Source organism: Pseudomonas massiliensis (assembly GCF_000826105.1).
Lineage (GTDB): Bacteria > Pseudomonadota > Gammaproteobacteria > Pseudomonadales > Pseudomonadaceae > Aquipseudomonas > Aquipseudomonas massiliensis.
Genome location: NZ_CCYK01000005.1, coordinates 226876 through 454875, shown reverse-complemented (window position 1 = coordinate 454875; position 228000 = coordinate 226876). Strand labels below are relative to the sequence as shown.

The 228000-nt window shown below is 62.0% G+C and carries 208 protein-coding genes, 1 tRNA gene, 1 other RNA gene and 4 pseudogenes (2 of these 214 cut by a window edge); 110 read left to right on the top strand and 104 right to left on the bottom strand.

The genetic code is table 11. The features are described 5' to 3' along the window. Positions 1 to 187 carry the 3' end of a DUF3617 domain-containing protein gene (locus BN1188_RS05540; protein WP_052469163.1) on the top strand. It extends 341 nt beyond the left edge of the window, so only the last 187 of its 528 coding nucleotides appear in the window; its start codon lies beyond the left edge, outside the window; the stop codon is at positions 185 to 187. 14 nt (positions 188 to 201) lie between these two features. On the opposite strand, the gene BN1188_RS21910 is transcribed toward BN1188_RS05540, so the two are convergent. After that, positions 202 to 576: a hypothetical protein gene (locus BN1188_RS21910; protein ID WP_040260388.1), complete on the bottom strand. Its 375-nt coding sequence runs from the start codon at positions 574 to 576 to the stop codon at positions 202 to 204. Here BN1188_RS21910 and BN1188_RS05530 point away from each other — a divergent pair. After that, positions 575 to 1492, top strand: a complete 918-nt coding sequence (locus BN1188_RS05530) for a CobW family GTP-binding protein (protein ID WP_040260387.1) — start codon at positions 575 to 577, stop codon at positions 1490 to 1492. The two genes, BN1188_RS21910 and BN1188_RS05530, sit on opposite strands and share 2 nt — an antisense overlap. A 3-nt stretch (positions 1493 to 1495) precedes the next feature. Here the strand turns inward: BN1188_RS05530 and BN1188_RS05525 are convergent, their stop codons facing one another. Next, positions 1496 to 1885 carry a DUF3301 domain-containing protein gene (locus tag BN1188_RS05525; RefSeq protein WP_040260385.1) on the bottom strand — a complete coding sequence of 130 codons (390 nt, stop codon included), beginning with the start codon at positions 1883 to 1885 and terminating at the stop codon, positions 1496 to 1498. 116 nt (positions 1886 to 2001) lie between these two features. Between BN1188_RS05525 and pdxY the strand changes: the two genes are divergently transcribed. Continuing rightward, complete coding sequence (gene pdxY, locus BN1188_RS05520; RefSeq protein ID WP_040260383.1) at positions 2002 to 2874, top strand: pyridoxal kinase PdxY; 873 nt, start codon at positions 2002 to 2004, stop codon at positions 2872 to 2874. Positions 2875 to 2896: 22 nt separating this feature from the next. On the opposite strand, the gene BN1188_RS05515 is transcribed toward pdxY, so the two are convergent. Continuing rightward, a complete protein-coding gene (locus BN1188_RS05515; protein ID WP_040260382.1) occupies positions 2897 to 3382 on the bottom strand; it encodes an acyl-CoA thioesterase in 486 nt (161 codons plus the stop codon). A gap of 208 nt (positions 3383 to 3590) precedes the next feature. Here BN1188_RS05515 and BN1188_RS05510 point away from each other — a divergent pair, with 208 nt between their 5' ends. Beyond that, complete coding sequence (locus BN1188_RS05510; protein WP_040260380.1) at positions 3591 to 5345, top strand: cation:proton antiporter; 1755 nt, start codon at positions 3591 to 3593, stop codon at positions 5343 to 5345. A gap of 18 nt (positions 5346 to 5363) precedes the next feature. Here the strand turns inward: BN1188_RS05510 and BN1188_RS05505 are convergent, their stop codons facing one another. From BN1188_RS05505 to uvrD, 3 genes are all read right to left on the bottom strand, one after another. Then, positions 5364 to 5771 carry an SMI1/KNR4 family protein gene (locus BN1188_RS05505; RefSeq protein WP_040260378.1) on the bottom strand — a complete coding sequence of 136 codons (408 nt, stop codon included), beginning with the start codon at positions 5769 to 5771 and terminating at the stop codon, positions 5364 to 5366. A 128-nt stretch (positions 5772 to 5899) separates the two neighbouring features. Further along, complete coding sequence (locus BN1188_RS05500; RefSeq protein ID WP_040260377.1) at positions 5900 to 6754, bottom strand: Tim44 domain-containing protein; 855 nt, start codon at positions 6752 to 6754, stop codon at positions 5900 to 5902. A 173-nt stretch (positions 6755 to 6927) separates the two neighbouring features. After that, on the bottom strand, positions 6928 to 9114 hold the full coding sequence (gene uvrD, locus BN1188_RS05495; RefSeq protein ID WP_040260376.1) for a DNA helicase II: 2187 nt from the start codon (positions 9112 to 9114) through the stop codon (positions 6928 to 6930). A 152-nt stretch (positions 9115 to 9266) separates the two neighbouring features. Between uvrD and BN1188_RS05490 the strand changes: the two genes are divergently transcribed. The 3 genes from BN1188_RS05490 (at position 9267) to BN1188_RS05480 (ending at position 13426) form a co-directional block, all read left to right on the top strand. Further along, on the top strand, positions 9267 to 12152 hold the full coding sequence (locus BN1188_RS05490) for an EAL domain-containing protein (RefSeq protein WP_052469162.1): 2886 nt from the start codon (positions 9267 to 9269) through the stop codon (positions 12150 to 12152). A 75-nt stretch (positions 12153 to 12227) separates the two neighbouring features. Continuing rightward, positions 12228 to 13094, top strand: a complete 867-nt coding sequence (gene hexR / locus BN1188_RS05485; protein ID WP_040260375.1) for a transcriptional regulator HexR — start codon at positions 12228 to 12230, stop codon at positions 13092 to 13094. Between the two features lie 134 nt (positions 13095 to 13228). Beyond that, on the top strand, positions 13229 to 13426 hold the full coding sequence (locus BN1188_RS05480; protein WP_084596164.1) for a PA3496 family putative envelope integrity protein: 198 nt from the start codon (positions 13229 to 13231) through the stop codon (positions 13424 to 13426). Here the strand turns inward: BN1188_RS05480 and BN1188_RS05475 are convergent. Then, the gene (locus BN1188_RS05475; protein WP_040260374.1) at positions 13389 to 14330 is read right to left on the bottom strand and encodes a LysR family transcriptional regulator; all 942 of its coding nucleotides are present in this window, start codon (positions 14328 to 14330) and stop codon (positions 13389 to 13391) included. The genes BN1188_RS05480 and BN1188_RS05475 overlap by 38 nt on opposite strands. Positions 14331 to 14488: 158 nt before the next feature. Between BN1188_RS05475 and BN1188_RS05470 the strand changes: the two genes are divergently transcribed. Then, complete coding sequence (locus tag BN1188_RS05470) at positions 14489 to 15904, top strand: acetyl-CoA carboxylase biotin carboxylase subunit (protein ID WP_040260373.1); 1416 nt, start codon at positions 14489 to 14491, stop codon at positions 15902 to 15904. A gap of 95 nt (positions 15905 to 15999) precedes the next feature. Next, positions 16000 to 17808 carry a sodium-extruding oxaloacetate decarboxylase subunit alpha gene (gene oadA, locus BN1188_RS05465; protein WP_040260372.1) on the top strand — a complete coding sequence of 603 codons (1809 nt, stop codon included), beginning with the start codon at positions 16000 to 16002 and terminating at the stop codon, positions 17806 to 17808. Between the two features lie 62 nt (positions 17809 to 17870). Here oadA and BN1188_RS05460 read toward each other — a convergent pair whose 3' ends face one another. From BN1188_RS05460 to BN1188_RS05450, 3 genes are read right to left on the bottom strand one after another with little or no spacing between them, the layout of a single operon-like run. Next, positions 17871 to 18548, bottom strand: coding sequence for a GNAT family N-acetyltransferase (locus tag BN1188_RS05460; protein ID WP_040260370.1), 678 nt, complete (start codon positions 18546 to 18548; stop codon positions 17871 to 17873). A gap of 8 nt (positions 18549 to 18556) precedes the next feature. Further along, positions 18557 to 19003, bottom strand: a complete 447-nt coding sequence (locus BN1188_RS05455; protein WP_040260368.1) for a GNAT family N-acetyltransferase — start codon at positions 19001 to 19003, stop codon at positions 18557 to 18559. Between the two features lie 20 nt (positions 19004 to 19023). Then, a complete protein-coding gene (locus BN1188_RS05450; protein ID WP_040260367.1) occupies positions 19024 to 19653 on the bottom strand; it encodes an FMN-binding negative transcriptional regulator in 630 nt (209 codons plus the stop codon). Between the two features lie 90 nt (positions 19654 to 19743). On the opposite strand from BN1188_RS05450, the gene pdxR reads away from it, so the two are divergent. Next, complete coding sequence (pdxR, locus tag BN1188_RS05445; protein WP_040260366.1) at positions 19744 to 21279, top strand: MocR-like pyridoxine biosynthesis transcription factor PdxR; 1536 nt, start codon at positions 19744 to 19746, stop codon at positions 21277 to 21279. Between the two features lie 7 nt (positions 21280 to 21286). On the opposite strand, the gene BN1188_RS05440 is transcribed toward pdxR, so the two are convergent. From BN1188_RS05440 to BN1188_RS05415, 6 genes are all read right to left on the bottom strand, one after another. After that, a complete protein-coding gene (locus BN1188_RS05440) occupies positions 21287 to 22390 on the bottom strand; it encodes a polyamine ABC transporter substrate-binding protein (RefSeq protein ID WP_222860578.1) in 1104 nt (367 codons plus the stop codon). Beyond that, on the bottom strand, positions 22387 to 23430 hold the full coding sequence (locus BN1188_RS05435) for a histone deacetylase family protein (protein WP_040260364.1): 1044 nt from the start codon (positions 23428 to 23430) through the stop codon (positions 22387 to 22389). Before BN1188_RS05435 ends, BN1188_RS05440 begins: the two co-directional genes overlap by 4 nt. Before the next feature lie 144 nt (positions 23431 to 23574). After that, complete coding sequence (locus BN1188_RS05430; RefSeq protein WP_040260362.1) at positions 23575 to 24567, bottom strand: AraC family transcriptional regulator; 993 nt, start codon at positions 24565 to 24567, stop codon at positions 23575 to 23577. 56 nt (positions 24568 to 24623) lie between these two features. After that, positions 24624 to 25631, bottom strand: coding sequence for an asparaginase (locus BN1188_RS05425; protein ID WP_040260361.1), 1008 nt, complete (start codon positions 25629 to 25631; stop codon positions 24624 to 24626). 3 nt (positions 25632 to 25634) lie between these two features. Beyond that, a complete protein-coding gene (locus BN1188_RS05420; protein WP_040260360.1) occupies positions 25635 to 27062 on the bottom strand; it encodes an alanine/glycine:cation symporter family protein in 1428 nt (475 codons plus the stop codon). A 227-nt stretch (positions 27063 to 27289) separates the two neighbouring features. Further along, the gene (locus BN1188_RS05415; RefSeq protein WP_040260358.1) at positions 27290 to 28714 is read right to left on the bottom strand and encodes an aspartate ammonia-lyase; all 1425 of its coding nucleotides are present in this window, start codon (positions 28712 to 28714) and stop codon (positions 27290 to 27292) included. Positions 28715 to 28888: 174 nt separating this feature from the next. Between BN1188_RS05415 and BN1188_RS05410 the strand changes: the two genes are divergently transcribed. Next, on the top strand, positions 28889 to 29794 hold the full coding sequence (locus tag BN1188_RS05410) for a LysR substrate-binding domain-containing protein (RefSeq protein ID WP_040260564.1): 906 nt from the start codon (positions 28889 to 28891) through the stop codon (positions 29792 to 29794). Here BN1188_RS05410 and BN1188_RS05405 read toward each other — a convergent pair whose 3' ends face one another. Next, entirely contained in the window at positions 29795 to 30442 is a 648-nt protein-coding gene (locus tag BN1188_RS05405; protein ID WP_040260357.1) for a zinc metalloprotease, read from the bottom strand. A gap of 296 nt (positions 30443 to 30738) precedes the next feature. On the opposite strand from BN1188_RS05405, the gene purE reads away from it, so the two are divergent. The 4 genes from purE to BN1188_RS05385 all read left to right on the top strand — a co-directional run bounded on the left by purE (position 30739) and on the right by BN1188_RS05385 (position 33308). Next, entirely contained in the window at positions 30739 to 31230 is a 492-nt protein-coding gene (purE, locus tag BN1188_RS05400; RefSeq protein WP_040260356.1) for a 5-(carboxyamino)imidazole ribonucleotide mutase, read from the top strand. Between the two features lie 3 nt (positions 31231 to 31233). Beyond that, on the top strand, positions 31234 to 32316 hold the full coding sequence (locus BN1188_RS05395; RefSeq protein ID WP_040260355.1) for a 5-(carboxyamino)imidazole ribonucleotide synthase: 1083 nt from the start codon (positions 31234 to 31236) through the stop codon (positions 32314 to 32316). A gap of 111 nt (positions 32317 to 32427) precedes the next feature. After that, positions 32428 to 32676: a GlsB/YeaQ/YmgE family stress response membrane protein gene (locus tag BN1188_RS05390; RefSeq protein WP_040260354.1), complete on the top strand. Its 249-nt coding sequence runs from the start codon at positions 32428 to 32430 to the stop codon at positions 32674 to 32676. A gap of 95 nt (positions 32677 to 32771) precedes the next feature. Next, positions 32772 to 33308 carry a DUF3299 domain-containing protein gene (locus BN1188_RS05385; RefSeq protein ID WP_040260353.1) on the top strand — a complete coding sequence of 179 codons (537 nt, stop codon included), beginning with the start codon at positions 32772 to 32774 and terminating at the stop codon, positions 33306 to 33308. 108 nt (positions 33309 to 33416) lie between these two features. Here BN1188_RS05385 and BN1188_RS05380 read toward each other — a convergent pair whose 3' ends face one another. Both BN1188_RS05380 and BN1188_RS05375 read right to left on the bottom strand, forming a co-directional pair. Next, positions 33417 to 34319, bottom strand: coding sequence for a D-hexose-6-phosphate mutarotase (locus BN1188_RS05380; RefSeq protein ID WP_040260352.1), 903 nt, complete (start codon positions 34317 to 34319; stop codon positions 33417 to 33419). 116 nt (positions 34320 to 34435) lie between these two features. Further along, positions 34436 to 34837, bottom strand: a complete 402-nt coding sequence (locus BN1188_RS05375; RefSeq protein ID WP_040260351.1) for an acyl-CoA thioesterase — start codon at positions 34835 to 34837, stop codon at positions 34436 to 34438. A gap of 208 nt (positions 34838 to 35045) precedes the next feature. Between BN1188_RS05375 and BN1188_RS05370 the strand changes: the two genes are divergently transcribed. The 8 genes from BN1188_RS05370 (at position 35046) to BN1188_RS05335 (ending at position 45215) form a co-directional block, all read left to right on the top strand. Continuing rightward, positions 35046 to 36347: an MFS transporter gene (locus BN1188_RS05370; protein WP_040260350.1), complete on the top strand. Its 1302-nt coding sequence runs from the start codon at positions 35046 to 35048 to the stop codon at positions 36345 to 36347. Positions 36348 to 36450: 103 nt separating this feature from the next. Next, on the top strand, positions 36451 to 37443 hold the full coding sequence (locus tag BN1188_RS05365) for a PstS family phosphate ABC transporter substrate-binding protein (RefSeq protein WP_040260349.1): 993 nt from the start codon (positions 36451 to 36453) through the stop codon (positions 37441 to 37443). An 87-nt stretch (positions 37444 to 37530) separates the two neighbouring features. Next, positions 37531 to 39801 (top strand): ABC transporter permease subunit, encoded by a 2271-nt coding sequence (locus BN1188_RS05360; RefSeq protein ID WP_040260347.1) that lies wholly within the window; start codon positions 37531 to 37533, stop codon positions 39799 to 39801. Positions 39802 to 39832: 31 nt separating this feature from the next. Beyond that, a complete protein-coding gene (gene pstA, locus BN1188_RS05355; protein ID WP_040260346.1) occupies positions 39833 to 41485 on the top strand; it encodes a phosphate ABC transporter permease PstA in 1653 nt (550 codons plus the stop codon). 54 nt (positions 41486 to 41539) lie between these two features. Further along, a complete protein-coding gene (gene pstB, locus BN1188_RS05350) occupies positions 41540 to 42373 on the top strand; it encodes a phosphate ABC transporter ATP-binding protein PstB (protein ID WP_040260345.1) in 834 nt (277 codons plus the stop codon). A 55-nt stretch (positions 42374 to 42428) separates the two neighbouring features. Continuing rightward, a complete protein-coding gene (phoU, locus tag BN1188_RS05345) occupies positions 42429 to 43187 on the top strand; it encodes a phosphate signaling complex protein PhoU (protein WP_040260344.1) in 759 nt (252 codons plus the stop codon). 151 nt (positions 43188 to 43338) lie between these two features. After that, complete coding sequence (locus BN1188_RS05340) at positions 43339 to 44262, top strand: response regulator (RefSeq protein ID WP_040260343.1); 924 nt, start codon at positions 43339 to 43341, stop codon at positions 44260 to 44262. A 56-nt stretch (positions 44263 to 44318) separates the two neighbouring features. Beyond that, the gene (locus tag BN1188_RS05335; protein ID WP_040260341.1) at positions 44319 to 45215 is read left to right on the top strand and encodes a peptidoglycan DD-metalloendopeptidase family protein; all 897 of its coding nucleotides are present in this window, start codon (positions 44319 to 44321) and stop codon (positions 45213 to 45215) included. Here the strand turns inward: BN1188_RS05335 and BN1188_RS05330 are convergent. From BN1188_RS05330 to BN1188_RS05310, 5 genes are all read right to left on the bottom strand, one after another. Next, positions 45212 to 46552, bottom strand: coding sequence for a hemolysin family protein (locus BN1188_RS05330; protein WP_040260340.1), 1341 nt, complete (start codon positions 46550 to 46552; stop codon positions 45212 to 45214). The genes BN1188_RS05335 and BN1188_RS05330 overlap by 4 nt on opposite strands. Positions 46553 to 46675: 123 nt before the next feature. Further along, positions 46676 to 47998 carry a phosphate regulon sensor histidine kinase PhoR gene (gene phoR, locus BN1188_RS05325; RefSeq protein WP_040260339.1) on the bottom strand — a complete coding sequence of 441 codons (1323 nt, stop codon included), beginning with the start codon at positions 47996 to 47998 and terminating at the stop codon, positions 46676 to 46678. Positions 47999 to 48028: 30 nt separating this feature from the next. Further along, positions 48029 to 48718 (bottom strand): phosphate regulon transcriptional regulator PhoB, encoded by a 690-nt coding sequence (gene phoB, locus BN1188_RS05320; RefSeq protein WP_040260338.1) that lies wholly within the window; start codon positions 48716 to 48718, stop codon positions 48029 to 48031. A 144-nt stretch (positions 48719 to 48862) separates the two neighbouring features. Beyond that, positions 48863 to 49753, bottom strand: coding sequence for a 4-hydroxybenzoate octaprenyltransferase (ubiA, locus tag BN1188_RS05315; protein ID WP_040260337.1), 891 nt, complete (start codon positions 49751 to 49753; stop codon positions 48863 to 48865). Continuing rightward, positions 49753 to 50319, bottom strand: coding sequence for a chorismate--pyruvate lyase family protein (locus tag BN1188_RS05310; RefSeq protein WP_084596153.1), 567 nt, complete (start codon positions 50317 to 50319; stop codon positions 49753 to 49755). The genes ubiA and BN1188_RS05310 overlap by 1 nt, the downstream gene beginning before the upstream one ends. A gap of 79 nt (positions 50320 to 50398) precedes the next feature. Here BN1188_RS05310 and BN1188_RS05305 point away from each other — a divergent pair, with 79 nt between their 5' ends. Continuing rightward, entirely contained in the window at positions 50399 to 50566 is a 168-nt protein-coding gene (locus BN1188_RS05305; RefSeq protein ID WP_040260336.1) for a rubredoxin, read from the top strand. Between the two features lie 200 nt (positions 50567 to 50766). Further along, positions 50767 to 51036, top strand: coding sequence for an HU family DNA-binding protein (locus tag BN1188_RS05300; RefSeq protein WP_040260335.1), 270 nt, complete (start codon positions 50767 to 50769; stop codon positions 51034 to 51036). 70 nt (positions 51037 to 51106) lie between these two features. Here the strand turns inward: BN1188_RS05300 and BN1188_RS05295 are convergent, their stop codons facing one another. The 6 genes from BN1188_RS05295 to exbB all read right to left on the bottom strand — a co-directional run bounded on the left by BN1188_RS05295 (position 51107) and on the right by exbB (position 57790). Beyond that, positions 51107 to 52510, bottom strand: coding sequence for an aminoacyl-tRNA deacylase and HDOD domain-containing protein (locus BN1188_RS05295; protein ID WP_040260334.1), 1404 nt, complete (start codon positions 52508 to 52510; stop codon positions 51107 to 51109). A 77-nt stretch (positions 52511 to 52587) separates the two neighbouring features. Beyond that, positions 52588 to 54663: an ATP-dependent DNA helicase RecG gene (gene recG / locus BN1188_RS05290; protein ID WP_040260562.1), complete on the bottom strand. Its 2076-nt coding sequence runs from the start codon at positions 54661 to 54663 to the stop codon at positions 52588 to 52590. Further along, positions 54660 to 55595: a hydrogen peroxide-inducible genes activator gene (locus tag BN1188_RS05285; protein ID WP_040260332.1), complete on the bottom strand. Its 936-nt coding sequence runs from the start codon at positions 55593 to 55595 to the stop codon at positions 54660 to 54662. Before BN1188_RS05285 ends, recG begins: the two co-directional genes overlap by 4 nt. Before the next feature lie 90 nt (positions 55596 to 55685). After that, the gene (locus BN1188_RS05280; protein WP_040260330.1) at positions 55686 to 56417 is read right to left on the bottom strand and encodes an energy transducer TonB; all 732 of its coding nucleotides are present in this window, start codon (positions 56415 to 56417) and stop codon (positions 55686 to 55688) included. Beyond that, positions 56414 to 56839, bottom strand: a complete 426-nt coding sequence (gene exbD, locus BN1188_RS05275; RefSeq protein WP_040260329.1) for a TonB system transport protein ExbD — start codon at positions 56837 to 56839, stop codon at positions 56414 to 56416. The genes BN1188_RS05280 and exbD overlap by 4 nt, the downstream gene beginning before the upstream one ends. 3 nt (positions 56840 to 56842) lie before the next feature. Beyond that, positions 56843 to 57790 (bottom strand): tonB-system energizer ExbB, encoded by a 948-nt coding sequence (gene exbB / locus BN1188_RS05270; RefSeq protein WP_040260561.1) that lies wholly within the window; start codon positions 57788 to 57790, stop codon positions 56843 to 56845. Between the two features lie 157 nt (positions 57791 to 57947). Here exbB and BN1188_RS05265 point away from each other — a divergent pair, with 157 nt between their 5' ends. Next, positions 57948 to 58808 (top strand): SDR family oxidoreductase, encoded by an 861-nt coding sequence (locus tag BN1188_RS05265; protein WP_040260328.1) that lies wholly within the window; start codon positions 57948 to 57950, stop codon positions 58806 to 58808. Positions 58809 to 58845: 37 nt separating this feature from the next. Here BN1188_RS05265 and BN1188_RS05260 read toward each other — a convergent pair whose 3' ends face one another. The 6 genes from BN1188_RS05260 to BN1188_RS05235 all read right to left on the bottom strand — a co-directional run bounded on the left by BN1188_RS05260 (position 58846) and on the right by BN1188_RS05235 (position 64126). Beyond that, positions 58846 to 59577 carry a hypothetical protein gene (locus BN1188_RS05260; protein WP_052469161.1) on the bottom strand — a complete coding sequence of 244 codons (732 nt, stop codon included), beginning with the start codon at positions 59575 to 59577 and terminating at the stop codon, positions 58846 to 58848. Positions 59578 to 59628: 51 nt separating this feature from the next. Further along, positions 59629 to 60009 carry a RidA family protein gene (locus BN1188_RS05255; protein ID WP_040260327.1) on the bottom strand — a complete coding sequence of 127 codons (381 nt, stop codon included), beginning with the start codon at positions 60007 to 60009 and terminating at the stop codon, positions 59629 to 59631. Between the two features lie 45 nt (positions 60010 to 60054). Further along, positions 60055 to 62163 (bottom strand): bifunctional GTP diphosphokinase/guanosine-3',5'-bis pyrophosphate 3'-pyrophosphohydrolase, encoded by a 2109-nt coding sequence (spoT, locus tag BN1188_RS05250; protein ID WP_040260326.1) that lies wholly within the window; start codon positions 62161 to 62163, stop codon positions 60055 to 60057. A gap of 57 nt (positions 62164 to 62220) precedes the next feature. Then, entirely contained in the window at positions 62221 to 62484 is a 264-nt protein-coding gene (gene rpoZ / locus BN1188_RS05245) for a DNA-directed RNA polymerase subunit omega (RefSeq protein ID WP_040260325.1), read from the bottom strand. 147 nt (positions 62485 to 62631) lie between these two features. Next, positions 62632 to 63252 carry a guanylate kinase gene (gmk, locus tag BN1188_RS05240; RefSeq protein ID WP_040260324.1) on the bottom strand — a complete coding sequence of 207 codons (621 nt, stop codon included), beginning with the start codon at positions 63250 to 63252 and terminating at the stop codon, positions 62632 to 62634. A gap of 10 nt (positions 63253 to 63262) precedes the next feature. Further along, on the bottom strand, positions 63263 to 64126 hold the full coding sequence (locus tag BN1188_RS05235) for a YicC/YloC family endoribonuclease (RefSeq protein WP_040260323.1): 864 nt from the start codon (positions 64124 to 64126) through the stop codon (positions 63263 to 63265). 201 nt (positions 64127 to 64327) lie between these two features. On the opposite strand from BN1188_RS05235, the gene rph reads away from it, so the two are divergent. Then, a complete protein-coding gene (gene rph / locus BN1188_RS05230) occupies positions 64328 to 65050 on the top strand; it encodes a ribonuclease PH (protein WP_040260322.1) in 723 nt (240 codons plus the stop codon). Positions 65051 to 65075: 25 nt separating this feature from the next. Further along, positions 65076 to 65441 carry a DUF4870 domain-containing protein gene (locus tag BN1188_RS05225; RefSeq protein ID WP_040260321.1) on the top strand — a complete coding sequence of 122 codons (366 nt, stop codon included), beginning with the start codon at positions 65076 to 65078 and terminating at the stop codon, positions 65439 to 65441. A gap of 36 nt (positions 65442 to 65477) precedes the next feature. Here the strand turns inward: BN1188_RS05225 and BN1188_RS05220 are convergent, their stop codons facing one another. Then, positions 65478 to 66257 carry an exodeoxyribonuclease III gene (locus tag BN1188_RS05220; protein ID WP_040260320.1) on the bottom strand — a complete coding sequence of 260 codons (780 nt, stop codon included), beginning with the start codon at positions 66255 to 66257 and terminating at the stop codon, positions 65478 to 65480. Positions 66258 to 66338: 81 nt separating this feature from the next. Between BN1188_RS05220 and pyrE the strand changes: the two genes are divergently transcribed. Both pyrE and BN1188_RS05210 read left to right on the top strand, forming a co-directional pair. Beyond that, positions 66339 to 66980 (top strand): orotate phosphoribosyltransferase, encoded by a 642-nt coding sequence (pyrE, locus tag BN1188_RS05215; RefSeq protein ID WP_040260319.1) that lies wholly within the window; start codon positions 66339 to 66341, stop codon positions 66978 to 66980. A 2-nt stretch (positions 66981 to 66982) separates the two neighbouring features. Continuing rightward, positions 66983 to 67576 (top strand): hypothetical protein, encoded by a 594-nt coding sequence (locus BN1188_RS05210; RefSeq protein ID WP_040260318.1) that lies wholly within the window; start codon positions 66983 to 66985, stop codon positions 67574 to 67576. Positions 67577 to 67587: 11 nt separating this feature from the next. Here the strand turns inward: BN1188_RS05210 and argB are convergent, their stop codons facing one another. From argB to coaBC, 4 genes are all read right to left on the bottom strand, one after another. After that, on the bottom strand, positions 67588 to 68490 hold the full coding sequence (gene argB, locus BN1188_RS05205) for an acetylglutamate kinase (protein WP_040260317.1): 903 nt from the start codon (positions 68488 to 68490) through the stop codon (positions 67588 to 67590). A gap of 148 nt (positions 68491 to 68638) precedes the next feature. After that, positions 68639 to 70036 (bottom strand): phosphomannomutase/phosphoglucomutase, encoded by a 1398-nt coding sequence (locus BN1188_RS21905; protein WP_232430904.1) that lies wholly within the window; start codon positions 70034 to 70036, stop codon positions 68639 to 68641. A gap of 1234 nt (positions 70037 to 71270) precedes the next feature. Then, the gene (gene dut, locus BN1188_RS05195; RefSeq protein WP_040260316.1) at positions 71271 to 71726 is read right to left on the bottom strand and encodes a dUTP diphosphatase; all 456 of its coding nucleotides are present in this window, start codon (positions 71724 to 71726) and stop codon (positions 71271 to 71273) included. Between the two features lie 3 nt (positions 71727 to 71729). After that, positions 71730 to 72941 carry a bifunctional phosphopantothenoylcysteine decarboxylase/phosphopantothenate--cysteine ligase CoaBC gene (gene coaBC / locus BN1188_RS05190; RefSeq protein ID WP_040260315.1) on the bottom strand — a complete coding sequence of 404 codons (1212 nt, stop codon included), beginning with the start codon at positions 72939 to 72941 and terminating at the stop codon, positions 71730 to 71732. A gap of 150 nt (positions 72942 to 73091) precedes the next feature. Here coaBC and radC point away from each other — a divergent pair, with 150 nt between their 5' ends. After that, the gene (radC, locus tag BN1188_RS05185; RefSeq protein WP_040260314.1) at positions 73092 to 73766 is read left to right on the top strand and encodes a RadC family protein; all 675 of its coding nucleotides are present in this window, start codon (positions 73092 to 73094) and stop codon (positions 73764 to 73766) included. An 8-nt stretch (positions 73767 to 73774) separates the two neighbouring features. On the opposite strand, the gene BN1188_RS05180 is transcribed toward radC, so the two are convergent. Next, a complete protein-coding gene (locus BN1188_RS05180) occupies positions 73775 to 75361 on the bottom strand; it encodes an ABC transporter substrate-binding protein (protein WP_040260313.1) in 1587 nt (528 codons plus the stop codon). Between the two features lie 388 nt (positions 75362 to 75749). Between BN1188_RS05180 and rpmB the strand changes: the two genes are divergently transcribed. Then, entirely contained in the window at positions 75750 to 75986 is a 237-nt protein-coding gene (gene rpmB / locus BN1188_RS05175; protein WP_040260312.1) for a 50S ribosomal protein L28, read from the top strand. An 11-nt stretch (positions 75987 to 75997) separates the two neighbouring features. Continuing rightward, a complete protein-coding gene (gene rpmG, locus BN1188_RS05170) occupies positions 75998 to 76153 on the top strand; it encodes a 50S ribosomal protein L33 (RefSeq protein ID WP_003457707.1) in 156 nt (51 codons plus the stop codon). Between the two features lie 96 nt (positions 76154 to 76249). On the opposite strand, the gene BN1188_RS05165 is transcribed toward rpmG, so the two are convergent. Next, positions 76250 to 76453 carry an I78 family peptidase inhibitor gene (locus BN1188_RS05165; protein ID WP_040260311.1) on the bottom strand — a complete coding sequence of 68 codons (204 nt, stop codon included), beginning with the start codon at positions 76451 to 76453 and terminating at the stop codon, positions 76250 to 76252. A gap of 76 nt (positions 76454 to 76529) precedes the next feature. After that, positions 76530 to 76892 carry a cupin domain-containing protein gene (locus tag BN1188_RS05160; protein WP_040260310.1) on the bottom strand — a complete coding sequence of 121 codons (363 nt, stop codon included), beginning with the start codon at positions 76890 to 76892 and terminating at the stop codon, positions 76530 to 76532. Positions 76893 to 77073: 181 nt separating this feature from the next. On the opposite strand from BN1188_RS05160, the gene BN1188_RS05155 reads away from it, so the two are divergent. Next, positions 77074 to 78567: an aldehyde dehydrogenase gene (locus BN1188_RS05155; protein ID WP_040260309.1), complete on the top strand. Its 1494-nt coding sequence runs from the start codon at positions 77074 to 77076 to the stop codon at positions 78565 to 78567. Positions 78568 to 78628: 61 nt separating this feature from the next. Beyond that, entirely contained in the window at positions 78629 to 79777 is a 1149-nt protein-coding gene (locus BN1188_RS05150; protein WP_052469160.1) for an MFS transporter, read from the top strand. Here the strand turns inward: BN1188_RS05150 and BN1188_RS05145 are convergent. Both BN1188_RS05145 and BN1188_RS05140 read right to left on the bottom strand, forming a co-directional pair. Further along, positions 79774 to 81339, bottom strand: coding sequence for a phospholipase D family protein (locus BN1188_RS05145; RefSeq protein ID WP_084596152.1), 1566 nt, complete (start codon positions 81337 to 81339; stop codon positions 79774 to 79776). The genes BN1188_RS05150 and BN1188_RS05145 overlap by 4 nt on opposite strands. Before the next feature lie 55 nt (positions 81340 to 81394). Then, positions 81395 to 82825 (bottom strand): aminotransferase-like domain-containing protein, encoded by a 1431-nt coding sequence (locus BN1188_RS05140; protein ID WP_088776192.1) that lies wholly within the window; start codon positions 82823 to 82825, stop codon positions 81395 to 81397. A gap of 173 nt (positions 82826 to 82998) precedes the next feature. Here BN1188_RS05140 and BN1188_RS21900 point away from each other — a divergent pair, with 173 nt between their 5' ends. Beyond that, a complete protein-coding gene (locus BN1188_RS21900) occupies positions 82999 to 83226 on the top strand; it encodes a DUF1127 domain-containing protein (protein ID WP_040260307.1) in 228 nt (75 codons plus the stop codon). 2 nt (positions 83227 to 83228) lie between these two features. Here BN1188_RS21900 and BN1188_RS05130 read toward each other — a convergent pair whose 3' ends face one another. Then, positions 83229 to 84536 (bottom strand): NAD(P)/FAD-dependent oxidoreductase, encoded by a 1308-nt coding sequence (locus tag BN1188_RS05130; RefSeq protein WP_040260306.1) that lies wholly within the window; start codon positions 84534 to 84536, stop codon positions 83229 to 83231. Positions 84537 to 84585: 49 nt separating this feature from the next. After that, entirely contained in the window at positions 84586 to 85074 is a 489-nt protein-coding gene (locus tag BN1188_RS05125) for an Lrp/AsnC ligand binding domain-containing protein (protein ID WP_040260304.1), read from the bottom strand. 154 nt (positions 85075 to 85228) lie between these two features. Here BN1188_RS05125 and dadA point away from each other — a divergent pair, with 154 nt between their 5' ends. The 5 genes from dadA (at position 85229) to BN1188_RS05100 (ending at position 90704) form a co-directional block, all read left to right on the top strand. Further along, positions 85229 to 86530, top strand: a complete 1302-nt coding sequence (gene dadA / locus BN1188_RS05120) for a D-amino acid dehydrogenase (RefSeq protein ID WP_040260303.1) — start codon at positions 85229 to 85231, stop codon at positions 86528 to 86530. Next, positions 86502 to 86855, top strand: coding sequence for a RidA family protein (locus tag BN1188_RS05115; RefSeq protein ID WP_040260302.1), 354 nt, complete (start codon positions 86502 to 86504; stop codon positions 86853 to 86855). The genes dadA and BN1188_RS05115 overlap by 29 nt, the downstream gene beginning before the upstream one ends. 76 nt (positions 86856 to 86931) lie before the next feature. Next, the gene (gene alr, locus BN1188_RS05110) at positions 86932 to 88002 is read left to right on the top strand and encodes an alanine racemase (RefSeq protein WP_040260301.1); all 1071 of its coding nucleotides are present in this window, start codon (positions 86932 to 86934) and stop codon (positions 88000 to 88002) included. A 113-nt stretch (positions 88003 to 88115) separates the two neighbouring features. Continuing rightward, a complete protein-coding gene (locus BN1188_RS05105; RefSeq protein ID WP_040260300.1) occupies positions 88116 to 88664 on the top strand; it encodes a cupin domain-containing protein in 549 nt (182 codons plus the stop codon). Between the two features lie 102 nt (positions 88665 to 88766). Then, the gene (locus tag BN1188_RS05100) at positions 88767 to 90704 is read left to right on the top strand and encodes an acetyl-CoA hydrolase/transferase C-terminal domain-containing protein (RefSeq protein ID WP_052469159.1); all 1938 of its coding nucleotides are present in this window, start codon (positions 88767 to 88769) and stop codon (positions 90702 to 90704) included. Here the strand turns inward: BN1188_RS05100 and BN1188_RS05095 are convergent. Both BN1188_RS05095 and rep read right to left on the bottom strand, forming a co-directional pair. Further along, entirely contained in the window at positions 90685 to 91260 is a 576-nt protein-coding gene (locus BN1188_RS05095) for a xanthine phosphoribosyltransferase (protein ID WP_040260299.1), read from the bottom strand. The genes BN1188_RS05100 and BN1188_RS05095 overlap by 20 nt on opposite strands. 15 nt (positions 91261 to 91275) lie before the next feature. After that, entirely contained in the window at positions 91276 to 93285 is a 2010-nt protein-coding gene (rep, locus tag BN1188_RS05090; RefSeq protein ID WP_040260298.1) for a DNA helicase Rep, read from the bottom strand. A 243-nt stretch (positions 93286 to 93528) separates the two neighbouring features. Between rep and BN1188_RS05085 the strand changes: the two genes are divergently transcribed. After that, positions 93529 to 95205: a putative bifunctional diguanylate cyclase/phosphodiesterase gene (locus tag BN1188_RS05085; protein WP_040260297.1), complete on the top strand. Its 1677-nt coding sequence runs from the start codon at positions 93529 to 93531 to the stop codon at positions 95203 to 95205. On the opposite strand, the gene BN1188_RS05080 is transcribed toward BN1188_RS05085, so the two are convergent. Beyond that, positions 95206 to 96588 carry a NorM family multidrug efflux MATE transporter gene (locus tag BN1188_RS05080; protein WP_040260296.1) on the bottom strand — a complete coding sequence of 461 codons (1383 nt, stop codon included), beginning with the start codon at positions 96586 to 96588 and terminating at the stop codon, positions 95206 to 95208. A 128-nt stretch (positions 96589 to 96716) separates the two neighbouring features. On the opposite strand from BN1188_RS05080, the gene BN1188_RS05075 reads away from it, so the two are divergent. The 3 genes and pseudogenes from BN1188_RS05075 to BN1188_RS22230 all read left to right on the top strand — a co-directional run bounded on the left by BN1188_RS05075 (position 96717) and on the right by BN1188_RS22230 (position 99778). Then, the gene (locus BN1188_RS05075; RefSeq protein WP_040260555.1) at positions 96717 to 97637 is read left to right on the top strand and encodes a LysR substrate-binding domain-containing protein; all 921 of its coding nucleotides are present in this window, start codon (positions 96717 to 96719) and stop codon (positions 97635 to 97637) included. Positions 97638 to 97792: 155 nt separating this feature from the next. Continuing rightward, a pseudogene (locus tag BN1188_RS22235) lies at positions 97793 to 98914 on the top strand (Cache 3/Cache 2 fusion domain-containing protein); the annotation flags it as partial. After that, positions 98909 to 99778, top strand: a complete 870-nt coding sequence (locus BN1188_RS22230; RefSeq protein ID WP_408633579.1) for a methyl-accepting chemotaxis protein — start codon at positions 98909 to 98911, stop codon at positions 99776 to 99778. The pseudogene BN1188_RS22235 and the gene BN1188_RS22230, both read left to right, overlap by 6 nt. A 212-nt stretch (positions 99779 to 99990) precedes the next feature. On the opposite strand, the gene hglS is transcribed toward BN1188_RS22230, so the two are convergent. Next, complete coding sequence (gene hglS / locus BN1188_RS05065; RefSeq protein ID WP_040260294.1) at positions 99991 to 101382, bottom strand: 2-oxoadipate dioxygenase/decarboxylase HglS; 1392 nt, start codon at positions 101380 to 101382, stop codon at positions 99991 to 99993. Between the two features lie 244 nt (positions 101383 to 101626). On the opposite strand from hglS, the gene amaB reads away from it, so the two are divergent. The 5 genes from amaB to BN1188_RS05040 all read left to right on the top strand — a co-directional run bounded on the left by amaB (position 101627) and on the right by BN1188_RS05040 (position 107875). Then, complete coding sequence (gene amaB, locus BN1188_RS05060; RefSeq protein WP_040260293.1) at positions 101627 to 103117, top strand: L-piperidine-6-carboxylate dehydrogenase; 1491 nt, start codon at positions 101627 to 101629, stop codon at positions 103115 to 103117. A 32-nt stretch (positions 103118 to 103149) separates the two neighbouring features. Next, positions 103150 to 104442: an L-pipecolate oxidase gene (gene amaA, locus BN1188_RS05055; RefSeq protein ID WP_040260292.1), complete on the top strand. Its 1293-nt coding sequence runs from the start codon at positions 103150 to 103152 to the stop codon at positions 104440 to 104442. Between the two features lie 49 nt (positions 104443 to 104491). Continuing rightward, positions 104492 to 105379 (top strand): class A beta-lactamase, encoded by an 888-nt coding sequence (gene bla / locus BN1188_RS05050; RefSeq protein WP_040260554.1) that lies wholly within the window; start codon positions 104492 to 104494, stop codon positions 105377 to 105379. Positions 105380 to 105510: 131 nt separating this feature from the next. Next, positions 105511 to 106497 (top strand): nucleoid-associated protein, encoded by a 987-nt coding sequence (locus BN1188_RS05045; RefSeq protein WP_040260291.1) that lies wholly within the window; start codon positions 105511 to 105513, stop codon positions 106495 to 106497. A gap of 1 nt (position 106498) precedes the next feature. Continuing rightward, the gene (locus BN1188_RS05040; RefSeq protein ID WP_052469158.1) at positions 106499 to 107875 is read left to right on the top strand and encodes a hypothetical protein; all 1377 of its coding nucleotides are present in this window, start codon (positions 106499 to 106501) and stop codon (positions 107873 to 107875) included. A gap of 34 nt (positions 107876 to 107909) precedes the next feature. Here the strand turns inward: BN1188_RS05040 and BN1188_RS05035 are convergent, their stop codons facing one another. Next, the gene (locus BN1188_RS05035) at positions 107910 to 109403 is read right to left on the bottom strand and encodes a YifB family Mg chelatase-like AAA ATPase (RefSeq protein ID WP_040260290.1); all 1494 of its coding nucleotides are present in this window, start codon (positions 109401 to 109403) and stop codon (positions 107910 to 107912) included. A gap of 322 nt (positions 109404 to 109725) precedes the next feature. On the opposite strand from BN1188_RS05035, the gene BN1188_RS05030 reads away from it, so the two are divergent. The 3 genes from BN1188_RS05030 to yghX all read left to right on the top strand — a co-directional run bounded on the left by BN1188_RS05030 (position 109726) and on the right by yghX (position 112273). Beyond that, positions 109726 to 110853, top strand: a complete 1128-nt coding sequence (locus BN1188_RS05030; RefSeq protein WP_040260289.1) for a GGDEF domain-containing protein — start codon at positions 109726 to 109728, stop codon at positions 110851 to 110853. 54 nt (positions 110854 to 110907) lie between these two features. Further along, positions 110908 to 111309: an NUDIX hydrolase gene (locus BN1188_RS05025; RefSeq protein ID WP_040260288.1), complete on the top strand. Its 402-nt coding sequence runs from the start codon at positions 110908 to 110910 to the stop codon at positions 111307 to 111309. Between the two features lie 79 nt (positions 111310 to 111388). Beyond that, positions 111389 to 112273 carry a YghX family hydrolase gene (gene yghX, locus BN1188_RS05020; protein ID WP_040260287.1) on the top strand — a complete coding sequence of 295 codons (885 nt, stop codon included), beginning with the start codon at positions 111389 to 111391 and terminating at the stop codon, positions 112271 to 112273. 3 nt (positions 112274 to 112276) lie between these two features. On the opposite strand, the gene BN1188_RS05015 is transcribed toward yghX, so the two are convergent. Both BN1188_RS05015 and BN1188_RS05010 read right to left on the bottom strand, forming a co-directional pair. Beyond that, a complete protein-coding gene (locus BN1188_RS05015) occupies positions 112277 to 113194 on the bottom strand; it encodes a LysR substrate-binding domain-containing protein (protein WP_040260286.1) in 918 nt (305 codons plus the stop codon). A 38-nt stretch (positions 113195 to 113232) separates the two neighbouring features. Further along, on the bottom strand, positions 113233 to 113517 hold the full coding sequence (locus BN1188_RS05010) for an accessory factor UbiK family protein (protein ID WP_040260285.1): 285 nt from the start codon (positions 113515 to 113517) through the stop codon (positions 113233 to 113235). A 414-nt stretch (positions 113518 to 113931) separates the two neighbouring features. Between BN1188_RS05010 and glnK the strand changes: the two genes are divergently transcribed. The 4 genes from glnK (at position 113932) to sutA (ending at position 116720) form a co-directional block, all read left to right on the top strand. Further along, positions 113932 to 114270 (top strand): P-II family nitrogen regulator, encoded by a 339-nt coding sequence (gene glnK, locus BN1188_RS05000; RefSeq protein ID WP_002555808.1) that lies wholly within the window; start codon positions 113932 to 113934, stop codon positions 114268 to 114270. Between the two features lie 36 nt (positions 114271 to 114306). Then, positions 114307 to 115641 (top strand): ammonium transporter, encoded by a 1335-nt coding sequence (locus tag BN1188_RS04995; protein ID WP_040260283.1) that lies wholly within the window; start codon positions 114307 to 114309, stop codon positions 115639 to 115641. A 240-nt stretch (positions 115642 to 115881) separates the two neighbouring features. Beyond that, on the top strand, positions 115882 to 116304 hold the full coding sequence (locus BN1188_RS04990; RefSeq protein ID WP_040260282.1) for a secondary thiamine-phosphate synthase enzyme YjbQ: 423 nt from the start codon (positions 115882 to 115884) through the stop codon (positions 116302 to 116304). An 89-nt stretch (positions 116305 to 116393) separates the two neighbouring features. Beyond that, positions 116394 to 116720, top strand: a complete 327-nt coding sequence (gene sutA / locus BN1188_RS04985) for a transcriptional regulator SutA (RefSeq protein ID WP_040260281.1) — start codon at positions 116394 to 116396, stop codon at positions 116718 to 116720. 53 nt (positions 116721 to 116773) lie between these two features. Here sutA and BN1188_RS04980 read toward each other — a convergent pair whose 3' ends face one another. The 6 genes and pseudogenes from BN1188_RS04980 to lptM all read right to left on the bottom strand — a co-directional run. Continuing rightward, positions 116774 to 117475, bottom strand: a complete 702-nt coding sequence (locus BN1188_RS04980) for an HAD family hydrolase (protein ID WP_040260280.1) — start codon at positions 117473 to 117475, stop codon at positions 116774 to 116776. Beyond that, entirely contained in the window at positions 117472 to 118374 is a 903-nt protein-coding gene (xerC, locus tag BN1188_RS04975; RefSeq protein WP_040260279.1) for a tyrosine recombinase XerC, read from the bottom strand. The genes BN1188_RS04980 and xerC overlap by 4 nt, the downstream gene beginning before the upstream one ends. A 2-nt stretch (positions 118375 to 118376) precedes the next feature. Continuing rightward, positions 118377 to 119096, bottom strand: coding sequence for a DUF484 family protein (locus BN1188_RS04970; RefSeq protein WP_040260278.1), 720 nt, complete (start codon positions 119094 to 119096; stop codon positions 118377 to 118379). 17 nt (positions 119097 to 119113) lie between these two features. After that, positions 119114 to 119944, bottom strand: coding sequence for a diaminopimelate epimerase (dapF, locus tag BN1188_RS04965; RefSeq protein WP_040260277.1), 831 nt, complete (start codon positions 119942 to 119944; stop codon positions 119114 to 119116). Positions 119945 to 119949: 5 nt separating this feature from the next. Then, positions 119950 to 121197, bottom strand: coding sequence for a diaminopimelate decarboxylase (gene lysA / locus BN1188_RS04960; protein ID WP_040260276.1), 1248 nt, complete (start codon positions 121195 to 121197; stop codon positions 119950 to 119952). An 11-nt stretch (positions 121198 to 121208) separates the two neighbouring features. Beyond that, positions 121209 to 121343 (bottom strand): annotated as a pseudogene (lptM, locus tag BN1188_RS04955) (LPS translocon maturation chaperone LptM); the annotation flags it as partial. A gap of 177 nt (positions 121344 to 121520) precedes the next feature. Between lptM and cyaY the strand changes: the two are divergent. Together cyaY and BN1188_RS04945 are read left to right on the top strand one after the other, a co-directional pair. Further along, on the top strand, positions 121521 to 121853 hold the full coding sequence (cyaY, locus tag BN1188_RS04950) for an iron donor protein CyaY (RefSeq protein ID WP_040260273.1): 333 nt from the start codon (positions 121521 to 121523) through the stop codon (positions 121851 to 121853). Continuing rightward, complete coding sequence (locus tag BN1188_RS04945; protein ID WP_040260271.1) at positions 121853 to 122065, top strand: DUF1289 domain-containing protein; 213 nt, start codon at positions 121853 to 121855, stop codon at positions 122063 to 122065. The genes cyaY and BN1188_RS04945 overlap by 1 nt, the downstream gene beginning before the upstream one ends. Here BN1188_RS04945 and BN1188_RS04940 read toward each other — a convergent pair. The 4 genes from BN1188_RS04940 to argH form a co-directional block, all read right to left on the bottom strand. Continuing rightward, positions 122062 to 124896: a class I adenylate cyclase gene (locus BN1188_RS04940; RefSeq protein ID WP_040260270.1), complete on the bottom strand. Its 2835-nt coding sequence runs from the start codon at positions 124894 to 124896 to the stop codon at positions 122062 to 122064. The genes BN1188_RS04945 and BN1188_RS04940 overlap by 4 nt on opposite strands. A 71-nt stretch (positions 124897 to 124967) precedes the next feature. Continuing rightward, on the bottom strand, positions 124968 to 125213 hold the full coding sequence (locus tag BN1188_RS04935) for a TIGR02647 family protein (RefSeq protein WP_040260269.1): 246 nt from the start codon (positions 125211 to 125213) through the stop codon (positions 124968 to 124970). Between the two features lie 73 nt (positions 125214 to 125286). Continuing rightward, on the bottom strand, positions 125287 to 125565 hold the full coding sequence (locus BN1188_RS04930) for a hypothetical protein (RefSeq protein WP_040260268.1): 279 nt from the start codon (positions 125563 to 125565) through the stop codon (positions 125287 to 125289). Further along, positions 125558 to 126970 (bottom strand): argininosuccinate lyase, encoded by a 1413-nt coding sequence (argH, locus tag BN1188_RS04925; RefSeq protein WP_040260552.1) that lies wholly within the window; start codon positions 126968 to 126970, stop codon positions 125558 to 125560. Before argH ends, BN1188_RS04930 begins: the two co-directional genes overlap by 8 nt. A gap of 436 nt (positions 126971 to 127406) precedes the next feature. Here argH and BN1188_RS04920 point away from each other — a divergent pair, with 436 nt between their 5' ends. The 7 genes from BN1188_RS04920 (at position 127407) to BN1188_RS04895 (ending at position 133691) form a co-directional block, all read left to right on the top strand. Further along, complete coding sequence (locus BN1188_RS04920) at positions 127407 to 128153, top strand: LytR/AlgR family response regulator transcription factor (protein ID WP_040260267.1); 747 nt, start codon at positions 127407 to 127409, stop codon at positions 128151 to 128153. Between the two features lie 104 nt (positions 128154 to 128257). After that, a complete protein-coding gene (gene hemC, locus BN1188_RS04915) occupies positions 128258 to 129199 on the top strand; it encodes a hydroxymethylbilane synthase (RefSeq protein WP_040260551.1) in 942 nt (313 codons plus the stop codon). Next, positions 129196 to 129945 carry a uroporphyrinogen-III synthase gene (locus BN1188_RS21895; protein WP_232430902.1) on the top strand — a complete coding sequence of 250 codons (750 nt, stop codon included), beginning with the start codon at positions 129196 to 129198 and terminating at the stop codon, positions 129943 to 129945. The genes hemC and BN1188_RS21895 overlap by 4 nt, the downstream gene beginning before the upstream one ends. 141 nt (positions 129946 to 130086) lie before the next feature. Next, on the top strand, positions 130087 to 131181 hold the full coding sequence (locus BN1188_RS21890; protein WP_040260550.1) for a uroporphyrinogen-III C-methyltransferase: 1095 nt from the start codon (positions 130087 to 130089) through the stop codon (positions 131179 to 131181). Continuing rightward, entirely contained in the window at positions 131178 to 132413 is a 1236-nt protein-coding gene (locus BN1188_RS04905; protein ID WP_040260264.1) for a heme biosynthesis HemY N-terminal domain-containing protein, read from the top strand. The genes BN1188_RS21890 and BN1188_RS04905 overlap by 4 nt, the downstream gene beginning before the upstream one ends. 135 nt (positions 132414 to 132548) lie before the next feature. After that, a complete protein-coding gene (locus BN1188_RS04900) occupies positions 132549 to 133037 on the top strand; it encodes a disulfide bond formation protein B (RefSeq protein WP_052469157.1) in 489 nt (162 codons plus the stop codon). A gap of 180 nt (positions 133038 to 133217) precedes the next feature. Beyond that, positions 133218 to 133691, top strand: a complete 474-nt coding sequence (locus BN1188_RS04895) for an Rsd/AlgQ family anti-sigma factor (protein WP_040260262.1) — start codon at positions 133218 to 133220, stop codon at positions 133689 to 133691. Positions 133692 to 133712: 21 nt separating this feature from the next. Here the strand turns inward: BN1188_RS04895 and BN1188_RS04890 are convergent, their stop codons facing one another. After that, entirely contained in the window at positions 133713 to 134372 is a 660-nt protein-coding gene (locus BN1188_RS04890; RefSeq protein ID WP_040260261.1) for an FKBP-type peptidyl-prolyl cis-trans isomerase, read from the bottom strand. Positions 134373 to 134533: 161 nt separating this feature from the next. Here BN1188_RS04890 and BN1188_RS04885 point away from each other — a divergent pair, with 161 nt between their 5' ends. Beyond that, entirely contained in the window at positions 134534 to 135292 is a 759-nt protein-coding gene (locus BN1188_RS04885) for an AlgP family protein (RefSeq protein ID WP_040260548.1), read from the top strand. 25 nt (positions 135293 to 135317) lie between these two features. Here the strand turns inward: BN1188_RS04885 and BN1188_RS04880 are convergent, their stop codons facing one another. Further along, a complete protein-coding gene (locus BN1188_RS04880) occupies positions 135318 to 135758 on the bottom strand; it encodes a TIGR02444 family protein (RefSeq protein WP_040260546.1) in 441 nt (146 codons plus the stop codon). A 49-nt stretch (positions 135759 to 135807) separates the two neighbouring features. Between BN1188_RS04880 and BN1188_RS04875 the strand changes: the two genes are divergently transcribed. Beyond that, complete coding sequence (locus BN1188_RS04875; RefSeq protein ID WP_040260260.1) at positions 135808 to 137718, top strand: ATP-binding cassette domain-containing protein; 1911 nt, start codon at positions 135808 to 135810, stop codon at positions 137716 to 137718. Positions 137719 to 137781: 63 nt separating this feature from the next. After that, the gene (rhtB, locus tag BN1188_RS04870) at positions 137782 to 138414 is read left to right on the top strand and encodes a homoserine/homoserine lactone efflux protein (RefSeq protein WP_040260258.1); all 633 of its coding nucleotides are present in this window, start codon (positions 137782 to 137784) and stop codon (positions 138412 to 138414) included. Between the two features lie 48 nt (positions 138415 to 138462). Here rhtB and BN1188_RS04865 read toward each other — a convergent pair whose 3' ends face one another. Next, positions 138463 to 139065 carry a DedA family protein gene (locus tag BN1188_RS04865; protein ID WP_040260257.1) on the bottom strand — a complete coding sequence of 201 codons (603 nt, stop codon included), beginning with the start codon at positions 139063 to 139065 and terminating at the stop codon, positions 138463 to 138465. A gap of 323 nt (positions 139066 to 139388) precedes the next feature. Between BN1188_RS04865 and ppk1 the strand changes: the two genes are divergently transcribed. Continuing rightward, positions 139389 to 141599 (top strand): polyphosphate kinase 1, encoded by a 2211-nt coding sequence (gene ppk1 / locus BN1188_RS04860; RefSeq protein ID WP_040260256.1) that lies wholly within the window; start codon positions 139389 to 139391, stop codon positions 141597 to 141599. Here ppk1 and ppx read toward each other — a convergent pair. After that, positions 141586 to 143088 (bottom strand): exopolyphosphatase, encoded by a 1503-nt coding sequence (ppx, locus tag BN1188_RS04855; RefSeq protein WP_040260254.1) that lies wholly within the window; start codon positions 143086 to 143088, stop codon positions 141586 to 141588. The two genes, ppk1 and ppx, sit on opposite strands and share 14 nt — an antisense overlap. Before the next feature lie 234 nt (positions 143089 to 143322). On the opposite strand from ppx, the gene trxA reads away from it, so the two are divergent. The 5 genes from trxA (at position 143323) to BN1188_RS04830 (ending at position 148457) form a co-directional block, all read left to right on the top strand. Beyond that, positions 143323 to 143649 (top strand): thioredoxin TrxA, encoded by a 327-nt coding sequence (gene trxA, locus BN1188_RS04850; RefSeq protein WP_040260252.1) that lies wholly within the window; start codon positions 143323 to 143325, stop codon positions 143647 to 143649. 237 nt (positions 143650 to 143886) lie between these two features. After that, positions 143887 to 145146: a transcription termination factor Rho gene (gene rho, locus BN1188_RS04845; protein WP_040260251.1), complete on the top strand. Its 1260-nt coding sequence runs from the start codon at positions 143887 to 143889 to the stop codon at positions 145144 to 145146. 112 nt (positions 145147 to 145258) lie between these two features. Continuing rightward, the gene (gene ubiD, locus BN1188_RS04840; RefSeq protein ID WP_040260250.1) at positions 145259 to 146725 is read left to right on the top strand and encodes a 4-hydroxy-3-polyprenylbenzoate decarboxylase; all 1467 of its coding nucleotides are present in this window, start codon (positions 145259 to 145261) and stop codon (positions 146723 to 146725) included. Continuing rightward, on the top strand, positions 146726 to 147691 hold the full coding sequence (locus BN1188_RS04835; protein ID WP_040260249.1) for a CDP-6-deoxy-delta-3,4-glucoseen reductase: 966 nt from the start codon (positions 146726 to 146728) through the stop codon (positions 147689 to 147691). Between the two features lie 76 nt (positions 147692 to 147767). Further along, positions 147768 to 148457 (top strand): gamma-glutamylcyclotransferase, encoded by a 690-nt coding sequence (locus BN1188_RS04830; RefSeq protein WP_084596151.1) that lies wholly within the window; start codon positions 147768 to 147770, stop codon positions 148455 to 148457. On the opposite strand, the gene BN1188_RS04825 is transcribed toward BN1188_RS04830, so the two are convergent. Next, positions 148448 to 149437: an NADPH:quinone oxidoreductase family protein gene (locus BN1188_RS04825; RefSeq protein ID WP_040260248.1), complete on the bottom strand. Its 990-nt coding sequence runs from the start codon at positions 149435 to 149437 to the stop codon at positions 148448 to 148450. The two genes, BN1188_RS04830 and BN1188_RS04825, sit on opposite strands and share 10 nt — an antisense overlap. A 131-nt stretch (positions 149438 to 149568) precedes the next feature. Here BN1188_RS04825 and BN1188_RS04820 point away from each other — a divergent pair, with 131 nt between their 5' ends. Next, positions 149569 to 149979, top strand: coding sequence for a flagellar basal body-associated protein FliL (locus BN1188_RS04820; protein WP_040260247.1), 411 nt, complete (start codon positions 149569 to 149571; stop codon positions 149977 to 149979). 74 nt (positions 149980 to 150053) lie between these two features. On the opposite strand, the gene BN1188_RS04815 is transcribed toward BN1188_RS04820, so the two are convergent. After that, on the bottom strand, positions 150054 to 150503 hold the full coding sequence (locus BN1188_RS04815; RefSeq protein ID WP_040260246.1) for an EVE domain-containing protein: 450 nt from the start codon (positions 150501 to 150503) through the stop codon (positions 150054 to 150056). Positions 150504 to 150695: 192 nt separating this feature from the next. On the opposite strand from BN1188_RS04815, the gene BN1188_RS21480 reads away from it, so the two are divergent. Then, on the top strand, positions 150696 to 150836 hold the full coding sequence (locus tag BN1188_RS21480; protein ID WP_088776188.1) for a hypothetical protein: 141 nt from the start codon (positions 150696 to 150698) through the stop codon (positions 150834 to 150836). 13 nt (positions 150837 to 150849) lie between these two features. Here the strand turns inward: BN1188_RS21480 and BN1188_RS04810 are convergent, their stop codons facing one another. From BN1188_RS04810 to BN1188_RS04795, 4 genes are all read right to left on the bottom strand, one after another. After that, entirely contained in the window at positions 150850 to 151458 is a 609-nt protein-coding gene (locus BN1188_RS04810) for a 5-formyltetrahydrofolate cyclo-ligase (protein ID WP_040260245.1), read from the bottom strand. Between the two features lie 61 nt (positions 151459 to 151519). Further along, positions 151520 to 151698: non-coding RNA, 6S RNA (gene ssrS / locus BN1188_RS04805), on the bottom strand. A 32-nt stretch (positions 151699 to 151730) separates the two neighbouring features. Beyond that, entirely contained in the window at positions 151731 to 152048 is a 318-nt protein-coding gene (locus tag BN1188_RS04800; protein ID WP_040260244.1) for a cell division protein ZapA, read from the bottom strand. Further along, the gene (locus BN1188_RS04795) at positions 152045 to 152254 is read right to left on the bottom strand and encodes a TIGR02449 family protein (RefSeq protein ID WP_040260243.1); all 210 of its coding nucleotides are present in this window, start codon (positions 152252 to 152254) and stop codon (positions 152045 to 152047) included. Before BN1188_RS04795 ends, BN1188_RS04800 begins: the two co-directional genes overlap by 4 nt. Before the next feature lie 154 nt (positions 152255 to 152408). Between BN1188_RS04795 and BN1188_RS04790 the strand changes: the two genes are divergently transcribed. The 8 genes from BN1188_RS04790 to gcvH all read left to right on the top strand — a co-directional run bounded on the left by BN1188_RS04790 (position 152409) and on the right by gcvH (position 161138). Next, entirely contained in the window at positions 152409 to 152963 is a 555-nt protein-coding gene (locus BN1188_RS04790) for a YecA/YgfB family protein (RefSeq protein ID WP_040260241.1), read from the top strand. A 17-nt stretch (positions 152964 to 152980) separates the two neighbouring features. Next, positions 152981 to 154315 (top strand): Xaa-Pro aminopeptidase, encoded by a 1335-nt coding sequence (pepP, locus tag BN1188_RS04785; protein WP_040260240.1) that lies wholly within the window; start codon positions 152981 to 152983, stop codon positions 154313 to 154315. Next, positions 154312 to 155535, top strand: a complete 1224-nt coding sequence (gene ubiH, locus BN1188_RS04780; protein WP_040260239.1) for a 2-octaprenyl-6-methoxyphenyl hydroxylase — start codon at positions 154312 to 154314, stop codon at positions 155533 to 155535. Before pepP ends, ubiH begins: the two co-directional genes overlap by 4 nt. Then, positions 155532 to 156806, top strand: coding sequence for a 2-octaprenyl-3-methyl-6-methoxy-1,4-benzoquinol hydroxylase (locus tag BN1188_RS04775; protein WP_052469155.1), 1275 nt, complete (start codon positions 155532 to 155534; stop codon positions 156804 to 156806). The genes ubiH and BN1188_RS04775 overlap by 4 nt, the downstream gene beginning before the upstream one ends. Before the next feature lie 87 nt (positions 156807 to 156893). Then, positions 156894 to 157895: an extracellular solute-binding protein gene (locus BN1188_RS04770; protein ID WP_040260238.1), complete on the top strand. Its 1002-nt coding sequence runs from the start codon at positions 156894 to 156896 to the stop codon at positions 157893 to 157895. Next, a complete protein-coding gene (locus BN1188_RS04765) occupies positions 157886 to 159526 on the top strand; it encodes an ABC transporter permease (RefSeq protein WP_232430899.1) in 1641 nt (546 codons plus the stop codon). The genes BN1188_RS04770 and BN1188_RS04765 overlap by 10 nt, the downstream gene beginning before the upstream one ends. 65 nt (positions 159527 to 159591) lie before the next feature. Continuing rightward, positions 159592 to 160671, top strand: a complete 1080-nt coding sequence (gene gcvT, locus BN1188_RS04760; protein WP_040260237.1) for a glycine cleavage system aminomethyltransferase GcvT — start codon at positions 159592 to 159594, stop codon at positions 160669 to 160671. Between the two features lie 86 nt (positions 160672 to 160757). Then, entirely contained in the window at positions 160758 to 161138 is a 381-nt protein-coding gene (gcvH, locus tag BN1188_RS04755; RefSeq protein WP_040260236.1) for a glycine cleavage system protein GcvH, read from the top strand. Positions 161139 to 161183: 45 nt separating this feature from the next. Here gcvH and BN1188_RS04750 read toward each other — a convergent pair whose 3' ends face one another. The 3 genes from BN1188_RS04750 to BN1188_RS04740 form a co-directional block, all read right to left on the bottom strand. Next, entirely contained in the window at positions 161184 to 161501 is a 318-nt protein-coding gene (locus tag BN1188_RS04750) for a DUF2388 domain-containing protein (protein WP_040260235.1), read from the bottom strand. 76 nt (positions 161502 to 161577) lie between these two features. Beyond that, positions 161578 to 163341 (bottom strand): GspE/PulE family protein, encoded by a 1764-nt coding sequence (locus BN1188_RS04745; protein ID WP_040260233.1) that lies wholly within the window; start codon positions 163339 to 163341, stop codon positions 161578 to 161580. 107 nt (positions 163342 to 163448) lie between these two features. Continuing rightward, a complete protein-coding gene (locus BN1188_RS04740) occupies positions 163449 to 164813 on the bottom strand; it encodes a CYTH domain-containing protein (RefSeq protein ID WP_040260232.1) in 1365 nt (454 codons plus the stop codon). A 129-nt stretch (positions 164814 to 164942) separates the two neighbouring features. Between BN1188_RS04740 and argE the strand changes: the two genes are divergently transcribed. Next, positions 164943 to 166097 (top strand): acetylornithine deacetylase, encoded by a 1155-nt coding sequence (gene argE, locus BN1188_RS04735; protein WP_040260231.1) that lies wholly within the window; start codon positions 164943 to 164945, stop codon positions 166095 to 166097. 122 nt (positions 166098 to 166219) lie between these two features. Further along, positions 166220 to 167518 carry an amino-acid N-acetyltransferase gene (gene argA, locus BN1188_RS04730; protein WP_040260230.1) on the top strand — a complete coding sequence of 433 codons (1299 nt, stop codon included), beginning with the start codon at positions 166220 to 166222 and terminating at the stop codon, positions 167516 to 167518. Positions 167519 to 167608: 90 nt separating this feature from the next. On the opposite strand, the gene gshA is transcribed toward argA, so the two are convergent. Together gshA and BN1188_RS04720 are read right to left on the bottom strand one after the other, a co-directional pair. Continuing rightward, a complete protein-coding gene (gshA, locus tag BN1188_RS04725; RefSeq protein ID WP_222860579.1) occupies positions 167609 to 169162 on the bottom strand; it encodes a glutamate--cysteine ligase in 1554 nt (517 codons plus the stop codon). A 278-nt stretch (positions 169163 to 169440) separates the two neighbouring features. Further along, positions 169441 to 171762, bottom strand: coding sequence for a Tex family protein (locus BN1188_RS04720; protein ID WP_040260228.1), 2322 nt, complete (start codon positions 171760 to 171762; stop codon positions 169441 to 169443). 218 nt (positions 171763 to 171980) lie between these two features. Here BN1188_RS04720 and ompR point away from each other — a divergent pair, with 218 nt between their 5' ends. Further along, positions 171981 to 172721 carry an osmolarity response regulator transcription factor OmpR gene (ompR, locus tag BN1188_RS04715; protein ID WP_040260226.1) on the top strand — a complete coding sequence of 247 codons (741 nt, stop codon included), beginning with the start codon at positions 171981 to 171983 and terminating at the stop codon, positions 172719 to 172721. A gap of 99 nt (positions 172722 to 172820) precedes the next feature. Continuing rightward, on the top strand, positions 172821 to 174131 hold the full coding sequence (locus tag BN1188_RS04710) for an ATP-binding protein (RefSeq protein WP_040260224.1): 1311 nt from the start codon (positions 172821 to 172823) through the stop codon (positions 174129 to 174131). Between the two features lie 17 nt (positions 174132 to 174148). Here BN1188_RS04710 and rimK read toward each other — a convergent pair whose 3' ends face one another. Continuing rightward, positions 174149 to 175054 carry a 30S ribosomal protein S6--L-glutamate ligase gene (rimK, locus tag BN1188_RS04705; RefSeq protein WP_040260222.1) on the bottom strand — a complete coding sequence of 302 codons (906 nt, stop codon included), beginning with the start codon at positions 175052 to 175054 and terminating at the stop codon, positions 174149 to 174151. Further along, positions 175051 to 175533 (bottom strand): retropepsin-like aspartic endopeptidase RimB, encoded by a 483-nt coding sequence (gene rimB / locus BN1188_RS04700; protein ID WP_040260220.1) that lies wholly within the window; start codon positions 175531 to 175533, stop codon positions 175051 to 175053. The genes rimK and rimB overlap by 4 nt, the downstream gene beginning before the upstream one ends. A gap of 200 nt (positions 175534 to 175733) precedes the next feature. Here rimB and BN1188_RS04695 point away from each other — a divergent pair, with 200 nt between their 5' ends. Continuing rightward, positions 175734 to 176135, top strand: a complete 402-nt coding sequence (locus BN1188_RS04695) for an RNA-binding S4 domain-containing protein (protein WP_040260219.1) — start codon at positions 175734 to 175736, stop codon at positions 176133 to 176135. Here the strand turns inward: BN1188_RS04695 and BN1188_RS04690 are convergent. After that, positions 176132 to 176938, bottom strand: a complete 807-nt coding sequence (locus tag BN1188_RS04690) for a phosphatase PAP2 family protein (RefSeq protein ID WP_040260218.1) — start codon at positions 176936 to 176938, stop codon at positions 176132 to 176134. The two genes, BN1188_RS04695 and BN1188_RS04690, sit on opposite strands and share 4 nt — an antisense overlap. A 108-nt stretch (positions 176939 to 177046) precedes the next feature. Between BN1188_RS04690 and hslO the strand changes: the two genes are divergently transcribed. Both hslO and BN1188_RS04680 read left to right on the top strand, forming a co-directional pair. Continuing rightward, a complete protein-coding gene (gene hslO / locus BN1188_RS04685; protein ID WP_040260216.1) occupies positions 177047 to 177952 on the top strand; it encodes an Hsp33 family molecular chaperone HslO in 906 nt (301 codons plus the stop codon). 176 nt (positions 177953 to 178128) lie between these two features. Next, complete coding sequence (locus BN1188_RS04680; RefSeq protein ID WP_040260215.1) at positions 178129 to 179673, top strand: phosphoenolpyruvate carboxykinase; 1545 nt, start codon at positions 178129 to 178131, stop codon at positions 179671 to 179673. Between the two features lie 81 nt (positions 179674 to 179754). On the opposite strand, the gene BN1188_RS04675 is transcribed toward BN1188_RS04680, so the two are convergent. From BN1188_RS04675 to yrfG, 6 genes are all read right to left on the bottom strand, one after another. Then, entirely contained in the window at positions 179755 to 180483 is a 729-nt protein-coding gene (locus BN1188_RS04675) for a hypothetical protein (RefSeq protein WP_040260214.1), read from the bottom strand. Between the two features lie 164 nt (positions 180484 to 180647). Further along, positions 180648 to 181100: a glycine zipper domain-containing protein gene (locus tag BN1188_RS04670; RefSeq protein WP_040260213.1), complete on the bottom strand. Its 453-nt coding sequence runs from the start codon at positions 181098 to 181100 to the stop codon at positions 180648 to 180650. A gap of 178 nt (positions 181101 to 181278) precedes the next feature. Further along, positions 181279 to 183612 (bottom strand): FdhF/YdeP family oxidoreductase, encoded by a 2334-nt coding sequence (locus BN1188_RS04665; protein WP_408633578.1) that lies wholly within the window; start codon positions 183610 to 183612, stop codon positions 181279 to 181281. A 2-nt stretch (positions 183613 to 183614) separates the two neighbouring features. Next, entirely contained in the window at positions 183615 to 184448 is an 834-nt protein-coding gene (gene fdhD, locus BN1188_RS04660) for a formate dehydrogenase accessory sulfurtransferase FdhD (protein ID WP_040260211.1), read from the bottom strand. A gap of 91 nt (positions 184449 to 184539) precedes the next feature. Continuing rightward, positions 184540 to 185436, bottom strand: coding sequence for a LysR family transcriptional regulator (locus BN1188_RS04655; RefSeq protein WP_040260210.1), 897 nt, complete (start codon positions 185434 to 185436; stop codon positions 184540 to 184542). After that, positions 185437 to 186126 carry a GMP/IMP nucleotidase gene (gene yrfG / locus BN1188_RS04650; protein WP_040260208.1) on the bottom strand — a complete coding sequence of 230 codons (690 nt, stop codon included), beginning with the start codon at positions 186124 to 186126 and terminating at the stop codon, positions 185437 to 185439. Positions 186127 to 186212: 86 nt separating this feature from the next. On the opposite strand from yrfG, the gene nudE reads away from it, so the two are divergent. Continuing rightward, positions 186213 to 186779, top strand: a complete 567-nt coding sequence (nudE, locus tag BN1188_RS04645) for an ADP compounds hydrolase NudE (protein WP_040260206.1) — start codon at positions 186213 to 186215, stop codon at positions 186777 to 186779. Next, on the top strand, positions 186776 to 187603 hold the full coding sequence (gene cysQ / locus BN1188_RS04640; RefSeq protein WP_040260204.1) for a 3'(2'),5'-bisphosphate nucleotidase CysQ: 828 nt from the start codon (positions 186776 to 186778) through the stop codon (positions 187601 to 187603). Before nudE ends, cysQ begins: the two co-directional genes overlap by 4 nt. 227 nt (positions 187604 to 187830) lie before the next feature. Here cysQ and BN1188_RS04635 read toward each other — a convergent pair whose 3' ends face one another. The 6 genes from BN1188_RS04635 to rfbB are packed head-to-tail and all read right to left on the bottom strand — an operon-like array spanning position 187831 to position 194432. Beyond that, positions 187831 to 189222, bottom strand: coding sequence for a sigma-54-dependent transcriptional regulator (locus tag BN1188_RS04635; protein WP_040260202.1), 1392 nt, complete (start codon positions 189220 to 189222; stop codon positions 187831 to 187833). Beyond that, entirely contained in the window at positions 189219 to 191024 is a 1806-nt protein-coding gene (locus tag BN1188_RS04630; protein WP_040260542.1) for an ATP-binding protein, read from the bottom strand. The genes BN1188_RS04635 and BN1188_RS04630 overlap by 4 nt, the downstream gene beginning before the upstream one ends. 36 nt (positions 191025 to 191060) lie before the next feature. Then, entirely contained in the window at positions 191061 to 191939 is an 879-nt protein-coding gene (rfbD, locus tag BN1188_RS04625) for a dTDP-4-dehydrorhamnose reductase (protein ID WP_232430898.1), read from the bottom strand. Next, positions 191936 to 192484, bottom strand: coding sequence for a dTDP-4-dehydrorhamnose 3,5-epimerase (rfbC, locus tag BN1188_RS04620; protein ID WP_040260200.1), 549 nt, complete (start codon positions 192482 to 192484; stop codon positions 191936 to 191938). Before rfbC ends, rfbD begins: the two co-directional genes overlap by 4 nt. Continuing rightward, entirely contained in the window at positions 192481 to 193353 is an 873-nt protein-coding gene (gene rfbA, locus BN1188_RS04615) for a glucose-1-phosphate thymidylyltransferase RfbA (protein WP_040260196.1), read from the bottom strand. The genes rfbC and rfbA overlap by 4 nt, the downstream gene beginning before the upstream one ends. After that, entirely contained in the window at positions 193350 to 194432 is a 1083-nt protein-coding gene (gene rfbB, locus BN1188_RS04610) for a dTDP-glucose 4,6-dehydratase (RefSeq protein WP_040260194.1), read from the bottom strand. Before rfbB ends, rfbA begins: the two co-directional genes overlap by 4 nt. 197 nt (positions 194433 to 194629) lie before the next feature. Here rfbB and BN1188_RS04605 point away from each other — a divergent pair, with 197 nt between their 5' ends. The 7 genes from BN1188_RS04605 (at position 194630) to BN1188_RS04575 (ending at position 203563) form a co-directional block, all read left to right on the top strand. Further along, positions 194630 to 197533 carry an aminotransferase gene (locus BN1188_RS04605; RefSeq protein WP_040260539.1) on the top strand — a complete coding sequence of 968 codons (2904 nt, stop codon included), beginning with the start codon at positions 194630 to 194632 and terminating at the stop codon, positions 197531 to 197533. Positions 197534 to 197767: 234 nt separating this feature from the next. Continuing rightward, complete coding sequence (gene aguB, locus BN1188_RS04600; protein ID WP_040260192.1) at positions 197768 to 198646, top strand: N-carbamoylputrescine amidase; 879 nt, start codon at positions 197768 to 197770, stop codon at positions 198644 to 198646. Between the two features lie 5 nt (positions 198647 to 198651). Continuing rightward, the gene (gene aguA / locus BN1188_RS04595; RefSeq protein ID WP_040260190.1) at positions 198652 to 199758 is read left to right on the top strand and encodes an agmatine deiminase; all 1107 of its coding nucleotides are present in this window, start codon (positions 198652 to 198654) and stop codon (positions 199756 to 199758) included. A 583-nt stretch (positions 199759 to 200341) separates the two neighbouring features. Further along, positions 200342 to 201619 (top strand): OprD family porin, encoded by a 1278-nt coding sequence (locus BN1188_RS04590; protein WP_040260189.1) that lies wholly within the window; start codon positions 200342 to 200344, stop codon positions 201617 to 201619. Between the two features lie 140 nt (positions 201620 to 201759). Then, positions 201760 to 202641 (top strand): glycosyltransferase family 2 protein, encoded by an 882-nt coding sequence (locus BN1188_RS04585; protein WP_040260187.1) that lies wholly within the window; start codon positions 201760 to 201762, stop codon positions 202639 to 202641. Positions 202642 to 202653: 12 nt separating this feature from the next. After that, positions 202654 to 203313 (top strand): CatB-related O-acetyltransferase, encoded by a 660-nt coding sequence (locus BN1188_RS04580; RefSeq protein WP_040260185.1) that lies wholly within the window; start codon positions 202654 to 202656, stop codon positions 203311 to 203313. A gap of 13 nt (positions 203314 to 203326) precedes the next feature. Further along, positions 203327 to 203563, top strand: a complete 237-nt coding sequence (locus BN1188_RS04575) for a hypothetical protein (protein WP_040260183.1) — start codon at positions 203327 to 203329, stop codon at positions 203561 to 203563. Here the strand turns inward: BN1188_RS04575 and BN1188_RS04570 are convergent. The 3 genes from BN1188_RS04570 to BN1188_RS04560 form a co-directional block, all read right to left on the bottom strand. Then, positions 203560 to 206895, bottom strand: a complete 3336-nt coding sequence (locus tag BN1188_RS04570; protein ID WP_084596163.1) for a DEAD/DEAH box helicase — start codon at positions 206893 to 206895, stop codon at positions 203560 to 203562. The genes BN1188_RS04575 and BN1188_RS04570 overlap by 4 nt on opposite strands. A gap of 72 nt (positions 206896 to 206967) precedes the next feature. Further along, positions 206968 to 207585 (bottom strand): LysE family translocator, encoded by a 618-nt coding sequence (locus BN1188_RS04565; RefSeq protein ID WP_040260181.1) that lies wholly within the window; start codon positions 207583 to 207585, stop codon positions 206968 to 206970. A gap of 275 nt (positions 207586 to 207860) precedes the next feature. Next, positions 207861 to 208160 carry a DUF1484 family protein gene (locus tag BN1188_RS04560; protein WP_040260179.1) on the bottom strand — a complete coding sequence of 100 codons (300 nt, stop codon included), beginning with the start codon at positions 208158 to 208160 and terminating at the stop codon, positions 207861 to 207863. A gap of 703 nt (positions 208161 to 208863) precedes the next feature. Here BN1188_RS04560 and BN1188_RS04555 point away from each other — a divergent pair. Next, positions 208864 to 209847: an IS5 family transposase gene (locus BN1188_RS04555; protein WP_040260177.1), complete on the top strand. Its 984-nt coding sequence runs from the start codon at positions 208864 to 208866 to the stop codon at positions 209845 to 209847. 528 nt (positions 209848 to 210375) lie between these two features. On the opposite strand, the gene BN1188_RS04550 is transcribed toward BN1188_RS04555, so the two are convergent. The 4 genes and pseudogenes from BN1188_RS04550 to BN1188_RS04530 all read right to left on the bottom strand — a co-directional run bounded on the left by BN1188_RS04550 (position 210376) and on the right by BN1188_RS04530 (position 216590). Beyond that, complete coding sequence (locus BN1188_RS04550; protein ID WP_084596150.1) at positions 210376 to 214185, bottom strand: SIR2 family NAD-dependent protein deacylase; 3810 nt, start codon at positions 214183 to 214185, stop codon at positions 210376 to 210378. Positions 214186 to 214696: 511 nt separating this feature from the next. After that, positions 214697 to 215676, bottom strand: a pseudogene (locus BN1188_RS04540) (integrase domain-containing protein). A 439-nt stretch (positions 215677 to 216115) separates the two neighbouring features. Then, positions 216116 to 216379: pseudogene (locus BN1188_RS21880) on the bottom strand (tyrosine-type recombinase/integrase); the annotation flags it as partial. Positions 216380 to 216514: 135 nt separating this feature from the next. Then, positions 216515 to 216590, bottom strand: a tRNA-Thr gene (locus BN1188_RS04530). A 226-nt stretch (positions 216591 to 216816) separates the two neighbouring features. Here BN1188_RS04530 and BN1188_RS21565 point away from each other — a divergent pair. The 7 genes from BN1188_RS21565 (at position 216817) to BN1188_RS04500 (ending at position 224561) form a co-directional block, all read left to right on the top strand. Next, a complete protein-coding gene (locus BN1188_RS21565) occupies positions 216817 to 217599 on the top strand; it encodes a hypothetical protein (protein WP_052469153.1) in 783 nt (260 codons plus the stop codon). After that, positions 217596 to 218063, top strand: coding sequence for a CS1 type fimbrial major subunit (locus BN1188_RS04525; protein WP_040260176.1), 468 nt, complete (start codon positions 217596 to 217598; stop codon positions 218061 to 218063). The genes BN1188_RS21565 and BN1188_RS04525 overlap by 4 nt, the downstream gene beginning before the upstream one ends. A 60-nt stretch (positions 218064 to 218123) precedes the next feature. After that, on the top strand, positions 218124 to 220649 hold the full coding sequence (locus BN1188_RS04520) for a TcfC E-set like domain-containing protein (RefSeq protein ID WP_232430897.1): 2526 nt from the start codon (positions 218124 to 218126) through the stop codon (positions 220647 to 220649). After that, a complete protein-coding gene (locus BN1188_RS04515) occupies positions 220642 to 221868 on the top strand; it encodes a hypothetical protein (RefSeq protein ID WP_040260172.1) in 1227 nt (408 codons plus the stop codon). Before BN1188_RS04520 ends, BN1188_RS04515 begins: the two co-directional genes overlap by 8 nt. Before the next feature lie 79 nt (positions 221869 to 221947). Next, positions 221948 to 223132: a hypothetical protein gene (locus BN1188_RS04510; RefSeq protein ID WP_040260171.1), complete on the top strand. Its 1185-nt coding sequence runs from the start codon at positions 221948 to 221950 to the stop codon at positions 223130 to 223132. Then, positions 223129 to 223890: a hypothetical protein gene (locus tag BN1188_RS04505; protein ID WP_040260169.1), complete on the top strand. Its 762-nt coding sequence runs from the start codon at positions 223129 to 223131 to the stop codon at positions 223888 to 223890. The genes BN1188_RS04510 and BN1188_RS04505 overlap by 4 nt, the downstream gene beginning before the upstream one ends. Positions 223891 to 223934: 44 nt before the next feature. Beyond that, positions 223935 to 224561: a response regulator transcription factor gene (locus BN1188_RS04500; protein ID WP_040260168.1), complete on the top strand. Its 627-nt coding sequence runs from the start codon at positions 223935 to 223937 to the stop codon at positions 224559 to 224561. Between the two features lie 94 nt (positions 224562 to 224655). Here the strand turns inward: BN1188_RS04500 and BN1188_RS04495 are convergent, their stop codons facing one another. Both BN1188_RS04495 and BN1188_RS04490 read right to left on the bottom strand, forming a co-directional pair. Beyond that, on the bottom strand, positions 224656 to 225852 hold the full coding sequence (locus BN1188_RS04495; RefSeq protein ID WP_040260167.1) for a methyltransferase: 1197 nt from the start codon (positions 225850 to 225852) through the stop codon (positions 224656 to 224658). A 2-nt stretch (positions 225853 to 225854) separates the two neighbouring features. After that, on the bottom strand, positions 225855 to 226604 hold the full coding sequence (locus tag BN1188_RS04490) for a transporter substrate-binding domain-containing protein (protein ID WP_052469152.1): 750 nt from the start codon (positions 226602 to 226604) through the stop codon (positions 225855 to 225857). 456 nt (positions 226605 to 227060) lie between these two features. On the opposite strand from BN1188_RS04490, the gene gabP reads away from it, so the two are divergent. Beyond that, a protein-coding gene (gabP, locus tag BN1188_RS04485) for a GABA permease (protein WP_040260166.1) crosses the window boundary here: on the top strand, positions 227061 to 228000 show its 5' portion. The gene runs 455 nt beyond the window's last position; only the first 940 of its 1395 coding nucleotides appear in the window; it begins with the start codon at positions 227061 to 227063; its stop codon lies off the right edge, out of view.

Here is a 228000-nt window from a genome sequence, read left to right as displayed (position 1 = left end):
TTGGAAGTTTTCTTTTACCTGCCCTAAAGCCCAAGGCGCGGGACAGGCTACCTTTCTGAGTGATCGGGAATTCACTACCCAAGTCGCCGGCACCTTCAACACCTCCGGTGTTACACAGAAAGGTAGCATGAATACTCGTGCCCTGTGGTTAGGCGCTGAATGTGGCAGTGTCAAGCCGCGTCAATAGTTCCACGTGGAACATCAGGGCTTTTCCCAGCGTCCTTGGCTCCGGTTTTCACAGAAGGGTTTCAAGTAGCGGGTATCGCTGGCGATGCCGTAGTAGTGTATGTCTTGCTCGTAAGGCAGGTTATCGACTCGCGCGCCTTGGCATACCCCAAATGCCCCCGAGGGGCATTGAGCCATGTAGGCGACTTCCGTCTTCTGATCCTTAAGGGCAGGGCGGCAGAAGCCATCATGGAACAACTCTGCGGGAATGGTTCGGTTCTGTTGGCAAACCTTCACATCCAGCCGATCTCCCTGGCTGTGGATGAGGCAAGCCTCTGCACGGGCTTGCAGATGCTGACCCGAACATAGGACGATGATAGCTATCCTCAGGGCGCGGCATATATCCGGCATGTTTGAAAATATCCTTACGTATGTACTGGCTGGCCCGCTAGGCGCAGGCAAAACCACCTTGGCCAGGCATCTGCTTAAACAGCATTCACCTGGCCAGCGCTGGGCAGTGCTGGTCAATGAATTCGGCGATATCGGGCTGGATGCCGCGCTCCTGGGCGCAGACGATGGTAGCTCAGTGGTCGAAATCGCGGGAGGCTGTGTTTGTTGCGTGAATGGCGCGCCTTTCACTGCCGCGCTTGCTCGATTGATCCGCGCTCGGAAGCCGACCCATCTACTGATCGAGCTTTCCGGCTTGGGCCACCCCATGCCTTTGTTAGATCAGCTGCGCTTGCCACCCTGGGAACGGGTATTGAACATACAACCACCCATTGTCGTGGTGGATGCTTTGCAACTGGCGAGGCGCGCCGATTCATCTCTTTCCAGGGTGAGGCCATTGTTGATGGGCCGACATGTACTTGTCATCAACAAAGCGGACCAAGTACCAGTACATGCTCGTGGCGAAATAGAGCTAAGCCTGGGGCATACAGGTTATTGGGTCAGCCAAGGCGCGTTACCCGAGGAGGCATTGGTTTCTACCAGAGCTCATGGGCCGGGCCAGCCGGGCCAGCCAGGCAAACGCCTGGTTGCTGTTCCTTCGATTGACGCACCTGGGCATTGGAGCCGAGGCTGGCGATTGCAACCGGCGCAGCGGGTGATACGGCAGAACATAGAAGCGATGCTGCAACGGCTACCCTGGATCCGCGCGAAGATGATCTTGCATACCGAGCAAGGGTGGTACTCGGCCAATCTACTGCCTGGACAACCTTATGCATGGCAACCCACTGAGTGGCGCCGAGACAGCCGGCTTGAATTGATCTTCGACCAACCTCAGGACCAAGCCGACCTCGATGCACAGTGGGCCCGTTGCCTAGGGTAAGGATCACGGCCGGGTGCGTTTGTGAGTCTGACGCCATTCGGCGAGTTCAATGATTTCCGCGCTGGGTTGCTTCTTGATCTCGAATGGATAGGGGGCCAATTCAATCTGTGCCGAATGCGGCCCGAATTGGGTGATGGTCCCTGGGTGGCGCTGCTCGCCAGTGACGGTAAATTCGAAACCATAGATGCGAGCAAAACGCTTGCGCCCCTTGGCGTCCCGTACGAATGCGAATCGCTTGAAAGCGACGTTGTCGTCGAGCAAGTCCAGGTCCAGTTGATTGCAATGGCTACGCACCTTCGCCAAGGCTTTTTCCCGCAGCCCATGGTTATGCCAGAACCAAGCCCCAGCACAAGCCACGACCAGCAATACGGCAAGATTTTCGAGGGTCAACATCGACGAAGGCTCCATCAGGACTCATGCAGCTTAACTGCCTGCCCGGTCTGTCGTACAGCGCGCTTTTCACGCAATATTAGACATCTGAATCAGCCTTTGATGCGCCGGAATCCTCAATGAAACGCACCCCTCATCTGCTCGCCATCCAATCTCATGTGGTCTTCGGCCATGCGGGTAACAGCGCGGCGGTTTTTGCCATGCAACGGCTTGGCGTCAACGTCTGGCCTCTCAATACCGTTCAGTTCTCCAACCATACCCAGTATGGCCACTGGAAAGGCGACGTGCTGCCGGCAAGGCAGATTCCTCAACTGGTCGAGGGTATCGGGGCTATCGGCGAGCTGGGTAATTGCGATGCGGTACTGAGCGGCTATCTGGGCAGCGCAGACCAGGGCGAGGCGATCATGCAGGCAGTGGCGGCAGTGAAGTCGGCCAATCCTCGCGCACTGTACCTATGCGACCCGGTAATGGGGCATGCCGAAAAAGGCTGCGTGGTAGCGCCCGAAGTCACCGACTTCCTACTGACCGAGGCGTTGCCCAGGGCAGACCTGCTGTGCCCGAACCAGCTGGAGCTCAATACCTTTACCGGCCGCACGGCCGATACCCTCGAAGAGTGCGTGCAGATGGCCCGGAGCCTACTCGACCGTGGGCCGGGTATGGTCATGGTCAAGCACCTGGCTTACCGTGCCAAGCAGGCGAGCGACTTCGAGATGCTGCTCGCGACCCCTACGCACACCTGGCACCTGCGCCGTCCGTTGCTTGCCTTTCCCCGCCAGCCCGTTGGTGTAGGGGACCTGACATCCGGGCTGTTTCTCTCCCGTCTGCTTCTGGGCGACAGCCCAGTGGCTGCCTTCGAGTTCACGGCCGCCGCGGTACATGAGGTCATGCTGGAAACCCAGGCTTGTGCCAGCTACGAGCTACAGCTGGTACGTGCCCAGGATCGTATTGCCCATCCACGAGTAACCTTTCAGGCGACCCCCTTGACGCATTGACCTCACGCGGCGGCGGTCAGCTTCAGATACCGTCCGCCTTGAGCTCCTGGTATCGCTGCTCCAGCTCCTGGCGAATCTGCCGCCGTTGTTTGCCCTGCGCGAAGCGGCGCTTTTCCTCGCTGGTCTGGGGCGTGCGCGGTGGTACTGGCACCGCGCGGCGGTTGTCATCCATGGCTACCATGGTGAAGAAGCAGCTGTTGGTGTGCCGAACGCTACGTTGCTGGATGTTTTCGGTTACCACCTTGATGCCTACCTCCATGGATGTATTGCCGGTGTAGTTCACCGATGCCAGGAAGGTAACCAGCTCGCCCACATGAATAGGTTCGCGGAAGATCACCTGATCCACTGACAGAGTGACCACATAGCGGCCTGCGTAGCGGCTGGCGCAGGCATAAGCCACTTCGTCCAGATACTTCAGCAGCGTGCCGCCGTGAACATTGCCGGAAAAGTTGGCCATATCCGGGGTCATCAGGACGGTCATCGTCAACTGGGCGTTTCCAGGTTCCATAAGAAGGCTCACGGTGTGAAATTCAGGAAGGCGATCTCGCGCCGCCGCTTGGGTGAATACTGCTGACGCAACTGCCGTGGGCTACGTCACCGGTACCGCTATTTCAGCGATTTCCTACTACTACTTCATTTCGGCATATTGCCGAAGACCGGAACCCTTTCCCACGGATGTTAGGGTAAGGCCTATTTAACATCTGAAGGAGGCCGCAGTGCACGCCATTGCCTTTATACAAGACCTGGCAGTCATCATGCTGGTCGCCGGCATCGTAACGGTTATCTTCCATCGCTTGAAGCAGCCGGTCGTGTTGGGCTATATCGCCGCCGGGTTCATTATCGGCCCGCACACGCCGCCGTTCGGCTTCATCCATGACGAGGAAACCATCAAGACCCTGGCAGAACTGGGGGTGGTGTTCCTGATGTTCTCCCTGGGGCTGGAATTCAGCCTGCGCAAACTCTTCAAGGTTGGCGCCACGGCCTTCGTAGCTGCCCTACTGGAAATTACCCTGATGGTCTGGGTGGGTTATGAAATCGGCCATGCCTTTGGCTGGGGCACCATGGATGCACTGTTCCTGGGGGCAATCCTGGCCATTTCTTCCACCACCATCATCGTGAAGGCTCTGAATGATCTCAACATGAAACATCAGCGCTTTGCCCAGTTGATCTTCGGAGTGTTGATCGTTGAAGACATTCTGGGCATCGGCATCATTGCCTTGCTCTCCGGTATTGCCGTCAGTGGCACCGTCAGTTCTGGAGAAGTGGCGGCCACGGTCGGCAAACTAGGCCTGTTCATGGTCGTGGCCCTAGTGGTAGGCATCCTGCTGGTGCCTCGCTTGCTTGGCTACGTCGCCAAGGCCAATAGCGATGAAATGCTGCTCGTCGTTGTGCTGGGCCTGTGTTTCGGCTTTTGCCTGCTGGTGGTCAAGCTGGGCTACAGCATGGTATTGGGGGCGTTTCTCATCGGCGCGATCATGGCCGAATCCGCTCAGTTGCGAAAGATCGAGCGACTGGTCGAGCCGCTGAGAGATACCTTCAGCGCCATTTTCTTCGTGGCTATCGGGCTGATGATCGAGCCCAAGGTACTGGTAGAATACGCCGGCCCTATCCTGGCGATCACCGCGGCCGTGGTGATCGGCAAAGTCGTCTCCTGCAGCCTCGGCGCCTTCCTGGCCGGCAATGATGGACGAACATCTCTGCGCGTTGGCATGGGCTTGTCCCAGATCGGCGAATTCTCCTTCATCATAGCCGCCTTGGGCATGACCCTGCAGGTGACCAGCGACTTCCTTTATCCAGTGGCCGTGGCGGTATCGGCCATTACCACCTTGCTTACCCCCTATCTGATTCGCTGGGCCGACCCCTTCGCCTTGCACTTGGCGCGCTGGGTGCCCATGCCGCTGGCACGGGTATTCGGTACCTATGGTGAGTGGCTGCGGGGTATCCGTCTTGAAGGTGAGCGGGCAGCCCTGGCGGCCATGGTGCGCCGCATTCTGATGCATGTGGGAGTCAACCTGGCGCTTGTCGTTGCTATCTTCCTGAGTTTGGCCCACTTCGCCGGCCCTATCGGGCAATGGTTGTCACCTTGGATAACGGGGGATGAGGGTCAGAAAGGGGTGCTCTGCGCCGCGGCCCTCATCCTGTCCATGCCGTTCCTGGTGGCCGCCTATCGAAAGCTGGGGGCATTATCCCTGTTGCTTGCCGAGGCAGGCGTAAGGCCTCAGTTGGCGGGGCGGCATACCGATCGGGTGAGAGGGATCATGGCCCAGGTCATACCGGTCATATTCCTGGGTCTGGTCCTTTTACTGCTTGCCGCGCTCTCGGCCAGTATTTTGCCTACCCGGGAAATGTTGATAGTGGTTGCGCTGGCAGTGTCGATCTTCGCTATCTTGTTCTGGCGCTGGCTGATTCGCATCCATGCCCGCATGCAGGCAGCCCTGATGGAGACTCTGGACAGCCCTAGCGGGCATTGAAGCGTCCACGAGGGGCGTTCAGCTTTCCAGCCACACGTCCCTTGCCCAATGCCATACGGATTCCCAGCTGTCTTCGGTAACCAGCTCTTCATCACCGCTCCAGAGGACGACAGTGCCGTCCTCTTCGACGCAGTAATAATCTTCGCCATCCTGGCACAGCGGAATGAGGTCGCGTGGAACGCCAGCGTCCCAGGCATTCGCGGCGACTTCCGGGAGATAGGTATGAGACTGCGGGTCTGTAACGGTTACAGGCTCCAGGCTGCCATATACCACGTCGCTCACGGTAAGGAGGAATTCCTTGAATACAAAAGGAATGTTGATGAACAGCTGTTCCTCGATTTCGACCAGAAGGTCCTCGTCGGGTAGCTCTAGCGGGACAGGGACGGGTTCGTTGGCTTCCCGGAGTTGTTCGATGACTTCTTCCACGATGACAGACCTATGGCTTCGACACGTTGAGCGGAGTTGCTCAAGAGATTCTAATTCATAGCCTGAAAAGCAAAACCCCGGATGAGAATATCCGGGGTTTTGGTGCCGAGTGGCGTACCACGCTTGTTTCAACCGTTCTGACGGATACCGGCAATCAGCCAAGGCTGGTTCTCGCCCTGCTGGCGTTCCATGTTCCAGCTCTCGCTGAAGGCTTCGCCTTTATCGAAGCGGGAATCCTTGGAAACACCGGTAAAGGTCAGGGTCGCGATGGTGCGATCAGAGCGATCATCGACGCCATCCAGTTGCACGGACAGGTTATCGATATAGGTGGACTGGTAGCCGTCGCCCAAGGATGCCCGTTCCTGACGCAGGAATTGCAACATCTGCGGAGTGACATACTCGGAGATCTTGTCCATCTCGTTGGCATCCCAATGCTGCTGCAGGGTCATGAAGTGCTCACGTGCCGCGGCCAGGAAGCTCTGTTCATTGAACCACGCCGGTGCCTGGATGACAGGGCGCGCCTGAGTGGCCGCACCCGCGCCAAAGGGCGACTGGGCTTGAGGTGCCTGGTAGGCCTCACGCTGGTAGGCCGGATGCCCCGCCATCGCCATCTGCGGCTGCTGCTTGCGGCGACGAGAAGAGATGAAGCGGAAGATCACGAAGGCAACCAGGGCCAGCAGCAGGAAGTCCAGGAACTGGAAGCCCTCGAAGCCATCGCCCATGAACATGGAGGCCAGCAGGCCGCCTGCGGCTATACCGGCGAGCGGGCCAAGCCAGCGGGAAGCACCGCTAGGCGCGCCGGGTGCGCGACCGGGCTGTGCCGGGGTGGTGGCGGCTGGTTGAGAGGGGGCGGCCTGGCGGGTCTGGTGTGTCGGCGCCGCGCCTAACGATTTACCACCGCCAAAGCGTTTGGCGGCATTGGCATCCAGGCTCAGCGTGAGGCTGAGACAAAGCGCCATGGCGATGCTTAGAAAACGTTGCATGAAGGCATTCCCATGTCTAATGGACGTAGCACTGGCCATGTTGCACGCCAGTAGGGGGCATAGCTAGCGAGAGAGTGTTTCCGGCTTTTACGGAAATTTCCTACAGCAGCTAACCTGCCCATGTAGGGACTGAGGCTTTTAGCTGTAGGAAGTTTCCTTGATAAGCCGTAGTGTCAGTCCAGCGGAACCAGCTTGGCGTAGCCAAGCATCAGCCACTTACTGCCTTCTTCGAAGTTGACCTGTACCCGAGCCTGGGCACCTGCGCCTTCGAAGTTGAGGATCACCCCTTCGCCGAACACCGCGTGCTGAACGCGCTGGCCAAGGTTGAACACCGTGTCGGGAATACCGGCCTGACCGAAGATATTGCCGATATTAGGCTTGGCAGGCGCACCGAATGGCCGGCTCACGCTGTTGGAAAGACGTACTTCCTTGAGCAGGTTCGCAGGGATTTCCCGCACGAAGCGAGAGACCTTGTTATAGGTTTCGCTCCCGTACAGGCGTCGCGTCTCGGCATAAGTCATCACCAGCTGCTGCATGGCTCGGGTAATGCCGACGTAAGCCAGGCGCCTTTCTTCCTCGAGCCGGCCAGGTTCTTCCAGGCTCATCTTGTGGGGGAACAACCCTTCTTCGAGCCCCACCAGGAACACATAGGGGAATTCCAGACCCTTTGCGCTATGCAGCGTCATCAGCTGGATGCTGTCTTCGTGCTCCTCGGCCTGGGTGTCGCCGGCCTCCAGCGAGGCGTGTCCCAGGAAAGCGGCCAGAGGGCTGAGGTCTTCTTCTCCGTCGCCGTTTTCGAAGTTGCGCGCGGCGCTGACCAGTTCCTCGAGGTTTTCTACCCGGGCCTGGCCTTTTTCGCCTTTTTCTTCCTGGTGGTAAACGATCAGCCCCGAATGCTCGATGACCGTCTGGGTCATCACATGCAAGGGCATGGTTTCGGTGCGGGCCGCCAGGTCCTCGATGAGGTCCATGAATGCCTGGAGCGCGTTGGCCGCTCGTCCCGTCACGCCTTTGTTCGCCACCAATTGGCGAATCGCTTCCCACATGGAAACCTGGGCCTGGCGGGAATGCGCGCGGATGGCTTCCACGGTTTTTTCGCCAATGCCTCGTGGCGGGACATTGATGACCCGCTCAAGCGCGGCATCGTTGGCCCGCCCATCCAGGAGTCGCAGGTAGGCCATGGCGTTCTTGATTTCGGCACGCTCGAAGAAGCGCTGCCCGCCATAGATCCGATAGGGAATGCGTTCGCGCAGCAAGGCTTCTTCCAAGACCCGCGATTGGGCGTTGGAACGGTAAAGAATGGCGATCTCGCTGCGCGCCAGGCCAGTCTTGAGCGCGCTCTCGATGGTTTCCACCACGTAACGGGCTTCGTCGTGCTCGTTATAGGCCGCATACAGGCTGATCGGCTCGCCATCGCCGCCTTCGGTCCAGAGTTCCTTTCCCAGTCGGCCGCTGTTATTGGCGATCAATGCGTTGGCGGCATTGAGGATGCCGGCGGTAGAGCGGTAGTTCTGCTCCAGGCGGATAAGCTCGGCGTCCGGGAAGTCAGTGGTGTACTGGCGAATGTTTTCGATGCGCGCGCCGCGCCAGCCATAGATGGACTGGTCATCGTCGCCCACCACCATCAGACTCTGTCCGCCCTTGGCCAGCAGCCGCAGCCAGGCGTACTGAACGGCGTTGGTATCCTGGAATTCGTCGACCAGCACATGACGGAAACGCCGCTGGTAGTGTTCCAGCAGGCTGGGGTGGTCACGCCAGAGGTCCAGCGCGCGCAACAGAAGCTCGGAGAAGTCGATCACCCCCGCACGCTCGCAGGCGGCCTCGTAGGCTTCGTAGATACTACGCATCGTTGCCAGGAAGAGGTCGCCATTGGGCTGGATATGCTGCGGACGAAGGCCTTCGTCTTTCTGCCCATTGATGAACCACTGCGCCTGGCGGGCCGGCCAGCGTTGCTCATCCAGGCCAAGCTCGCGGATCACTCGCTTGACCAGCCGCTGCTGGTCGTCCCCATCGAGAATCTGGAAGCTCTGCTTGAGCCTGGCTTCCTGCCAGTGAGCGCGCAGGAGGCGATGTGCCAGGCCGTGGAAGGTCCCGACCCACATGCCGGCGGGGCTGGCCCCAATGAGCTGTTCGATGCGGTGACGCATCTCCGCCGCGGCCTTGTTGGTGAAGGTCACCGCCAACAGGGAATGCGCAGAGGCATGTTCCACCTGCATCAACCATGCGATGCGGTGAACCAGTACGCGGGTTTTGCCAGAGCCGGCGCCCGCCAGGACCAACTGACGCCCAACCGCGGCGGCGACCGCCTGGCGTTGAGCATCGTTGAGGGAATTGAGCAGTAAGGAGAGGTCATCGTGCATGGCCGCATTCTAGGACGGCGGTATAGGCCACGGCAAACGCGGCTTACGACCGGGCGGCGGCCAGATGGGTTCCAGTTACCGAGCACTGCCGCCATGGCCTGAAAGTTGTGTATGCTGCCAAGGCATCCGACGGGTCTGACAAGAATAAGCCTATGGCCTTCGTATACCGTTCCGTTGAGCGGTCTGCGCCCTTACAAGGCGTCCTGGACACCGATTTTTCCGCCAGTCTGGCGGTGGAGCGCACGCGCCTGTTATATCAGGGCTCGCTGGTGCCTACCTTGTTGATGCTGCTCACCGGTCTCATCTGCTCCTGGCTGCTATGGACACCCGGCCATCATGTTCTGGTCAGTGTCTGGCTGGGCTGGCTGATGACGCTGGTAGCCTTGCGGGTCATCCAGGTGGCAGCCTTCGACTCTTCAATGCCGGAACGCCAGGCCGCGCCGTTGTGGCGACGAATGTTCCTGCTGGGCTCGGCGGCCAGTGGCCTGACCCTGGCCGGCGCTGCCATCGTGCTGGAGCCTTTCGAGAGTTTCTTGCAGCAGGCCTGGATCTTTGGCCTGCTTGGGGCGGCCGCCTTATCGGCCAGCATCGCCTATGCCGTCAGTTTCACTGCTTTCCTCAGCTTTGTACTGCCCTGCCTGGTGCCGCCCATCCTCTGGCTGTTTATCCATGAAGGCCCTCACCAACGTGGTTGGGCCTGGCTGGGGCTCATGCTGCTCGGGTCGCTGTGCATCGTTGCCTGGCAGGTCAATCGCCTTATCGAGCGTAGCCTGCTTCGGCGTTTCCAGAACCAGGCGTTGATCGCGAGCCTGCGCGAGGAGCAACGGCTGATCTCACGCCTGAACAGTGAAATGAGCGAAGAGATGGAGCGGCGAAGCGCTGCCGAGCAGGCCCTGCGCGCGGTTCAGGCAACCCTCGAAGAACGTGTCGCGCAGCGCAGCCGACAATTGGACCAGGCCAACCAGGCTCTGAGCAAAAGCCAGGCTCGCCTGGCGTTGGCATTGGAAGCCAGCGAGCTGGGCATGTGGGACTGGGACCTGCGAACGGACGAAGTGCATCACACCGAGCTCGAGCGGCTGTTCGGCATCGCCCAGCAGGACAGGCCTGTTCTGCTCAAGCACCTGAGGCCACGCTTGCATCCGGACGACGTGCCTGCACTGAAGCGTAGGTTGATCGACCACCTGAAAGGGCGCACTGAGGATTACTGCGTCGAGTACCGGATCCGCCACAGTGATGGCCGTTGGCTATGGGTAGAGGATCGAGGCCGGGCGGTGGAGCGCACGGCTAGTGGTCGCGTGCTGCGCATGCTCGGTACCCGGCGTGACATCACCGCGGTGAAGGAGCAGCAGGAACAGCAGCGATTGGCTGCCACTGTGTTCGAAGCCATGAGCGAAGGCATCGTGGTGCTCGATCCCGAATTCACCATACTGGCCGTCAATCAGGCCTTCACGCGCATCACTGGGTATCCAGGTTCTGCCTGCATTGGCCAGGCACTGCTGGAATTGCCATGCAGCCGCGACCTGCGGCGCCAATTTCCTCAAGTACACCAGGCCCTCCTGGAGCGAGGCGGCTGGCAAGGAGAATTGGTCGAAGCTCGACACAATGGCGAGCTTTACCCGCAATGGTTGCAGGTCAGCCCTATTCTCGATGGCCACGGGGTGCTCAGCCGGGTCGTGGTGTTCTGTTCGGACCTGTCTTCCCGGCGCGCTTCGGAAGAGCGCCTTCACTACCTGACCTACCATGATGAGTTGACCGGCCTGGGCAACCGCAGCCTGTTCCGCCAGCGCCTGCATGATGCCAGCCAGCGGGCCCGCCACAACGGACGCAGCCTGGCCCTGCTCTATATCGACCTGGATCGTTTCAAACTGCTCAATGACAGTCTCGGCCACGATATGGCCGACCAGGCCTTGCGCCAGATCGCCAAGCGCATCTGCGCCGCGTTGCCTGAGGCCGATACGGTCGCCCGACTGGGTGGCGATGAATTCGCGGTACTGTTCGATGCCTATACGAGCCTCTCCGGGCTGATCCGAATGACCACGCGTCTGCTGACCAAAATCCGCGCACCGCTTCACCTCAATGAGCACGATCTCACGCTGACGGCTTCGATCGGTATCAGCATGCTGCCCGATACGGCCCGGGAGGGGGCCTTGTTGCTGGGACAGGCAGACATTGCCAGGCAGCAGGCCAAGCGATTGGGCGGCGACGGGTTCCAGTTCTTCACCGAGAATATGCAGGGGCATGCCCATGATCGCCTGCAACTCGAGCACCAATTGCGTCGCGCGCTGGAGCTTGGCCAGCTGGAAGTCTTCTATCAACCCAAGCTGGACCTGCGCAGCCAGGTAGTGGGCGGGGTGGAGGCGCTGATCCGCTGGCGCCATCCACAACGCGGCCTGATCGGCCCAGACACTTTCATAGAATTGGCCGAGGAAACCGGGTTGATCACTGCGATCGGCGAATTCGTATTACGCACCGCCTGCCGACAGGCTAGGGAATGGCAACGGCAGGGTTTCGGTGAGCTGCGCATGTCAGTCAATCTCTCCGGGCATCAACTGCGTTATGGCAACCTGGTCACGCTCATACGACAGGTGCTCGCCGAAAGCGGGCTGTCGCCTGAGGCACTGGAACTGGAACTGACAGAGAGCCAATGGCTGGACAACCTCAGCGGCATCCAGGCGACCTTCACCCAACTGCGCGCATTGGGGATAAAGCTGGCGATCGATGATTTCGGGACGGGTTATTCGGCATTGAGCTACCTCAAGCATCTCCCCGTGGACTACGTAAAGCTCGACCAGGCCTTTATCAAGGAGCTTGGGGAAAGCAGCGCTGATGCGGCCATCACCCAGGCGGTGATTACCATGGCCCATGGCCTGGGCCTGCAAGTCACCGCTGAAGGCGTCGAGAACCAGGTTCAGTTGAAAGTGCTACAAGGCCAGGGCTGCGATGAAGTGCAAGGTTACCTGGTAGGCCGCCCGGTCGCCGCCGATGACTTCCAGCACTGGCTTGCCGTACGTGGCAATGAAGGTGTACCCCTTGTTTGACTGTGCCTGTGCCGAGCCATGTAGTATAACTACAAAAAACCGCGGGTACGCCCGATCGACAACGAGTCCACTCTCTTGAACCTTCTGCAACACATTGCCCAGTCCCGCCATCTGCTTCGCAAGTCGGAGTTGAAGGTTGCCGATCATGTACTGCTGGATCCTGCGGCCGTGATGCATAGCTCCATGGCGGACCTGGCGCACAACGTAGGTATCAGCGAGCCAACCATCGTGCGCTTTTGCCGGGCGATTGGTTGCACGGGCTTCCAGGACCTGAAGCTCAAGCTCGCGCAAAGCCTGGCCGCTGGTGCCAGCTTCGGGCAGTTCGCCATTCATGAAGACGACTCGGTCGCCGATTTCAGCCTGAAGATCTTCGACACTACACTGCATACCTTGATGGAGGTGCGCGAGCGCCTGGATGCCGATGCCTTGCAGCGAGCAGTGACGGCCATGGCCCAGGCTCGTCGGGTAGAGTTCTATGGCTTCGGTGCCTCCGGGGCAGTAGCCGCGGATGCCCAGCACAAGTTTTTCCGGCTGTTGCTTACCGCTGCCGCCTATTCGGACCCGCACATGCAGGCCATGAGCGCGGTAACCCTGCAGCCCGGGGATGTAGCGGTCTGCATCTCGCAGTCGGGACGTTCGAAGGATTTGCTGATCACGGCCAACCTGGTACGAGAAACAGGTGCTTCGCTGATCACCCTATGCCCGAGCCAAACGCCCTTGGCTGAACTTTCCACGGTCAACCTGGCCATCGATGTGCATGAGGATACGGAGATCTACACGCCGCTGACCTCGCGTATCGCTCACCTGGTGGTCATCGATGTGCTTGCCATGGGCGTGGCGATGGCTCGCGGCCCGACGCTGGTCAACCATCTCAAGAGCGTCAAGCGCAGCCTGCGCAGCCTTCGCCTGTCGCCCAAGTCGGTCAGGGCGGCGGATGAGTGAAAGAAGGGCCATGGAATAGGCCCAAAGGGAAATATCCTGAACTGACGCGTAACTGCTTATTAAACGTCCTGTTTTAAAACTGCAATATCACCAAGGCATCGTAGGGCCTCTCCCAGCCCCAGGATATGATGACCATGGCACGTTCCTATGAAGGGTCCAACGGCAAAACCCGCCGCCAGGAAGAAGACGCCCGGCGCATGGCCTTCCGCCGAGCTATCGAGAGCCGTACCGAAGAACGCAGGCTAATGGCCGAGATTCATGATTTTCCGGAGTTGCGGTTCTGGGCCCCTGGTTTTACGGATGCTCGGCAAAGCGTTCAGCCAGGCTATTGAGCTGGGTACGCTCTTCTCGAATGAATGAGAGGAAGGCCGCCGCGACCGGCGACGGCCGCCTCGACTTGGCGCGCACCAGGCACCAGCTGCGGCGCAAAGGTAGCTCGGCCACTGGTAGCGCGCGCAATGCGCCGCTGCGCAGCGCCCCGATCACCGAGTGACGGCTCATCAAGGCCAGCCCAAGGCCTGCGACCACCGCCTCGCGCTGGGCTTCGGCCGAACCGATTTCCAGTGTTTGAGCGAAGTGCGCGCGCTTGTCTTTCAGAAAGGCCTCGCATGCCATCCGAGTACCCGAGCCCGCTTCTCTGATCAGTAATGGCCAGGGTTCCAGTGCCTGCAAGCGCAATTCACCCGCCGCGCACAGGGGGTGTTCGGGTGGCGCTACCGCGATGATGTCATTGGTGAGGAATGGCAGGAACTCCAGGTCCATGTCCTGAGGCACCTGAGACATGATCAATAGGTCATCGCGATTGTCGATCAACCGCCGCACGGCCTGGGCTCGGTTGACTACACTCAGTGCCAGGCTGACTTCCGGGTGCTTGCGCTTGAACGCGGCGAACAGGTGCGGAACGAAGTACTTGGCGCTGGATTCCACCGCCAGCTTGAGCTGACCCTGCAGCGAGCCCTGAAGGTCGGAAAGCTGCATGTCGAAGCTTTCCAGCCGGCCGAAGATATCCTGACTGGCACCGCGCAGTGCCTGTGCCGCTTCGGTGAGATAGAGCTTCTTGCCTACGTATTCGAACAATGGCTGACCGATCACCTCTTCGAGCTGACGCACTTGCGAACTCACCGCCGGTTGCGTAAGCGCCATTTCCTCGGCCGCCCGACTGAAAGAACGCAAGTCGCAGACTTCGTTGAATACTCGAAGCTGCCTGAGGGTAAGACGCATCAACGACTTTCGCATAATCGATTCCGCCCCTTGGAAAGCCTGAACTATAAGGGATCGCTTATGCTGAGCCCAATAAACTCTGATTATTGTTTATCGCTTGACCCCGTTACCTTTGCACGGTGCCTGATCAGGCTGTAGAGCGCCACGAAGCCTAATGGACGAGGGAAGAACCAGTGATAAAAAAGATCCTCATTGCCAATCGGGGCGAGATCGCCGTCCGCATCGTTCGGGCCTGCGCTGAAATGGGTATCCGCTCCGTAGCCATCTATTCGGATGCTGACCGTCATGCCTTGCATGTAAAGCGAGCGGACGAAGCGCACAACATTGGCGCCGAGCCCTTGGCCGGCTATCTCAACCCGCGCAAGCTGGTGAACCTGGCCGTCGAAACCGGCTGCGATGCCTTGCATCCCGGCTATGGCTTTCTCTCGGAGAATGCCGAGCTGGCTGAAATCTGCGCGCAGCGTGGGGTGAAATTCATCGGGCCATCGGCAGACGTCATTCGCCGCATGGGCGACAAGACCGAGGCGCGGCGCACAATGATGGCAGCCGGAGTACCGGTTACCCCCGGCACTGACGGGAACGTGGCCGACCTGGCCGAGGCTTTGAGCGAAGGGGATCGTATCGGCTACCCGGTCATGCTCAAGGCCACCTCTGGTGGTGGAGGCCGCGGCATTCGTCGTTGCAACAGCCGTGAAGAGCTGGAGCAAGCATTTCCCCGAGTCATCTCCGAAGCCACCAAAGCGTTCGGCTCGGCGGAAGTCTTCCTGGAAAAGTGTATCGTCAATCCCAAGCATATCGAAGCCCAGGTGCTGGGAGACAGCAGCGGCAATGTCGTTCATCTGTTCGAGCGCGATTGTTCCATTCAGCGCCGTAACCAGAAGCTTATCGAAATTGCGCCAAGCCCTCAGCTCACGCCAGAGCAACGGGCCTATATCGGTGACCTGGCGGTGCGCGCGGCCAAGGCGGTGAGTTACGAGAACGCCGGTACCGTGGAGTTTCTGCTCGCCGAAGGTGAAGTGTATTTCATGGAAATGAATACCCGGGTCCAGGTGGAACACACCATTACTGAGGAAATCACCGGGCTGGACATCGTGCGCGAGCAGATCCGCATCGCCTCGGGGTTGCCCCTGTCCGTCAAACAGGAGGACATCCAACACCGCGGCTTCGCCCTGCAGTTTCGAATCAACGCCGAAGATCCGAAGAACAACTTCCTGCCCAGCTTCGGCAAGATCACGCGCTATTACGCGCCGGGCGGCCCAGGGGTGCGTACTGACACCGCCATCTATACCGGCTACACCATTCCTCCGTTCTACGACTCCATGTGCCTGAAGCTGGTGGTCTGGGCGCTTACCTGGGAAGAGGCCCTGGATCGCGGCCTGCGCGCCCTGGATGACATGCGGGTGCAGGGGGTGAAGACCACGGCGGCCTATTACCAGGAAATCCTGCGTAACCCGGAATTCCGCAGTGGCCAATTCAACACCAGCTTCGTGGAAAGCCATCCGGAACTCACCCAGTACTCCATCAAGCGCAAGCCTGAAGAACTGGTCCTGGCCATTGCCGCCGCCATCGCCGCGCACGCCGGCCTATGAACAGCGGCTTCAAGCTGCTAGCGGCAAGCCCTAAGTCCCAGGCGGATGTCCTGGGCTCGTAGCCGCGAGCTTGGAGCTAGAAAGGAGCTTTTGACATGACCAAGAAAATCTTCGTTACCGACACCGTACTGCGCGACGCCCATCAGTCCCTACTGGCTACCCGCATGCGTACCGAGGACATGTTGCCGATCTGCGACAAGCTGGACAAAGTCGGCTACTGGTCCCTGGAAGTGTGGGGCGGCGCTGCCTTCGATGCCTGTGTGCGTTTCCTCAAGGAAGACCCGTGGGAGCGCCTGCGCCAACTACGCGCCGCCTTGCCCAATACCCGCTTGCAGATGTTGCTGCGAGGGCAGAACCTGCTGGGTTACCGCCACTACAGTGACGACGTGGTGCAAGCTTTCGTCGAGCGGGCGGCGAGCAACGGGATCGATGTGTTCCGCATCTTCGACGCGATGAACGACATCCGCAACCTACAAGTGGCTATCGAAGCGGTAAAGCGCACCGGCAAGCATGCCCAGGGCACTATCGCCTATACCACCAGTCCGGTGCACACGGTGGCTGCATTCGTGGAACAGGCCAGGCAGATGCAGGGCATGGGCTGTGATTCCATCGCCATCAAGGACATGGCCGGCCTGCTGACACCCTTCGCTACAGGCGAACTGGTGCGGGCGCTAAAAGCCGAACTCAGCGTGCCGGTGTTCATTCATTCCCACGACACGTCCGGATTGGCCGCGATGTGCCAGCTCAAGGCTGTAGAGAACGGCGCGGACCATATCGACACCGCCATTTCCAGCCTGGCGTGGGGAACGAGCCATCCTGGTACCGAATCCATGGTGGCGGCCTTCAAGGGCACCGAGTACGACACCGGCCTGGACCTGGAACTGCTGCAGGAAATTGGCTTGTATTTCTATGCGGTGCGCAAGAAATACCATCAGTTCGAAAGCGAATTCACCGCCGTGGACACCCGTGTGCAGGTGAACCAGGTACCGGGAGGCATGATTTCCAACCTGGCCAACCAGCTCAAGGAGCAGGGTGCGCTCAATCGCATGAACGAAGTGCTGGCGGAGATACCCCGCGTGCGCCAGGACCTCGGCTACCCGCCCTTGGTAACCCCCACGTCGCAGATCGTCGGCACCCAGGCGTTCTTCAACGTACTGGCTGGCGAGCGCTACAAGACCATCACCAATGAGGTGAAGCTTTACTTGCAAGGCAGGTACGGCAAGGCACCCGGTACGGTCAGTGAAACCTTGCGTCGTCAGGCCATCGGTAGCGAGGACATCATCGATGTACGCCCGGCCGACCTGCTCAAGCCGGAGATGGCCAAGCTGCGTGCTGACATTGGCGAGGTCGCTCGCAGCGAAGAAGACGTGCTCACCTTTGCAATGTTCCCTGATATCGGTCGCAAGTTCCTGGAGGAGCGCAACGCAGGGACCCTCAAGCCTGAGGTTCTGCTGCCGGTACCAGAGGCCGGCGCTGTGGCCTCCGCCAAGGGCGAAGGCGTACCTACCGAGTTCGTGATCGATGTACACGGTGAAACCTACCGAGTGGATATCACAGGGGTAGGGGTGAAAGCCGAAGGCAAGCGGCATTTCTACCTGAGCATCGACGGCATGCCTGAGGAAGTGGTGTTCGAGCCACTGAACGAGTTCGTTGGAACAGGTGTTGGCAAACGCAAACAGGCCAGCGCGCCGGGAGACGTCAGTACCACCATGCCGGGCAATATCGTGGAGGTGCTGGTCAAGGAAGGCGAGCAGGTGAAGCCTGGGCAGGCCGTGTTGATTACCGAGGCCATGAAGATGGAAACGGAAATCCAGGCTCCCTTGGCCGGGACCATCAAGGCCATCCATGTAGCCAAGGGGGACCGTGTGACGCCTGGCGAAGTGCTGATCGAGATCGAGGGCTGATCGCCCTCTCTGGTTAACCTCTGGGGGCTTCGGCCCCCTTTTTTCTGCTTCGAAGCACCAGCTCAGCCATGACCGCGCAATTGCTCCAGCGTCTTGACCTGTTTGCCGTCCCGGAAATTGCCCGGGGCCAGCCAGCCCTCGAAGGCATCCTTGATTGCTGGCCATTCCGAATCCAGCATGGCGAACCAGGCGGTATCGCGGTTGTGGTTCTTGACCACCATGTGCTGGCGGAAGACGCCTTCGGGTCTGAAACCGAAACGGGCCGCGGCGCGGCGCGAACGTTCGTTGCGGTTATCGCATTTCCATTCCACGCGGCGATAGCCGGCGGCGAAGACCTGCCGGGCCAAGAGATAGACGGCCTCGGTGCCCTTCGGTGTACGTTGCATGGGCGCGCCAAAGGCTACATGGCCGATCTCGACACGGCCATGGGCTGGCATGATGGACATCAGGCTGAGCAACCCCTCTGCCTTGCCGGTGTGCTTGTCCACCACGCAAAACCCTAGGGGATCATTGCTGATGGCATAACCGTCGAGCCAGATATCGAAGGCCTCGCGCTCGTTGAACGGCCCATAGGGCAGGAAATCCCAGAACACAGGGTCTGCGGCGGGACCCTGCAGCACTTCCCAGAGGTCTTCGCTATGGCGCGCTGGCACCAGCTTTTCGAGGCGGATGTATTCCCCTTCGATGGTCTGGGCCACAGGGGCCTTGACCGGTTTCCAGATCATTGCGGGGGTAACCATGACGGCTCCTAGAGGGGTTTTCGGTATTGGATGAAGCCCGGCCGCTCGGCCAATTGCTCATACAAGGCAATGGCGGTGGCATTGGTTTCATGGGTCAGCCAGTGAACCTTGGAACAACCGGCGCCCCTGGCTTGGGCATAGACATGCTCGATCAGCTGACGGCCAACGCCACCGCCTCGGTACTTGTCATCCACGATTAGATCCTGAAGGTAGCAAGAGTTCTCTATGGTCCAGCAGGATCTGTGAAAGATCCAATGCACCAGCCCCACTGCGGTGTCGCCGCGCCAGGCCAGCGCCGCATTCATCGGCTCACCAGGGTCGAGCAGGCGCTGCCAGGTTATGGTGCTGACCGCTTCAGCAATCGTAACCCCATAGAACCGTTGATAGGCCTGCCACAAGAGGGACCATCGATGATGGTCTGCTACGGTCACTGACTTGATTTCCAGGGTTTGCACGGTCGGATCTCCTGGCAATTTCAACGGGACCCAGCCATGGCTTCGGCCAAGGCCCGGGCGGTAGAGATCGGGCTGCCGTCCAAGGCGCGCTGTACGCCTTGCCGATCTTCAAGGCTGCGGTTCTGGCTGAGCTTTAGCTTGCCTTCCAGCTGCTCTATTGCGATGGAAAAGCCAACAATGGCCTTGAGCATGCGTTCTATATAGTCGGCTGGAGCATCCTCAACGGCCCAGGGGTGCGGCTGGTCAGCCTCATGCTGGTGAGTGAGTTGGCTGACCAAATCATGCAGAGACTCTGGATCATCGATCATCCGAGGCGTACCGCGGGCCTGTACGCAGAGGTAGTTCCAGGTTGGTACCACCGCCGGGTTCCGTGCCTTGCTTGGATAGTAATTCGGGCTGACATAAGCATTCGGGCCATTGAATACCACCAAGGCAGGCGTGCCGCTGGCCAGGTCGCGCCGCTGCGGGTTCGCCCTCGCCAAGTGGCCTTGCAGCTCAAGCCCGCCTGTGCGTTCTACCACGAGCAGCGGCACAGGCGTGGCTTTCAGGCCGTCCGCGGAATGAGTGATGAGTACGCCCAGGCTGTGCTCATGGATAAAGGCTATCAGGCGCTCGGTATCGGTTTCTCTAAAAGCAGTGGGCGTATACATAGGCGTGTCCTGGAAGTGACTGTGGCTATGCTAGGCCTACTGATTGGCTCACTGTAAGATCCAATTTCGCCGAACTGCTGGGGTCCATTCATGAAGCCTGCCGTACCTTTCGATAGCTGTGGCTTCGTGCTGGAGCCCGGCAAGGGTTTGGTCCGCCAACTGTACCAGGGGCTACGCCAGCGTATGCTCGATGGTCGCTTGCCGGAGGGCGCGCGGTTGCCCGCGAGTCGAGACATGGCAGGCGCCTTGGGCATATCGCGAAATACGGTGATTCGTGCTTATGACCAGCTCATTGCCGAAGGCTTCGCTTATAGCCGTGTTGGAGACGGTACCTATGTCAGTCTGTCTGCCGTGCCAATCCAGTCACGTGCCAGCAAGTCATCCACAATTTTACCCACAGGTTTTCAGGGTAGGTTATCAACAGGTTTACCCACAGATTTCCCTGTAAAGGTATCCAGTAGCGAGTCGGTGACAAAGGTTTGGAAACAGCAAGCCTTGCCTGCAATGAGCGCCCCTGAGGCGGGCCCACCTCGAGCCTTCCAGGTCGGTATTCCCGCCCTGGATCGCTTTCCGTTCGATACTTGGGGCAAGCTCTACAGCGCTTTCTGGCGCAACCCTGATCCTGCTGCCCTGGTTTACCAAGACGCGGCCGGGCAGCCTTTGCTGCGAGAAATGGTCGCAGCCTACTTGCGCACATCGCGGGGCCTGAGCTGCGATGCTGATCAGATAGTGATCACCTGTGGTGCCCAGCAAGGCATTAGCCTTTGTGCACAGTTGCTGCTTGAGCCTGGCGACCTGGCCGCAGTGGAAAATCCAGGTTATCGCGCGGCAGGCTATGCCTTGGCCAGCGCCGGCGCACGTCTGGCCGGCGTCCCGGTCGACGGAGAAGGTCTGTGTTGTGAAACGCTCGAAAAAATTCCAGCATGTCGGCTTGTCTACGTCACACCCGCTCATCAATACCCGACGGGCGTGACCCTCAGCCTCACGCGTCGCCTGGCGTTGCTCGATTGGGCGGATCGAACCGGAGGCTGGATACTCGAGGACGATTATGATGGAGAGTATCGCTACAGCGGAGCACCCTTGGCACCGCTGGCCGCCCTCAATCCCGCAGGGCGAGTGATCTACATTGGCACCTTCGGTAAGGTTGCCTTTCCAGCGCTGCGGCTGGGGTATCTAGTGCTACCGCCTTCCCTGGCGGCTGCTTTTGCCCGAAGACGCGCCATCGATATACGTCATTCTGAAGTCGCCAGTCAGTGGGTAATGGCCCAGTTCATGTTGCGTGGCCATTTCCAGCGTCATATCAGGCGCATGCGCAAGGCAGCTCTGCGGCGCCGGGATGCCTTGCTGGCGGGCTGGCCCGCGGCTTTGAGCGGTTGTTCCGCCATGCCGACCGTAAGCGCCGGCTTGCATGTGAAGGTCGATGTCGTGAACAACGAGCGGGAAGAAACGCTGGTACGCCAGGCGAGAGCTGTGGGTGTGGATATCCAGCCGCTGTCCAGCTATTGGTTGCCTGATAGTACGCAGCCTGTGGATAAGCGGGCCGGCCTGGTACTCGGGTTCGCGGGGGTCGATGAAGCAGCGATCGCCGATGCTCTTGCCAGGCTGCGGACAGCCTGGCAAGGGTGATGGGTGGCTAGCTGCCGGATTTGATCCGGGTCCAGGTACGCGTGCGCAAGCGTTCGCCGGCCTGGTCCATGGGTTTCAAAGTGTAGAGCGTTTCCATGGCCGCTTCGGTGGGGTAGAGATTGGGGTTCTGCCGAATCGCCGGATCGACTTTTTCAGTGGCGTCCTTGTTGGGGTTTGGGTAGCCAACGAAATCGCTGATCGGTGCGATCACTTCCGGGCGTAGCAGGTAGTTGATGAAGGCATGGGCATCTTCGGGGTTGGCGGCATCTTTCGGGATCGCCAGCATGTCGAACCAGATAGGGGAGCCTTCCTTGGGCAGGCGCATGTCCACGGTAACGCCGTTCTTCGCTTCCTTGGCCCGGTTGGCCGCCTGGGAGAAGCTCCCGGAATAGCCTACAGCGACGCATATGTCGCCGTTGGCAATGTCGGCCATGTACTTGGAGGAATGGAAGTAGGTGATGTAGGGCTTGATCTTCACCATCAAGGCTTCGGCCTTCTGGTAGTCCTCTTTCTTGCTGCTGTTGGGGTTCAGCCCAAGATGCTGCAATGCCAGGGGCATGATCTCCGAAGGGGAATCGAGGAAGGCGACACCGCAGCTGTGAAGCTTCTTGATATTGGCTTCATTGAAAACCAGGTCCCAGCTGTCCACTGGGGCATTGTCGCCCAGCGCGGCCTTGACCTTGGCCGGGTTGAAGCCGATCAGGATGGTGCCGTACATGTAGGGCACCGCGTATTTGTTACCGGGGTCGTTGGCCTCCAGCAGCTTCATCAGCTTGGGGTCCAGATGCTGCCAGTTGCTCAGCTTGCTGCGATCCAGCGGTTGAAAAACCCCCGCTTCGATCTGTTTGGCCAGAAACACGTTGGAAGGGACCACCAGGTCGTAACCGGATTTTCCTGCCAACAACTTGGCTTCCAGGGCCTCGTTGGTATCGAAGATGTCGTAGATGAGCTTGACGTTACTGTCTTTCTGAAAGTCCGTCAGGGTCTGGGGCGTGATGTAGTCGAACCAGTTGTACACTTTCAACGTGCGCGGCTCGTCGGCATGGGCCAGGCTTGCCAACCCCAGCGCGCAGGCGGCAGGCAGCAACCACTGTGTGAATTTTCCCATCATGCGGTCTCCTGGGTAGCGCGCTTGAATCCTTCAAGCACGTTCACGGCGTTGATGCCGATTTCTTCCACAGCGTACCCCCCCTCCATCACGAACAGGGTAGGCTTGCCGAGCCTGGCGATGCGTTCGCCCATCAACAGGTAGTCAGGGCTGTCCAGCTTGAACTGGGAAATCGGGTCTTCCTTGAAGGTATCCACGCCTAGCGAGACTACGATCACGTCCGGGGCATACCGGTCGATTTCATCACAGGCCTGTTCCAGCGCCGCCGCCCAGGTTGGCCAATCGCTGCCAGCCGGCAAGGGGTAGTTGAAGTTCAGGCCTTGGCCCGCGCCTTCACCGGTTTCATCGGCGTAACCCAGGAAGAATGGAAATTCAGCGGTCGGATCACCATGGATGGAAGCGAAAAGCACGTCGTTGCGATCGTAGAAGATGGACTGCGTGCCGTTGCCGTGGTGGTAGTCCACGTCGAGAATGGCAACCTTCTGCCGTCCTTGATCCAGGAACGCCTGGGCCGCGATGGCCGCATTATTGAGGTAGCAGTAGCCGCCCATCAGGTCACCCGCGGCGTGGTGCCCGGGTGGTCGGCACAGTGAAAAGGCGCTGTAGGCCCCGCTCTGGATATCAGCTACTCCGCTGAGCGCTATCTGCGCTGCGGTGTAGGCCGCTTGCCAGGTGCCGGCAGTGATGGGCGCGCCGCCGTCGAAGCTGTAATAACCCAATTCTCCATGCAGGCTAGTGGGCTTGACCTGGCGCAAGGTGCGAGCTGGCCAGGTGTAGGGCAACAGGTCGCCGTCCGTATTGGTGGCGGCCCAGCGCTCCCAGGCGCCGCGGAAAAAGGTCAGGTAGTCGTCAGTATGCACCCGTTGCAGCGGGGCAAGTCCGAAATCTTGCGGAGGCAAGACTTCGCCCAACTGCCGTGCCTGAACGCGAGCCAACACATGATCGGCCCGCGAAGGCATTTCGAAGCAAGGCATCAGCTGTCCATCGATCAGTTCGCAGCGCCCGTGGTGCAGGCGGTGGTCGTCGGAGTAATAGGTGCGCATGTTGTTGTTCTCTCCAGCCCATTGACATGACTTCATTCTTGGACCAGGCGAGGCGGCAGGAAACGGCAGGAACGGCCAAAAGGGGATGAATGTGGCCACGAGCTGTGTCCGTATTTCGCCCCCATTTTGGGCGCGACGCACTGTTCAGGCGCGAAACTCCCTCGGCGGTACGCCGCTCCAGCGGATGAAGGCATGGCGAAAGCTGGCTGTTTCGCTGAAGCCCAACAATTCGGCGATGCGATAGACCGGCAACTGTGCTTCCGCCAGTAGATGTTTGGCGTGATCGAAGCGCAGCTCGTCCAACAACTGCTGATAGCTGCTACCGACCGCCTGCAGGCGGCGGCGCAACGTCCGTCCCGAGCACTTCATCTGCCGCGCCAGGCCATCCAGGCCAGGGGGGGCGTGAAGTTGATCGGCCAAGGCTTGGCGTACACGGCCAAGCCAGGCCTGGTTACCCGTGTATTCGGCATTCTGCCGTCGACAGCGCTCGGCCATGGCGGCATGCGTAACCACATCGGCCAACGGAAGGGGAGCGGCCAACCAGCGCCGCTCGAAGGCGAAGCCGTTGTCCGCGCAACCAAAGCGCACCGGGCATTGGAAGACGGTTTCATAGCTGGCTGCATAGGCAGGGGTAGGGTGGCTGAAGCGGGCGGCGGTCAAGGGCAACCGTTGCCCAAGCACATCATTGCAGATGACCCGCAGTGAACTCATGCATAACTCGGCGTTGAAGACGGCCAAGGCCGGGCGATCGGTATAATGCGAAGCGCAGAACCATACTTGATCGCCGTCGTCCTCCAGGCGCAGTTGAAAGAGCGTGCCGAGTAACGCTGGGTAGCGCAGTGCCAGACGTAGGGCGTCACCGAAAGTGGCACTGAGCAGCAAGGCGTAACCGAGCATGCCGTACGAGGACACATGCATCCTCGCGCCCAGTTCCAGGCCTATATCGTCGCGCAACGCATAGGCATTGGCACAAACCTGCATCTCCTGGGCGGTGGTGATATGCACGTCCGGCCGTGCCAGATCGCTTTCACCGATGCCGCTGCCCGCCAGCAACGCTGCACTGCCGACGTCGTCTTCGCGGAACGCATCGAGGATCAATGAAACGGCATTGAGTGTGGTGAGGTGGCTGTGCAGCATGGCGATCGGCTCCGAAGTTGCGCAAGGTTTGCAAGCTTCGCGCCGCCACGCCAGCGTCAGCTACCGATACCCGTCAGCTCGCCGCACAGGTCCAGGGTCAACAGACGAGCCACTTCCCGGGCATCCAGGCCGATACCCAGCAATCCGTGCAACTTGCCGAATGCGGCCTCGCGGGTCATGCCGCCCCCGGCCACCACACCGGCTTCACCCAGGCGGCTACCGGCTTCATAGACATCGAACACCACACCGCCTTGCTGGCACTGGGTCACGGCGACCATGACGACCCCTTGGTCCCGGGCCTGCCGCAGGGCCGAGAGGAAAGCAGGGTCATCTGCAGGGCCCGTACCGCTGCCGTAGCATTCTAGCACCAGGCCTTGCAGGCCCGTGGCCAGCAAGGCCTGCAACCAGGCAGGATCGAACCCGGGTACCAGCGGCAGGGCAGCCACCTGGGCGATGGCCTTGGGTTGCCGGTAATGCAGGGCGGCCGGCAACACTGCGCTATTCGCTGTCTGGCAATCCCGTTGCAGCGGCGCGAATGCATCCCGGCCACTGCTGCGCACCTTGGCGCAGCGCGTCGGCAACATGGTCTGGCCGTGGAAATGCAGCCATACCCCAGGCGTCAAGCCTTGGGCCAGGGCGGCAAGGGCGCCCTCGATGTTTTCCCACGCATCGCTGTCCGGCACACCGGCCGGCAGCATCGAGCCAGTGAACACTACCGGGGCGGGCAGGCCGATCAGCTGGAAACTGAGCGCCGCCGCGCTATAGGCCAGGGTATCGGTGCCATGCAGTACCAGCACCGCGTCGCAGTCGTCCTCGTCCACCGCGCGGCGTACGGCCTCGCGCAATTGCGCCCAGTAGCCGGGCGACATGTTGGCGCTGTCGATCAGCGGCTGCATTTCCTGGAACGACCAGGCCGCCGTCTGCGCACCTGACTCGGCCAGGCGTGTCCGCATGCGTCGCTCGAAGCCGCCCGCGGGGGCCAGGCCATTGGGTGTGGCCTGCATACCGATGGTCCCTCCGGTATAGAGCACTCGAATGAGGCGCGCGGGCGAGGCGAGGGACATGAGTCAGCTCCGGTCGACGGTCTTGGTTAGGGTAGCGGCCTGCTGCAGCGGTGGCCAGGCCCGCGAATCCAGGTCCAGGTCGGCGTACTGGGCCGGGTCGAATACTGGCGTCTTGGTGCCGGCGGCGCGCTGGGCATCATAGTCGCGCAACAGGCGCAGGCCGACCTTGAACAATAGGAAGAGCGCGCTCAGATTGACCAGGGCCAGCAGGGTCATGGTCAGGTCCGCGAAGGCGAACACGGTTTCCAGGTTTTCGATAGCGCCCCAGACCACCAGCGCCAGTACCAGCACTCGATAGCCGAAGATCAGCTTCTTGCCGCCGCCAAGGAAGCGCAGGTTGTTTTCACCGAGGTAGTAGTTGTAAAGCATGGAAGTGAACACGAACAACGCCAGGGCTACGCTGATGAAGACCTTGCCCCAAGGGCCCACGACTGCTGCCAGGGAGTTCTGCGCCAGCACAATGCCGTTGCCGTCGAAGCTGGTGCCGTAGACGCCCGAGAGCAGGATGAGCAGGGCGGTGCAGGTACAGATGACGAAGGTGTCCAGGAAGACGCTGAAGGCCTGCACGACGCCCTGGGCCACCGGATGACGAACCTCGGCCACGGCGGCCACGTTCGGGGCACTGCCCAGGCCCGCTTCGTTGGCGAATACGCCACGTTTCACGCCCAGCACGATGGCGCTGCCTACCAGGCCGCCGAATACCTGGTCGATGCCCAGGGCGCTCTTGACGATCGTGGCCAGCATCATGGGTACATGGTCGAACTGCAGCACGATCACGTAGAGGGTCACGGCGATGTAGGCCAGGGTCTTGACCGGTACCAGCAGGTCAGCCACCTTGGCGATCCGCTTGATTCCGCCCACGAAGACCATGCCCATCAACACTGCCAGGGCCAGCCCGGAATACTTCACATCGAAGCCGAAGGCATCGTTCAGGGAGGTGGTGACCGCATGAGACTGCAGGCCATTGAAGGCGAAGCCGAAGGTCACCAGTAGCAGGGCGGCCATGACCATGCCCAGCCAGCGCTTGCCCAGGCCATGCTCGATGTAGAAGGAAGGGCCGCCGCGATACTGGCCATCTTCGTCGCAACGCTTGTACAGCTGCGCCAGGGCGCACTCGAAGAAACTGCTGGCCATGCCGACCAGGGCCGTTACCCACATCCAGAACACGGCGCCAGGGCCGCCGAGGGTTACCGCGACACCGACACCGGCGATGTTACCCGCGCCGACTCGCCCGGCCAGGCTCAGCATCAACGCCTGGAAAGAACTCAGCTGGCTGGAGCTGCTACGCAAGCTCTCGGCGAATACGCTGAACATGTGTGGGAAATGGCGTAACTGAACGAAACGCGACCGCAGGGTGAAATAACCCCCCAGCCCGACGATCAGCACGATCAGTACCTTGCCAGAAAGGAAGTCGTTCAGGACTCCAAGCATATCGTTTCCTCGTGTTGTGGCCGGGCGCACCGAGGCCGCGCCGACGAAAAGCCGCGCACTATACCTGTGAATGGAAAACACGTCTGCCCAGCCTTGGTGCGAAAAAGCGGGAGATTCCCGCAAAATTGACCCAACGGTAGACGCGCAGGCAAAAAAAGAGCCCCAGGATGGGGCTCGAAAAAAGGGTGAGAGGTGTCTAGTCCCTCAGCCTGGTGATCAGGGTGTCATCACGCCTTCAACGGCACCAGCCGCGGCGCGATCATGTTTTCAGGGCGCAGGATGTCCGCCAGCATGGCTTCGTCCAGCAAGGCTTCCTCACGTACCAGTTCCAGTACGCCACGGCCGGTTTCCAGGGCCGTGCGGGCGACCCGGGTCGCGTTTTCATAGCCGATATAGGGATTGAGCGCGGTGACCAGCCCAATGGAGTGTTCCACCAGCTCGCGGCAGCGTTGCTCGTTGGCGGTGATGCCGACCACGCAATGCTCGCGCAACATGTCCATTGCCCGCTGCAGAGTACGGATGGAGTCGAAGATCTTGTAGGCGATCAGCGGCTCCATCACGTTCAGCTGCAGCTGGCCGCCTTCTGCCGCGATGGTCAGCGCCAGGTCGTTGCCCATGATCTCGAAGGCCACCATGTTCACGGCTTCAGGGATCACCGGGTTCACCTTGCCGGGCATGATCGAGCTGCCTGGCTGACGGGCTGGCAGGTTGATTTCGTTGATCCCGGTACGGGGGCCGCTGGACAGCAGGCGCAGGTCGTTGCAGATCTTCGACAGCTTCACTGCGGTGCGCTTGAGCATGCCGGAAAAGAGCACGAAGGCGCCCATGTCCGAGGTCGCTTCGATGAGGTCGGCGGCAGGTACCAGGGGCTGACCACTGATGGTAGCCAGGCGCGCCACGGCCAGATGTTGGTAGCGGGGGTCGGCGTTGATGCCGGTGCCAATGGCGGTACCGCCCAGGTTCACCTCGGTGAGCAGCTCAGGCGCCAGGGTGCGCAGGCGTTGCAGATCCTCTCCCAGAGTCGTGGCGAACGCCTGGAATTCCTGGCCCAGAGTCATGGGCACCGCGTCCTGCAGCTGGGTACGGCCCATCTTCAGAACGTGAGCGAACTCGCGACCCTTGCTGGCGAACGCCTGGATCAGGCTGTCCAGGCTGGCCAGCAGTGCATCGTGCCCCAACAACAGGCCCAGACGAATCGCAGTGGGGTAGGCGTCGTTGGTGGACTGGGCCATGTTCACATCGTTGTTGGGGTGCAGGTACTGGTATTCACCTTTCTGCTTGCCCATGGCCTCCAGGCCGATGTTGGCGATCACTTCGTTGGCGTTCATGTTCGTGGATGTGCCAGCGCCGCCCTGGATCATGTCCACCACGAACTGGTCGTGGAAGTCGCCGCGGATAAGGCGTGCACAGGCTTCGCTGATAGCCGCGTGCTTGCTGGCGCTGAGGTGACCCAGCTCGCGGTTCGCATCGGCCGCTGCCTGCTTGACCATGGCCAGCGCCACGACCAGTTTGGGGTAGTGGGACAATGGCACGCCGGAGAGGCGGAAATTGTTCACGGCGCGCAGCGTCTGGATGCCGTAGTAGGCATCGGCGGGGACTTCGAGGGTGCCGAGAAGGTCTTTTTCGATGCGCGGTGATGCAGCGGAGGACATGATAGCGATCAGCTCTGAGTTAGCCCGGTAAGCACCGGAATGCTGCCAATACTGCGCTTTGAGGGCATAATCCGGCCAATGCTGTTGCTTGCTGCCCTATGCACAAACGGCATAAAGGTGGGTGTGACGAATGGTCGCTCCCGAACGTGTGCCGCTTCGTTAAGGACGTGCCCCCTGAATATCGAAACCAAGTGGCTTGAAGACCTCAGTGCCCTGGCGGCTACCCGTAGTTTTTCCCAGGCTGCTGAGCGGCGTTTCGTTACCCAACCTGCTTTCAGTCGGAGAATCCGCAGTCTGGAGGCGGCCCTGGGTCTGACCCTGGTCAATCGAGCCAAGACGCCCATCGAGCTGACCGAGGCAGGCCAGCTGTTCCTGGTGACCGCGCGCAACGTGGTGGAGCAGGTCAGCGAGGCCTTGCGTCACCTTCACCACCTGGAGGGCGGCCCTGGAGAAGTGATTCAGGTCGCGGCAGCACACTCTCTGGCTCTGGGCTTCTTCCCCGGCTGGATCGCCCGGCTGCGCAACGAGGGCCTGCCCATGGCCACGCGCCTGGTGGCCACGAACGTGGGCGAGGCTATCCATGCCCTGCGTGAGGGCGGCTGCGATATCATGCTGGCGTTCTATGATCCAGAGGCCACCTTGCAGATGGACCCGGACATTTTCCCGTCCCTGCACCTGGGCGCGACGGAAATGTTGCCGGTGTGTTCGGTGGCCGCCGATGGCAGCGCCTTGTTCAACCTCGACAGCGGCGCCAGCGTGCCTTTGCTGGCCTATGGCACAGGCGCGTTTCTGGGGCGTTCCGTGAATGCCTTGCTAAGGCAGCGGGGGCTGCGCTACACCACGGTCTACGAGACAGCCATGGCCGACAGCCTCAAGACCATGGCCTTGCAAGGGCTGGGGGTCGCCTGGGTGCCGCGATTGAGTGTTACAGCGGAACTGAACCGTGGCGAGTTGGTGGTTTGCGGCGCGCCTCACTGGCACATCCCCTTGGAAATTCGCCTGTACCGTTGTTCGCTGGTACGCAAGGCCAGCGTGCGGCTGCTTTGGCGCAAGCTGGAGGCGCCTGCCAACCGTGGTTGATCAGGGGGCTTCTGAAAGGTAGGCCGCGATGGCTTCCCGATTCTTGTCACTATAGCGGTAGCAGTTCGAGCGTAGGCTCAGGCGCGCTGGATACGTATAGCTTTCGCAGAACCAGCCGTTGAACAGCACTTCCGCATTTTCATGGGTAGCGCCGAACATATGGCCTAGTTCGTGCCCGACGGCGGAGAAGGTCTTGACCGAGGCCCAGCCGGCCGGGCCTTTCAACTCTGCCTCGCCTACACGTTCGGGCTGACTGGGGTCATCAGGCAGGTAGCTGTCAGCCACGAGCAAGAGGGTTTTATCGATTCTCCGATTCACCTCGGCACTGCCCCGGTTGGCCCAGTAGTCTTCGTTATAACCGCCCAGGATGTAGACCAGCCGCCTTCGATCATCGATTCGATAATCCAGGTCGGAAATACCAGGTGTGTCACGGTTGAAGCGAATGTCTATGCGCCGGTCAGTGATTCGCTGCATTTCCCTGACCCAAGGCGCGAAGTAGTCGCTTTCCAAACGTTCGTGCATAGCCTCTGGTACATCGTCATGAATCACCACATTCAGGCGAATGGGAAGCGGCTCGGCCAGGGCAGGGGGGCTGAGCAGCAGGAGGGCGAGCATGATTGTAGCGCGGCTGCCTAAGGTAGTGTGCATGGGGTCCATCCTTAGAATCAGGCGTCATTGCCTGATGTCTATCCAAGCAGGCCTGTTGCCCGCGCTTGAGGCCAGACAAGCACGCCTGCCTGAAGGAATCGATGCCGATGTTTGTAGGATGTGGTTCTCCGAGCGGTTGCCCTGTTAGGCCTTCGCGTTTCGCCGCATTGGGGTATACTGCGCGGCCTTTGGCCAATGGGTGATCTGGCCTGCGAACCCAAGTCAAGCCACGCTGCATTGCCGCGTGGCTTGTTGTTTCTGCCGCGCCGCTGGCGCCCGAAAGAAGAGGCTCGACGATGAGTGCACTGGTTGGCGTGATCATGGGCTCCAAGTCCGATTGGTCCACCCTCAGCCACACCGCCGACATGCTGGATAAGCTCGGTATCCCCTACGAGGTGAAAGTGGTGTCGGCGCACCGCACCCCAGACCTGCTATTCCAATATGCCGATGAAGCCGAAGGGCGCGGCCTGGAGGTCATCATCGCGGGCGCGGGCGGTGCCGCGCACTTGCCGGGCATGTGCGCCGCCAAGACCCACCTCCCCGTGCTTGGCGTGCCAGTGCAGTCCTCCATGCTTTCAGGTGTCGACTCCCTGCTTTCGATCGTGCAGATGCCCGCGGGCGTTCCGGTGGCGACCTTGGCCATAGGCAAGGCTGGCGCCATCAATGCCGCCCTGCTGGCGGCGAGCATATTGGGGGGCAAGTATCCTCAGTTCCATGATGCCCTGGTGCGCTTCCGCACCGAGCAGACGAGCACTGTGCTGGACAACCCGGACCCGCGTGAGGCCTGAGTCATGAAAATCGGTGTGATCGGTGGTGGCCAGCTCGGCCGCATGCTTGCTCTGGCGGGGACGCCCCTGGGAATGGAGTTCGCCTTCCTTGACCCGGCCGAAGACGCTTGTGCCGCCGCGCTGGGCGATCACCTGTGCGCCGGCTACGCTGACGAGTCCGCGCTGCGCCAGCTCGCCGACGGCGTGGACCTGGTCACTTTCGAATTCGAAAGCGTGCCCGCTGAAACCGTCGCGTTCCTGTCCAACTTCGTGCCGGTATACCCGAGCGCCGAGGCATTGCGTGTCGCCCGTGATCGCTGGTTCGAGAAAAGCCTGTTCCGAGAGCTGGGCATACCCACCCCCGAATTCGCTGACATCCAGTCCCAGGCGGACCTGGACGCTGCGGTTGCTACCATCGGCCTGCCCGCGGTGCTCAAGACCCGTACCCTCGGCTACGACGGCAAGGGCCAGAAGGTGCTGCGAACACCCGAAGATGTGACAGGTACCTTTGCCGAACTGGGCGGCGTGCCTTGCCTGCTCGAGGGCTTCGTGCCCTTTACTGGCGAAGTTTCGCTGGTTGCCGTGCGCGCGCGGGGTGGTGAAACCCGCTTCTACCCGCTGGCCCACAATGTTCATGAAAGCGGCATCCTCAAGCTTTCCGTGGCCAGTAGCGCTCATCCCTTGCAAGCCCTGGCCGAAGACTACCTGGGCCGGGTGATGGACAAGCTCGACTACGTCGGGGTGCTTGCCTTCGAATTCTTTGAAGTGGACGGCGGCCTCAAGGCCAACGAGATTGCTCCACGAGTGCACAATTCCGGTCACTGGACCATCGAAGGTGCCGAGTGCAGCCAGTTCGAGAACCACCTGCGGGCCATTGCCGGCTTGCCGCTGGGTTCTACCGCCAAGGTAGGGGAGAGTGCCATGGTCAATTTCATTGGCCAGGTTCCGAGCATCGAGGATGTCATCGCCGTGGAAGGCTGCCATTTGCACCATTACGGAAAGGCTTTCAAGCCAGGCCGGAAGGTAGGGCATGCCACCCTGCGCTGCGCCGATGAGGCCAGCTTGCGCAACGCCATCGCCCAGGTGCAAGGCCTGGTTCAAGGCTGACCTAGGGTTCCAGGCCTGTCCTAAAGCCGCTCGGAACCTCCGTCACGCTTTGCCCTCTCATTGCAAGACGCCGGCGCACGCTGCCGGCCTTGTTAAGGAAAGGGGATATCCATGGGCATTATCGGAACCATCATCATTGGCTTCATCGTCGGCTTGCTGGCGCGCTTCCTCAAACCCGGCGACGACAGCATGGGCTGGATCATGACCATCCTGCTGGGCATCGGTGGCTCGTTGGCCGCTACCTATGGCGGGCAAGCCCTGGGCATCTATCGGGCCGGTGAAGGCGCGGGCTTCCTTGGCGCGCTGGTGGGCGCGATCATCCTGTTGGTCATCTACGGCATGATCAAGAAGAACGACTAAGGTCCTTGCCGCGAACGAGGGTAGGGCTTGTACGGAAAGTAGGCTGATCTGCGTACAAAGCCTAGAATGCAGCCCTCGTTCGTGGAGACCATTGAATGCGCGCCTTATTGCTTGCCTGCTTGATGTCTTTTTGCGCTGTGGCTTGGGCGGAACCGCCCGAAACAGACTGGCTGGCGTTGATGCCCCAGTCGGACCAGAAAGCCCTGGAGGCCATGCCCGAGATCGACCACAACACTCCCGAATCGGCGGGCGCCTTCACCCAAAAAGGCGGCCTGAAGAACCCCAAAGGGTTACCCGCGGTGATGTACTCCACCAAGACCGTGTCCGGGATGGATGGCAAGACCATCCGCATTGGCGGCTACCCTGTGCCTCTGGAAACCGATGCGAAGGGCCGCAGCACAGTCTTTTTCCTGGTGCCCTATCCCGGCGCCTGCATCCACGTTCCGCCACCTCCACCAAACCAGCTCATCCTCATTCGCTACCCCAAGGGTTTAAAGCTGACCGATATCTACACGCCGCTTTGGGCCATCGGCACCCTCAAGATAGAGAAGGTGAGCAATGACCTGGCGGATGCCGCGTATGCCATGGATGCCAGCAAGGTACGCGTGGTTGAAGACAAGGACCTGAACTGACCTCCATTTGTTGGGTAGCGAGGGGCGCCCGGTGGGTGTCTGCGCAGCTGGCGATTCTTTCTGAAAGCATTCGGCAGCTAGCGCAGCCCCGATCTCATGAGCTGACGCTTAAACCAGCGGTTCGCTGGACACGGTCACGGCCAGAGTATGGGCTTCGCCGGGGCCGAGGCGCTTGGCGTCGGCCATGACGTTGGCGGTTTCGATGCAGAACATACGCTGCCAGCCGTCATTGGCCATGTCCGGCAAGGCGCTGGCGCGTTCGATCCAAGGGTTCCAGATGACGGCGCTGGCCGAGCCCTGGGTGTCGATGAGGATGCGGCGCTTCCATTCGCTATCGGCGATGGTCAGCCGCGCCGGAGTATCCAGGTAGATCCGGTCGGTTTCGCCGGTGACTTCGAGCCGACCTTGCTGAGTGCGTCGAGCCCAGTCTTCCAGGGTTTCGATGTACTCCAGGCCGGCGACTTCCTCTACCGCGACCTGACGAACATCGCTCACCGCAAAATAAGTATGCAGCGCCTGGCTCAGGTGTATGTCTTCACGGCCCAGGTTGAGCGTCGTCAGGGCGAGCGTGAGGGTATCGGCCAGCTCGATCTCCAGCTCGAGGCGAGCCGCGTGCGGCCAGCCAGGCAGGCCACCATCGGCCTCGGGCAGGGTAAAGGTGAGCGTGACCTTGTCGTCGCTGATCTGCGGTTCGCCTAGGCTCCATTTCAGCGTACGCACCAGCCCATGTGCCGTTGCTGGCTCGGAAGACTGCCGCATCTGCTGAATGGCCTCAGGGTTGCGCGCCAGGTTGCCGAACCAGGGCCAGCACACCGGGATTCCGGCACGGATCGCCGCGCCCTCCTTGAACTGCGCATGATCATTGAGCCAGATCAAAGGCTGCTCGCCAGTGCGCTTGTAGCTCAGGACCTGCGCGCCTTGCTCTGCTACCAGCAACTCGGCATGGGCGGTAGTGACCTGCCAGATGTCCAGTTCGCCTTGCTTGAGCTTTTCCAGCTTTGGGGCCGCCATATCGCTTCCTCGATATCAGATTGGTGTGGCGTTGACCATCGAACGGGCGGCAAGTTTAGGCGTGGCGCCCATGGGGCCAGGCTCGCTGTCGATCGTCCCGGCAAGCCTTCGCAGGCTCAGCGGCGGGGCGGAACGCTGCGGGTGCGCCCGCTCCCATCAATGGCCACGAAGACGAAGACCGCTTCGGTAACCTTGCGCCATTCGCTGGACAGTGGATCATCGCTCCAGACCTCGACCATCATTTGAATCGAGCTACGCCCCACTTGCAGGGTCTGGGTGTAGAAGGATAGCTGAGCGCCCACGGGTACCGGCACCAGGAACGCCATGCGGTCGATGGACACCGTAGCCACCCTGCCGCCAGCCACCTTGCTGGCCATGGCCGTGCCAGCCAGGTCCATCTGGGACACCAGCCAGCCACCGAAGATGTCACCAAAACCGTTGGCCTCGCGGGGAAGCGCGGTGATCTGTAGGGCCAGGTCGCCCTGGGGGATAGGATCTTCTTGTTCGAGTTCAATCATGCCGGGGGCCTCGGACCCATGACTTCGAAAGGATGAAGCGGTAAGCGGTCGCGTCGTTCAAGCCAGTATATAGAGCCATGCCTGGGTACATAACCGTTCAATCACAGATATATGTGCCTGCTAAAGCAATTTGCTATCTTCCATGACCCGGCTGCGCCAAGCGCAGGCGGAGCCTGCTGCCGAACGCGATCAATAAGAGAACCGAGCCATGAGCACCGCTCCTTCCAGCGCCGCGTCCATCTCGCGCCCGCTGAACCGTAACGATTACAAGACCTTATCGCTGTCGGCCCTTGGCGGCGCGCTGGAGTTCTACGACTTCGTCATTTTCGTGTTCTTCGTGGTCGTGATCAGCAAATCATTCTTTCCCCCGGACATGCCCCAATGGGTCAGCCAGGTGCAATCGTTCGGGGTATTTGCCGCCGGCTACCTTGCCCGCCCCCTGGGTGGCGTGATCATGGCGCACTTCGGTGATGTGCTGGGCCGCAAGAAGATGTTCACCCTGAGCATCTTCATGATGGCGGTGCCTACGTTGTTGATGGGGCTGCTGCCCACCTATGCTCAGATCGGTATCGCCGCGCCTTTGCTCCTGTTGCTGCTGCGCATCATCCAGGGCGCGGCCATCGGTGGCGAGGTTCCCGGCGCCTGGGTGTTTGTTTCCGAGCACGTTCCGGTGCGCAACATAGGCTATGCCTGCGGTACCCTGACCTCGGGCCTGACCACAGGCATCCTGCTGGGCTCGCTGGTGGCAACGGTTATCAACAGCCTGTTCGCGCCTGAGGAAGTGCTGGCCTACGCCTGGCGGATACCCTTCATCCTTGGCGGCGTATTTGGCCTGGTATCGGTCTTCTTGCGCCGCTGGCTGCATGAAACCCCCCTGTTCGTCGAGCTGCAGCAGCGCAAGGCTCTGGCCGAGCAGCCTCTGCGGGCTGTGCTCAAGAGTCATCGTTCAGCGATCGTGATGTCCATGCTTCTGACCTGGCTGCTTACCGCAGGCATAGTCGTGGTCATCCTGATGACGCCGACCCTGTTGCAGACGCTCTACAAGTTTCCAGCCAAGGAGGCGATGCAGGCCAACAGCCTGGCGATCCTCTTCCTGAGCCTCGGTTGTATCCTTTCGGGCGCCCTCGCGGACCGCTTCGGGGCAGGGAAAGTGTTCATGTTCGGCAGTGTCGCCCTCGGCGTCACCTCCTGGACGCTCTATCACAGCCTGCAGGCTCATCCGGACTGGCTGTTCCCGTTGTACGCGGTTACCGGCCTGTGCGTAGGGGTCATTGGCGCCGTGCCCTATGTAATGGTCACGATTTTTCCTACCGCGGTACGTTTCAGCGGGCTATCGTTCTCGTACAACCTGGCATATGCCATTTTCGGTGGTCTTACGCCAGTTATCGTCACCATGATGATCAAGCTCAGCCCCATGGGGCCTGCCTGGTACGTGGCCGGGCTCTGTGTATTGGGCTTCGCGTTGGGGTTCATGCTCTGGCAACGTCGGCGCAGCGGCATAGCGGTCTAGAAACGCTGCTGTCATCTGGATGTAACATTGAGCCTGTATGCTCCGGGGTTTGTCCGCGCAAGCGGTGTTGCCGGTTACCCTTGCGTCCTGCGCCGGAGCATTCATGAAGTTCAAGTGCCTGATGGCGATAATCGGAGCCTCGGCCAGCCTGGCGACTGCCACCGCGGCGGCGTCGCCCGAGTTGCAAGGATACGCTCCGGCGACAAGCATCTCTGGCACCTTGACCAGCGTTGGCTCCGATACCTTGGCCAACCTCATGGCGCTCTGGGCCAATGCATTCCAGCGCGCCTACCCCAGCGTCAACGTGCAGGTGCAGGCGGCTGGCTCTTCCACTGCGCCGCCGGCCCTGATCCAGGGCACCGCCAGCTTCGGCCCGATGAGCCGGAAAATGAAGGATGTAGAGGTTGAAGCCTTCGAGCGTCGATATGGCTACAAGCCTACCGCCGTCGCGGTGGCTATCGATGCCTTGGCCATCTTCGTGAACAAGGACAACCCGATCGCGGGGCTGACGTTGGGGCAACTCGACGCCATCTTTTCCACCACGCTGTTGTGTGGCGCCAACGGGTCGATCAAGCGTTGGGGTGACCTGGGAGTGGCAGGCAGCCTGGCGCACCAGCCCCTGCAATTGTTCGGTCGCAATTCCGCCTCGGGTACCTATGGCTACTTCAAGGAGCAGGCGCTGTGCAAAGGGGATTTCAAAGCCCAGGTAAACGAGCAGCCAGGGTCAGCATCGGTGGTTCAAGGCGTAAGCAGTTCGCCTAATGGCATAGGGTATTCAGGCATTGGCTATACCACAGCCAGCGTTCATACCGTGCCTCTGGCTCGGACTGAAGAAGGGCCCTATGTGGAAGCAACCGAAGCCAATGCGATCAATGGCAGTTACCCTTTGGCCCGGTACCTCTATATCTATGTGAACAAGCCGCCTGGCCGGCCCATGTCGCCGTTGGAAGGCGAGTTCCTGAAGTTGATCCTGTCCGCGAGCGGGCAAGAGCTGGTGGCCCGCGATGGTTATATTCCGATACCCAGGGCGGTGGCCCGGCAAATGCTGGCCAGCCTGGGGCTCAGCGAAGAGCAAAGGCCTGCTCCAACCCGGTAAGGCGCTGGAAAATCTCTATTGCAACGGGTGGCGATGCTGTCACCATGATGTCATGTTTCTGTCATATAGGCCCGCTAGGGTGTGCGGATGAACGATCCGGCTGTAAGCAACGCAAGCTTTCGCGCAGCGCGCGCGGGCATCGATTTCAATACGCCGGCCCTGAGGCGGCATCGCCGGTTGCGTGCGCTCGTCGATCGTTTGACTCGCTGGTATGTCCTGGTAGGCGGGCTGGCGGTCCTGGCGGCCATCACCCTGATTTTCTTCTATCTGGGTTACGTAGTAGCGCCCTTGTTCCGAGGGGCCACCCTGAAGCCTGCCGCAGACGTCACCGCGCCCTGGCTGGTCTCTGCCGGGGAAGCGGCCCTGCTTACGCTCGAAGAGCAGAACCAGGTCGCCATGCGTGTTTCGATCGATGGCGCGGTAGTGTTCTTCGACGCTACCAACGGAGCACTCATCAGTCACGCCACCCTGCCGCTGCCCCCAGGAAGCCGAATCAGCACGGTCGCCAGGGATCTACCAGGCAAGGGGTTGGTGGCGTTAGGCTTGTCCAATGGCCAGGTGCTGTTCTTCCAGCATCGTTATCAGGCAACCTGGGCCGCAGGCACACGGCATATGGTGCCCAGCCTGGATTACCCCTATGGAGCCAAGCCGCTGGCGCTGGGCAAGGCCGGTGAGCCACTGGAGCACCTGGCCATCAATCGCGGCGACATGAGCCTGATCATCGCCGGTGCCAGTGCCGGCGGGTTCAACGTGCTGCGCATGAATCTTGCCGAGGGCGCGCCCACTACCACCGAACGTGTCGCGCTTGCACAAGTCACCGAGGTCGTGAACGCCCTCTACGTGGATGGCGGGCAGCGTTGGCTGTATGTGATAGGCGGCCGCGCCCATGTAGACGTCTTCGACCTGCGCGACCAGACGCTCAACGGCCGCTACAAGCTGCTGGAGGACGCCGACGCTCGGGTTACCGCCAGTGCACAGCTGGTGGGTGGGGCGTCGCTGCTGATCGGTAGCTCCACCGGCAGCATTGGCCAATGGTTCATGACTCGGGACCGTGATGGCGAGGCCAGACTCCAACATATCCGGGATTTCCAGCTTGGCCGGGCGCCAATTCGGCAGATCGAGCCAGAACAACGACGCAAGGGCTTTCTCGCACTGGACGACAGCGGCCTGCTGGGAGTATTTCACGCCACAGCGCATCGTACCCTGCTGACTGAACAGGTGGCCGGCGGCCCGGGCTTGCTCGCACTTTCGCCGCGGGCCAACCGAGTCCTGCTGGAAACCCCCGAGGGCATTTCCAGGTTCACCTTGCGCAACCCCCATCCGGAGGTTTCCTGGGCCGCGCTATGGGACAAGGTCTGGTACGAGCACTATGACCAGCCTGAGTATGTATGGCAGTCTACCGCCGCCAATTCGGACTTCGAGCCCAAGCTGAGCCTGGCGCCCCTGGCCTTCGGAACGTTCAAGGCCGCCCTTTACGCCATGTTGCTGGCGGCGCCCCTGGCAGTAGCCGCAGCCATTTATACGGCCTACTTCATGGCCCCGGTGATGCGTCGCAAGGTAAAGCCAGTCATCGAACTGATGGAGGCGCTGCCTACTGTCATACTGGGATTCATCGCGGGGCTGGTCCTGGCACCCTTTCTGGAAAGCCACCTGCCAGGCGTGTTCAGCCTGTTGTTGGTGCTTCCGCTGGGCATTCTGGCCCTTGGCATGATCTGGGGGCAATTGCCGGATCGCGTGCGCCTGCGCGTGCCCGAAGGCTGGGAAAGCGCACTGCTCATCCCGCTGGTCGTGCTGCTTGCCGTGGCCGCCCTCACTGCCAGCCCTTGGCTGGAGCAAGCCTTGTTCGCCGGTGACATGCGGCAATGGCTCACGCGCGAGCTTGGCCTGGACTTCGACCAGCGTAACGCCCTGGTCGTGGGCGCGGCCATGGGCTTTGCCGTTATCCCTACCATCTACTCCATTGCCGAGGATGCGATCTTCAACGTGCCTCGCAGCCTGACCTTCGGCTCGCTCGCACTCGGCGCCACGCCCTGGCAGACCCTGGTGCGCGTGGTGCTGCTCACCGCCAGCCCGGGGATTTTCTCTGCCTTGATGATTGGCCTCGGCCGCGCAGTGGGCGAAACCATGATCGTGCTCATGGCCACCGGCAACACGCCGATCATGGATATGAACCTTTTCGAGGGAATGCGCACCCTGGCGGCCAACGTAGCCATTGAAATGCCGGAGTCTGCTGTCGGTAGCAGTCACTATCGGGTGCTGTTCCTGGCAGCGCTGGTGTTGCTGCTGTTCACCTTTGCGATGAACACCCTGGCCGAGCTTATCCGCCAGCGGTTGCGCAGACACTATTCTTCGCTGTGAAAGGGGGCGAACGTTGAACAGGTTTTCCCCCATGGCATGGTTCCGCAGTGGAGCCCCTGGCGTCTGGCTGAGCGCGGGCGCGGTCTCCGTCGCGGTGATCATGACCCTCGGCCTATTGCTACTGATCGCCATAAAGGGGCTGGGGCACTTCTGGCCGGCAGGCTTGCTTCAGGCCACTTACCAAGTGCCGGGGCAGGCGCCGGTCACGCTGGTGGGTGAGGTAGTGGAGCAGGAGCGCAGTCCCCGACAGCGGCTGCGGGACGCAGGCCTGCCCCTGAGTGCCGATGGCGACCGCTGGGTGACCCGCATGCTGGTCAAGTTTGGTAATCGTGACCTGAATGGGACGGACTTCACCTGGGTTGTGGAGCCCTGGTTGGGCGAACGCGACTATCCGGCGGACCTGGTCACCCTTGAACGTCAGGAGTGGGGCAACTTCTATGGCCAGGTGGTTGCGCTCAAGGAGGCGGGGAACGTCGTAGCCGAAGGCCCGGCCGCATGGCCAGCGCTGCAGTCGCGCCTGGCTCGGGCCGCGGCGCTGGCTGCAGAGCTGGACCGCCTGCAGTCGGTCGAAGTGACAGGCATCAATCATGAGCTGGAACGCCTGCGCCTGGCGCAGCGCAGGCAAGCCCTCGAGAATCCACAGGGCCCTGGCGCCGAAGCGGATGCGGCGGCTGAGCGTGGCGCGCTCGAGGCCCGTTTGAGCGCGCTCGAAACCAGGGCTGAAAGCCTGCGGCAACAGGCGGCCCGCGACACAGTGGTGATGGCAGACGCCTCCGGCCGGCAGGTGGAGCTATACCTGAGCGATATACTGCATGCCTACCAGCCCAACGCCATGAGTGTTGCACAGAAGACGGGCGTCTATTTTGCGCGCCTGTGGGAATTCCTCAGCACCAACCCCCGGGAATCCAATACCGAGGGCGGCGTGTTCCCTGCGATTTTTGGAACCGTCATGATGACCCTGCTCATGGCCGTGGTGGTGACGCCTTTCGGGGTACTGGCGGCCGTTTACTTGCGAGAGTATGCCCGCCAGGGCTGGATGACCCGGATCATTCGCATCGCCGTGAACAACCTGGCCGGCGTGCCGGCGATTGTCTATGGCGTGTTCGGCCTGGGCTTCTTCGTTTACGTGCTGGGCGGCTCACTCGATCGATTGTTCTTCCCTGAGCGCCTGCCCGCGCCCACCCTGGGCACGCCCGGCCTGCTCTGGGCGTCCTTGACCCTGGCGCTGCTGTCGGTGCCGGTAGTGATAGTCGCGACTGAAGAGGGCCTGGCACGCATTCCCCGGTCGCTGCGCGAAGGTTCTCTCGCCCTTGGCGCTACCCAGGCCGAGACGCTTTGGAAAATCGTGCTGCCCATGGCCAGTCCCGCGATCATGACCGGCGTCATACTCGCCGTTGCCCGCGCCGCCGGGGAAGTGGCTCCGCTGATGTTGGTGGGTGTGGTCAAGCTGGCGCCTTCGTTGCCCGTGGACGGCAACTTCCCCTATGTGCATCTGGACCAGAAAATCATGCACCTGGGCTTTCACATTTATGACGTAGGCTTCCAGAGCCCGAACGTGGAAGCCGCGCGGCCGCTGGTGTACGCCACGGCCTTGCTGCTCGTGGCAGTCATCGGCCTGTTGAACCTTTCCGCGGTCGCGATGCGCAATCACCTGCGGGAAAAATACCGCGGCCTCGACACTTGATACACCAAGCGGCCATGGTCGCCTGTTTGACCCGCCAGGGTTACGGAGCTTTGAATGGAGCAACACACAACCGGCCGCCCCTTGGAGGCGGCCACCCTGGGCCGCAGGAAGCACGGACGCGACCCGGTCGTCGAAGACGTTGCCATCGAAGTGGCCGGCCTGAGCCTGTACTACGGCGCGCAGCAAGTGCTCCATGACATCGCCCTGAAGATTCCGCAGCGGCGCGTTACCTCGTTCATTGGTCCTTCCGGTTGCGGCAAGTCTACCTTGTTGCGGACCTTCAACCGGATGAACGACCTGGTCGAGGACTGCAAGGTGGTGGGCGCCGTGAACCTCTACGGACATGACATCTACCGCAAGGGCGAGGATGTGGCCGAGTTGCGTCGGCGTGTCGGCATGGTGTTCCAGAAGCCTAACCCGTTTCCCAAGACCATCTATGAGAACGTGGTCTATGGCTTGCGTATTCAGGGCATCAAGAAAAAGCGCATGCTCGATGAAGCCGTGGAGTGGGCGCTGCGCGGCGCGGCTTTGTGGGAAGAGGTCAAGGATCGCCTGCATGAGTCCGCGTTAGGGCTGTCCGGTGGTCAGCAGCAGCGGCTGGTCATCGCCCGCACCATCGCCGTGGAGCCCGAAGTGCTGCTGCTCGACGAACCCTGCTCGGCCCTGGACCCAATCTCCACCCTCAAGGTGGAAGAGCTGATCTACGAGCTCAAGACGCGCTACACCATCGTCATCGTCACTCACAACATGCAACAGGCCGCCCGGGTGTCGGACTACACCGCATTCATGCACCTGGGCAAGCTGGTAGAGTTCGGCGATACCGACCGGATGTTCACCAACCCGATGAAAAGGCAAACCGAAGACTACATCACCGGCCGATACGGTTGACCTTGCCGGCCACGCACCCCTGACGCCCCACCCACCGGTATTCAAGGACCTGACCATGATCGATAAGAACAGCCTCAATCATCACATCTCTCAGCAATTCAATGCCGAGCTCGAAGAAGTGCGCAGCCACCTGCTGGCCATGGGCGGGCTGGTGGAAAAGCAGGTCAACGACGCCGTGAGCGCGCTGATCGAGGCCGATTCCGGCCTGGCCCAGCAGGTGCGTGACATCGATGACGAAATCAACCAGATGGAGCGCAACATCGACGGTGAATGCCTGCGCATCCTGGCCCGGCGTCAGCCAGCGGCGTCCGACCTGCGCCTGATCATCAGCATTTCCAAGTCGGTGATCGACCTGGAGCGTATCGGCGATGAATCCACCAAGATCGCCCGCCGCGCCATCCAGCTGTGCGAGGAGGGTGAGTCGCCACGGGGCTACGTGGAAGTCCGTCATATCGGTGACCAGGTCCTGAAAATGGTGCGCGATGCCCTGGATGCCTTTGCCCGTTTCGATGCCGACCTTGCCCTGGCCGTGGCTCAGTATGACAAGACCATCGATCGGGAATACAAGACAGCGTTGCGCGAGCTGGTGACCTACATGATGGAAGACCCGCGCTCCATCTCCCGCGTGCTGAATGTCATCTGGGCGTTGCGCTCTTTGGAGCGTATCGGCGATCACGCGCGCAACATCTCTGAACTGGTGATCTATCTGGTCCAGGGTACCGATGTACGCCACCTTGGCCTGGAGCGCATGAAGGAAGAAGTGCGCCGCAATACCGAACGGGCTAATGTTTCCGTGGACGCTGACGATAAGTAGGTTTGCCCGAGTATCGACGCCCGGTTCGCACCGGGCGTTTTCGTTCATACTGGGAACAGTTTTTCTGGCATCCGGGTGCGGGTGAGAAAATCTGCGTGGGTGTAGGCGCCGCGGAGCGCTATGCTACGCAGACGAATTTCAGGAGTCCTTAATGGCCAAGGTCAGTGTTCTGGTAGTGGATGACGCCCCGTTCATTCGCGACCTGGTAAAAAAATGTCTGCGCAACGCCTTCCCTGGAATGCAGATCGAAGATGCCGTCCATGGGCGCAAGGCACAGGCCATGCTAGCCAAGGACCCTTACGACCTTATCCTCTGCGATTGGGAAATGCCGGAAATGACCGGCCTGGAACTACTGACCTGGTGCCGTGAGCAGGAAAGCACCAAGCATATCCCCTTCATCATGGTGACCAGTCGGGGCGACAAGGAAAACGTTATCCAGGCCATCCAGGCGGGTGTCTCGGACTACGTTGGCAAGCCGTTCACCAACGAGCAGCTGCTGACCAAGGTCAAGAAAGCATTGCATCGTGCCGGCAAGCTGGAAGGCCTGATGAGCGGCCCGGGTTCACGGCCCAACACCTCGGCGTTCGCCAACGATTCCCTGGCGGCATTGACCAGCAACCGGCCCGAGGCTGTTGCCGCGACGCCTGCGCCCGCCCCGACGCCACGTGCGGCGGCCCCGGCAGGCATAGCGGCGGCTCCTCCTGTGCCGCGCGCGGCGTCCAGCCAGGGCAGCGCCACCAGCCGTGGCCAGGGCCAGCTGCGCCTGGCCGGAGGCGCGACCATGGCCTGTGTGATCAAGGCGTTGAGCCTCAAGGAAGCCCTCCTGGTGGTCAAGCGCGGCGAACCCTTGCCCCAGGTGCTGGAACAGGCGGTCCTGGACCTCGAGCAGGGCGACAATGACATCGCGCGTCTCAATGGCTACCTGCATGCCGTGTCCGCGCTGGAGCCCAAGCCGGACAGCGATTGGTTGCAGCTCAACTTCCGCTTCGTCGATCAGGACGCCCAGAAGCTTGACTACCTGTCTCGCCTGATTGCCCGCGGCACTGCTCAGAAACACTTCGTACCAGGCGCTTGAACCCATGAGGGGCTGAGGCTGTTACCCTGGCCCTTCGTTTTCGCTGAATACGAATCATGAACTGGCGCGCGCTTCTTCCCGCTCTTCTGCTTGGCCTGGATGCTCCGGTACAGGCTGCGGCTATCTACAAGTTCGTGGACAGTCATGGGGTAGTCACCTATACCGACCGCGTTACGCCCGGTGCCAAGCGCTTGGTGTTTCAGGATCGCATGGTCGAATCCTTCTCGGCCCAGGTGCGCCTCGACACCCGCCCCGTGGGAAAGGCGCTGACCTTCGAAGCCCGGAACGATACCTACGCACCGGTGCAGGTCGTGCTGCGCTTGTCCGGCCTGCGCAATGCGGCGCCGGGCGGGCCGACGGAAGTCCGCCGGCTGGTAGCACCTCGTTCAAGGCTCCTGCTGGCGACGGTCAACCCGGCCCAGCCTGGTAAGCCGGTGACCGGTACGCCGGGATTCAGTTACGTGCTGGGTGATCCGGCCACCCGCACCGCCGCCTATCGCTATCCCTTTCCCTGGATCGGCGGGCCCTTCCGTATCAGCCAGGGCCCCAATGGCAACTTCAGCCACAATGGTCCCAAAGGCCGTTATGCGATCGATATCGCCATGCCCGAGGGTACCCCTATCATCGCGGCTCGGGCAGGCACGGTGATCAAGGTGGAGAACGATCAAGGCCAAGGCGGCGCACAGCCTTCAGGTAACTTCGTGCGAGTCCTGCACGAGGACGGCACCATGGGCGTTTACTTGCACCTGATGCGCGGGTCGGTGGTGGTCAGGGAAGGGGAGCCAGTGGCCCAGGGCAGCCCGCTCGGGCGTTCGGGAAATACCGGCCACAGCACGGGGCCACATTTGCATTTCGTGGTCCAGCGCAATACCGGCGCCGGGCTGGAATCGATCCCTTATGAATTCGACAGGCCTTTGCAAAGCCTGCCGAACTTCACCATCGGCAACCGTTAGCTCAGCTTGAGCACCTTGGCGAGCACGATCTTCGGGCCTTTCATCTTCTTGATGATGATGCGCAGCCCTTCCACTTCGATCACTTCCTCGTCTTCCGGTACCCGCTTGAGGCTGTCGTAGACGAGTCCCGCAAGGGTTTCAGCCTCGATGTGATCCAGGTCCACGCCCAGCAGGCGCTCTACCTTGAACAGCGGTGTATCGCCCCGCACCAGCAGCTTGCCGGGCTGGTAGGCCAGCACGCCCCGTTCGGCCTTTCGGTGCTCATCCTGAATGTCGCCCACCAGTACCTCGAGCACGTCTTCCATGGTCAGGTAGCCGATGACCTTGCCATCGGCTTCCTCCACCAGGGCGAAATGGGCGGCACCGGTACGAAACTGTTCCAGCAGCTCTGCGAGCGGCATATGGCGGGATACTCGCTCCAACGGGCGGGTAAGCTCCGCCAGGTTGAACGAGGCGGGCACGTGATCCAGGGCAGCCAGGTCCAGCAGCAGGTCCTTGATATGCAACAGGCCGACGAACTCTCCGCGAGTGCTGTCATAGACCGGGTACCGGCTGTACTTATGGCGCCGGAAGGTGGCCAGGATGTCCTTCAGCGGGGCGTCATGTTCCAGCACGACCAGATCTTCCCGCGAGTTGGCCCAGTCGACCACCTCCAGCTCACCCATTTCCACCGCCGAGGCCAGCACGCGCATGCCCTGGTCGCTCGGGTCTTGCCCACGGCTGGAGTGCAGGATGAGCTTGAGCTCTTCGCGGCTGTAGTGGTGCTCGTGGTGCGGGCCGGGCTCGCCCTGGCCGGCGATACGCAAGATACCGTTGGCGCTGGCGTTGAGCAGCCAGATGGCCGGGTACATCAGCCAGTAGAACAGGTAGAGCGGCACCGCCGTCCACAAGGAAAGAAGTTCGGGCTTGCGGATGGCCCAGGATTTGGGTGCCAGCTCGCCGACCACGATATGCAGGTAGGAGATCACGAAGAACGCGGTGAAGAAGGAAGCGCCCTTGATCACCTCTGCCGATTGCACGCCAAGGGCGGCCAGAAGAGGCTCGAGCAGGTGCGCGAACGCCGGCTCGCCGACCCAGCCCAGGCCCAGCGAGGCGAGGGTGATACCCAGTTGGCAGGCGGAAAGGTAGGCGTCGAGCTGATTATGCACGGTGCGCAGGATCTTGCCGCGCCAGCCTTGCTTCTCGGCGATGGACTCCACCCGTGTGGAGCGCAGCTTGACCATGGCGAATTCGGCGGCAACGAAGAAGCCGTTGAGTACAACCAGGAAAAGCGCGAAAAGAATCATGCCGAAATCGGCGAAGAGGTCGTGAAGCGATAAACCAGGGGAAGGGTCCATTGGGGAAAGAAGGAGATCCGTATGATTGAGAGAGTTCGCGCCTGATGGGTCGCGAATTAAGGAATCTAGCGATTAAGTCTGCGCTTGACCAGTGTCTTACCGTAGCAATTTCCTACAGAGCCGTCACGCCGGGTCTTCTTCCATTTCCGCCGGCGCCAACAGGCTCAATGGAAAATGACACGTGAAGGTGCTCCCTTTGCCCGGCACGCTGGTGATCTCCAATTGCCCCTTGTGGCGCAGCAGCACGTGCTTGACGATCGCCAGGCCAAGCCCGGTGCCGCCAGTGCTGGAGCTGCGGCTGGAGTCGACCCGATAGAAGCGCTCGGTAAGCCGCGGAATGTGCTTACCCTCGATACCGATACCCGAATCCTGCACACTCAGGTGCAGGCCATTGTCATCCTGCCACCAGCGTACCCGCACCTGGCCGTTGTCCGGCGTGTACTTGACAGCATTGAACACCAGGTTCGAAAAGGCGCTACGCAATTCCGGTTCGCTGCCTTTCATGCAGAGGCGGGGCGACGCCTGTAGCACGATCTGGTGATGACGCTCTCCTGAAAGGGCCGTTGCGTCATTGACCACGCTTTGCAACATCCCCTGAATGTTCACCGGATGGCTCTCCGAGGGGTAATCAGTCGCTTCGAGCTTGGCGAGCAGCAGCAGGTCATTGAGCAGGCTTTGCATGCGGCTGCCTTGCTGCTGCATCTGCTGCAGCGCACGCAGCCAGCGCGGGTTCAGATGGCCTGCATTGTCCAGCAGGGTTTCCAGGTAGCCGGTGATGACAGTCAAGGGCGTGCGCAATTCGTGCGACACATTGGCGATGAAGTCCTTGCGCATCTGTTCCAGCTGATGGATGCGCGTGACATCCCGGACCACCATCAGGTGCTCGTTGTTGCCGTAGCGTGTGATCATGAATTGCAGGCGCACCCGGTCGTTCAAGGGCGAACGCATTTCCAGGGGTTCGGCATAGTGCTCGGCTTCGAAGTAATCCTTGAAGCGAGGATGGCGCACGAGGTTGGTAACCGGCTGCCCAGCGTCCTGAGGTGTCTTGAGGCCTAGAAGCGTTTGCGCTGCCGGATTCCACCATTCCAGGTTGCCATCACTGTCGAGCATGATCACCGCGTCCCGCAACGCCGCGGTGGATTCCTGCACGCGATCGATCACACCCTGCAGGCGGGCACGTACCCGGCTGTCGCGTCGCTGGAGGTTGTAGATGCTGTCGAAGACGTCGCCCCAGAGGCCATGGGCTTCAGGTGGCGGCTCGTCGCCCTGTTGATGGCTGAGCCAGCGCTGGAGGCGCAGCAACTGCCGCAGGATGTTGACCAGGTAGGCACCTAGGCCGATGGCCAGGCAGAGACCGTAATGGCCCGTCAACAGCCCCAGCAGCAGGCATGCACCTATCAGCAGCAGTAGATGGCGGACCAGTACGGCATGCCAGTTTCGGTTCAATTGGCGATCAATCCTTTCGCGCGGCGAGGGTCAGGCCTTGGTGGAGAAGCGATACCCTGTGCCACGGACGGTCTGTACCAGATTCTCGTAGGCATCGCCCAGGGCCTTGCGCAGGCGTCGGATATGCACGTCCACCGTGCGTTCTTCCACATAGACGTTGCCGCCCCAGACCTGATCCAGCAGTTGTCCGCGGGTATAGGCCCGTTCCTGATGAGTCATGAAGAACTGCAACAGGCGATACTCGGTGGGGCCCATGTCGGCTGGACGGCCATCGATGGTTACCCGATGACTGATCGGGTCCAGCAGCAGGCCACCGACTTCGATAGGTGTTTCGTTGTCCGTGGCCCCGGCGCGACGGAGCACGGCCTTGAGCCGGGCAACCAGCTCGCGGGGTGAGAAGGGCTTGGTGATGTAGTCATCGGCACCCACTTCCAGCCCCTGGATCTTGTTGTCCTCTTCGCCTTTGGCGGTGAGCATGATGATCGGGGTGCCGGCGGTAAGCTCGTCGCGCTTGAGACGACGCGCCAGTTCGATGCCGGACGTGCCAGGAAGCATCCAGTCCAGCAGGATCAGGTCGGGCTTGCGGTCGATGATAATGGCGTGGGCTTGCTGGCTGTTTTCCGCTTCCAGGCATTCGTAGCCGGCCATTTCCAGGGCGACGGCGATCATCTCGCGAATGGGTGCTTCGTCGTCGACGATCAGAATGCTTTTCCCCATCATGGTTTACCCTCGAACCTGTCCTGGATGATGCGCTGCATTAGATAACGGAAATATTGCAGTCACATGACAGCATGGCTAAGGGTAGCAAGCAATCTACCTGTGGCTGAAGCCCGAGGGGCCGCGCCTGGCCCCGTCGAGTCTTTATCAGCGCAGGGCGTAGTCGAGCACGATGCCCGCGAAGATGGCCAGGCCGGCCCAGTGGTTATGTAGAAAAGCCTCGAAGCAGGCCATGCGTTCCCTATGCCGGGTATGCCAGGCTTCCCAGGCGAAGCAGCCAGCTGCCACGGCCAGGCCGCAATGGAAGGGCCAGCCCAGGCCGAAGCGCGCCCCGGCCAGCAGCAGGCAAGCGAGGGCCAGCCCTTGCAGCATGCCAATGATGAGCCTGTCGGAGTTACCGAACAGAATGGCAGTGGATTTGACACCTATGCGCAGATCATCGTCTCGATCCGTCATGGCGTAATAAGTGTCGTAGGCCACGGTCCAGAGCAGGTTTGCCAGATAGAGCAACCAGGCCGCGCCGGGCAAATGACCGGCCTGGGCGGTGAACGCCATGGGCATGCCCCAGGAAAAGGCAGCTCCCAGTACCACCTGTGGATAGTAGGTGTAGCGCTTCATGAAGGGGTAACTGGCCGCCAGCATCAACCCGCCGACGGATAGCTCCAGCGTGGCCAGGTTGGTACAGAGCACGAGCAGGAAACTCAAGGTTACCAGCACAGCGAAGAACACCAAGGCCTCGCGGCCGCGCACCTTGCCGCTGACCAGGGGGCGCTGTTCAGTCCGCCGTACATGGCCGTCTACCTTGCGGTCCGCGAAATCATTGATCACGCAGCCCGCCGCCCGCATCAGCACCACGCCCAGCACGAAAATCACGATGTTGGCCAAAGAGGGGTGACCCTCGCCGGCGATCCATAACGCCCACAACGTGGGCCATAGCAACAGATAGATGCCGATGGGCTTGTCCATGCGGCTGAGCTGGATGAAGTCCCAGGCGCGCGGGTGCAGGCGGTTCAGGGCGCGAAGCCATGCCAGGTACATCAGGGGGCCTCCGTGGAGCCAGGCAAGGCGGCCCAGAAATCCGCCAGGAACACTTCGCTGACCAGCAGGCCCAGGGCACCGCGCTGGAATCGCGACCGGCGCGCCCAGGGAGGATGGGCGGCCAGCCCCGCGGGAAGCCACGCCAGGGGGTAACGTGCGATCTCGATAGGCCCCCGGCTGAAGCCGCCGTTGACGAACAGCAGCTCGCCAAGAGAGCGTGAGCCCAGGGCTACAAGAGGAAAGCCGTCCTCCTTGAGTGCCAGTTGTCCCGCCACGCTGCGGGCAAACACCCACGGCTTGCCGCACCCGACCAGATAGACCTCGCGTACCCAGCCGAGTGTGTCGACAGGCAGATCCAGAGCCTGGCATTCCTCCGCGCGCAATGAGGCCCAGCCTTCGCTGTGTGGGACTATCTGGAGGCTGTCTGCAGATAGTCTTCTCAGCCGACGGGTAAGGGAGCCGGTGTCGAAAAGCCAGTCCTGGCATTGGGAATCCGCCGTTTCCAGGTGATCAGACCAGGCAGGCGGATGGAAAGCGTCGGTGGATTGCGGCACGGTATAAGGCATGGCGGTTGGCAGGCCCTGAGCTTAGCATGGAACGGCCGCCAGGTCGGTTGCGGCTATAGTGGGTCAATGAGGCGATGCAATGAAAAAATGGCAGTGCGTGGTATGTGGTTTCATCTACGACGAAGCAGCTGGCTGCCCGGAGGAGGGGCTGGCACCGGGCACCTCATGGGACGATGTTCCGGAAGACTGGCTATGCCCGGATTGCGGTGTAGGCAAGAATGACTTTGAAATGGTCGAGGTCATCTAAGGCCCGCGCATCGGCCAATTCACCGTCCAGTCCGTCGGAATCGGCTCGGAATTACCGGTATAAAGCGCGTCGCGCCACTGGCGCGGGTGCGCAGGGCGTGCCATTCTCGCTGGGTCAGCCGTGGATAGGGGTCCGCGTGCGCAGCGGCATGGGGTTACCTGGCCGGACATAACAACAAAAACCGTAAAGAGGCATCATTCATGCGCAAACCTGAGCTTACCCAGGCTATCGCCGAGAAAGCTGATCTCACCAAGGATCAGGCCAATCGCGTTCTAGAGATCATGCTGGACAAGATCACCCAGGCCGTTAACAAAGAAAATGTCACGCTGGTGGGCTTTGGCACGTTCGAAAAGCGCCACCGAGGCGCGCGTACGGGCAAGAACCCGCAAACAGGTGAGCCGGTGAAGATTCGAGCGAGCAATACCGTGGCCTTCAAGCCCGGGAAGAACCTGCGCGAGAGCATCGGCTAAGCGTACTCCTCCGGCGCCAGGCGGAAGGGCGATGCCTCTCCGCCGACGCAGGCGCTCGGGCGAGATGCCCTCAACCCTGGCCGAACTGCTGGGCGAGTTCGCGCAGCAACTGTTCGGCATCCAGCACCTTGGTCACCACTTCGTTGGCCTTTTCCCGGGTGATGTCCAGGCGCTCGAGCAGCGCATCGGGGATGTCTTCCTCGACCTCGAAGCCCTTGCCATGGGCTCGCAGCAGGCGTACCGCCAGACACACAAGGTTGGCGTACACCGCGTGCTCGCCGTCATAGCTGGCATCGTTCTGGTATTGCAGGGCGGTGACCAGTTCTTCGGGCATGTCCCAGTGTTTCATGAGCCAGGCGCCGACCTGTTCCCGGCTGATGCCCAGCAGGTGCTGTTCCACGAAGGCATGGGGCAAGTGGGGGTTGACCTCCAGATGGCGGCAAACCAGTGAAAAGTGCGGGGGAAACACGTGGGCCAGCAGCAGGTAGCCGAAGTTGTGCAACAGGCCGCCAAGGTATGCCAGGCCCGCTTCCGGTCGCTGGGCACGAGGGATGGCCCGGGTCAGGCCTTCCACCACCGCGGCGGTGTACAAGGATTGCTGCCAGTAGGGCGTCGCCTGTTGTGGCTTGTCCTTGGGGAGTGTCAAGGTCTTGCCCAGCGCCAACCCCAAGGCCAGATTGATCACAAGGTCGAAGCCCAGCACACGCACGATGGCATCTTCAACCGAGCGGATCTTGCCCACCGATCCGTAGTAGGGCGACGCCGCCCAGCTGACTACCTGCGCCGCCAGGGCCGGGTCGGTTTCAACCACGCCGGTCACATCGTCGGTGCTGGCATCCGGGTCGACCCGCAGCTTGATGATTTTCTGCGCCGTGGTCGCCAGTGGGGGAATCTCGATGGTGTCTTCGAGACGCTGCTGGATCCGACGCGCGGTGAACGCCTGGACGCCCTTGGAAATGGTCGCCAGGGACCCAGTGAGGTCGCCCTGGGCGAGGTGCTTGGCCACGGGTTCACCGAAGCGCGCGGAGCTGGCATTGGCCAATGCCTTGCGGAACTGGTTCTGGTCCGTTGCGATTTCCAGCAGTACGCCAGGCTGGCCGGAAGCGACCAGTACGTACTCCATGTCGAGCAGGCGTTCGTCGTACATGCAGGCCGCGCTGACCGCCAGGGGAATGCCCGGAAGCTCGCCGAGGCTCAGTGGATCGAGCAGGCGCTTGAGCTTTTCCAGAGGAACCGCGGTCAGGGTCCGCCCACAGACTTCTGCCAATCGGGTCAGGTCCAGCAGTTGGTCCTTGCGCAGCAGCACCAGAAGCAGCCCGACAGCGTCCCCCAGCAATACCGCCTGTACTTGACGGGCCGGATTGAGCAGAGGCGTCTCGATCACCTCACGGTAAGCGATTCCGTGGGTTCGCAGGAGTTGCTCGATGGCTTGGGGGGCGTGCGGTGTCGCTACTTCCAGGGCAACTTCAGTCATGGCTGTATCCGAACGTTTACAAAGCGCCAGTATACCCATCTCAGGGAATTACGCGGGCAGGTTGAATGAAAAGGCCTTTACACTTGGCCGAATTGCTGTCCATGGCGAAGCCAGCGCTCCAGCAGGGGTGTAACGTGGTCCGGCCACTCGGCCAGCAATCGCTGGGCTGCTTCACGCACGGCGGGCAACAAGTGGGCGTCGCGCATCAAATCCGCCACCTTGAACTGTAGCAGGCCGGTCTGCCGTGTACCGAGCATTTCTCCGGGGCCGCGCAGCTCCAGATCCTTTTCGGCGATCACGAATCCGTCGTTGGTTTCCCGCATGATGCCCAGGCGCTCGCGGCCGATGAACGATAACGGAGGATGGTACAACAGCACGCAGTGACTGGCGGTACTACCGCGACCAACGCGCCCGCGTAGCTGGTGCAGCTGCGCCAGGCCCAGGCGCTCGGGGTTCTCGATGATCATCAGGCTGGCATTGGGCACATCGACGCCTACTTCGATAACGGTGGTGGCCACCAGCAGTTGCAACTCGCCCTGCTTGAACCTGGCCATGACCTCGGCCTTTTCGGCAGGCTTCATGCGTCCGTGCACAAGGCCTACACGAAGCTCGCCCAGGGCAAGGGTCAGCTCCTCGAAGGTGGTCTGCGCCGCCTGGCAGGTCAGCTCCTCGGATTCTTCGATCAGGGTGCACACCCAATAGGCCTGGCGACCCTCGGCGCAGGCCGCGCGGACACGCTCGATCACCTCGATTCGCCTGCTGTCGGCCACCAGCACGGTATTGACTGGGGTACGTCCGGGCGGAAGCTCATCTAGGACCGAGGTATCCAGGTCGGCGTAGGCGCTCATCGCCAGGGTTCGAGGAATGGGTGTGGCCGTCATGATCAGCTGATGCGGGCAGAGCCGGCCATCCACGCCTTTCTGGCGCAAGGCCAGGCGCTGCTGCACACCGAAGCGGTGCTGCTCGTCGATGATAGCCAGTGCCAGGCGCGCGAACCGTACTTCCGGTTGGAAAAGCGCATGGGTACCGACCACCATGGGGGCGCCTGCTTCGATGCGCCCCAGCGCGGCCTGGCGGACCTTGCCCTTGAGCTTGCCCGCCAGCCAGGCGACTTCGATACCAAGAGGCTCGAACCAGCGCTGGAAGTTGAGGTAATGCTGCTCGGCAAGGATTTCCGTGGGCGCCATCAGCGCCACCTGGTAGCCGGCCTCGATGGCCTGCAAGGCCGCCAAGGCGGCCACTACCGTCTTGCCCGCGCCGACGTCGCCCTGGACCAGACGCAACATGGGCGCGCTCTGGCTAAGGTCGTAGCTGATTTCCGCGCCTACCCGCTGCTGCGCCCCGGTCGGACTGAAGCCCAGGTTGGCCAGGTATCGGGCCGGAAGCGTTCGGGCCGGTGGCAACGGCGGCGCTTGCTGGGCGCGCAGGCTTTCGCGCAGACGCTGCTGTGAAAGCTGGTGAGTAAGCAGCTCTTCGAAGATGAGCCGTTGCTGTGCCCAGTGGTGACCTTCGGCAAGCTCTTCGACATCCGCATCGGCCGGAGGCTGGTGCAGGTAGCGGATGGCCTGGTCCAGCGGGCCGAGCCGATGCTCCTGCGCCAGTGGTTCGGGTAGCCAGTCCGGCAGGCTGCGTGGCCCCAGCAGGGAAAGGCTTTGCAGACATAGCTGGCGCAGGCGCTGCTGGGTCAGCCCTTCGGTAAGCGGATAGATAGGGGTCAGGGTCTGTTCCACCGGCGCCGGCTCGTCGCCGGTCAGGGCACGATATTCGGGGTGGTAGATTTCCAGCCCGGAAGCGCCGGGGCGGGCTTCGCCATAGCAGCGCAGGTGAGTGCCGCGCTTGAGCGCCTCCTTCTGGGCGTTGCTGAAATGGTAGAAGCGCAGGCTGAGCACGCCGCTGCCGTCTCCAAGGCGCACCAGCAGGCTGCGGCGCTTGCCCATGACGATGTCCGCCCCGCTGACCACGCCTTCGATGACTGCGTCCTGGCCTGGCCGGAGGCTGCCGATGGGTACTACCCGAGTGCGGTCCTGGTAACGCAGGGGCAAGTGGAACAGCACATCCTGTACGGTCTCGAGCCCTACCCGTGCCAGCTTTTCGGCCATTGCCTCGCCAACGCCCTTGAGCGCCGTGACCGGTAGGGCTGCCAGCTCGGTCATACGGCTGCTTTGGCCGTCGCTGCCGGCGCCTTGGCCACGGAGCATAGCCGAATGGAGTCGGCGAGTATCTCGATGGCCTTCGGCCGGGGAAAGCTGGCGCGCCAGGCGATGGCGACCGTGCGGAAAGGCGCTGGCGCGGTCATCGGGCGAACCTCGATGACCCCGGGCGCGTAGTGATGACTATGTACCGCCGAGAGCGGCAGCACCGACACGCCCAGGCCGGAAGCGACCATGTGGCGAATGGTTTCAAGGGAGCTGGACTCTACCGTGGTATGCCGCGAGGCCTCGGCGCCCTTGCCCAGGGTCGGGCAGGCCTCGAGTACCTGGTCGCGGAAGCAATGTCCTTCGCCCAGCAGCAACAGGCTCTTGTCGTTGAGCAGCGCCGGATCGATGGTGTCCTTGCGCGTCCAGGGATGGTCGCTGGGCATCAGCACCTGGAACGGCTCGTCGTAGAGCGGCAGGGTAAGGACGTCCGCTTCGTTGAAAGGCAGGGCGACGATGACGGCGTCCAGTTCACCATTGCGCAGTTTGTCGCGCAGCAGATGGGTGAAATTCTCTTCGATATACAGCGGCATCTGCGGGGCTACCCGATGCAGCTGCGGAATCAGGTGCGGGAAGAGGTAAGGGCCCACCGTGTAGATGGCGCCGACCTTGAGCGGCGCGGTGAGCTGATTCTTGCCAGCCTGGGCCAGTTCACGGATACCCTGGGCCTGCTCCAGTACCTTCTGCGCCTGGGCCACGATGCTTTCGCCCACCGGGGTCAGGCGCACCGCGCTCTTGCTACGCTCGAAGATGAGTACGCCGAGTTCGTCTTCCAGCTTCTTCACGCCGACCGACAGCGTGGGCTGGCTGACGTGGCAGCGTTCGGCGGCATGGCCGAAGTGCTGCTCTTGTGCAAGCGTGACGATATAGCGAAGTTCTGTAAGAGTCATAACGGGCGTCCATGAAATTGCGGCCCCAGCATAGCGGCTGCCGTCGATAGACGCACGTTATCGAACTCTTTGCCTTGTATCAAAACCTGCTTAACGATCCCGCGTCAGGTTGAACGTGAAAGGTGCGCGCAGATTCACCGTTCCGTTGACCAGCCTTTCGGCGGGCGGAGCAGGCAAGGGTTGCGCCCGGTTGACGGCGCGCAGGGCCGCGCGGTCCAACAGGCTGCTGCCCGAACTGCTTACCACGCTGGCATCGAGCACACGTCCTTGACTATCGAGCGTAAACGCTACCACTACCTGACCCTCGGTTCCTCGGCTACGGGCCTGGGGCGGATACTCCTTGAAGCGGCCCAGACGGCCCATGACTTCGCTTTCCCACTTGGGCGCCTGGCTCACCGGCGGGGCAGGTGGCTGCGGTGGCGCGGGTGGAGCCTTGGCCGGCGCGGCTGCGGGGGCCGGCGCAGGCTGCTCCACCGGAACCTCTTTCGGGGGCTCTGGCTTGGGCTGCGGCTTGGGTTGCGGTTTTGGCTTGGGCTTAGGCTTGGGTAGCTCTATCACCGGCTTTGGCGCCTCGACCACCTTAGGCATCGGCGGCTCTTCCACTGGGCGCGGCGGCTGCACCACCGGTGGCGGCGGAACAGGCTCGGGCTCGGGCAGGGGAGCCAGCTCCATCATCATGGCGGGTGGCGGCGCCGGAGGCGGTGAAGAAGCGGACGACCAATTCAGTGCCAGCACAATGGCGATGGCGTGGAGCGCAAGCACGAAAGCGAGGCTGCCGCCATAGCGCGCGAAGCTCGGCAGGGGACGGCTGGCTGCGATCATTGCTTGCCTGCCGTCTCGAGACCTACCAGGCCGACCTTCAGATAGCCAGCGCCGCGCAGGGCATCCATCACTTCCATCAGGTCGCCGTAGTCCACGCCTTTGTCAGCCTGGAAGAAGATAGTGGTGTCTTTCTTGCCATGGGTACGCGCGTCCAGGGCCTGGCCCAGGGAAGCGCGATCCACGGCGTCATCGCCCAGGTACAGGCCTTTGTCCGCCTTGACGCTGAGAAACACCGGCTTCTCCGGCCGCGGTGCCGGCTTGGCCGTGGAGGCGGGCAGGTCCACTTTTATGTCCACCGTTGCCAGAGGAGCAGCCACCATGAAGATGATGAGCAGAACCAGCATGACGTCAATGAACGGCGTCACGTTGATTTCGTGGTTTTCGGCGAGCTCGTCAGCGCCTTCCTTAAGATGCAGGCCCATGGCTCAACCTACTTTGACCATGGGGTGAGGCTGGTTGCCACGCTCGGCTGGCTGGTGATCCAGGTCACGGCTGACCAGCAGCAGCACCTCGGCGCTGGCATCGGCGACCTGGGCCTTATAGCCGGTAATGGAGCGTGCGAACACGTTATAGATGACCACGGCGGGAATGGCCGCTACCAGCCCCAGAGCGGTAGCCAGCAAGGCTTCGGCGATGCCGGGGGCCACGACCGCCAGGTTGGTGGTCTGGGTCTTGGCGATGCCGATGAAGCTGTTCATGATGCCCCATACCGTACCGAACAGACCCACGAAGGGGGCGGTGGAGCCGATGGTCGCGAGCACGCCTGTGCCAGCGCTCATTTTGCGGCCGCAGGCTGCTACCAGGCGCTCGAGGCGGAAACTGACACGTTCCTTGATACCGTCCTTGTCCCGTGCACTGGCCGATAGCCGCAGTTCTTCCATGGCGTCCTGCACCAGCGAGTGAGCCAGGGTGCCGGGCTGGTTGGTCGCCTCGCCAGCCGCGCGCAGGGTGGTGGCCTGCTTGAGGATCTGGATTTCCCGGCGCAGACGGCGCTTGGCGCCAAGCACTTCCAGCCCCTTGGCGATCCAGAGCGTCCAAGTGAGGATGGACGCGATCGCCAGGCCGATCATGACCGCTTTCACCACCACATCGGCGTTCTGGTACATGCCCCACGGGGACAGGTCATGGCCGAGATTCAGGGCTGGGTCTTCAATGGCCGGGGCGTCTTCAGCCACCACCGGAGGGGGCACGGTGGAGTCCATGGGGCCGTTGGCCGGTACGGAGGCGGCGGTGGCCGGGGTTTGCGTGGCGGCCACGTTATCGGCGAAGCTGGCCGGTGCCGCCAGGCTCAACAGCAGTGCGGCGAGAGCGCACCAGGCGCGTGGCGCAAAGCGAAGTGTGCGAAGCGAAACGGGAAGCGAGATGACATTCATGCTGGCCGAACCTGATTTAGGAAGGTGGCGGTCCATGCAGGCTGATGGACGCCGGGACAAAGGGTGCCTCATTATTGCAAGTAATTCTTAATAGCAGAAGCAATTGCGTCGGAAATTTCACAGGGCAGGCGCGCTCGGCGTCGCGGTAGAGGGCTTTATGGCAGTACCCAAGGTAATGATCGCGGGTTGCGGAGACATCGGTACGCGCCTGGCGGTGCGGTTGAAGGCGTTGAGCTGGGACGTCACGGGGATACGTCGTGACCCGGCGCGGCTACCCCAGGGGCTGCCAGGGCTGCAGGCGGATTTCAATGAGGCCGCGTGCCCTTCCCAATGGCCCAGTGAGCCTGTGGACTACCTGGTATATGCGGTAGCGGCAGACCAGCACGATGAGGCCGGTTACCGTCGCGCCTATGTTCAGGGGCTGGAGCATGTACTGGGTTGGCTCGGCGAGCGCCAGCAAGTGCCCCGACGCTTACTGTTCATTTCGAGTAGCAGCGTCTATGGGCAGACCGAAGGGGAGTGGGTCGACGAAACCTCGCCCACTGTGCCGACCGGCTATGCCGGCCAAGTGATGCTCGAAGCTGAAAAGCTGGCGGCTTCGACCCCGGTTCCCGCCACGGTGGTGCGCCTGACCGGTATCTATGGGCCGGGTCGGGAGCGCTTGCTCAACCAGGCCCGGCAAGGCTATCGCGCCTCGGGGCAAGCGCCGCAATACGGTAATCGTATACACGCCGACGATGCCGCCGGGCTGATGGCTCACTTGCTTGAGCAGGACTGGACCGGCGCAGTCCTGGGGGACTGTTACCTTGGAGTGGACGACGACCCGGCTCCATTGCATGAAGTGCTGGATTGGCTTCGGCAGCGCATGGGCGTAACTGCGCCCTGCCTGGAGGCGCCGCTGCGTCGCACAGGTAGTAAACGTTGCAGCAACGCGGCCGCCAGAGCCACCGGCTGGGCGCCACGTTTTCCAACCTACCGGGAGGGCTATGCCGCATTGCTGGGCGCTGAGGCTACATGACCCATTGCCATAGCCCGGGTGCCGGGCTGGCCAACCTTTAGCGCTGCAAGCGCCACACCACTGCCCCGGGGCGCAGGCTGGGCATTTCATCGACAGCTGCCTGGTTGACCGCCTGGAAGATCTCCAACTGGTCGTCATCATGCTGCAGGATATAGGCGTTACCCTGCGCGCCGCTTTGCAGCCATATACTGTCGAAGGCACCGCTCATGGCCGCGCAGTCACCCCCCAGGCAAAGGGCGTAGCGATCCATGCCGCGCAGGCCCTCTACTCGGCCGTCGGGCAGGAACCGCACTTCGGCCCCAACGCCGTCGCCCTCGACGATCTTCCAGTCGCCGCCCATGTAGGCTTCGTACAGGCGTTGTTCGAAGCGCCCTCCGGGCGCCAGGGTGGGGAGGCCTGCATCGCTGCGTTCGAAATGCTGTTCGGCGGCCGCCTCGCTGGCCGCTTGCACCAGGGTTTTCCCGTCCAGGGTCAGGCTTTCGGAGCCATTGCCGTAGAAACTTACCTGCCAGGCATTCTTGCCGGTAGCGCTCAGGCTACCCTCGGCGACTTCGAAGCCGTTGCTGGCGGTGGCTGTGTTGGCTTGCGCGTCGATCTGCCATTCAAGGGTGGGACCCATGCCCAGGAGGGCCTGGCGCAGGTTGCCGCCCTTGACCGCAGCTTCGATGGCGCTTTCATTGACCCAGACGCCGCCAGCATCGGCCGGGTGACTGGCGCAACCCGAAATGACCGCAGCCAGCAAAGGGATCGCCATGAACAGGGTGCGCATGAGGTGTCCTTGCACGAAAGGCGGCAAGCCAGCGAAGGCCCGCCGTTGGGTTCATTCCAGGACCAGGATAGCGTCCATTTCCACCTGCGAACCCTTGGGCAGGGCTGCCACGCCAATGGCGGCGCGAGCTGGGTACGGCTGCTGGAAGTAGCGGCCCATGATTTCGTTGACCGTGGCAAAGTTGCTCAGGTCGGTCAGGAAGATGTTGAGCTTGACGATATCCTTGAAGGAGCCGCCAGCGGCTTCGGCTACCGATTTCAGGTTTTCGAACACCTGGATGGTCTGGGCCTCGAAGCCTTCGACCAGTTCCATGGTGGCTGGATCGAGCGGAATCTGCCCCGACATGTAGACGGTGTTGCCCGCCTTGATAGCTTGGGAGTAGGTCCCGATGGCGGCGGGAGCCTTGTCGCTGTGGATAACGCTCTTGGTCATTGCAAACTCCTTGTTGTATTAGCCGGTGCGCCGCGAACCGTCAGCCTAGGCCCGCATGCGCGTAATTCGTATGACCCCGTTGAGGGCTCGCAGCTTGCGGATGACACGAGCCAGATGGATGCGGTCATGTACGCTCACCACCAGGTGCACGACGCTGGTTCGGCCGTCCCGCTCGTCCATGCTGATTTTCTCGATGTTGCCATCGGCGGCGTTGACGCTGCTGGCCAACAGGGCGATCAAGCCGCGCTGATGTTCCAGTTCGATGCGCAGCTCGACATTGAATTCACCGCTCACGTCCTTGGCCCAGGCCAGCTGGATGCACTTCTCGGGGTTATGGCGTACTTCGCTGATGTTTCGGCAGCTTTCCAGATGCACCACCATGCCCTTGCCCGCCGAGAGATGGCCCACGATCGGATCGCCGGGAATAGGGGTGCAGCACTTGGCGTAGCTGAGCACCAGGCCCTCTGTGCCCCGAATCGCCAAGGGGCTTTCATGGCTGGGCGAAGCCTCGCCTTCGGAAGCCAGCATGCGCCGGGCGACCACGTAGGCCATGCGGTTGCCGAGCCCGATGTCCTCGAGCAGGTCTTCGATGACTTCCAGGCGATATTCGGCCAGCAGGTGCTGGATACGTTCCGCGGGAATCAGGTCCAGGGAGGCATCGAAGCTGTTGAGCACCTTGTTCAGCAGGCGCTCGCCCAGACTCACCGATTCCGAACGGCGTTGCAGCTTGAGCGCGTGACGAATGTGAGTGCGAGCCTTGCCCGTCACCACGAAGTTCAGCCAGGCCGGATTGGGGCGAGCCCCTGGCGCGCTGACGATTTCTACCGTGGAGCCGCTTTGCAAAGGCTCGGACAGCGGGGCCAGGCGCCGGTTGATGCGGCAGGCGATGCAGCTGTTGCCCACGTCGGTATGTACGGCATAGGCGAAGTCCACCGCCGTCGACCCCTTGGGCAGTTCCATGATCTTGCCCTTGGGGGTAAATACGTAGACCTCGTCCGGGAAGAGGTCGATCTTGACGCTTTCGATGAACTCCAGCGAGTTGCCGGCCCGCTGCTGGAGTTCCAGCACGCCCTTGACCCATTGGCGCGCGCGCGCATGGGTGCCCTTGGGCAGCTCATCGTTATTGGACTTGTACAGCCAATGGGCGGCGATGCCGTTGTTGGCCATTTCTTCCATTTCCCGGGTGCGGATCTGGATCTCGATCGGCACGCCATGCATGCCGAACAGCGTCGTATGCAGGGATTGGTAGCCATTGGCCTTGGGGATGGCGATGTAATCCTTGAAGCGTCCCGGCAGGGGCTTGTACAGGTTATGAACGGCACCCAGCACGCGGTAGCAGGTGTCCACCTTGTCCACTACGATGCGGAAGGCATAGACATCCATGATCTCGTTGAAGGCGCGGCGCTTGCCGCGCATCTTCTTGTAGATGCCGTAAAGGTGCTTCTGACGGCCGCTCACGTCTCCTTCGATACCGTCCACGGCCAGGCAGTTGGCCAGCGAGTGCTCGATCTTGGCCACCAGCTCCTTGCGATTTCCGCGGGCGCGCTTGACGGCCTGGTGGATGCGTTCGGAGCGCATGGGGTGCATGGCCTTGAAACCCAGGTCTTCGAATTCCACGCGCACGTTGTGCATGCCAAGGCGGTTGGCGATGGGCGCGTAGATTTCGAGGGTTTCCTTGGCGATGCGGCGCCGCTTTTCGCCGGAGAGCACTTCCAGGGTGCGCATGTTGTGCAGCCGGTCGGCCAGCTTGACCAGGATCACGCGAATGTCGCGAGCCATGGCCATCGCCATTTTCTGGAAGTTTTCCGCCTGGGCTTCGGCCTTGGTCTCGAAGTTCATCTGGGTCAGCTTGCTGACACCATCGACCAGTTCGGCCACGGTTTCGCCGAACTGCGCGCAGAGCGCTTCCTTGGCGATGCCGGTATCTTCGATGACGTCATGCAGCATGGCCGCCATCAGGCTCTGATGGTCCATGTGCATGTCGGCGAGGATGTTCGCCACCGCCAAGGGGTGGGTCACATAGGGTTCGCCGCTGCGGCGGCGTTGGCCGTCATGGGCCTGTTCGGCGTAATAGTAGGCCCGGCGGACCAGGTTGACCTGGTCCTGACCGAGATAGGTCGACAAGCGCTCGGCGAGAACGTCTATGCCTGGCAAGGAGAACCCTCCTGGCCGGTTGGCGGCTTCGCGGCGATAGGTCGACAGGGCATACGCTTAGACGGCCTCGTTGGCCTCGTCCTCGAACGCAGTGAACAGCGGTTCTTCATCGACGATCTCAGCCTCGGCGATTACATCGTAATCGACCAGGCCCGCGGCGATCTCGCGCAGGGCTACCACGGTAGGCTTGTCGTTTTCCCAACCCACCTTGGGCTCCTTGCCGCCGGTGGCCAGCTGGCGGGAGCGCTTGGTGGCGAGCATGACCAGCTCGAAGCGGTTATCGACATGTTCCAGGCAGTCTTCAACGGTCACGCGGGCCATGGTCTTCCTCGTACAAATACAGTGAGCGCCCACCTGCGGCGGGTCAGCGGACTGGACAGTTTAAAAAATCACCAGCCCGAATGGAAGGGCCACCGCTGGGCGAAGCGGTATTTCTACGCCCGTTGGTCAGCGAGGCGTGGCCGGGGGTCAGGCCAGCAGCCCCTGGAGCAGCGTTTCGTGCCGGGCATGCTGCAGAGGCTGGTTCAGGCGGTTGGCACGGAAGATGGCCTTGAGGTCCGCCAGCGCGGTATCGAAGTCATCGTTGATCACCAGGTAGTCGTACTCGACGTAATGGCGCATTTCGTTGACCGCCTCGCGCATGCGCCCTTCGATGATCGCTTCGCTATCCTGGCCCCGGTTGGTCAGGCGCTGGCGCAGCGCTTGCTGGGACGGTGGCAGGATGAAGATGGAGCGAGTGCCAGGGATGAGCTGACGTACCTGCTGGCCACCTTGCCAGTCGATCTCCAGGATCAGGTCCAGGCCAGCGTCGAGGGTGCGCTGCAGGCTGCTGCGAGAAGTGCCGTAGAGGTTGCCGAACACCTCGGCGCGCTCCAGGAAGTCTCCATGCTCGACCATGCCCAGGAAGGTCTCGCGATCGACGAAGTGGTAGTTGACGCCGTTCACCTCGCCCGGGCGCATGGCTCGGGTAGTGTGGGACACCGACACTCGGATGCTGGGGTCGGCGCCGGTCAGCGCGGTGACCAGGCTGGTCTTGCCGGCGCCGGAGGGCGCGGAAACGATGTAAAGGGTGCCGGGGGTCGGTTTCATGGAAGTCGCCTTACTCAATGTTCTGCACTTGCTCGCGCATTTGTTCGATCAATACCTTGAGGTTGACCGCGGCCTGGGTGCTGCGTGGGTCGAAGGCCTTGGAGCCGAGGGTATTGGCTTCGCGATTCAGTTCCTGCATCAGGAAGTCCAGTCGCCGGCCGGCCGCGCCGGCGCTGGAGAGCACCCGGCGCACTTCGCGCACATGGGTGGTCAGCCGGTCGAGCTCCTCGGCCACGTCGCTTTTCTGGGCCAGCAATACCAACTCCTGTTCCAGGCGCGCCGGGTCCAGCTCGGCCCGGACCTCGGCGAACCGGTCCAGTATTTTCTGCCGCTGGGTGGCGAGCATCTGGGGGACCTGCTCGCGCAGTGTGTCGATTTCCACGGTCATGGCATCGAGTCGCTCGTTGATCAATCGGGCCAGTTCGGCACCTTCGCGGGCGCGGCCGACCTTGAGTTCCTCCAGTGCCTCGTTGAACAGCCCGAGGACGCTCGCTTGCAGCGCCTGGGCATCCATCGCCTGGGTGACCATCACGCCCGGCCAGGCCATCACCTGCAATGGGTCGATGGGCGCGGAGCTTGCTGTCAGCGCAGCCACGGCCTCGGCCGAGGCGATCAGCTCCCGGGCGCGCGCCAGGTCCAGGCGAGGTGCCTGGCTGGCCGCGTCCTCGTTCAGCCGCAGGGTGCATTCCACCTTGCCACGTGACAGGCCGACGCGCAGGGCATCGCGCACCGCGCCCTCGAGTTCGCGGAAGGCATCCGGCAGGCGCAGGTGGGGCTCTAGGTAGCGATGGTTGACCGAGCGTAGTTCCCAGGACAGCGTGCCCTGGGCCTCGGCGCGCTCGGCCCGGGCGAAGGCGGTCATGCTATGGACCATGGCAAGGAGACCTCATGATGACCGCGCATGAAGGCAGCGGCGCGGGAGAAGATTCGAGGCGCAAGAGTGTACCCCAACCAGGGCAGGGCCCCAAACCGTGAAAGCGCCCGGCCGCGTGTCGTCTGCAGCCTTTTTAAATACCTGGGACGCCGTCCGGCCTTTATACTGTGCGCCAGTTTTTCATTGCGTACAGGTAGCCAGATGAAACGTCCAAGTGGTCGCGCGGCCGACCAGCTCCGTCAGATCCGCATCACTCGCAACTACACCCGGCATGCGGAAGGCTCGGTGCTCGTCGAGTTCGGTGACACCCGGGTTATTTGCACTGTCAGCGTTGAAAACGGAGTGCCTCGCTTCCTCAAGGGCCAGGGCCAGGGCTGGCTGACGGCCGAATACGGCATGCTTCCGCGGGCTACCGGCGAACGGAACCAGCGCGAAGCCAGCCGAGGCAAGCAGGGTGGGCGAACTCTGGAAATCCAGCGGCTGATCGGCCGCTCCCTGCGTGCCGCGCTGGACATGAGCAAGCTGGGCGACATCACGCTGTACGTGGACTGTGACGTGATCCAGGCTGACGGCGGTACGCGCACCGCCTCGATCACCGGGGCAATGGTCGCCCTGGTCGATGCGTTGAAGATGGTCAAGAAGCGTGGCGGCCTCAAGGCTGGCGACCCGCTCAAGCAGATGATCGCCGCGGTGTCGGTAGGCATGTATCAGGGCGAGCCGGTACTTGACCTGGACTACCTCGAAGACTCGGCCGCCGAGACGGATCTGAACGTGGTGATGACTAGCGTCGGTGGTTTCATCGAGGTGCAGGGTACCGCCGAAGGCGCACCGTTCCAGCCCGAGGAACTCACTGCTATGCTGGCGCTGGCCCAGAAGGGCATGGTCGACCTATTCGAAATACAAAAAGCTGCCCTGGCGCAATAAAGGCTCGGGCTCGAGGAGAAGTGACATGGATGAACGACTTCCACCTGCCAGCCCTACCTCTGAAGCCCGCCAGTGGGGCATGTTCTGCCATCTGGCGGCGTTCCTGGGATTCGTATTTCCGTTCGGCAATCTGATCGGCCCCTTGGTGGTCTGGCAACTCAAGAAAGACCGTAGCGCCTTCATCGATGCCCAGGGCAAGGAGTCTGTGAACTTCCAGATCACCGTGACCCTGGCTTCGCTGGTGTGCTTCCTGCTGTTCTTTATCCTGATCGGCCTGCCGTTGCTCGGGCTGGTGGCCATCCTGGCGATCGTTTTCACCATCATCGCCGCCATCAAGGCCAACGAGGGTGTGGACTACCGCTACCCGCTCACCCTGAGGCTGATCCGCTGATCCACTGCCTGACGGGGCGGCACGGCAGCCGCCTCGTCAGATGGTCAGGGTCCAGTCGTAATCGACGATGAAGGGCGCGTGCTGTGAAAAGCGTGGCTGACGCGGCAGCCGCGCGCTGCGCACGAAGCGCCGCAGGCCAGGGGTAAGCAGCTGGTAATCGAAGCGCCAACCCAGGTTGAGCATTTCCGCCTGCTCGCTATCGGGCCACCAACTGTACTGGTCGCCTTCGCGACTGACCTCGCGCAGAGCGTCCACGTAACCCATGTTGCCGACGATTTCGTCCATCCATGCCCGCTCCGGCGCAAGGAAGCCTGGCGATTGCTGGCTGTCGCGCCAGTTCTTGATGTCCAGCTTCTGTTGGGCCACGTAGAGCGAGCCGCAATAGATGTATTCACGCCGCTTGCGCCGCTGCTTGTCCAGGTAGCGGGCGAAGTCGTCCATCAGCTTGAATTTCTGATTGAGCTCTTCGTCGCCGCCGCGCCCGGATGGGAACAGCAGTGTAGCGATACTCACTTTGTCGAAATCCGCTTGCAGGTAACGGCCGAAACGATCGGACGTTTCGAACCCCAGGCCACTGATGATCGCCTTGGGCTGCAACCGCGAATAGAGCGCGACGCCCCCCTGGGACGACACTTCCGCGTCGGCCGCATACAGGAAATAGCCATCGAGCTGATAAGCGGAATCGTCCAGTTCGAACGCCGAGGCACGGGTATCCTGCAGGCAGATCACGTCGGCGTTCTGGGCTTGCAGCCAGCTGAGCAAGCCACGCTCGACCGCTGCCTGAATCCCATTGACGTTCACACTGATGATCCGCATAAATGGCCCCAAAAATCTCGTGCGTGTATGATACCCGAGGTCAAGTTATTTAGCTAAATCCGTGGTATTCAGGACTTTTACATGCAAGCCTACCAGCGTGACTTCATTCGTTTTGCCATCGAGCGCGGCGTGCTGCGTTTCGGCGAGTTTACCCTGAAGTCCGGGCGCGCCAGTCCTTACTTCTTCAACGCCGGCCTGTTCAATACCGGCTCGGCCCTGGCCCGTCTGGGGCAATGCTACGCATCGGCGATCGTCGACAGCGGCCTGAGCTTCGATGTGCTCTTCGGTCCCGCGTACAAGGGTATCCCGCTGGCGTCGGCGACGGCGGTGGCCCTGGCCGACAAGCATGGCCGTGACGTGCCCTGGTGCTTCAACCGCAAGGAAGCGAAAGACCACGGCGAGGGCGGAAGCCTGGTGGGCGCGCCGCTGCGGGGCGACGTCCTGATCATTGACGACGTGATCACCGCGGGCACTGCCATTCGTGAGGTGATGACCATCATCCAGGCGGAGCAGGCCAGGGCCGCCGCCGTGCTGATCGCCTTGAACCGCCAGGAGCGGGGCAAGGGCGAGTTGTCGGCCATCCAGGAAGTCGAGCGCGACTACGGTATCCCGGTGGTGAGCATCGTGTCCCTGGACCAGGTTCTTGAATACCTTGCCGAGGATGCCCAGCTCAAGCAGCACCTTCCCGCCGTGCAAGCCTATCGCGCCGAGTACGGGATCTGACCATGGGCCGCGGCCTGGGCTGGTCGCTGGGGCTGCTGCTCCCATTGACCGCCCTGGCCGCTCAGCCGGTTCCGCCCGTACAGCTCTATCGGTATACCGACGATCGCGGCGTGATCGTGCTGGACCGCCAGGGGGTGCCTCCTGAGTTCATCTCCAAGGGGTATCAGATCCTCAACGCCCAAGGCCGCGTGCTGCAAACAGTACCCCCGGCGCCTACCGCCGAAGAGGTTCAGGCTGCCACCGCGCGGCGCGCCCAGGCCGAGGCGGATGCCAAGCTGCGGGTACGCTACAGCGGTATCGAGGACCTGGAGCGCGCCCGGCAGCGACGCCTGAGCGAGATCGATGGCCTGTTGGCAGCCAACCAGGGTGACAGGCAAACGCTCCAGGCCCAGCAAGCCTCGCTCCAGGGCGAGGCCGCCAACCAGGAGCGCAACGGGCAGCCGGTAGCGCAGAGCGTACTGGACCAGCTTGAAGCGGTCCGTCAGCGCCAGGCCGACCTGGATGCTCAGTCTCTCAGGTACCAAAGGATGCGCGACGACACGAACCGCACCTTCGATGCGGATCGCGCGCGCCTGCAGCAGCTATTGGTGCCCTGACCGCGGCCTCGCTATCGCCTGGCGTTGCTGATCAAGGTCCCGACGCCGACGTCGGTGAAGATTTCCAGCAGTACCGCGTTGGGTACTCGGCCATCGATGATGTGAGAGCTGTTCACGCCGCCCTGCACGGCTTCCAGTGCGCAGCGGATCTTCGGCAGCATGCCGCCGTAGATAGTGCCGTCGGCGATCAGCTCGTCCACCTGCTCGGTCGTCAGGCCGGTAAGCACCTGGCCGTTCTTGTCCATCAGGCCGGCAATGTTGGTCAGGAGCATCAGCTTCTCGGCCTTCAGGGCCTCGGCCACCTTGCCCGCCACCAGGTCGGCGTTGATGTTGTACGATTCGCCATCGGCACCGACGCCGATAGGCGCGATCACAGGAATGAAGTCGCCCTTGACCAGCATGTTCAGCAGCTCGGTATTGACGCCGCTGACTTCGCCGACCAGGCCGATATCGATGATTTCAGGCTTGTCCATGCCAGGGGTTTGTCGGGTAACCGTCAGCTTGCGCGCGCGGATCAGCTCCGCGTCCTTGCCGGTAAGGCCGATGGCGCTGCCGCCGTGCCGGTTGATCAGGTTGACGATGCTCTTGTTCACCTGGCCACCCAGAACCATTTCAACCACGTCCATGGTTTGGGCGTCGGTGACGCGCATGCCGTCGATGAAATGGCTTTCGATGTCCAGGCGCTTGAGCAGGTCGCCGATCTGCGGGCCGCCACCGTGTACGACCACCGGGTTGATACCCACGGCCTTCATGAGTACGACGTCACGAGCGAACCCGGTCTTGAGCTCCTCGCTCTCCATGGCGTTGCCGCCGTACTTGATGACCAATGTCTTGCCGACGAAGCGTCGGATGTACGGCAAGGCCTCGGAGAGTACCTTGGCGACATTGGTGGCGGCATCACGGTCGAGGATCATGCAGGGCTCCTGAAGTGGGGAAGCGCATACGGGAGGCTGCCTGGGGCAATCGGCACAGGCAGGGGATGCGCAGTCTACTCCCTGTAAACGCGCATTCCGAGCCTGTTTTCAAACGTCTATCGCAAGGCTGCAGCCAGCACGGCTGCCGTTAGAAAGGCACCTTGAGGTCAGGGGCCACGCGCAGCAGCTGCTCACGGAACACACCCTTGATGCGCTCGAGTTCGGCATCATCCTCGGCCTCGAACCGCAGCACCAGCACTGGGGTAGTGTTGGAGGCACGCACCAGGCCCCAGCCCTTGGCATAGTCGACACGAACGCCGTCGATCTTGTTGAGGCTGGCATCGCCCCACTGGGCGTCCTGGATCAGCGCCTCGATGATGCTGAACTTGCTTTCCTCGGTAACCTTGATGTTGATTTCCGGCGTCGAAACGTCGTTCGGGAACTTGGCGAAGACGGCTTCGGCGGTTTCGCTCTTCTGGCTGAGGATTTCCAACAGGCGCGCGGCGCTGTAGATGCCGTCGTCGAAGCCGAACCAGCGTTCCTTGAAGAACACGTGACCGCTCATTTCACCGGCCAGCAAGGCGCCGGTTTCCTTCATTTTCTTCTTGATCAGCGAGTGGCCGGTCTTGTACATGACCGGACGGCCTTGATAACCCTCCACCAGCGCTTTCAGACGGCGGCTGCATTTGACGTCATAGATGATGTCAGCGCCCGGGTTGCGCGAAAGCACGTCCTGAGCGAACAGCATCAGCAGGCGGTCAGGATAGACCACGGTACCTTCGTTGGTGACCACGCCCACACGGTCAGCGTCGCCGTCGAACGCCAGGCCCAGGTCCGCGCCGGCTTCCTTGACCTTAGCGATCAGGTCTTCAAGGTTTTCCAGCTTGCCTGGGTCCGGGTGGTGGTTGGGGAAGTTGCCGTCCACCTCGCAGAACAGCGGGATGACCTCGCAGTTCAGCTTCTCGATCAGCTGTGGCGCGATGACCCCACCCACACCGTTACCGCAGTCCACGACTACCTTCAACTTGCGCGGTACCGCAATGTCTTTCTGAATGTAGGCATCGTACTGGGAAAGGATGTCGACTTTTTCGACGCTGCCTTGGCCCTGAGCCAGGTCGTTGTCGCGGATGCGTTCGTACAGCTTCTGAATCTGTTCGTTGGCCAGGGTGTCGCCAGCGATGATGATCTTGAAGCCGTTGTAGTTGGCAGGGTTGTGGCTGCCGGTCAGCATCACCCCAGACTTGCCCTTGAGCACGTTGGCGGCGAAATAGAGCGCGCCGGTAGGCACCATGCCCACGTCGCTGACATGGCAGCCACTGTCGGCCACGCCCTGAATCAGTTGCTGGACCAGTTCGGGTCCGGACAAACGGCCATCGCGACCTACGCTCACATGCGGCTCGCCCTGTGCCAGGCTCTGGGTACCAATGGCGCGGCCGATCCAGTAGGCAGTATCGGCAGTGAGGGTGTCACCCACGATGCCGCGGATGTCATAGGCGCGGAAAATGCTCGCGGGAACCTGGGGGGCGACTTGTGCAATGCTGTTCATAGCGGGGGAATGCTCCATTCGCAGGAAGTCCTGGTCGGCATCGAGGGTTGCGACACCGAGTACGTCAGTCTCTTGAAAAAGTGGCCGCGCGCTTCGCGACTCGGCTGAGTCTCGAGGGTCTGCAACCGGGGCACTGCGAGTCGTAATGCCGTTTGTGTCGGCTCCCATGGGGGCGCCGGGGTCGATTCGAGCCTCGCTCGGCGTGAGCCTGGCGATGGCCTGGGCCACCCCGTTCAGCTCTGCAAGGCTCAAACTGAACGCTTTGACGTTTTTTCCGCAGGAGAGTTCGTTCACCAGTTGATTCAATTGACGTGCGTCTTCACGCAGCCGGGCGCGGAGGTTGCGCACCACCAGTACCATTGCGACCCAGAACGCGCCGGCGGCGATCAGCAAGGCCGCCAGGCCGAGCATGAGAGAGATCCACGGCGTGGGCGCGTCATAAGCGACGCCAGGAGTGAAGCGCAGGGTCCAGTTAGGGTTGCCAAGATCAAGGACATAGGGGCGGGCACTGCCTGCCCTGCCAGCCTGATACACCACCTGCACCGGGCCATCGCCAAAACGCTGCTGGAACAGCAGCTCGCCGGCCTGCTCGGGAAGAGCGGGCAACCCGCGCAGTATCCGCTGGGCATCGACAGCCAGCAGTACGGTGCCCAGTACCTTCTGGCTGCCGGATGCGCGCACGGCGGCCACGCTGTAGATAAGCCAGCCTTGGCCGGCACGTTGCGCCTCCAGTGGGGGTGGCTGGCCGGCTTCCGCGCGGCGGAGCAGATCAAGGGCGGCAAAGGTGAAGGGCGCGGCGCGGTGATTGTCAGGCTCACCCTGGCCGAGGGGCGTGAGCACGGCGTCGACGACGCCGTCTCGGTAACGCAGGCCGGCCTCGGCGTTGCGCAGTCGCGCGCTATCACCGCTCTGCAGCGCCGCCGCCAGGGCAGGGTCGTTGGCCGCCGCCTGGGTATCGGCCACTATCTGGGCAAACCCTTGGCGCAAGGTAGCGGCCTGGGCTGACGCGGCCGATTGTGCCAGCTGCCAGCGCCAGGCCTGTTGCGAGGGGCCTGGCAGGGCGATCCAGACCAGCAGGGCCGCCACCAGCAGGCCGATGGCGGCTACCACGAGGCCCGGACGCAGTAGCTGCAGTTCGGAAGCGCCGTCATGCCCGGGCGCCGTGGGGGCTTGTTCCATGATGCCTTTCACAACCGCTCCTTGTGTCTGTCCTTGAAGGGCCCCGCCAAGTCGCTCAGTGGCTCCCGGAATGCCCGAAGCCGCCCGCGCCCCGCTGGCTCTGATCGAACGCCTCGACCACCTCGAATCGTGCCTGCACCACCGGAACCAGCACCAACTGCGCGATCCGCTCGCCCACGGCAATTTCAAAAGCGCTCTGGCCACGGTTCCAGCAGGACACCATCAACTCACCTTGATAATCCGAATCTATCAGGCCTACCAGGTTGCCCAATACGATGCCGTGCTTGTGGCCCAGACCGGAACGGGGCAGCACCAGCGCCGCCAGGCCTGGGTCGGCGATGAAGATCGACAACCCTGTTGGAATGAGGATGGTCTGGCCGGGTTCGAGGGTAACGTTCGCCGACAGCATGGCTCGCAGGTCAAGGCCGGCGGAGCCCGGCGTGGCGTAGTCCGGCAGAGGAAAATCACTGCCCAGGCGGGGGTCGAGGATACGGGCTTGCAAAGCGTGCATGGGTTACTGAACCTGTTGAAGACGGGTCGCGATAAGTGCGATCAGCTGGCGGGCGATCTTGCCCTTGCTGGTTTGTGGAAGCAGCGTTTCATTGAGCTGGCGGTCGATGACGCTGCAGGCGTTTTCTTCGCTATTGAAACCGATACTGGGGTTGGCGACATCGTTGGCCACAATCAGGTCAAGGTTCTTGTCGCGCAGCTTGCGCGCGGCGTAGTCCAGCAGATGTTCGGTTTCAGCGGCGAAGCCTACGCTGAACGGCCGATCCGGCCGCCCGGAAAGGGTGGCGAGGATATCCGGGTTGCGGACCATGCGCAGCATCAGGCCATCCGCGGTGGAAGGGTCTTTCTTGAGCTTCTGCGGGGCGATGACCTCCGGGCGATAATCAGCCACGGCCGCCGATGCGATCAGCAGGTCGCAAGGCATCGCTGCCTCGCACGCCGCGAGCATGTCGCGCGCGCTGACCACGTCGATCCGGTTGACCCGGTCCGGCGTGGCTAGGTGCACCGGGCCGCTGACCAGGGTCACCCGCGCGCCGGCCTCGACCGCGGCCTCGGCCAGGGCGAAACCCATTTTCCCCGAGCTGTGATTGGTGATGTATCGCACCGGGTCAATGTTTTCCTGGGTAGGGCCGGCGGTGATCAGCACGTGCTTGCCGGTCAGGGCCTGGCGCTGGAAGCAATCGGCGGCCAGGTGGGCCAGGTCGGCCGGCTCGAGCATGCGTCCCAGGCCGATGTCACCGCAGGCCTGGCTGCCAGCGGCCGGCCCGAAGACTTTCAATCCGCGAGCCTGCACGGTTTCCAGGTTGGCCTGAGTGGCTGGATCTCGCCACATGGCCTGGTTCATGGCCGGAGCCAGGGCCACGGTGGCATCCGTTGCCAGTACCAGGGTGGTCAGCAGGTCATTGGCAAGGCCCTGGGCCAAGCGCGCGATAAGGTCGGCGGTGGCCGGCGCGATGAGCACCAGGTCGGCCCAGCGAGCCAGTTCGATATGACCCATGGCCGCTTCGGCCGCCGGATCGAGCAGGTCCAGGTGCACGGGGTGGCCGGAAAGCGCCTGCATGGTCAAGGGCGTGATGAACTCGCTGCCGCCACGAGTCATGACCACGCGCACCTCGGCGCCTTGCTCGAGAAGCCGGCGCACCAGCTCGGCGCTCTTGTAGGCGGCTATGCCGCCGCCGACTCCGAGAACGATGCGTTTTCGATACAGCCGCTGCATTGGGCCTGCCTTTGTCCGCTTGTGGTTACGATCTGAAACGATCCCTGGACCCGGCCCGATGAAGCCCGGGGCCGACGCCAAAAAAGTTGGGCTAAGATAGCACAGCGTCTGCTACGGAACAGCGGCGCCCCAGGCCTACAAGGAGGAACCATGGCCATACGAGACTGGCCCGAGGCCGAGCGCCCACGGGAAAAACTACTCAGCCGAGGCGCCCAGGTGCTCAGCGATGCCGAGCTACTGGCCATTTTCCTGCGTACCGGTGTCAAGGGTTGCAACGCGGTGGAGCTGGCCCGTCGCCTTCTGGATGAGCTGGGTGGACTGCGAGGCCTGTTGCAGGCCGATCTGGCGCGTTTCAGTGGTCAGCCTGGCCTGGGCGAGGCCAAGTATGCGCAGTTGCAGGCAGTACTGGAAATCGCTCGCCGGCATCTGGCCGAGCAGCTCAAGCGTGATTCGGCCCTGGAAAACTCCACCGCTGTCAGGGCCTACCTCAAGGCCATGCTGCGTCATGAGCCTCATGAGGTCTTCGGCTGCCTCTACCTGGATTCACGCCATCGGGTGCTGGGCTTCGAGGCGCTTTTCCACGGGTCCATCGACAGCGCCAGCGTCTACCCTCGCCAGGTGGTCAAGCGCGCCTTGGCCCATAATGCCGCGGCGCTCATCCTGTGTCATAACCACCCCTCAGGCGTGGCCGAGCCCAGCCAGGCAGACCGTCAACTCACCCAGCGAATCAAGGAGGCCCTGGCCTATATCGATGTGCGGGTGCTCGACCATTTCATCATCGGCGAAGGTGAGCCGCTGTCCATGGCCGAGCTCGGGCTGATGTAGGCGGCCTGTCAGTCCACGCTCACGTGGGTGAAGTTCTGCCGCCCGAAGGGATTGGGCTGGTAGCCTTTGACATTCCTGGCCGCCAGTACCGTGACCTGCGGGTGCGCCAGCGGGAGCCACAGCGCCTGCTTCTGGATAACCGCTTGAGCCTGGCGGTACAGCTCACCGCGCTCGGCTTGCGCCGTGGTCGCCTTGCCTTTGGAGATCAGCCCGTCGAGCGTCGGATCACAGAAGCGCGCGAAGTTGGTGCCCGACTGCACAGCCGCACAGGAAAACTGAGGCGTGAGGAAATTGTCCGGGTCTCCGTTGTCTCCCGCCCAGCCCATGAATAGCAGGTCATGCTCGCCGGCCTTGGCTCGCCGGATAAGCTCACCCCACTCCAGGGTGCGAATCTGGGCCTTGATACCGATTGCCGCCAGGTCTGCCTGAAGCATCTGGGCGCCAGCGGTGGGGTTAGGGTTTAGCAGGCTCCCGCTGGGACGCGTCCACAGGGTAGTGCTGAATCCCTCCTTCAGGCCGGCATCCGCCAGCAGTTGGCGAGCCTTGGCCGGGTCGTGCGCATAGGGTTGAGCATCGCCCGCGTAGCCCCAGGTCGTAGGCGGATAGATACCGTTGGCCGCTTGCGCGGTACCTTCGAACACCGCTTTCAGATAGCTCTGTTTATCGAAGGCCAGGTTGATCGCCTGGCGTACCTGGGGTTTGTCCAGCGGGGGATGCTGGGTGTTGATGGCCACGAATGCGGTCATGAAGGCTGGTGTTTCAAGCCGCTGGAGTTTTTCATCTCCTTGCGCGGCGGCGATGTCCTGGGGTTTGGGCGAGAGCGCGAGCTGGCACTCACCGGCACGCAGGCGCTGCATGCGCGTGTTCGGGTCCGGACTGATGGCATAGATGAGCGGGTCTACCGCGGGTTTGCCGCCGAAGTAGTCCGGGTTCGCCTTGAAGCGCACCTGGGCGTCTTTCTGATAGCGCACGAAAATGAACGGGCCGGTACCCACCGGTTGGCTGTTGAGCTTGTCCGGCGTGCCGGCCTTCATCAATTGCGCGGCATACTCGGCCGAATAAATAGAGGCGAAGCCCATGCTCAGGGTAGCGAGAAAGGTCGCGTCCGGGCGATTGAGCACGAAACGCACCGTAGCGGGATCGGGCGCATCCACTTGCCTGACCAGGGCGGGCAACTGCATGGACTGCGCGTGCGGGAAGCCGCTCTGGGCGACCTTATGCCAGGGGTTGGCCGGGTCCAGCATGCGGTTGAAACTGAACACAACGTCTTCGGCCGTCAGCTCGCGGCTGGGCTTGAACGCGTCCGTGCTATGGAAGCGCACGCCTTTGCGCAGGTTGAATATGTAGGTCAGGCCATCGGGGCTGACTGACCAGCGCTCGGCCAGGTCAGGTACCACCTTCCCGGCCAGGGCGTCATAGTCGACGAGGCGGTCCATCAACACGTCGGCCGACGCATTGGTGGTGGTCAGCGAGTTGTACTGCACCACGTCGAAGCCTTCCGGGCTGGCTTCGGTACAGACGGCCAGAGGTTTTGCCTGGGCGAGGGCGCAAAAGCCGAGCGCGGCGAACAATAGCGAGGTTGACGCAAGACGCATGGTCGATTCCTTGGCAAGAGTAAGGGCCATCTGCCGGCGCAGTCTGGAAAATACTTAACCTAGAGATCTTCATCCGTTTCTGCCATTCAAATTTTCCGTGTGCCTCGACCAGCGGCGAATCCGCGCAACCCTTTCAGAGCAGGCACTGGGTTGGCAAACACCGCTGGACGGCGCCTTGGCCTGTTGTCGCCGGTTGGGGTTTCTGGTATAAAGCAGCGCTCTTTTCTAGGGGTAGGGCGTTTCGCTCAGCGGGCGAGCCTGTCTGGCCGACCTGTCAGCCCCTGCGAAACACGGTGTTTGAACGGCTTTGCGCCTTCGCGCCATTTTGACTGAGAGATAAAGCGGCCAACCCATGCCGGGTTGGGCATGTGGTTTAGAGGGCTGAGGCATGTCGAGAGTCTGTCAAGTTACCGGTAAGGGTCCGGTAACCGGGAACAACATTTCCCACGCAAACAACAAAACCCGTCGTCGTTTCCTGCCGAACCTGCAGCACCATCGCTTCTGGGTCGAGTCCGAGAAGCGCTTCGTGCGCCTGCGCGTATCCGCCAAGGGCATGCGTATCATCGACAAGCGTGGCATCGACGCCGTTCTGGCTGACATTCGCCGCGATGGCATCAAGGTCTAAGGGAGAGAATCATGCGTGAATTGATCCGTTTGGTGTCGAGCGCCGGTACTGGCCACTTCTACACCACCGATAAGAACAAGCGCACCACCCCCGACAAGATCGAAATCAAGAAATTCGATCCTGTGGTTCGCAAGCACGTGATCTACAAGGAAGCCAAGATCAAGTAATTGGTCCGGCTCGAAAAAAACCCGCATCGTCAGATGCGGGTTTTTTTTGCCTTCCAGGCGCTGAAGTCAGCTCAAGGCAGGCGCCTCGACGCAGGCTCAGTTGAAGGCGAGGCCTTGGACATTGCCATTCCCGTCAACCCTGATGTGAACTCGCTGAGGGTCGAACTCCATGGTGCTGATTTCATTCGGCCCCAATACACGATCACGGCCGGTTTCCGTACTAATGGTCGCCTTCATGCTTTCGTCGTACGGCGTACCGATCAGGTAGCTGTAGCGCTGGGTGATTTCTTCATTGGTCATGGTCCTGCTCCTTGGATAATGAGCCTCGGGTATTCGAGGCAGGCTCATGTTCGGTCACAGGATCCCGAATCGAGCGTTACTTATTTGCTTCGAAGACCACGTAGACCTTTCGGCAGGGCTCCAGCACTTCCCAGGTGCCCTTGAACCCGGCGGGAATGACGAAGCGGTCCCCAGCGCGTACGGTTCGAGCGCCACCGGCTTCGTCGCGAATCACCGAGACGCCCTGGAGGATTTCGCAGTATTCGTGTTCGCTGTAGTTGACTGTCCATTGGCCTATGGCCCCCTCCCAGACGCCAGCGGAGAACTGCTGGCAAGGGCTGCTGTAATGGTTGAAAACCGCCTGGTCGGGCTGGCCCGCGATGATCTTTTCCGGAGCGGGCTGGTAGCGCACTGGGTCTGGCGTGGCTGCGGCAAAGTCTAGAATCTGCTCGACACTCATCACGGTCTCCTAGTTTGTTCAATAAAACGCACATGAGACTGCCGAATGCTTCATGGTGTCAAATATATTGAAAGCTGTGCGGCAGTGGTTTAGGGTGAACGCCTTTGGCCGAGCTTGGGTCCGGTGCCTGTTGCGACACGAGCTTCCCATGACGCACTAAATCTATAAGAGGAGTTTCGTTATGCCTACCTTGACCCTGGCGGACTGGCAGCAGCGTGCCGAAGGCCTGAAGATCGAAGGCCGTGCCTTCATCGGTGGCCAATACGCGGATGCCGCATCAGGCGCGACCTTCGAATGTGTAAGCCCGGTAGACGGCCGCCTGCTGGGCCTGGTTGCCAGTTGTGACGAAGCCGATGCCAACCGCGCCGTGGCCAATGCACGGGAAGTCTTCGAGTCTGGCGTCTGGTCCCGCCTGGCCCCGGCCAAGCGCAAGTCGACGCTGATCCGCTTCGCCTCTCTGCTCAAGGCCAACGCTGAAGAGCTGGCCTTGCTGGAAACCCTGGACATGGGCAAGCCCATTTCCGACTCCCTGTACATCGACGTTCCAGGCGCAGCCAATGCGCTGAGCTGGAGCGGCGAAGCCATCGACAAGATCTATGACGAAGTGGCCGCTACCCCTCATGATCAGCTTGGCCTGGTCACGCGCGAAGCGGTGGGCGTGGTGGGTGCCATCGTTCCCTGGAATTTCCCCTTGATGATGGCGTGCTGGAAGCTGGGGCCGGCCCTGGCCACGGGTAACTCGGTCGTGCTCAAGCCATCTGAAAAATCACCGTTGACGGCGATTCGTATCGCGCAACTGGCGATTGAGGCCGGCATTCCGGCAGGCGTGCTGAACGTACTGCCAGGTTACGGCCATACCGTGGGCAAGGCCCTGGCCCTGCACATGGACGTCGACACCGTGGTCTTCACCGGCTCGACCCGCATTGCCAAGCAGCTGATGGTGTATGCCGGTGAATCCAACATGAAGCGGATCTGGCTGGAGGCCGGTGGCAAGAGCCCGAACATCGTCTTCGCCGACGCTCCTGACTTGCAGGCTGCCGCCGAGGCTGCCGCCAGCGCCATCGCCTTCAACCAGGGCGAAGTCTGCACCGCCGGCTCGCGCCTGCTGGTCGAACGCTCGATCAAGGATCGCTTCCTGCCGATGGTAGTCGAGGCGCTGAAAGCCTGGAAGCCGGGTAACCCGCTCGATCCCGCCACTACCGTTGGCGCGCTGGTGGACACTCAGCAGATGAACACCGTGCTTTCGTATATCGAGGCAGGCCACAGCGACGGCGCTACCTTGCTTACCGGTGGCAAGCGCATTCTTGAAGAGAGTGGCGGTACCTACGTGGAACCCACCATCTTCGATGGCGTGAGCAATGCCATGCGCATCGCACAGGAAGAAATCTTCGGCCCGGTGCTGTCGGTCATCACCTTCGACACCGCCGAAGAAGCCGTGGCCATCGCCAACGATACACCCTATGGCCTGGCCGCGGGCGTGTGGACCGCCGACATCTCCAAGGCACACAAAACCGCTCGCGCCCTGCGTGCCGGCAGCGTCTGGGTGAACCAGTATGACGGTGGCGACATGACGGCGCCCTTTGGTGGCTTCAAGCAGTCCGGAAACGGCCGCGACAAGTCGCTCCATGCGTTCGACAAGTACACTGAGCTGAAGGCGACCTGGATCAAGCTCTGAAGCTTGTCCGCCCCCGCCCGGAACACGCGGGGTGCAGGCCTTGATTTCGCAGGAGCGCCCGATGCGGTGGGGGACCTATTTCGCGGTATTGGCATCGGTGCTCAGCGTTGGCCTGGCGCTGGGCCTGAGCATGCCACTGGTTTCCCTGCGGCTGGAAAGCTGGGGGTACGGCAGCTTTGCCATTGGCGTGATGTCGGCGATGCCGGCCATCGGTGTGCTGCTAGGCGCTCGGGTTTCCAGTCGTCTTGCTGCGCGTTTTGGCACAGGCCGAGCGATGCAGTTGTGCCTGGCCGCTGGCGCCGTTTCCGTCGGGCTGCTCGCCTTGTGGCCCAGCTATGCGCTCTGGCTGGCGCTGCGCCTGCTCATCGGTAGCGTATTGACCATTGTCTTCGTGCTCGGCGAGAGCTGGATCAATCAGCTGGTAGTCGAGCGCTGGCGCGGTCGCCTGGTGGCGCTTTATGGATGTTGCTATGCCCTGAGTCAGTTGGCCGGCCCCTTGTTGCTTGGGGGGATAGGCACTGAGCGGGATCAGGGTTTCTGGCTGGCGACCGGCCTCTTGCTGGTGTCGCCGTTATTGTTGCTCGGCCGTGGCGGCGCGCCGAGCACCGAGGCGGTGACGGTCACCCTGGGCGACCTCGGGGCGTTCTGCCGGCGCTTGCCGGTCATCGCCTACGCGATCGCGCTGTTCGCTGGCTTCGAAGCCCTGATCCTGTCCCTGCTGCCAGTGTATTGCCTGCAGCAGGGGTATGAACCCCGCATCGCCCTGTACATGGTTAGCGCTGTTGTATTGGGCGATGCGGTTTTGCAACTTCCGGTAGGGGTACTGGCCGACCATCTGCCACGGCGCGGCTTGTTCCTGGGTTGTGCGGCCCTGCTGGCCGTGACCGGTGCCTGCGTTCCCCTGGCCATGCATCATTGGGCTGTCTGGCCACTATGGGTGCTATTCGGCGCCAGCGCGGGCGGCTTGTTCACCCTGTCCCTGGTAATGATAGGAGAGCGCTTCCGAGACGACGAGCTGGTGCGTGCCAACGCCCACGTCGCCCAGCTCTGGGGCGTCGGCTGCCTGGTCGGGCCGCTGATCGCTGGCGCCGGCAACCAATGGCTGACCGGCCATGCCTTGCCGCTGATGATGGCCGCCGGTGCCGCGGGGTTGGTCCTGCTGGCGTGCCGGCGCCCTGTATTGAATGTCGAGGCCGGCTCGCCAGGCTAAAGCATTTTTTCCAGGCCGATACGGTCGCTCACCCAGGCATTGAAACGTCGCCACCAGTCGCCAGGCTCATGTTGCAACCGGTGCAGGCGGTGGTTGTCTTCGGTTATCCATTGCAGTTGATCCCCGTGCAGCTCGACTTGGTAGCTCAACGCCGGTGACATGCCTTGCTGCGCCAGTTCACGGGTGTAGCTAGCCAGTTCGGGACTGTCCACCAGCACCCCGACCTCAGTGTTCCATAGCACCGAACGCGGGTCGAAGTTGAACGAGCCGATGAACACCTTGCGCTGGTCCAGGACCATGGCCTTGGTGTGCAGGCTGGACGCTGAGCTGCCATGCAAGTGATAGGAAAAACCTGCGTCATCCCCAGGTTGGCGTCGCAGCTCATAGAGCTTGACGCCATGTTCAAGCAACGCCTTGCGATACGGCGCATAACCGCCATGGACCGCGGGCACGTCGGTGGCTTCCAGTGAGTTGGTAAGCAAGGATACCGCCACGCCTGCGTCGGCGCGGCCGGTCAGATAAAGCAGGCCCGGTTCCCTTGGCACGAAATAGGCGGAGATCAGTAGCAGCTCATGGCGCACCTGCAACAGGTGAGGCGCCAGCTGGGTAGTGAGCAGCAAGTGCGGGTCGGGCTTGCCGTCTGGCTTGCCTGTTGAAAGGATCTTCGCTGGCGCGTCCCACAGGGCCTGGCTTGGCGCCCAGATCAACGACTGCCGCCACTCGTGCAGCTTGGGTTGGCTGCGGTAGCTTGTCAGACGATCGTAAAGCGCTTTCTGCTTGACGCTGGCCTTGAGCAGTGAGATGCCCAGGCGCTGGCGAAACGCAGGCAAGGCTTTGCTCGCCGAGGGTATGTCATGGAACTCGTGCAGCGGGCGACTCAGGCGGTGGTTCCAGTACTGATCGAAGCTATAGCCCAGTTCGCGCGCGATGGGGCCGAAGCCCAGCAGGTCCATATCGGTAAAGTTCAGGTTCGGCTTGGCATCGAAATACTCATCGCCCAGGTTGCGCCCGCCGACGATTGCCGCACTGTCATCGGCGATCCAGACCTTGTTATGCATGCGCCGGTGCTGTTCATTCAAGCGCAGCAGGCGGCCAAGCTGCCGAGTGACGCCAATACCGCGACCCAGGTGGGTAGGGTTGAACAACCGCACCTTGATGTTGGGATGGCTGGCGACCGTGCCGAGCAGGTCTTCCAGGTCGTCGCTGGTCGTATCGTCGAGCAGGATGCGCACCCGCACGCCACGGTCAGCGGCGTCCAATACCTCACGCATCAGCGTTCGGGTGCTGAGGCCGTCGTGCACGATGTAATACTGCAGGTCCAGGCTGGTGCGGGCATTACGAATCAGCTCGGCGCGGGCGCGGAAGGCTTCGCCACTGTCCGGCAACAGGCGGAACCCGGACATCCCCGGGTGGGCGCTGGCCTGTTGCAGTACTGATCGACCGAAGGGTGATTGTTCCGCCGGGATCCTTTCGCTTGATACCGGCGCGGGCACCTGGCCCGCGCATCCGGCGAGCATGAGGCTAAGCCAGAACGCAGCCAGGAGGCGGGCAGTGACGACCATGGTGTGCTCATGCGGCGTACTTGGTGGCCTTATGACCGCCGTTGCGCTGAAAAAGTTACTCACAGCTGGGCGGTAGCCCTGCCAGTAATTCGACGGCTGCCTCACCTACCAGGCGAACCGCGGCTTCGAGCGCCGGGGTAGGCCGGGACGCGAAGTTCATCCTCAGGCAATTACGGAATTTCCCGGAGGCGGAAAAGATACTCCCTACGGCAATCTGGACTCCCTTGCCGAGCAGCACCTGGTTCAACTGCTGGGTGTCGAAGCCTTCCGGCAGTTCAATCCAGAGCATGAAGCCTCCCTGGGGGCGGCTCGCCCGGGTGCTGGCCGGGAAATAGCGGCGCACCCAGTCGGTCATCTGGTCTCGGCTGCGCTGATATTGAGCGCGCATCCGGCGTAGGTGCGGCTCGTAATGCCCACCCTCGATGAAGTCCGCGATCGCCAATTGGGGTTGGGTGGCGGTACTGCCGGTGCCAATGTATTTCATGTGCAGTACTCGTTCAAGGTAACGACCGGGCGCTACCCAGCCCACCCGCAAGCCGGGTGCGAGGGTCTTGGAAAAAGAGCTGCACAACAGGACCCGGCCGTCCGTGTCGAAGGATTTGATCGTGCGCGGGCGAGGGTAGGTATAGGCCAGGTCGCCATAGACATCGTCTTCGATGATGGCTACGTCGAAGCGCTGAGCCAGGGTCAACAGCTGGCGCTTACGCCCCTCGGGCATGATGTAGCCGAAAGGGTTGTTGCAATTGGGGGTCAACTGAATGACCTTGATCGGCCACTGTTCCAGTGCCAGTTCCAACGCCTCCAGGCTGATGCCCGTGAGCGGGTCCGTGGGGATCTCCAAGGCCTTCATGCCAAGGCCTTTGAGCGTTTGCATGGCGCCGAAGAAGCTGGGTGAGTCCACCGCCACGATGTCTCCGGGCTCGCAGATGGCGCGCACGCTGCTGGACAATGCCTCGTGGCAACCTGTGGTCACTACCAGGTCTGCCGCGCCCAGGCGGCATCCGGAATCCACCATCACGCGGGCGATCTGCTCGCGCAGGGCTTCGGTCCCGTAGACCGTATCGTAGTAGAGCCCTGGCATGTCCTGGCGCCGACTCAGTTGCGCCAGGCCGCGCAACAAAGGTTTAAGGGTGGCGGCGGTAACATCCGGCATGCCGCGGCCCAATTGCACGATATCTTTGCGCGGTGTGCTGCGCACCAGTTCCACCACCTGGTCCCATTGGGAAATGTCTACGGGGCGCTGCGCGGGGCGGGCAACCACTGGCAAAGCCGGCAGCGTCTTGCTGGACACGAAGTAGCCTGACTTGGGCCTGGGCGAGGCCAGTCCATTGTCTTCAAGCAGGCGATACGCCTGTTGGACGGTACTCAAGCTCACCCCGTGCTCGGTGCTCAAGGTGCGGACGGAGGGCAGCCGGTCGCCAGGCCGATAGAGCCCTTGCTCGATGCGATCTTCTAGCAGGCGGGCCAGGTTCATGTAGAGCGTCACGGCATACTCCAGGCGGGGCTTGCTTGGCCGGCCAGTACAGATTTCGAATTTTTCCAGCATTCAGAACCCAATCTAGCGAATCTGTATGGAAAAGATAGTTGGATTTTGAATCTGTAATGATTCGCTTGTACGGCCCATGCTGGTGGCACGGATGCAGGAGAAGGAGGTGCCCCGTGAACGGCTTCACCGATGTGCGTATATGGCTCAAGGATGACCGGTTGGCACCCACTGCCGACAAGGTTCGGCCCGCCTCCCTGGCTTTGCGCGGCTGGCCGCTTTGGCGCCACCGCTGGGAAACACGGCGGCTACTTCTGGAGTTGACCGATGCCGAGTTGGCGGACGTAGGCTTGAGTCGTGGCCAGCAGTGGGAAGAAGGCACGAAGCCGTTCTGGCGGGAATGACGTCAAATCAGTTCCTTCAAGCGATGCCACAGCATTCCCAGCGCCAGCAATGGGGAACGCAGATGCTTGCCGCCAGGGAAGGTGATATGAGGCACACGGGCAAAGAGTTCGAAGCCGCCGCCTACCTGGCCGGTAATGGCCTGACCCAGCAGCCTACCGGCCAGGTGAGTCGCATTCAAGCCGTGGCCTGCGTAGGCCTGGGCATAGAACACATTGGGATGTTCGGCCAGGCGGCCGATCTGTGGAAGGCGATTGGCGCCGATGCCGATCATCCCGGCCCATTGGTAGTCGATGCGCGCCCGCTCCAGCTGCGGGAATACCTTGAGCATCTTGGGCCGCATGTAGCGGGCGATGTCCTTCGGGTCCCGCCCGGAATAGTGGCAAGCGCCCCCGAACAGCAGGCGCCGGTCCGCCGTCAGCCGGAAATAGTCGACGGTCACGCGTTGGTCGCACATGGCCAGGTTGCGCGGAGAAACTTGCCGGGCCACGGATTCGCCAAGGGGCTCGGTAGCGATGATATAGCTGCCCGCGGGCAGTATCTTTCCGCCCAATTCAGGATTGAGGTCATTGAGGTAGGCGTTGCAGGCCAGCACCAGGGTGCCCGCTTCAACGCTGCCTTGAGCGGTCCTCACCTTGACCTTGGGCCCATGGTCGATGCCGGTGACTGGCGAACGCTCGAACAGCTCGACGCCGAGTCGGCTGGCAAGCGCAGCCTCGCCCTGGGCCAGGTTCAAAGGATGGAGGTGCCCCGACCCCATGTCCACCAGCCCGCCTGCGTAGCGGTTCGAACCGACGACTTGGGGAAGTTGTGCAGGGGTGACCAGCTCCAGCGCATGGCGGTAGCCCAGCCCGCGCAGCTCGGTGATCTCATCGGCGAAGGCTTCGAACTGACGTGGCGTATTCGCCAGGTCGCAATAGCCCCAGGTAAGGTCGCAGTCCAGTCGGTGTGTCTCGATGCGCTGGCGTACGATATCCACCGCTTCAAGGCCCATCTGTTTAAGCTGACGCACTCCCTCATGCCCGAGCAAGGGCTCGAACTGCTCGACTTCATGGCCGACGCCTCGAATCAGCTGCCCGCCGTTGCGCCCGGACGCGCCCCAACCGATGGTTCGGGCTTCGAGCACAGCCACGCTCAAGCCGCGCTCAGCCAGTTCGATCGCCGTGTTGAGCCCACTGAATCCGGCGCCCACGATGCAAACGTCCACCTCCAGATGCCCCTGCAATGCCCGATAATACGGATGAGGCAAGCGAGTGGCAGCATAGTAGGACGCCGGATGGAGGTCCGAAGGAAGTGCTACTGAATTTGGCATGGCGAACCGATCTGGGTGTTAGGTAAATTTAACATTGTGAAGGCGTTGTTCAGTCCGGCACCGGGAGCGTGAGGCTTTCTTTTACCTCTTCCATCACGATGTAGCTTTTCGATTCCCGCACATGGGGTAGCTTGAGCAGGATGTCGCCGAGCAGTTTGCGGTAGGAAGCCATCTCGGAAATCCGCGCCTTGACCAGGTAGTCGAAGTCACCCGAGACGAGATGGCACTCCAGCACATGGGGCAGTTTCAACACCGCGCGGCGGAACTCCTCGAAGGTATCGCCTGACTTGTAGTCCAGGCTGATCTCTACGAACACCAGCAGGCTACCCTTCAAGTGCTGAGGGTTGAGGCGGGCGTAATAGCCCATGATGATCCCCTCGCGCTCGAGCCGGCGCACCCGCTCGGTACAGGGCGTGGTCGAAAGCCCCACTTTCTCCCCAAGCTCGGTGAAGGACAAACGCCCGTCGGCTTGCAACAGTCGCAGGATGTTGCGGTCAATCCTGTCAAGCTCGCGCTTGCTTTGATGTTGGGTACGCATAGGCGATGCCCCTCCTTAAAAGCCGATTTGGCCGAGATTTGTCGCTGAATATAGCGCTACATACAGTGAAAAGCACTGGTTTGCAGTCCCTATACTGCCGCCAACTTCAATGTATACGGTTGAACCGCGGGCGTACCGCGTCAAGGGGTTGGACATGCGAGTTCTGGTGCTTGGCGGCGGGGTAATCGGTACCACCAGCGCTTATTACCTGGCCCGGCAGGGCTTCGAAGTGGTGGTGGTCGACCGCCAGCCGGCCGTGGCCATGGAAACCAGTTTCGCCAACGCCGGCCAGGTATCGCCAGGCTATGCCTCGCCCTGGGCCGCGCCTGGCGTGCCGCTCAAGGCGCTCAAGTGGCTGGCCCAGCGGCATGCGCCGCTCGCCATCAAGGCCACCGGCAGCCTGGACCAGTACCTGTGGATGGCGCAAATGCTGCGCAACTGCACGGCCAGCCGTTATGCCGTGAACAAGGAGCGCATGGTGCGGCTGTCCGAGTACAGCCGGGATTGCCTTGACGAGCTGCGAGCCGAGACCGGCATCAGCTACGAAGGGCGTACCCTGGGCACCACCCAGCTGTTCCGTACCCAGGAGCAATTGGACAACGCTGCCAAGGACATCGCGGTACTGAAGCAGTCTGGCGTACCCTACGAAGTGCTGGACCGCGCCGGTATCGCACGGGTCGAGCCCGCCCTGGCGGCCACGGGCGACCTGCTGGTCGGTGCCTTGCGCCTGCCGAACGACCAGACCGGCGATTGCCAGATGTTCACTACGCGCCTGGCGGACATGGCGCGCGCCCTTGGTGTGGAATTCCGCTTCGGGCAGCGGATCGAGCGCCTGGATTTCGCCGGTGACCGCATCAATGGCGTGTACATCGACGGCAAGCTGGAAACTGCCGACCGCTACGTGCTCGCCTTGGGCAGCTACACCCCTGCCTTGCTCAAGCCTTTGGGCATCAAGGCGCCGGTTTACCCGCTCAAAGGGTATTCGTTGACGGTGCCGATCACCGACGCGGCCATGGCCCCGGTGTCCACCATCCTGGACGAAACCTACAAGGTGGCTATCACCCGCTTCGATGACCGCATTCGTGTAGGCGGCATGGCCGAGATCGCCGGTTTCGACCTTTCACTGAACCCACGGCGGCGCGAAACCCTGGAGATGATCGTCAATGATCTTTATCCTCGCGGCGGCGACCTGGGCAAGGCCAGTTTCTGGACCGGCTTGCGCCCGACCACGCCTGATGGCACGCCTATCGTAGGTGCCACCGCCATGCGCAACCTGTTCCTCAATACCGGCCACGGTACCCTTGGCTGGACCATGGCGTGTGGCTCCGGTCGCTTGCTCGCGGACCTTATGGCGCGCAAGAAGCCGCAGATCAGCGCCCAAGGCCTCGACATTTCCCGTTACGGTAATTTTCAGGAGAATTCCAGCCATGGCCATCCAGCGCCAGCTCACCAATGAACGCATGAGCCAGATCGTCACCCATAACGGGGTGGTGTATCTGGCTGGGCAGGTCGGGGACGACCTGTCAGCCGGCATCGAACAACAGACCCGGGAAACCCTGGCCAATATCGAGCACCTGCTCGAACAGGCCGGTACCGATAAAACCCGCTTGTTGTCCGTGACTATCTATCTGAAAGACATCGATGCTCATTTCGAAGGCATGAACGCTGTCTGGGACCAATGGCTGCCCCAGGGCGTCGCGCCCGCGCGGGCCACGGTTGAGGCCAAGCTCTGCGAGCCTGAGATCCTGGTCGAGCTGTCGGTGACCGCCGCGTTGAGCTGATCCAAGCCATACCATTCCTCGCCCGGCGTGCCCCAGGGCCGCCGGGTTTTTTCTACCCGGATTATCAGAGTCCCACATGCGCCCCGCTCGTGCCCTCGTCGATCTGCAAGCCTTCCGTGACAACTATCGCCTCGCCCGTGAACTTAGTGGCGCGCGGGCCCTGGCGGTAATCAAGGCCGACGCCTATGGCCATGGCGCGGTTCGCTGCGCCACGGCACTGGCCGAAGAAGCCGATGGGTTCGCTGTAGCGTGTATAGAGGAGGCTCTGGAGCTGCGCGCGGCGGGTATCCAGGCACCGATCCTGCTGCTCGAAGGCTTTTTCGAGGCGGCCGAGCTGGCGCTGATCGTCGAGCATAGGCTCTGGTGCGTGGCGCATGCCCTGTGGCAGGTCGAAGCCATCGAGCAGGCTTCGCTCGACGCGCCCCTGACCGTATGGTTGAAGCTTGATTCAGGCATGCACCGCGTTGGCCTGCACCCGGCGGACTACGCCCAGGCCTACCAGCGCCTCCTGGCCAGTGGCAAGGTCGCCAAGGTGGTGCTCATGAGCCATTTTTCCAGTGCCGATGAGCTGGACAACCCGCGCAGCCAAGAGCAGGTCACTCAGTTCCTCAGCGCCAGCGAAGGACTGGCAGCCGAGGTAAGCCTGCGAAACTCTCCAGCATTGCTGGGCTGGCCGAAGGTGCCAGGCGATTGGGTACGCCCAGGCATCATGCTTTACGGGGCCAGCCCCTTCGAGCATCCGCAACCGCAAGCTGACCGGCTGCAACCGGTGATGACCCTGTCGTCCAGAATTATCAGCGTACGCGAATTGCCGGCCGGCGAGCCCGTAGGCTATGGCCAGACCTTCGTCACCGACCGCTCCATGCGCATCGGTGTGGTCGCCATGGGGTACGCCGATGGCTACCCTCGTCATGCACCCACCGGTACGCCGGTAAGGGTGGCCGGCAGGCGCAGTCGCTTGCTGGGTCGCGTATCCATGGACATGCTGTGCATCGATCTGACCGACGTACCTGAAGCGAGCCTGGGCAGCGAGGTGGAATTGTGGGGGCGCCATGTATTGGCAACCGAGGTGGCGGCGGCCGCTGAAACCATCCCCTATGAGCTGTTCTGTAATCTCAAGCGGGTACCCAGGGTCTACCAAGACTGACCACAGGCCCCCGCTGCATAACCCTTCGCCGGGTACGGGTGTTGTAAATACTGAACGCTGTTGCCATGATACCGTTCAGTTTTACAGCCGCTACCCCGGGGAGGGAAACACCATTGGACGTCGGTGAACGCTTGCAAGCCATCCGCAAGCTCAAAGGCCTGTCTCAGCGCGAGCTGGCCAAACGCGCGGGGGTGACCAACAGCACCATCTCGATGATCGAGAAAAACAGTGTAAGCCCGTCTATCAGCTCCTTGCGCAAGGTGCTCAGCGGTATCCCCATGTCCATGATGGAATTCTTTTCCGAGGAGCTGGCGCCTGAAAGCTCCGCGCAAGTGGTCTACAAGGCCAGCGAGCTGATCGATATCTCCGATGGAGAGGTCACGATGAAGCTGGTTGGGCGTGGTCACGCCAGCCGTGCCATCGCGTTTCTTAGCGAAATCTACCCCCCCGGTGCCGACACGGGGGAAGAAATGCTCACCCACGACGGCGAGGAAACCGGCATCCTGATCGAAGGTCGCCTCGAGCTGGTGGTCGGCCTGGAAACCTTCGTACTGGAGGCCGGCGACAGTTATTACTTTGAAAGCACGCGCCCGCACCGTTTCCGCAATCCCTATGACGTGCCCGCGCGATTGATCAGCGCGGCCACGCCAGCCAACTTCTGAGGCCTTTAGCTTTCCAGGGCATGGCCTTTTGCAGGCCCACAGCGCCAACCATTGGACGGCCATGCGGTCATAGTCACCACAGCATCCGAAATGGAGGTGGCGATGACCGATGTGCTGAGCCTGGAGCGGGCAGTAGAGGTGGTGCTCGAGCGTTTGCCGACACATATCCGGTTGGGGCTGCCCCTGGGATTGGGCAAGCCCAATCGTTTCGTCAATGCGCTTTATGCCAGGCTCAAAGGGCTGCCCGAGCGGCAACTGACGATCTACACCGCCCTTTGCCTGAACCGGCCCTCCCTGGGCGACGGGTTGCAACGGCGCTTCCTCGAACCCTTCGTGGCTCAGCTGTACCAGGACTACCCGGACCTGGACTTCGTAACGGATCTGACCACCGACGCCTTGCCATCGAACATACGGGTACAGCAGTTTTTCATGCAACCTGGCAGTGGTGCGGGTACCCAGGCGCAGCAAAACTATGTCAGCAGCAACTACAGCCATGCAGCTCGGGACATCGACGCGGCAGGTCTGAACCTGATTGCCCAGCTGGTAGCCGAACATCCAGAGCGGCCCGGCCTGCTCAGCCTGAGCTGCAACCCGGACATCACCCTTGACCTGCTACCGCTGTTGCAGCAGCGCCGTGGCGCAGGTGAAACCATTCTGGTGCTCGGCCAGGTACATGCTGAACTTCCCTATATGCCGGGCGCGGCCGAGCTGCCGCGGGCGAGCTTCGACCTGCTGATCGATACTCCGGAACAAAGCCCTTTGTTTTCAACCCCCAACCAGCCGGTTGGCGTGCGCGAACACTTCATTGGCTTGCATGCCAGTAGCCTGGTACGAGATGGCGGCACTCTTCAGATCGGCATAGGGGCCTTGGGCGACGCCATCAGCGCGGCGTTGCTGGCGCGGCAGGCAGACAACTCGGGTTATCGGGCACTGCTGCAGGAAGCCCAGTTGCAAGAGTGGGACGACCTGATCGAAACCGAAGGCGGGCTGGCGCCTTTTGCCGAAGGCCTCTATGGCTGTAGTGAAATGTTCGTCAATGGTCTGCTGGTGCTCACCGACGCTGGCATATTGCGCCGTCGGGTCAGCGGCGGACCCTCTGGGCCTGGAGGTGAGCTGGACGCCGAGGGTGCGGTCCTCCATGGAGGCTTCTTCCTCGGCCCCGCGGCCTTCTATGCGCGCCTGCGCGAACTGCCCTTGGCGAGCAGAGCCCGCTTCGCCATGACTGCCATCAGTTATGTAAACCGGCTGTATGGGGACGAGGCGCTCAAGCGAACCCAGCGCCGTCATGCCCGATTCATCAATACGGTACTGAACGTCTCGCTGTTGGGCGCGGCGACATCCGACCAGCTGGCCGACGGTCAGGTACTCAGCGGCGTGGGCGGGCAGTTCGATTTCGTGGTGCAGGGTCACGAACTGGAAGGGGCCCGTTCCATCCTGCTGCTGCGCAGCTGGCGAGAAAGCGCCGGCGTGGTCAGCTCCAACATTCTGTGGGACCAGACCGCCTGCACCATTCCTCGACATCTAAGAGACATTGTGGTGACCGAGTACGGTATCGCCGACCTGCGCGGCAAGAATGACGCTCAAGTGATCGAGGCCTTGCTCAACATTGCCGACTCTCGCTTCCAGCCCAGCCTGCTGGATGCCGCCCAACTGGCCGGCAAGTTGCCCAGGGACTTCCGGATTGCGCCCCGCTTCACCGACAACTCTCCGCAGCGGCTGGAGGCCATCCGCGCTCGCCACCCTCAGCTGTTCCCGGAATATCCTCTTGGAAGTGACTTCACTGTCGCTGAAAAAGACCTGTTGCGAGCACTGAACTGGCTCAAGAGCAAATTCCACCTCAGCGAGCTGCTGGACCTGGGCCGCGCGGCCCTGGACGCGCCCTCGCCAGGCGCCTACACCGAACATTTGGCGCGCATGAACCTGGACAACCCCAGCGGGCTGCGCGAACAGCTGGAGCAGCGGCTATTGCTCACCGGGCTACACGCCACGCGCCCAGCGAGCGCGCCTGCCGAAGAAGGCGTCAGCTCGGCAGGAAACTGACCGTGCCGCCTTCCAGGGACGCCACTCGCGCCAGAGACTCTACGCGGTAGCCTTGCTCGTCCAGTTGAGCACGGCCGGTCTGGAAGGACTTTTCAATGACGATCCCCAGGCCGGCCACTTCGGCCTCGGCCTGCTGGATGATTGAAATCAGGGCCTGGGCCGCCCGCCCGTTGGCCAGGAAGTCATCGATGATCAAGACCCGGTCGCCCTTGCTCAGGTGGCGTGGGGAGACCGCCACGGTGTTTTCCGTCTGCTTGGTGAAGGAGTAAACCGAAGCGGTGAGCAGGTTTTCGGTCAGGGTCAGCGACGCATGCTTGCGCGCGAAAATGACCGGCACGCCCAGGTAAAGGCCGGTCATCACCGCAGGGGCGATGCCTGACGCTTCGATGGTCACGATCTTGGTGATGCCCGCGTCCGCGAAGCGGCGGGCGAATTCCTCGCCGATGGCCTTCATGAGGGCAGGGTCGATCTGGTGGTTGAGGAAGGCATCCACCTTCAACACCTGATCCGACAGCACAATGCCTTCGCTTCGAATCTTGTTATGCAACGCGTCCAATAGGAGCTCCTTCATTCACCGCTTGAGCATGGCGCGTATGTCGGCCAGTGCATGGTTGCCCCGGGCGGCCTTGACCTCCACGGGTGTATCTTGCAAGCCTTCCCAGGCCAGGTCGTCGGCGGGCAGCTCGTCCAGGAAACGGCTCGGCGCGCAGTCGATGATTTCCCCGTACTGCTTGCGCTTGGCCGCGAAGGTGAACGCCAGGGTCTGCCGTGCCCGGGTGATGCCCACGTAGGCCAGACGCCGTTCTTCCTCGATGGTATCGGCCTCGATGCTGGAGCGGTGCGGGAGGATTTCCTCCTCCATGCCCATGATGAACACGTAGGGAAACTCCAGGCCCTTGGAAGCGTGCAGGGTCATCATCTGCACGCCATCGGCGCCTTCCTCTTCCTCCTGCTGGCGCTCGAGCATGTCCCGCAACACCAGCTTGCCGATGGCGTCCTCGATGGTCATGTCGCCGTCTTCATCCTTCTCCAGGGTATTCCTGAGCGCCTCGATCAAGAAGTTCACGTTGCCGATGCGGTAGTCCGCCGCCTTGTCGCTGGAGCTGTTCTGACGAATCCAGTTGTCGTAGTCGATGTCGGCCACCATGGCCCGTAAGGCGCCTATGGGGTCGTCCTGGGCCACTTGCTGGCGCACGCCATCCATCCAGCGCTTGAAACGCTGCAGCCGGTCGACGAAGCGGCTGTCCAAGTGCTCGGCCAGGCCCAGCTCCTCGCTGGCCGCATACATGGAAATGCCGCGCTGGGTCGCGTAGTTGCCAAGTTTTTCGAGAGTTGTAGAGCCGATTTCCCGCCGCGGGACATTGATGACCCGCAGGTAGGCATTATCGTCGTCCGGATTGACCAGCAGCCGGAAGTAGGACATCAGGTCCTTCACTTCCTGACGCGCGAAGAAGCTGGTACCACCGGAAAGGCGATAGGGCACCTGGTGATGCTGCAGCTTGAGCTCGATCAGCTTGGCCTGGTAATTCCCCCGATAAAGAATGGCAAAGTCTCGGTAGGGCCTGTCGGTGCGCAGGTGGAGGGTGAGGATTTCCATCGCTACCCGCTCGGCCTCGGCATCTTCGTTCTTGCAGCGAATCACGCGAATCTCGTCGCCGTGACCCATTTCGCTCCACAGCTGCTTCTCGAACGCATGGGGATTGTTCGCGATCAGCGTGTTGGCACAGCGCAGGATGCGACTGGTAGAGCGGTAGTTCTGCTCCAGCATCACCACTTTCAAGGAAGGATAGTCTTCCTTGAGCAGCATCAGGTTCTCCGGGCGCGCGCCGCGCCAGGCATAGATGGATTGATCATCGTCACCGACCACGGTGAATTGATGCCGGGTGCCGATCAGTTGCTTGACCAGCAGGTACTGGCTGGCATTGGTGTCCTGATACTCGTCCACCAGCAGGTAGCGGACCCGGTTCTGCCATTTTTCCAGAATGTCGGGATGGTCCTGGAACAGCTTGACCGGGAGCAGGATGAGGTCATCGAAATCCAGCGCGTTGTAGGCCTTGAGGGTACGCTGGTAGGCCGCATACACCACCGCGGCGGTCTGCTCCCGGGGGTTGCGGGCCTCGGCCAGGGCTTGCGGTGGAAGAATCAGGTCGTTTTTCCAACTGCCGATCAGCTGCTTGATTTCATCCACGCCATCATCGCCAGCGTATTCCTTCTGCATGATGTCGGTCAGCAGCGCCTTGATGTCGCCTTCATCGAAAATGGAAAAGCCCGGCTTGTAGCCCAGGCGGGCGTATTCCTTGCGAATGATGTTCAGGCCGAGATTGTGGAAGGTGGAGACCGTGAGCCCACGGCCTTCGGCGCCGCGCAACAGCCCAGCGACGCGCTCCTTCATTTCTCGCGCCGCCTTGTTGGTAAAGGTAACGGCCACGATGTATTGGGCCCGTATCCCGCACTGTTGTACAAGGTGGGCGATCTTGCGAGTGATGACGCTGGTTTTGCCAGAGCCTGCGCCGGCCAGCACCAGCAGAGGGCCACCGACGTAGTTCACGGCTTCTTGTTGCCTTGGGTTGAGCCGAGACATGGGTTCCAGGGGATGCTGAAAAAAAGGTCGCGCATTTTAACAGGCCAGGCGTCTTCTGCCGCGACCGTCCCTCTACCCCCTATGTTTTTTTAATAAATTTGTTACTTTTGTTATACGTACCTCAGCGTTGTAAAAGCGTGACCTTGAGCCGGTCGTCTCTATCGATGCAAATCGTTATCATTGGCGCTCAAGGCGTGCGCGCGCGTATGGCTTGACGTTCCGTTACGCCTTTAAGGAGCTCGCTTGTCCACGCTCACTGAACCCATGCGGCTGCTGTTGATCACGCAACAGGACGGCTGGGAGCCTGCGTTGCGCAACTGCCTGAGCGATCTGGGCACCCCCTGCGTGTTCGACACGGCCAAAGCCTGGGGCGCGCCCTGGGATGCCTTGGCTTCGGAGCCGGGTGGCGAAGCCCTGGTAGTACTGGCCACGCCGGATTCTCAGCCCCCGGCGGGGCATTGCGCCTGGCCACAGGTGCTGCTGCTGGAGCATGAGCCGCCCGAGGCACCAGTAGGCGCCAGTGACTGGCTGGTCGCTTCCGAATTGTCCGCTGGGGTGCTGCGCCGCTGCCTTCGTCATGTACAGGAGCGCAGCCTGTTACAAGGTACGTTGCAGCGCTTGGCCGATGAAGACGCGCTGACAGGCATCGCCAACCGACAAGGCTTCCTTACCATGCTGGCCACGCGCTTGGCCGGGGGAGACGGTCGCGGCCTGGCGCTCGGACACCTGGACCTGGACAATTTCCGCCACGCCAACGATAGCCTGGGCTATCAGGCCGGCGACCGGATCATCCTGCAGGTAGTGGCGCGGCTCAAGGCGCAGTTGGCGCCTGGCGATCATCTCGCTCGCCTGGGAGGAGACGAATTTGCCTTGCTGATCGATACCCGGCGTGATTCCCAACGGGCCGGCCGCCTCGCCGAGCAGATAGTGGAAAGCCTGGGCGAGCCGTATTGGGTCGACGGAGAAAGCCTGCTGATCGGCTGTAGCCTGGGTATCGCCCATGGGCGCTTGCGCACCGATCCGGATCCACTGATGTGGCATGCGCACATTGCCATGCAGCAGGCCAAGACTGTGCAGGGTTGTACTTTCCATGTGTTCAATGAACAAGTGAATCGCCATGCGCGCAGCGCCGCAGACCTGGAAGGCGAACTGCGCCGCGCCTTGCGCCGGGACGAACTGGAGATGCATTACCAGCCCCGCCTCGACCTGGGTTCCGGCTGCATAGTCGGTCTCGAGGCCTTGGTACGCTGGCGCCACGCCGAACGCGGCTTGCTGGCGCCCAGCGAATTCGTACCCCTGGCAGAACAAAGCGGGCTGATCGTACCCCTGGGCTACTGGGTGCTGGCCAGGGCGCTGCATGACATGCGCGTGTTGCAACAGGCTGGCATCGCTCAGTTGCATATGGCTGTAAACCTGTCCTTCCGGCAATTCCAGGACAGTCAGTTGTTGGGCACCTTGAGTCGCCTGATCAAGGACCAGGGCATAGATGCCAGCTGGCTGGAGTTCGAGCTTACCGAAACCGCGGTGATGCGCCGTAACGAGCAGGTGCGTCACACCATGGATGCCCTGGGTCAGCTGGGGGTGCGTTTCTCTCTGGATGACTTCGGCACCGGTTTTTCTTCATTCGTCCATCTCAGCAGCCTGCCCATCGCCTTGCTCAAGATCGACCGCAGCTTCGTCGCTGGCATGGAAGAGCGAGCCGAGAGTCGGCAGCTGGTCCGGGCCATGGTCAAGCTCGCCCAGCATCTGGACCTTCAGGTAGTGGCGGAGGGGGTCGAAACCCAACGTCAGCTGGACGAGCTGCGCAGCTACGGCTGCGATCAGGTACAGGGTTTCCTGATCAGCCGGCCCATGGGCCTGGAGGCGCTGTTGGCCTACCTGAGCCAGGCAAGCGCCCGACAGGGCAAGGTTGGCGGTTGACTAGGCCGCTGCTTCGCTTGAGCTGCGCAGGGCCGGCCGCAGGCGTTTCATCTTCCACTCAAAGGCAACCGTCAGGCTGACCGCGGCGCAGGCCAGGCCCAACGCCAGGCCCCACCAGACGCCCACTGCCCCCTGGCCAAAGTGGAAGCCCAGCAACCAGGCGGCCGGGGCACCTAGCAGCCAATAGCAGCACAGCCCTACCAGAAATGTCAGGCGGGCATCCTTCAGCCCACGGATGGCGCCCATGGCAATGGTTTGCACACCGTCGAACAGCTCGAACCAGGCGGCCACCGCCAGCAACCGCAACGCCAGGGCATAGATGGCCGCGAACTCAGGGTCCGAGGCATCGATGAACAGGTTCACCAGGCGCTCGGGCGCCACCAGCAACACTATGGAAAAGCTCAGCATGATCAGCGCGCCGAAACCTATGCCAATGCGGCCGGCCTGGTGCACGCGGCCGGGCTGGCCTGCGCCATAATGCTGGCCGATGCGCAGCGTGACGGCATAGGACAGCCCGGCGGGTACCATGAAGGCCACGGATACGATCTGCAAGGCGATCTGGTGGGCGCCGAGCGCTGTCTGGCCCATGTTGCCCATGCACAAGGCGGCAAAGGCGAACAGGCCGACTTCCACCGCATAGGTACCGCCAATCGGCAGACCCAGCCGCCAGAGGCTTTTGAGCGATTCGACACAAGGCCGGGCCAAGCCGTGCAGTACAGGGTAGGCCCGGTAGCCGGCATGGCGGTGGATATAGAAGGCCATGCTCAGGCCCATCAGCGTGGCCACCGTGGCCGTGACCAGCCCGATGCCAGCCAGGCCCAGGGGCGGCAGGCCGAACCAACCGTCGAGCAGGGCGAGGTTGAGCACCAGGTTGAGCACGGTGGCGGCCACGCTGATGACCATCACCGGCGTGGCCTTGCCTACGCCGCTGGTGAAGCCGCGCAGGGCCATGAAGCTCAGGGAGCCAGGCAAGGCAAAGGCAAGCACGCGCAGGAAGGTGCTAGCCGCGGTCACGTTTTCCGGCGCCTGCCCGAGTACCAGCAGTAGCGGTGGCAGGTTCCACAACAGCACGGCGCCCACCAGTGCCAGGCCCCAGGCCAGCCAAAGGCCCGCTTGGGTAAGACGGGTAACGCCGGTTGGGTCCGCGGCGCCATGCCGGATGGACACCAATGTGCCTACCGCGGCGATGACGCCAATGCAGAAAATCGACACGAAGGAATAGCTGGCGGCACCGAGGCTGCCCCCGGCCAGCGCCTGGGGGCCAAGGCGGGCCATCATCACGGTGTCGGTAAGGATCATCAGCATATGCGCCAGTTGGGACGCGATCAGCGGGCCGGCAAGGCGCATCAGGGCAGCGAGTTCAGAGCGGGCGGTCAATGGCATGGGGAAGACAATGGATTGATCGAAAGAAACGATTCTGCGCTTTGCTCCAATGCTTCGACAAAAGGATAATAGCGATCGCTGGCATGAGTCTGACTCATGCATGGATGCCCCTGCCAAATGGCCTGCCAATGACCCGTCGCTTTCCCCCGCTCTATGCCCTGCGCGCGTTCGAAGCCGCTGCCCGGCACAGTTCCTTCACGCGCGCCGCCGAAGAGCTTTCCATTACTCAGAGCGCAGTGAGCCGGCACGTGCGTACCCTGGAGGATTTCTTTGCCTGCCGCCTGTTCCAGCGCGCCGGACGCAACCTGCAGCTCAGCGAGGCGGGCCGCTTGCTATTGCCAGGCGTGCGGGAAGGCTTTTCCTCCCTGGAGCGCGCATGCGGGACCCTGCTAAGCGAAGACGGCATCCTGAGAATGAAAGCGCCGTCCACGTTGACCATGCGCTGGTTGCTGGCACGCCTGAGCCGGTTCCGGCATCTGCAAAGCGGCAATGAAGTGCAACTCACCAGCGCCTGGATGGACCAGGACAATGTGGATTTCCATCTGGAGCCATTCGATTGTGCGGTGTTGCTGGGCAACGGCAGCTTTCCGGCAGACTGGGAGGCCACCTGGCTGTTCGACGAGCTGCTGATTCCGGTCGGTGGTCCGGAGCTGGCGGGGCAGGGACCCTGGACCGCCCAGCGTCTGGCTCAGGCCGAGTTGCTGCACCCCACGCCCGATCGCCGCGACTGGCGACACTGGCTGCGGCGAATGGGCCTGGAAACCCAGGTATCCCTGCGTGGCGGACAGGTGTTCGACACGTTGGAACTGGGTATGATCGCCGCCGCCCGGGGCTATGGAGTATCTATCGGCGACTTGCTGATGGTGGCCGAGGATGTGGCGGCGGGGCGGCTGAGCCTGCCCTGGCCCACCGCCGTGGCCAGCGGCGAAAGCTACTACCTGGTATGGCCGCGAACGCGTCCGGGCAACGAACGGGTACACCGGCTCAGCGACTTCCTGCGCGCCGAGGCGGCGGGCATGACGCTGCCGACAGTCACCTTGCTACGCTAGACAGTGCCGCTGAAATACCCGGGCTTGACGCTCAAGTAATTCCCCCGGCCGCCGACTTCATGACAGGGTCCGGTGTGCAGGATCCAACACCTTTATCGTGTACACCCTTGGAAGCCTAGAGACCGGCACAGCCGGCACTTCCAACAGGAGCTAGAATGACTCAACCGCGTGCTTTCATCGCCAGGCAGCTCGGCATCGCACTGGCCATCGTCCTCATCGTCGTCATTGGAGGCAGTACTGCCTTCGCCTTGCGTTCCCTGGATCAGGCGAACCTGGTAACGCGCCAGGAACACATGGGGAGCGAGGCCAGACTGCTTTCCGATCAGCTGGACACCTTCTATAACACCTTGCGCGACAGCACCCAACGGTTGAGTGGGCTGTTCGAGTCGCGCTTCGCCGCCGGGCTGACCCATCACCCCGAGCAGCCGGTCACGGTGGCGGGCAACCCTACGCCCGGGCTGTGGCTGGGCGACGAGGTGCTCAACAATGACCTGCGCGAAGTGGATGATTTTCGCAAGATGACGGCTGGCGTGGCGACAGTGTTCGTGCGCAGTGGCGATGACTTCGTACGTATCAGCACCTCCGTGACCAAGCAGGACGGCAGCCGCGCTATCGGTACACAGCTCGATCATGCCAGCCCGGCCTATCAGAAATTGTTGAACGGGCAGAGCTATGTAGGCGCGGCCGCCTTGTTCGGTCGTTCCTACATGACTCAGTACACCCCAGTGCGCGATCGTGCGGGCAAGGTGATCGCGGCCCTGTTCGTGGGCTTCGACTACACCGACGCCCAGAAGGCGCAGTTCGAGAACCTGACCCACTTCCGCATCGGCAAGAGCGGCTCATTGGCCTTGCTCGATGCGCAGAACCGTTGGCTGATCGCCCCGGCGGGTGTCAAGAACGCAGAAGCGGCGGCTCAGGCGTTGGGCGGCGAACACGGCGCGTCCGGCAAAGGGCATTTCTGGAGCGATGGCGAGGTCGAGTATTACTCCGTGGGCGTGCCCTTCGCCCAAGGGCCATGGCGGGTGATCGCCAGCATGCCGATACAAGAGTTGCGCGCAGTGACTTGGGATGTGGGCACCAAGCTGGCACTGGGTAGCCTGCTCGCAACCCTGCTCGCCGTCGGCGCGGCCATTCTACTGTTGCGTCGCCGCCTCAAGCCACTGGGCGATCTGGTCCGCCAGGCCGAAGCCTTGGGGGCGGGTAACCTGGAGGCCCGCCTGAACGTGGCCGGCAACGATGAAATCGCGCAGCTGGCGCGTAGCTTCAACCATATGGGTGATGCCCTGTCGACCATGGTGCAGCACATCCGCGCAGCGTCCGAACAGGTGAGTGACCGCGCCAAGGCGTTGTCCAGCCTGTCTGCAGGCGCCTATGAAGGCATGGAACAACAGAGCGGCGAAATCACCAGCATGGCGGGTGCGGTCGAGGAATTCAGCGCTACTTCCTTGAATATCGCTGACAACATGGGCGAAACCGAGCGTGTCGCACAGCAGAACGCCGAGCATACCCGTACCGGTCGTAGCTCCATGGACCAGGCTTCCTCGTCGTTGGAACAGATCGCCGGTGCCCTGAACGATACCGCCAAGGTGATCGATACCCTGGGTCAACGCTCACAGGAAATCGGTGGCATCGTGGGCGTGATCACTTCCATCGCCGAGCAGACCAACCTGTTGGCACTTAACGCCGCCATCGAGGCCGCTCGGGCTGGCGAGCAGGGCAGGGGCTTCGCCGTGGTTGCCGATGAAGTACGCAGCCTGGCCTCGCGTACCCGCCAGGCCACAGATGAAATCTCCACCATGATCGCCAGCATCCAGCAGCAGACCGGCCAGGCGATCCAGACCATGGAGCAGGGCAATCAGTTGATGGAAGAAGGTTTGTCCCGCAATGCCAAGGTAGCGGACGCCCTGTCTCGAATCGACGAGCAAAGCCGCATGGCCGGGCAACAGTTCGCTGCAATCGCCACCGCGACCCAGGAGCAGAGCGATACCGCGACCCTGCTGAGCAGCAATCTGCAAAGCATCGCCCACGCCAACAGTGAGCAACGGGAAGTCGTATCCAACCTGGCGATCACGGCGCGTGACCTTGAAAGCCTGGCGGCCGAGCTAAGCCGCGAGGTAGACCGCTTCCGCGTCAGGAACTGACTGTAGGCGCCCGTTGGTGGTGCTTGCTCGGATCGTACAGGCGTCAAGGATGACGCCTCGGCGCGGCGCAACGGAAAGCCTGGGGGTGGGCGTTATCCCTCAGCTGCCGCTGACTCGCACCGCATGAACCGAACCGATTCATGGGGCCTGAGGTGATCACGGTGGGAGCTAGCGCCAGCTAGCGAAAAGGCTTTCTGATCGAGCACGAGTCGTCAGCTAGCGAAGCTCCCGCCCAATTGTGTCTGGCAGGCTTCCAATGAACGTTGTTGCATCTGGGCATATAGCGCCATCTCATCGATCACGGCACGGCCAAGCGCCTGCTCGAACTGCTCGCGGTTGGCATTGCTGCCGTAGTCGATGCGAGGCTCGCCGCCCAGGTTGGATTGGAAGATCCCAGCGGCGCTGACCGGCAGAAAGTCTTCATAAATGATCGGTTCGAAGGCGATGTCTCCGTCGCTTACCAAGGCTTCCAGGTCATAGCCTTTGATTCCCTTGGCCAGCCCCTGCGCAGTAGGCCGGTAGCGGAACCAGGCCAGGCCCTGGCTGCGTAGCTGAGCAAGGTCATCCGGAAAGTCGCTGAATGCCGCTTCCAGCAGGCGGGCATAGCCCTGTGGGTCGCGCTCGGCCGGCACACCGTTCAGGCTGGCCCGGGCCTGCCCCAGCAGGCGGTCGTACAGCTCGCGGCCCTTGGGCGTCAGCGCCACGCCCCGCTGCTCGATCTCGCCGAAACGCGCGCTATGAGAGCCCGATATCGTGCCGGCCGGGTCGGTGAATACAACCGCTTCCTCCAGTGCCTTGAAGCTGGTTTGACGTAACAGGATGGCATGCTGTCGCCGGGGCGGCCCTTCGATCACGGCCTTGGGCGCGATACCGCGCGCAGGCATCTGGGCCTGCACGCTGTCGATATCCAGGGTGCGGGGAGTGAGGTGATTGATATGGGGGCCTTGAAACGCCACTACGTCGGCAATGAGCCGATGCTGGGCGTGTAGCCGGTCGTATTGCGCCTGGCTGACCCGGGCCTGGCGGTGCCAGCGGAAAGTTTCCAGGGCTTGTTCCACGAATTCGTCGGCCTCGCTGTGAGTGAGGTGGCCGGCCTGTTCGTGCCGCTCGATCAGCGCCAGCGCGCGCGGGGTGAAGATCTGCCGACTGGCCAGTAGCTGCGCGGCCAGGGCGCGCAAGGGCGCGTCCTCGATCAGCTCCAGGCGCAGCAGAGAGGTGAACACCCGGAAAGGGCTGATGCGCAGGCTATCTTCATGCACTGCCCGGAAAGCAGTGGAGTGGACCGGTACGCCAGCGGGCGAGAGGTCGTAGTAACCTACCGGTTGCATGCCCATGACGGCGAACAGGCGTGCCAGGGTTGCCAGTTCCTCGGCGGTGCCTACCCGGATAGCGCCATGGCGCTCATCGGCCAGGCGCTGCAGGTCACCTGCCTGGTCCATGGCCTCGGCCAGGCCCGGTTGACTGTCCAGAGCATGACGGTTGATATCGGCCACCAAGGTCAGCAGTTCCCCGTAGAGCGGTACCTCCGCCCGGTACATGGCGGACATGGCGCGGGAGAAGCGAGCGCGGATCTCGTCAGGATTGGCGAAACCGGTGAGGGTCATGAGCATGGCTCCCTAGGCATGGACGGCAATGCTATTCAACGGCTGGGCAAGGCCTGGGACAAGCGAAAAAAAATCTTTCATTCATTCCTTAATTTCCCAAACGCCTCGACCCTGCATTGGCTAATAGATTGACCGGTTTTCATTCCGGCACGGAATGATGTGCTGCCAAATGATCGCTTGAGGCGAACCCTGGGCACGGTAAATATCAGCGTAACGCTGCTCATCTTCATCACGGAGAATGCCCATGATCGACGGCCTGATGGAACGCCTCGGAGTACCCACCACTGCCTACCGGCAAGGTAGCCATGCGGTATTCACCCCCATTGACGGTAGCCGGATCGGCGCGGTGGCCCTGCAAGGCAAGGCCGAGGTCGAGGATCGTATCAGCCAGGCTCATGAGGCCTTTCTCAGCTGGCGCGACGTACCGGCGCCACGCCGTGGCGAGCTGGTGCGCCAGTTTGCGGAAATCCTGCGCGAGCACAAGGCCGACCTGGGCGAGCTGGTCTCGGTCGAGGCTGGCAAGATTACCCAGGAGGGCCTGGGTGAAGTCCAGGAGATGATCGATATCTGCGATTTTGCCGTAGGCCTGTCGCGCCAACTCTACGGCCTGACCATCGCGTCCGAGCGCCCTGGTCACCACATGCGTGAAACCTGGCATCCACTGGGCGTGGTAGGGGTTATCAGCGCGTTCAACTTCCCTGTTGCCGTCTGGGCCTGGAATACAGCCCTGGCCTTGGTATGTGGCAACGCCGTGGTCTGGAAACCATCCGAGAAGACCCCGCTCACTGCCCTGGCCTGCCAGGCCCTGCTGGACCGCACCCTGGCCCGCTTCGGCGATGCGCCACAAGGCCTGGCGCAATTGCTGCTGGGCGATCGCGAAGCCGGCGAGGCCATGGTCGACGACCGTCGTGTCGCATTGGTCAGCGCCACCGGCAGTACCCGCATGGGGCGCGAAGTCGGCCCGCGGGTAGCTGCCCGCTTCGGCCGCAGCCTGCTCGAACTGGGCGGTAACAACGCCATGATCCTCGCGCCCAGCGCCGACCTGGATCTGGCCGTACGTGGAATCCTGTTCGCCGCGGTGGGCACCGCTGGCCAGCGCTGTACCACCCTGCGTCGGCTGATCGTGCATCGCTCGATCAAGGATGATGTAGTGGCCCGGGTGAAGGCCGCCTATGGCAAGGTACGCATCGGCGACCCTCGCGAAAACAACCTGGTCGGCCCGCTGATCGACCAGCAATCCTTCCAGGCCATGCAGGATGCCCTGGTCCAGGCCCGGGATGAAGGCGGGCAAGTGTTCGGCGGCGAGCGTCAGCTGCAGGCGCAATACCCCAACGCCTATTACGTGTCACCGGCGTTGGTTGAAATGCCCTCGCAGAGTGCCGTGGTACGCCACGAAACCTTCGCGCCTATCCTGTACGTGATTGCCTATGACGACTTCGAACAGGCTTTGAGGATGAACAACGAAGTGCCACAAGGCCTGTCCTCCTGCATCTTTACCACCGATATCCGGGAGGCAGAGCGCTTCCAGAGCGCCTCGGGCAGCGATTGCGGCATTGCCAACGTGAACATCGGCACCAGCGGCGCAGAGATCGGTGGCGCGTTCGGTGGCGAGAAAGAAACCGGTGGCGGCCGCGAGTCTGGTTCGGACGCATGGCGCGCCTACATGCGTCGGCAGACCAATACGGTGAACTATTCCCGTGAGTTGCCGTTGGCCCAGGGGATTGTGTTCGACTGACAACCACTGCGTATAGGGATAGAGAACCTGCGATGTCGCCCCGCCAATTGCGTCAGGAATGTCTGTGGGAAGCTGTATCATCGCCCGCGCTGACCACCGCCTCCCTGGATGGGGAAGTGCGGGTCCAGGTCTGTGTGATCGGCGGTGGCATCACCGGCCTTTGCGCCGCCCTTCGTTTGCTGGAGCGCGGTTACCAGGTGGCGTTGCTCGATGCCCACCAGGTCGGCCATGGTGGCTCGGGGCGAAATGTGGGGCTGGTCAACGCCGGTACCTGGATCAAGCCCGACGATGTGGAAGCTACGTTAGGCACTGACGTTGGCGGGCGCTTGAACAGCGTCCTGGGAGAAGCGCCGGCACGGGTGTTCGAAACCATCGCCCGCCACGGCATTGACTGTCAGGCCCATTCTCGGGGCACCCTGCACATGGCGCACAACGCCAACGGTGAGCAAGACCTGCGGGCACGGCATGACCAGTGGCGGCGGCGCGGAGCGAACGTCGAGCTTCTCACGGGGGCCCGCTGCCGGGAATACTGCGGCACCAGCAAGGTATCCGCCGCGCTTCTGGACCACCGGGCCGGCACCCTCAACCCCATGGCCTATACCCGTGGCCTGGCTGCTGCCGTAGGGCGCCTTGGCGCAAAGCTGTATGGCCAGGCCGCGGTCTGTGGCCTACGGCGCGAAGGCAGCCATTGGCAGGTGCAGACAGCCGAAGGCGCTGTGCTTGCAGACAAAGTGGTCATCGCAACCGGGGCTTACACCGAGGGTGACTGGAACGCTGCCAAGCGTGACTACTTCCGAGGCTATTACCTTCAGGTGGCTTCCGTGCCGCTTTCTGGCCCGGCTGCCGATGCCATCCTGCCTCATGCCAAGGGCTCCTGGGACACGCGCATGGTGCTCAGCAGTATTCGTCGAGACGACCATGGCCGCCTACTGCTCGGCAGCATGGGACGCCTGGACAACAAGCCGGCCTGGTTCGTGCGCAGTTGGGCTGACCGTATCCAGCGCCATTACTTCCCGGAACTGGGAAGGGTGGAATGGGAATGCCACTGGACCGGCGCCATCGATTTCACTCCCGATCACCTGGTGCGTCTCTATGAGCCAGCGCCAGGATTGATCGCGGTCACGGGCTATAACGGCCGGGGCAATACCACAGGGACGGTACTTGGCGCCGCCATGGCGGATTTTCTTATCGATGAACGCGCCGCCGACTTGCCCATGCCGTTTTCCCGGCAGCGCCCGGTCAGCGCTCCGTCACTGCGCAGCAGCTTTTATGAAACAGGCTTCTCTCTATACCATGCGGGGCAATGCTTGCGGCTGGTGCTCTGACGCAGTGGCCGACCCGGGCTCGCTGTGGCAGCCTGGGCGTCCATTTTCCATGCACCGGAGGTTTTTTGTGCTGCCGCGTCGTCACCTGCTTACATTCAGTGCGTGCTTGCCGCTGCTTTCCTGGACAACAGTTCGGGCTGAAGACGAACCTGCCCGAGTGGCCCTTGCGGCCCTTGAAAGGGAGTTCAATGGCCGGCTAGGGCTCTGCGCGCTAGACCCTAGGCACGGTCGCGCGCTGCGCTGGCGCGCGGATGAAGCCTTTCCTCTGTGCAGCACCTTCAAGGTCGTGCTTGCCGCCGCGATCCTGAAACAGGTAGGGCTTTCCGGCCTCGGTCGGCGGGTGCGCTACCAGCAGTCGGACCTGGTTACCTATTCGCCTGTGACTGAGCAGCACCTGGCTACTGGCATGACCCTGGCCGAGTTATGTGCCGCCGGCTTGCAATACAGCGACAACACAGCCGGCAACCTGCTTTTGCGAGAAGTGGGTGGCCCTGCTGGCTTGACGGCCTTCGCCCGACAGCTAGGCGACAACAGCCTGCGCCTGGACCGCTGGGAAACCGAACTCAACAGCGCCATTCCGGGTGACCCTCGCGACACTACAACGCCTGGGGCCATGGCGGCTACGCTGCAAACACTGTTGCTGGGGCAAGGTCTCGATGCCCGGTTGCAAGCCCAGCTAACGGACTGGCTGCTAGCGAATACAACAGGAGATGCACGGATACGAGCCGGGGTGCCACACGGCTGGAAAGTTGCTGATAAAACCGGTTCCGGGGACTACGGTACGGCCAATGATGTCGGGGTAATCTGGCCCGCCAAGGACAGGCCGGTGGTGATCGCGCTCTATAGCACCCAGCCTGCTGCCGCGGCGGAGCCTCGTAGCGATGTCTTGGCCCGGATGGCACGGATTGTGGCCAACTGGGTAGCAAGCGTCTCCTGATGGCGGGGAGACCGGCTGGCCGGCTTGCTTGATAACTGTATCCATATACAGTAGTTTGAGGGCTATCTGAGGCTCCAGGCGGTAGCCGAGCGGTTGAATCAGATAGCCATCATCGCGGGGAAGGGTAAGCTTTGGCCACGCTAACGGACGAACAGATCGCAACGCTGAACATCACCAATTTCATCTTCCATGTCGTGCACCACGGCAGGGCTGATCCCGACTATTTCGAAGAGGTCCCGCTGGGACGCTTCGAGCCTTTTTTCATCGCGCGGATCAAGGACACCCTGCGAGGAAACCGCTTTTCGTTTATGCCCGGCTCGCCCGTCAAGCTGGCCATCGAAGCCTGGCAGGCAGGGACCACCAGCTTTGTGGATTTCTCCAAGCGTCTGGCGGACCAGTTCAACGCACTCTATGACAGGCGGGTGACTCCTGGCGTGCTGATCGTCATTGAACTGGTGTCCGGCAGCAGCAAGTACTACTCACTCATCAAATATGACTCTGATGAAGTGGTCAGCTATACCCGTAGCGGTGGTCAGGCAGTGCTGGAGGAAGTGGTCAACAATTTCACCCAGTCTGCCAAGGCGCTGCAGAAGTCTGCCCTGGTCGACCTTCAGGCGGACCCGGTCGATGGCCAGGTAGCGGTGATCGACCGCCAGAGCCGAGCCAGCATCAGCGAGCTCTTCAGGAAGTTCCTGGATGTCACCCGTACCAAGCGACCCGCGGAGCTGACCGAGGCCTTGCAGAAGGCGGTGATCAAGGTAGTAGCCAAGCACAGGGATCTGCTGCCGGCGTCCTTTACCTACCGCGTCGGCGAATTGGTGCGGGACATCGCCGAGCACCAGAAGACCTTCGACGCGCAGACCTTCTACGGCCAGCTGTTCGGTACCAGTGGCAACGATCGCATCAAGGCTTCCTTCGAGCGAGAATTGGCTGCGCAGGGGTTGTCCGGGGAGGTGTTCGACTACGTGCCCGATGCGCTGCCACCCGAGCGGCGGGTGCGCTATAAAACCCACGAGGGTGTATTGATTACCGTGCCGGCCGGGCTCGGTGATCACTTTCATGTTTCCGAAGATGGTAAGGTCATCACTATCACGACGGCCCAACTAAGCGAGATCTGACATGAACTTCGGTGCGGAACTGGTCCGGTTGCTGGAGCAGCCCGGTGTAAGCACCAAGGTCGAGGTTTCCGAATCCCAGACGCAGATTCGCATGGATGACCTCGAAGGCCTCGGCCAGGCCTTTATCGACCAATTGAGGCGAACCTCTGCCTGGCTGGCCGAACAGCAGTTGGGGGAGCTCAGCATCATCGGCTCGCTGAGTGGCGAGCAATGGTCAGCGTCAGCGTTCAATGCCGAGGACGCCTACGAGCCCGTCAGGGTGATCGTCACCAAGGCCTACGCCGAGCACTGGCTGTATTTCGCGACCCTCGCTGGCTTCGAACACTGGCTGCTGCAATTCAGCGCCGGGCAGGCCATCGACGCCAGAAGGCTATGCGTGTGGGTAGCTGCAAGCTTCGCTCCGTTCGCCAGCTATCAGCACGCTATTCGCCCCTTCGGTGCCGATCGCAGCCTGCCGACCATAGAGCAGCTTCCGGAGAAGCCGTGGAAGCTGGTACGCGACATGACCCATGCCTATACACCAGCCTCGATCAGCCCCTGGCTGGTATTGCAGCCGCCAGCGGCCGCCAGTGAGGTCTACGCAGCATGGGCTTCCGTGGCTACGCGTAACCTCGCGTTCTGCCTGCCTGCGGAAATTCGCGGGGAGGGTACGGATGTCGAAGCCATATTGCGTGGAGGGCGCTCGCTGCCCGTGGCCATCAGGAACGTGGCCTGGAACCTTCGCGATCATGAACGCTTCAACGAAGCCTGCTCGTGGGTGTACGGAACGCCGCGGGAGGCGGAAACCAAGTTCCAGCTGTTGAACAACCATTTGGCCGTCAACTGGGTGCAGGGTACGGACTGGCCTGAAGGCGCCAGGCAAGTGCTTGCCAACAGCCTGGCCGGGGCACGGGAGGCATTCGCTTTCTACCTTCAGGACCAAAGCAAGGAAGCGGTCAAGGGCCTGGGGGAGCTTCGCAAAGGCCTGCAGGAAGAGGTAGCCAGAACGCAGGCGGCTACTCGGGACCTGTTGTCTTCGGTATGGCGGGATTTCACCATCGCCGGCCTGGTGCTTGCGCTGAAGACCCCGGGCATACCGGTGACCGTTGATGCCAGGCTGGTGCAATGGCTCTACACCGCGACCGCCATTCTGTTACTGGTGAGCGTCAGCGTGAGCGGCGTTTCCGCATTCTGCTTCAACGCCCTGACCAACGCGAGCCGCAAGGACTGGCGCAACAAGCTTTACAGCTTCATGTCCGACCAGGACTGGAGCCAACTGGTGGACCACCCCATTCGTGCCGGGCGCAAGGTCTTCTGGGCCACCTGGGTGGTATGCTTCTGCCTCTATGCCGGGGTGGGTTGGTGCTTGCTGTATCTGGCCTATTCCAAGGCGGTGTAAAAGGTTGCTCGGCCATAGCATGCCAGGCTAGACCTCAGTCTGCTGCTGGCCGGTATTGCAAAGCCTCCGCCAGATGCTCCCGCCGGATACCGGCCTGGCCATCCAGATCCGCCAGGGTACGCGCGACCTTCAGCAGGCGATGCGCCGCGCGCAACGATAAGGTGAGCCGCTCGCAGGCCTGTTCAAGCCAGGCTTCGTCAACGCGTTCCAGCCCGCAGTGGGCTCGCAGGCCATTGAGGTCGAGGAAGGCGTTGGCGCAGCCTTGGCGGTGGAGTTGAAGGCCCCGTGCTTCGGCCACCTGGTTCGCGACCCTGGCGGTAGGGTCCCCGCGCGGGCCATTGGGGGTGAGGGTAGTGGTCTCTCGAGATACCGTCACATGCAAGTCGATACGATCCAGCAGCGGGCCGGACAATTTGTTTCGATAGCGATCGATCTGCTCGGTAGTGCATCGGCACCGCCCGGTGCTGTCGCCCAGGTAACCGCACGGGCACGGATTCATCGCGGCCACCAGTTGGAAGCGTGCTGGAAAGCGGATCTTGTCCCGGGCGCGGGCGATCACGATTTCGCCAGACTCCAGGGGCTCGCGTAGCACCTCCAACACCTTGCGGTCGAACTCGGGCAGTTCGTCCAGAAAGAGTACGCCATGATGGGCCAGGGTGATCTCCCCAGGCTGCGGCCTCCCGCCGCCGCCTACCAGGGCCGCGCCAGAGGCGGAATGGTGAGGTTGGCGAAAAGGCCGGTGGGGCCAGCTATTGAGCGGTACATGACTAGCGACCGAATGAATGGCCGCCACCTCCAGGGCCTCATGTTCGCTAAGCGGGGGCAACAGCCCTGGAAGGCGGCTGGCCAGCAGCGTCTTGCCGGTGCCGGGCGGGCCGCTGAACAGCAGGTTGTGGGCCCCGGCGGCGGCCACCAGCAGGGCGCGCTTGGCCGCGACCTGGCCCTGGACCTCGTTGAGGTCCGGGTAGGGGCGCTGGGCCAGGCAAAGCCCTTGGGCCTTGAAAGGACTGAGGGGAGCTTGCCCATTGAAATGGCCTACCAGCTCCGACAGAGTGTCCACGGCGATTACCGTCAGGCCATTGGCCAGGGCCGCTTCCTCGGCATTGGCCCTGGGCACGACCAGCGCCCGCCCGGCATCCCGCGCGGCCAACGCTGCGGGCAGCACGCCCTGGACCGATCGCACCGCCCCGGACAATGCCAGTTCGCCCAGGCATTCGACTTCTCGCAGCCTATCCGCCGCCACCTGCCCGCTACCGGCAAGTATGCCGAGGGCGATGGCCAGGTCGAAGCGGCCGCCGTCCTTCGGCAGGTCCGCCGGCGCCAGGTTGAGCGTAATGCGCCGGGCTGGAAAATTGAGCCCGGAGTTGACGATGGCGCTGCGGACCCGGTCCTTGCTTTCCTTGACCGAGGCTTCGGGCAGGCCTACCAGCGTCAGGGCAGGCAGCCCATTGGCCAAATGGGCCTCTACCTGCACCAGAGGCGCTCCGACCCCGACCTGGGCACGGCTGTGAACAATGGCGAGAGACATGACAGCTCCAGTGCAGACGCATCCTTGCGACGCCGAGAGCTTAACCCAGGGAAAACCCTGCCTGGGCAATCAGAGTTGAGCAGGATATGTCAGGAAGCTGGGCACTGAGCCCCACCCGACCAATGCCCGTCTATGCTCATGAAGATAGGCGTATGCTAAGCAGTGATGGCACTTAACTATCACCTGCGCGGTCCATTGCTGATCGCCGCCGCCTCAACCATTACCGGTATCGCATGTCAGCCTTCATTCCAGACACCCATTGCCAACCTGACCCGCTTGCCTTGGAAGCTGTGGAGCGTAGCCTCGCTTCACGAGGGCGGGGTTGCGCTTCGAGCCTGCGCTGGAGGCACTTTACCAGGCCGATAGCCAGGCTCAGCGGCGGCAGTTTCTGACCGCTACAGGCATCGCTGGCGCCCTGGTGTATGACCTTTTCCTGATCAGCGACTGGCTGAACCTGAACGACACCTTCGGCCTTCTGGTGGCTGGCCGCCTGTTGCTGGTCACCCCGGTAATGATCGCGCTCTTGCTGATCGTCCAGCGGCTGAAGTCGCGCGCGCTCATGGAGGGCCTTGCCACTTTCGGAACGGTATTCGCTTCGCTGATACCCTTGCTGATCATGATCCATAGCGAAAGCCCGCACCGTCTGCACTATCAGTTCGGCATGCTGTTGCTCATGGTGTACTGCGCCATGATCCAGCAGGTGCCCTTGCGTTGGGCGGCGGCCGCGCTAACCTGCATGACGGTGATACAACTGGTCACAACGCATGTCGCGGGCTTCATGGGTGCGATCACCTGGCAATCCAACGCGCTGTTCTTCGTTTCCACTGCGATCCTCTTGTTGATGGCCTCCTATTTCATGGAACGCGGCGGCCGGTTCACTTACCTCTATGCCTTGCGCGGTCGCCTGTTACAGGCTCAACTGACTGAGATGGCCCGTACAGACCCTCTGACGCAGCTTTACAACCGGCGCTATCAGGCTGAAGTCCTGGCCCGCTGGTGGAACGAGGCCGACAAGGCGCCGTGCCCCGTAGGGGTCATTCTGCTGGATATCGATCACTTCAAGGCCTACAACGACAGCTACGGCCATATGCAGGGAGATACCTGCCTCAAGGCCTTGAGCCAGGCAGTGCAGCGTACCGCGCAGCGGGCAGGCGCATTGACGTTTCGCTTCGGCGGGGAAGAGATCCTGGTACTGGTGCCTGAGGCCACCATGGCGCGCGGGCGGGATCTGGCCGAGAATCTACGCCAGGCCGTGCTGGATCTGAAGCTCCCCCATCCGGTCATGGGAACCAATGCGCAGGTCACCATCAGCCTTGGGGTGGCCACAGGCACGGCGCCCTGGGTCAGTGCCGATACCTTGATTGCCCGGGCGGACGCAGCCCTCTACGCCGCCAAGCATCAGGGGCGCAATCGGCTGTGCAGCGCCGAGCCGGAACTGGTCAGCCGCTGAAGCCTGCCAGCCCTTGAGTTAGACTTGCAGCCCATTTCTCCAGGGGCTCCCGCCATGACTCGCTCTATCCTTATCGCCGCCGCGCTACTGTTGGACGGTAACGGCCGAACCCTGCTGGTGCGCAAGCGTGGTACCGCATTCTTTATGCAGCCGGGTGGCAAGATCGAACCCGGTGAGCATCCCATACAGGCGTTGGCGCGTGAGTTGAATGAAGAGCTGGGCATAGAGATAGCTCCAGCCCAGGCGGCCTACCTGGGCACCTATACAGCGCCTGCGGCGAACGAGCCCGGCTTTGAAGTGCGCTGCGAGCTGTTCGAAGTGACGGTCCAAACGCCGGTAAAGCCCGCCGCTGAAATCGAAGAAGCGGTGTGGGTAGACCTCCAGCAGGCCCAAAGCCTGAACCTGGCGCCCTTGACCCGGGATTCGGTATTGCCTCGGTTGTTCAAGCCCGCTTGAAATCGCCGGGTCTTGCGCCGGGCAGCGCCACGCCGCTCGGCTATAGTCTTTCGGCCGCCCATCGCCGAAGGAGCACCTCATGCAACGTCTGACCGCCAAGGATTTCGCACCCGAACTGCTGGAGCTGTACGACTATTACGCCCACGGCCGGATCAGCCGTCGGGACTTTCTCGACCGCGCCGCAGCCTTCACGGTGGCAGGGATGACGGCTTCGGCCTTGCTGGCGTCCCTGAGCCCCAACTACGCCCTGGCCGAGCAAGTGCCTTTCACCGATCCAGACATCGTCGCGCAGTACCTGACTTATCCCTCGCCCAATGGGCATGGTCAGGTTCGGGGTTATCTGGTACGCCCCAAGGCTGTCGAGAAGGCGCCAGGTATTGTGGTAGTCCATGAGAACCGCGGGCTCAACCCCTATATCGAAGACGTCGCCCGACGCCTGGCCAAGGCAGGGTACGTGGCGCTGGCGCCTGATGGGCTCAGCTCGGTAGGCGGTTATCCGGGCAACGACGACAAGGGACGCGAACTGCAACAGAAGGTGGACCCACAGAAACTCATGAATGACTTCTTCGCCGCCCTGGAGTGGATCAAGGCGCACCCCACCGCCACGGGCAAGGTGGGCATCACCGGGTTCTGTTATGGGGGCGGGGTATCCAACGCCGCCGCGGTGGCCTATCCGGAACTTGATGCCGCCGTGCCCTTCTACGGTCGCCAACCCAAGGCTGAAGACGTAACGCGTATCCAGGCGCCCCTGCTACTGCACTACGCCGAACTGGATACCGCCATCAACGAGGGGTGGCCGGCTTACGAGCAAGCCCTGAAGGCCGCGGGGAAAACGTATGAGGCTCATATTTATCCCGGGGTGAACCACGGCTTCCATAACGATTCCACGCCACGCTACGACGAAGCGGCCGCCAAGCTCGCCTGGGACCGGACGCTGGCATGGTTCAAGCGATACCTTGCCTGACGCTCACGCCTTGAGGCCGCCGTCACCCATATGTTGTTCAAGGCGTGAGCGCAGCCAGCGTTCAGCCGGGTCGGTGTCGGTGATGCTGAGCCACACCATCGAGAGCTCCAATGCCGGAGTGTCGAAGGGCAAGGGTTCAGCATGCAGCGTGCCCCAGGCTTCCATGGCGGTGGCCGCGTAATCCGGACAGCCGGCAAGCAGGTCCGTGCCTGCCAGTATGGCGGGCAATGAACTGAATTGAGGCACCGAAAGCACCACCTTGCGGGTACGGCCTATCTCATCCAGCCACTCATCGGCGATGCCACGGGTATTGGCAGTATGGGATACCACCACATGGGGGCGGCTGCAGTATTCGTCCAGCGTCAATGGGCTGCTCGCCTTGTCCGCCCGCAGTACTCGGGCGTGCATTCTGCGCAGCAGCTTGCGCTTGGCGTTGGCGGGCAAGCCGCGGGTCTGGCTGATGCCTACCGTGATATCCCCAGCCGCGAGCAGGTCCGGGATGCGCCAATAATCCACATGCTGCACCACCACCACGACATCCGGCGCCTCCTGGCGCAGCGCCCGCAACAGGGGAGGCAGCAGGCCGAACTCCACGTCGTCGGACAAACCGATGCGGAAGGTCATCTTGCTGGTGCCCGGATCGAAGTCGTGGCTGAGGCTCAAGGCAACCGACATTGCATCCAGCGCGGGCGACAAGTGCCTGATCAACTCTTCGGCACGAGCGGTGGGCTCCATGCGATGGCCGACCCGAATGAACAGCGGGTCGTTGAACAGCGCCCTGAGGCGATTGAGCGCCGCGCTGATCGTAGGCTGGCCCAGAAACAGCTTTTCCGCGACGCGGGTAACGTTGCGTTCGAGCATCAGCGCTTCGAACACCACCATCAGGTTGATATCGGCCTTGCGCAGTTCATTGCGGTTCATTGGCGACGAGTACCGGGCAGTGACGGAAGGCGGTCAGATCAAGCCTGGTCAGGTGCGGTCGGCAGGGCCTCTGCGGACGCCAGGCGCGTTTCCAGCTCGCCCAGCCTGGCTTCCAGCGCGTCGACCTTGGCCCGTGTACGGGCCAGGACCGCCATCTGCGTATCGAATTCTTCCCGGCTGACCAGGTCGAGGCGCGAGAAAGCGCCTTGCAGCAGTGTCCGAAACTGGTTTTCGAACTCCTGCCGAGGCGGTAGTGCATCACCCCCTAGCAGACGGCTGGCTTGGTCGGTCAAGGCATCGAGAAAAGCTTTGGGCGGGAGCATGGAAAACGGTTCCAAAGGGGGCGACTGCCTGCAAGTGTATCACGCGTGTCGGTGGCTGCCGGGCGCTGCAGCCACGCACACTTGTTGGGCGCCATGTGGTAGGGCGCCGCACCAATGCTGTGCGGCTGCCATGAGCCAGCGATTTCTTTTTGCCATCAAGCACTACGACAGAGGCGAAATCCGGGGGTTGGCCAGAAGTGGCAAGGTTTCTGCTTGAAGCCAGGCGACCCATGCACTGATGGCGACCAGACAGGCGAACGCAGTGCGCAGGCGGAGCAGGGGGTGTTCGTCAGCAACGGTGTTCGCGGCGCGGGCAGGGCCAGGCCGGTGACGCGTTACAAAGCCGAACACTGCGCATAGACTTGAGCTGGGTTTGTTTCCTGGGGCAAGTCCACCAATTCGGGAGAGAGTTTCATGAAGCTAGTCACTGCCATCATCAAGCCGTTCAAGCTGGACGACGTGCGCGAGTCGCTGTCGGAAATCGGCGTGCAGGGCATTACCGTCACTGAAGTCAAGGGCTTCGGTCGGCAGAAGGGTCACACCGAGCTGTACCGTGGCGCTGAATACGTGGTGGATTTTCTGCCGAAGGTGAAGATCGACGTCGCCATCGACGACAAGGACCTGGACCGCGTGATCGAGGCCATCACCAAGGCTGCCAACACCGGCAAGATCGGTGACGGCAAGATTTTCGTCGTCAATCTGGAACAGGCGATCCGCATTCGTACCGGCGAAACCGATACCGACGCGATCTAAGCCGAACCCCTAAAAAAAGCCCCAGGAGTAAACAATATGACTCTGCGTCAATTCGCAGGGCTAGGCGCCCTGTTGTCTGTCGTAATGCCGGGCCTGGCCCTGGCTGACGAGGCGGCGGCGCCTGTGCTCAACTCCGGCGATACCGCCTGGATGCTCACCTCTACCGCGCTGGTCCTGTTCATGACCATTCCGGGCCTGGCCCTGTTCTACGGAGGCATGGTGCGCTCCAAGAACGTGCTGTCGGTGATGATGCAGTGTTTCGCGATCACGGGGCTGATCACCGTGCTCTGGTTCATCTACGGCTACAGCATGGCATTCGACACAACCGGTATGGAGCAGGGTGTCGTTAACCTGAACTCCTTCGTCGGCGGCATGGGCAAGGCCTTCCTGGCGGGTGTCACCCCGGCCAGCCTGACCTCCGCCACGGCCTTGTTCCCTGAAGCCGTATTCATCACCTTCCAGATGACCTTCGCCATCATCACTCCGGCCCTGATCGTAGGGGCCTTCGCTGAACGCATGAAGTTCTCCGCGATGCTGGTGTTCATGGGCGTCTGGTTCACCCTCGTCTACGCGCCGATCGCCCACATGGTATGGAGTGGCAACGGTGGCCTGATGTGGGACTGGGGCGTGCTGGACTTCGCCGGTGGCACTGTGGTGCACATCAACGCGGGTATCGCCGGCCTGGTGACCTGCCTGGTGCTCGGTAAGCGCAAAGGCTACCCCACCACCCCAATGGCGCCGCATAACCTGGGCTACACCCTGGTAGGCGCGGCAATGCTGTGGGTAGGCTGGTTCGGCTTCAACGCGGGCTCCGCGGCGGCCGCCAACGGTACCGCCGGCATGGCCATGCTTGTGACTCAGATCGCCACCGGCGCCGCGGCGCTGGGCTGGATGTTCGCCGAATGGATCTTCCACGGCAAGCCAAGTGCCCTGGGCATTGCTTCCGGCGTCGTCGCCGGCCTGGTAGCCATCACTCCCGCGGCCGGGACCGTCGGCCCCATGGGGGCGCTGATCATAGGCCTGGCCGCTGGTGTCCTCTGCTTCTTCAGCGCCACTACCCTCAAGCGCAAGCTTGGCTATGACGATTCGCTGGACGCGTTCGGGGTCCATGGCGTCGGCGGCATCATCGGCGCACTGCTGACCGGCATATTCGCCGCGCCTGCCATGGGCGGTTTCGGAACCGTGGAAGACATTGGCGCCCAGCTGTGGGTGCAGGCCAAAGGCGTAGGTTTCACGGTGATCTACACCGCCATTGCAACCTTCGTGATTCTCAAGGTGCTGGATCTGCTCATGGGGCTGCGCGCTTCCGAAGAGGAAGAAGCCGTGGGCCTGGACCTTTCCCTGCACAACGAGCGCGGCTACAACTTGTAAGGCCTGATCATGCAAGCAAGCTGAACGGGTTGCGCTTCCGTTCGCGAAAAAATGCCCGGTTTTCCGGGCATTTTTTTATTCACGATTTGTCACTGCTTCAAGCGGCCGGAAAATGCTGGCGACATCATTCCAGATAGCCTCGGCCCTTCAGCCTCTTTGTAGGAAAAGCCGGCACTGATACAGGACTTTGCTTTTTCTTCGAGCGCGCTAGAATGCGCCCGACTCCGTGGAGAATGCCCCATGTGGCAGCAGACGACCATCACCTTGGCGGCACGGCCTCGGGGCTTTCACCTGGTAACCGAGGAAATAGTGGCGGGCGTGCCAGGCTTGGCAAAATGTCAGGTTGGCTTGTTGCACATCTGGTTGCAACATACCTCCGCTTCACTAACAGTGAATGAAAATGCAGACCCCGCTGTGCGTCGGGATTTCGAGCGGTTCTTCGACCGCCTGGTACCGGAGGGCACGCGCGGTTACGAACACAACGACGAGGGCGAAGACGACCTTCCGGCGCATTTCAAGGCCAGCCTGTTGGGCTGCGAGCTCAGCTTGCCGGTACGAGCCGGGCGCCTGGCGCTGGGTACCTGGCAGGGCGTGTATCTGGGCGAGCACCGCGACCATGGCGGCCCCAGGCGCGTAATCGCCACGCTCTGCGGCGAAGGGTAGGGGTGCGCCCTCGGTATTTCTTCCGGTTGTGCCCTAAGGCGGCACGCCGGGCTTTATACAACTGCTCCGGCAATACATGAGGTAGGACGATGAGCGACGACGATCTGGAACAAGACGACCTGGAAGTGGGTGACGAGGACGATACCGAGGAAACCCTCGAAGCAGGCGCCGAAGACGTTGCCGAAGACGATAGCGAGGTAGGCGACACCCCTGCCCCCGCGGGCAAGAGCAAGAAGGCCGCGGTGAGCGTGGATGAGCTGCCGAGCATCGAGGCCAAGCAGAAGGAACGTGATGCCTTGGCCAAGGCCATGGAAGAGTTTCTTTCCCGTGGCGGCAGGATTCAGGAGGTGGAAGCCAATGTCGTGGCCGATCCACCCCGCAAGCCGGACAACAAGTACGGCAGCCGGCCGATCTGAACCGGCTCGCCCGCCAGGCCAACGGCTTATGAGCCTGGCGGGCAGCGCAGTCGCTAGGGCGCCGCCCAGCCAGCCAGCAGATCGGGCAGTTCGCCCAGGGTAGCGATCTCGCCATCCGGTCGTGCGTCGCCGTTCCAGGGCAAACCCTGGGGGTTGTACCACACGGCGCGTAGCCCAGCCTGCTGGGCGCCTTCGATATCATCCCGCGGGTTATCGCCCACATGCACGGCCCGGCTGGCCTGGCTGTGCCCGCGCCTGAGGGCTTCTTCGAAGGTACGTGGGTCCGGCTTGCCGACCCCTACATCTTCGGCGCACAGGGCGAAGCTGAAATAATCTGCCACGCCCAACCGACGCACGTCGGCATTGCCATTGGTGAGCGCGCCAAGGGTATAGCGCCGCGCGAGCGTCTCGAGGGTCGAGGCGGCGTCAGGGAAAAAGGTCACCTGATGGCGTGCGTGGAGAAAGGCTTCGAAGGCATCGTGCGCCAGCGTCTCGGCCTGTGACGGCGCGTAGCCCGCTTCCTGCAGGGCCGTGAACAATACTTGGCGGCGTAGATGGCTGATGCGGTGGACCAGGCTGCTGTCGGCCATGACCAGGCGCTGGCGGATTTCATGCAGGCGCTCCGGTGGGAAGGGGCCGAGTCTGGAGGCATGCTCGGCCAGCCACTCGCGCAACACGATCTCCGCGCTCTGGATAACCGGCGCGGTATGCCACAGGGTGTCGTCCAGGTCGAAGGTTACCAACTCGATGGTCATGACTGTGACGGGTCCTTGTTGCGCTTGGCGCGCGGATGAGCGCTATCGTACACCTTGGCCAGGTGCTGGAAATCCAGGTGGGTGTAGATCTGGGTGGTGGAGATATCCGCGTGGCCTAGCATCTCTTGTACGGCACGCAGATCCTGGGACGATTCCAGCACGTGACTGGCGAATGAGTGACGCAGCATGTGCGGGTGCAGGGGCTGGCCAAGTTCCCGCTGGCCTGCGGCCTGGACCCGCAGGCGAATGGCCTGGGGGCCCAGGCGCTCACCGCGCTTGCTGATGAACAAGGCGTTGTCTGCGGGGCTGGCCAGGCCACGATGGGCCAGCCATTGGCGCACAGCCTCGCGAGCCTTCGTGCCGACGGGCACGATGCGCGTCTTGTTCCGCTTGCCTTGCACCCGTACCAGTCCTTCGTTCAGGTCCAGCGCGCTCAGGTCCAATCCGGCCAGTTCCGACAAGCGCAGCCCGGAAGAGTAGAACAGCTCGAGCATGGCCTGGTCACGGCGGCCAATGAAGTCGTCTTCCACCGCGCCGTCCAGAAGTTGCTGGGCCCGGTCCGTGTCCAGCACTTTCGGCAGACGGCGCGCATCCTTGGGCGCCGAGATGCCCAGGGCCGGATTGTGTTCGCACAAGCCTTCGCGCAGTAGCCAGCCATAGAAGCCACGTAGCGCGCTGAGCAACCTGGCCAGGCTTTTAGGCGCCTGCCCATGCTGGTGCAGGCGTGCAATCAGCCGTCGCACCAAGGCAGGGGTAAGCGCCGACCACTGCGCGATACCGGCCTGTTCGCAATATTCCAGCACCTTGGCCAGGTCGTTGCGATAAGCCTGCAGGGTATGGGCGGAAGCTTGCCGTTCCGTGCGCAAGTGCTCATGAAAGCGGCCCAGGTGCGCCTGCATGGTCAGCGCACCGAACGCAAGGTGCCGGTTACCCTGGGCAGCACACGGCCCAACACTTCGGCGACATGGGCCAGGAACAGCGTGCCGACCGAGCTGCGGTATTGCTCCGGGTCGGTGCTGCCGATAGCCAGAACTCCGTGGACGCCCTGGTACGCCAGGGGTGCGACTACGCAGGAGGCCACGCTTTCATGCTCCCGTCCGAACAGGAACTGCAGCTGCGTCGGACGCAACGTGCCGGCGACGGGGCGCGGTTCGGTCAACAGTGCGCCGAGTACCTGCTGGGCCTCCTCCAGAGGCATTGATCGGCCGACCGTACCGGGCGCTTCGGTGAACAGGATGAGGCTGACGAAAGGCACCTTGAAGGACTGGCGCAGGCTGTCATCCACTGCCATCACTACCTCTTCGAGGCTGGTAGCATCGAGCAGGTCCAGCATCAGGCGTCGGGTTTTGTCGAACAGGCGGTCGTTGTCCCTGGCCACGTCCATCAGGTGCGTCAGACGCTGACGCAGCTCGCTGTTACGGTCGCGCAGCAGCTTGAGCTGATGCTCCACCAAGGACACCGTGTCCCCCCGTTTATGGGGGATGCGCAGCCCGGCGAGCAGTTCTTCCTGATCCAGGAAGAAATCCGGCTGGTGACGCAGGAATGCCACGACCGCGTCGGTCGTCAGCTCATCGCCCGAAGCATCCTTCGGGGCGGTGGTGGGAAACGGCTCGTCGCTCATCGGGGCTCCTGTAGTGTTTACAAGCGGACCTGGCCTTCGAATACGCGCATGGCCGGCCCGGTCATCATCACCGGCTGACCAGAGCCATCCCACTCCAGGGTCAATCGTCCGCCAGGCAGCTCCAGGGTCAGCGGGGAGTCCATCCAGCCCTGGGCGATAGCCGCCACGGCCGCGGCGCAAGCGCCAGTACCGCAGGCCTGGGTTTCTCCGGCGCCGCGTTCCCATACCCTGAGCTTGCCACGCTGGCGGTCGATCACCTGCAAAAAGCCTGCGTTCACTCGCTCGGGAAAGCGTGGGTGGTTTTCGATACGCGGGCCGAGAGTGCGCACCGGGGCGGCGTCCACGTCCTCGACCCGGATCACGGCGTGAGGGTTGCCCATGGAAAGCGCGGCGATCTCGTAGGCCTGGGCATCCACTTCCAGTACATGGGTAAGCTGGTCCTGGTCGGCCTGGAACGGAACTTCGGCGGGCGAAAGCCGGGGCGGACCCATGTCGACCCTGACCTGGCCGTCACTGCGTACGTCGAGCTCTATGATCCCTTTCTTGACCTCGACCCGAATCTTCTTCTTCGCCGTAAGCCGCTTGTCCAGCACGAAGCGGGCGAAGCAGCGCGCACCATTGCCGCATTGTTCCACTTCCGAGCCATCGGCGTTGAAGACCCGATAACGGAAGTCCACGTCCGGATTGGTAGGTGCCTCGACCAGCAGGAGCTGGTCAAAACCGATGCCCGTATGCCGGTCGCCCCACTGGCGGGCGTGCTTGGGAGTGATGTGGGCATGCTGGCTGATCAGGTCGATGACCATGAAATCGTTACCCAGCCCATGCATCTTGGTAAAGCGCAATAACATGGCCGTTACTCCGGTAGCAGGCTTTCGCCCGCGTAGAGTTCGGCCACGGATTCGCGGCGACGTACCTGGTGCGCCTGGGCACCGTCCACCAGCACCTCGGCGCAGCGGCCGCGGGTGTTGTAGTTGGAACTCATCACGAAGCCATAGGCGCCCGCCGAACACACTGCCAGGAGGTCGCCCTCGGCCAGCGCCAGGTCGCGGGATTTGGCGAGGAAGTCACCGGTTTCGCAAATGGGCCCGACGATGTCGTAGCTACGTGGCGTGGAATTGCGCGGCTGCACGGGGACGACGTCCATCCACGCCTGATACAGGGCCGGCCGGATCAGGTCGTTCATGGCCGCGTCGACCACGGCGAAGTCCTTGTGCTCGGTGTGCTTGAGGTATTCGACCCGAGTAACCAGTACGCCGGCATTGGCCACGATGAAGCGGCCAGGCTCGAACAGAAGCGCCAGGTCGCGCCCGACGGTACGCTCGCGCACGGCCTGGATGTAGGCGGCTACTTCCGGCGGCTGTTCATCTCGGTAACGCACGCCCACACCGCCCCCCAGGTCGATATGACGAAGGTAGATGCCGCACTCGCCGAGGCGGTCTACCAGGGCCAGCAGGCGATCAAGCGCATCGAGGAAGGGAGCCAGGGTGGTGAGCTGGGAACCGATGTGGCAGTCCACGCCTACCACTTCCAGGTTCGGCAGCTGTGCAGCGCGGATGTACACATCCTCGGCCTGCTCGATGGCGATGCCGAACTTGTTTTCCTTGAGTCCGGTGGAGATGTACGGGTGGGTGCCGGCATCCACGTCCGGGTTCACGCGCAAGGAGATCGGGGCGCGAACGCCCAGCTGCGCGGCAACTTCCTGCAGCCGCTCCAGCTCGTCGGTGGACTCGACATTGAAGCAGTGCACACCTACCTCGAGCGCCCGGCGCATGTCCGCGCGGGTCTTGCCCACGCCAGAGAACACGATGCGGTCGGCTCGGCCGCCGGCGGCCAGGACACGCTCGAGCTCGCCGCCGGACACGATGTCGAAGCCCGCGCCCAGGCGTGCGAGCACATTGAGCACGGCCAGGTTGGAGTTGGCCTTCACGGCGTAGCACACCAGGTGCTCTACGCCCTGCAACGCATCGGCGTAGGCCCGGTATTGCGCTTCGATGTGGGCACGGGAGTACACATAGAGCGGTGTACCGAAACGTTCGGCGAGGTCAGACAACGCGACCTCTTCCGCGAACAGCTGGCCGTCGCGGTAGTTGAAAGCGTTCATATCGACCCTTATTCGTGCTGGTGCGACTGGCTGTGCCCGTCATGCCTGCCGTCATCGGGCAGATAGAGTGGGCCTTTCTGGCCACAGGCGGACAGCAGGCAGGCTACCGCGACCAGCGCAGCGAATGAGGCGATCAGGCGCTTCATGGGAAATCCTTCGAATAAACCGTCAGTTGCGCCCGAGTATACCGGCGAGGCGCGGTATTGCCTACGAAATGACCACCCCGCCGGGCGGGCGTCCCTGGCAGTGGATAGTCTTTGCATTCCACCGGTTGTGCTCGTATCGTGCCGCGTTGTTTGCCCGTCCGATATTCGAGGTTGCCGATGAGTTTGAGCGAAGCGCGTTTTCACGATCTGGTGGACGAGACCCAGCAGGCCCTGGATGTCCTGTTCGAAGACAGCGGCCTGGATGTGGATGTGGAAAATTCCGCGGGTATCCTGACTATCCGCTTCGACAACGGCACCCAACTGATCTTCAGCCGTCAGCCGCCGTTGCGTCAGCTTTGGCTTGCGGCGCGTTCGGGCGGATTCCACTTCGACTACGACGAAGAAAGCGGCAAGTGGATGTGTGACTCTACAGACGAGTTGCTTAACGAAATGCTGGTGCGGATCGTATTCGAACAGACAGGCGAAAAATTGGATTTCGAAGAGATCTGATGGCTGCCAAACCGCTTTACACCAATATCAGCAGCGTCGTGAAGTCACCCTGCGTCAGCCTGTGCAAGCTCGACGAGGCCCGCTATTGCCAAGGCTGCCACCGGCACGTGGAGCACATCCGCGAATGGCGGGCGGCCAGCGATGAGCGGCGTCGCGAAATCGTCGGCCTGGCCGAACAGCGCAAGGCCAGGCTGGCCCACGAGCACGGCTAGGCCCGCAGGGCTGCGTTGAGAGCTTCCTCGAGCGTGGCCTTGTAGCGCAGGTAAACGCTGCTGGCCAGGTTCTGCTCCCCGCCCAGGCCGGAAAGGTCCAGGTCGGTGATATAGCACCGATAGCCAGTGCTGTCCCGGCGCTGGCCGACGATGGCCCTGGCCACCTCGGTATACAGGCGGTCGCCATACTCCAGGTCGCTGAATTCCCGCTCGTTGCAAAACAGCGTCACCTGCGGCGGGCCCTCTGTCCGCTTCTTGAGGATGGCCTGTACCGCCAGGGAGTGGACGTCCTGATCCCCCTGGGGCGGGGTACGACGCTCCACCGAGCGAGGCTGGCCTGGCTGGCTGTTGACTCGGTAATACAGTGGGCCAAGCATGGACGGGCCATCCATCGCCAACCGGGCTTCGCGCCTGTAGGCCACTGATTGCAGGAACCGGTGCAAGGGTGACAGCAGGCTCGCTTCGTTATGGTAGGGCAGTTTGTAACGCCATAGCCCGTTGTATTCATCCAGTACATACAGGGTCGCCTCATTACCCTGGCGGCTGTAGAACACTTGTACGCAATCGGGATGCCCATAGGGCAGGATCAATGCCAGCTCGTGGCTTGCCAGGGCATAGGCGTCCAGATGCAAGGGACTGTATTGCCTGAGCGGGCGTGACAAGTAGTCCAGCAACACCGAGAGGTTGGGCAGGGGCACGTGCCGAACCTGCCCCGGCACCAGTTCCAGCACATGGTATTGCTGCTCCACCTGGATCAGGTAACGGTGGCCAAGCTGGCGTTCCAGCAACTCGACGGCGGTGTCGAACAATTCCTGCACACGGGTGCTGATGGCCTGGGCCCGGTTGTGGCAGAAGCAGCTTACCCGCAAGCTGGGGCCTGGACGGTTGCCGGGCAACGCATTCAGGTGGTCGCGCAGGCAGTCGAGCAGCGCATGTCGACCGTCGTAGCGTTGGTACAGCACTTCGTTCCAGCTGTTGAGCGTTATCTGGTCCAGGGTCAGCACCAGGTTGTCGCGCAGGCCCGCGTAGCTGAGCGAGTCGGTGCGCTCGGTGGTCATCAGGATGTTCAATTCCCGATGATGCTTGAGTGGGTCGACGCCTACGTTCACCAGCAGAAGCATCTCAGTGGGAACGCTAGGCTGTAACAGCACGGCCTCGCGGACCACCGGCAGCGGCAGCGGCATCAGGCGCTGCAAGGTGCCGAGCAGGTTGTACAGTTCGAATTCGGTCAGCTCCGAGTCGCCCGGATGAAGGGCCAGCCGGGTGGCGCTGGTGATGACCCCATTGCGGTGGCACCAGGTCAGCAGCTCGATCAGGTCCGGGCCGCGGCGCAAAGGCGTGTATTGCTCGCACTCGGTGCTGCTGTGGTTGCCCCGATACAGGTACCACAGCCGCTTGCCAGGCTCGCGCCGGTTGGGCCCTTGCAACAGGGTAAGGGTGTCTTCGGCCAGGTTCGGGGCAATCCCAGGGTTCAGGATTTCGATCTTGCCGCAGCGACGATCAAAGGCGGCATACAGGCGACGTCCGAGGACATTGAGGTCTTTGCGATTACCCTGGCTTTCGCTGGGTTGGGTACGGGCGAAGCGGGTAATGAAGCGATAGCTCGCGTTGAGTTCGCCCACCAGTGCCTGGCGTTCGCTGGCTACCTGGCCAAGCTTCCATTGGCTACGGCTGTCCAGCAGGCGCACTTGCCGCTCGCTCCAGCCCCATTCACTGGCCAGGCGCTGCATGGCCTGCAGACGCCAGTTCGAGGGGCGGCCAGGTCGGGCCTGGCTGACCTTGCGGTTGACCTTGAGGTACAGGCTGCGACGCACCAGTTCCAACCGGTCCAGGTCACCTTTGCCAAGCAGGTAGGCCTCGATGCGCCGGTACACCATCATGTAGGGGTCCAGCTCGTCCAGGTCGAGACGGCCCGCATAGATGGCTTGCTTGAGCTGGAGGCTGACGCACTCTACCGCCGGATGCTGGGCAGCATAGACTTCGATCAGCAATAGCTTGAGCAGGGACTTGTACGGGGACTCCAGGCCTTTGAACAGTTGCCAGAGGCTGGCGCCCACGTATTCCCTCGCTGGAATGCGTGAAAGGTTGCCCAGGTCGAGGACGTCCTGTTCACGAATGAAGCGCTTGCTTAGCAATGCCTCGGTGAAGGGTACATAACTGGCTTCCTGATACACAGGCACAAGCCACCAGAGCGGAGTGCGCCCGGCCAGCCAGATGGCGGAACGGTAGAATTCGTCAAGCAGCAGGTAGTGCTGAGTGGTGCCGCTGTCATCGGAGCTGAGCTGGTTGTCACGGTCTTCACGAACGAACCGCTGGCAATCGATCAGGAAAAAATGCGCTTCGGCCCCCTGGCTGGCTGCCCAGGCCTCGATGCCCCGGCATTTGCGTTGAAGCTCGTCCAGCGCCTCGCCGGGCAGATCAGGACCATGGCATACCCAGACGTCCATGTCGCTTCGCTCGTCCTGGGCCAGGCTGCCAAGGCTGCCCATCAGGAACAGGCCGAAGATCGGAGCCGGGGCATTGCCACGGCGGGCCTTGTAGGTGAACGAGCGCGTCAGCCGCTGGGCTTCGGCCAGCACCTCGTCGTCAGGTTCGTAAGCACTCACACCGGCCGGCGTGAAACCGGAAACATAGCCAGGCAAAAGCGGGTGATTGACGTGGAACAGCAGAGGCAAAAGCCGTAATACGGCCTGCTGTCGGGCGGCGAACCCTTCGCTTGCTCGCTCGAGGCGGCCCTGGTTGACCGTCAGGAAGCGCTGGCGCAATTGAGTCAGCACCTTGCGATCGATACCAGTGTCCAGATCCGGACGGATTTCAGGGCTGCGATTCATTTCAGGAAGGCCTGCCAGGCCGATAGGCGGGTATCCGGAGTATCGGCCGCAAGCATGGAAGCTTTAGGCCATCAGGCGTTTTCGGTCGCGCCCAGGATGGTCGCCAGGCCTTGGGCGTGCTCGGCCGCCTCCAGGCCAAGACTGGTGAGGTAGCCACCATCGGGCTGGGTGACCAGTTCCTTTTCATGCAACCGCCGGGCCGCGGCAATTGCCGAGGCGGTCGCGGTGTGGTGCACCTTGAGACCTTCCTGGGTGTTGGCCAGGTTGAACAACATCAGCAGTTCGAGTTCGGCGATCAGTTCCGGCGTGTAGGTCATGTGGCGGCCTCGCTTTTGTTTTGGGAACGGCGCCGCTGCCAGGCGGCGCCTTGAGGCCACTTCGACGTTGACTTCAGGCGTCTTCGTTCTCACCCGGAAGCGTGGGCAAGGCACGAAGCGCCTCTTCGTACCAGGCGCTGTCGAAGGGGCGGTCGGCCCTGAGCATGTTGTCGATTTCGATCGCCAGCACGTGGGCCATGAGCTTGAGAATATCGGCTTCTTCGTATCCCACCAGTTTCAACTTGTTAAAAGTTGCCTGGGCGGCGGGCGGCTCCCCGCTTTCCAACTGATTGCGGATAGCATCGGTCAGGGTAGCTTCGGCGAACGCTTCGTCGTCCATGTCTTCACTCATGATCCGCTCCCCGGCGTTGGGCCAGCAGCGCCTGGCCCCGAATAACCGCGGCCTGGACCTGAGCCGGGGCGGTACCGCCGATATGATCCCGGGCGTTGACCGAGCCTTCGAGGGTCAATACCTCGAATACGTCGGCGTCGATCTGGTCGCTGAAGCGACGTAGTTCATCCAGGCTCATCTCGGCCAGGTCCTTGCCGGTCTCCACCCCATGTTTCACCGCGTGGCCAACGATTTCGTGGCAGTCACGGAAAGGCAGCCCCCGGCGTACCAGGTAGTCGGCCAGGTCCGTGGCAGTGGAAAAACCGCGCAGGGCCGCTTCGCGCATCACCTGATGGCGCGGCTTGATGGCCGGGATCATGTCGGCGAAGGCCCGTAGGGAGTCGCGCAAGGTATCGGCCGCGTCGAACAGGGGTTCCTTGTCTTCCTGGTTGTCCTTGTTGTAAGCCAGGGGCTGACCTTTCATCAAGGTCAGCAGGCCAGTAAGGGCACCGAACACGCGGCCGCTCTTGCCTCTGACCAGCTCGGGCACGTCCGGGTTTTTCTTCTGCGGCATGATGGAGCTGCCCGTGCAGAAGCGATCCGGCAGGTCGATGAACTGGAACTGGGCGCTGGTCCAGAGCACCAGTTCCTCGGAGAAGCGGGACAGGTGCATCATGGCCAGGCTGGCGGCGGCGCAGAACTCGATGGCGAAGTCCCGATCCGATACGCCGTCCAGGGAGTTGCCGCCCACGGCTTCGAATCCCAGCAGCCGACAGGTGATTTCCCGGTCGATGGGGTAGGTGGTGCCTGCCAGCGCGGCGCTGCCCAACGGCATGCGGTTGGTGCGCTTGCGGCAGTCCACCAGGCGTTCATGGTCACGGCTGAGCATTTCGAACCAGGCCAGAAGGTGATGCCCGAAGGTCACCGGCTGCGCGGTTTGCAGATGAGTGAAGCCCGGCATGATGGTGCCGGCTTCGCGCTCGGCCACCTCCAGCAACCCCTTCTGCAAACGGGTGATCTCGCCCAGGATGGTATCGATCTCGTCACGCAGCCACAGGCGGATGTCCGTGGCTACCTGGTCGTTGCGGCTGCGCCCGGTGTGCAGCTTCTTGCCGGTCACACCGATGCGGTCGGTAAGCCGAGCCTCGATGTTCATGTGCACGTCTTCCAGGTCCACGCGCCAGTCGAAGTCACCGGCCTCGATCTCGCCCTGGATGGCCTCCAGCCCCTGGATGATGGCGTCACGCTCGGACGTGGTCAGCACTCCCACCTGAGCCAGCATGGTGGCGTGGGCGATCGACCCCATGATGTCGTGACGGTACAGGCGACGGTCGAAGGTGACCGAGGCGGTGAAGCGGGCGACGAAGGCGTCGACGGGTTCGCTGAAGCGGCCGCCCCAGGACTGGTTGGTCTTGTCGGTGCTCATGACTGGCTCGTTGGGTTCGAACGGAAAAATGGCGTCCATCATAACAGGGTTGCACCTGCCCGGCAGGGCTGGCGGCCTGGATATGAAGGGCGCCTGGGCATGGGCGGGCGTGATGCCGATTGAGCAATGTGCCGCCTGCGAACGTCTACAGTTGAAAGGGAAGCCGCTAGCGCGGCAAGGGCTGTGCGCGGTGGTCCAGCCTTGGGCCAGCCAGGCAAGTGACCGAAGGGAGAGTCCAATTGCGTCTCGATCATTGTGCGGCAGTATGTGGTCACTCGGCCGAATTGCCCGAAGGCAAAGGCCCGGGCGACAGATCGCTGTGGTCTAGGGCACTTTTCCATACGGCCACCAGTCTCAGCGAGGTACGCCGCTACGGCCGTCAGTTCACCTGTCTACGCTATTTATCCGCGAGACTTACGCAGGAATCCGGCACTCTATGAATGTCCTGATCGTTGATGACGAACCCATGGCCCGCGAGAAACTGAGCCGAATGGTCAGCGACCTCGAGGGGTATAGCGTCCTGGAGCCCGGTGCCGGTAGCGGCGAGGAAGCCCTGACGCTGATCGACAGCCTCAAGCCCGACGTGGTGCTGCTGGACATGCGCCTGCCCGGGCTCGATGGCTTGCAGGTAGCCGCTCGCCTATGCGAGCGCGATGCACCGCCAGCCGTGGTCTTTTGTACGGGCCAGGGGGAATTTGCCTCCACCGCCGTGGAAAACAACCTTGGGCGCTTCCTGCTCAAGCCCGTGAGTTCCGACAAGCTTTCCGACGCCCTCAAGCGAGCCGAGCGGCCCAACCGGGCAACCCTGGCCGCCTTGACCCGGCCGGCGGCGAGCAATGGGGCCGGGCCCCGCACCCATATCAGCGCGCGTACCCGCAAAGGCATCGAGCTGATTCCCCTGGAGCAGGTGATCTACTTCATCGCCGACCATAAATACGTGACCTTGCGCCACGAGAACGGCGAGGTCCTGTTGGACGAACCGCTCAAGGCGCTGGAAGATGAGTTCGGCGACCGCTTCGTTCGCATCCATCGCAACGCGCTGGTGGCCCGTGAGCGAATGGAGCGCTTGCAGCGCACACCGCTGGGCCACTTCCAGCTGTACGTGAAAGGGCTCAGTGGAGATGCCCTGACGGTAAGCCGTCGACATGTCGCAGGTGTGCGCAAGGAAATGCAGCAGCTGTAGGCGCAGCCCGGTCCTTGCCTATCTGGTCGATAGCGTACCCTGTGGGCCGGAGCTCAGGCTGAGCTGGTATCATCGTCGGTCTCTCGGCTTGGGTAATGGTCCACATGTTCGTTCGCACGGTTCGCATCGCCACGCGCAAGAGCGCGCTGGCACTCTGGCAGGCCAACTTCGTCAAGGCTCGCCTGGAACAGGCCCATCCGGGGCTGCAGGTCAGCCTGGTACCCATGGTGAGCCGCGGCGACAAGCTGCTCGATTCACCCCTGGCGAAAATCGGTGGCAAGGGCCTGTTCGTCAAGGAGCTCGAAACAGCACTGCTGGAAGACGAAGCCGACATCGCCGTGCACTCCATGAAAGACGTGCCCATGGATTTCCCCGAGGGGCTGGGCCTGTATTGCATTTGCGAACGCGAGGATCCTCGGGACGCTTTTGTGTCCAATCATTTCGGCAGCCTCGACGAGCTTCCCCAGGGCAGCGTCGTGGGTACCTCGAGCCTGCGTCGGCAGGCTCAACTGCTGGCGATGCGTCCCGACCTGCAAATCCGCTTCCTGCGAGGCAACGTCAATACCCGCCTGGCCAAGCTGGACGCCGGCGACTATGACGCGATCATCCTCGCGGCCGCCGGCTTGATCCGGCTGGGCCTGGAAGCACGCATCCGCGGCAGCCTGACCACTGAAGACTGCCTGCCAGCCGGAGGCCAGGGCGCGGTAGGTATCGAATGCCGCACCCACGATGCCGAACTGCAAGCCTTGCTTGCGCCTTTGCACCATGGCCCTACTGCAGTACGGGTGATTGCCGAGCGGGCCATGAACCGCCATCTCAACGGAGGGTGCCAGGTGCCTATCGCCGCCTACACGATCATCGAAGGTGATCAATTATGGCTGCGTGGGTTGGTGGGGCGGCCAGATGGCAGCCTGCTGTTGCGCGCCGAAGCTCGGGCCACCCAGGAGCACGCCGAAGCCCTGGGGCAGCAGGTGGCCGAGACGCTGCTCGAGCAAGGCGCTCAGGCGATCCTCGACGAAGTCTATGGCCAAGCGCCGTCTGCCTGATGGCCTGGCGATTGCTCTTGACCCGGCCGGCGGCTGAAGGCCGTCCGCTGGCCGAGGCCTTGGCCGAGCAGGGCTATTACGGGGCCCTCATGCCAATGCTTGAAATCCGGCCATTGACGCCTTTGCCTGTATTGAGGGTCCAGGCCTGGCAGGCACTCGATGCGGTGATCGTGGTCAGCAAGCCGGCCGCCCGGTTGTGCCTGCAAGGTCTGCCGCCCCGCGAGCAGCGGGTTGGGCTTCAGTGGTTCGCGGTTGGCCCGGCGACCGCCGCCGTTCTGCGTGAAGCGGGGCTCGATGCCCATTATTCAGCCCAGGGTGACGACAGCGAGGCATTATTGCGCTTGCCTGCGCTGGCGGCTGTCCTGGCCAGGCCTTGTCCGCGCATATTGATCATACGCGGCGAAGGCGGGCGCGACTGGTTGGCAGATCAACTTGGCGAGCGAGGCGCTCAGGTGGGGTACCTCGAACTGTACCGGCGTGGCGTTCCTGATTATGCTGCCAACGCTGTGGCCCAGCGGCTGCAAGCGGAACGCTTGAATGGCGTGGTGGTCAGCAGTGGTCAGGGGCTGGAACATTTGCACCGGCTCGCTGGCAGTGCATGGCCGGCATTGGCTGCCATGCCGCTGTTCGTACCCAGCGCGCGGGTAGCGGGCCTGGCCCACGGGCTCGGCTGTCATCGCCCGATCAATTGCGAAGGTGCGAGCACTGCCGCTCTGGTTGCCGCGTTGGCGGTCCACAGCCCGTGAACCCTGCTCTGAATAAAGGAAGACTACGTGAGCGATACTGTCCCGCCCCATGATCCGCAAGAGCCCGTTCGCAAGCCGGCGACCTCGCCGGTAAAGGACGCGGCCGGCGCTCCCCAGGGTAAGTCGGCAGTCGAGCCGCCGATTGCCCCCGCCAATGGAACAGCCAAGCCATCGGCCGGCAATCCACCACCGCGTTCGGCGCTGGAACGGCCGCGTGCTGGGCGCGGCCTTGCCGCGCTGGCCTTGCTGATCGCTGCGGGCGGGCTTGGTTTAGGAGGCTGGGCCGCCTGGCAGTTGCGTCAGCTCGACGCTAGCCAGCATCGGCAGGGCGCACAGGTCGAAACACTGGCCACGGCCAATCGCACCCTTGGGCAGCAGACGCAAGCCCTGGATGAGCGTCTTGCGCAGTTGCCTCCCGCCACCGAACTGGAAGAACGGCGGCGCTTGCTGGCTCAGCTCCAGGCCGACCAGCAGCGGCTTGGGCAGCGCCTGGAAACCGTGCTGGGCGCCAGCCGGCAGGACTGGCGCCTGGCCGAGGCCGAGCACCTGGTGCGCCTGGCAAGTCTTCGCTTGTCGGCCCTGCAGGACATAAACAGCGCTCGGGCCCTGTTGCAGGGGGCCGATGACATTCTACGTGAGCAGGACGACCCCAACGCCTTCGCGGCGCGGGAACAGCTGGCACGCAGCCTGGCGGCATTGCAGGCTACCGAGCAACCGGATCGTACAGGCCTGTTCCTTCAGTTGGCTGCCTTGCGTGAGCAGGCGACGCAGCTTTCCGCACTGGCGCCGCAGTTCGAGGCCGATCGCGTGGCCGCCGGCATGGCCGCCGATGATAGTACGCTTCACTGGCGTCAGTGGTGGGCCCGCATATCCAGCTTCTTCCGCATTGATTTCAACCCGGACGCCAGTGTTCGTCCGCTGCTGGCCGGGCAGAGCCTGGGTCAGGTGCGCCTGGCGCTCGGCTTGGCCCTGGAGCAGGCCCAGTGGGCGGCCTTGAACGGTGAGCAGGCTGTGTTCAAGCAAGCGCTGGATCAGGCTCGGGACGTACTGACTACCGATTTCAATCAGGACAATACCCAGGCGCAGGCCCTGCTTGCCCGGTTGAACGAGCTGGCGGGTAGCCGTGTGACCGTACAAACCCCCGACCTGGCTGGGAGCCTGTCGGCCCTCCAGGGCTATATCACGCGTCGCCATCAGGCAAATGGCGCTCCGGCGGAACAGGAGCGGCATCCATGAAGCGCTTGTACTTGGGGCTGTTCCTTACCATCGCCCTGGCTTTGGTGATCGGCCTGGGGGTTTCGCTGAGCCCGGGCTATGTATTGGTCGACTATCCTCACGTCTTTCGCTATGAGTCAGGACTCTGGACCACGCTTGCCGCCCTGGTGGCGCTGGCATTGGCCATCTTCCTGCTAGCCGGGCTGGCACGTCTTCTGCTGACGTCCGGTCGGCTGGTCAACCCATGGTCCGGCCGCAATCGTCGTCGCCGGCTGCAGGACGCCATCGCGCGCGGGCAGGTGGACCTGGCCGAAGGGCGTTGGGCCAGCGCCCATAAGCACCTCAAGCTGGCCGCTGAAGGCGAGCGTTACCCTCTGTTCTACTACCTGGGTGCTGCCCGCGCCGCCAATGAGCAAGGGCTCCACGAGGAAAGTGACCGCCTGCTCGAGCGTGCCCTGGAGCGACAGCCCAAGGCAGAGCTGGCCATTGCCCTGAGTCATGCGCAATTTCAGGCAGAACGGGGCGATGGTGCCGGCGCGCTTGAGACCCTCAGCGTCATGCACGAGCGTTACCCCGGCAATCGTCAGGTCCTGCGGCAACTGGCCGGTCTTTGTGCGCAACGAGAACAATGGTCGCAATTGACCCGCTTGGTGCCTGAACTGCGCAAGCACAAGGTCATGACCGGCGAGGAGCTCGCCAGCCTGGAGGCCCGAGCCGTGGGGCAGCGCTTGTTGCAGGGCGAACTCGAAGGCGAGGGCGGCGACGAGCAGGCGCTGGACCGCGCCTGGCAACAGCTCAGCGCCGGCCAGCGGCAAGAGGCGCCTCTGGTGCTCAGCTATGCCGAGCGGCTACGCCGGCTGGGTGCCTCCGCCAAGGCTGAAGAAGTAGTCAGGGGAGCCCTTAAGCGGCAATACGATAGCCATCTGGCGCGTCAGTATGGCTTGCTGATGGGACATGAACCTGCCAAGTCATTGGCTTTTGCCGAAGGGCTGCTCAAGGCGCATCCGCAAGATCCGGCGTTGCTGCTGACCCTGGGCCGCATCAGTTTGCAGAACCGGCTATGGGGCAAGGCACGGGACTATTTCGAAACAAGCCTCAAGTACCAGCGCAACCCCGAAGCCTGTGCCGAACTGGCGCGCCTGTTGGCCCAGCTGGGAGACACGGCGCGCAGCAATGCGTTGTTCCAGGAGGGCCTCGGCTTGCTGGATGAGCGTCTCCTGGCCTTGCCGCTGCCGGAGCCAGGGCGGGCCTGAAGAGTCGCCCACAACGCCGCTGGTCAGCCTTTGCACAGCGGCGTTTTTCAGATTGTTTCTTGCCTGCGTTGCCTTGAAAGCGCTTTGGCCTTTCCACTACCGTTGCTGTCTGTCTATCGCGTACCTGGATCGTCCATGCCCATGGCCCGTTCGCGTCATCTGTTTGTGTTGGCGTTCGTTGTGGCCTCGCTGGCACTAGGTGCGACGGCCTATCTAACTCGGACGGTAATCCTGCCGGCATGCTCCCTGCGTGCCTTGCAGGAAGGCTGCCTGGTCGCGGTGGCTTTCGTCTGCGCATCGGCGTGGCTTCACCAGCCTGAGCGATCAGGTCGTCGGGTCTACGCGAGCTTCAACATGGTACCTATCGCCGTGGGTGTCGCCGCTTCGCTTCGCCAGCTCTGGTGGCAATCCCGATCACCCGCGAGCGACACGCTGTGTACGGCGAACCTTTTCGATGCGCACCAGTCTGAGGCTCTGCTTCAGGCCCTCAAGCTGTTCATCTCGGGAGCGCCCGGTTGCGCCGCCATCAATTGGACGCTGTCGGGCCTGAGCCTGCCTGAATGGAGCCTGCTGGTGTTCACGGGTTTAGGCCTGATTACGCTGGGTCAGCTTATTCAGCGTTGAACGCCCTCATTCAGGTAAACACGTGTATAACACCCTAAGCCCATGTCGCGCGGCAGGGCTGCAATAACGTACCGGATCGTGGCCCTTTGCTACGCCGGATGGGACGTAAAGTGCGAGTTCACTGGCCATTGGCTGGTTTGCGTTCCGTCTTCAACGTGAACCTCAAGGGAAGATCAGACCATGCTGGAAAGTTGTCAGAATGCGCAGGAACGTTGGGGCGGGGTTCACCTGATCATCGATCGCTGGCTGCAGGACCGCCAGAGCCTTATCGTTGCTTTCGCGGCGATCGAAGAGGCTTCCGAGGAAGGCCGGTTACGGCGCTCGGGGCTCCAGGATTTCTGTGGCCTACTGGTGGACTACGTCTCGGCGGGGCATTTCGGTGTCTACGAGCAACTGACCCAGGAAGCCAAGGCCTTCGGCGACGACCGTGGGCTGGAACTGGCGGAGCAGATCTGCCCGCGTCTCGAGGCGCTTACCCAGGGCTGCCTGAAATTCAACGATCATTGCGACAAGGGTGACTGCTCGGACTTCGCCGACCTCTCGGCGCGGCTCAAGGAACTCGGGGGCATTCTTCATGAGCGTTTCGAACTGGAAGACTGCCTTATCGAAGTGTTGCATACCGCCCATCGTGAGGAAGCCGCGCAAGTCGTCTGACGCGGCCCGCTCGCCTGATTGTCAGTCCGCGAAATCGCGCAGCTCGATCTCGAACACCAGTGGAGTGTAAGGCGGGATGAGTTCGCCGGCCCCATCGGCGCCGTAGGCTTGGTCCGACGGAACCACCACGCGCCAGCGGGCCCCCTTGGGCATCTGTTGCAAGGCCACCTTCCAGCCATCGATCACACTGTCCAGGCGAAACCACTGGGGTTGGTCGTTCTGGTCGAATACCGTACCGTCGGGAAGCTGGCCCACATAGCTGACTTCCACCCTTGAATTGGCCGAGGGCTTTTCTCCCTGTCCAGGGCCAAGCTCAGTGTAGAGAACCCCGCCAGGTAGCTCCCGAACACCATATTTGGCTCGCTCGGTGGCCATGAACCGGTGCTCGGCCGCCAGGGCTGCTTCCACGTTGGAGCTCGCGCCCTGGCCGCTGGCGCTAGCCTCGTGTTGCGCCAGTATGGCCCGGATGCGGGCTTCATCCAGCGCCAGGGGCTGGCCCCGATAGGACTGACGCAGGCCTTCGATCAGCGCTTCGATATCCAGTCCAGGCTCATCTTCACGCAGGCGTTCACCAATGCTGGCGCCCAGGCTGTAGCCAAGCTCATGAGCGGCAGGTGCGGCGTCCTGGGCCAGGGCAAGGGGCGATAGCAGGCACAGCGAGAGCAACAGGCGACGCGGCATGGGCATGGGCTCCTGGAGGAAGCGAGGATTATCCACCGTGATGCCCTCTGCTTTCAAACCTGCGTCCCAGCAAGGGCGCTGAATATAAAATACCGCCGCGCTTGCTGACGGCGAGGGTGCTCTCGCATAACATGAAAGACCAACCCGCGAGGAGGACCATCATGTCGGCTAAAAAGAAGCCTGTAAGTACACCGTTGCACCTGCTTCAGCAATTGACCGGTAGCTTGCTCGATCACTTCGAGCAAGCGTGTGCCCAGGCTCTGACCGATGCCGAAAAAATGCTCGCCAAGCTGGAAAAGCAGCGTGTGAAAGCGCAGGACAAGCTTCACAAGCACCGTGCGCGAATCGATGCGGCTGCCAGTGCCGGCAAGGCCAAGGCACAGGCCAAGGCGCGCGCCAGCGTGGAAGCCCTGGAAGGCGCCCTTGACGAACTCCAGCGGCGCCAGGGTGAAACCCGTCAGTACATCGGCCAACTCAAGGATGACATCCAGGCCAGCCTGGCGCTGGTACAGGGTGTGGGCAAAGTGCGCGAAGCGGTCGGCAAGGCCTTGGATCAACGCGGTACGGCTAGCGCAACGCCAGGCGTCAAGACCTCGCGCAAGCCTGCCGGCGCCAAGCCGCACGTTGCCAAGCCAGTCGCGGCTCGGGCTGCCGCCAAGCCAGCGACTTCGCGCAAGGCGGCCACGACTCCGGTAAGTGCGGTGGCAAGCATTCTGGACCCTCAGGCCAAGCCCGCAGCAACACCACGCAAGCCGCCTCTGCGCAAGGCCGTCCTGGCCAAGGCGGTCGAGCAGGCCGAAGAAGGCGCCGCACAGCCCGCGCCCAAGCGTGCCCCACGCAAACCACGCGCCAATGCGGCAGCCAAGAGCACTGCCCCCAGCTCGGCGCCTGGCGCGGGTACCCCTGCAAGCGGTTCCTGAACGGCCAAGCCGCCGTGCCCTGAACTCAAGCCAGCGCGGCTTGCAAGGTGGCGCTGGCCTGGCCCTCCTGAAGGGCCCAATCAAGCCAGCCAGCGCCGCTACCCGCGAGACATGGCCAACGGCAAGCCTGCGCCTGCAAGCGCTCCAGCAGCGCTCGTTCGGCATCCAGTTCAAGTGCTTTTATCGAGGCCCTGAGCGCCCGCAGGGTTTCGTCTTCCATGGCGGCCGGCTTCCACTGTTGTCGCAGCGTGCGTAACGGCATGACTACCGTTTCAGTCCAGGGCAGAGCTATTTCTGCGAGGGCCTCGGCCCGACCGGCCGTCCAGGCCACGCCGCGTCGTTCCAGCCAATGGGCGCAAAGCACCAGGCAGACATTGCTTCCCGCCTCCTGAGCCGCCAGGCAGGCGGCCTCGACACCAGGCCGTGCGTAGAGCTCACATGCATGTCGCCATAGATCGTCCTGCATCAAGCCCCCACGCCACGGCTTCGCGAAGCTGATAAACTCCGCCGCCATTATGATCCGAATCCAAGACCTCACTTTACAGCGTGGCCCACAGCGTCTGCTAGAAGGCGCCGAGCTCACGCTCCATGCCGGCCAGAAAGCTGGCCTGATCGGTGCCAATGGCGCCGGAAAGTCAAGCCTGTTCGCGCTGCTGCGCGGCGAACTGGTGCCTGACGCCGGCTCCTGCCAACTGCCGCCGGATTGGCGCATCGCCCATATGCGCCAGGAGGTGGACACCCTCACGCGCATTGCTGTCGACTACGTGCTCGATGGGGATCAGCACCTGCGGCGTATCGAGGCTGACCTGTCAGCGGCCGAGGCCTCCCAGGATGGGGTTGCCCTGGGCCGGTTACATGCCGAACTGGACGCGGCCGACGGCTACACGGCGCAGGCGCGAGCGCGCAAGCTGCTGGCGGGGCTGGGCTTCAGCAATGCCCAGATGGACTTGCCAGTAGGCGACTTCTCAGGTGGGTGGCGCATGCGTCTGAACCTGGCACAGGCCTTGATGTGCCCTTCGGACCTGCTATTGCTCGATGAGCCGACAAACCACCTGGACCTGGACGCTATCCTGTGGCTTGAAGAGTGGCTCAAGGGCTACCCTGGTACCTTGCTGCTCATTTCTCACGATCGGGACTTCCTCGACGCGGTGGTCGACCATATCGCCCATGTAGACACGCGCAAGCTGGTGCTTTACCGCGGCGGCTACAGCGCCTTCGAGCGAGCCCGCGCTGAGCGCCTTGCTCAGCAACAGCAGGCGTACGAGAAGCAGCAGGCGCGGCGCGAGCATATGGAAAAATACATCGCTCGCTTCAAGGCGCAGGCGACCAAGGCTCGACAGGCGCAAAGCCGGATCAAGGCACTGGAGCGGATGGAAGAGATCTCCGCCGCCCATGTGGACTCGCCGTTCGAGTTCGTGTTCCGAGAAGCCCACAAGCTGTCCAGCCCGCTGCTGGACTTGTCGGAAGCCCGCCTGGGCTATGGCAGCAAGGTGATTCTGGACAAGGTCAAGCTGCAGTTGACCCCGGGCGCCCGGATTGGCCTGCTGGGCCCCAATGGCGCGGGCAAGTCCACGCTTATCAAGAATCTGGCGGGCGAACTCGAGCCTCTTGGTGGGACGCTGCGACGAGGGGAAAACCTGGAAGTAGGGTATTTCGCCCAGCACCAGCTCGATTCCCTTGATGGGAAAGCCAGCCCCTTGCTGCATATGCAGCGTCTGGCACCGACGGAGCGGGAGCAGACCCTCAAGGACTTCCTCGGCGGCTTCGACTTCCGCGGCGCGCGCGTCGATGAACCCGTACTGAATTTCTCCGGCGGGGAAAAAGCTCGGCTCGCTCTGGCGCTCATCGCCTGGGGCCGGCCGAACCTGCTGTTGCTCGACGAGCCCACCAACCACCTGGACCTGGAAATGCGCCTGGCCTTGACCATGGCCCTGCAGGAGTTCGGTGGTGCGGTGCTGGTAGTGTCCCACGACCGGCATCTGCTCAAGAGCACCACGGATAATTTCCTGCTGGTTGCCGATGGCAAGGTCGAACCCTTCGATGGCGATCTGGACGATTACGCCAAATGGCTTGTGGACTATCGTCAGCGCAACGCCCCTGTAGCGGCGCCTGCTTCGGGTGAACGTACCGACAAGAAGACACAGCGCCAGGCCGCTGCCGCGCTGCGCCAGCAGTTGGCGCCTCACAAGCGCGAGGCCGAGCGCCTGGAAGCTGCCCTGGGCAAGGTCCATGAATCCCTGGCCCAGATCGAGTCACGCCTGGCTGATAGCGAGCTTTACGACAGTGCCCGCAAGGACGAGCTACGTGATTTGCTGGCTCGCCAGGCGGCACTCAAGAGCGAGGAGGGCGCCTTGGAGGAGGCTTGGATGGAAGCCCTCGAGCTGCTCGAAAACCTGCAGGCGGAACTGGAAAACCTGAGTGCCTGAACCTGGATAGCAACGCTACGTTTTATCCAGTAACGTAGCCACTCAGTTCTCGGAGACACGAACATGGCGTGGCATACATGGCTGGCATTTCTCGTCGCAAGCTGGGTGATCAGCCTATCCCCAGGGGCGGGGGCCATAGCCTCCATGTCGTCCGGCCTGCGCTACGGCTTCGCCCGTGGCTATTGGAACGCCCTGGGCCTACAGCTGGGGCTGGCCTTGCAGATCGCGATCGTGGCCGCCGGTGTGGGCGCGATACTGGCCACCTCCGCCATGGCGTTCACCTTGATCAAGTGGTTCGGCGTGGCCTACCTGCTGTATCTGGCAGTGCGTCAGTGGCGCGCCGCGCCTATGGATATGAGCGACGCCGCCGCCGCGCCGGAGGGCGCAAGCCGGGCTGGCCTGGTCTTTCGGGGCTTGCTGGTCAACGTGAGCAACCCCAAGGCGCTGGTGTTCATGCTGGCGGTACTGCCGCAGTTCATCGACCCCGGCGCACCCTTGCTCATTCAATACCTGATCATCGGCGCCACCATGGTCAGCGTGGACCTGATCGTCATGGCCGGCTACACCGGCCTCGCCTCGCGAGTGCTACGGCTACTTCGCAGTCCACGTCAGCAGCGTCGTCTCAACCGTACCTTCGCAGGGTTGTTCGTCGGTGCCGCCACCCTGTTAGCGAGCCTGCGCAGAGCACCGCTCTAGCGAGCCGGCAAAGCAGCTTCAGCGGCCATCCCAGTGATGGTTGTGCCCCTAATGTGATGGCGGCTCTTGAAGCTTGCCGGCTTCTTCAGCCTTGCGGGCGATGCGCGCGGCCTTGATGCGGCGGCTGACCCAGAGCAGCACGCCCAGGAGCAGTAGCCCGCCCAGCACCCACAGCTCGTACTTCTTCACGTTACCCAGCAGCCCTTGCAACACCGCGCCGAAGTGGTACGCCGCCTGGCCGAGGGCGATGGCCCAGATCATCGCGCCTATGCCGTTGAGCAGCAGGTAGCGCCGGGGCGGGTAGCCGGAAAGGCCGATGGCTACTGGCATGACGGTGCGCAGGCCATAGACGAAGCGGAAGGAGAGCACCCACAGGTCCGGATGCTTGCGGATGTGCTCCAGGGCACGGTCGCCCATGGTCTGCCAGCGAGGCTTGCGGGCGAGCAGGCGGCGGCCGTGACGCCGGCCGAGGAAGTACCACAGCTGGTCGCCGGCGTAGCTGCCGAGGAAGGCCACCAGCATCACCACATTGATGTCCATGTAGCCGCGGAACGCAAGGAACCCCGCGAGCACCAGGATGGTTTCGCCTTCGAAGAAGGTCCCCAGGAACAGGGCCAGGTAACCGAAATCGTTTAGAAATTGTTGGAGCATTTTGAAGATGCTGGCGAAGTGAACGCGCAGCCTAACCCTTCGGAGAAATTCATGAAAGTGTCGAAATGTGTCTCGACGTGAACATAACGGTCTTCAGCTACCTTATGGCAACTTAAACCGCACTGTCATCTGGCTGTCACATATTGACCTTATAACAGCCCGGCCCGTCTTCGACGGTGCTTCCCACCTCTTTGGCCTGGGCATGACCCGGCCCGAGTCTGGGCCGTGACCCCGTTTTGCGAGCCATCGTCACTGTAGCTGATCGACTTTGCCGTGCGTGCCGCCCATTGCACCCAGGGCCCCTGGCCCTTCAGGATGTTCAGATGAATAATGAAGCGCTCCCCGATCTTGTCGTAGAAGAGGCTCAACCTGTGACCGAACCCCTCCCGGACGTGGTCGCCGATACTCCTGCGGAACCTCCCATCGAGATTCCGCCAGCCCCGGCCGCCCCCGTGCCCGGCCTGGACGATGCCGTGATGTACAGCCATCGCGAGCTTTCGCAATTGCAATTCAACATTCGGGTACTGGAACAGGCGCTGGATGAGAGCTATCCCTTGCTGGAGCGGCTCAAGTTCCTGCTCATTTTCTCCAGCAACCTGGATGAGTTCTTCGAAATCCGAGTGGCCGGGCTCAAGAAGCAGATCACCTTCGCCCGTGAACAGGCCGGCGCCGACGGCCTGCAGCCCCACCAGGCCCTGGCTCGGATCAGCGAGCTGGTTCACGTCCAGGTGGACCGCCAGTACGCCATCCTCAACGATATCCTTCTGCCCGAACTGGAGAAGCATCAGGTCCGTTTCATTCGTCGCCGGTACTGGACGCCCAAGCTCAAGGCGTGGGTGCGTCGTTATTTCCGCGACGAGATCGCTCCGATCGTGACCCCGATCGGTCTGGACCCGACCCACCCTTTCCCATTGCTGGTCAACAAGAGCCTGAACTTCATCGTGGAACTGGAGGGGATCGATGCCTTCGGCCGCGATTCGGGCCTGGCGATCATCCCGGCCCCGCGCCTGCTGCCCCGAGTGATCAAGGTGCCTGAAGACGTCGGCGGGCCGGGGGATAACTTCGTTTTCCTCTCGTCGATGATCCATGCGCACGCCGATGACCTGTTCCAAGGCATGAAGGTCAAGGGTTGCTACCAGTTCCGGCTGACGCGTAACGCTGACCTGTCGCTGGACTCCGAGGACGTCGAAGACCTGGCGCGCGCCCTGCGCGGCGAACTGTTCTCGCGTCGCTACGGTGACGCGGTGCGCCTGGAAGTGGCCGATACCTGCCCCAAACACCTGTCGGACTACCTGCTCAAGCAGTTCAACCTGGCCGAATCCGAGTTGTACCAGGTCAATGGCCCGGTGAACCTGACTCGCCTGTTCAGCATCACCGGGCTGGACAGTCATCCGGAACTGCAGCACACGCCCTTCACCCCGGCGATCCCCAAACTGCTGCAGAACAGCGACAATATCTTCAGCGTGATTGGCAAGCAGGACATGCTCCTGCTGCACCCGTTCGAATCCTTCACACCGGTGATCGACCTGCTGCGCCAGGCCGCCAAGGACCCGCATGTACTGGCGATCCGGCAGACGCTTTACCGCAGTGGCAGCAATTCGGAAATCGTCGACGCGCTGGTGGACGCCGCGCGCAGCGGCAAGGAAGTGACGGCGGTCATCGAGCTGCGCGCCCGCTTCGATGAGGAATCCAACCTGCAGATGGCCAGCCGGCTACAGGCCGCGGGTGCCGTGGTGATCTACGGCGTGGTGGGCTTCAAGACTCACGCCAAGATGATGCTCATCCTGCGTCGCGAGGGCGGTGAGATCGTTCGCTATGCCCACCTGGGCACGGGTAACTACCATGCCAGCAACGCGCGCCTGTACACCGACTACAGCCTGCTGACCTCCGATGACGCGCTTACCGAAGACGTCGGCAAGCTCTTCACCCAGCTGATCGGCATGGGCAAGACCCTACGCATGAAGAAGCTGCTGCATGCGCCCTTCACGCTGAAAAAGGGCATGCTCGACATGATCGCCCGGGAAACCCAGTTCGCCAGCGAAGGCAAGCCGGCGCACATCGTGGTCAAGTGTAACGGCCTGACCGATCCCAAGATTATCCGCGCGCTCTACAAGGCCAGCCAGGCGGGCGTTCGCATCGACCTGATCGTGCGGGGCATGTGCTGTCTGCGCCCAGGCGTGCCAGGGGTGTCCCATAACATTCATGTGCGCTCCATCATCGGGCGTTTCCTGGAGCACACCCGGATCTTCTACTTCCTCAATGGGGGCGAAGAACAGTTGTTCCTGTCCAGTGCCGACTGGATGGAGCGCAACCTGGACAGGCGCGTGGAAACCTGCTTCCCGGTCGAGGGCAAGAAGCTGATCACGCGAGTGAAGAAAGAGGTGGAAGCCTACCTGACGGACAACACTCATGCCTGGGTGCTGCAACCGGATGGCACCTACGTGCGGCTCAGCCCCACGGGTAACCAGAACGCCCGTAACGCACAGGCGACCCTACTGGACCGCCTCAGCAACCAGGCCCTTACCGTACGGTAAGGGCGAACCCGACCCGGGCCAGCCACTCCGCCTCCAGGGCGAAGTCGGCCTGGGTCAGCGGGTTGTTTTCCAGCCACCCCGAAGGGAAGGCCACGTCCAGGGAGTCGCCGTGGGCCTTGAGCTGGACCTGGGGCATTTCCTGGGTGCCACGGATGTGATGGAACAGGATCGCGAAGCGCAGCAGCACGCATAGCCGGATCAGCTTGGCCCCCTCTTCACCGAACTCCGCGAAGCGCTCCTTTGGAATGTTCCTGCGGTGGCCGCGCACCAGTAGCGCCAGCATGTGCTGGTCTTCCCGCGAGAAACCGGCCAGGTCCGAGTGCTCGATGAGGTAGGCGCCATGCTTGTGGTAGTGGTAGTGGGCGATGTCCAGGCCCACTTCATGGACCTTGGCCGCCCAACTGAGCAGGTCTCGCCATACACCGTCGTCCAGGCTCCAGGCGCTGGCGACCTGGTCGAACGCTTCCAGGGCTTTCTCTTCCACCCGCGCGGCCTGGTCCAGGTCCACATGGTAGCGCTCCATCAGTGAGCTGAGGGTGCGTTCACGCACGTCCTCATGGCCATGGCGCCCCATCAGGTCATAGAGCACGCCTTCGCGCAGGGCGCCTTCGCAGTGATCCATGCGTTGCAGTTCAAGGGCATCGAAAATGGCTTCGAGGATGGCCAGGCCTGCCGGGAAAATGGCTCTACGGTCAGGCTTGATCCCATCGAAATCGATCTTGTCGGTGTCCCCGAGCTTGAACAGCTTGCGCTTGAGCCAGGCCAGGCCTTCGGCATTGACTTCGCCCGCGCCCATTCCCGCGGCCTTGATGGCCGAACCAATGGCGCGAATGGTACCGGACGACCCGATGGCTTCATCCCAGCTCAGTCGCCGCAGGGCATTCTCGATGCTCATGATCTCCAGCCGGGCCGCGGTATAAGCCTGTGCGTAGCGGGCCGGTGTGATTTTGCCGTCGCGGAAATAGCGCTGGGTAAAGCTGACGCAGCCCATTTGCAGGCTTTCACGCATCAGCGGCTCGAAGCGTTGACCGATGATGAACTCGGTGCTGCCACCGCCGATATCGGCCACCAGGCGTTTGCCGGGCGTATCGGCCAGGGTGTGGGACACCCCAAGGTAGATCAGTCGCGCCTCTTCACGGCCGGAGATCACTTCCACCGGGTGCCCGAGCAGAGCTTCGGCGCGGCGGATGAATTCAGCGCGGTTGCGGGCCTCGCGCAGTGCGTTGGTGCCCACGATGCGCACAGCGCCCAGGGGTAGACCATTGATAAGCTGGGCGAAGCGCTTGAGGCATTCCAGGCCGCGCTGCATGGACTCTTCGCTGAGTTGACGCTGTTCGTCGATGCCGGCAGCCAGCTGTACCTTCTCGCCGCTTCGCTCGAGAATGCGGATCTCGCCCCGATTGGGCTTAGCCACCACCATATGGAAGCTGTTGGACCCCAGGTCGATCGCAGCGATGAGGGACAGATTCGTCGGCTTGAGTGGCGGCATGGGCGAAATTCTCGGTCGATAACTCGAACATCCTGCCACGATCCGCTCGCTTCGCCAACGTTATGCCCCTGGCTTGAGCCGCGCGCCGTGGTCGGTAGCATTTTTCCGTAGGCAGCCTGTCATATGCAAAACGGCGATTTCTCATAGCTAGAGTCAATGGTCTAACGCTTTCGGTAACAAACGCTGAACGTTATGATGGGCTCAATCATCCAAGTTCCTGACCGGGAGATATTCATGAGCGACAAAATCAAGCATGTCACTGACGCGTCCTTCGAGGCCGATGTTCTCAAGGCCCAGGGCCCGGTTCTGGTGGACTACTGGGCCGAGTGGTGCGGCCCCTGCAAGATGATCGCGCCGGTGCTGGATGAAATCGCCAATACATACGAAGGCAAGGTGACCATTGCCAAGCTGAACATCGATGAGAACCAGGAAACCCCTGCCAAGCACGGCGTCCGGGGCATTCCTACGCTCATGCTGTTCAAGAATGGCAATGTCGAGGCCACCAAGGTTGGAGCCTTGTCGAAGTCGCAACTGGCCGCTTTCCTGGATGCCAATATCTAAGGTATCGTCAGTTGTTACAAAGCCCTGCTCGTTGCAGGGCTTTTTTGTTTTTGCTCACTAGACGCCTTTAGCCGCAAGTGTTAAATTCGGCCTTGCACTGGCCTCTCCAGTGCCCCCTTGCAAGTCGTCGCCGACGCATTCCAATTCGAAGTTGTGCGCGATCCTATCGCCTTCCCCGGCGCGGCACCTCTTAAGCCCTAAGCTTATTCCCTCCATACAGAACACGTCATTCCCTCTATGAACCTGACTGAACTCAAGCAAAAGCCGATCACCGACCTGCTCGAAATGGCCGAACAGATGGGCATCGAAAACATGGCCCGCTCGCGCAAGCAGGATGTGATTTTCTCCCTGCTGAAGAAGCATGCGAAAAGCGGCGAGGAAATTTCCGGTGACGGCGTGCTGGAGATCCTCCAGGACGGTTTCGGCTTCCTTCGCTCAGCCGATGCTTCCTACCTGGCCGGCCCGGATGACATCTACGTGTCGCCCAGCCAGATCCGCCGGTTCAACCTGCGTACCGGTGACACCATCGTCGGCAAGATCCGTCCGCCGAAGGAAGGCGAGCGTTACTTCGCCCTGCTCAAGGTCGACACCATCAACTTCGACCGCCCCGAGAACGCGAAGAACAAGATTCTCTTCGAGAACCTGACGCCGCTGTTCCCGAACCAGCGCCTGAAGATGGAAGCCGGCAATGGCTCCACCGAAGACCTCACCGGTCGGGTGATCGACCTCTGCGCACCTATCGGCAAGGGCCAGCGCGGCCTGATCGTGGCACCGCCGAAAGCCGGCAAGACGATCATGCTGCAGAACATCGCCGCCAACATTACCCGTAACAACCCCGAGTGCCACCTGATCGTCCTGCTGATCGACGAGCGCCCGGAAGAAGTGACGGAAATGCAGCGCACCGTGCGTGGCGAAGTGGTCGCTTCCACCTTCGACGAGCCGCCGACGCGTCACGTGCAAGTGGCCGAGATGGTCATCGAGAAGGCCAAGCGCCTGGTCGAGCACAAGAAGGACGTGGTCATCCTGCTGGACTCCATCACTCGCCTGGCGCGTGCCTACAACACTGTGATCCCGAGTTCCGGCAAGGTATTGACTGGTGGTGTGGACGCCCATGCCCTGGAAAAGCCGAAGCGTTTCTTCGGCGCGGCGCGCAATATCGAGGAAGGCGGTTCGCTGACCATCATCGCCACCGCCCTGGTGGAGACGGGTTCGAAGATGGACGAAGTCATCTACGAGGAATTCAAGGGCACCGGCAACATGGAGCTGCCGTTGGACCGTCGGATTTCCGAAAAGCGTGTCTTCCCGGCCATCAACATCAACCGCTCCGGTACTCGTCGCGAAGAACTGCTGACCGCCGACGACGAACTGCAGCGCATGTGGATTCTGCGCAAACTGTTGCATCCGATGGATGAGATCGCCGCCATCGAGTTCCTGGTCGACAAGCTCAAGCAGACCAAGACCAACGACGAGTTCTTCTTGTCGATGAAGCGCAAGTAAACTTCGTCCGGTTCGAAAGCGGCGCCTGATGGCGCCGTTTTTTTATCCGTATCCTGTACGTCGCCGGCAGAGCAGGTAAGCTAAGCGCCTATTTTGCACTGTGGCCTGGCCGATGGAATTCAAGGATCTTCGAGATTTCGTGCAGCAGCTTGAGCGGCGCGGCGAGTTGAAACGCGTCACGGTACCGGTGTCCCCGGTGCTTGAAATGACGGAAATCTGCGACCGTACGTTGCGCAAGCAAGGCCCGGCCCTACTGTTCGAAAAACCCACCGGGTTCGATATGCCGGTGCTGGGCAATCTGTTCGGCACCCCAGGGCGCGTGGCCCTGGGCATGGGCGCCGAGGATGTGGGCGAGCTTCGGGAAATCGGCAAGCTGCTGGCGTTTCTCAAGGAGCCCGAGCCGCCCAAGGGCTTGAAGGACGCCTGGTCCAAGCTGCCTATCTTCAAGAAGATCATTTCCATGGCGCCCAAGGTGCTCAAGGATGCACCCTGCCAGGAAGTGGTGCTGGAAGGCGAAGACGTCGACCTTGGCAAGTTGCCGATCCAGCATTGCTGGCCGGGAGACGTGGCGCCCTTGATCACCTGGGGGCTGACCGTGACCCGGGGCCCCAACAAGGAACGCCAGAACCTGGGTATCTACCGGCAGCAGGTGATTGGCCGCAACAAGGTCATCATGCGCTGGCTGAGCCACCGTGGCGGCGCGCTGGATTACCGTGAATGGTGCGAAAAGCACCCGGGCGAGCCCTTCCCGGTAGCCGTCGCGCTCGGGGCGGACCCGGCCACTATCCTGGGAGCGGTCACGCCTGTGCCCGACAGCCTGTCCGAATACGCCTTCGCTGGCCTGCTGCGTGGCCACCGTACCGAACTGGTCAAGTGCCGAGGCAGTCAACTGCAGGTACCCGCCAGCGCCGAGATCGTGCTCGAAGGGGTGATTCACCCTGGGGAAATGGCCGACGAAGGCCCTTATGGCGACCATACCGGCTACTACAACGAGGTGGACCGCTTCCCTGTATTCACGGTCGAGCGTATCACCCACCGCACCCGACCGATCTACCACAGCACCTATACGGGGCGGCCGCCGGATGAGCCGGCCATTCTGGGCGTGGCGCTGAACGAAGTCTTCGTGCCCATCCTGCAAAAGCAGTTCCCGGAAATCATCGATTTCTACCTCCCGCCGGAAGGCTGCTCCTACCGCATGGCGGTAGTGACCATCAAGAAGCAGTACCCTGGCCATGCCAAGCGGGTGATGCTGGGGGTATGGTCCTTCCTGCGTCAGTTCATGTACACCAAGTTCGTGATCGTGACGGACGACGATATCAACGCGCGCGACTGGAACGATGTGATCTGGGCGGTGACTACCCGTATGGACCCCAAGCGCGATACGGTGATGATCGATAACACGCCCATCGACTATCTGGACTTCGCTTCGCCGGTATCCGGCCTCGGCTCGAAGATGGGCCTGGACGCCACGCACAAGTGGCCTGGCGAGACGACCCGGGAATGGGGGCGTGTGATCGAGCGGGATCCTGCCGTGACTCGCCGCGTGGACGAACTCTGGAACCAGCTGGGAATAGACTGAATGCGCGTGACCTTGCAACCTTCCGGTGCTGTGCTGGACGTACAGCCGGGCGAGAAGATCCTCGAGGCGGCCCGGCGGTTGGGTTACGAGTGCCCCCATAGCTGCCGCAATGGCAATTGCCATGTATGCGCGGCGATCCTGGTCGAGGGGCGTATTCTCCAGGAGGGAGAAGAGCGAGACCACGGCGAGCTCTACACCTGTGTGGCAGAGCCCCTGGAAGACTGCGTACTGCTATGGGACGGCGTGCTCTCCCTTGGCGAACTGCCGGTTCGTGCGTTTACCTGCCAGGTCAGCGAGTGCACCGAAGTCGGCGGCGATGTGTGGCGTGTGCGGCTGCGCGCGCCCGCTGGCAAGCCGCCTCGCTACCATGCCGGGCAATACCTGCTCATCGAGCGCGAAGGCGCGGACAAGGCCGCCTTTTCCCTGGCATCCGCGCCCCATGGTGGTCGCGACCTTGAAATGCACATACTGGGCCGTGAAGAAAGCGCCGTGAAGCTTTTGGCGCAGTTGCAAAGCGAGCAGCTTGCCCGGGTGGAATTGCCCTATGGCGATGCTCATCTGGCCGAGCTTCCCGATGGGCCGCTGGTCCTCATTGCCGCGGGTACCGGCATGGCGCAAATGCACAGTTTGATCGAGCACTGCCGCGCGCAAGGCTTCAAGCATCCGGTCCATCTCTACTGGGGCGTTCGCCAGCCATCGGACTTCTACCGGATCGAGCACTGGGACGAGTGGCAGCGCCTGCCTAACCTATACCTGCATCGGGTCGTCAGTGACCTCTGTGGTTGGGAAGGCCGTTGCGGGCTTTTGCATGAGGCCGTGCGTGAAGACCTGACAGACCTGAGCGTCGTTCATGTGTACGCCAGCGGCTCACCGGCCATGGTGTACGCCACACTGGATGCCCTGGTGGGGGCCGGCATGGACGCTCATCAGATGCGAGCGGACGTCTTTGCCTATGCCCCACGATGACTGGTAGCTCCCTCCGGCGGTAGCCTTCGGTTAGAGTGACGCCGAAGCAATCTGTACCCATCCGGGGTTCTTCCTTATGTCGGCGATCGAACCTGCCCCCGCGCATGGGGTGGCCTACCCACCTGTGCTCAACACCCTGCAACTGAGTGATGAAGAGCTTGCCTGCTCTGTCGTCCAGACCATGGCTCTGCACAAGGGTGGGCCGGTATGGCTGTTCGCGTACGGGTCGTTGATCTGGCGGCCTGAGTGCAACAGCGCCGAGCGTCGGCGCGCGCGGGTGCATGGTTATCATCGCGGGCTGTACCTTTGGTCGCAGGAGCACCGTGGCACGCCGCAACGCCCTGGCCTGGTGTTTGGCCTCGATCGAGGAGGCTCTTGCACAGGTTTTGCCTATCGCTTGCATGAGGAGCATCTGGAGGCGTCGCTGATGGCCCTGTGGAAGCGCGAGATGCCGTACCCGTCTTATCGACCTCACTGGCTCAGTTGCCGGTTGGATGACGGCAGCAAGGTGCAGGCGCTGGGCTTCGTGCTGGAGCGGCACCTGCCCACCTACGCTGGAAACCTGCCTGATGATCTGCTGGTACAGGTACTGGCCAGCGCCTGCGGCCGCTCTGGAAGCTGCCGGGACTACGTGGAGCAGACCATCGCCGCGCTGCGCTCCCACGCCATGCCCGACCGCAATCTAGAGGCCCGATTCAAGCGCTGGCTGGAGATGGCCCTGGTGCCCGCTAGCACGCTACCTGAACCTGTGCTGCCTCAAGCCTGATCCTTGCGTACCTGCACGACCAGCTTGCCCACCGCGCGGCGCTCAGCCAGCGCCTGGATCGCCTGCGGTGCCTGATCCAGCGAATACCGGGCGGAAATGAGCGGGCGCAGGCGACCTTCACCATGCCAGGCGAAAAGCTGCCGGAAGTTGCTGGCGTTGTCATGGGGCTGGCGTTGAGCGAAGGCACCCCAGAACACACCGATCACGGCCGCGCCCTTGAGCAGGGCAAGATTGACCGGCAATTGCGGGATGCGACCACTGGCGAAGCCGATGACCAGCAGCCGGCCGTTCCACGCCAGGCAGCGCACCGCGGTATCGAAGGCATCGCCACCTACGGGGTCATAGATGACATCCGCGCCCTGGCCGGCGGTCAACGCCATCACTCGCGCTTTGAGGTCCTCGGTGCTGTAATCGATGAGTTCGTCTGCTCCGGCCATGCGCGCGGCTTCCAGCTTGCTCGCGTTGCTGGCGGCGGCGATCACCCGAGCGCCCATGGCCTTGCCGATCTCTACCGCGGCCAGTCCTACACCCCCGGCCGCGCCCAGTACCAGCAAGGTTTCTTCCGCCTGCAGGTTGCCGCGCTGGCGCAGCGCATGCATCGAAGTGCCGTAGGTCATGGCAAAGCTGGCGCCCTCGTCGAAGGGCATGCTCGCCGGCATCGGCATTATGTTGTACGCAGGCACTGCCACCTGCTCAGCGAAACTGCCCCAGCCTGTCAGCGCCATGACCTTGTCTCCCTGGCGCAGCGTACTCACTCCTTCGCCGATTGCCACCACTACCCCGGCGGCTTCACCCCCCGGGGCGAAAGGGAAGGGCGGCTTGAACTGGTACTTGCCCTCGATGATCAGGGTGTCCGGAAAATTCACGCTGGCGCTGTGGACCTGGACCACCACCTCGTTGCGTTTTGGCTCAGGCGCGGGCACGTCTTCGACCACCAGGCTTTGCGCCGGGCCGAAGGCTTTGCACAATAACGCTTTCATAGGCTATTCCTTTCCGGGTAATGGCCGATAAGTGTAGGTAAGCCCCCCGGCCGAGCAACGATGATGGCGGCGCCTGATAAGCTGCCATAACCGCCCGCTCGCCGCGTACACCATGAAGAGGAATCGCTGCTGTGAAACCCTGGATCGCCGTATTGCTGGCGCTGTGCATACCCTTTGCCGCTAACGCGAAGGAAGAAGAGCCCAAAGAAGGGCCACCTCCGGTGTCCTACTACTCCCTGAGCCCACCCTTGGTCGGAAACTACGCCATGGATGGGGGCCCGCGCCTGCGCGTGTACAAGGCCGACATCGCCCTGAAGGTTACCGGCCCCGAAGCCTTGGCCGCAGTCAAGCATCACGAACCGCTCATTCGCAATCAGCTGGTTCAGTTGTTCAACCAGCAAAGCCTGGAGGGGATGGCGTCGGGCGAAGCAAAGGAAGCCTTGCGTCAGGAAGCCCTGAAGCAAACCCAACAGGCAATCAATTCCGAGGAAGGCAAGCCGGTGGTCGAAGACTTGCTGTTCAATAACCTGATTGTTCAGTAAGGGTCATCCACCGATCCTGAAATCTTGAGAGGATTTAAGGTAGGGGTCGGTGGTGCTGCCTGCCTGGTAGGCTCTCACAGCAGGGCTGTCACTGCTTTCCATTCTTGGGCGGTCACCTCCATCACCGAAAGCCGGCTGCCTTTCTTCACCAGCGCCATCTCCGCTAGCGCAGCCTGCTGCTTGAGTAGGCCCAGGCCGAGTATTCGCGGGAACACCTGTTCGCAGGCAACGTCCACTGCAAGCCAGGGGTTTTTCTCAGGGCTGGCCTTTGGGTCGTGGTAGTGGCTGGTGGGGTCGAGCGCGGTAGGGTCGGGATAAGGGGCGCTGACGATGCGCGCGATGCCGGCGATACCGGGTTCAGGGCAGCTGGAGTGGTAGAAAAAGAAACGGTCGCCGGGTTGCATCAGGCGCATGAAGTTGCGCGCCTGGTAGTTTCGAACGCCATCCCAGCGGGCTTGGCCAAGGGTTTTCAGGCCTTCGATGGACAACTCATCGGGCTCGGATTTCATCAGCCAATAAGCCATGGCGGCGTCCTTTTTTTGTGGGGATTGCAGGGAAACCCAACCGGGTTGCATGGGCCGACAGCTGGTCGAAATCAGGGTTTGCATGTGGCTGGAAGCTGTCGGAGAATGCGCCCATTTTAAGCCAGGGGCATGCCGGTTGGGCCAGCTTCCAGGCTCGATCAATGTGTGAACGTGGTAGGGGGAGAATCATCGATGCGGCGTAAACCGGATCTATTATGGGTGCTTGTGTTCCTGTTCGGCCTGGGAGTGGTAACCACCGGTTACGCCCAGAGCCTTTGGGACCGCAAGGCCAGCGAGCCGGTGGACGTAACCTACGCGGTTCCGCTGCGCTAGGGTCCCACAAAGCCTAATTCCGGGCTCGATACCAACCTTTGTCAGTCACCGTTCCTTGCAGCGCTACATCCCAGCTGGCCTGCTGCAAGCGATCCACCTTCTGGCATTCATGAGCCAGGCCTAGCAGCCTGGGCTTGAGCCAGCACTTGCGCCGGGTTCGATAGGCCAGGCTGCGGTCGTAGAAGCCGCCGCCCATGCCCAGGCGCCCGCCATACTCGTCAAAGCCGACCAGCGGCAACAGCACCAGGTCAAGCGTCCAGATCGGCCGCTGTCGGCGCGGACTGGGCACGGGCTCGGCAATGCCGAAGCGATTGGCCCGCAGGCGCTCGCCAGGGAGAATGCGCTGGAACACCATCTTGGTACGTGGCCATGGGCTCAGCACGGGCAGGTAGGTGTGTATCCCGCGCTTTTGCGCGGCGCGTAGCAGGGGACGCGGGTCGATCTCGCCGTCATTGGGCAAATACAGGGCTATGGCGCGCGCCCGGCGCAATACGGGATGCTGGCCGAGTTGGCGGTACAACCCCTGGGCGGCGGCGCGCTGCTGTGCCGGAGACAATGCCTTGCGCGCCTCGCGCAGAAGTTTGCGAAGCTGGCCGCGAGAGTAACGAGAAGCTTGGATCATGTGATCAGCGACTCCCTGGGAAGGAATGGCCAATCGAGGCCCCCGCATGGAGGAAAAGAAGAGACTCCCCGACGTACCGCTGTCGGTGTAGCCCTTGAACCCGAAAGTTCAAGGTGGAGATTGCAGGGGGCTTTAAGGCTTTCCGTCGAGCGGACATGCACACCAGCCCCGACGTGCAACTTCCGTGGTTGTGCGTATCGGCTCAGGGACATGACCGACTGGCGCGCACTACAGGGAGCGGACGCGAGTATACCCCAAACCATAGGTCTGAATCAGCCCTTGGAAGTCATCTGACTAGCGGCAAGGGCCTGGTCGACCCGTTCCAGCAGGCCACGTACCTGTTCCCGGGTGGCGCCGCCTGGCTGGGCTTCACTGGTGTCCTTGCGGTGCAGCAGGTCGTGAGTGATGTTCAAGGCCGCCATCACGGCAATGCGATCGGCACCAATGACTTTGCCACCGCTGCGGATCTCGCGCATCTTGCCGTCCAGGTAACGCGCCGCGCTGATCAGGTTACCGCGCTCTTCCGGCGGGCAGATGATCGAGTATTCCTTGTCCAGGATTTGCACGGTAACGCTATTGCTCGAATTCATGAGTCTTGCTCCAAGGCCTTGAGGCGCGAAATCATCGATTCGACCTTGCGGCGAGCGACTTCGTTTTTCTCGATGAGGTAGGCACGTTCCTCGCGCCAGGTTCGTTCCTGGGCGTGGAGGAAGGCGTTCTGCCGGTTCAGCTGCTCGACGCGTTCGATCAGTAGTTCGATCTTGCCCATCAGCGCTTGCAGGTCGTTCTGTTCCATGGGAGGCAGTTAAGGTGTCCTGGTTGGGAGGCGGCGTGAACGAATGCAGACCACGACGCGGGCCGGCGGTTGCGTCGATGGTCTTGGCTTACCTGCCGGTGTAGGATACGAAGCCTTCATTCTAGACATTGCGCCGCCTGGCGCCTAGCTGCCCATGCCTAACACCAGCTCTCCCTATTCCGCTTTCGCCACGCTGCTCGCCAGCAATGGCTATCCCGTCACTCCCGCCGAGCTGCAAGGCCTGCTGCTTGGACGTAGCTGCGCTGGCGCCGGCTTCGACGCCGAGCCCTGGCTCGATGACGCCGTGGAAGTGCTTGGCGCGCCGGCCGAGGGCAATGTCCGTCAGGCATTGCTCGGCCTGCAGGAAATGGTCAAGGCCGAACTGACCGGCGATGACATGACTGTAGTGCTGCTCTTGCCGGGTGACGAACTGCCCCTGGCCGAGCGCGCGGCCGCCCTTGGCCATTGGTGCCAGGGCTTCCTGACCGGCTTCGGTCTGGCCGCCGGGGCTGCGCCCTTGAGTGCCGAGGCCCGGGAAGTGCTGCAGGACCTGTCCGCCATCGCCCAGGTCCAGGACGCCCTCGAAGAGTCCGAAGACGGAGAAAGCGACTACATGGAAGTCATGGAATACCTTCGCGTCGCGCCATTGCTGCTGTATTCGGAGTTGGCCAAGCCAGCCGCTCCTGCGACCAAGCCCTCCTTGCACTGACCCGGGAGCCGCGCCGCATGGTCCAGATTCCCAAGTCCGAGTACGCCCGGCGGCGCAAGGCCCTGATGGCGCAAATGGTGCCCAACAGCATCGCCATCCTGCCCGCGGCGGCGGTTACCGTGCGCAACCGGGATGTGGAGCATGCCTACCGGCAAGACAGCGATTTCCAGTATCTGAGTGGCTTCGGTGAACCCGAAGCGGTGATCGCCCTTATTCCAGGGCGCGAGCATGGCGCCTACGTGTTGTTCTGCCGGGAGCGGGATCCTCTGCGAGAGCTGTGGGACGGCCTGCGTGCCGGCCAGGAAGGGGCGATACGAGACTATGGCGCAGATGATGCCTTCCCTATCGCGGATATCGACGACATCCTGCCGGGCCTTATCGAAGGCCGGGACCGCGTCTACACCGTCATGGGCACCCACCCGGAGTTCGACCGGCGCCTCATGGAATGGGTGAACCAGATTCGCGCCAAGGCCGGCCTGGGCGCCCAGCCGCCCAAGGAATTCGTGGCCCTTGACCACTTGCTGCACGACATGCGGCTGTACAAGTCCGCGGCGGAAGTGAAGGTGATGCGCGAGGCAGCCGCCATCTCAGCCCGCGCCCACCTGCGTGCCATGCAGGCCGCCCGCCCCGGGCTACATGAATACAGCCTGGAAGCCGAGCTTGACTACGAGTTTCGTCGCGGTGGCGCGCGCCTGGCGGCCTATGGCTCCATAGTCGCGGCAGGCCGCAACGGCTGTATCCTTCATTACCAGGAAAACAATGCCCCCTTGCGCGACGGGGATCTTGTACTGATCGATGCCGGTTGCGAACTCGACTGCTACGCCAGCGATATCACCCGTACCTTTCCGGTCAGCGGTGTGTTCTCGGCCGAGCAGCGGGCGATCTATGAGATCGTGCTCCAGGCCCAGGAAGCGGCCTTTGCCCAGATCGCCCCAGGCAAGCATTGGAACCAGGCCCATGAAGCGACGGTACGGGTGATCACCGATGGTCTGGTGCGCCTGGGCCTGCTGCAGGGCGAAGTGGACGAACTCATCGCCCAAGAGGCGCACCGGGCCTTCTACATGCACCGGGCCGGCCATTGGTTGGGCCTGGATGTGCATGACGTAGGTGAATACAAGGTCGGTGGTGAATGGCGGGTACTCGAACCGGGCATGGCGCTTACGGTAGAGCCGGGCATCTATATTTCCCCCCAGAATGAGCAGGTTGCGAAGAAATGGCGGGGCATCGGCGTCCGCATCGAGGATGACGTAGTCGTTACCCGGCATGGCTGCGAGGTCCTCACCGGCGCGGTGCCCAAGGCGATCGACGAAATCGAAGCCCTCATGGCCGCCGCTCGCGGGGCCCGGGCATGAGTCGGCCGGCGCAGGCAGGTAGTGGTCGCTTCGATGTGGCCATCATTGGCGGGGGACTGGTCGGCGCCAGCCTGGCCCTGGCGCTGCAACCTTTGGCACGGGAGCGGGGTTGGAGCATCGTGCTGGTCGAACCCTTCGCGCCCGGCGGTGGCTATCAGCCAAGCTATGACGCACGAAGTTCAGCCCTGGCCTACGGCACCCGCATGATCTACGAACAGCTTGGGGTATGGAGCGCCGTTGCCCAGCGAGCCGAGCCGATTCGGCACATCCATGTTTCTGACCGCGGACGTCTCGGAGCAACCCGCCTCGATGCCACGGAACAAGGGTTGCCGGCTCTGGGCTACGTTGTGGAAAACGCCTGGCTGGGCCAGTGTCTCTGGGCGGCGCTTGATCCTGAGCTAGTGAGCTGGCGTTGTCCGGCCGAAGTGGTGGCCATGGCAGCCGAACCCGAGGGTTATCGGCTGGAACTGGCTGACGATACCCAGTTGCGCTGCACTTTGGCCGTATTGGCCGATGGCGGCAGATCGGGGCTGCGTGACCAACTCGGCATCGAGGTCCAGGTACGAACCTATGAGCAGACCGCGCTGATCGCCAATGTCAGCTTCGATCAGCCTCACGGTGGCCAGGCCTTCGAACGCTTTACAGACGACGGGCCCTTGGCGTTGCTACCGCTGATGGACAATCGCTGCGCCCTTGTGTGGACTCGCAAGCCTGCCGATGCGCAGCGCTTGCAGAGTCTGTCGGAAAAGGAGTTCCTTGGCCAACTGCAGCAGGCGTTCGGCTATCGCCTGGGCCGCCTGGTCCAGGTGGGCGCGCGCAGCCTGTATCCGTTGGCGCTAGCCCAGGCTCAGGAGCAGATCCGTCGGCACCTGGTGGTGCTGGGCAACGCCGCCCATAGTCTGCACCCCATTGCCGGGCAAGGTTTCAACCTTTCTCTGCGGGACGTCCATGCCTTGACGCTCGCGCTTCAGGGTAGCGTCGCCCCGCTGGGAGATCTGGCCACCTTGCAGGCGTATGTCACTGCCCAGGCGCGGGACCAGCGCTTGACCCTTGGCTTTTCCGACCAGGTGACGCGGCTCTTTTCACAACCAGGTCGGCTGATTGCCCAGGGCCGCAATGCAGGACTGCTCGGGCTCGATCTGCTTCCGCCGGCGCGCCAATGGTTCGCGCGGCAGGCCATGGGGCTGGGCACCGGCAGGGCTCCGGAGGTTTTCGAATGAGCACGCGGCAAGCGGCATCGGCCCATGGCCACCCGGAGAGCGTTGCCGATATCGCCATCGTTGGCGCCGGCATGGTCGGTAGTACCCTGGCCCTGGCTTTGGCTGACAGCGGGTTGAAGGTCATCCTGATCGACGGCGGCGACCTTTCCCCCCAACCCTTTCTACCGAAAGCGCCCTTCGAACCCAGGGTCAGCGCCCTCTCTACGGCCAGCCAACGCATGCTGGAGCGGTTGGGCGCATGGCCGGGCATCGTGGCGCGGCGCGCCAGCCCCTACACGGACATGCGGGTCTGGGACGGCAGCGGCACGGGGGCGGTGCACTTCAGTGCCGCCAACGTCCACGCCCATGTGCTCGGACATATCGTCGAAAACTCGGTCGTGCAGGACGCCTTGATCGAGCGCTTGCTCGAACGGGATATCCAGCTGCTTGCCGGGGTGCGCGTCGAAGGAATGCGTCATTCTCAAGACGAGCGCTTGCTGAGCCTGGCTGACGGTTCACAAATCCGCGCCAGCCTCGTGGTAGCTGCCGACGGCGCCAACTCGGCCATCCGTCGGCTGGGGGGCTGCGCCACGCGGGAATGGGATTACCTGCACCACGCCATTGTCACCAGCGTACAGACTGAGCAAAGTCACCGGCGCACTGCCTGGCAACGCTTCGGCGACGACGGCCCGCTGGCGTTCCTGCCCCTGCAGGCCAGCAACGGCGAGCATTGGTCTTCCATCGTCTGGTCGACGACGCCGGACGAAGCCCGGCGGTTGATGGCCCTGGATACCCCCGGTTTCTGCGCAGCCTTGGGGGCTCGCTTCGAATACCGCCTGGGTCGGGTGCTTGGCGCAGATACCCGCCTGTGCATTCCGCTGCGCCAGCGTCATGCCCGGCGTTATGTGGAGCCAGGCCTGGCGCTGATCGGCGATGCTGCGCACACCATCCATCCTCTAGCGGGGCAAGGGGTGAATCTGGGGCTGCTCGACGCTGCGGTCCTTGCCGAAGAGCTGCTGCAAGCCCACAGGCGCGGCGAGCGTCTGGCGGATGTGCGGGTGCTCAGCCGCTATGAGCGACGGCGGATGCCGCACAACCTGGCCTTGATGGCAGCCATGGAAGGGTTCGAGCGGCTATTCCAGGCCGATCCGTTGCCGTTACGCTGGTTGCGCAACACAGGACTGTCCTGGGTCAATGGCCTGTCGGACGCGAAAGCCCTGTTCGTACGCCAGGCACTAGGCCTGGCGGGTGACCTTCCGGCACTGGCACAGAGCAATGTTCCAGCGGAGTAATATCTGGTAACTAGAGCGAATCGACGAGGCTTTGTAGCCGAAAACGCGAATCGCTAACATCCGGGCTTTTCCTAGGGAAGCCCTGTCATGCTGCTTCTTGTTCGCACCATCGCCGGGTTGCTGTTGGCGATGATTGGCGCCACGGCCCAGGCCAATGAAGGCGTGGTCGTCTATTCCTCGCGGATCGACGAGCTGATCAAGCCCGTGTTCGATGCCTACACTGCCGAAACCGGTGTCCCGATTCGCTTCATCACCGACAAGGAAGCCCCGCTGATGCAGCGGATCAAGGCCGAGGGCGCCAACACACCTGCCGATCTTCTGCTCACGGTCGATGCTGGCAACCTCTGGCAGGCGGAACAGATGGGTATCCTGCAGCCATTCACCTCTGCGGTGATAGAGGCCAACATTCCATCCCAGTACCGAGCCGCCAGCCACGCCTGGACTGGCCTGAGCCTGCGCGCGCGCACCCTGGCCTATGCCACTGACCGGGTCCGGCCTGAAGAGCTGAGCACCTATGAGGCGGTGGCCGAGCCCCAGTGGGAAGGGCGTCTTTGCCTGCGCACGGCCAAGAAGGTATACAACCAGTCCTTGGTGGCGTCATTGATCGAGGCGCAAGGGCCAGAGCGAACCGAAGCCATTGTCCAGGGATGGGTGAACAATCTTTCCACGGACGTCTTCTCCGACGACCTCTCGGTACTGCAGGCGATCGCCGCCGGCCAGTGCGACCTTGGCCTGGTCAACAGTTACTACTATGGGCGCCTGCATCGAGAGCAGCCCGAATTGCCGATTCGCCTGTTCTGGCCCAACCAGCAGGACCGCGGCGTGCACGTGAACCTGTCCGGCATCGGGCTAACCCGTCATGCACCCCACCCCCAGGCCGCCAAAGCCTTGATGGAATGGCTGACAGGGCCCAAGGCCCAGGCCATCTTCGCCGAGGTGAATCAGGAGTTTCCAGCAAACCCGGCAGTGCCACCTTCCACCGAAGTGGCGAGCTGGGGCGCCTTCAAGGCTGATGCTGTTCCCGTAGAAGTAGCCGGCAGACGTCAGGCCGAGGCCATCCGTCTCATGGACAGAGCAGGTTGGCGCTGAGCCGGCCCTTGGTGCCAGGGCGCTGGTACTGGTACCTGGTCACGGCGGCGCTTGCCGCCCTGGTGCTGGTGCCGATCGGCGTATTGGTGGCCTCCTGGAAAAGCGTCGACACCGAGATCTGGGCGCATCTCTGGGATACGCAACTGGCGCGGGTGCTGTTCAATACTGCCGTGCTAGCTGCCGGAGTAGGTTGTGGGGTTACGCTGTTGGGGGTTGGCCTGGGCTGGCTGACCAGTGCATGTGACTTTCCAGGCCGCCGTTGGCTGGATTGGGCCTTGATGTTGCCCTTCGCCGTGCCCGCCTATGTGCTGGCCTTCGTCTTTGTCGGCATGTGCGACTTCGCCGGCCCGGTGCAGAGCACCTTGCGAGAATGGTTTGGCCCAGGCTTACGGTTCCCTCCGGTGCGCTCTACAGGCGGCGTCATACTGGTGCTGGTATTGGTGTTCTACCCTTATGTCTACCTGCTGGCCCGTTCGGCCTTTCTGACGCAGGGGCGTGGCTTCGCCGAGGCGGCCCGCCTGCTGGGATGTACGCCATGGCGCGCTTTCTGGCGCATAGCATTGCCGGTGGCCCGCCCCGCCATCGCCGCCGGAGTGGCGTTGGCACTGATGGAAACCCTGGCGGATTTCGGCGCCGTATCCGTGTTCAACTACGATACTTTCACCACGCTTATCTACAAGACGTGGTATGGCTTTTTCAGCCTTGCCAGCGCGGCGCAATTGGCCAGCCTGTTATTGCTGATGGTATTGCTTGGGGTCGGGGTGGAGCGCTACAGCCGTGGCAAGATCGGCGCCAGCCAGGAACGCCCTCGCATTGCCCTATACAAGTTGCGGGGTATTCGCGCCTGGACAGCGAGTGGAGCATGCCTGACGGTTTTCGCTGTGGCCTTTGTGATTCCACTCATGCAACTGGTGCTCTGGTGCTGGCGGCGAGGCCGGTTCGACCTGGACGAGCGTTACCTTGCCCTGGTCGGCCATAGTCTGTACTTGGCCGGGGTGGTGGCGACGCTAGCGGTCACGGCTGCCATGTCGCTGGCGTTGGCCAAGCGGCGCGCGCCTCATCCGGCCGTGCGCCTGGGCGTGAACCTGGCCAATCTTGGCTATGCCATTCCCGGATCCGTGCTGGCAGTCGCCATCATGCTGGCCTTCAGTTATCTGGATTCTGCCTGGATCATTCCCCTGGCGCGTTGGTTCGGCGGGGCGGGAGAGCCTATGTTGCTGGGCAGCCTGGCCGGGCTGTTGCTGGCCTGCCTGGCGCGCTTTCTTACAGCTGCCCATGGGCCGCTGGACGCAGCGCTCGATCGCCTGCGGCCGGCCCTGCCAGAGGCCGCCCGCGGGCTGGGTGTCGGCGGAGCCCGATTGTACTGGCGCGTCCACTTGCCCCTGTTGGCTCCTGCACTATCAAGCGCGGCCTTGCTGGTGTTCGTCGACGTCATCAAGGAGATGCCGGCTACCTTGTTACTGCGCCCTTTCGGTTGGGACACGCTGGCGGTAAGGGTTTTCGAGATGACCAGCGAGGGGGAGTGGGCTCGCGCTTCACTGCCCGCCCTTTCGCTGGTAGCGGTGGGCCTGCTGCCGGTGGTACTGCTGATCCGGCGGTCGGCCCGTGTTCCTGGGATACCGCTCGACTGAGGATGCCAGGCCACCCGCTTGCGGCTACAATGCGGGCCAATCGGAGCCCCGGGAAGGAGAACCCCATGGGATTGCGCACGCCGCTGTATGACCAGCACTTGGCGCTCGGCGCGAAGATGGTCGACTTTAGCGGCTGGGAAATGCCGCTGCATTACGGTTCGCAGGTCGATGAGCATCATGAGGTGCGCCAGGCCTGTGGCGTGTTCGATGTGTCCCATATGGCGGTCATCGATGTGGCCGGGCGGGATGCCCATGGTTGGTTGCGTCGTATCCTGGCCAATGATGTCGACCGCCTCAAGGGCAGGGTACGTGCGTTGTACAGCGCTATGCTCAATCCCTCCGGTGGCGTGATCGATGACCTTATCGTCTACCGTCTCGAAGAGGGTTACCGGCTGGTCGTCAACGCGGCGACTCGAGATAAAGACCTCGCCTGGCTACGTAGCCAGGCCGAAGGCCAGGCGGTAGAGGTCACCGAGCGGGACTCCCTTGCCATTCTTGCAGTGCAAGGGCCCAAGGCACGCGAAGCGGTAGCGCGGGTGGTCGGCGGTTCGCTGGCCGGTCAGCTCGAGCATCTAAAACCCTTCGGCGTCGCCCAGGATGGGCACTGGTTCGTTGCCTGCACGGGCTATACCGGTGAGGATGGCGTGGAAATCATTCTTCCGGCACCTCAGGTTGGCGAACTGTTCAACGAACTGATCGGCGCCGGCATTTCGCCCATAGGCCTCGGTGCCCGGGACACCCTGCGGCTCGAGGCCGGCTTGAACCTCTACGGGCACGAGCTGGACGAAGCCCATTCTCCCTGGGTGTCCAATATGGGCGGTACCGTTGCCCTGGAACCGGTGGAGCGTGATTTTATCGGGCGCGCGGCCCTGGAAGCAGAGCGTGCGGCCGGCCTGGCGGCCCGCCTGGTAGGCCTGGTGCTCGAAGAGCGCGGTGTGCTTCGCGCACACCAGGTGGTCCGGATTCATGATCTCGAAGGCGAAATCACCAGTGGAAGCTTCTCGCCTACCCTGGGCAAATCCATCGCGCTAGCCAGGGTGCCGCGCCAGACGCCAGACCGCGCTGAAGTTGAAATCCGTGGCAAGTGGTACCCTGTGCGAGTGGTTAACCCCACCTTCGTGCGACACGGCAAGATTTTGATCTAGGGTTTGTATCAAGGCCCAGCACACCGAGCCGGGGCCCAGGAACCAACGCCAACCGTGGCATTGCGCCGACCTTTTGAGGATTATCCATGAGCAATATACCCGCCGACCTCCGCTACGCCGAAAGCCACGAATGGGCGCGTCTGGAAGATGACACCGTGACAGTCGGGATCTCTGACCACGCTCAGGAGGCCTTGGGTGATGTGGTGTTCGTAGAGCTGCCCGAGGTAGGCAAGCAGGTCGCGGCCGGCGATCAGGTTGCGGTAGTGGAGTCGGTGAAAGCCGCTTCGGATATCTATGCGCCTGTCAGTGGCGAGATAGTGGAGGTCAACGAGAGCCTTGGTGATTCGCCTGAATCCGTGAATGGCGAACCTTATGGCGCCTGGTTCTTCAAGATCAAGCCAAGCGACAAGGCCGAGCTGGACAAGCTCCTGGACGCTGACGGCTATCGCAACGCCATCGGCGAATGAGACGCTGCCCTTGTGTCAGCCTGGGCTGACGCAAGGGCATTGCACTTACTGCTCTGCAATGGCGTTCTTGGACAGGATGGCGTTTGCCAGGTCCATGTCCGATGCCTGCATGCCCGGATTCTTGGAGCGGATTTCGGCGATCGCTGCCTCCAGGTAAGGGCCACGGATGGCGCCATTGCTTGCGACGAAACTGCCTGCGTCATCCTGGGTAGCGACCACCAGCTTATGGTCGCGAGAGGTCAGGTAGGTAGATCCGGTGGTGGCGCCCGATGACAGCACATTGCGCCAGAAGGTATCCGCCGAGGCCGGGGTCAGGTGCAAGGAAGCCAGCGCAAGGGTGGCTACAGCGAGTTTGAGGCGCATGACAGCGTACTCCGAAAGGTAGTTATGCACTGGCTTTGATGGGCTTTTCGGGGGGCGAGTTCCCAGCGGTGATACATCAGGGCGCAGCCAGGGCTACGCGCATCGCTTCCCCCAGGCTGGTATGTCCCTTGGCGACCAGGCGTGACGCCGCCAGGCTCAACGGCTTCATTCCAGCCCTGGTGGCCAGCCGCCGTATCTGGGTGATGTCCGGTGTCGAACTCACACAACTGGCCAGTTGTTCGTCCATGACGAGCAATTCATAGATGCCAGCCCGTCCATGGTAGCCACAGCCGCCACAGAGGTCACAGCCGTGTGCATCGTAGGTCGCGGCGTGCTTCGGTGGCAGTGCCTCGCCGGCGAGGCACTGCCAGTCCGTTGGGGGTATGGTCCGCTGCACTTTGCAGTGAGGGCAAAGGACGCGCAGCAGTCGCTGGGCCATGACACCCAGCAGGGTCGCGCGAATCAGGTAGCTGGCCACGCCCAGTTCCAGCAGGCGAGTGACGGCGCCGCAGGCATCGTTGGTATGCAGGGTCGAGAGCACCAGGTGACCCGTGAGGGCTGCCTGGACAGCCATGGCGGCGGTTTCGCCATCGCGGATCTCGCCGATCATGATGATGTCCGGGTCCTGGCGGAGCAAGGCCCGTACCCCCTCGGCGAAACCCAGGCCGATGCTGGGGCGTACCTGCATCTGGTTGAAGGCAGGTTCCACCATTTCGATGGGATCTTCGATGGTACAAAGGTTGACCGCACGATCGGCCAAGTGATGAAGGCTGGCGTAGAGGGTGGTGGTTTTACCTGAGCCCGTCGGGCCTGTGACCAGGATGATGCCATTGGGCCTTGCCAACAGGGCCTGCCAACGAAGTAGGTCCTCGGGCTCCAGGCCTAGCGCCGAAAGGCCACGAGCCAGCACGGCCGGGTCGAATAGGCGCATCACCAGTTTCTCCCCCAGAGCCGTTGGCAAGGTGGCCAGGCGCAGCTCCACGGTGGCGCCACCAGGCGCTCGGGTTTTCAACCGACCGTCCTGCGGCTTGCGCTTTTCCGCTACATCCATGCGTGCCAGGGATTTGAGCCGCCCGATCACGGCCAGGGTAACGGGCACGGGCAACTGGTAGGCATCGCGCAACATGCCATCGACACGCAAACGGATGTCGCCCTGAGCCCGCCTGGGCTCGATATGGATATCGCTGGCGCCCTGCTCGAAGGCATAACGCAATAGCCAGTCGACGATCTTGATCACCGGTGCCTCGTAGCTGGCGGCGTTATCCTCCACGGCAGCCGGGGCCACGCAGTTTTCGTCATCGGTGTAGGTCAGACACTGAATGTCATTGGCGCCGCGAACGGATTGGGCCAACTGGAAGGAGTCGTCGATCAGACGTCGCAGTTGCGCGGGGTTCACCAGCACTCGGCGTATGGCCTTGCGTGATACCTGAGCCAGGTCCGCTTCCCATTCACGTATCCCGGGCTGGGCGCAGGCGATGGTAAGGCTCTGTGCATCGCTGGCAATGGCCAGGATCTGATAGTGCCGGGCGAAGGCGGCGGACATGGTGGAGGTGACCAGTTGGCGGTCGAGCTTGAGCGGGTCGAGCCTGAAATAGGGCAGGCCCACTTCAGCGGCAAGCCATGCGCAGAGCGCGTCGAGGCTCAAATGGCAACCCGGGGCGCGGAGGTCCTCGAGGCGAAGCGCGGCGAGGCGCTCCAGGGGATGCAAGGAAGCGTTGGCTTCAGAGCCCTTCAGGGCGAGTTCGGCGGCTCGTTGGTCGATTCGTTCCTGGCGCAGTAGCGCCTCGACCAATGTGGGCAGATCCAGAGGGCTGTCGCCCGTTGAGTTGAGCGTTGGCATGTGGCACATCCTTATGCACAAGTGGGCATCCTTGCCCAACGGAGGAAATGCTACCTCAATGCCTGGCCGCTAGCTGTCCGCAACTGTTAACGTGGGTGTCACTGCTTTCAGCGAGACAGCGCCTTCCATGCCCGGGTCCGGCTGACTACCGCGGCCTGGTCTGCCCGGGGCTGCAGTTGTTCGTCACTCACCGGCAAGCTGGCCAGGTCGTGCAGCTTGTTAAGCTCGCCGTACAGCCGGTCTGCTTCTTCCACCTCCAGCAAATGGCGAGCGTGGTGCAGCCACACCTGAACCCGCTCCAGGCGTGGCAGTTGCTCGGCCAGGTCTTCGGGTTGCTGTTCGTAGCGCTCGAGCTTCAAAGCCTGGGTTTCTTCCTTGAGGAAGTGGGCCAACCAGTTACCCAGCATGGCCTGGCCCTGCCGCTCGCCCCGCTTGGGGCGGTCGACGGTCCAGGCGCGCTCCAGCAGCCAGCGCGAGAAGCTCAAGGAGAAATGGCCCCACCGGGGATCGGTCAACTCCTCCGCGAACTGCTCGGGCGCGGCGGCGCGGACGTCTTCGTCGTCCTGGCCAGCGTCTACCAATGCACGCCAGTCCTCAAGCAAGGCATCCAGGGTCGCGCGCAGGTCGTGAGTGGTGGGGCGCGGCGCGGCCTGGCCCAGGCTGCCCAACAGGGCGCGCAGTTCCACCAGCTGCCGTACCCACTCCTGGAGCAAGCGCCATTGGCCGGTATGCCGGTATTGCTCGGCCAGGCGCTGGCTGCTGCCCAGCAGGTACCAGGCGATGGCCGTGAAGGCGTCATCCAGCGGCTGCTCGGGATCGATCACCGGCGCGGGCACGGAAAGGCTATAGCTACCCGCGTCGAGCAGGCGATAGCCGCGCTCGGCCTTGCTGATGTCGCAGGGCATCAGTGGCAGGGTAGCGGCCAGTTCACAGGCCAGCTCCAGCAAGCCCGCGGGCTCGCCTTCGCGCAATTCCAGTTCCAGCTCGCAGATTTCCTCGGACAGCTTGCCAGCGTTCACGGCACCCAAGTCCAGGGCGGCTTCCAGCACTACCCTTGCCTTGCCGCGGCCCCAGGCGATCTCGGCTTTTTCACGGATGAAATCCGTGGTGAACAGCGGCTTGATGGTCTTCTTGTCCAGCTCGGCCAAGGCGGCTGGCCAGCAGCTGTCGTCCAGCTTTTTCAGGTCCAGCTTCACCTTGCTCAGCGGCCAGTCGAACTCGTTGCGCTCGGACAGGCCCGCGACGCTTTGGCCTCGGGTCTTCAGGGTCTGGATAATGGCATCGCCATCCCGGCGCAGGCGCAGCGCCACCCGTGCCTGGGCCAGGTCGCGCTCAGGGGTGTCGAAGTACTGGTTGGTCAGCTCATGACGAGACCAACCGCTCTTGTTGCGCTTCTTCAGCAAAGGGTGTTCGCGCAATGCAGCCAGGGTTTCACGGCTGACGCGCAGTTTGATTTCGGTTTCTTTATGCATGGCGGGTATATCCGAACGCTGACAAGGCGTAGCGTAGACGCGAAAAGCCGGGCAGTGTACAGCAGTCGTGTGGGCAGCGCCCCAAGGTTGCGCCAGCGGCCTCCACCCTTACGCCTTCGAGGAGCCCAGATGCCGTTTCCTACCCTCAAGGACCGCTTCGCGGCATTGATTGCCGCGCCATCGGTCAGTTGCACCCAGGCCGCGCTGGACCAAAGCAATAGCGAGGTCATTCATCTGCTGGCCAATTGGCTCACCGACCTGGGCTTCGCCTGTGATATCCGTCAGGTGTCGACAGGCAAGTTCAACCTGTTGGCCACCTTCGGCAGTGGTCCGGGCGGGCTGGTGCTTGCTGGCCATAGCGACACGGTGCCCTATGACGAAAAGCTCTGGAACACTGACCCGCTCAGGCTCACCGAAGTGGACGGCCGCTGGATCGGCCTGGGCAGCTGTGACATGAAAGGCTTCTTCGCGCTGATCATCGAGGCCGTGCGGCCCCTGCTGAGCCAACCCTTCCACCAGCCCTTGATGATACTGGCCACCTGTGACGAGGAAAGCTCCATGGCCGGTGCCAAGGCGCTGGTCGAGCAAGGCGCGCCGCTAGGCCGTGCCGCGGTCATCGGGGAGCCTACCGGGTTACGGCCCATCCGCCTGCACAAGGGCGTGATGATGGAGCGTATCGACATCCTGGGCCGCAGCGGCCATTCGTCGGACCCTAGCTTGGGCCACAGCGCACTGGAAGCCATGCACGCGGTAATGGGGGAATTGATGAGCCTGCGCCAGGACTGGCAGGGCCGATACCAGAACGCTCAGTTCGGGGTACCCCAACCGACCCTGAACCTGGGATGCATTCATGGCGGTGACAACCCTAACCGGATCTGCGGGCAGTGTTCACTGGAGTTCGACCTTCGGCCCTTGCCAGGCATGGACCCTGAGGCGTTGCGCGAGGCGATCCGGGAAAGACTGCGACCCTTGGCTGAGCGCCACCAGGTGCGCATCGACTACCAGCCCTTGTTTTCCGAAGTACCGCCCTTCGAAGAGCCTGCGGACAGCGAGCTGGTCATGGTGGCGGAAAAACTCACCGGGCACCGGGCCGAAGCAGTGGCATTCGGTACCGAGGCGCCTTATCTTCAGCAGTTGGGCTGCCAGACCATCGTATTGGGCCCTGGAGACATCGCTTGCGCGCACCAGCCAGGCGAATTCCTGGAAATGTCACGTTTGGCCCCTACGCTGCGTCTGTTGCAAACGCTTGTAGAACATTACTGCCTGAGGCCGCCTCAGGCTTGAGCGCCGGGAAGCCGGCAAACCCATTGAAAAAGGAGAATCGCGCGTGTTGCCAGGCCAGTTACGACGATAACCGTCCCCCTTCCGCGCCCATCTTCCTTCCCCCTTTTTCGACAGGCCGCTCAATGCCCGAATACGTCAATTGGCTTCGCCACGCTTCGCCTTACATCAATGCTCACCGGGACTGTACCTTCGTCGTCATGCTGCCAGGCGACGGCGTTGAACACCCCAACTTCGGCAATATCGTTCACGACCTGGTGTTGTTGCACAGCCTGGGGGTGCGCCTGGTGCTGGTGCACGGCTCCCGTCCGCAGATCGAAACCCGCCTCGCCGCGAGGGGCCTGACGCCGCACTATCACCATGGCCTGCGTATCACCGACGGCCCTACCCTGGAGTGCGTCATCGATGCGGTGGGGGCATTGCGCGTGGCAATCGAGGCACGGCTTTCCATGGACATGGCTTCTTCACCCATGCAGGGCGCGCGCTTGCGCGTGGCCAGCGGCAATCTGGTCACGGCCCGGCCGATCGGCGTGGTCGAAGGCGTGGATTATCACCATACCGGTGAGGTGCGCCGGATCGACCGCAAGGGCATCAATCGCCTGCTGGACGAACGCACCATCGTGCTGCTTTCTCCCTTGGGATACTCGCCCACCGGCGAGATTTTCAATATCGCCTGCGAAGACGTGGCGACTCGCGCGGCCATCGACTTGGCGGCCGACAAACTGTTGTTGTTCGGCGCCGCGCCCGGGCTACTCGACGCCAGGGGGCAACTGGTGCGCGAGCTGCGTCCCCAGCAGGTGCCGACCCATCTTGAGCGGCTGGGTAGCGACTACCAGGCCGAGCTCCTCGATGCCGCCGCCGAGGCATGCCGGGGCGGAGTTGCGCGCAGCCATATCGTCAGCTATGCCGAAAACGGCGCATTGCTCACGGAGCTATTCACCCGTAACGGCGGAGGCACCCTGGTGGCCCAGGAACAGTTCGAACAGATTCGCGAGGCCAATATCGAGGATGTCGGCGGCTTGATCGAGCTTATCAGTCCGCTGGAAGAGCAGGGCATCCTGGTGCGCCGCTCCCGCGAGGTATTGGAACGGGAAATCGAACAGTTCAGCGTGGTGGAGCGTGAAGGAATGATCATCGCTTGCGCCGCGCTCTATCCCATCGCCGACTCCGAGGCGGGGGAGCTTGCCTGTCTGGCCGTGAATCCTGAATACCGCCATGGCGGGCGTGGGGACGAGCTGCTCGAGCGCATCGAGGCCAGGGCTCGGCAGCAAGGCTTGAAAACGCTCTTCGTGCTTACCACCCGTACGGCTCACTGGTTCAGGGAGCGCGGCTTCAGCCCAAGTGGGGTAGAACGCCTGCCGGCGGCGCGAGCGTCTCTCTACAACTACCAGCGCAACTCGAAGATTTTCGAAAAAACCCTCTAGCCCACACGGTCATTGCGTTCGACGGTTTCAACGCCGTCGTCGCCGCGCAGGGCCATGCTGGCCCGCGCGGCTGATCGCACGCCACTCAGATCACTGGCTGATTCCGAGAATGCTGGCCTGGTAGGCAGCCACGAACAGGTCGAACTCGCCTACTTCCTGGCCTTCCAGGTCTCGCTGCTGTGCCAGCGACGCTTGCGCCTGGGCTTCGAAGGCCGCGCGCGCCTCGCTGGAAAGGGCAGATGAGCGGAAATAATCGGCATGGGCCTGGGACAAGCGCAAGGAAAATTCCGTGAAGCTTTCCTGGTTGGCCGTCATCCGCGCCAATACCTGGGCTGAAGCGGTCAGGGACGGGTCCTGGACCTTGGCCCGCTGGGCGGTGAGCGCCTTGGCGTGTTCATCCATGCCCTGGCTGCGATCGAGCAGGTCGGCCAGGGGAGCAATGGCCGTGAGCAACTCCTCGGCCCATTGGCTGAGGCTGATCGCCGCGCCATCGCGTTGCAGTTCCAGGCCAGGTCGGCGGCCCTCCTTGACCACCTTGAGGAAGTTGTCCGTGCAGTCGCCGCAGGTTTGCCGGTCGAGCATGGGGCTGCTTTCCAAGGCGCAATACAGCAGGAAAGCGTCCAGGAACCTTGTTTGTGGCAGGTCGATCCCGGTGGGAAGGAAGGGGTTGATGTCCAGGCAGCGGACTTCCACATACTGAACGCCGCGGGCGACGAGCGCCTGGATGGGGCGCTCGCCGGTATAGGTGACACGCTTGGGCCGGATGCTGGAGTAGTACTCGTTTTCGATCTGCAACACGTTGGTGTTGAGCTGCACCCACTCCCCGTCCTTGTGGGTACCGATCTCCACATAGGGCGGATAAGGCGTGGCTACCGCCTGGCGCAGGCTTTCAGTGTAGCTCTGCAGATCGTTGTAGCAAGGCGTGAGGCCAGCCTGGGCATTGTTCTGGTAGCCCAGGTCACTCATTCGCAAGCTGGTGGCATAGGGCAGGTAGAGCGTGTTGGGCCCGAGGGTTTCCAGACGGTGGGAACGGCCCCGCAGGAAGCCGCTGTCCAGGGCTGGAGAGGCGCCGAACAGATACATCAACAGCCAGCTGTAGCGGCGGAAGTTGCGGATCATCCCGATGTAGGCCGCGGATTGGAAATCCCGGTCGCTTCCCTCGACACCTTCCTGGGCACGCAGAAGAGGCCAAAGCGCTTCGGGCAGGGAAAAGTTGTAGTGAATACCGGCGATGCATTGCATGGTTCGGCCATAGCGTACCGCCAGGCCCTTGCGATAGACATGCTTGAGCTGGCCGATATTCGAGGTGCCGTACCAGGCGATCGGGATATCTTCTTCGGCAGGCAGGGGGCAGGGCATCGAAGGGCCCCATAGCAGCTCATCGCCAAGAGCCGTATAGGCAAAACGATGGATGCTGTCGAGGCTTTCCAGGGTCTGGGCGGGGTCGGCCAGCGCGGGCGTGATGAATTCGAGCAATGCTTCGGAATAGTCCGTGGTGATCTGCTCGTTGGTCAGCGCCGAACCGAGTGCCTCCGGATGTGGCGTTTGCGCCAGCCGGCCGTCCCGGGTTACACGCAGGCATTCTCGCTCGATCCCATGCAGGCACTGCTTGAGCAGGGGCAGGTTGGCAGGCTCGCCCAGCATATGCAGGCGCCGGTTTAGAAGTTCGCTCAAGTTGATGTCCTTACGCGTCGATCGCCCCGATATGGGGATGGTCGTGACGTTCTGCAAGGTCGAAGCGGCGCCCGATCGATAAGGCCGCTTCGCCACGGCCGCGTCGGGTTGCCATTCGGCATTGCCTCATGCTTGCCGAACTTACCCCAGTTCGCTCGGCTGAGCTATAGAAACGCCGATGGTCGACCAGGGGCAAACGCTGGCCGGGCTTGGGCGCCTCCCACCGCTGGGAGGCGCCGTGGGACCCTTCAGCGCTTCTTCAGCTGTTTCGCATTGGCGAAGAGATTGGCCATTGCACCGGCACTTGGCGCGGCCGCGGCGTTTTCCCGAACCTTGGGCGCGCCTGACGAACGGTTGCTGCCGGAGCGGTTGCCAGCACGCGGACCATCGACCTTCTCACCTGGCGTATCACTCATGCGCATGGACAGGCCGATGCGCTTGCGCGGGATATCGACTTCCATCACCTTGACCTTCACCACGTCGCCGGCCTTGACCGCTTCACGGGGATCCTTCACGAATTTCTCGGAAAGGGCCGAGATATGAACCAGGCCGTCCTGGTGCACGCCGATATCTACGAAGGCACCGAAATTGGTGACGTTGGTGACCACGCCCTCGAGCACCATGCCCGGTTGCAGATCCTTCAGGTCCTCGACGCCCTCCTGGAAGGCTGCAGTCTTGAACTCCGGGCGAGGATCGCGGCCAGGCTTGTCCAGTTCCTTGAGGATGTCAGTGACCGTCGGCAGGCCGAAGGTTTCGTCGGTATAGCGGGCCGGGTCCAGGCGGCGCAGGAAGGCGCTGTCGCCGATCAGCGAGCGGATGTCGCGGTCGGTCTGGGCGGCGATCCGCTGCACCAGCGGGTAGGCTTCCGGGTGTACCGCCGAGGCATCCAGGGGGTTGTCTCCATTCATGACGCGGAGGAAGCCGGCCGCCTGCTCGAAGGTTTTCTCACCCAGTCGGCTGACCTTCTTGAGTTCGGCGCGGCTGCGGAACGCGCCATTGGCGTCACGATGAGCCACGATGTTCTGGGCCAGGGTAGCGTTCAGTCCGGAGATGCGTGACAGCAGGGCGACCGAGGCCGTGTTCACATCCACCCCCACAGCGTTCACGCAGTCCTCGACCACCGCATCCAGGCTGCGGGCGAGCTTCACCTGGGAGACATCATGCTGGTACTGGCCGACCCCGATGGATTTGGGGTCGATCTTCACCAGCTCGGCCAGCGGATCCTGAAGGCGACGGGCGATGGACACCGCGCCACGCAGGGAAACGTCCAGGTCGGGGAATTCCCGCGCGGCCAGTTCGGACGCCGAATACACCGAAGCTCCCGCCTCGGACACCATGACCTTGGTCAGCTTCAGGCCCGGGTACTGCTTGATCAGGTCGGCGGCCAGCTTGTCCGTCTCACGGCTGGCGGTGCCGTTACCGATGGCGATCAGGTCTACCTGGTGGCGGGCACAGAGGGCGCCGAGCACGGCAAGGGTCTGGTCCCACTGGTTCTTGGGCACGTGCGGATACACCGTGGCGGTATCCAGCAACTTGCCCGTGGCGTCCACTACCGCCACCTTGCAGCCGGTACGCAGGCCCGGGTCCAGCCCGAGGGTGGCCCGAGGGCCTGCCGGGGCGGCAAGCAGCAGGTCGTGCAGGTTATGGGCGAAGACATTGATGGCTTCGGCCTCGGCCTGCTCACGCAGCTCACCGAGCAGGTCGTTTTCCAGGGAGGTGTACAGCTTGACCTTCCAGGTCCAGCGCACGACCTCGCCAAGCCATTTGTCCGCCGGACGGTTCTGGTTCTTCAGGCCGAAGTGTTCGGCCACCATCAGTTCACAGGGGTGCAGGGTACCCGGAAGCTCCTCGCCCACTTTCAGCGATACGCTGAGGATGCCCTCGTTGCGCCCGCGGAAGATGGCCAGGGCGCGATGGGAGGGCGCGGCCTTGAGGGGTTCGTCGTGCTCGAAATAGTCGCGGAACTTGGCACCTTCCTCTTCCTTGCCCGGCACGATGCGCGCCGCGAGGGTGGCCTGCTCGCCGAGGAACTGGCGGACCTTGCCCAACAGGGCGGCGTCTTCGGCGAAACGCTCCATCAGGATGTACTTGGCGCCTTCGAGCACCGCGCGGTTGTCCGGGTAGCCTTTCTCGGCATCGACGAAGCGGGCGGCCTCGGCCTCGGGGGCCAGCATGGGGTCGCCCAGCAGCGCGTCGGCCAGCTCGCCGAGGCCGGCCTCCAGGGCGATCTGCCCTTTGGTGCGGCGTTTCTGCTTGTAGGGAAGATAGAGGTCTTCGAGGCGGGTCTTGGTGTCGGCCTGGCGAATGTCACGCGCCAGCTCAGGGGTCAGTTTGCCCTGCTCCTCGATGCTCGCCAGGATGCTGGCGCGGCGTTCGTCCAATTCCCGCAGGTAACGCAGACGCTCTTCCAGGTGGCGCAGCTGGGTGTCGTCGAGGCTGCCGGTCACTTCCTTACGGTAACGGGCGATGAAGGGCACCGTGGAGCCTTCGTCGAGCAAGGCCACGGCGGCTTCGACCTGTTGCGGGCGCACGCCCAGTTCTTCGGCGATGCGGCTGTTGATGCTTTCCATAAAACCACCTGAATGCTGTGATGCCGGCGCCCACGCGGGCGGAGAACGAACCAGCCGGCACTTGCCGACGGTAAAAGCGTCGCATTATAACCAGCCGGGCGTGGCCAGGGGCCGTGTCGGCACATTTCCCCCAGGGCCGGGAAAAATCTGCTAACAATGCCTCGAGCACGTCCAACGGCGGCTGCGCCATAATGCGCGCCGATAGCAAAGGAGTTCCCATGAGCAGCACCGCCCAAACCAACGAAGGGGAAAAAATCCTCATCGTGGACGACGACCCGAAACTGAGCAGCCTGCTGGAGCGCTTCTTCACCACCAAGGGCTATCGCGCACGCGCCGTACCCAACGCCGAGCAGATGGATCGCCTCCTTAGCCGCGAAGTCTTCAACCTGGTCGTGCTGGACCTGATGCTACCCGGTGAAGACGGGCTGTCGGCCTGCCGTCGGCTACGCAGTGCCAACAATCAGGTCCCTATCATCATGCTCACCGCCAAGGGCGACGAGTTGAGCCGCATCAAGGGCCTCGAGCTGGGCGCCGACGATTACCTGGCCAAGCCTTTCAATCCGGACGAACTCGTTGCCCGGGTCAAGGCCGTGCTTCGTCGACAGTCCACTCCTGTTCCGGGTGCTCCGGGCGTGAACGACGAAGTGGTGACATTCGGGGATTACCAGCTTTCCCTGGCCACTCGCGAGCTCACCCGTGGCGATGAAGTCCACATGCTGACAACAGGCGAGTTCGCGGTGCTCAAGGCGCTGGTGACCCATGCCCGCGAACCTTTGACGCGAGACAAGCTCATGAGTCTTGCCCGTGGGCGCGAGTGGGACGCCCAGGAGCGCTCCATTGATGTACAGATTTCCCGGCTGCGCCGGATGATCGAGCCGGATACGACCAAGCCTCGCTACATTCAGACGGTCTGGGGCGTCGGCTACGTTTTCGTTCCGGATGGCAATTCCGGCAAGTGACAGGTTCAAGGCAGTGGACAGGCGGTGCCACAGGCAGCGCCTGCCTTTTTTTGCGGTACTGGGTGGCTCGGCTCGTGGCACCAAGGTAGGCTGGCACTCATGAAAGCACCGGTATGGTTCCCCCAGAGCTTCTTCGCTCGCACGCTGTGGCTGGTGCTGGCCGTGGTGTTGTTTTCCAAGGCGCTGACGCTGGTCTATCTATTGATGAACGAAGATGTTCTCGTGGATCGCCAGTACAGTCACGGCGTGGCCCTGACCCTCAGAGCCTACTGGGCGGCCGATGAACAGAACCAGGAGCAGATCGCCAATGCCGCGGGGCTGCTCAGGGTTGCCGGCGATGCGGTGCCCGAGGGTGAGCAGCATTGGCCTTACAGTGAGATCTATCAGCGCCAGATGCAGGCCGAGCTGGGCGAGGATACCGAGGTTCGCCTACGGGTGCATGCGCCGCCCGCCTTATGGGTGCGGGCGCCGAGCATCGGGCCGGATTGGCTGAAGGTGCCGCTGTACCCCCACCCCCTGCGCGGGCAGAAAATCTGGAGCGTGCTGGGGTGGTTCCTGGCCATCGGTCTGTTGTCCACCGCATCGGCCTGGATCTTCGTCCGTCAGCTCAACCAGCCCCTCAAGCATCTGGTGTTCGCCGCCCGCCAGCTTGGCCAGGGCCGCAGCGTTCGCTTGCCGATCAGCGACACGCCCAGCGAGATGACCGAGGTGTACAGCGCTTTCAACCAGATGGCCGAAGACGTGGAGCAGGCCACTCGCGAGCGTGAGTTGATGCTGGCCGGGGTTTCCCATGACCTGCGCACTCCCCTGACCCGTTTGCGACTCTCCGTGGAACTGATGAGCAGCGACAATGAGTTCGCCGAGGAAATGGTCCGGGATATCGAGGACATGGACGCCATCCTGGACCAATTCCTAGCCTTCATTCGCGATGGCAGTGATGAAAACATGGAAGAAACGGACCTTGGTGCCCTGGTGCAGGAGGTGGTGGCCGCGTTCAATCAGCCAGAGGTCAGGATACGGCTGTGCCTGGAGCCGATCCCGCCGTTTCCGCTGCGACGAGTATCCATCAAGCGCCTGCTCAACAACCTGATCGCCAATGCCCTGTACCACGCCGGTACCGGGGTGGAGGTCGCGGCCTTCGTTTCCGGCGACTCGAGTGCGCCCTATGTGGTACTGAGTGTCCTGGACCGTGGCGAGGGCATAGACCCTCAGGAATTCGAAGGCATCTTCAATCCCTTCACTCGTGGCGGGCGAGCGCAAAGCAAGGGAACCGGTTTGGGACTGGCCATCGTCAAGCGCATCGCTTCGATGCACGGCGGCAATGTGGAGTTGCGCAACCGCGCCGGGGGTGGGCTGGAAGCACGGGTTCGCTTGCCATTGAACCTCATGCTTCCACGGGACGCGGTCTGACCTTGCATGCGAGGGCTTCAGCCCTTGCCCCGGGTCCGGGTCAGATTAGGTCCGCTGTTCTTTTCCAGATGCTCGATGATCATGGCCGCGACGTTCTTGCCCGTGGTGGTCTCGATGCCTTCCAGCCCAGGCGAGGAGTTGACCTCCATGACCAGCGGCCCGTGGTTGGAGCGCAGGATGTCCACGCCAGCAACGCTCAGGCCCATGACTCTGGCCGCCCGGATGGCCGTCATGCGTTCTTCCGGGGTGATCTTGATCAGGCTGGCGCTGCCGCCACGATGAAGGTTGGAGCGAAACTCCCCAGGCTTGGCCTGCCGCTTCATGGAGGCAATCACTCGGTCGCCCACTACGAAGCAACGAATATCCGCGCCGCCGGCTTCCTGGATGTACTCCTGCACCATGATGTTCTGTTTCAAACCCATGAAGGCTTCGATCACCGATTCGGCCGCCTTGGTGGTTTCGCATAGGACAACGCCTATACCCTGGGTACCCTCCAGCACCTTGATGACCAGCGGAGCCCCATTGACCATACGGATGAGGTCCGGGATGTCGTCCGGCGAATGGGCGAAGCCGGTGACCGGCAGCCCCACACCCTTGCGTGACAACAGCTGCAGCGAGCGCAGTTTGTCCCGGGAGCGGGCAATGGCCACGGACTCGTTGAGCGGGAAGACGCCCATCATTTCGAACTGGCGCAGCACGGCGCAGCCGTAGAAGGTCACCGAAGCGCCGATGCGTGGAATGACAGCATCGAAGCCTTCCAGCGGCTTGCCGCGATAGTGGATCTGCGGCTTGTGGCTGGCAATGTTCATGTAGGCCCTGAGCGTATCGACCACCACCATTTCATGGCCGCGCTCAATACCGGCTTCAACCAGCCGGCGGGTGGAATACAGGCGCGGGTTGCGCGAAAGCACAGCGATCTTCATTGAGCACCTGAGGCAGTGGAGAGGGAGGCCGGGGACACCGGCTTGTCCTGGACATAGGCAGCGCCCGGGTTGACCACGAGTTGGCCGGCCACCAGCGCCTTCGAGCCCAGCAACAGGCGATAACGCATGGCTTTGCGACAGGCGAGGGTGAACTCCACCGGCCATACATGATCGCCCAAGGCCAGCAACGTGCGAATGACGTAGCGGGTTTGCGCGACTCCATTGGAGCTTTTTATCGTTTTTATCGCCACCAATGGCGCTTCGCAGCGCCGATGGCGCAGCTGGACCACCGAGCCCAGATGGGCATTGAAGCGCACCCAGCGTTGACCATCGCGCTCAAAGGGTTCGATTTCGGTGGCATGAAGGCTGGAAGTACTGGCGCCGGTATCGATCTTGGCGCGCAGGCCGGCCACGCCGAGTTCGGGTAGGGCGATCCATTCACGTAGGCCAATCACGGTAAGGTGGTCGAAAGTTTTCAAGGGTATCGCCCGAAATAAACGCACTGAACACGCCCGCCCAGGCAAGCCTGGATAGGGGCTTGCCTATGCATAGACCGCGCCGACTCGCTGATTGCGCCGTCGGGCGTAGCCGTTTGGCGCACTGTAAACAAAGCCGGCCTGCGTTGCATCCGGCCGCGAGGGTAGTAGAGTGAATGGATGTTTCGAAATGAGGTCAGGTAGTGGCACAGCAAGCTGAGCACGATGACAAGGTTCGTTTGGATAAGTGGCTATGGGCGGCGCGGTTCTTCAAGACCCGAGCACTGGCCAAGGCAGCGATCGAAAGTGGCAAGGTGCATTGCCGGGGCGAACGGTGCAAGCCTGGCAAGGAACCGCGCATAGGCGATGAGTATCAGGTCCGAACCGGCTTCGACGAGCGCACAGTAGTGGTCAAGGCGCTATCGGATGTCCGGCGTGGCGCTCCTGAAGCCCAGCAATTGTACGCCGAGACCGAGCAGAGCATTGCCCGGCGCGAACAGGCCGCGGCCATGCGCAAGGCCGGGGCGCTGGGCGTCAGTTCCGATGGCAAGCCTACCAAGAAGCAGCGCCGACAACTCTTCCAGTTCCGTACCGGGGCTGATTAGGCCGGTTGTAGCCCAACGATGCTCAGGCGGCGCAAGCCTGGTACCTCTGCCAGCATGCCGAACAGCGGTGCGGTGGCCTTGACCAGCCAGGCACTGGCATGCGCTGCGAGCGGGGTATGGCACGACCAGCCCAGGGCGAGGAGGGCCATGATCATCCCGCCGATGTAGTCGTCCTGGCCCCAATGCGCACCAGCGACCAGCCGCGGCATCATGAAGAGCAGCGCAAGGCCCCAGATCACTACCCGCTGGCTGGCACGCTGGCTGAAGAAACTCATATAGAACGCCCAGATCAGCAGCACTGAGGCATGGTCGCCCGGGAAGCTGGAGCTGGATTGATCCTTGAGTTCCCAAGCCTTTTCGAGGTGAGGGTACCAGTCGCTCAAATGCACCGCGCCTGGCAGCACCAGGGTTGGGCTGTCATGCTGCCAGCCCATGGCATCGCACCATCTGGAGAACAGCGCCCGGACCACCAGCAGCAATACCAGCGTGGCGATGAACCCCCAGAATGCCTGGCGCACCTGGGCTGCCTTGAAAACCCAGTCGCCGCGAATCAGCAGCACCAGTAGAATGATGCCCACCACGGCATCGAATGGGCGCAGGCTGCCTAGAGTCCATATATACCGCCACGCGGTGTGAGTGGCCAAGGGATGGTTGAGCAGGGCATAGAGCCCTTCGTCGAATGCGTCGAAGGCAGCGTGCCCGGTGGGCCACAGCCACAGGCAAAGCAATGCCGCCGCAACCAGGTTGCACAAGGCAAGCCCAGGCAGGTTCCAGCTTGTCCGGAACAGAGCCGGTTTGTTCATATAGACCTCTATCACGCGATATCCCTGCACCTGTCGGTGCTTCGCAATCGATGCGTTCGTGTTAACCGTCGATACACATTTTGTCATCTTTCTGTGGTAACCGAACCTATGGACGATTTCCCGAATACTGATTTCACTCAACGTTTCATCTTCGACGAGGCCGATGTGCGCGGCGAAATGGTCGTGGTGCAGCATAGCTATGGCGAAGTCCTGGCCCGCCATGCCTATCCCGCGCCTGTGGCCAGGCTGCTGGGTGAGTTCATAGCGGCGGCGACGCTGCTGGCCGGTACGCTCAAGTTCGAAGGGATACTGGTACTACAGGCCCGCTCCGATGGCCCGGTGCCGCTGCTGATGGTGGAATGCTCCAATACCCTGGGCGTGCGCGGCCTGGCCCGTTATGACGCAGCCTCCATGGGCGAGCAGGATGGTCTGCAGGCGCTCATGCCGGACGGAACCCTGGCGATGACCATCGACCCTACGCAAGGGCAACGCTACCAGGGGATCGTCGCCCTGGATGGCCACGACCTGGCCGCCTGCTTCTCCAATTACTTCGCCTTGTCGCAACAGCTGGGGACCCGCTTCTGGCTGCAGGCTGACGGTCAACGCGCCCGTGGCATGCTGCTCCAGCAGTTGCCAGTGGACAAGATTCGTGATTCCGAAGAACGGGCGGCCAATTGGCAGCATCTGGTGACCCTGGCGGATACGCTCAAGACCGAAGAAATGCTTACCCTGGCCAACGAAACGCTGCTGCATCGCCTGTATCACGAAGAAGAGGTGCGGCTGTTCGACCACCAGCCGATTGCTTTCCAGTGCACTTGCTCGCGCGAGCGCTCTGGCCGTGCACTGATCAGCCTGGGAGAAGAGGACGCCATGGCGTTGCTGGCGGAGCAGGCCACGGGCGTGGTAGAGATCGACTGCCAATTCTGCAACCAACGATATTTGTTCGACGCGGCGGATATCAAGCAACTATTTGCTGGCGGTGGGGTCGATGCAGCGTCAGATAGTCGTCACTGAACAGTTTCAGCAGTGTAAATAGGGCTGTGAGCGCCGGAATAGCGCCGTTTTAGACCGGGAGAGCTACTCTTTTCCATCCGTTCTAGGCATAATCCGGCCACTTTTTAGCTGTAGTAGGGTGCGGTTTTCTACTACAAACGTTTGGAGCACTCGGCTAACCGCCGACGGGGATTCTCATGACGCAAGCCAAAAACGCCGTGTATACCGATATCAGCATCGCTCAACTGGTCGAAGAGGCCATTCGACGCGGTGAAGGTGAGCTTGCCGCCAATGGCTCGCTGGTTGTGAAAACCGGTCATCGTACCGGCCGTTCTCCGGTCGATCGCTTTATCGTAGAAGAGCCGTCCACTCAGGGCGACATCGCCTGGGGGCCCATCAACCGCAAATTCCCGGCTGACAAGTTCGACGCCCTGTGGGAGCGCGTCAGCGCCTATGTGGGTGAGCGTGATCATTTCGTATCCCATGTTCACGTAGGCTCTGACGACAGCCACTACCTGGCCGTGAAGATGACCACCGAGACGGCCTGGCACAACTTGTTCGGCCGTTGCCTGTTCATCAATCCCGCCCAGTACAACCCTGCCGCGCGCCAGGAATGGCAAGTGCTCAACGCGCCCTGGTTCACCTGCGAGCCGGAGCGTGACGGCACCAACTCCGATGGCTGCGTCATCATCAACTTCGCTGCCAAGAAGGTGTTGATCGCCGGCATGCGCTACGCTGGCGAAATGAAGAAAGCCATGTTCTCGGTGCAGAACTTCCTGCTGCCGGCGGCGGACGTGCTGCCGATGCATTGCGCCGCGAACATGGGCGAGGACGGCGACGTCACCCTGTTCTTCGGTCTGTCCGGCACCGGCAAGACCACCCTGTCCGCCGACGAAAGCCGTTACCTGATCGGTGACGACGAGCACGGCTGGGGCGAGGGTGTGGTGTTCAACATCGAGGGCGGCTGCTATGCCAAGTGCATCGACCTGACCCAGAAGAACGAGCCGGTGATCTGGAAAGCCATCCAGTTCGGCGCCGTGCTGGAAAACGTGGTCCTGGACCCGGAAACCCGCGTGCCGGATTACACCGACGACAGCCTGACCCAGAACAGCCGCGCGGCCTATCCACGCGAGCTGATCGACAAGATCGCCCCGAAGAACCTGGGTGGCGAGCCGAACGCCGTGATCTTCCTCACCTGCGACCTGACTGGCGTGCTGCCACCGGTGTCGATCCTGAGCGAAGAGCAGGCCGCCTACCACTTCCTGTCTGGCTACACCGCCCTGGTCGGCTCTACCGAAATGGGTTCGGGCGCCGGCATCAAGTCCACCTTCTCCACCTGCTTCGGCGCGCCGTTCTTCCCGCGTCCGGCCGGTGTATACGCTGAGTTGCTGATCAAGCGCATCCGTGCGTTCGGCTCCAAGGTGTACCTGGTCAATACCGGCTGGACCGGTGGCGGCTACGGTGTAGGCAAGCGGTTCAACATCCCCACTACCCGTGGCGTGATCGCGGCCATTCAGAGCGGTGCGCTCGTAGGCGCTGAAACCGAGCACCTGGACATCATCAACCTGGACGTGCCCAAGGCCGTGCCTGGCGTCGATACCGGCCTGCTCAAGCCGCGCACCACCTGGGCTGACCCCGCCGCCTATGACGAAGCAGCCAAGGCCTTGGCCGGGCTGTTCATCGAGAACTTCAAGAAGTTCGAAGTCTCGGACGCCATTCGCGCCGCTGGTCCGCAGTTGTAATCGAGCCCAGGCTTGAACGAACCCCCGCCCAGTGCGGGGGTTCTTTTTTTCAGGGGGCTAATGAGGGCCGGAAGAGGGTGGTCAGGGCGTGAACTGGCTGGCTACGGCGCAAAGCTGCGTCCGGGCATCACGGGTGTCGCGATCCCGGGATTTTTCCGCGCGGCGCGTCCAGTCCCGGCATTGGTCCTTGAAGTACTGTTGAGCGGCGCGACGGCACTCACGACGCTCGATACTATCGCCCGGGAAGTTGAAGCAGACCGAGCCTTGGTCGATTTCGTTATCGTAGATCCGCCAGCGCGCCACGTAGCGATTGGGGCCGTCCCACTCCCGGATAGTGACGCTGGCAATCTGATAAGGGCGCTGCGCAGGCGTCTGCGCATGAGTGGCTCCGGCCCTGAACTGGGCCAGGTACTCGGCTGATACCAAGCCCTGGGGCGGTGCCGGAGCTTGCTCCTCAGGCTTGCTGGTCTTGGCTGGGGCAGCCGTGGCGGGGGCGTTTATCACCACGAGGGTAGCCTGGTTCACTACCTGGGAAACAGCCTGGTTCACAACGGCAACCGGCGGCGTTTCCGCTTCAAGTGGCGCGGCGGGCGGCGAGGCGGCAGGGCGAGCCACTGGCGCCGAGGCCTCATGCTCAAGGCCCCAGGCTAATGCGGCGGCGGCCGCCAGACCTGTCAACCAAAGGCCGGCACGACTTTTACGTTCGGCTGGCACGGAGCGAGGGGGCCTGGCACTGCCCAGCACGACGTCGATCTGGCTCGGGTCCAGGCGTTGGAAGTGAGTCACGCCGTTGTCATTGGCTTGGGTCATGGAGCGGTTCCTGGCGTACCGACATCGCCAGGGCTGGCCACAGGATGATGTCGCAATGCTGTTACATTGCGCGCAGAGTAAACGTGGCTTCAGAAAATGAACAGAGGGGCACCCTGGTATTTGGTCGGAATGGATCCGACGCTACAGGCGCCCCTCTGGAGGCGTCAGCGATGACGCCAGTGCTTACGGTGACCATAGTGATGGCCGCGGTCGTGTTTCCAGCGGCGGTCGGCGCGGCGATCGCGGTCACCATGGTCATCATCCTTGCCCATGTAGTTGCCGAGCGCGCCACCAGCACCGCCGCCAGCCGCCGCGCCGATCAGGCTACCGGTGTTTCCGCCTACGCTGCGTCCGATGACGTTGCCGCCGGCCGCGCCCAAGGCCCCACCGAGGGCTGCTTCGCCGCGGCTGTGCTTGTCGGCACCTACCGCACTACCTGCGGCGCCACCCAGGCCAGCGCCTATGGCCGAGCCAGTGCTGCCACCGATCTGCTGGCCAACTACGGAACCGAGAACCCCACCCAGGGCGCCGCCGATACCTGCTTCGGCGGTACCGCCGGCAAAGGCCGCGCCGCTGATCAGGCTCAAAGACAACGCAACAATCGAGGCAAGCTTCATGAAAGGAATCTCAGGCTTATGACGGCGCGATCGTGCAACGGGCCGTTGCTGGTAACAACTGAAAATCGACGAATGACACGAGCGTGTCACAAAACGCTAACTTATTGTTTTTAGGGGAAACTTAATCAAGCAAGGCGGGTCGTAAGAGATTCGACCCGCCTTTCTGGCGTATACCAAATCAAATGATTCGCGCGCTTTCCTGTGACCGCTCGAAACGAATGGCTACGAACTTTGACGTTGGCGTGCTGCTGCCTTCGCCTGTGCTCTCCAGAGGTACGAGCGGGTTGGTTTCCGGATAGTAGGCTGCCGCCTGGCCCGCCGGAATGTCGAAAGGCAACAGGGTAAAGCCGCTGACGCGACGCTCGCGGCCGTCTTCCCACACGGAAATCATGTCCACTTTCTGCCCCGGCTGGTAGCCCAGGCGGATAATGTCCGCCTCGTTGGCGAACACCACCTCGCGCTGGCCGCGCACGCCACGGTAGCGATCATCGAGGCTGTAGATAGTGGTGTTGTACTGGTCATGGGACCGCAGCGTCTGCAGGATCAGGTCGGGTACCTTGCCGGTGGCATGGACCCTGTCATGCAGCAGGTCGGCTGGCAAGGCGTTGGCCTTGAAGTTCGCCCGGCCACTGGAAGTGCTCCAGCGGCGCGCCCCGGCGGTATTGCCCAGGTAGAAGCCACCCGGATGCTTGAGCTTCTCATTGAAGTCGGTAAAGCCAGGGATGGTATCGGCGATCAGGTCGCGGATGCGCTGGTAGTCGCCCACCAGCCACTGCCAGTCCACCGGACGCGGGCCCAGGGTCGCGTGGGCGATGCCGGCGAGAATCGCGGGCTCCGAGCGTTGCAGGGGCGAGAGCGGCTCCAACTGCCCAAAGGACGCATGCACCATGGAGAAAGAGTCTTCCACGGTCACGGCCTGTGGCCCTTCAGCCTGACGGTCGATGTCGGTACGGCCGAGGCAAGGGAGAATCAACGCTTCCTTGCCATGAACCAGGTGGCTCCGGTTGAGCTTGGTGCTGATCTGCACGGTCAGTTGGCAATTGCGCAGGGCCTCGGCCGTGCGTGGCGTGTCCGGGGTCGCCTGGGCGAAGTTGCCACCCAGGCCGATGAACACCTTGGCGCGCCCTTCAAGCATGGCATGGATGGCCTCGACCACGTTATGCCCTTGCCGGCGCGGCACCTGGAAGCCGAAGCGCTTTTCCATGGCATCGAGCAGGAATACCGGTGGGCGCTCGTTGATGCCCATGGTGCGGTCGCCCTGTACGTTGCTGTGGCCCCGTACTGGGCACAGGCCCGCGCCTGGGCGGCCGATGTTGCCGCGCAGCAACGCCAGGTTGGCCAGCTCCTGGATGGTCTGCACCGAATGGCGATGCTGGGTGATGCCCATGGCCCAGCACATGATGACCTTGGTAGCCCTGGCGTACATACGGGCGGCGCGCTCGATCTCCACCAACGGCAGGCCGGACTGCTGGACGATCTGCTCCCAGGTGGTGGCATCCACGGCCGCCAGGTATTCCTGCACGGAAGTCGTGTGAGCATTGAGGAATTCGTGGTCGAACACGGCCGGGCCACCGCTGGCCTGGGCGTCACGCTCCCATTGCAGCAGGAACTTGGCCATGCCCCGGGCGATGGCCATGTCACCACCCAACGCGGGGCGGAAGAACGCCGTGTTGGTGGGGCGGTCGCCGTTGGTGAGCATTTCCAGCGGATGTTGAGGGTGCTGGAAGCGCTCCAGGCCACGCTCCTTGAGCGGATTGATGCACACCACCTGGGCGCCGCGTTCCACCGCTTCGCGCAGGGGTTCAAGCATGCGTGGGTGGTTGGTGCCGGGGTTCTGCCCCCAGACGAAAATGGCGTCGGCGTGCTCGAAGTCCTCGAAGGTCACCGTTCCCTTGCCGACACCCACGCTCTGCGACAGCGCGACACCACTGGCCTCGTGGCACATGTTCGAGCAGTCGGGGAAGTTGTTGGTACCGTAGGCGCGCACGAACAGCTGATACAGGTAGGCCGCTTCGTTGCTGGCCCGGCCTGAGGTATAGAACTCGGCCTGGTCGGGATTTTCCAGGCTGTTGAGATGGCTGGCAATGAGCGCGAAGGCATCGTCCCAGTCAATGGGCTGGTAGCGGTCCGTGTCGGCGTTGTAGACCATCGGCTGGGTAAGCCGACCCTGGTATTCGAGCCAGTAGTCGCTTTGTTCCAGCAGCGATCTCACGCTGTGACGGGCGAAGAAAGCCGCATCCACCCGGCGCTTGGTCGCTTCCCAGTTCACCGCCTTGGCGCCGTTTTCACAAAACTTGACCATGCCGTCTTCGGGAGACTCGCCCCAGGCGCAGCCCGGGCAGTCGAAGCCGCCGTTCTGGTTGGTCTTGAGCATGGCGCGGATGTTCTTCAGCGGGTTGCCGCTGTACAGCCAGAAGCGGGTGACGCTCTGCAAAGCGCCCCAGCCCGCGGCCGGGCCCTTGTAGGGCTTGAAGCGAGGGGCGGACGCAGGGGCGGTTTCAGCCTTGGAAATGCTCACGATTGATTCTCCATCGCGGGGCTATAGACCCGCGGCGCGCTGTGATGCGGCAAGTGAATGAGGTTCAGGCGATGCTGGCGCGCCCATTGGCAGGCCAGGCCAGTCGGGGAGGAAAAGCTCACAAGGGTTTGAATCCCGGCGCGCAGCATTTTCTGGATCAGCTCCAGGCTGCAGCGGCTGGTCATGACCACCAGCCCGCCAGTGGTTTCGATACGCTCGCGTTGCAGCGCACCGATCAATTTGTCCAGGGCGTTGTGGCGGCCGATGTCTTCCCGGGCCAGAAGCAGTTCGCCTTCGCGGTTCATGAAGGCGGCCGCGTGCACTGCGCCGGAATGCTTGCCCAGGGGCTGAAGCTCGGCGATACGTTCGCGCAGGCCCCCAAGCCAAGCCAGCGGCGGCAGGGGTGCCTGCGCCAATACAGGCAGCGCGGGCAGGGCCTGGTCCATCGCTTCCACCCCGCAAAGGCCACAACCACTGGTGCCGGCCATCTGCCGTCGGTGATCTTTCAGGGCCCAGAAGGCGCGGCTCGATATTTCGACCTGTGCTTGCCAGGAATCGCCACACGCTTGCAGGCTGATGTCATAGATATCTTCGAGCGAAGGAACGATGCCGCTGGCAAGGCTGAAACCCACCACGAAGTCTTCCAGGTCCCTGGGGCTGACCAGCATTACCGCTTGGCTGATGCCGTTGTACACGATGGCCAGCGCTACCTCATCAGCCAGGGCGGCGCAGCCTCGCTCGCCACCGGCGAGGGTGACATAGGCATAGTCCTGACTGGCGGAAGGCGCCGTCGCAGAGGGCGCCAAGGGAGCAAAACGCGGGATGGACATCGGCAGTACCGGCAGTTTCGTTCATGGAGCCTATGCCGGGTGTGACTGGTCGTCTAATCGCTTGTTCCAATCCGCTGATAGATGGCCTCGATTAAGCCAGGCGGTCTGGTGCCAGACGGGCCCGACAGTAAGCGAAGCAGGCTTCGGCCAAGGGCGAACGCGGTTCCGCTCGGCGCATGATAAGCCCCAGGCCAGCCAGGGTCTGGGCCTGCTCTATCGGCTGCAGCCGCAAATGGTCGGTCAGGCCTTCAAGGCCGCCATGCAGCGGCATGATGGCGCAGCAAAGGCCGCCCTGAACCGCTTGCAGAAGCTGGTGCACCGCATCGGTCTGCAGCAGGGGCTCAGGGTGCAGGCCTCGGCTATGGAAGGCATGATCGATGGACTGGCGAAAGTGCATGCCCACGGTCAACAGCCCAAGAGGCAATGCGTTCACTGCCTCCCAGCTCAGCGGCGCATCATCGAAGTCGAAATGACGTGGGTCATGAAGCAAGCCCATGCGGGTGTCATTGAGCACCAAGGATTCGAAGCGCGTCGGGTCGAGGCGATCCAGGTAGGACACACCCAGGTCCAGCCGGTTGCTGGCCAATTGCTCTAGCAATTGGTCGGAACTCAGCGAGCTGAGCTCGAAGCGAAGCTCTGGGTGCAGCCCATGCAGGTCGCGCAGTAGGGGAATCGGATCGAAGCTCGACAGCGGTACAACGCCCAGGCGCAGGGTGCCGACCAGGTGCCCTCGGCACGCGGCAGCTTCGGCGCGCAGGCCGTCATACGCCGCCAGCACGGTGCGCGCCCAAGCCAGGATACGCTCACCCGGCGGTGTAAACCCTTCGAAGCGCTGGCCTCGGTTCACCAAAGGCAGATCCAGCTCTTCTTCGAGGCTGCGCAAGCGCATGGATAGGGTGGGCTGGGTAATGTGGCAGCGCGCCGCGGCCTGGCCGAAGTGACGGGTTTCGTCCAGAGCCACGAGGAATTTCAGCTGCTTGATATCCATTCAGGCCCCCTGGGAAGCGGGCGAGGCCGCCAGCCCCACAAGCAGCTCGCGAAAGTCGTCCACCGCGGCAAACTCTTCCGTATCCTTGCGGCCTTTGCGACTGTCCGGCTCGCACACTGCCAGCAGATGGCCGATGCCATACGCCCGCGCGCTGCGCAAAATCGGCAAGGTATCGTCGATGAACAGCGCATTGGCCGGCGTAAAGCCGATATCCGCCTCCAGCGCCTCCCAGAAAGCACGGGCTTCCTTTGGATGGCCGTAATCATGGGAGCTGATCAGGCGGTCGAACCAGGGCGCCAGGGCGATGCGCTCCAGTTTCAGCGTGAGTGAGTCCCGGTGAGCGTTAGTGATCAGTACTAACCGTTTGCCTGCCGCGTGAACGGCAGCCAGGAAAGTATCGGCATGGGGCCGCAAGGCAATCAATTCGGCCACTTCCTGCTTGAGCTCGACGATTGGCAGCTCGAGCTCCCGCTGCCAGAAGTCCAGGCAGTACCAGTTCAACTGTCCGGCATGGGCTTGGAACAATGGCTGCAGCCTTGCCTGGGCTGCGGCCAGATCGGTGCCATGCAGCTCGGCGTAACGCTGGGGCAGATGGTGAAGCCAGAAGTGGTTATCGAAGTGGAGATCCAGCAGGGTGCCGTCCATGTCGAGCAGAACGGTGTCGATGTCGGACCAGGCTAAAACAGGCATGAGCAGGCTCCCGGGCGGCGGAAAACAGGCTCGGCGTTTCGCCGAGCCAAGGTATAGTACCCCGTTCAAGCCAAGGAGCCGCCCCTATGCGCCATAAACCCACCGTACTAGGCCGCGAGATCGTTGCCAGCAGCCGTATATTCCGTGTCGAGCAGGTGCAGTTGCGTTTTGCCAATGGCGCGCAGCGGACCTACGAGCGCCTGGTGGGGCATGGCACCGGCCACGGGGCGGTGATGATCGTGGCCATGCTCGATGCCGAGCATGCGGTACTGGTGGAAGAGTATTGCGGCGGCACTGAAACCTACGAGCTGTCGCTGCCCAAGGGCCTGATCGAGCCTGGTGAAGATGTACTGGCGGCGGCCAATCGGGAACTGAAGGAAGAGGCCGGTTTCGGTGCGCGGCAGCTTGAATACCTCACCGAGCTGTCCCTGTCGCCGGGCTACATGAGCCAGAAGATCCAGGTGGTGCTCGCCACCGACCTCTACGAAGAGCGCCTCGAAGGTGATGAGCCGGAGCCCCTTAGGGTAGATCGCGTGAACCTGCGAGGATTGGCGGAGCTGGCCGGCCATCCGGATTTCAGTGAGGGGCGTGCGTTGGCGGCGCTCTACCTGGCACGAGATCTGTTGATCCAGCGGGGAGTATTTGCCCTGTGAGCTACCCGCATCCATGGTTGCAAAGCGTTGTGGCATTGGCTCGGGAAGCAGGCGAGGCGATTCTGCCGTTCTGGCGTTCCGGGGTAGAGGTGACAGCCAAGGCTGATGACTCGCCGGTGACCGCGGCAGACCTGGCAGCCCACCATGTGATTCTGGACGGCCTGACCCGCCTCGATTCCAGCGTGCCGGTGCTGTCGGAGGAAGACTGCAACCTGCCCCTAGCAGTACGCGAACAGTGGGGGCGGTGGTGGCTTGTCGACCCCCTCGATGGCACCAAGGAATTCATTTCCGGCAGCGAGGAGTTCACGGTGAACATCGCCCTGATCGACCACGGCGAGGTGGTATTCGGCGTGGTCGCCATGCCGGTCTCCGGGCGTTGCTGGTGGGGCGGCGCGGGCCTTGGCGCCTGGCGCAGCGAGCCCGGGCAGGCGCCGGTGAGGATCCACGCCCAGGCGGAGCCCGCCGCGGGCGAGCCTTTCACCGTAGTGGCCAGCCGACGTCATTCAAGCCCGGAGCAACAGGCCTTGTTGGCGGGCCTGGAGAGCGTCGTCGGGCCGTTGGCGCTGACCAGCATCGGCAGCTCGTTGAAGTTCTGCCTGTTGGCTGAGGGTACGGCCCACTGCTATCCCCGCCTGGCGCCCACCTCGCAATGGGATACCGCCGCCGCCCAAGGCGTACTGGAAGGGGCGGGTGGCGAAGTGATCAATACCCTGGGCGAACCCTTTCGCTATCCAGCCCGAGAGAGCTTGCTCAATAGCCATTTCCTGGCTTTGCCGGGGCAGGCGCCCTGGCGCTCGGCGCTGCTCTCGCTGTGCCGGGCCTGAACATGACCTGTACAGGAGCCTGGTAACCCAGCGCCAGCTGGGGAGTCGTTCGGCAGCTGGCGCTGCCTCCAACAGGTCTTGCGCAGGCGGCCGGTGGGACCCAGCGCCAGCTGGGGAGTCGTTCGGCAGCTGGCGCTGCCTCCAACAGGTCTTGCGCAGGCGGTCGGTGGGACCCAGCGCCAGCTGGGGAATACTTCGGCAGCTGGCGCTGCCTCCAACAAGCGGTTTCAATCGCTGTCTTCCCCGGTGCCCACGGCCAGGCCGTGCTTGCGCAGTTTGTCATGCAGGGTTTTTCGAGGAATGCCCAAGGCTTCGGCCAGGCTGCGCAACGAGGCATGGCCCCGGGCGATCTCGGCGCTGATCACCTGGCGTTCGAACGCCTCGACCTGCTCGCTCAAGGCGCCGCTTCCGCTACCTGAGGTTTCGGCGGCCATTGCTTCGGTCTCGGCCTGTGGATCGAGGGCCAGGTCCAGGCCCAGGGCGAAGCGCTCCGCCGCGTTCTGCAGTTCTCGCACATTGCCAGGCCAGCCATGTCGCAACAAGGCACTGCGTTGCGCCGGCTGCAACGCCTGGGGCGGCAGGCCGTGGCGCTGGGCGGCGGCGCCGCTGAAATGCTCGAACAGCATGATGATGTCTTCGCCGCGCTCGCGTAGCGGTGGTAGGCGAACCGGGGCGACGTTCAGGCGGTAGTACAGGTCGGCACGGAAGCGGCCTTGATCCGCGGCCAGGCGCAGGTCTTCCTTGGTGGCGGCGATCACTCGGATGTCCAGGGCAATCTGTTGGTTGCCACCCAAGCGTTCCACTACCCGTTCCTGCAGCAGGCGTAGCAGCTTGACCTGTACTTCCAGGCTCATGCTCTCGATTTCGTCGAGGAAGAGCGTGCCGCCATTGGCGAACTCGAATTTGCCGATACGGCGTTTTTGCGCGCCGGTGAAAGCGCCGGGCTCATGGCCGAACAGTTCGCTTTCAACCACCGACTCGGCCAGGGCGCCAGCATTGATGGCCACGAAAGGGCCTGTGCGACGGCTGGAAAGGTCATGCAGCGCCCGCGCCACCACCTCCTTGCCCGCGCCTGTCTCGCCCAGGATAAGTACATCGGCGCGGGTCCCGGCCAAGGCACCGATCTGCTCGCGCAGGCGCGTCATGGCGGGACTGCTTCCCAAAAGGCGAGCGCCCAGGGCCTGACGGTCGCTCAAGGCCAGGCGCAGGCTGCGGTTGTCCAGCACCAGCCGGCGATGGCCGAGGGCGCGGCGTACGCTATCGAGCAGCGCGTCGCTCGGGAAAGGCTTTTCCAGGAAGTCGTAGGCCCCGGCTCGCATGGCTTCCACCGCCAGGGGAACATCGCCATGCCCGGTGATCAGCAGCACGGGCAATTCCGGGTCGGCGGCGTGCAGCCGCTTGAGCAGGGTCAAGCCATCCACGCCTGGCATGCGAATGTCACTGACCACGACGCCCGGCCAGTCTCGCCCGATGCGACCATCCAGGCCGCTGGCGTCTTCCAGCGCCAGGACGCGCAGGCCTGCGAGGTCCAGGGTCTGGTGCAGGGCTTGACGTAGATGGGGGTCGTCATCCACCAGAACCACATCGGTTTGTGCATTCAGTACGTCAGGCAGGGTCATGCCAGATCCTCTAGCGGTTGCGGGCTTACCCCGGGGGTGGCGGGGCGCAGGCGCAAGGTCAGCAACGCGCCGCCCTGGGGATGATTGGCCAGCAGCAGCTCGCCGCCCAGCGCCCGCATGAGGGTATCGCAGATGGCCAGGCCCAGGCCCAGGCCCTGGGTACGGGTCTTGGTGGTGAAGAAGGGCTCGCGGGCATGCGCCAGTGCCTCGCTGGTGAAGCCTGGGCCATTGTCGCGGATATACAGGCTGATGCCGTCGATGGACTTGTCTGCGCTGAGCCAGATGCGTCTCGGGTTGGCCTTTTCCGTCAGTGCATCCAGGGCATTGGCCAGTACATTGCCCAGCACCTGGCGCAGCCGGGTTTCTCCGGCCTGGACCCACAAGGGCGCGTCTGGCAGATCGCGGATCAGCTCCACCGCCATGGCGCGGCGTCGCTTGGCAAGCAGGGCCAGGGCGTCCTCCAGGGCAGGCTGCAAGGCGACGCTTTCCGGGGCGTGACGGTCGCGCCGGGCGAACGCGCGCAGATGCGCGATGATGGATGCCATGCGGGTGGTCAGCTCGCTGATAGCCTTGAGGTTGCCCCGGGCCTCGTCGACCCGGGCATGGTCGAGTAGCACGCCGGCGTTGTCGGCATAGCTGCGAATGGCGGCCAGGGGCTGGTTCAACTCATGGCTGATGCTGGCACTCATGGTTCCCAGGGCCGACAGCTTACTGGCCTGGACCAGTTCATCCTGCGCCTGCACGAGTTTTTGCTGCGCCTGCTCGCGTTCCAGTACTTCCTGGCGCAGGCGGCTGTTGAGCTTCTGCAAGGCGCTGGTGCGCTCGCTGACACGTGCTTCCAGTTCCTGCCGGGCCTGGGCCTCGAAGCCCAGGCGATCCAGGTAGTTGCGGCGCCGCTGCATCATCAGCCCGAGCATCAGGATCAGCGCCAGCAAGGCAGCTCCGCCTACCGCCACCACCGTCCGCACCGGGCGGTCTATGAGGCTGCGCGGCGCGAGCAGATTCACGGTCCAGCCGGTTTCGCTGATGTAGCGGCTTTGGCTGAGCCAGGCGGGGCTGGCCAGGTCCAGGGGGCCCGGGTTGCCTGTGGGGTAAGGCTGGTTCGCGCTGATGGCGGCGCGTTCGGCATCGGTCAGGGGCCGGGTAGAGCGGTAGCGCCAGTCAGGCTTGGAAGTGAGGATGACCACGCCATATTGGTCTGTCACTACCAGTTGCTCGGGCGTGCGGCCCCAGAGCGTTTCGGTGTGGTCCAGATCGACCTTGACGACCAGGGCGCCCAAGGTCTGATCGTGGTCACGCACGCCGGCGGCGAAGAAGTAGCCTCGCTTGGCCGAGGTAGTGCCCAGGCCGAAGAAACGGCCCAGGCGCCCGGCGATGGCGTCGTTGAAATAAGGCCTGAAAGCGAAGTTGCGGCCCACGAAGCTGTCTTTCTGCTCCCAGTTGGACGCCGCCAGGGTGTTGCCCGCCGGGTCCATCAGGTACATCACTTCAGCGCCGGTCTGCGTGCTGATGGTCTTGAGCAGGCGGTTCGCCGCGTTGCGCAGGGTCAAGTCCGCCGGGTTGGCCAACAACTGGCGCAGCGCGGGCAAGTCGCCAAGGATCGGCGGCAAGGCTTCATAGCGACTCAAGGTGCCCAAAAGGTTGGCCACATAAAGGTCGAGGGTTTGCCGGTTCTGGCTGACCAGTTCGCTGCGGTAATAACGGTCCGCCAGTTGCTGCAGGGGCAACAACAGGGGGGCCAGGCAAAGGGCGACCAGGGCGAGGTTACGCCAGCGTGGCCGAGGGGGAAGGGCGGGCTTGATCATGCCGCCATGTTAACCCACCCGGCCATGCACCCGTTACGCCCCGCGCAGGCACTCCAGCAGGCCGTCGTGCCAGGGGGCCTGGCGCACGCCCCACTCACTGGCCAGGCGTTCGCAGCTCAGGCGCGAGTTGAGTGGCCGGCGCGCCGGTGTCGGATATTCGCTGGAGGGAATTGGGACCAGGTTCGCGCACGGTTTGCCGGCCTGGCGCAAGGTCTCGCCGATGGCCTCGGCGAAGCCGAACCAGGAGGTCTCACCGCTGGCGGTAAGGTGGTACAAGCCCCAGGCTCCGGGCTGGCCGGCCTGCCAGCGCTCGATCAGCCGCACGGTGCTGTCCGCGATGGTGCCGGCCCAGGTTGGCGCGCCTATCTGGTCGGCGACCACTTTCAGCTCAGGTTTCTCCTGCAACAGGCGCTGCATGGTGAGTAGGAAATTACGGCCATGAGCGGCATAGACCCAGCTGGTGCGCAAGATAAGGTGCTCGCCCCCCACCGCCTGGATGGCCTGTTCGCCGGCCAGCTTGCTTTGCCCATACACACCCAGGGGGGCGGTAGGGTCGGTTTCCACGTACGGCGCGGGCTTGCTGCCATCGAATACGTAGTCTGTGGAGTAATGGATCAGCGGCGCTCCGATACGAGCAGCTTCCTCGGCCAGCACGCCAGGCGCCGTGGCGTTGATCGCCAAGGCCAGTTCCGGTTCGCTTTCGGCCTTGTCCACCGCGGTGTGGGCGGCCGGGTTGATGATCAAGTCCGGCTGATAGGCCCGCACCTGCTCCCGGATGGCGCTCGGGTCGGTCAAGTCAAGGGCGGCGCTGCCCAGCACACTGAGCTGGACCTTGCCCGCCAGGCGGCGTTGCAGCTCAGTGCTGACCTGACCATTGGCGCCGATCAGCAGCACTCTCAAAAGATCGCTCATGGAAACAGGTCCGCCTCCGGCAGCAGCTTGCCTTGCTGGTCCTTGGCCGAGAGTCGTGGCTCCTGCCCCTGGAGCTGCCAGTCGATGGCCAGGGTCGGGTCATTCCAGGCGATGCACCGCTCGGCGCTCGGGGTGTAGTAGTCGGTGGTCTTGTAGAGGAAGTCCGCCGATTCGCTGAGTACCACGAAACCGTGGGCGAAGCCTTCGGGGATCCACAACTGCCGCTTGTTTTCCGCTGACAGCAGGACGGTTACATGCTGGCCGAAGGTAGGCGACTGGCGACGAATATCCACGGCCACGTCCAGCACCTCGCCGTTGACCACCCGCACAAGCTTGCCCTGGGGATTCTGGATCTGGTAGTGCAGGCCGCGCAATACGCCGCGCTCGGATCGAGAATGATTGTCCTGGACGAAGGTGACCCGGCGACCGGTGGCTTCCTCGAAAGCCCGCTCGTTGAAGCTTTCGAGGAAGAACCCGCGGTCATCGCCGAAGACCCTGGGCTCGAAGATCAGAAGATCCGCGATGGAAGTGGTTACCGTGTTCATCGAGCTTCCCGCGCCAATGCGAAGAGGTACTGGCCATATCCGGTTTTACCGAAGGCATTGGCTCGTACCAGCAGTTGTTGTTCGTCGATCCAGCCGTTCATGAAGGCGATCTCTTCCAGGCACGCTACTTTCAGGCCCTGGCGGTGTTCCACCGTCTGTACGTACTGGGACGCTTCCAGCAGGCTGTCGTGGGTGCCGGTGTCGAGCCAGGCGAAGCCTCGGCCGAACCGCTCCACATGCAGGTCGCCACGGGCCAGGTAGGCATTGTTGACGTCGGTGATTTCCAGCTCGCCCCGGGGCGAGGGCTTGACGTTGCGGGCGATCTCCACCACGTCGTTGTCATAGAAGTACAGGCCAGTGACCGCGTAGCTGGATTTGGGCGCCTTCGGCTTCTCTTCGATGGACAACGCGCGGCCGGCCTCGTCGAATTCGATGACTCCGAAGCGCTCCGGGTCCTTGACCCAGTAGCCGAACACCGTGGCCCCGCTCGGGCGGGCGACCGCCCGTTGCAGTTGGCCGGAGAAGTGCTGGCCATGGAAGATGTTGTCTCCCAGGATCAGGCACACCGGATCCTTGCCGATAAAGGATTCACCAATCAGGAAGGCCTGGGCCAGCCCGTCGGGCGAAGGCTGCTCGGCATAGCTGATATGGATGCCGAACTGACTACCGTCGCCCAGCAACTGACGGTACTGGGGAAGGTCCAGCGGAGTGGAGATGATCAGCACTTCCCGGATGCCGGCCAGCATCAGCACGGAAATGGGGTAGTAGATCATCGGTTTGTCGTAGATCGGCAACAGCTGCTTTGACAGCCCGAGGGTGATCGGGTGAAGCCGGGTGCCGGACCCTCCCGCCAGAACGATGCCTTTCATGCGATCAGGTCCTTCGGTTCGCTGTTGCCCAGACGCTCGCGCTGGTAGCTGCCATCCTGCACGCGGCGGCACCACTCCAGGTTTTCCAGGTACCACTGCACGGTCTTGCGCAGGCCGGTCTGGAAGGTTTCTTTCGGTACCCAGCCCAGGTCGCGCTCGATCTTGCTGGCATCGATGGCGTAGCGCAGGTCGTGGCCGGGGCGATCCTTCACGAAGGTGATCAGATCGGCGTAATCGGCCACGCCCGCCGGGCGGTTCGGCGCGAGTTCCTCGAGCAGGGCGCAGATGCCACGCACCACGTCGATGTTCTTCTGTTCGTTGTGGCCGCCGATGTTGTAGGTTTCACCCACCTCGCCACGGGTCACCACCTCGAGCAGCGCCCGGGCGTGGTCTTCCACATAAAGCCAGTCACGCACTTGCAGGCCGTCGCCATACACGGGCAAAGGCTTGCCTTCCAGTGCGTTGAGGATCACCAGGGGAATCAGCTTCTCGGGGAAGTGATAGGGGCCGTAGTTGTTGGAGCAGTTGGTGACCACCACCGGCAGCCCATAGGTGCGGTGCCAGGCGCGAACCAGGTGGTCCGACGCGGCCTTGCTGGCCGAGTAGGGCGAGCTGGGCGCATAGGGCGTGGTTTCGGTGAAGAGGTCGTCCACCCCGTGAAGGTCGCCGTAGACCTCGTCGGTGGAAATATGGTGGAAGCGGAACGTTGCCCGGGCAGAAGCATCCAGGGCCGACCAGTAGGCGCGGGTGGCTTCCAGCAAGGCGTAGGTTCCGACGATGTTCGTCTGGATGAATGCCGAAGGCCCGTCGATGGAGCGGTCTACATGGGATTCGGCCGCCAGGTGCATGATCGCCTCGGGCTGGAAACGCGCCAGTACCTTGGAAATGGTGGGCTGGTCGGCAATATCGGCCTGTACGAACTCGTAGCGGGTATTGGTGGCAATGCTGGCCAGGGATTCCAGGTTGCCGGCGTAGGTCAGCTTGTCCACATTGAGCACGTCGTGCTCGGTATTTTCGATGAGGTGTCGTACCAGGGCCGAACCGATGAAGCCGGCCCCTCCAGTGATGAGGATTCGCATGTTTACGGGCCTTTATCCTTAAGCCGCCAATAAGAAATGAGCATACTTTGTGGGGATACGCTGCCTGGCGCAAGCCCGAATACGGATTAGTTATGTCAGTACGGGGGATGGCGGCGTTCCGCTGTCCGCCCCCGGGGTTGCCAAGCGTGGGGGATCGTAGCGATAGTGGCGCCCAAAAGAACGCCGAGGCCACCCTGATGTCACTCCACGAGTTGATCCAGCGCTCCAGCCTGCCCAATCCCGAACTATCGGCCAGCGATGCCAGTCATCTGCTGGCGACACACTACGGCATCGAGGGGGCGCTCGAGCTCCTCGGCAGCCAGCAAGACCTGAACTTGCGCGTAGACAGCCCCCAGGGGCGCTTCGTATTGAAGGTATGCCACGGTAGCTATGCCAGCGATGAGCTCCAGGCCCAGCATGCGGCGCTGGAGCATCTGGCTCGTGAGGGGCTGCCTGTGCCCAGGGTAGTGCCAGCCCGCGACGGTCAAGGGTTGCTCAGCCTGAACATCGGTGAGCAAGCCTTGCATGTAAGGCTGTTGGAGTATCTGGAAGGCGAGCCTCTGACCCGGCGTCCTTATCTGGGCCCAGAGCTGCGAGTCGCCATGGGCCACCTTTGTGCCCAGGTTGACCGCGCCCTGGCCGGCTTCACCCATCCCGGCCTGACGCGTACCTTGCAGTGGGACCCGCGGCAGGCCAGTGCGCTCATCCAGCAGCTGCTTCCTGTCTTGAGTGAGCAGCCCGAGCGTCTGGCCCAGGTCAGGCAGGCCGCGAGCGAGGCGCAAGCTCGTCTTGGCCAGTTCGCCGCTCAGCTTCCGGCCCAGGCGGTACACCTGGACCTGACCGACGACAATACGCTCTGGCAGCGCACACCCCAGCGAGGCTGGGCCTTGAAGGGGATCATCGACTTCGGCGACCTCAGCCATACCTGGCGAATCGCTGAACTAAGCGTTACCTGCGCCGGCTTGCTGCACCACTGCGAGGGTGATCCGTTTGGCATTCTGCCAGTGGTGACGGCCTATCAAAGGGAAAACCCGCTTACCGAGGCCGAACTGCGCGCGCTCTGGCCCTTGATTCTCAACCGAGCAGCCGTTCTGGTGCTCAGTACGGCGCAGCAGATCCGCCTCAACCCGGACAACCCCTACCTGCAAGCCAACGCGAGCCATGAATGGGGCATCTTCGACGTGGCGACCTCGGTACCGGCAGCCTTGATGGAAAGCGCCATCCTGGCCGCGGCCGGCGTGGCGACATCCCCGCCTCGACTCACGGACGCCGCCAGGCTATTTCCCAATCTACCAGCGGCGCGGGTCAACGTTCTGGATCTGGGCGTGCTGAGCCCCCTATGGGAGGCTGGCAATTGGGAAGCATCAGGGGCGGTGGACAAACAGTTGGCCGCGGCCTTGCCTGGTTTCGCGGCGGCGGCTTCTCGCTACGGTGAATACTGCCTGGCGCAGACTCGCCCGGATGTGGCCGAAGCGCCTGAAACCTTTGCCTTGCATGTACGATTGCAGCTGGCGGAAGAACAGGCCTTGCAGGCTCCCTTCGCCGGGCATTGGGTCAGCGAAGGCCCCGCCTGGTGCTTGCAAGGCGAGCATTGGACGCTCTGGCTCGAAGGCGTGGGCCTGGACACCGCGCCCGCGACCGTCACGGCGGGCCAGCCTTTGGGCCGAGCGTGCGGCGTGGTCACAGTGCAACTGAGCCAGCCGGGGCTTACCCCGCCGGCCTTCACCACTCCGGCTCGTGCCCAGGCATGGCAGGCATTGTGTCCGTCGCCAGCGGTTCTTCTGGGCTGGGCCTGCGATGCGCCTGAGCTGGAAGACGCTCAGGCGCTGCTGGCGCGCCGGGACGCCAGTTTCGCTCGCTCGCAGAAGCATTACTACGAAGCACCGCCGCGCATCGAGCGCGGCTGGCGCAACCATTTGATCGACATGCAGGGCCGCTCCTACCTGGACATGCTCAACAACGTAGCGGTGCTCGGCCATGGTCACCCCCGCATGGCGGAAGTTTCCCGTCGGCAATGGTCTCTGCTCAACACCAATTCGCGTTTCCACTATGGGGCCCTGGCCGAGTTCTCCGAGCGGCTGCTGGCCCTGGCGCCGTCCTCCATGGACCGTGTGTTCCTGGTCAACAGTGGCAGCGAGGCCAACGACCTCGCCATTCGCCTGGCCTGGGCCTACAGCGGAGGGCGTGACCTGCTCAGCGTGCTGGAGGCCTACCATGGCTGGACGGTGGCCACGGATGCCATCTCCACCTCCATCGCCGACAACCCCAAGGCCCTGGAAACCCGCCCAGGCTGGGTGCACCCGGTGGTGGCGCCCAATACCTATCGCGGCGTCTATCGAGGCCCGGGCAGCACCGCTGACTACTTGCGCAGCGTGACCGATACCTTGGCGCGGCTGGATGAACAGGGCCGGCAGGTGGCGGGTTTCATCTGCGAACCGGTGTATGGCAACGCCGGTGGGATTTCCCTGCCACCGGGGTATCTTGAGCAGGTATACCAACAAGTACGTGCCCGCGGCGGGGTGTGCATCGCCGACGAGGTGCAGGTGGGCTATGGCCGTCTGGGCACTCACTTCTGGGGCTTCGAAGAGCAGGGCGTGGTCCCGGACATCATCACCATGGCCAAGGGCATGGGCAACGGTCAGCCGTTGGGTGTGGTGATCACTCGGCGCGAAATCGCCGAGGCCTTGGAAGCCGAAGGCTATTTCTTCTCCAGCGCTGGCGGCAGCCCGGTCAGCTGCGCCATCGGCATGGCGGTACTGGACGTAATGGAAGAAGAAGGGTTGTGGGAAAACGCCCGCACCACCGGTGGTTACTTCCGCCAGCGGCTCGATGAACTGGTGGCGCGCTTCCCACTGGCGGGCGCCGCACACGGCTCCGGCTTCTACTTGGGCCTGGAGCTGGTACGCGACCGGGACACCCTGGAGCCGGCTACAGAGGAAACCGCCTTGCTCTGCGAGCGCCTGCGTGAGCTGGGTATCTTCATGCAGCCCACCGGGGATTACCTGAACATCCTGAAGATCAAGCCGCCCATGTGCACCACCAGGCGCAGCGTCGATTTCTTTGTCGACAGCGTGGCTAAGGTGCTGGCCGAAGATCTCTAGGTTCACCCACCTTTCGATGGGTCAGGCTCCCGAGGCCCTCAAGCCGCTTCGGGAGCTTCGCCCATGTCCTTCAAGCGCCTTTGCGTAAAGGCGCAACCGCCCTCAGTAATCGATTTAAATCCGGATTTAAATGGAAGAATCTGGGAATTTTACGTTTCTTCCACTTTTTAAGTCGATATTTATCGGATATAAAGGCTCCGTCATTCTCGGGTTCACCTCTTGCACGGAGTTCTCATGAGCCGCATCGTCACTGTCGCCGCCACTCAGATGGCCTGTTCCTGGGATCGCCAGGCCAACCTTGCCAATGCCGAGCGCCTGGTTCGCCAGGCGGCGGCGGAGGGGGCCCAGATCATTCTGATCCAGGAGCTGTTCGAAACCCCGTACTTCTGCCAGAAGCCCAACCCTGACTACCTGCAGCTGGCCACCCCCGCGGATACCAACCCAGCCATCCTTCACTTCCAGAAAGTCGCCAAAGAACTGCAAGTGGTATTGCCGATCAGCTTCTACGAGCTGGCCGGGCGTGCGCGTTTCAACAGCATCGCCATCCTGGATGCCGATGGCAGCAACCTCGGGATTTATCGGAAAAGCCATATCCCCGACGGCCCCGGTTATCACGAAAAGTATTATTTCAACCCGGGGGACACTGGTTTCAAGGTGTGGCAAACCCGCTATGCCAAAATCGGCGTGGGTATCTGCTGGGACCAATGGTTCCCGGAGTGTGCCCGGGCCATGGCGCTGCAGGGCGCGGAGATCCTGTTCTACCCGACGGCCATCGGTAGCGAGCCCCATGATGCGACCATCAGTTCCCGCGATCACTGGCAACGTGTGCAGCAAGGCCATGCCGGGGCTAACCTGATGCCGCTGGTGGCCAGCAACCGTATCGGCCGCGAAGAACAGGACGGCTATGACATCACCTTCTACGGCTCGTCGTTCATCGCCGACCAGTTCGGCGCCAAAGTTCGCGAGCTCAATGAAACCGAGGAAGGCATACTGGTCCAGCGTTTCGACCTTGACGCCCTGGAGCATGTTCGCAGCGCCTGGGGCAGCTTCCGTGATCGCCGGCCCAACCTCTACGGCCCGATCAAAACACTCGATGGTTCACTGGAGTCCTGACGACCATGACCACCCTGAACAGCACACCGCGGGCCGACGGTTTCCATATGCCGGCCGAGTGGGCACCGCAAAGCCAGGTCTGGATGATCTGGCCCGAGCGCCCGGACAACTGGCGCCTCGGCGGCAAGCCGGCCCAGGCCGCCCACGTGGCGCTTGCCCGCGCCATCGCTCGCTTCGAACCGGTTACCGTGGCGGTGTCGGCCGGCCAATATGAGAATGCCCGGGCTCGCCTGGATGTGCCTAATATCCGTGTGGTGGAAATGACCACCGACGATGCCTGGATGCGTGACACAGGCCCCAGCTTCGTGATCAATGACGCCGGCGAAGTGCGCGGCGTGGACTGGGGCTTCAATGCCTGGGGCGGTTTCGACGGCGGGCTCTACAGCCCCTGGAGCCGCGACGACCAGGTTGCCAGCAAGGTGCTGGAAATGGAGCGCTGCGGCCGTTACCGCACCGAGGGCTTCGTGCTCGAGGGCGGCTCCATCCATGTGGATGGCGAAGGTACGGTCATTACCACTGAAGAGTGCCTGCTCAATCCTAACCGTAACCCCCACCTGGGGCGCGGCGAGATCGAGGCGGTGCTGGCCGATTACCTGAACGTCAGCAAGGTGGTCTGGCTGCCCCACGGCCTCTTCAACGACGAAACCGACGGCCATGTGGATAACTTCTGCTGTTACGTTCGCCCCGGTGAAGTGTTACTGGCGTGGACGGATGACCCACAGAACCCCAACTACAGCCGCTGTCAGGAAGCGTTGAAAGTGTTGGAGAGCACCACTGATGCCAAGGGGAGGCCCTTCGTGGTGCACAAGATGCCGATTCCCGGCCCGCTGTTCGCGTCGGCTGAAGAATGTGAAGGCGTGGACGTCGCCGCTGGCAGCCAGCCGCGCGACCCCTCGGTTCGCCTGGCAGGTTCTTACGTGAATTTCCTCATCGTCAATGGTGGGATCATTGCTCCGAGCTTCGGCGAAGCCACGGATGACGCGGCCCGGGAAATTCTGCAACAAGTCTTCCCTGAGCATGAAGTGGTGATGGTGCCCGGACGGGAACTGCTCTTGGGAGGCGGTAATATTCACTGCCTGACCCAGCAGCAACCGGCTCCTCGTCACGCTTGAGCCGGCGAGACCCCTGAAGCCCAGCGGCCCGCCGCTGGGCTTTTGTGTATCCAGCCTGCTACTTGCCGGTGCGCTGGCATAGCTTTTGTATCTTTTAATTCAGCAGATGCTTCCTTTGTGAGGGTCGCTGATCTGTCATAAAAAAGCCTTAAGCTGTGCCGCTCGCTTGAACCGGGGGATGTTGCGATGAATGCAGTCAGAGGGGCAGTACCCCAGGGTAACCACCATGTGTCTTCACAAAGCCTGGGCCAATCGTCCAGGGTCCGAGCCTGTCGAGATGGCAGGAGCGCAGACCCCCGCCAACTGATCGCGCAACGCTATCCAGCGGGGCTCATCAGCGACGCCGAACTGGAAGCCTTACTGGGCATCCTTAAAGCCTGATCCAGGCTTTCACCCTTCGCCTCAGGCAGGATGCCTGGGTGAAACCTGCTCATGTCATCACTCCATTTCGTAGTTTGACAGCTTCCAACCTCGCTCTTTAGGATCCCGCTCCGCTGTACGGGCTGGCTTTCGAAGGGCCGTGCCTGGTGCTCGCTACCCTGGCAGCGCCCGCGGCGATACTTCAAGGAACAAGGAAAAGAAGATGTTTGACTACCGCATCGGCGTCCTGGCGCTGGGTCTTTGCGCCGTTACCCCTGTCATGGCCAGCGAGCAGGCCGAGAGCAAGGGGTTCGTCGAGGACAGCCACCTGAACCTGTTGCTGCGTAACGCCTATATCAACCGTGACTACAAGCATGGCGCCGAAGACCGAGCCGAATGGGGCCAGGGCGTGATCGCCAACTTCGCTTCGGGCTTTACTCAGGGCACGGTGGGCGTGGGCCTGGATGCTTTCGGCTTGTACGGGCTGCGGCTCGATGGCGGCCGCGGGCGCAGCGGCGCGGGCGGTATCGACTTCTTCAAGCAGGACAGTAGCGGCAATGCCGCCGATGACCTGGCTCGCGCCGGTGGGGCGATCAAGTTCCGCGTCTCCAACACCGTGCTGAAGTACGGCGAAATGATGCCCGCCTTGCCCGTGCTCAACTACGACGACAGCCGCCTGTTGCCGGAAAGCTACACCGGATACCTGCTCACCTCCCGCGAACTCGATGGGCTGGAACTCAATGCCGGGCACTTCACCGCACAAACCCGCAAGAGCGCTGAAGGCCGGGACAGCGGCGGCCTCAAGCAGCTGGACGTGTTCGGCGGTAGCTATCGCTTCAACGATCAGTTCAGCGCCTCGCTGTATGCCTCGGACGTAAAGGACGAATTGCGCAAACAGTACCTGGGCATGACCTTCGTGCAACCTTTCGACCGTGACCGTTCGCTGACCCTGGACTTCAACGGCTACCGCTCGCGGCTGGACAGCGCCTTCGCCGATCGTCTGGGCACTGGCCAGGACAATACCATCTGGAGCCTGGCGGCCACCTATGCCTTCGGCGCGCACTCGCTCACCCTGGCTCACCAGCGCAGCACCGGCGACACGGGCTACAACTACGGCGGCTACGCCAACAACGGCGGCGTAGGCGATGGCGGCAATACCATTTTCCTGGCCAATTCCTACTGGTCGGACTTCAACGCCGAAGACGAGCGCTCCTGGCAGTTGGCCTACGGGTTGGACTTCGGCCCGTACGGCATCCCAGGACTGAGCTACAAGATCGCCTACGTGCGCGGTGACAATATCCGCACCAACGACGGCGAAGGCGTCGAGCGTGAGTGGTTCAACCAACTCCAGTACGTTGTGCAGGAAGGCGCGGCCAAGGACCTCAAGGTGCGCTTGCGCAATTCCATCCTGCGTACTTCCACCAATGTGCGGGAGTCCGGCTACAACGACGACGGCAATGAAGTGCGGCTGTTCGTCGAATACCCGATCAATATCTTCTAAGGGTTACAGGAGCCTGGGGCTGCTGCCAGTTCCCGGGTTTACTCCGGTTTTGTATCGGCGCTGATAACAACCCGGGTGACAGGCCCGCCTGGCCTGCTGCATCATGAGCGTTTTGAAACCTTATGTTTCACGGGACGCTCATGATCGAACGACCGCGTACCGCCGAGGCCCAGGCGCCGCTGATCTCCGTGATCGCGCCCTGCTACAACGCGGAGCGCTACCTGGAGCAGGCGCTGGAAAGCATCTATGCCCAGGATTATCCAAATCTCGAAGTCATCATCGTTGATGACGGCTCTTCCGACCGTAGCCTGGAAATGCTCAGGCAGCTTCAAGCGCGCTATGGCTTCGCTCTGTTTACCCAGGCCAACCAAGGTGTAAGCGGGGCGCTCAATACCGGCTTGAAACATGCGCGCGGCGTCTACGTAGCCACGCCGGACCTGGACGACGTAATGCTGCCGCACTCATTGAGTGTGCGTGCGCGCTACCTCGACCAGCACCCGGACGTAGGCCTGGTGGGCGCGCTCATCCATTACATGGACGAGCACGGCACTCTCAGGAAACAGCAACGGCCCAGGGGTATTCGCCAACTGGACTTCGCCAGCATCCTGGCCAATGGCGAAGTGGTGGGTGCGCCTGTTTCCCTGTATCGAATGGAGGCCCTGCGCGCTGTCGAGGGGTATGACCCTGACATTCGGGTACAGGATTTCCAGATCACCCTACGCATCGCCCGCCGGGGCTATGGGGTACATATCATTCCCGAGGTGGTGACCTATTACCGCCGCCACCCGAACAACCTGTCCCGCCGATACAAAGTGTTGCTCGAATCCGACCTGCGCACTATCGAGCCCTACAAGGGTCATCCCGCCTACGCCCGTGGCCGTGTCACGCTGATCAACAAGGCACTCAAATATGCCGTGATCCAGGACAAGCGTGATGCCTGGCGCCTGCTGCGCGAAATCCCCTGGCGACTGATCGACGGCACCACCTTGCGGCGGGTCAAGCGCCTGTTGCTTCACTATTGAGTAGAACACGCTATGGAATGGCTGGAAAAATGGCGTAAACGCCGTGTCCGCAAGCACTTGAACAATCTGGATCGGGTGCAACGCTACCCAGAGAAGATACGTTTGCGCTACCCCACCTACAGCGTGGGGCCGGGCAGCTATGGCGTTCCTGAGGTCTATGATTTCGAAGACGCCGCGCAATTGCGCATCGGCGCTTATACTTCCATCGCCGGGAAGGTAACCATTTTGCTGGGCGGCATTCATCGCACCGACTGGGTGACTTCTTACCCCTTCCAGAAGGTATTCAAGGAAGCGGAAAACATCCCGGGTATTCATCCGACCAAGGGCGATGTGGTCATCGGTAATGATTGCTGGATCGGCATGGGGGCGATGATCCTCTCCGGCGTGACCATCGGCCATGGGGCAGTGGTGGGGGCTGGCGCATTGGTGACCAAAAGCGTGGAGCCCTACGCCATAGTCGCGGGTAACCCCTGCCGCTTCATACGCTGGCGCTTCGAGGCGGACGTGCGCGAGCGACTGCTGGCCAGCGCCTGGTGGGATTGGCCTGTAGAAGAACTGCGCGCGAAGGTCGAATTGCTGATGAGTGACCGCATCGAGCAGTTCCTCGCTTATGCCGAGCAGCGTAACGCCAGCCGGGGCTCATGGGAGCTTTCGAAGCAAGCAAACTCGTAAACAGGAGCTTGCCATGCAGCGTTACCACAACCTCAGCGGCCACTCCGGGGTGGTCGCCTATGAACTGGGTGACGACACCATCACGGTGCAGTTCGCAGGTGACGATTCGCCCTGTTACCTCTACGACGCACACAAGCCGGGCCTTCAGGCGGTGCGGGAGATGCAGCGCCTGGCCAAGGCGGGCAGGGGGCTTTCTACCTATATCAGCCAGCATGTGCGGGACAACTACGCCCGGCATTGGACGCGCTAAGCTCCGTCCACCACCCTCGGCCGCTGGCGAATGATCGCAAAATCCTGTCGTGCCAGCCGGGGCAGCGCCCATGGCCCGACGGCGGCGCGCTGGAAGTAGGGCAGTTCGCCCCATAGGGCTCTGTCGCCGACCAGGTAGATATGCTGCTGGGCACGGGTCAGTGCCACATTCAAAAGGTTCGGCTTGGACGCGGCCCACTTTGCGCTGCCGGCGTTGTCGCGGTCGGCGCCCAGCACCATGAACACACAGCCTTCTTCCTTGCCCTGGAACGTATGCACGGTGCCAATGCTGCGCATTGCCCAGCGGTTGAGCTCGTCACGCCTTGGCCCGCCGCTCGGCCATTCGAAGGCTAGCAGCTGCTCACGCAGGGCTTGTCGCACGGCCTTGAAGGGGGAGATGACATAGAGTGGGGGCAACTGCTGATCGCGCTGGTACAGATGAGTGATTACCTTCACCATGAATTCAACCTGTTCGGGGACCGCCTGTTTGCGTTGCACCGCGCCCTGGATATCGACCCAGCCGCTGGGGAGGTCGATCAAGGGCGTGCCGCCAGGGCTGCGGTCCCTGAGGCCATACACCATCCGACCCCCGTAGGCGATCTGGTTGGCCAGGCTGAACATGGGTTCATGGCAGCGCCGGTGGACACGCAAGGGGCTGCCCACCCAGAGCGTTTCCTCCATGAAGGGAGCGTTGGCGCCGAAGCGGTTGGCCAGGTCCGCCAGTCGTTGCACCGATACGCAGTGAGGGGCGTAGGCATTGCCTGCGGTGACTGGGCTCAGTTGCCCAAGGGCATTGATCAGGCGGGTAGGGAGTGTGAATACCGGCTCGATCTGCAGCGGGTCACCCACCACCACGCAACGTCGGGCGCGCCAGATGGCACCGACCGCCGCTTGCGGCACGGCTTGCCCGGCTTCGTCGATATACACCCAACCCAGCGAGCCGGCGCCCAGCCCTGTGAACTGGTTGGCGAAGGAGGCGAAGGTACTGGAGACCACCGGCACCACCATGAACAGGTTCTGCCAGATCGCCAGGGTCTGGCTGCGATCTTCCGGCTTCTTGCCAGACAACAGCTTGCCCACGGCCACCAGGTTGCTGCGCAGCGCGCCTTGTCCGGCTTCGTGCAACCAGGCTTCATGGAGCGCCAGGGCCGTCGCGAAGAGCGCCGAGCGCAAGGTCGCCAACGCCTCGTCATGCCACAGGCCGTGAATCTGTAGCGCTGGGTCGTCCCGGAGCGCCAGGGGCGTGGCGGGTAGCCGCGGTGTACCCAGCTGCTCCACGAGCCGATCACGTTCCGCTGCTTTCCTGGTCCATGTCTCACGGTGCTCCGCGAGCACCGCCTGGGCTTTCTCCAGGCGTGCCTGAGCGCTGGCCAGTTGTTCGGTCAAGGCCTGAGCTTGCGGCTGGAACGCCCTGAGCTGGGCATGGGCATCGAGCTGGGCAGCTGCGTTTTCGCTGCGCCGCAGGGCATAGGCGCGGGCTTCGGGGGTACGACGCAGACGTGCCCACCAACCCGGCCGGGTACGGTCGATCAGCGCCTGCTCGGTAGCCAACTGCTGCAGAACTTCGGTCACGGCTTGCTGGCGTTGCGCCTGGGCCGCTTGGGCCGCGATGATTTCTGCCAGGGCTTGATCCGCTTGGGTTTCCGCTTCCTGGGCCTCGGCGGTATGGCTTGCCTCCGTATGAGCGGTGAAGAAGGCCAGCAGCTCGGCCAGGGCCTCTCGTTTGGCAAGGGCCTCGGTGACCCGGTGCTGCGCTACGCGGAACGCTTCCTGGGCTTGGCTGAACGACTGTCCAGGAACGCCCTTGAACCAATCCCAGATGCGCAGCGGCAACTCGGCGCTGTCGGTTTCCAGGCTGTACATGCCGAACCGTTCCAGGAAACGGTTACGGTTGCGGGCATTACCCAGCGCGCAGCTGAACAGCCCCCAGGGCATGTCCTCGCCTTCGGGCGAGACGGGGCCGCGTCGGGCCTGCTGGATAGCGAGGTTATGGGCTACCGGCTGCAGGTAGCCGACCTGTTTCCAGGTTGTATCCAGCGCCCGGCGCTTGACCAGGTCGAGAGAAATATTCTCCACCGCCGCGTTATTGGTGGAGGCCACCACCATCTCGAAACCGGTCAGCGCGGCAATGAGCGGGCGCAGCTTCACGCTTTGATCGTCGCCCTTGAAATGCACGCTGAGGCTTTCCCCGGAAAAGGCGGCGTCTACGCTGGTCAGCCCGGCCAGGACCTTGGCGCGCTGCACCAGGTTATCGGCGAAAAGGTCTCGTAGCAGGGTGGTTTTCCCGGTGCCAGGCGGGCCATTGACCGAAAACAGGCCTTCGCTGGCCAGGCCATCGCGAATCTGGTTGATCGCAAACTGCTGCATCAGGCTCATGGCATGAGCCGGCGCAGCCAGCCAATGACCCTCGTTCATATACCGGGGCCGCAGGCTCTCCTGGACCAGCGCGCAACCTTGCTCGGAATACAGGTCGATGCGCTGCTCCGCAGCCAGGGGAATGAGGTAACGCTCAAGCGTGGCGGGCACCTCACCCCTACGCACCGCCTGGATGGCCCGTTCCAGGTCAGAGATGTAGAAACTGTTGAGGATGTCCAGGTCATCCAGCGCCAACTCGTCTTCGTCCTCGGCTTCGCTGGGTTCGGGCGGCGCCTGTACAGCGGCCTCCTTCGCCGGACTCTGGCTTTGCTTGCGTGGACGAACCTTGGCCGTAAGCATGGCGATCGGCTGCTCGGCTTCGGGTGTGAAGCCCGCCCAGGTACATAGCAGGGCATGAAGGGTCAGTACTTCGGCCGGTTGAAGCCCATGGCCGGCGAAACCGCCGCGCGCGCTGAGAAAGTTCTGCAGGTCGATGACCAAGGCGCGCTTCGCCGAATCGAAAGCATCATAGCTCAAGGCACCCAGGCCCTGGCCCAAGGCCTGCCCCAGCGCCCAGGGCGCCGTGGAAATCGACAAAGCATCCAGGAGCGGATAGCCGCCCACGTCCAGCGGCAGCTTGGCGAAGCAGGTCAGGCCTTCCAGGTCCGCCCGGGCTTCGTCCTCGAAGCGGGCAAGCGGCCCCTTCGGGTCCTCGCAGAGGTCCCCTACCTGGCCGATGGCCGACCTGTCGAACACGCCGAGAAACAGGTTATAGCCGACCACCTCCATGCTCGGGTCGACGTCTACCCGCAACAGCACGGGATTCGTGGGGTCGGCCAGTTCAGCACGGGCCAGCGCCCTGACCTGCCAAGGCTCCAGTTCGCCGAGGTACTGCTCCAGGCCATAGGGTATGAAGAACTCAACCTTATGCCAGTAGTCCAGTACAGCCAGCAACGTGTCGCGGTGGTGGGGTGTCAAGGGGGCCGGTTCCGAATAACTGTCCACAAGGCAAGGAGTGTACCTCGGATGGGATCCGGCGCGTGGGGCCAACTAGCGTTTGCTGAAGGCCAGGCGCGCCGCGAACAGCAGGAACACCGCGCCCGTGGCCCGGTCCATCCAGCGGACCACCGCTGGCCGACGCAGGGCCTTGCCCAAGGGCCGGGTGGCCAGGATCAGCGCGCCTGCCCAAAGCACACCCAGGGCAATGTGAATGCCGACCAGACCGAAGGTCCAGGCCACCAGTGGGCTACCGGCCGGAATGAACTGCGGCAGAAAGGACACATAGAAAATGCCCACCTTGGGGTTCAAGGCATTGCCCAGCAAGCCGCGCACGAACCAGTTACCGCCGCCCTGGCGCGCGTCCGGCCCGGAAAAACTTGCGCGCGGCGACCGCAGCAGATTGATGCCCAGCCAGCATAGATAGGCCGCGCCGCAATACTTGAGCAGCGTATAAGCCACTTCCGACACCGCCAGCACCGCCCCCAAGCCGAAGGCCACCGCCGCGCCCCAGAGCAGACAGCCCGCGTTTATCCCCAGTGCAGCCTTCGCCGCCTGACGGCTTCCCTCCACCGTGGCCGTGCGCAGGATCAACGCCGTGTCCAGGCCCGGCGTCACGGTGAGCAGGGTAGCGGCGAGGGTGAAGGCCAATAGGCTGTCGGTGGGAGTCATGGGAAATGTCCAAGAGGAGGATCCGACTAGGGTAGCCTGTGCGGGCTTGTGGGAACCAGCGAAGCTGGTGAAGGGACGGTATGCAGCCTGAACCTAGGCGGGAAAGCCGAACTTGTCTCTTCGGTGCCTGCTAGGCCGATTGTCCTGAGAAAGGTTACGGCAGCACCGCGTTTATCTCCGCTGCAGTACTGCCGCAAATCCATCAGGACATCGCGTTGCCCAGGGGAGTGAAAGTACGCCGTTACTGCTCTGTGAGCCAATCCAGCCTCAAATCCTTACACCACCTCATCCAAACCGCTCAAAGACTGCTTCATTTTCTCGTGCAGCGGAGACAGCAAGCAGCGCAACAGGTCGGCATAAATAGGCTGTGATTCAGCAGTGTTCAGTAACTGGAGTAGCAGATCCAAGGCACTGGCGATGTCCCGCAGCTCACCAATGACGCGGTTCAGATGCTGATGGGTTTCGCGCAACTCTTCCAATCGATGGCGATAGCCAGCATTAGGACAGTGCTGACGGTCGTCTGGTGCAACCTGGATGAGCTCATCGTGCAGCAGCTTCAGCGAGACCGCAGTCATTCCGCACCTCCCGTGCTTTCCAGAAGGCTGGCGGGGATGCGGCCGTCGCGTTCAAGGCGAAAGGCAATGAAAGCGGCTGCACGGAGGCAGTACCGGTTCAAGAAGGTCATCGAAAGTGTCTCCAGGTTTGTTTGGAGCTACCGCCAATCGTCGCCAAACGAAAGGGTGGCAGCTGTGCGCGGGTTGGCGAACCGGGAACCTGGCACCCGGCAGGCCCAAAGGCCTCCCACGCACAGCCGCCATAACGCGAATCACAGACGCAAAAAAAGCGCCTGCAATCGGTACGGGGCGCTGTTGCGCCAGATTATGTCCAGGTCGCCAAACCCGGTCGCTGGATTGACAGCGACGGCGTGACTCTACGAGCGTGCACAAGGCTAAGTCAAGGCGAGCAGGCCGTCATTTACTCCACCCCGGTTTGCCTGTTGCCTACCTTGGCGATGAGTCCGAACCGGAGTAGAGCGGGCCCGATTTCCCGGCTGGCCCGGATGCCAACCCCTGTTGCTTCCTGCCGGAGAAAAAACCTGCCGTTATGAGACGGAGCGGGTCAGCGAGCAGGCCGGGGGAATTGCCTCCATCGGGATTCTCCCATCACGATGCGCCCCAAACGAAAAAGGCCCACCTTTAAGGATCCTCCGATCAAGTTTCCAAGCGCCCGCCACCCTGTGCTGAAATAGCCTTCGCCCACCCACTGCGACAGACCGCTATGAGCCAGATGAGCTTTTCCGATTTCGAATACGCCGGCAAGCGCAAGCAGACCCGCCGCGAGCGCTTTCTGGCCGAGATGGATCAGGTGGTGCCCTGGGCAGGGCTGGTGGCGCTGATCGAGCAGCCGCACTACCCAAAGGCAGGTGGCGGGCGCAAGCCGTACCCGCTGGAGACCATGCTGCGCATTCACCTGTTGCAGAACTGGTTTTCGCTCAGCGACCCGGCGATGGAAGAAGCGCTGTACGAGATCACGCCGATGCGCCAGTTCGCACGCCTGACCTTGAGCGCGCCGATTCCCGAAGACACCACGATCATGAAGTTCCGGCACCTGCTGGAGAAGCATCAACTGGCGGCCGGGATTCTGCAGGTCATCAACGGCTATCTGCAGGACAAGGGCCTGTCGCTGCGCCAGGGTACCATCGTCGACGCCACCATCATCCACGCGCCGAGTTCGACGAAGAACAAGGACGGCAAGCGCGACCCCGACATGCACCAGACAAAGAAGGGCAATCAATATTTCTTTGGAATGAAGGCGCACATCGGCGCGGACGTGGAATCGGGCCTGGTGCATCACGTTCACGGCACTGCCGCCAACGTCGCGGACGTCACCCAGGTAGCCGAACTGCTGCATGGCGACGAGAACGCGGTGTATGCCGATGCCGGTTACACCGGGGTCGAGAAACGGGAAGAGCATGCCGGGCGTGAGGTGATCTGGCAGATTGCAGCGAGGCGCAGCACCTATACCGCCTTGCCCAAACGCAGCCTGATCTACAAGGGCAAGCGGCGCATCGAGCGTGCCAAAGCGCAGACCCGGGCAAAGGTCGAACACCCGTTTCGAGTCATCAAGCGCCAGTTCGGCTACGTGAAAACGCGGTTCCGTGGCTTGGTGAAGAACACGGCGCAACTGACGACCCTGTTCGCCCTGTCGAACCTGTGGATGGCTCGAAAACATGTAATGGGTACGGGCGAGTTGCGCGTGTAGAACGACAAAACGGGCTGAAAAGCCCCGCCTCACCCTGCGCATGGGCACCGACGACTAGAAACCGGACATGATCTCGGTATTTTTGCGTCCGTCAGACCTTTCTGGCGAAGTTGCTCGGAGCTTCCTTAAGTGAGCCTTTTTTGGTACTGCGTATGGTGCGGCACCAAGAGTCGAATTGTTGACTAACTCAATCAAAACAAAGGACTTACTTGTTTAGTCGTTATTTTCTATCCCAATAACTACCCTTTAATAAAAAATGTGCGCTAATAACCAGATTGGCATCACTGATGGTGGAGTTGGCTCGCCTGATTATGGTTGTAAGGCAAACATAGCGCTGCCGATTGAAAAAAGTGGTGCTTGTAAGCAGTGTATATGGGTAATAAAGAACGCCATAGTATAGTTGCATAAATATAGTATTATGTGACTCCACCGCAACTAATTTTGTCGAGGTGGAGTTGTCTAGGGGCGATCTGGCACTTTTGGTTTTAGATAGATTATGAAGCAGCACAAAGTATGCTGCATCAATTCTTATTTAATTTTTGAGTGTTTCAAACCTTCGGCAAAAGCTCGCTTGACCTCCGGGAGGCAACTGTTGGCGCATTGTTCACGCCAGTGTTTAATCGCGGTGTGTTGCTTTAGCGTTCCCGGGTTATGAGATAACCACGCCGACAACGCGCCAGCCAAAGTTGCTATTCCGGTCTGAAGGTCTGGTCTTGTCAATTTATGGAAGCCATGACTTCCATCTTCTACAGGGAGTGAAACGGCCTCGCTCCAATAGATTAGACTATTGCAAATCATCAAGATCGTATTTTCATCAAACGCGCTTGGGAATTGCGCTACTAACAACATGGTGCGCTCTATAACTTTAGTAAGTCCGACCTCAGATCGGAAGGCAACACGATACACTAGCTGCAATAGAAGGTCGGAGTCTACCGGCCGTGATTGTGTGTGTGCTATTGCGTATAGGTATTGTATGGCATCAGCTGCGCCTAATACTTTCAGTTCGTCGCAACTAGTTATATCTTCCAGTATTAGAGTTTTTATGGTTTCTTGGGAAGAAGAACTGTGAAAATATAATGCGGATAAGGCTGTGTCGGCAAAAATTTCGTATTTTCTAAGCGATAGGACCCAATCGATAACTCGTTGCACAAATGTTACAGGCAGCGTGTCGGCATTCGTACCAACCAGGCGAGCTACGAAATCTCCAATGTTTCTTGCTCCAGGTCGACGAATTTCTTCAAATTTTAAACTGTACTCTTTTATCTCACTCCACCAGTTTGAGAGTTCATCGAATAAATCTGTTACTTCGTTCGCTGTCCAGGTGATTAAGCCATTGGGCTGATTGATCAGCTGCACTGGCGGTTTGGATGACATTGTGATGTTGTTAAAACGTTCTGAGGGGAATTCATGATTTGATCGAAGGGTAGCTCGTCCATCATCTACAGTGAGGCTGCTGACAAATGGGATGCTGATTAAATGTTTTTTGAAAAGTTCATGAAATGACCGCTCATTGCGCTTAGGCAAATGGAGGTAGTTAAATGGATGCAAGTCCGATGGCAGTGCATCAGGTGCTACATCAAGCCATAACAGATCCTTGAAGATTTTTTTGTTATCTTTGTCAAGCAGAGCAGCGGAGTTCAACATTAGCAATCGCCAAATTGCCGATGACTTCGATTCACCGGTTAGGCTATGAATCTTGCCGTTTAGCCAGGCTATGGAACTTTTTAGATCTGAGGATAACTGTCTGGGTTTTAAGGAAATTCTGTGTACTGGCAAAGTGCTCATGGGGTCTATCCAACCGCTGCGGTCTCGTGAGTAGTCACTCTCTGCTTCGCGGAAGGGAGCTCTTAATAATTGCGGTAACCAATTTTCAAGTTGTTGATCCGTTGCTGCTTGATAGATCCGAGTAAGCCAAACGTGACAAACGCTGGTCATCGCCCGAACTGAAATATTAGATAAGTTAGAGTACAGTCTTAGGGCAACTGTGAACGAATGCTGTAGCTCTTCCGGTGAAAGTTTAAATGAGAGTCTTGATAGAATTTCCGGTAAACCAACGACTAGATTGTCTTCAAGTATTTCTTGGTGTCGCGACTGGTAATATTTTTCTGTTTGGTTCTCAAATATAGCTAGCGCCCACCTATTAAGCCTTTTTGCTAGCTCTACATCCATAATAGCTAATTCAGGACGGCTCAGTAAATTTGGGTTCGCTGTGATCTGCTCAAACTGGCGTGCCCTTATCATCATTGCTGGGCTCCAAAAGCCCAAATAAGGTCTGACAATCTGCAGAGCTTTTTCCAAATGATTACCAGAAACTCTTATGCCGGGGCAGTACATCGGCATGCCGACTTGCTCAAAATGACGTAAGTAAGCGAAAGCGGACCTGATGGAGCGTATACTACCACCATAAATTCTTGTACGGCTGACCGCCTTAGGGTCAAAGCCAATACGTTTAACGATTTCGTTCGTAGTATCTGTTAAATTCGTCTCGTCGAGCGGGCGCTCAAGTTCTCTGCGCAGTTCCCATGGATTGCAATCCCATGCTTTGAGCTCTTGCCACCGGTGGTTGAATTCTACCTCCCGGCGATAACTCAAGCTTACATAGCTAATTAAGTATGTGCACCAGCCTTCAAGTGAAAGAAGTTCGATATTGTTGGTCTTGTTTCGCGCGCTTCTTCTTATGTTTTTTAAAGCGGATCGTAGAAGCGACTTTGCTTCGTTCGTTGCGCCAGTTTCGATCAACAAGCCGGCTTTCCAAATTTGTGCTATTGGCATACTGGAGGGCGGAGCCCATGCTGATAGCTCTTTCATATCCACGTCCAGCTGAACATCCCATGCAGCCTTTAGAAAACCCTCATATATGAATTTTTCAGATTTTATCCTAGTTTCCGATAAAAAATTATTAACCATTTCCGAGATTTCAGACCAGCGACTATCGTCATATACCTCTCGCGCCTCACGCATGACCTCAAGCGCAATATATAACCACATTTCATTGATTTGAACGCCGGATAGATCACCAAACAGAGCGCTCTTGTGATTCTTGGTTTTAAATTTCTGGGATTCGAACTCTGAATAAATTTTTACTAGGTCATCGTAAAACGAAAATATTAAATCTTGATCGAGCGGCATCATCGAAAGCTCGAATCGCCAGATTAACTCTTTTACACAAACCAATTTATCAATTTCATCTAGCGTGGTGATCGTGCTTTGAAAGGCACTTAGCCATTTTTGCGTTGATCTCCAAACGATATCGCGTTTCGCTTCTGGGGCAACTATCCATCCTGGGTATGAAAGTCTCTCATGTTTCCATATGTTTGTTAGGTCACGAATATCGCTTGGGAGCAGTACTTTTGTACCTGGATCAAAGTCTGGGAGGGCTGGTGGAAGATCTTGAGTTGCAGTAGCTAGTGCTAATGTAGATTGAAATTTCGTGGTTGGAAGTTTGTCCAGCCAGTTCTCAGGGCGCTGTGGTTCTGCTTTTGCCAATGACTCTAAAAACCATAACAGTGCATCGTAATGTTCATTTTTTTTGAACATTGGACAAAGATCTATTGGCGTGACTCCACGTTTCTTTAGCAGTAATCGATCTGTATTGTCGAGATTCAGTGGCCCCACAAGATAAATTGCGGAGTGTCTATCTTGTAATTCATCTCTAATCCAGCCGGTCCATGCTAAGAAGTTAGGATCGTCTCCTGAAAATCCTAACAGGACAAAGCTGTTTTCCAGCAATGATTGTTGCACCGAGTTAACAAGCGGAGCTGAATCTTTTGGGTAGGTTCTGTAATGCTCTTCGGCAATTACCAAACGTTCGGTTCTAGAGAATGATCCGTGTAGCTTAAATATTCTTGGTGATAAAGTTCCAGGTAGCTCTGCCGCGTTCGATACAGTCTGATATGTCCTCTCTAAAACTTCCGTGCGCTCTAGTAATGTGTCATAATTTGTAGTGAAAACATCATTCCACGGCAGTTCAAGAAGTTTTTTGTGTAAAGTTCCCGGTAGGTGGTCATTGTCAGGATTCATGTCTCTTATTAATTTGTCTAGTCGCGCATAACCAAATGCTGCCTCATATTTGCTAGCCAATCTAAGATAGTTTTCACTTTGAAAACGCTCTTTTCTATTTTTCTTTTCAGCGTCTGTCATCCCAGCCTGTAATGGGTAGAGCTCGTCAAACATTTTATTGACTAACTGATTCCATGTCGGGAAGCGTGAAGTTACCCCGGGCAGTGCTTGGGAGTTCAAGCTAAAACCTGCACCAATCATCACGGAAGATCTAGACTTTGGCCAGCGCCACAAATCTTTTTGTAATTGAAGGATGTGTTGTAGATCATCTGTAATCATCGAGGGTCTCAATTAATCACGTTTCCAGACTCTAGGGTCGTTAAGCAACTACATCAATACCGAATCCGCTAGCTGAATTGACACATATCTATTCACGTCTGTGCCATTAAAAATGCTACTACAATATCCGCGTCGGCGGCTTCGCGCAAGGTGAATATATCCTCTCTAGGAACGTTAGCAGCATACCGCCGTACGCAAAGAAAGCGCGTGTTAAACCACTCCTAGGTACGTACTTGCCTTGGGGCATTAAAATTCCATGGTTTTCCTAAGCGGCGAGTGATTAAGCGGCTTGTGAGTAGATAGTAATAGCGTGTTGATTCAGTGAGTACGCTTACATGGTGATTTAGAAACCACTCGAGATGCTTTTGTTGCCAAGTCCCTGGGTTTTCTCGGTGCCAGCGATTAGAAATGGCTGCTTGGATGACCTTTGCTTGGCGTAGATGACGTTCGCGTGGGGAATGAGACCCGGTAAGTACCCCTGACATGAATAGTTCCATATCGAATGGCTTGATCATGCTCGACCACCAATGTAGGCAGCGACCACATCGATCCGACCGTGCCCCAGTTCATAGCTGATTTGCCTCCGGGCCTCACGATCAAGGTGCTGATCTAGCTGACAGCACCGACCTCCGTTAATAGGTGCGCGGTGTTGGCTGATTTGTTCATAGCGCTCACATGCGTAAGCCGCTCGTAGCTCATGGAGGCCTTTGAGGCCGCTGGCATGGAGGATGTCCCGCGCAGTGCGGATAATATTTGGAGAAAACTCAAGTAGCTTTCGTGCGGCGCAATCAGGTTGCGGCTACCCGCAGGCGACACCTGCCGTGCAAACCCAAGTGCATCTCGAACATAGTCGTCCACCGCAATCCAGCGCGGGGCTGAGGCGCCGGCACGGCCGCCTTTAGTACCATCCTGAATGTTAATCCTGCTTAGCTCGTTAGCCTCACGGCTTAACCGTGGAAGATCAGCCAAGATGGTTTCACGTAAGCGCATGCCGGTAGCACGCGCCAACAGAACGATCGCGGCGGCCCGTAGCTGATGATGGCGGCAAAGCGCATCGACGATCTGATTAACCTGTTCGCGGTCTTGGCTCTGCGGCGCTGAATGTCGGACCACGATGCGCTGCATACCCAACGCCTTGCTCGGGCTGGGCAATTTCACGTACAGATCACCGCGAAGCGCTGCCATAGTCCTGTTGACGCTGGAAAGGCGGTTTTGTGCGGTGCTGACAGCAAGGTCACCGCGCCTAACCACTTCGCGCAGATACACCGCATAGTCCGCCAATACCTTCCGATCAATCTGCCGCGCAGCATTGATACCGGGCCCCTATTCGGAGCGGCACCACTTCACGAATGCCTGCCACCGATCACAGTGTACCTTCACCTTGCCGTAGTGGCCGCCGCCGAACATGTCTTTCAGCGCCTGCGGCTCTGCATAGCCCAACTGCCTGCTGTAACCGAAATTGCGGCCGTCGCGTCGGCCCATCAATGCCATGTCGGTCATCTCATCGTCCGATCTCTGGTCCTCGCCCCACGTCATCCCGCCAAGAATGCTGAGTGTTATCAGGGATCAAGGCCTCTGCGACCTGTGGGATGTTCTCTAACGCGGGACTGGTGACTTCTTACGTCTGGGAAGCACGTTCCGGGAGCAGGGCATCTCACGATCTGGCCTTCCGAGCACCGTTACGGGTGGGCGAGAGGAGACTGCATTGGCTGACGAAACCAGTGCCGCGAGATCCTGAGTCGGGTGAACGCAGCAATGTGATGACCGGGGCGGGCCTGACTGTCAGTCAGGTGCAGTCCACTCCCTGTTTTGCGGCACCATCATCCACAGCGCTGTTGCTGGAGGCTCCGGTAGTTGTCACGCCGATTGTCACAAGCAGGATTGCGGAAAAGCCACGTTCCAGATGTGCTGCAGCAGTGGTAAGGCAAGTCCAGCGCAGTTCACTGGAGCGTACGAAACGTACAGAGATAGCATCACTGTGGGGCGCGTGACCGGCCGACCTCTGTAGCCCTCGATGCATGGCCAATAGTTCTGGCAGCCGCGATAGGGGCAGTGCGGGTCGGTGAGTGACCCGTGGCGCTTTGACCGAACCATCGAGATCATAAGCCTTGTTCGCCGCGATCAGCCGCAGCCGTTTGGCTTCACGCAGGATGCTTTGCAGCTGGCTTCTGGTCCTGAGCGCGACATCGATGCTCAGGAAAGCACGAGCCTTCAAGCGGCCCTCAGCGCTTGCTACCTCGCTATCCAACGGAACGCCAAAACGAAAAAACCCGCCAGAAGGCGGGTTTTCGGGGCTTCAATGCGTCAACGAACGCAACGAAGCCAGGTATGGTGCCGGCACCAGGAATCGAACCCGGGACCTACTGATTACAAGTCAGTTGCTCTACCAGCTGAGCTATACCGGCAGGTAAGGGCGCTGATTATAGCGACTGACGGCCTGCTGTAAAGGGCAACGTTAGCACAGGCCCTTCGATCCACCCTGCGGGCCGGCTGGCTGCAGAATTTTCCTACAAGCGAAACGGCAGTTTCCAGCAACTTTCTCGGAAAGTGTCCGCATATCCAAACGTCTTTTCTCCCAACAATAGCGCCCCATCGAAACCCCCTCAGTGGAATAAATGGAGGCAGCGTTCAATGCGGCGCTTATTCGTTCTTGCCTGGTTGTTGGCTCTGCCGACCGTGGCGTTGGCCGGCCCCAAGATCAGTATCGGTTCGCTCTCCGACTATATGCGGGCGGACAAGAACGTGCTGGTCAAGCGGGTATACAACCACGGTGATGCCACGGCTTTCGTCAAGGTGCGGGCGTGGGAGCTGGTGCGCCAGCCCGACGGGAAGGTCGTTGAAGTGCCGCTGGACCTGGAGTCGGCCGGGGGCAAGCGGGAACTGGTGGTGAGCCCGGCACGGCTGATCATCCCCGCGGCGGGCCTGCAAACGGTGCGGCTGCTGTTCAGTGGTGATCGCGCCCAGGAGCGTTATTTCCGTCTGCGCTTCAATCCCGTGCTGCCCAATGCCGGCGATGGTTTTCAACTTACCCAAAAAGAAGCCCGCGACTACGAAGTTTCCATTTCCGGTGGTGTGCAGATGCTCGCCGGCTTCGGCTCGTTGCTATACGTGCGACCTCGAGAAGTTGCACATCAATTGGCCATCGATGAAGAGCCGGATCGGTTCGTCGTGCGCAACGTAGGCAATGCCACCGCTGTACTGGATCGATTTCGCCGCTGTGATGCCAACGGCCTGGAATGCGACCCGGCCGTGGTGCATCTCTTGCCGCCGGGTGCCACCCGTGTGTTCGAGCGCAAGCCGGACAGCACCTACGCCTTCACCCACCAGCGCGGCACGCTCGCGCCCCTTCCATACGAAATCAAGGGCCAGCCGACCCTCACTTCGGCCATTTCACTCAAAGGAGCCAAGCAATGAAACTCAAACACCTCGTGCTGCCACTGGCACTGTTTGCCGCGGCCCAGGCCTCGGCCGACGATGTCATCAGCAAGCAGATCCAGGTCACCGCCTACATCCCGACATCCGCCTTCTCGATCCTCGACGAAGGTGGTTGGATGAATAAAACCCAGCAGCTGAGCCTGTACAACGGCAACTTGCAGAAGATTTCCAACCGCCTGATCGCCAAGAGCACCACTGGCGCCATCTCCGCGCGCCTGGAAAACGACGCGGTACTAACCAGCCGTAACAATCGGATTCCCCTGACCATCACCGCCAACGGCAAAGACCTGTCCACGACGTCCACGGAGATCGTACCGGCCGCCGATGCCAGCACGCCGTACTACATGACCATGGACATCGCCGCCGCGACCGGCCCTTACGAGCCAGGCGATTACATGGGCTTCGTGGACGTGACCTTCGAAACCCCGCTGCCCACCCCTTGATGACCCATCGCCGGCGGGCCTGAGTGCCCGCCGCACCTCTCTTGATACGGGAAAGAATACGTGGCGTTTGCGATCAATCCCTTAAGGCTGGCCGTCGGTTGCGCGGCGAGTGTTTGTGTCAGCACCGTACTGGCCGCCTCGGCGCCGCCGGAGCGGGCGTTGGATCTGCTGACGCAGGTGCAAGGATTACCCGCGGACTTTCGCGACCACTTTTTCGACACGCCCCTGGTGGTTCGGGTGGACCTCAATGGCCTGTACCTGGCTGATGCCATGCTGGTGCTCAATCGAGACCAGCAAGTGCAGGTGATCAGGTATACCGCAACCGATCAGTCCGAAGTGAGCGAAGAAGACCAAGCCATCTGGCTAAAGGCCTTGGGCACGCCTCGGCCCTTGGGACGTTGCGAGGACAATTGCCCTTCAGGGCTACTGGCCCTGGAGTACAGCCTCGAACGTTCGCAGTTATCGATTCTCACCGATACCGCCGAACGTAATCAGGTAGGGCCTCGCTACTACAGCCTTCCGGAGGAGGGCAGTGGGCTGCTGTTGCGCAACCAGCTGAACCTGGCCGGGAGCAAGTCCCAGATGTACGGCACCTACCTGGCTTCAGCACTGGGCAGCCGGGGCCCCTGGACCGCCGTGGCCGAAGCGCAACTCGACCGCAGCACGGGCCAGGGCGCGAGCATCGATCGCCACCGCCTGCGCAGCCTGTATACCGATTATCTGCACGAAGACACCTTCTACCGCCTGGGCTATTTTTCGCCCTCGCTGCAGGGCCTGAGCCGCCAGCCGCGTACCCTCAACGGCCAGCCGGAAGGCACCTTGGGGCTGATGTTCGGCAGTAGCGACAGCCTGGCGGTGGACGATGCCCAGCCCAGCGCGACGCCCATCTACGTCACGCCGAACCGGCCCGCTACCGTGGAGGTGTATCGCAATGGCTCGCTGATCAACAGCCAACCGGTACAGCCGGGCCTGCAGGCCATCGACACCCGGCCGCTGCCGGGTGGGATCTACCCCGTGGAAGTGCGCCTGGTGGAAGACGGCCAGGTAACCGCCACCAGCGAAGAGTTCATCTACAAGCCCACCAACTGGAACAACCCGGCCCAACGCTGGCGCTACAACGCTTATCTGGGGCGGGGCCAGGAGCTGTTCAGTAACTGGCAGGACGACCGGGAAGAAGGCATGAATGCCGGGCTTATCACCAATTACTTGCTGCACCCCAAGGCAATCCTGGGGCTGTCCGTGGAGCATGTGGACGGCGCCATGCAGTACGGCGCTTCCCTGGACTGGGACATCACGCCCAGGCTGCGCACCTTCGCCAATGCGTACCGCACCGAAGGCCGAGGCGATGGGCTGGATTTGCAAGCCATCTACACCTACGAAGCGGGGAACCTGGTGGCCAGCCATACCCGCTCGTGGCTTTATCAATATCAGCTGGACGACCGCCTGCCCGGTTTCTGGACGCCGCGCTATCAATCGCGACGTGAGGAAACGACCCAGAGTGCGTTGAGCTGGCAGCACCGGTTCACGTCGCGCGGCACCGGCGTGGCGCGCCTCTCGCAAAACACCGGGCCGTTGTCCGGGGTAGGGGTGGATCTCTCCTGGATTCAACGGGCCGTATTGCTGGGCACAGACACTACCTGGCGTTTCTCGCTCTTCGACCGCCCGGCCATGGCCAGCAGCGGCGCGCGGCGCAACCGAGGCGTCGACCTGAGCCTTACCCTGTCCCTGGGTGGAGCCGGCGACACCCTCTACGGCAGCGTCGGCAGCCGTACTCGGCGCGACGGCGGTCGGGAGCAGACCGCATCGCTCAATTATCAACATCGGCTCCAAGGGCCTTTCCTGCGCAGTGTGACCGGCACCCTCAACCAGGACAGCTATGGCCTGGGGGTCGGTGGCCGACTGGCGTTCGAAAGCCGCCTGCTGGCTGGGGATGGCTATCTACAAACCTCGTCCTACAACGATGAGCTTGGCGGTGGGCTCAACCTGAGCAACACCCTGGCCATAGGTGGGGGCCACGTCGCTAGCACCGGCGACATGAGCGCCTACCAGGCCGGCATGGTGGTCGAGGTAGACAGCGATGTCGCGGACATCGAACTACGCAGCTTCGACGGGCAGGGCACGTCCGGCCGGCTGCGCCCTGGGCGCAACGTCATTCCCCTGAGCCCCTACAAGAAAGGGCGAGTACGGTTCGATTTCATCGGCGAAGACGGTCAGCCCGTGGTAGTGGCGCCCCAGGTGACCGACTACCACCTCAATCGTGGCGGGGTCGCCTATCAGCGGCTGCACGTCATGCGCACGCTCACGGTGATCGGCCGCCTGCTCGACCCCAGCCGGCGGCCTGTCGCGGGCGCGATGATCATCAACCATGCCAGCCGGAGCGTTTCCGAGGCCGACGGCTTCTTCGCGGTAGAAATGAGCGAATCCACGCCCACCCTGGAGGTGCGGCTCGGGGCGGGCCGGCACTGCTTGGTGAACGTGGACACCGCCAAGGGCGAACGGGACCAGGACGTGGTGCTCATGGGCGACCTGGTGTGCTCGCCACGGTCGCTGGCCGAGAATGCAGCGAAGGAGAATGATGATGTCTAAGCCCATGGAAATGGCCAGCCGATGGTTGGCCCGAGCCTGCCTGGGAGCATTGGCGCTGGGGGCTAGTCACCTGGCCCAGGCGAGCGCGGTCGAAATCACCGCCGAGTACCGTGCCTCCGACTATAACGATGAGTTCCGCAACACCACCCCGAATTCCGGCTACTGCGTGGAATATGGCTGTGAGACCGGCATGTTTTCAGTCTCTCTGCCGATCACGTATGAACGCACCATTATCAGCGGCCTTTCCCCTATACCGGACCGCTGGTCCTTGAAGACGCCGGCCGAGACCGTTGTGGACATTGTTTCCGACCAGGGGGAAAGGGCCTCGCTGCGATTTCAGGTCACTCATATAGCCCAGTCGGTGGGCGTTGGAAGCGATGGAGATCTGGACTATACAGAAAACCCGGCGGCCCATAGGGCCGCGGGAGGCGGATGCACTCGGCTGGAAGGCTGGCTGAACGAGGATTCGGTGTTTGGCGGCTTTGCATGGCGCGTGGACAATCCCCGATCTCCCTCGGTCTGCTACCCGATCAGCGAGCCGGACTATCCCCCTCGGCCGATCACCCCGCGTGTCTGGAACACGTCGATAGCCTACAAGCTGATCTATCCCCCTCCGCATACCCTGCCCATGGGGACTTACCATGGCAGTGTCACCTTCAGCGTGGGTGAAACGGGCGATTTCGCCCTGGGGAGCAAGGTTTCCAGGCTGAGCGTGAACAGCGTGACCTTCAATTTCACCCTGTCGGTCCACCATCAAGTGAGCGTGCAGTTCCCAGCCAATTCCGACCGAGTGGTCCTGGAACCCACCGGGGGCTGGCAAAAATGGCTGAGCACCGGGGTGGCTCCTTCCGAACTCACGGCCAGCCTGCCGTTTCGCTTGACCGCTTCGGGCCCGTTCAGCATTCGCATGGAATGTGGCGAAGTCACCGGGCCGAAGATCTGCGCGATACGCAACCGGCGAACCCAGGCGCTCACGGCCTTCATTGTCTGGGTACATCCACCCAAGGGTACGGAGTTCGCTCATCAGCCTGGCGCGCCAGCCACGCCCTTTCCGATCCTGGATGGGCAGTCAGTCCGTTTCCTTACGCCGAAGCTGCTGCGCAATAGCCTGGGCCAGTTCACCTTCGAAACCTACGACCCTTTTATCGAGGAATTGCTCAAGTCCCCTGGGGACGACTGGGCAGGCTTGGTGACCTTGATTTTCGACGCCACGCTCTGAGGCCGCCAGGCCGCAGTTCAGCACAGGGAGGTACAGGATGGTCAATGCGTTAAGGTCGGGCTCGCAGGCGCAGCCTGTGATGCCTTGGGTGCTGTCCGCCGTGGTGCTTGGCATAGCCGCGCCTCTGGCTCAGGCGGCCAGCCTGGATATTTCCGGGCGCTGGCGCCCGGACGGCCCCGGTGATGGCTTCGAAAACACAACGCCTGTGTCGGGTTATTGCCTCGAGTTCGGCGGATGCGGGCCAAATGAGGCCTCCATACGGCTGCCTGTCGAATACGGTCGCCAAGTCATCTCGGGCCTGCCGCCGCTGGCGTCGCGCTGGTCGCTATTGGCGCCACCCGAGGCCCGGGTGACACTGACCTCGGAAACCGGAGCCACACTGAACCTGCGCTTCCAGCTGACGCACCTGGCGCAGATCTTGGGCGGTAACGGATTCACTGCTTATGAAAATCCGGCTTTTCACTGGTCCGCTGGGGGCGGATGCAGGTTCATGACCTCCCAGGGCTTCGACGGTAACAGCGCCATGGGTTTTGTCTGGGAAGTGCTCAGCCCGAACGCCCCCACGCTCTGCTATCCCACCTCCGGGGGCGTGTCCGAAGGCCAACGGCCCATCGAGCCTTGGACCAGATCGTTCTCCTTCGGTTACCGACTGCTGTTGCCTGCGATGTATTCGGTGCCTGCGGGGCGCTACAGCGGCAGCCTCACCTGGTCCGTAGGCGAAAACGCCGACCTGGCCTTGGGTGGGCCGCTGCTGGGCCTGACCACCGACAGCCTGACCCTACGCTTCGACATAGACGTCGAGCATCGCCTTTCGGTGGTGTTCGATCAGACGGCAGTGGCGCTGGCTCCGCGCAAGGGCTCCTGGGCCCAATGGCTTGCCAATGGGGTGCCGGCGGATGCGCAATTAACGGGACGTTTGCCGCTGCATCTGAGCGCAAGCGGGCCCTTCGCCCTCTACCTGGGCTGTGGCCGCGCTGTCAGCGCGGGTGATTGCGCCCTGATGGAGCCGAGCAGTGGCGATGTAGCCGCGGTGGTCACCCGCCTGACCTTGCCCAGCGGGTTGGAACAGGAGGGTGCGCCTGTGAGCCGGTTGCGCCTGCATGAACACGTCCGCTACCTCGTCAAGGCTAAGCGCCCCATAACGGCGGAGTTGGGCGAGGTGGAATTCCATACCGCCCACGGAGAGGTGTCGCACATGATCAAGCATGGCGGCGCTACCTATTCTGGCGCGGTCGTCCTTTACTTCGACGCACAGTTGCCATGAACCGGATCATCAGCACGGTTTTACATCGGCTTCGGACATGCCTGTGCCACCTGGCCCTGGCTTTGCCGATGGTGGCCCAGGCGGGGCCGGACCTGGCGCCTGGCAATTTCTACGCCTTCATGCCCAGCCAGCGAAGCACACTGGTGGCGCACATCAGGAACCTGGGCGATGTGACAGCCTTCGTCAGTCTCCAATTGGCCGAGTTGACCTTCGACAATCAGGGCCAGGCCGAGGAACAACCGCTGGAGACAAAAGCCGGGCTCGATCGCGCGCTGGTGGTAACGCCCCCCCGGCTTATCCTGCCAGCCCAAGGCGCCGGGCAGGTCAGGGTGATCTATCGCGGGCCACGTGATCGTGAGCGCTACTTCCGCCTGCGCTACGTGCCCGTGGCTCCAGAGGCAGTGAACGACTTCGCCTTGCAGCCCGAGGAGGCCAGGGCTTATTCCGACACCCTGCGCGCAGGAGTGGGCATCCTCAAGGCTGTCGGCACCCTGGTGATCGTGCCGCCCGCCAATGCCCGCTATGCCACGCGCCTGCTTCCGGGAGCTCATGGCTTGCGGATCGTCAATGAGGGTAATGCCACGGTGAGCGTGGTAGGCGCGCGCTATTGCGAGGCGGTCACAGACCGCTGCGAGCTAGGCGGTGCCCTGCATATCCGGCCGGGGCAGCAGGCCGAGGTAGTCCGGCGCCCAGGCCAGGTGTACCGGTTCGAGCTGCAGGAAGGCCGCACGCTTACGCGCCATTCCTACCCCGAATGAAAGCCGCTGGCCCACTTGCCGGCTGCCACGAAAGGAGATGCCCCATGGCTACAGCCGTGATTATCGACGACCAGCCCTACATTCGGCTCATGGTGGGGCAAATCCTCCAGGAGGAAGGTATCGAGCTGGTAGGCGAGTGCGCGGACGGCGTTCAGGGCCTGGCTTTGATTCGGGAAGCACAGCCCGATATTGCTGTTCTGGAGCTGACCTTGCCCAACCTGGAAGGGCTCGAAGTGATCGAGCGGGCGCGGCGGGTAAGCCAGGCGACCAAATGGGTGGTGCTTACCGCCTGCCCGGCGGACTATACGCTGGACCGTTGCCTGCGGGCGGGTATCACCGCTTTCGTGCCCAAGGCATATGACACCCAGACGTTTCGCCATGGCATCCGTGCCGTGAAGGCCGGTTTCACTTACTACCCTGACCTGGCATGTAACAAGCACCAGCCCGGCCCCGGCGACGAGGATGAAAGGATTCGTTTGTCCAGGCTTTCCGCGCGGGAATTGACCGTGCTGCGCTACCTGGCCGTTGGTTTTACCAACGTGCAGATCGGCCACGCATTGATGTTGAGTAACAAAACGGTCAGTTCTTACAAAACACGCCTGGTTAACAAGCTGAAGGTGCAAACGCTAGTAGGGCTGGCGGAACTGGCGAGACGGCACGGCTTGATTTAAAGGTTATCCACATATAGGGCATGCCTGCATGGGGCGCGTCGCTTGAGCTAAAGGCCTCGATCAAACGGGTTTCACACATGCTTATCCACAGGTTTCAAACCTTTTCAGCAAGCATCAGCAGGTTCCTTGGGGTCACTTCGCGTTCGCAGAAAGTCCCCATCCGAACCTGATACCCTCGTTCGACCAGGTACAGGGCGCGGTCCAGTACCAGCCATAGCTCTAGAGGCCGACGAAAGAGGTTTCGCACTCGTTCCAGGTTGCGCACCTGAGCCAGTCGAGACCACCCCTGGGCTTCCCATACTTGCCAGGCAATGGCCTCTCCAAGGGCCAGGCTTTTGCACCTTGCCAGGTGGCGGCAGTAGTCGGCGAAGCTTTCAGCGAGCCAATGCGAAGGCAGCGAAGGCGTAGGCAAGTATTCATCCACCCCGCGCAAATGCCGCTGCAGCAAGTCGAAACCCAGCCGTCGGGCCATGGACAGGTCGCGTTGGCGCCGCTCCCGGGTGCCAGCGGTAACGGCCTCGTTCGCGGGCAGGCCCAGGTCGTCTTTATCCAGCGCCAGGTCCAATGCCTGACCCTGACGCGACAGGGGCTGATAACCTTCGTCGCCGGTACGGTTGTAACAGCAGGGTGCGATCGCCAATTGTCGGCAACCGTGGGCGACCGCAAGGCGCAGCAGCCGCACGTGAAGATCGCCACAGGCGTGCAAGGCCACCGGCGTCTCTTCAGGAGCCAGGCGGGTGTCGGTCGCCATCACATCCTGCCGCCGGTGGTGCGCCGGTAGGCGGTGATGGTCGCTAAGCGCTTGGCCGGCATCTACCAGGGTGGGGTCGAACTCCAGGCAGGTGAGCTGTTGGTGAGGTTGTAGCAATCGCCTACCCAAATGCCCCTTGCCACCGCACCAGTCCAGCCAGTGCTCTACCGGCTCGACAAACGCCAGATGCGCGGCGAAGGCCTCCACCTGTGCCCATTTGCGCCCAGGCACATCACGGTTCAGGCGAGGGGCCGCCGGGGGAGGCGTGCGCGACGGCAGGTCACCGGGATCGCTCAAGCGCGCCGCTTCGGCCGCCCAATGAGCGAAGCCCCCAGGCGGTAGTGGATCAATCGGAACCAGGGCGGCCGCCTCGGCCTCTTCGAGAGAGCGCCCACGCAGCCACTGAGACAGCTCAGGGTGTTCCGCCTCCCAGGGGAGCGTCAGGCTGGTGAACGGCTTCGGTCGCCACAGCCCCTGGTGTTGCCTCAGGAATTCACCCAGCTCGGCGAAACGGAAGGCGAGCGCGTCGGCTTCAAGCATGCTCAGCGAATGCTGAAGGGGAAATACTTGTCGTTGATCTTCTTGTAGGTGCCATCGGCAATGATGTCCTTCAACGCCACGTTGAGACGCATGCGCAGTGGGTCGTTCAAGCGCGTGGCAATGGCGATCTGATCACTGTCGATAACCGGTTGCCCTTTGAGTTCGAAGTTGCGACCTGCCTCGGTGCGTAGCCACTCGTAGCCCGAATACTTGTCGGCCAGGGCGCCGTCGATCTGCCCTGTGGCCAGCGCCACATAGAGCTCATCCTGGGTAGGGAAGGTGCGGATGATGGCCGGATCCGCCGCGTTGTTCTGCAACCATGTAGCTGCCAGGGTGCCTTCCTGAGCGCCGAGGGTCTTGCCCATCAGGCTGCCGGAGGTACCGTCCAGGTCGCTGGTGGTCGCTGCGATGAATTGGAGCTTGTTGGTGTAGTAGGGGTCGGTAAAGTCCACCAGCTGTTTGCGCTCTTCCGTCACCGAAAGAGACGAGATGAGAAAGTCGTAATGGCTGGCGTTCAGGTCTGGAATCAGGCTTTCGAAATCGGCGGTAACGATCTCGCATTCAACCTTCATCTTGGCGCACAGCGCCGCGCCGATATCCGCATCGAACCCGACCACCTGCCCGCTGGCGTCAGTGTCGTTGAACGGGGGGTGGCCACCCTCCATACCCATGCGCAACTTGTCGACCGCATGAGCAGAGATGCAAGAGACAGCCAGGACGCAAGCGAGCAGCGGAGCGAAACGCAGAGCCATGAAATGAAAACTCCGGGGGAAGCGAGCAGGAAGGGTATAGCTTCGACAACGTTTATCGCAGAAACATCACGTGCTCCAGGCATCGGGCTGTGACATTTTTTTCCACGCACAAAACGGCAAAGTCCTTGGAAGGTTGTACTGGCGTACCACCAAAATCCACACAGTGGTTGCACCACCCTGGAGCGAAGGGTGTTACCTGTCGGGCCAAAACAGGGCAGATCGGTGTTGCGGGCTGAGTATCTCGGTAATACTTTTGTCATGCTGCGACAAAAAGCCCTATTGCTCAACTGCTTGCAGTTTGGGCCACAGCGCCGTTGGTCCAAGGGTTTGAACTATTTTGCATCAATTTGGCGCGCTTCTTGCGTAAAATAAATCCAACGGTACGTTGCTTCTCTCAAACAGCGGCAGGGTTTGAACGCAGTCGCCGGTCGAATCGCTTTCTCGGAAGGTAAACCTATGAGCAGTCTTCAAAACACAAGCGGGCTGGCCCAAGGGCTGAAAACCCGTCATGTGACCATGCTGTCCATCGCAGGGGTCATTGGGGCCGGTTTGTTCGTCGGCTCTGGCCACGCTATTGCTGAGGCCGGGCCGGCCGTGCTGCTGGCTTATGCCGCTGCCGGTACCCTGGTGGTGCTTGTCATGCGAATGCTGGGCGAAATGGCCGTGGCTTCGCCCGATACTGGTTCGTTCTCCACCTACGCCGATCGCGCCATTGGCCACTGGGCTGGCTTCACCATCGGCTGGTTGTATTGGTGGTTCTGGGTATTGGTTATCCCGCTGGAGGCCAACGCCGCCGCGGCGATCCTGCATGCCTGGATACCGGACGTGCAGGTTTGGGTGTTCGCCCTGATCATCACCGCCGTGCTTACGGTGACCAACCTGTTCAGCGTGAAGAACTATGGTGAGTTCGAGTTCTGGTTCGCGCTGCTCAAGGTCATCGCGATCATCGCTTTCATCGTGGTGGGCCTGGGCGCTGCGTTCGGCTTCGTGCCGGGCAGTCAGGTCAGCGGCTTCAGCCATCTCACCGATACCCAAGGCTTCATGCCTAACGGGCTGGGCGCCGTCGTCGCCGCCATGCTCACTACCATGTTCTCTTTCATGGGCACCGAGATCGTGACCATCGCCGCCGCTGAATCCCGCGACCCGGGTCGTCAGATCTCCAAGGCGACCAACTCGGTGATCTGGCGTATCTGCCTGTTCTACCTGGTGTCCATTTTCCTCGTGGTAGCCCTGGTGCCGTGGAACGACCCCACTCTGCCGAAACTGGGCTCTTACCAGACTGTGCTGAACCTGATCGGTGTGCCTAACGCCAAGCTGATCGTGGACATCGTGGTACTGATTGCCGTGACCAGCTGCCTGAACTCGGCGCTGTACACCTCTTCGCGCATGCTGTTTT

Coding starts and splice junctions, on each gene's coding strand:
- BN1188_RS04590 (WP_040260189.1), top strand. CDS start 200,342: ATGTTTGACTACCGCATCGGCGTCCTGGCGCTGGGTCTTTGCGCCGTT.
- BN1188_RS05480 (WP_084596164.1), top strand. CDS start 13,229: ATGGCACGTTCCTATGAAGGGTCCAACGGCAAAACCCGCCGCCAGGAA.
- BN1188_RS05415 (WP_040260358.1), bottom strand. CDS start 28,714: ATGTCCTCCGCTGCATCACCGCGCATCGAAAAAGACCTTCTCGGCACC.
- BN1188_RS21910 (WP_040260388.1), bottom strand. CDS start 576: ATGCCGGATATATGCCGCGCCCTGAGGATAGCTATCATCGTCCTATGT.
- BN1188_RS05180 (WP_040260313.1), bottom strand. CDS start 75,361: ATGCGTCTTGCGTCAACCTCGCTATTGTTCGCCGCGCTCGGCTTTTGC.
- BN1188_RS05160 (WP_040260310.1), bottom strand. CDS start 76,892: ATGAGTGTCGAGCAGATTCTAGACTTTGCCGCAGCCACGCCAGACCCA.
- rph (WP_040260322.1), top strand. CDS start 64,328: ATGAAACGTCCAAGTGGTCGCGCGGCCGACCAGCTCCGTCAGATCCGC.
- argB (WP_040260317.1), bottom strand. CDS start 68,490: ATGATCCTCGACCGTGATGCCGCCACCAATGTCGCCAAGGTACTCTCC.
- BN1188_RS05380 (WP_040260352.1), bottom strand. CDS start 34,319: ATGGCGGCCCCAAAGCTGGAAAAGCTCAAGCAAGGCGAACTGGACATC.
- BN1188_RS04680 (WP_040260215.1), top strand. CDS start 178,129: ATGACGCAAGCCAAAAACGCCGTGTATACCGATATCAGCATCGCTCAA.
- BN1188_RS04830 (WP_084596151.1), top strand. CDS start 147,768: ATGTCGGCGATCGAACCTGCCCCCGCGCATGGGGTGGCCTACCCACCT.
- dut (WP_040260316.1), bottom strand. CDS start 71,726: ATGCACGCTTTGCAAGCCCGTATCCTCGACCCCCGCCTGGGCAGTGAT.
- BN1188_RS04885 (WP_040260548.1), top strand. CDS start 134,534: ATGTCGGCTAAAAAGAAGCCTGTAAGTACACCGTTGCACCTGCTTCAG.
- BN1188_RS05155 (WP_040260309.1), top strand. CDS start 77,074: ATGCCTACCTTGACCCTGGCGGACTGGCAGCAGCGTGCCGAAGGCCTG.
- BN1188_RS05260 (WP_052469161.1), bottom strand. CDS start 59,577: ATGCGCACCCTGTTCATGGCGATCCCTTTGCTGGCTGCGGTCATTTCG.
- argH (WP_040260552.1), bottom strand. CDS start 126,970: ATGAGCACCGACAAGACCAACCAGTCCTGGGGCGGCCGCTTCAGCGAA.
- BN1188_RS05035 (WP_040260290.1), bottom strand. CDS start 109,403: ATGTCTCTCGCCATTGTTCACAGCCGTGCCCAGGTCGGGGTCGGAGCG.
- BN1188_RS05330 (WP_040260340.1), bottom strand. CDS start 46,552: ATGGACCCTTCCCCTGGTTTATCGCTTCACGACCTCTTCGCCGATTTC.
- BN1188_RS05115 (WP_040260302.1), top strand. CDS start 86,502: ATGGCCATCCAGCGCCAGCTCACCAATGAACGCATGAGCCAGATCGTC.
- BN1188_RS05460 (WP_040260370.1), bottom strand. CDS start 18,548: ATGGTTACCCCCGCAATGATCTGGAAACCGGTCAAGGCCCCTGTGGCC.
- BN1188_RS04905 (WP_040260264.1), top strand. CDS start 131,178: ATGAAGCGCTTGTACTTGGGGCTGTTCCTTACCATCGCCCTGGCTTTG.
- BN1188_RS04510 (WP_040260171.1), top strand. CDS start 221,948: ATGCCTTGGGTGCTGTCCGCCGTGGTGCTTGGCATAGCCGCGCCTCTG.
- rimK (WP_040260222.1), bottom strand. CDS start 175,054: ATGAAGATCGCTGTGCTTTCGCGCAACCCGCGCCTGTATTCCACCCGC.
- BN1188_RS04655 (WP_040260210.1), bottom strand. CDS start 185,436: ATGGATATCAAGCAGCTGAAATTCCTCGTGGCTCTGGACGAAACCCGT.
- gshA (WP_222860579.1), bottom strand. CDS start 169,162: ATGCTGGGCGAGCCTGCCAACCTGCCCCTGCTCAAGCAGTGCCTGCAT.
- pepP (WP_040260240.1), top strand. CDS start 152,981: ATGGTCCAGATTCCCAAGTCCGAGTACGCCCGGCGGCGCAAGGCCCTG.
- BN1188_RS05500 (WP_040260377.1), bottom strand. CDS start 6,754: ATGCAACGTTTTCTAAGCATCGCCATGGCGCTTTGTCTCAGCCTCACG.
- amaB (WP_040260293.1), top strand. CDS start 101,627: ATGATCGACGGCCTGATGGAACGCCTCGGAGTACCCACCACTGCCTAC.
- oadA (WP_040260372.1), top strand. CDS start 16,000: ATGACCAAGAAAATCTTCGTTACCGACACCGTACTGCGCGACGCCCAT.
- BN1188_RS04920 (WP_040260267.1), top strand. CDS start 127,407: ATGAATGTCCTGATCGTTGATGACGAACCCATGGCCCGCGAGAAACTG.
- BN1188_RS05420 (WP_040260360.1), bottom strand. CDS start 27,062: ATGCTTGGAGTCCTGAACGACTTCCTTTCTGGCAAGGTACTGATCGTG.
- BN1188_RS04865 (WP_040260257.1), bottom strand. CDS start 139,065: ATGCTCCAACAATTTCTAAACGATTTCGGTTACCTGGCCCTGTTCCTG.
- ubiD (WP_040260250.1), top strand. CDS start 145,259: ATGGAATTCAAGGATCTTCGAGATTTCGTGCAGCAGCTTGAGCGGCGC.
- BN1188_RS05080 (WP_040260296.1), bottom strand. CDS start 96,588: ATGCCATTGACCGCCCGCTCTGAACTCGCTGCCCTGATGCGCCTTGCC.
- recG (WP_040260562.1), bottom strand. CDS start 54,663: ATGACCGAGCTGGCAGCCCTACCGGTCACGGCGCTCAAGGGCGTTGGC.
- BN1188_RS04945 (WP_040260271.1), top strand. CDS start 121,853: ATGGCTGCCAAACCGCTTTACACCAATATCAGCAGCGTCGTGAAGTCA.
- pdxR (WP_040260366.1), top strand. CDS start 19,744: ATGAAGCCTGCCGTACCTTTCGATAGCTGTGGCTTCGTGCTGGAGCCC.
- BN1188_RS05405 (WP_040260357.1), bottom strand. CDS start 30,442: ATGCACACTACCTTAGGCAGCCGCGCTACAATCATGCTCGCCCTCCTG.
- BN1188_RS05310 (WP_084596153.1), bottom strand. CDS start 50,319: ATGCCTTATACCGTGCCGCAATCCACCGACGCTTTCCATCCGCCTGCC.
- hglS (WP_040260294.1), bottom strand. CDS start 101,382: ATGACCCTCACCGGTTTCGCCAATCCTGACGAGATCCGCGCTCGCTTC.
- BN1188_RS04790 (WP_040260241.1), top strand. CDS start 152,409: ATGCCTAACACCAGCTCTCCCTATTCCGCTTTCGCCACGCTGCTCGCC.
- BN1188_RS04710 (WP_040260224.1), top strand. CDS start 172,821: ATGAAAGCACCGGTATGGTTCCCCCAGAGCTTCTTCGCTCGCACGCTG.
- BN1188_RS04935 (WP_040260269.1), bottom strand. CDS start 125,213: ATGACCTACACGCCGGAACTGATCGCCGAACTCGAACTGCTGATGTTG.
- BN1188_RS05375 (WP_040260351.1), bottom strand. CDS start 34,837: ATGATTGAACTCGAACAAGAAGATCCTATCCCCCAGGGCGACCTGGCC.
- gcvT (WP_040260237.1), top strand. CDS start 159,592: ATGGGATTGCGCACGCCGCTGTATGACCAGCACTTGGCGCTCGGCGCG.
- BN1188_RS04740 (WP_040260232.1), bottom strand. CDS start 164,813: ATGCATAAAGAAACCGAAATCAAACTGCGCGTCAGCCGTGAAACCCTG.
- gmk (WP_040260324.1), bottom strand. CDS start 63,252: ATGAAACCGACCCCCGGCACCCTTTACATCGTTTCCGCGCCCTCCGGC.
- BN1188_RS04835 (WP_040260249.1), top strand. CDS start 146,726: ATGCGCGTGACCTTGCAACCTTCCGGTGCTGTGCTGGACGTACAGCCG.
- BN1188_RS04810 (WP_040260245.1), bottom strand. CDS start 151,458: ATGATCCAAGCTTCTCGTTACTCTCGCGGCCAGCTTCGCAAACTTCTG.
- rfbA (WP_040260196.1), bottom strand. CDS start 193,353: ATGAAAGGCATCGTTCTGGCGGGAGGGTCCGGCACCCGGCTTCACCCG.
- BN1188_RS04770 (WP_040260238.1), top strand. CDS start 156,894: ATGCTGCTTCTTGTTCGCACCATCGCCGGGTTGCTGTTGGCGATGATT.
- BN1188_RS05430 (WP_040260362.1), bottom strand. CDS start 24,567: ATGCTGCACAGCCACCTCACCACACTCAATGCCGTTTCATTGATCCTC.
- rep (WP_040260298.1), bottom strand. CDS start 93,285: ATGTCTCGGCTCAACCCAAGGCAACAAGAAGCCGTGAACTACGTCGGT.
- aguA (WP_040260190.1), top strand. CDS start 198,652: ATGACCACCCTGAACAGCACACCGCGGGCCGACGGTTTCCATATGCCG.
- BN1188_RS05515 (WP_040260382.1), bottom strand. CDS start 3,382: ATGGAACCTGGAAACGCCCAGTTGACGATGACCGTCCTGATGACCCCG.
- BN1188_RS05390 (WP_040260354.1), top strand. CDS start 32,428: ATGGGCATTATCGGAACCATCATCATTGGCTTCATCGTCGGCTTGCTG.
- BN1188_RS05025 (WP_040260288.1), top strand. CDS start 110,908: ATGACTCGCTCTATCCTTATCGCCGCCGCGCTACTGTTGGACGGTAAC.
- BN1188_RS04505 (WP_040260169.1), top strand. CDS start 223,129: ATGAACCGGATCATCAGCACGGTTTTACATCGGCTTCGGACATGCCTG.
- pyrE (WP_040260319.1), top strand. CDS start 66,339: ATGCAAGCCTACCAGCGTGACTTCATTCGTTTTGCCATCGAGCGCGGC.
- BN1188_RS04815 (WP_040260246.1), bottom strand. CDS start 150,503: ATGGCTTATTGGCTGATGAAATCCGAGCCCGATGAGTTGTCCATCGAA.
- hemC (WP_040260551.1), top strand. CDS start 128,258: ATGTTCGTTCGCACGGTTCGCATCGCCACGCGCAAGAGCGCGCTGGCA.
- BN1188_RS04970 (WP_040260278.1), bottom strand. CDS start 119,096: ATGAGCGACGAGCCGTTTCCCACCACCGCCCCGAAGGATGCTTCGGGC.
- BN1188_RS05440 (WP_222860578.1), bottom strand. CDS start 22,390: ATGATGGGAAAATTCACACAGTGGTTGCTGCCTGCCGCCTGCGCGCTG.
- BN1188_RS04890 (WP_040260261.1), bottom strand. CDS start 134,372: ATGCCGCGTCGCCTGTTGCTCTCGCTGTGCCTGCTATCGCCCCTTGCC.
- BN1188_RS04565 (WP_040260181.1), bottom strand. CDS start 207,585: ATGACTCCCACCGACAGCCTATTGGCCTTCACCCTCGCCGCTACCCTG.
- BN1188_RS05530 (WP_040260387.1), top strand. CDS start 575: ATGTTTGAAAATATCCTTACGTATGTACTGGCTGGCCCGCTAGGCGCA.
- BN1188_RS04500 (WP_040260168.1), top strand. CDS start 223,935: ATGGCTACAGCCGTGATTATCGACGACCAGCCCTACATTCGGCTCATG.
- BN1188_RS04490 (WP_052469152.1), bottom strand. CDS start 226,604: ATGGCTCTGCGTTTCGCTCCGCTGCTCGCTTGCGTCCTGGCTGTCTCT.
- BN1188_RS04560 (WP_040260179.1), bottom strand. CDS start 208,160: ATGACTGCGGTCTCGCTGAAGCTGCTGCACGATGAGCTCATCCAGGTT.
- rfbD (WP_232430898.1), bottom strand. CDS start 191,939: ATGAGCGATCTTTTGAGAGTGCTGCTGATCGGCGCCAATGGTCAGGTC.
- BN1188_RS05125 (WP_040260304.1), bottom strand. CDS start 85,074: ATGCGTACCCAACATCAAAGCAAGCGCGAGCTTGACAGGATTGACCGC.
- BN1188_RS04825 (WP_040260248.1), bottom strand. CDS start 149,437: ATGAAAGCGTTATTGTGCAAAGCCTTCGGCCCGGCGCAAAGCCTGGTG.
- BN1188_RS04690 (WP_040260218.1), bottom strand. CDS start 176,938: ATGAACAAACCGGCTCTGTTCCGGACAAGCTGGAACCTGCCTGGGCTT.
- dapF (WP_040260277.1), bottom strand. CDS start 119,944: ATGTTATTGCGCTTTACCAAGATGCATGGGCTGGGTAACGATTTCATG.
- BN1188_RS21480 (WP_088776188.1), top strand. CDS start 150,696: ATGCGGCGTAAACCGGATCTATTATGGGTGCTTGTGTTCCTGTTCGGC.
- fdhD (WP_040260211.1), bottom strand. CDS start 184,448: ATGTCCATCCCGCGTTTTGCTCCCTTGGCGCCCTCTGCGACGGCGCCT.
- BN1188_RS04880 (WP_040260546.1), bottom strand. CDS start 135,758: ATGCAGGACGATCTATGGCGACATGCATGTGAGCTCTACGCACGGCCT.
- BN1188_RS05015 (WP_040260286.1), bottom strand. CDS start 113,194: ATGAACCGCAATGAACTGCGCAAGGCCGATATCAACCTGATGGTGGTG.
- phoU (WP_040260344.1), top strand. CDS start 42,429: ATGATCGATAAGAACAGCCTCAATCATCACATCTCTCAGCAATTCAAT.
- BN1188_RS04580 (WP_040260185.1), top strand. CDS start 202,654: ATGGAATGGCTGGAAAAATGGCGTAAACGCCGTGTCCGCAAGCACTTG.
- BN1188_RS04745 (WP_040260233.1), bottom strand. CDS start 163,341: ATGCCAACGCTCAACTCAACGGGCGACAGCCCTCTGGATCTGCCCACA.
- BN1188_RS05340 (WP_040260343.1), top strand. CDS start 43,339: ATGGCCAAGGTCAGTGTTCTGGTAGTGGATGACGCCCCGTTCATTCGC.
- BN1188_RS04720 (WP_040260228.1), bottom strand. CDS start 171,762: ATGGAAAGCATCAACAGCCGCATCGCCGAAGAACTGGGCGTGCGCCCG.
- BN1188_RS05525 (WP_040260385.1), bottom strand. CDS start 1,885: ATGTTGACCCTCGAAAATCTTGCCGTATTGCTGGTCGTGGCTTGTGCT.
- yrfG (WP_040260208.1), bottom strand. CDS start 186,126: ATGCCTGTTTTAGCCTGGTCCGACATCGACACCGTTCTGCTCGACATG.
- exbB (WP_040260561.1), bottom strand. CDS start 57,790: ATGAATGTCATCTCGCTTCCCGTTTCGCTTCGCACACTTCGCTTTGCG.
- BN1188_RS05370 (WP_040260350.1), top strand. CDS start 35,046: ATGAGCACCGCTCCTTCCAGCGCCGCGTCCATCTCGCGCCCGCTGAAC.
- BN1188_RS05150 (WP_052469160.1), top strand. CDS start 78,629: ATGCGGTGGGGGACCTATTTCGCGGTATTGGCATCGGTGCTCAGCGTT.
- lysA (WP_040260276.1), bottom strand. CDS start 121,197: ATGAACGCTTTCAACTACCGCGACGGCCAGCTGTTCGCGGAAGAGGTC.
- BN1188_RS05010 (WP_040260285.1), bottom strand. CDS start 113,517: ATGCTCCCGCCCAAAGCTTTTCTCGATGCCTTGACCGACCAAGCCAGC.
- argE (WP_040260231.1), top strand. CDS start 164,943: ATGCCGTTTCCTACCCTCAAGGACCGCTTCGCGGCATTGATTGCCGCG.
- BN1188_RS04875 (WP_040260260.1), top strand. CDS start 135,808: ATGATCCGAATCCAAGACCTCACTTTACAGCGTGGCCCACAGCGTCTG.
- rho (WP_040260251.1), top strand. CDS start 143,887: ATGAACCTGACTGAACTCAAGCAAAAGCCGATCACCGACCTGCTCGAA.
- pstB (WP_040260345.1), top strand. CDS start 41,540: ATGGAGCAACACACAACCGGCCGCCCCTTGGAGGCGGCCACCCTGGGC.
- BN1188_RS04750 (WP_040260235.1), bottom strand. CDS start 161,501: ATGCGCCTCAAACTCGCTGTAGCCACCCTTGCGCTGGCTTCCTTGCAC.
- BN1188_RS04990 (WP_040260282.1), top strand. CDS start 115,882: ATGTGGCAGCAGACGACCATCACCTTGGCGGCACGGCCTCGGGGCTTT.
- BN1188_RS05435 (WP_040260364.1), bottom strand. CDS start 23,430: ATGCGCACCTATTACTCCGACGACCACCGCCTGCACCACGGGCGCTGC.
- sutA (WP_040260281.1), top strand. CDS start 116,394: ATGAGCGACGACGATCTGGAACAAGACGACCTGGAAGTGGGTGACGAG.
- BN1188_RS04670 (WP_040260213.1), bottom strand. CDS start 181,100: ATGAAGCTTGCCTCGATTGTTGCGTTGTCTTTGAGCCTGATCAGCGGC.
- BN1188_RS05385 (WP_040260353.1), top strand. CDS start 32,772: ATGCGCGCCTTATTGCTTGCCTGCTTGATGTCTTTTTGCGCTGTGGCT.
- yghX (WP_040260287.1), top strand. CDS start 111,389: ATGCAACGTCTGACCGCCAAGGATTTCGCACCCGAACTGCTGGAGCTG.
- BN1188_RS04930 (WP_040260268.1), bottom strand. CDS start 125,565: ATGAGTGAAGACATGGACGACGAAGCGTTCGCCGAAGCTACCCTGACC.
- uvrD (WP_040260376.1), bottom strand. CDS start 9,114: ATGCACGATGACCTCTCCTTACTGCTCAATTCCCTCAACGATGCTCAA.
- BN1188_RS05360 (WP_040260347.1), top strand. CDS start 37,531: ATGAACGATCCGGCTGTAAGCAACGCAAGCTTTCGCGCAGCGCGCGCG.
- trxA (WP_040260252.1), top strand. CDS start 143,323: ATGAGCGACAAAATCAAGCATGTCACTGACGCGTCCTTCGAGGCCGAT.
- argA (WP_040260230.1), top strand. CDS start 166,220: ATGCCCGAATACGTCAATTGGCTTCGCCACGCTTCGCCTTACATCAAT.
- BN1188_RS05450 (WP_040260367.1), bottom strand. CDS start 19,653: ATGTATACGCCCACTGCTTTTAGAGAAACCGATACCGAGCGCCTGATA.
- ubiH (WP_040260239.1), top strand. CDS start 154,312: ATGAGTCGGCCGGCGCAGGCAGGTAGTGGTCGCTTCGATGTGGCCATC.
- rpoZ (WP_040260325.1), bottom strand. CDS start 62,484: ATGGCCCGCGTGACCGTTGAAGACTGCCTGGAACATGTCGATAACCGC.
- BN1188_RS21565 (WP_052469153.1), top strand. CDS start 216,817: ATGCGGCGCTTATTCGTTCTTGCCTGGTTGTTGGCTCTGCCGACCGTG.
- rfbC (WP_040260200.1), bottom strand. CDS start 192,484: ATGAACACGGTAACCACTTCCATCGCGGATCTTCTGATCTTCGAGCCC.
- purE (WP_040260356.1), top strand. CDS start 30,739: ATGAGTGCACTGGTTGGCGTGATCATGGGCTCCAAGTCCGATTGGTCC.
- BN1188_RS04575 (WP_040260183.1), top strand. CDS start 203,327: ATGCAGCGTTACCACAACCTCAGCGGCCACTCCGGGGTGGTCGCCTAT.
- BN1188_RS05130 (WP_040260306.1), bottom strand. CDS start 84,536: ATGCCAAATTCAGTAGCACTTCCTTCGGACCTCCATCCGGCGTCCTAC.
- BN1188_RS05365 (WP_040260349.1), top strand. CDS start 36,451: ATGAAGTTCAAGTGCCTGATGGCGATAATCGGAGCCTCGGCCAGCCTG.
- BN1188_RS05145 (WP_084596152.1), bottom strand. CDS start 81,339: ATGGTCGTCACTGCCCGCCTCCTGGCTGCGTTCTGGCTTAGCCTCATG.
- BN1188_RS04895 (WP_040260262.1), top strand. CDS start 133,218: ATGCTGGAAAGTTGTCAGAATGCGCAGGAACGTTGGGGCGGGGTTCAC.
- BN1188_RS04495 (WP_040260167.1), bottom strand. CDS start 225,852: ATGCTTGAAGCCGACGCGCTCGCCTTCCGTTTCGCCGAGCTGGGTGAA.
- BN1188_RS05040 (WP_052469158.1), top strand. CDS start 106,499: ATGAACTTCGGTGCGGAACTGGTCCGGTTGCTGGAGCAGCCCGGTGTA.
- BN1188_RS05295 (WP_040260334.1), bottom strand. CDS start 52,510: ATGACTGAAGTTGCCCTGGAAGTAGCGACACCGCACGCCCCCCAAGCC.
- ppk1 (WP_040260256.1), top strand. CDS start 139,389: ATGAATAATGAAGCGCTCCCCGATCTTGTCGTAGAAGAGGCTCAACCT.
- phoB (WP_040260338.1), bottom strand. CDS start 48,718: ATGATGGGGAAAAGCATTCTGATCGTCGACGACGAAGCACCCATTCGC.
- ompR (WP_040260226.1), top strand. CDS start 171,981: ATGAGCAGCACCGCCCAAACCAACGAAGGGGAAAAAATCCTCATCGTG.
- aguB (WP_040260192.1), top strand. CDS start 197,768: ATGAGCCGCATCGTCACTGTCGCCGCCACTCAGATGGCCTGTTCCTGG.
- xerC (WP_040260279.1), bottom strand. CDS start 118,374: ATGCAGGCGCACCTGGGCCGCTTTCATGAGCACTTGCGCACGGAACGG.
- BN1188_RS05475 (WP_040260374.1), bottom strand. CDS start 14,330: ATGCGAAAGTCGTTGATGCGTCTTACCCTCAGGCAGCTTCGAGTATTC.
- BN1188_RS04585 (WP_040260187.1), top strand. CDS start 201,760: ATGATCGAACGACCGCGTACCGCCGAGGCCCAGGCGCCGCTGATCTCC.
- bla (WP_040260554.1), top strand. CDS start 104,492: ATGCACCGGAGGTTTTTTGTGCTGCCGCGTCGTCACCTGCTTACATTC.
- pstA (WP_040260346.1), top strand. CDS start 39,833: ATGGCATGGTTCCGCAGTGGAGCCCCTGGCGTCTGGCTGAGCGCGGGC.
- BN1188_RS05255 (WP_040260327.1), bottom strand. CDS start 60,009: ATGACCAAGAGCGTTATCCACAGCGACAAGGCTCCCGCCGCCATCGGG.
- BN1188_RS22230 (WP_408633579.1), top strand. CDS start 98,909: ATGGGTGATGCCCTGTCGACCATGGTGCAGCACATCCGCGCAGCGTCC.
- ubiA (WP_040260337.1), bottom strand. CDS start 49,753: ATGTACCTGGCATGGCTTCGCGCCCTGAACCGCCTGCACCCGCGCGCC.
- BN1188_RS05285 (WP_040260332.1), bottom strand. CDS start 55,595: ATGACTCTTACAGAACTTCGCTATATCGTCACGCTTGCACAAGAGCAG.
- BN1188_RS04550 (WP_084596150.1), bottom strand. CDS start 214,185: ATGATTACAGATGATCTACAACACATCCTTCAATTACAAAAAGATTTG.
- BN1188_RS05490 (WP_052469162.1), top strand. CDS start 9,267: ATGGCCTTCGTATACCGTTCCGTTGAGCGGTCTGCGCCCTTACAAGGC.
- glnK (WP_002555808.1), top strand. CDS start 113,932: ATGAAGCTAGTCACTGCCATCATCAAGCCGTTCAAGCTGGACGACGTG.
- gcvH (WP_040260236.1), top strand. CDS start 160,758: ATGAGCAATATACCCGCCGACCTCCGCTACGCCGAAAGCCACGAATGG.
- BN1188_RS04900 (WP_052469157.1), top strand. CDS start 132,549: ATGCCCATGGCCCGTTCGCGTCATCTGTTTGTGTTGGCGTTCGTTGTG.
- amaA (WP_040260292.1), top strand. CDS start 103,150: ATGTCGCCCCGCCAATTGCGTCAGGAATGTCTGTGGGAAGCTGTATCA.
- BN1188_RS05210 (WP_040260318.1), top strand. CDS start 66,983: ATGGGCCGCGGCCTGGGCTGGTCGCTGGGGCTGCTGCTCCCATTGACC.
- BN1188_RS05395 (WP_040260355.1), top strand. CDS start 31,234: ATGAAAATCGGTGTGATCGGTGGTGGCCAGCTCGGCCGCATGCTTGCT.
- BN1188_RS05425 (WP_040260361.1), bottom strand. CDS start 25,631: ATGTCCCTCGCCTCGCCCGCGCGCCTCATTCGAGTGCTCTATACCGGA.
- BN1188_RS04605 (WP_040260539.1), top strand. CDS start 194,630: ATGTCACTCCACGAGTTGATCCAGCGCTCCAGCCTGCCCAATCCCGAA.
- cyaY (WP_040260273.1), top strand. CDS start 121,521: ATGAGTTTGAGCGAAGCGCGTTTTCACGATCTGGTGGACGAGACCCAG.
- BN1188_RS04800 (WP_040260244.1), bottom strand. CDS start 152,048: ATGAATTCGAGCAATAGCGTTACCGTGCAAATCCTGGACAAGGAATAC.
- BN1188_RS05235 (WP_040260323.1), bottom strand. CDS start 64,126: ATGGTCCATAGCATGACCGCCTTCGCCCGGGCCGAGCGCGCCGAGGCC.
- BN1188_RS04515 (WP_040260172.1), top strand. CDS start 220,642: ATGTCTAAGCCCATGGAAATGGCCAGCCGATGGTTGGCCCGAGCCTGC.
- rpmB (WP_040260312.1), top strand. CDS start 75,750: ATGTCGAGAGTCTGTCAAGTTACCGGTAAGGGTCCGGTAACCGGGAAC.
- BN1188_RS04980 (WP_040260280.1), bottom strand. CDS start 117,475: ATGACCATCGAGTTGGTAACCTTCGACCTGGACGACACCCTGTGGCAT.
- radC (WP_040260314.1), top strand. CDS start 73,092: ATGGCCATACGAGACTGGCCCGAGGCCGAGCGCCCACGGGAAAAACTA.
- exbD (WP_040260329.1), bottom strand. CDS start 56,839: ATGGGCCTGCATCTTAAGGAAGGCGCTGACGAGCTCGCCGAAAACCAC.
- nudE (WP_040260206.1), top strand. CDS start 186,213: ATGCGCCATAAACCCACCGTACTAGGCCGCGAGATCGTTGCCAGCAGC.
- BN1188_RS05225 (WP_040260321.1), top strand. CDS start 65,076: ATGGATGAACGACTTCCACCTGCCAGCCCTACCTCTGAAGCCCGCCAG.
- BN1188_RS04675 (WP_040260214.1), bottom strand. CDS start 180,483: ATGACCCAAGCCAATGACAACGGCGTGACTCACTTCCAACGCCTGGAC.
- rpmG (WP_003457707.1), top strand. CDS start 75,998: ATGCGTGAATTGATCCGTTTGGTGTCGAGCGCCGGTACTGGCCACTTC.
- dadA (WP_040260303.1), top strand. CDS start 85,229: ATGCGAGTTCTGGTGCTTGGCGGCGGGGTAATCGGTACCACCAGCGCT.
- rhtB (WP_040260258.1), top strand. CDS start 137,782: ATGGCGTGGCATACATGGCTGGCATTTCTCGTCGCAAGCTGGGTGATC.
- BN1188_RS04635 (WP_040260202.1), bottom strand. CDS start 189,222: ATGACCCTGCCTGACGTACTGAATGCACAAACCGATGTGGTTCTGGTG.
- BN1188_RS05265 (WP_040260328.1), top strand. CDS start 57,948: ATGGCAGTACCCAAGGTAATGATCGCGGGTTGCGGAGACATCGGTACG.
- BN1188_RS21905 (WP_232430904.1), bottom strand. CDS start 70,036: ATGAACAGCATTGCACAAGTCGCCCCCCAGGTTCCCGCGAGCATTTTC.
- hslO (WP_040260216.1), top strand. CDS start 177,047: ATGGACGATTTCCCGAATACTGATTTCACTCAACGTTTCATCTTCGAC.
- BN1188_RS05300 (WP_040260335.1), top strand. CDS start 50,767: ATGCGCAAACCTGAGCTTACCCAGGCTATCGCCGAGAAAGCTGATCTC.
- BN1188_RS05075 (WP_040260555.1), top strand. CDS start 96,717: ATGACCCGTCGCTTTCCCCCGCTCTATGCCCTGCGCGCGTTCGAAGCC.
- BN1188_RS05335 (WP_040260341.1), top strand. CDS start 44,319: ATGAACTGGCGCGCGCTTCTTCCCGCTCTTCTGCTTGGCCTGGATGCT.
- alr (WP_040260301.1), top strand. CDS start 86,932: ATGCGCCCCGCTCGTGCCCTCGTCGATCTGCAAGCCTTCCGTGACAAC.
- BN1188_RS05165 (WP_040260311.1), bottom strand. CDS start 76,453: ATGACCAATGAAGAAATCACCCAGCGCTACAGCTACCTGATCGGTACG.
- BN1188_RS04775 (WP_052469155.1), top strand. CDS start 155,532: ATGAGCACGCGGCAAGCGGCATCGGCCCATGGCCACCCGGAGAGCGTT.
- rfbB (WP_040260194.1), bottom strand. CDS start 194,432: ATGCGAATCCTCATCACTGGAGGGGCCGGCTTCATCGGTTCGGCCCTG.
- BN1188_RS04940 (WP_040260270.1), bottom strand. CDS start 124,896: ATGAATCGCAGCCCTGAAATCCGTCCGGATCTGGACACTGGTATCGAT.
- BN1188_RS05280 (WP_040260330.1), bottom strand. CDS start 56,417: ATGATCGCAGCCAGCCGTCCCCTGCCGAGCTTCGCGCGCTATGGCGGC.
- BN1188_RS04555 (WP_040260177.1), top strand. CDS start 208,864: ATGAGCCAGATGAGCTTTTCCGATTTCGAATACGCCGGCAAGCGCAAG.
- BN1188_RS05100 (WP_052469159.1), top strand. CDS start 88,767: ATGACCGATGTGCTGAGCCTGGAGCGGGCAGTAGAGGTGGTGCTCGAG.
- pdxY (WP_040260383.1), top strand. CDS start 2,002: ATGAAACGCACCCCTCATCTGCTCGCCATCCAATCTCATGTGGTCTTC.
- BN1188_RS04525 (WP_040260176.1), top strand. CDS start 217,596: ATGAAACTCAAACACCTCGTGCTGCCACTGGCACTGTTTGCCGCGGCC.
- BN1188_RS05305 (WP_040260336.1), top strand. CDS start 50,399: ATGAAAAAATGGCAGTGCGTGGTATGTGGTTTCATCTACGACGAAGCA.
- ppx (WP_040260254.1), bottom strand. CDS start 143,088: ATGCCGCCACTCAAGCCGACGAATCTGTCCCTCATCGCTGCGATCGAC.
- BN1188_RS05220 (WP_040260320.1), bottom strand. CDS start 66,257: ATGCGGATCATCAGTGTGAACGTCAATGGGATTCAGGCAGCGGTCGAG.
- BN1188_RS04795 (WP_040260243.1), bottom strand. CDS start 152,254: ATGGAACAGAACGACCTGCAAGCGCTGATGGGCAAGATCGAACTACTG.
- coaBC (WP_040260315.1), bottom strand. CDS start 72,941: ATGCAGCGGCTGTATCGAAAACGCATCGTTCTCGGAGTCGGCGGCGGC.
- BN1188_RS04995 (WP_040260283.1), top strand. CDS start 114,307: ATGACTCTGCGTCAATTCGCAGGGCTAGGCGCCCTGTTGTCTGTCGTA.